The sequence below is a fragment of the Streptomyces argenteolus genome (genome assembly GCF_042902585.1).
Taxonomy (GTDB): domain Bacteria; phylum Actinomycetota; class Actinomycetes; order Streptomycetales; family Streptomycetaceae; genus Streptomyces; species Streptomyces argenteolus.
Map to the genome: position 1 here is coordinate 137,967 of NZ_JBIBEG010000009.1, position 209,235 is coordinate 347,201.

The 209,235-nt window shown below is 71.5% G+C and carries 175 protein-coding genes, 4 pseudogenes and 2 riboswitches; of the genes and pseudogenes, 99 read left to right on the forward strand and 80 right to left on the reverse strand.

The window, feature by feature from the left end:
- Nucleotides 1-353: pseudogene (locus tag ACFY8O_RS27735) on the reverse strand (hypothetical protein); the annotation flags it as partial.
- A gap of 597 nt (nt 354-950) precedes the next feature.
- On the opposite strand from ACFY8O_RS27735, the gene ACFY8O_RS27740 reads away from it, so the two are divergent.
- Nucleotides 951-3,131, forward strand: coding sequence for a discoidin domain-containing protein (locus tag ACFY8O_RS27740; RefSeq protein ID WP_145810244.1), 2,181 nt, complete (start codon nt 951-953; stop codon nt 3,129-3,131).
- A 93-nt stretch (nt 3,132-3,224) separates the two neighbouring features.
- Here the strand turns inward: ACFY8O_RS27740 and ACFY8O_RS27745 are convergent, their stop codons facing one another.
- Nucleotides 3,225-4,856 (reverse strand): FAD-dependent monooxygenase, encoded by a 1,632-nt coding sequence (locus tag ACFY8O_RS27745; protein ID WP_387906973.1) that lies wholly within the window; start codon nt 4,854-4,856, stop codon nt 3,225-3,227.
- 117 nt (nt 4,857-4,973) lie between these two features.
- On the reverse strand, nt 4,974-7,694 hold the full coding sequence (locus ACFY8O_RS27750; protein WP_387906975.1) for a cellulose binding domain-containing protein: 2,721 nt from the start codon (nt 7,692-7,694) through the stop codon (nt 4,974-4,976).
- A gap of 761 nt (nt 7,695-8,455) precedes the next feature.
- Between ACFY8O_RS27750 and ACFY8O_RS27755 the strand changes: the two genes are divergently transcribed.
- From ACFY8O_RS27755 to ACFY8O_RS27770, 4 genes are all read left to right on the forward strand, one after another.
- Nucleotides 8,456-8,683, forward strand: coding sequence for a type A2 lantipeptide (locus ACFY8O_RS27755; protein ID WP_145810247.1), 228 nt, complete (start codon nt 8,456-8,458; stop codon nt 8,681-8,683).
- An 83-nt stretch (nt 8,684-8,766) separates the two neighbouring features.
- Nucleotides 8,767-9,573 carry an HlyD family efflux transporter periplasmic adaptor subunit gene (locus ACFY8O_RS27760; RefSeq protein WP_387906977.1) on the forward strand — a complete coding sequence of 269 codons (807 nt, stop codon included), beginning with the start codon at nt 8,767-8,769 and terminating at the stop codon, nt 9,571-9,573.
- A complete protein-coding gene (locus ACFY8O_RS27765; protein WP_387906979.1) occupies nt 9,570-11,849 on the forward strand; it encodes an NHLP family bacteriocin export ABC transporter peptidase/permease/ATPase subunit in 2,280 nt (759 codons plus the stop codon). Before ACFY8O_RS27760 ends, ACFY8O_RS27765 begins: the two co-directional genes overlap by 4 nt.
- 1 nt (nt 11,850) lies before the next feature.
- Complete coding sequence (locus tag ACFY8O_RS27770) at nt 11,851-14,709, forward strand: NHLP bacteriocin export ABC transporter permease/ATPase subunit (RefSeq protein WP_387906982.1); 2,859 nt, start codon at nt 11,851-11,853, stop codon at nt 14,707-14,709.
- A 218-nt stretch (nt 14,710-14,927) separates the two neighbouring features.
- On the opposite strand, the gene tkt is transcribed toward ACFY8O_RS27770, so the two are convergent.
- A complete protein-coding gene (gene tkt / locus ACFY8O_RS27775) occupies nt 14,928-17,108 on the reverse strand; it encodes a transketolase (RefSeq protein ID WP_387906984.1) in 2,181 nt (726 codons plus the stop codon).
- Nucleotides 17,109-17,393: 285 nt separating this feature from the next.
- Here tkt and ACFY8O_RS27780 point away from each other — a divergent pair, with 285 nt between their 5' ends.
- Complete coding sequence (locus tag ACFY8O_RS27780; RefSeq protein ID WP_387906987.1) at nt 17,394-19,169, forward strand: serine/threonine-protein kinase; 1,776 nt, start codon at nt 17,394-17,396, stop codon at nt 19,167-19,169.
- A gap of 134 nt (nt 19,170-19,303) precedes the next feature.
- Here ACFY8O_RS27780 and ACFY8O_RS27785 read toward each other — a convergent pair whose 3' ends face one another.
- A complete protein-coding gene (locus ACFY8O_RS27785; RefSeq protein ID WP_387906990.1) occupies nt 19,304-20,968 on the reverse strand; it encodes an IclR family transcriptional regulator domain-containing protein in 1,665 nt (554 codons plus the stop codon).
- A 127-nt stretch (nt 20,969-21,095) separates the two neighbouring features.
- Between ACFY8O_RS27785 and ACFY8O_RS27790 the strand changes: the two genes are divergently transcribed.
- The 6 genes from ACFY8O_RS27790 (at nt 21,096) to ACFY8O_RS27815 (ending at nt 28,850) form a co-directional block, all read left to right on the forward strand.
- The gene (locus ACFY8O_RS27790; protein ID WP_145810260.1) at nt 21,096-21,866 is read left to right on the forward strand and encodes a CoA transferase subunit A; all 771 of its coding nucleotides are present in this window, start codon (nt 21,096-21,098) and stop codon (nt 21,864-21,866) included.
- Complete coding sequence (locus ACFY8O_RS27795; protein ID WP_387906993.1) at nt 21,866-22,513, forward strand: CoA transferase subunit B; 648 nt, start codon at nt 21,866-21,868, stop codon at nt 22,511-22,513. Before ACFY8O_RS27790 ends, ACFY8O_RS27795 begins: the two co-directional genes overlap by 1 nt.
- Nucleotides 22,510-23,724: a thiolase family protein gene (locus tag ACFY8O_RS27800; protein WP_387906995.1), complete on the forward strand. Its 1,215-nt coding sequence runs from the start codon at nt 22,510-22,512 to the stop codon at nt 23,722-23,724. The genes ACFY8O_RS27795 and ACFY8O_RS27800 overlap by 4 nt, the downstream gene beginning before the upstream one ends.
- Nucleotides 23,725-23,891: 167 nt before the next feature.
- Entirely contained in the window at nt 23,892-24,140 is a 249-nt protein-coding gene (locus tag ACFY8O_RS27805; protein WP_387906997.1) for a hypothetical protein, read from the forward strand.
- A 423-nt stretch (nt 24,141-24,563) separates the two neighbouring features.
- On the forward strand, nt 24,564-26,384 hold the full coding sequence (locus ACFY8O_RS27810) for a SpoIIE family protein phosphatase (protein ID WP_387906999.1): 1,821 nt from the start codon (nt 24,564-24,566) through the stop codon (nt 26,382-26,384).
- Between the two features lie 597 nt (nt 26,385-26,981).
- Nucleotides 26,982-28,850 carry a CocE/NonD family hydrolase gene (locus ACFY8O_RS27815; RefSeq protein WP_387907002.1) on the forward strand — a complete coding sequence of 623 codons (1,869 nt, stop codon included), beginning with the start codon at nt 26,982-26,984 and terminating at the stop codon, nt 28,848-28,850.
- A 262-nt stretch (nt 28,851-29,112) separates the two neighbouring features.
- On the opposite strand, the gene ACFY8O_RS27820 is transcribed toward ACFY8O_RS27815, so the two are convergent.
- Entirely contained in the window at nt 29,113-30,918 is a 1,806-nt protein-coding gene (locus ACFY8O_RS27820) for a hypothetical protein (protein WP_387907004.1), read from the reverse strand.
- 198 nt (nt 30,919-31,116) lie between these two features.
- Here ACFY8O_RS27820 and ACFY8O_RS27825 point away from each other — a divergent pair, with 198 nt between their 5' ends.
- Together ACFY8O_RS27825 and ACFY8O_RS27830 are read left to right on the forward strand one after the other, a co-directional pair.
- Nucleotides 31,117-31,494, forward strand: coding sequence for an effector-associated constant component EACC1 (locus ACFY8O_RS27825; RefSeq protein WP_387907006.1), 378 nt, complete (start codon nt 31,117-31,119; stop codon nt 31,492-31,494).
- Entirely contained in the window at nt 31,491-35,867 is a 4,377-nt protein-coding gene (locus tag ACFY8O_RS27830; RefSeq protein WP_387907008.1) for a caspase, EACC1-associated type, read from the forward strand. Before ACFY8O_RS27825 ends, ACFY8O_RS27830 begins: the two co-directional genes overlap by 4 nt.
- Nucleotides 35,868-35,903: 36 nt before the next feature.
- Here the strand turns inward: ACFY8O_RS27830 and ACFY8O_RS27835 are convergent, their stop codons facing one another.
- Nucleotides 35,904-37,463 (reverse strand): SMI1/KNR4 family protein, encoded by a 1,560-nt coding sequence (locus tag ACFY8O_RS27835; RefSeq protein WP_387907011.1) that lies wholly within the window; start codon nt 37,461-37,463, stop codon nt 35,904-35,906.
- Nucleotides 37,464-37,561: 98 nt separating this feature from the next.
- On the reverse strand, nt 37,562-37,915 hold the full coding sequence (locus tag ACFY8O_RS27840) for a VOC family protein (RefSeq protein ID WP_145810276.1): 354 nt from the start codon (nt 37,913-37,915) through the stop codon (nt 37,562-37,564).
- Between the two features lie 203 nt (nt 37,916-38,118).
- Between ACFY8O_RS27840 and ACFY8O_RS27845 the strand changes: the two genes are divergently transcribed.
- Nucleotides 38,119-38,826 carry a DUF2470 domain-containing protein gene (locus ACFY8O_RS27845; protein WP_387907015.1) on the forward strand — a complete coding sequence of 236 codons (708 nt, stop codon included), beginning with the start codon at nt 38,119-38,121 and terminating at the stop codon, nt 38,824-38,826.
- A gap of 290 nt (nt 38,827-39,116) precedes the next feature.
- On the opposite strand, the gene ACFY8O_RS27850 is transcribed toward ACFY8O_RS27845, so the two are convergent.
- The gene (locus ACFY8O_RS27850; RefSeq protein ID WP_387907018.1) at nt 39,117-40,109 is read right to left on the reverse strand and encodes a GlxA family transcriptional regulator; all 993 of its coding nucleotides are present in this window, start codon (nt 40,107-40,109) and stop codon (nt 39,117-39,119) included.
- A 52-nt stretch (nt 40,110-40,161) separates the two neighbouring features.
- Here ACFY8O_RS27850 and ACFY8O_RS27855 point away from each other — a divergent pair, with 52 nt between their 5' ends.
- Nucleotides 40,162-40,557, forward strand: coding sequence for a cupin domain-containing protein (locus tag ACFY8O_RS27855; protein WP_387907021.1), 396 nt, complete (start codon nt 40,162-40,164; stop codon nt 40,555-40,557).
- Nucleotides 40,558-40,955: 398 nt separating this feature from the next.
- On the opposite strand, the gene ACFY8O_RS27860 is transcribed toward ACFY8O_RS27855, so the two are convergent.
- Together ACFY8O_RS27860 and ACFY8O_RS27865 are read right to left on the reverse strand one after the other, a co-directional pair.
- Nucleotides 40,956-41,861 (reverse strand): S41 family peptidase, encoded by a 906-nt coding sequence (locus tag ACFY8O_RS27860; RefSeq protein WP_387907023.1) that lies wholly within the window; start codon nt 41,859-41,861, stop codon nt 40,956-40,958.
- A 148-nt stretch (nt 41,862-42,009) separates the two neighbouring features.
- A complete protein-coding gene (locus ACFY8O_RS27865) occupies nt 42,010-42,087 on the reverse strand; it encodes a 50S ribosomal protein bL37 (protein WP_374104540.1) in 78 nt (25 codons plus the stop codon).
- Nucleotides 42,088-42,406: 319 nt separating this feature from the next.
- Nucleotides 42,407-42,589: riboswitch (cobalamin riboswitch) on the forward strand.
- Nucleotides 42,590-42,619: 30 nt separating this feature from the next.
- Between ACFY8O_RS27865 and ACFY8O_RS27870 the strand changes: the two genes are divergently transcribed.
- The 9 genes from ACFY8O_RS27870 (at nt 42,620) to ACFY8O_RS27910 (ending at nt 52,445) form a co-directional block, all read left to right on the forward strand.
- Nucleotides 42,620-43,327 carry an energy-coupling factor ABC transporter permease gene (locus ACFY8O_RS27870; RefSeq protein ID WP_145810287.1) on the forward strand — a complete coding sequence of 236 codons (708 nt, stop codon included), beginning with the start codon at nt 42,620-42,622 and terminating at the stop codon, nt 43,325-43,327.
- Entirely contained in the window at nt 43,327-43,695 is a 369-nt protein-coding gene (locus ACFY8O_RS27875; protein WP_387907027.1) for an energy-coupling factor ABC transporter substrate-binding protein, read from the forward strand. Before ACFY8O_RS27870 ends, ACFY8O_RS27875 begins: the two co-directional genes overlap by 1 nt.
- Nucleotides 43,696-43,701: 6 nt before the next feature.
- A complete protein-coding gene (gene cbiQ / locus ACFY8O_RS27880; protein WP_387907030.1) occupies nt 43,702-44,451 on the forward strand; it encodes a cobalt ECF transporter T component CbiQ in 750 nt (249 codons plus the stop codon).
- Nucleotides 44,448-45,320: an energy-coupling factor ABC transporter ATP-binding protein gene (locus tag ACFY8O_RS27885; protein ID WP_387907033.1), complete on the forward strand. Its 873-nt coding sequence runs from the start codon at nt 44,448-44,450 to the stop codon at nt 45,318-45,320. The genes cbiQ and ACFY8O_RS27885 overlap by 4 nt, the downstream gene beginning before the upstream one ends.
- 215 nt (nt 45,321-45,535) lie before the next feature.
- Nucleotides 45,536-47,173 (forward strand): phytoene desaturase family protein, encoded by a 1,638-nt coding sequence (locus ACFY8O_RS27890; RefSeq protein ID WP_387907035.1) that lies wholly within the window; start codon nt 45,536-45,538, stop codon nt 47,171-47,173.
- 151 nt (nt 47,174-47,324) lie between these two features.
- Complete coding sequence (locus ACFY8O_RS27895) at nt 47,325-48,197, forward strand: SDR family oxidoreductase (RefSeq protein WP_387907038.1); 873 nt, start codon at nt 47,325-47,327, stop codon at nt 48,195-48,197.
- Nucleotides 48,198-48,701: 504 nt separating this feature from the next.
- Nucleotides 48,702-50,114, forward strand: coding sequence for a family 2B encapsulin nanocompartment shell protein (locus tag ACFY8O_RS27900; protein WP_387907042.1), 1,413 nt, complete (start codon nt 48,702-48,704; stop codon nt 50,112-50,114).
- 107 nt (nt 50,115-50,221) lie between these two features.
- Nucleotides 50,222-51,541, forward strand: a complete 1,320-nt coding sequence (locus ACFY8O_RS27905) for a family 2 encapsulin nanocompartment cargo protein terpene cyclase (RefSeq protein WP_387907045.1) — start codon at nt 50,222-50,224, stop codon at nt 51,539-51,541.
- A gap of 4 nt (nt 51,542-51,545) precedes the next feature.
- Nucleotides 51,546-52,445 (forward strand): geranyl diphosphate 2-C-methyltransferase, encoded by a 900-nt coding sequence (locus tag ACFY8O_RS27910; protein WP_145810303.1) that lies wholly within the window; start codon nt 51,546-51,548, stop codon nt 52,443-52,445.
- A 77-nt stretch (nt 52,446-52,522) separates the two neighbouring features.
- On the opposite strand, the gene ACFY8O_RS27915 is transcribed toward ACFY8O_RS27910, so the two are convergent.
- The 5 genes from ACFY8O_RS27915 to ACFY8O_RS27935 form a co-directional block, all read right to left on the reverse strand.
- Nucleotides 52,523-54,343, reverse strand: a complete 1,821-nt coding sequence (locus ACFY8O_RS27915; protein ID WP_387907048.1) for a vWA domain-containing protein — start codon at nt 54,341-54,343, stop codon at nt 52,523-52,525.
- Nucleotides 54,340-55,401 (reverse strand): ATP-binding protein, encoded by a 1,062-nt coding sequence (locus ACFY8O_RS27920; protein ID WP_145810307.1) that lies wholly within the window; start codon nt 55,399-55,401, stop codon nt 54,340-54,342. The genes ACFY8O_RS27915 and ACFY8O_RS27920 overlap by 4 nt, the downstream gene beginning before the upstream one ends.
- Before the next feature lie 856 nt (nt 55,402-56,257).
- Nucleotides 56,258-57,784, reverse strand: a complete 1,527-nt coding sequence (locus ACFY8O_RS27925) for a hypothetical protein (protein ID WP_387907052.1) — start codon at nt 57,782-57,784, stop codon at nt 56,258-56,260.
- 109 nt (nt 57,785-57,893) lie between these two features.
- A complete protein-coding gene (locus ACFY8O_RS27930; RefSeq protein ID WP_387907054.1) occupies nt 57,894-58,439 on the reverse strand; it encodes a GNAT family N-acetyltransferase in 546 nt (181 codons plus the stop codon).
- A gap of 169 nt (nt 58,440-58,608) precedes the next feature.
- Nucleotides 58,609-60,858: a protein kinase domain-containing protein gene (locus ACFY8O_RS27935; RefSeq protein WP_387907056.1), complete on the reverse strand. Its 2,250-nt coding sequence runs from the start codon at nt 60,856-60,858 to the stop codon at nt 58,609-58,611.
- 613 nt (nt 60,859-61,471) lie between these two features.
- On the opposite strand from ACFY8O_RS27935, the gene ACFY8O_RS27940 reads away from it, so the two are divergent.
- The 3 genes from ACFY8O_RS27940 (at nt 61,472) to ACFY8O_RS27950 (ending at nt 65,718) form a co-directional block, all read left to right on the forward strand.
- Nucleotides 61,472-64,063, forward strand: coding sequence for a glycoside hydrolase family 9 protein (locus ACFY8O_RS27940; RefSeq protein ID WP_387907059.1), 2,592 nt, complete (start codon nt 61,472-61,474; stop codon nt 64,061-64,063).
- A gap of 345 nt (nt 64,064-64,408) precedes the next feature.
- Complete coding sequence (locus ACFY8O_RS27945) at nt 64,409-64,963, forward strand: YceI family protein (RefSeq protein WP_145810315.1); 555 nt, start codon at nt 64,409-64,411, stop codon at nt 64,961-64,963.
- Between the two features lie 350 nt (nt 64,964-65,313).
- Nucleotides 65,314-65,718, forward strand: a complete 405-nt coding sequence (locus ACFY8O_RS27950) for an FKBP-type peptidyl-prolyl cis-trans isomerase (protein ID WP_387907062.1) — start codon at nt 65,314-65,316, stop codon at nt 65,716-65,718.
- A gap of 259 nt (nt 65,719-65,977) precedes the next feature.
- On the opposite strand, the gene ACFY8O_RS27955 is transcribed toward ACFY8O_RS27950, so the two are convergent.
- On the reverse strand, nt 65,978-66,418 hold the full coding sequence (locus ACFY8O_RS27955; protein ID WP_208766098.1) for an ATP-binding protein: 441 nt from the start codon (nt 66,416-66,418) through the stop codon (nt 65,978-65,980).
- 263 nt (nt 66,419-66,681) lie between these two features.
- Between ACFY8O_RS27955 and ACFY8O_RS27960 the strand changes: the two genes are divergently transcribed.
- Complete coding sequence (locus ACFY8O_RS27960; protein WP_145810319.1) at nt 66,682-67,122, forward strand: hypothetical protein; 441 nt, start codon at nt 66,682-66,684, stop codon at nt 67,120-67,122.
- A 350-nt stretch (nt 67,123-67,472) separates the two neighbouring features.
- Nucleotides 67,473-68,126 (forward strand): hypothetical protein, encoded by a 654-nt coding sequence (locus ACFY8O_RS27965; protein WP_387907067.1) that lies wholly within the window; start codon nt 67,473-67,475, stop codon nt 68,124-68,126.
- Between the two features lie 207 nt (nt 68,127-68,333).
- Here the strand turns inward: ACFY8O_RS27965 and ACFY8O_RS27970 are convergent.
- Nucleotides 68,334-68,435: pseudogene (locus ACFY8O_RS27970) on the reverse strand (IS5/IS1182 family transposase); the annotation flags it as partial.
- 83 nt (nt 68,436-68,518) lie between these two features.
- Nucleotides 68,519-68,941 (reverse strand): YjbQ family protein, encoded by a 423-nt coding sequence (locus ACFY8O_RS27975; protein WP_387907070.1) that lies wholly within the window; start codon nt 68,939-68,941, stop codon nt 68,519-68,521.
- 143 nt (nt 68,942-69,084) lie between these two features.
- Here ACFY8O_RS27975 and ACFY8O_RS27980 point away from each other — a divergent pair, with 143 nt between their 5' ends.
- Complete coding sequence (locus ACFY8O_RS27980; RefSeq protein WP_387907073.1) at nt 69,085-70,167, forward strand: NAD(P)-binding domain-containing protein; 1,083 nt, start codon at nt 69,085-69,087, stop codon at nt 70,165-70,167.
- Nucleotides 70,168-70,648: 481 nt separating this feature from the next.
- Here the strand turns inward: ACFY8O_RS27980 and ACFY8O_RS27985 are convergent, their stop codons facing one another.
- Nucleotides 70,649-71,275, reverse strand: a complete 627-nt coding sequence (locus tag ACFY8O_RS27985) for a hypothetical protein (protein WP_387907076.1) — start codon at nt 71,273-71,275, stop codon at nt 70,649-70,651.
- 72 nt (nt 71,276-71,347) lie between these two features.
- A complete protein-coding gene (locus ACFY8O_RS27990) occupies nt 71,348-73,153 on the reverse strand; it encodes an ABC transporter ATP-binding protein (protein ID WP_387907079.1) in 1,806 nt (601 codons plus the stop codon).
- Nucleotides 73,154-73,303: 150 nt separating this feature from the next.
- Here ACFY8O_RS27990 and ACFY8O_RS27995 point away from each other — a divergent pair, with 150 nt between their 5' ends.
- The 5 genes from ACFY8O_RS27995 (at nt 73,304) to ACFY8O_RS28015 (ending at nt 82,306) form a co-directional block, all read left to right on the forward strand.
- Nucleotides 73,304-73,750 (forward strand): MarR family winged helix-turn-helix transcriptional regulator, encoded by a 447-nt coding sequence (locus tag ACFY8O_RS27995; RefSeq protein ID WP_145811528.1) that lies wholly within the window; start codon nt 73,304-73,306, stop codon nt 73,748-73,750.
- A 46-nt stretch (nt 73,751-73,796) separates the two neighbouring features.
- On the forward strand, nt 73,797-76,739 hold the full coding sequence (locus ACFY8O_RS28000; protein WP_387907083.1) for an FAD-binding and (Fe-S)-binding domain-containing protein: 2,943 nt from the start codon (nt 73,797-73,799) through the stop codon (nt 76,737-76,739).
- 184 nt (nt 76,740-76,923) lie between these two features.
- On the forward strand, nt 76,924-78,753 hold the full coding sequence (locus ACFY8O_RS28005) for an ABC transporter transmembrane domain-containing protein (protein WP_145811532.1): 1,830 nt from the start codon (nt 76,924-76,926) through the stop codon (nt 78,751-78,753).
- The gene (locus tag ACFY8O_RS28010) at nt 78,750-80,531 is read left to right on the forward strand and encodes an ABC transporter ATP-binding protein (protein WP_387907087.1); all 1,782 of its coding nucleotides are present in this window, start codon (nt 78,750-78,752) and stop codon (nt 80,529-80,531) included. Before ACFY8O_RS28005 ends, ACFY8O_RS28010 begins: the two co-directional genes overlap by 4 nt.
- Before the next feature lie 413 nt (nt 80,532-80,944).
- Nucleotides 80,945-82,306 carry an NAD(P)/FAD-dependent oxidoreductase gene (locus ACFY8O_RS28015; protein ID WP_387907089.1) on the forward strand — a complete coding sequence of 454 codons (1,362 nt, stop codon included), beginning with the start codon at nt 80,945-80,947 and terminating at the stop codon, nt 82,304-82,306.
- A gap of 190 nt (nt 82,307-82,496) precedes the next feature.
- On the opposite strand, the gene ACFY8O_RS28020 is transcribed toward ACFY8O_RS28015, so the two are convergent.
- The gene (locus ACFY8O_RS28020) at nt 82,497-84,035 is read right to left on the reverse strand and encodes an ATP-dependent DNA ligase (protein WP_387907092.1); all 1,539 of its coding nucleotides are present in this window, start codon (nt 84,033-84,035) and stop codon (nt 82,497-82,499) included.
- 55 nt (nt 84,036-84,090) lie between these two features.
- Nucleotides 84,091-84,882, reverse strand: a complete 792-nt coding sequence (locus ACFY8O_RS28025) for a metal-dependent hydrolase (protein WP_145811539.1) — start codon at nt 84,880-84,882, stop codon at nt 84,091-84,093.
- Nucleotides 84,883-85,019: 137 nt separating this feature from the next.
- On the opposite strand from ACFY8O_RS28025, the gene ACFY8O_RS28030 reads away from it, so the two are divergent.
- Together ACFY8O_RS28030 and ACFY8O_RS28035 are read left to right on the forward strand one after the other, a co-directional pair.
- Nucleotides 85,020-87,533: a DEAD/DEAH box helicase gene (locus tag ACFY8O_RS28030; RefSeq protein ID WP_387907095.1), complete on the forward strand. Its 2,514-nt coding sequence runs from the start codon at nt 85,020-85,022 to the stop codon at nt 87,531-87,533.
- A 34-nt stretch (nt 87,534-87,567) separates the two neighbouring features.
- Complete coding sequence (locus tag ACFY8O_RS28035; protein ID WP_387907098.1) at nt 87,568-88,446, forward strand: acyl-CoA thioesterase; 879 nt, start codon at nt 87,568-87,570, stop codon at nt 88,444-88,446.
- A 6-nt stretch (nt 88,447-88,452) separates the two neighbouring features.
- On the opposite strand, the gene ACFY8O_RS28040 is transcribed toward ACFY8O_RS28035, so the two are convergent.
- Nucleotides 88,453-88,680, reverse strand: a complete 228-nt coding sequence (locus tag ACFY8O_RS28040) for a DUF6011 domain-containing protein (protein WP_387907101.1) — start codon at nt 88,678-88,680, stop codon at nt 88,453-88,455.
- A 69-nt stretch (nt 88,681-88,749) separates the two neighbouring features.
- Between ACFY8O_RS28040 and ACFY8O_RS28045 the strand changes: the two genes are divergently transcribed.
- The 4 genes from ACFY8O_RS28045 (at nt 88,750) to ACFY8O_RS28060 (ending at nt 93,549) form a co-directional block, all read left to right on the forward strand.
- The gene (locus ACFY8O_RS28045; RefSeq protein WP_387907104.1) at nt 88,750-89,442 is read left to right on the forward strand and encodes a hypothetical protein; all 693 of its coding nucleotides are present in this window, start codon (nt 88,750-88,752) and stop codon (nt 89,440-89,442) included.
- Nucleotides 89,443-89,591: 149 nt separating this feature from the next.
- Nucleotides 89,592-90,548, forward strand: coding sequence for a DUF389 domain-containing protein (locus tag ACFY8O_RS28050; RefSeq protein WP_145811547.1), 957 nt, complete (start codon nt 89,592-89,594; stop codon nt 90,546-90,548).
- Nucleotides 90,549-90,654: 106 nt separating this feature from the next.
- On the forward strand, nt 90,655-92,088 hold the full coding sequence (locus ACFY8O_RS28055; RefSeq protein WP_387907107.1) for a DUF2252 domain-containing protein: 1,434 nt from the start codon (nt 90,655-90,657) through the stop codon (nt 92,086-92,088).
- Between the two features lie 129 nt (nt 92,089-92,217).
- Nucleotides 92,218-93,549, forward strand: coding sequence for a chloride channel protein (locus ACFY8O_RS28060; protein ID WP_387907110.1), 1,332 nt, complete (start codon nt 92,218-92,220; stop codon nt 93,547-93,549).
- On the opposite strand, the gene ACFY8O_RS28065 is transcribed toward ACFY8O_RS28060, so the two are convergent.
- Complete coding sequence (locus ACFY8O_RS28065; RefSeq protein ID WP_387907113.1) at nt 93,506-93,934, reverse strand: DUF7144 family membrane protein; 429 nt, start codon at nt 93,932-93,934, stop codon at nt 93,506-93,508. The two genes, ACFY8O_RS28060 and ACFY8O_RS28065, sit on opposite strands and share 44 nt — an antisense overlap.
- Before the next feature lie 147 nt (nt 93,935-94,081).
- On the opposite strand from ACFY8O_RS28065, the gene ACFY8O_RS28070 reads away from it, so the two are divergent.
- From ACFY8O_RS28070 to ACFY8O_RS28080, 3 genes are read left to right on the forward strand one after another with little or no spacing between them, the layout of a single operon-like run.
- The gene (locus ACFY8O_RS28070; RefSeq protein ID WP_145811555.1) at nt 94,082-94,657 is read left to right on the forward strand and encodes a helix-turn-helix domain-containing protein; all 576 of its coding nucleotides are present in this window, start codon (nt 94,082-94,084) and stop codon (nt 94,655-94,657) included.
- Nucleotides 94,658-94,677: 20 nt separating this feature from the next.
- Nucleotides 94,678-95,229, forward strand: coding sequence for a GNAT family N-acetyltransferase (locus ACFY8O_RS28075; protein WP_387907116.1), 552 nt, complete (start codon nt 94,678-94,680; stop codon nt 95,227-95,229).
- A 31-nt stretch (nt 95,230-95,260) separates the two neighbouring features.
- Complete coding sequence (locus ACFY8O_RS28080) at nt 95,261-95,749, forward strand: glutathione peroxidase (RefSeq protein ID WP_145811559.1); 489 nt, start codon at nt 95,261-95,263, stop codon at nt 95,747-95,749.
- A 101-nt stretch (nt 95,750-95,850) separates the two neighbouring features.
- Here ACFY8O_RS28080 and ACFY8O_RS28085 read toward each other — a convergent pair whose 3' ends face one another.
- Entirely contained in the window at nt 95,851-97,077 is a 1,227-nt protein-coding gene (locus tag ACFY8O_RS28085; protein WP_145811560.1) for an acyl-CoA dehydrogenase family protein, read from the reverse strand.
- 173 nt (nt 97,078-97,250) lie between these two features.
- Between ACFY8O_RS28085 and ACFY8O_RS28090 the strand changes: the two genes are divergently transcribed.
- A complete protein-coding gene (locus ACFY8O_RS28090; RefSeq protein ID WP_145811562.1) occupies nt 97,251-97,901 on the forward strand; it encodes a TetR family transcriptional regulator in 651 nt (216 codons plus the stop codon).
- 38 nt (nt 97,902-97,939) lie between these two features.
- Here ACFY8O_RS28090 and def read toward each other — a convergent pair whose 3' ends face one another.
- Nucleotides 97,940-98,491 (reverse strand): peptide deformylase, encoded by a 552-nt coding sequence (gene def / locus ACFY8O_RS28095; protein WP_387907122.1) that lies wholly within the window; start codon nt 98,489-98,491, stop codon nt 97,940-97,942.
- Nucleotides 98,492-98,605: 114 nt separating this feature from the next.
- Between def and ACFY8O_RS28100 the strand changes: the two genes are divergently transcribed.
- The 5 genes from ACFY8O_RS28100 to ACFY8O_RS28120 all read left to right on the forward strand — a co-directional run bounded on the left by ACFY8O_RS28100 (nt 98,606) and on the right by ACFY8O_RS28120 (nt 103,108).
- The gene (locus ACFY8O_RS28100; RefSeq protein ID WP_145811566.1) at nt 98,606-99,844 is read left to right on the forward strand and encodes a Mur ligase family protein; all 1,239 of its coding nucleotides are present in this window, start codon (nt 98,606-98,608) and stop codon (nt 99,842-99,844) included.
- 34 nt (nt 99,845-99,878) lie between these two features.
- A complete protein-coding gene (locus ACFY8O_RS28105) occupies nt 99,879-100,607 on the forward strand; it encodes a type 1 glutamine amidotransferase (RefSeq protein WP_145811568.1) in 729 nt (242 codons plus the stop codon).
- A 187-nt stretch (nt 100,608-100,794) separates the two neighbouring features.
- Nucleotides 100,795-101,820 (forward strand): 6-phosphofructokinase, encoded by a 1,026-nt coding sequence (locus tag ACFY8O_RS28110; RefSeq protein ID WP_145811570.1) that lies wholly within the window; start codon nt 100,795-100,797, stop codon nt 101,818-101,820.
- A 111-nt stretch (nt 101,821-101,931) separates the two neighbouring features.
- Nucleotides 101,932-102,882 (forward strand): cytochrome c oxidase assembly protein, encoded by a 951-nt coding sequence (locus tag ACFY8O_RS28115; protein ID WP_387907126.1) that lies wholly within the window; start codon nt 101,932-101,934, stop codon nt 102,880-102,882.
- 67 nt (nt 102,883-102,949) lie between these two features.
- Nucleotides 102,950-103,108: a hypothetical protein gene (locus ACFY8O_RS28120; protein ID WP_033301001.1), complete on the forward strand. Its 159-nt coding sequence runs from the start codon at nt 102,950-102,952 to the stop codon at nt 103,106-103,108.
- Between the two features lie 230 nt (nt 103,109-103,338).
- Here ACFY8O_RS28120 and ACFY8O_RS28125 read toward each other — a convergent pair whose 3' ends face one another.
- Together ACFY8O_RS28125 and ACFY8O_RS28130 are read right to left on the reverse strand one after the other, a co-directional pair.
- On the reverse strand, nt 103,339-103,584 hold the full coding sequence (locus ACFY8O_RS28125) for a hypothetical protein (RefSeq protein ID WP_387907129.1): 246 nt from the start codon (nt 103,582-103,584) through the stop codon (nt 103,339-103,341).
- Nucleotides 103,585-103,842: 258 nt separating this feature from the next.
- Nucleotides 103,843-104,400, reverse strand: a complete 558-nt coding sequence (locus ACFY8O_RS28130) for a putative immunity protein (RefSeq protein ID WP_387907132.1) — start codon at nt 104,398-104,400, stop codon at nt 103,843-103,845.
- 281 nt (nt 104,401-104,681) lie between these two features.
- Between ACFY8O_RS28130 and ACFY8O_RS28135 the strand changes: the two genes are divergently transcribed.
- Nucleotides 104,682-105,392, forward strand: coding sequence for a lysophospholipid acyltransferase family protein (locus ACFY8O_RS28135; RefSeq protein WP_387907135.1), 711 nt, complete (start codon nt 104,682-104,684; stop codon nt 105,390-105,392).
- A gap of 86 nt (nt 105,393-105,478) precedes the next feature.
- Nucleotides 105,479-106,522 (forward strand): NAD-dependent epimerase/dehydratase family protein, encoded by a 1,044-nt coding sequence (locus tag ACFY8O_RS28140; RefSeq protein ID WP_387907342.1) that lies wholly within the window; start codon nt 105,479-105,481, stop codon nt 106,520-106,522.
- A 33-nt stretch (nt 106,523-106,555) separates the two neighbouring features.
- On the opposite strand, the gene ACFY8O_RS28145 is transcribed toward ACFY8O_RS28140, so the two are convergent.
- The 8 genes from ACFY8O_RS28145 to ACFY8O_RS28180 all read right to left on the reverse strand — a co-directional run bounded on the left by ACFY8O_RS28145 (nt 106,556) and on the right by ACFY8O_RS28180 (nt 113,581).
- Complete coding sequence (locus ACFY8O_RS28145; RefSeq protein WP_387907138.1) at nt 106,556-108,133, reverse strand: alpha/beta hydrolase; 1,578 nt, start codon at nt 108,131-108,133, stop codon at nt 106,556-106,558.
- A gap of 151 nt (nt 108,134-108,284) precedes the next feature.
- Nucleotides 108,285-109,070, reverse strand: a complete 786-nt coding sequence (locus tag ACFY8O_RS28150; RefSeq protein ID WP_145811577.1) for an urease accessory protein UreD — start codon at nt 109,068-109,070, stop codon at nt 108,285-108,287.
- The gene (ureG, locus tag ACFY8O_RS28155; protein WP_387907141.1) at nt 109,067-109,744 is read right to left on the reverse strand and encodes an urease accessory protein UreG; all 678 of its coding nucleotides are present in this window, start codon (nt 109,742-109,744) and stop codon (nt 109,067-109,069) included. Before ureG ends, ACFY8O_RS28150 begins: the two co-directional genes overlap by 4 nt.
- 53 nt (nt 109,745-109,797) lie before the next feature.
- Nucleotides 109,798-110,463 carry an urease accessory protein UreF gene (locus tag ACFY8O_RS28160; protein ID WP_387907144.1) on the reverse strand — a complete coding sequence of 222 codons (666 nt, stop codon included), beginning with the start codon at nt 110,461-110,463 and terminating at the stop codon, nt 109,798-109,800.
- A 17-nt stretch (nt 110,464-110,480) separates the two neighbouring features.
- A complete protein-coding gene (locus tag ACFY8O_RS28165) occupies nt 110,481-112,202 on the reverse strand; it encodes an urease subunit alpha (protein WP_145811580.1) in 1,722 nt (573 codons plus the stop codon).
- Nucleotides 112,195-112,506, reverse strand: coding sequence for an urease subunit beta (locus ACFY8O_RS28170; protein ID WP_145811581.1), 312 nt, complete (start codon nt 112,504-112,506; stop codon nt 112,195-112,197). The genes ACFY8O_RS28165 and ACFY8O_RS28170 overlap by 8 nt, the downstream gene beginning before the upstream one ends.
- 12 nt (nt 112,507-112,518) lie before the next feature.
- Complete coding sequence (locus ACFY8O_RS28175) at nt 112,519-112,821, reverse strand: urease subunit gamma (RefSeq protein ID WP_145811582.1); 303 nt, start codon at nt 112,819-112,821, stop codon at nt 112,519-112,521.
- Between the two features lie 139 nt (nt 112,822-112,960).
- Nucleotides 112,961-113,581, reverse strand: a complete 621-nt coding sequence (locus ACFY8O_RS28180) for a TetR/AcrR family transcriptional regulator (protein WP_145811583.1) — start codon at nt 113,579-113,581, stop codon at nt 112,961-112,963.
- Nucleotides 113,582-113,690: 109 nt separating this feature from the next.
- On the opposite strand from ACFY8O_RS28180, the gene ACFY8O_RS28185 reads away from it, so the two are divergent.
- Complete coding sequence (locus ACFY8O_RS28185; protein ID WP_387907149.1) at nt 113,691-114,683, forward strand: ABC transporter permease; 993 nt, start codon at nt 113,691-113,693, stop codon at nt 114,681-114,683.
- Between the two features lie 108 nt (nt 114,684-114,791).
- Here the strand turns inward: ACFY8O_RS28185 and ACFY8O_RS28190 are convergent, their stop codons facing one another.
- Nucleotides 114,792-115,073: a type II toxin-antitoxin system Phd/YefM family antitoxin gene (locus ACFY8O_RS28190; RefSeq protein ID WP_387907152.1), complete on the reverse strand. Its 282-nt coding sequence runs from the start codon at nt 115,071-115,073 to the stop codon at nt 114,792-114,794.
- Between the two features lie 96 nt (nt 115,074-115,169).
- Here ACFY8O_RS28190 and ACFY8O_RS28195 point away from each other — a divergent pair, with 96 nt between their 5' ends.
- From ACFY8O_RS28195 to ACFY8O_RS28205, 3 genes are all read left to right on the forward strand, one after another.
- Nucleotides 115,170-115,805: an ATP-dependent Clp protease proteolytic subunit gene (locus tag ACFY8O_RS28195; protein ID WP_387907155.1), complete on the forward strand. Its 636-nt coding sequence runs from the start codon at nt 115,170-115,172 to the stop codon at nt 115,803-115,805.
- Between the two features lie 7 nt (nt 115,806-115,812).
- Nucleotides 115,813-116,121, forward strand: a complete 309-nt coding sequence (locus ACFY8O_RS28200; RefSeq protein ID WP_387907158.1) for a hypothetical protein — start codon at nt 115,813-115,815, stop codon at nt 116,119-116,121.
- A 365-nt stretch (nt 116,122-116,486) separates the two neighbouring features.
- Nucleotides 116,487-116,659, forward strand: a riboswitch (cyclic di-AMP (ydaO/yuaA leader).
- Nucleotides 116,660-116,662: 3 nt separating this feature from the next.
- Nucleotides 116,663-117,133, forward strand: coding sequence for a C40 family peptidase (locus tag ACFY8O_RS28205; RefSeq protein WP_145811589.1), 471 nt, complete (start codon nt 116,663-116,665; stop codon nt 117,131-117,133).
- A 16-nt stretch (nt 117,134-117,149) separates the two neighbouring features.
- On the opposite strand, the gene ACFY8O_RS28210 is transcribed toward ACFY8O_RS28205, so the two are convergent.
- Nucleotides 117,150-117,791, reverse strand: a complete 642-nt coding sequence (locus tag ACFY8O_RS28210) for a LysE family translocator (protein WP_387907162.1) — start codon at nt 117,789-117,791, stop codon at nt 117,150-117,152.
- 72 nt (nt 117,792-117,863) lie between these two features.
- Between ACFY8O_RS28210 and ACFY8O_RS28215 the strand changes: the two genes are divergently transcribed.
- Nucleotides 117,864-118,778, forward strand: a complete 915-nt coding sequence (locus ACFY8O_RS28215; protein ID WP_387907165.1) for a LysR family transcriptional regulator — start codon at nt 117,864-117,866, stop codon at nt 118,776-118,778.
- 128 nt (nt 118,779-118,906) lie between these two features.
- Here the strand turns inward: ACFY8O_RS28215 and ACFY8O_RS28220 are convergent, their stop codons facing one another.
- On the reverse strand, nt 118,907-119,338 hold the full coding sequence (locus ACFY8O_RS28220; RefSeq protein ID WP_145811596.1) for an ATP-binding protein: 432 nt from the start codon (nt 119,336-119,338) through the stop codon (nt 118,907-118,909).
- Between the two features lie 224 nt (nt 119,339-119,562).
- Here ACFY8O_RS28220 and ACFY8O_RS28225 point away from each other — a divergent pair, with 224 nt between their 5' ends.
- Together ACFY8O_RS28225 and ACFY8O_RS28230 are read left to right on the forward strand one after the other, a co-directional pair.
- Entirely contained in the window at nt 119,563-120,513 is a 951-nt protein-coding gene (locus tag ACFY8O_RS28225) for a helix-turn-helix domain-containing protein (protein WP_387907169.1), read from the forward strand.
- The gene (locus ACFY8O_RS28230; protein WP_145811601.1) at nt 120,450-120,656 is read left to right on the forward strand and encodes a DUF397 domain-containing protein; all 207 of its coding nucleotides are present in this window, start codon (nt 120,450-120,452) and stop codon (nt 120,654-120,656) included. The genes ACFY8O_RS28225 and ACFY8O_RS28230 overlap by 64 nt, the downstream gene beginning before the upstream one ends.
- Here ACFY8O_RS28230 and ACFY8O_RS28235 read toward each other — a convergent pair.
- On the reverse strand, nt 120,649-121,797 hold the full coding sequence (locus ACFY8O_RS28235) for an 8-amino-7-oxononanoate synthase (protein WP_387907174.1): 1,149 nt from the start codon (nt 121,795-121,797) through the stop codon (nt 120,649-120,651). The two genes, ACFY8O_RS28230 and ACFY8O_RS28235, sit on opposite strands and share 8 nt — an antisense overlap.
- Nucleotides 121,798-121,940: 143 nt before the next feature.
- Between ACFY8O_RS28235 and bioB the strand changes: the two genes are divergently transcribed.
- The 4 genes from bioB to ACFY8O_RS28255 all read left to right on the forward strand — a co-directional run bounded on the left by bioB (nt 121,941) and on the right by ACFY8O_RS28255 (nt 125,900).
- Nucleotides 121,941-123,146, forward strand: coding sequence for a biotin synthase BioB (gene bioB, locus ACFY8O_RS28240; protein ID WP_387907177.1), 1,206 nt, complete (start codon nt 121,941-121,943; stop codon nt 123,144-123,146).
- On the forward strand, nt 123,139-124,443 hold the full coding sequence (locus ACFY8O_RS28245; RefSeq protein ID WP_387907180.1) for an adenosylmethionine--8-amino-7-oxononanoate transaminase: 1,305 nt from the start codon (nt 123,139-123,141) through the stop codon (nt 124,441-124,443). Before bioB ends, ACFY8O_RS28245 begins: the two co-directional genes overlap by 8 nt.
- 1 nt (nt 124,444) lies before the next feature.
- On the forward strand, nt 124,445-125,134 hold the full coding sequence (gene bioD, locus ACFY8O_RS28250) for a dethiobiotin synthase (protein ID WP_145811610.1): 690 nt from the start codon (nt 124,445-124,447) through the stop codon (nt 125,132-125,134).
- A gap of 70 nt (nt 125,135-125,204) precedes the next feature.
- The gene (locus ACFY8O_RS28255) at nt 125,205-125,900 is read left to right on the forward strand and encodes a class I SAM-dependent methyltransferase (protein WP_387907183.1); all 696 of its coding nucleotides are present in this window, start codon (nt 125,205-125,207) and stop codon (nt 125,898-125,900) included.
- A gap of 75 nt (nt 125,901-125,975) precedes the next feature.
- Here the strand turns inward: ACFY8O_RS28255 and ACFY8O_RS28260 are convergent, their stop codons facing one another.
- Together ACFY8O_RS28260 and ACFY8O_RS28265 are read right to left on the reverse strand one after the other, a co-directional pair.
- Nucleotides 125,976-126,347 carry a fic family toxin-antitoxin system, toxin component gene (locus ACFY8O_RS28260; RefSeq protein WP_145811613.1) on the reverse strand — a complete coding sequence of 124 codons (372 nt, stop codon included), beginning with the start codon at nt 126,345-126,347 and terminating at the stop codon, nt 125,976-125,978.
- Nucleotides 126,344-126,571 (reverse strand): antitoxin, encoded by a 228-nt coding sequence (locus tag ACFY8O_RS28265; protein WP_073750044.1) that lies wholly within the window; start codon nt 126,569-126,571, stop codon nt 126,344-126,346. Before ACFY8O_RS28265 ends, ACFY8O_RS28260 begins: the two co-directional genes overlap by 4 nt.
- 116 nt (nt 126,572-126,687) lie before the next feature.
- On the opposite strand from ACFY8O_RS28265, the gene ACFY8O_RS28270 reads away from it, so the two are divergent.
- From ACFY8O_RS28270 to ACFY8O_RS28280, 3 genes are all read left to right on the forward strand, one after another.
- Nucleotides 126,688-127,107 (forward strand): GNAT family N-acetyltransferase, encoded by a 420-nt coding sequence (locus tag ACFY8O_RS28270; RefSeq protein ID WP_387907187.1) that lies wholly within the window; start codon nt 126,688-126,690, stop codon nt 127,105-127,107.
- A 236-nt stretch (nt 127,108-127,343) separates the two neighbouring features.
- Nucleotides 127,344-128,681, forward strand: a complete 1,338-nt coding sequence (locus tag ACFY8O_RS28275) for a hemolysin family protein (RefSeq protein WP_145811617.1) — start codon at nt 127,344-127,346, stop codon at nt 128,679-128,681.
- Nucleotides 128,678-129,697 carry a hemolysin family protein gene (locus tag ACFY8O_RS28280; protein ID WP_145811619.1) on the forward strand — a complete coding sequence of 340 codons (1,020 nt, stop codon included), beginning with the start codon at nt 128,678-128,680 and terminating at the stop codon, nt 129,695-129,697. The genes ACFY8O_RS28275 and ACFY8O_RS28280 overlap by 4 nt, the downstream gene beginning before the upstream one ends.
- A gap of 139 nt (nt 129,698-129,836) precedes the next feature.
- Here ACFY8O_RS28280 and ACFY8O_RS28285 read toward each other — a convergent pair whose 3' ends face one another.
- Complete coding sequence (locus ACFY8O_RS28285; RefSeq protein ID WP_387907191.1) at nt 129,837-130,022, reverse strand: hypothetical protein; 186 nt, start codon at nt 130,020-130,022, stop codon at nt 129,837-129,839.
- A gap of 630 nt (nt 130,023-130,652) precedes the next feature.
- Here ACFY8O_RS28285 and ACFY8O_RS28290 point away from each other — a divergent pair.
- The 3 genes from ACFY8O_RS28290 to mug all read left to right on the forward strand — a co-directional run bounded on the left by ACFY8O_RS28290 (nt 130,653) and on the right by mug (nt 133,941).
- Complete coding sequence (locus tag ACFY8O_RS28290) at nt 130,653-131,489, forward strand: SGNH/GDSL hydrolase family protein (protein WP_387907194.1); 837 nt, start codon at nt 130,653-130,655, stop codon at nt 131,487-131,489.
- A 441-nt stretch (nt 131,490-131,930) separates the two neighbouring features.
- The gene (gene purB, locus ACFY8O_RS28295; protein WP_387907197.1) at nt 131,931-133,373 is read left to right on the forward strand and encodes an adenylosuccinate lyase; all 1,443 of its coding nucleotides are present in this window, start codon (nt 131,931-131,933) and stop codon (nt 133,371-133,373) included.
- A gap of 19 nt (nt 133,374-133,392) precedes the next feature.
- Complete coding sequence (gene mug / locus ACFY8O_RS28300) at nt 133,393-133,941, forward strand: G/U mismatch-specific DNA glycosylase (RefSeq protein WP_387907200.1); 549 nt, start codon at nt 133,393-133,395, stop codon at nt 133,939-133,941.
- 86 nt (nt 133,942-134,027) lie between these two features.
- Here mug and ACFY8O_RS28305 read toward each other — a convergent pair whose 3' ends face one another.
- The 3 genes from ACFY8O_RS28305 to ACFY8O_RS28315 form a co-directional block, all read right to left on the reverse strand.
- The gene (locus tag ACFY8O_RS28305; protein WP_387907203.1) at nt 134,028-134,465 is read right to left on the reverse strand and encodes a hypothetical protein; all 438 of its coding nucleotides are present in this window, start codon (nt 134,463-134,465) and stop codon (nt 134,028-134,030) included.
- 200 nt (nt 134,466-134,665) lie between these two features.
- Entirely contained in the window at nt 134,666-135,403 is a 738-nt protein-coding gene (locus ACFY8O_RS28310) for an ABC transporter permease (protein ID WP_387907343.1), read from the reverse strand.
- Between the two features lie 11 nt (nt 135,404-135,414).
- Nucleotides 135,415-136,350, reverse strand: a complete 936-nt coding sequence (locus tag ACFY8O_RS28315; protein WP_387907206.1) for an ATP-binding cassette domain-containing protein — start codon at nt 136,348-136,350, stop codon at nt 135,415-135,417.
- 108 nt (nt 136,351-136,458) lie between these two features.
- Here ACFY8O_RS28315 and ACFY8O_RS28320 point away from each other — a divergent pair, with 108 nt between their 5' ends.
- From ACFY8O_RS28320 to ACFY8O_RS28330, 3 genes are all read left to right on the forward strand, one after another.
- A complete protein-coding gene (locus tag ACFY8O_RS28320; protein ID WP_387907209.1) occupies nt 136,459-137,637 on the forward strand; it encodes a sensor histidine kinase in 1,179 nt (392 codons plus the stop codon).
- A gap of 4 nt (nt 137,638-137,641) precedes the next feature.
- Entirely contained in the window at nt 137,642-138,292 is a 651-nt protein-coding gene (locus tag ACFY8O_RS28325; RefSeq protein ID WP_387907211.1) for a response regulator, read from the forward strand.
- Between the two features lie 119 nt (nt 138,293-138,411).
- Nucleotides 138,412-139,569 (forward strand): ROK family transcriptional regulator, encoded by a 1,158-nt coding sequence (locus ACFY8O_RS28330; RefSeq protein ID WP_145811633.1) that lies wholly within the window; start codon nt 138,412-138,414, stop codon nt 139,567-139,569.
- Nucleotides 139,570-140,174: 605 nt separating this feature from the next.
- Here the strand turns inward: ACFY8O_RS28330 and ACFY8O_RS28335 are convergent.
- The gene (locus tag ACFY8O_RS28335) at nt 140,175-140,942 is read right to left on the reverse strand and encodes a GntR family transcriptional regulator (protein ID WP_145811637.1); all 768 of its coding nucleotides are present in this window, start codon (nt 140,940-140,942) and stop codon (nt 140,175-140,177) included.
- A gap of 1,091 nt (nt 140,943-142,033) precedes the next feature.
- Complete coding sequence (locus tag ACFY8O_RS28340; RefSeq protein WP_387907215.1) at nt 142,034-142,918, reverse strand: RNA polymerase sigma-70 factor; 885 nt, start codon at nt 142,916-142,918, stop codon at nt 142,034-142,036.
- Nucleotides 142,919-143,119: 201 nt separating this feature from the next.
- On the opposite strand from ACFY8O_RS28340, the gene ACFY8O_RS28345 reads away from it, so the two are divergent.
- Nucleotides 143,120-143,950: an alpha/beta fold hydrolase gene (locus ACFY8O_RS28345; RefSeq protein WP_387907218.1), complete on the forward strand. Its 831-nt coding sequence runs from the start codon at nt 143,120-143,122 to the stop codon at nt 143,948-143,950.
- A 48-nt stretch (nt 143,951-143,998) separates the two neighbouring features.
- Here ACFY8O_RS28345 and ACFY8O_RS28350 read toward each other — a convergent pair.
- Nucleotides 143,999-144,877 (reverse strand): annotated as a pseudogene (locus ACFY8O_RS28350) (DMT family transporter); the annotation flags it as partial.
- 47 nt (nt 144,878-144,924) lie between these two features.
- On the opposite strand from ACFY8O_RS28350, the gene pdxR reads away from it, so the two are divergent.
- The 3 genes from pdxR (at nt 144,925) to ACFY8O_RS28365 (ending at nt 149,818) form a co-directional block, all read left to right on the forward strand.
- A complete protein-coding gene (pdxR, locus tag ACFY8O_RS28355; RefSeq protein WP_387907222.1) occupies nt 144,925-146,487 on the forward strand; it encodes a MocR-like pyridoxine biosynthesis transcription factor PdxR in 1,563 nt (520 codons plus the stop codon).
- A gap of 71 nt (nt 146,488-146,558) precedes the next feature.
- The gene (locus ACFY8O_RS28360) at nt 146,559-148,139 is read left to right on the forward strand and encodes an alkaline phosphatase D family protein (RefSeq protein ID WP_387907225.1); all 1,581 of its coding nucleotides are present in this window, start codon (nt 146,559-146,561) and stop codon (nt 148,137-148,139) included.
- Between the two features lie 260 nt (nt 148,140-148,399).
- Nucleotides 148,400-149,818: a GNAT family N-acetyltransferase gene (locus tag ACFY8O_RS28365; protein WP_387907346.1), complete on the forward strand. Its 1,419-nt coding sequence runs from the start codon at nt 148,400-148,402 to the stop codon at nt 149,816-149,818.
- On the opposite strand, the gene ACFY8O_RS28370 is transcribed toward ACFY8O_RS28365, so the two are convergent.
- Nucleotides 149,718-150,968 carry a trans-sulfuration enzyme family protein gene (locus ACFY8O_RS28370; protein WP_145811647.1) on the reverse strand — a complete coding sequence of 417 codons (1,251 nt, stop codon included), beginning with the start codon at nt 150,966-150,968 and terminating at the stop codon, nt 149,718-149,720. The genes ACFY8O_RS28365 and ACFY8O_RS28370 overlap by 101 nt on opposite strands.
- Before the next feature lie 60 nt (nt 150,969-151,028).
- On the opposite strand from ACFY8O_RS28370, the gene ACFY8O_RS28375 reads away from it, so the two are divergent.
- The 4 genes and pseudogenes from ACFY8O_RS28375 to ACFY8O_RS28390 all read left to right on the forward strand — a co-directional run.
- Nucleotides 151,029-151,547, forward strand: a complete 519-nt coding sequence (locus ACFY8O_RS28375) for an Lrp/AsnC family transcriptional regulator (RefSeq protein ID WP_387907228.1) — start codon at nt 151,029-151,031, stop codon at nt 151,545-151,547.
- A gap of 68 nt (nt 151,548-151,615) precedes the next feature.
- Nucleotides 151,616-153,301 (forward strand): DUF885 domain-containing protein, encoded by a 1,686-nt coding sequence (locus tag ACFY8O_RS28380; RefSeq protein ID WP_145811650.1) that lies wholly within the window; start codon nt 151,616-151,618, stop codon nt 153,299-153,301.
- Nucleotides 153,302-153,436: 135 nt separating this feature from the next.
- Entirely contained in the window at nt 153,437-154,315 is an 879-nt protein-coding gene (locus ACFY8O_RS28385) for an ATP-grasp domain-containing protein (RefSeq protein ID WP_387907231.1), read from the forward strand.
- Nucleotides 154,316-154,383: 68 nt separating this feature from the next.
- Nucleotides 154,384-154,584, forward strand: a pseudogene (locus ACFY8O_RS28390) (Lrp/AsnC ligand binding domain-containing protein); the annotation flags it as partial.
- Here ACFY8O_RS28390 and ACFY8O_RS28395 read toward each other — a convergent pair.
- From ACFY8O_RS28395 to ACFY8O_RS28405, 3 genes are all read right to left on the reverse strand, one after another.
- On the reverse strand, nt 154,574-157,663 hold the full coding sequence (locus ACFY8O_RS28395; RefSeq protein WP_387907234.1) for an AAA family ATPase: 3,090 nt from the start codon (nt 157,661-157,663) through the stop codon (nt 154,574-154,576). The pseudogene ACFY8O_RS28390 and the gene ACFY8O_RS28395 sit on opposite strands and share 11 nt — an antisense overlap.
- Nucleotides 157,660-158,826 carry an exonuclease SbcCD subunit D gene (locus ACFY8O_RS28400; protein WP_145811656.1) on the reverse strand — a complete coding sequence of 389 codons (1,167 nt, stop codon included), beginning with the start codon at nt 158,824-158,826 and terminating at the stop codon, nt 157,660-157,662. Before ACFY8O_RS28400 ends, ACFY8O_RS28395 begins: the two co-directional genes overlap by 4 nt.
- A 141-nt stretch (nt 158,827-158,967) precedes the next feature.
- Nucleotides 158,968-159,594 (reverse strand): YigZ family protein, encoded by a 627-nt coding sequence (locus ACFY8O_RS28405; protein WP_387907237.1) that lies wholly within the window; start codon nt 159,592-159,594, stop codon nt 158,968-158,970.
- Between the two features lie 81 nt (nt 159,595-159,675).
- Here ACFY8O_RS28405 and ACFY8O_RS28410 point away from each other — a divergent pair, with 81 nt between their 5' ends.
- Nucleotides 159,676-160,092, forward strand: coding sequence for a CoA-binding protein (locus ACFY8O_RS28410; protein ID WP_387907239.1), 417 nt, complete (start codon nt 159,676-159,678; stop codon nt 160,090-160,092).
- A gap of 111 nt (nt 160,093-160,203) precedes the next feature.
- Nucleotides 160,204-161,040, forward strand: a complete 837-nt coding sequence (locus tag ACFY8O_RS28415; RefSeq protein ID WP_387907241.1) for an aminoglycoside N(3)-acetyltransferase — start codon at nt 160,204-160,206, stop codon at nt 161,038-161,040.
- 215 nt (nt 161,041-161,255) lie between these two features.
- On the opposite strand, the gene ACFY8O_RS28420 is transcribed toward ACFY8O_RS28415, so the two are convergent.
- Both ACFY8O_RS28420 and ACFY8O_RS28425 read right to left on the reverse strand, forming a co-directional pair.
- Entirely contained in the window at nt 161,256-161,810 is a 555-nt protein-coding gene (locus ACFY8O_RS28420) for a YbaK/EbsC family protein (RefSeq protein WP_387907244.1), read from the reverse strand.
- A 30-nt stretch (nt 161,811-161,840) separates the two neighbouring features.
- On the reverse strand, nt 161,841-162,425 hold the full coding sequence (locus ACFY8O_RS28425) for a helix-turn-helix domain-containing protein (protein WP_387907247.1): 585 nt from the start codon (nt 162,423-162,425) through the stop codon (nt 161,841-161,843).
- A gap of 91 nt (nt 162,426-162,516) precedes the next feature.
- On the opposite strand from ACFY8O_RS28425, the gene ACFY8O_RS28430 reads away from it, so the two are divergent.
- Complete coding sequence (locus ACFY8O_RS28430) at nt 162,517-163,383, forward strand: EamA family transporter (protein ID WP_387907349.1); 867 nt, start codon at nt 162,517-162,519, stop codon at nt 163,381-163,383.
- A 32-nt stretch (nt 163,384-163,415) separates the two neighbouring features.
- Here the strand turns inward: ACFY8O_RS28430 and ACFY8O_RS28435 are convergent, their stop codons facing one another.
- On the reverse strand, nt 163,416-164,168 hold the full coding sequence (locus ACFY8O_RS28435; protein WP_145811667.1) for an acyltransferase: 753 nt from the start codon (nt 164,166-164,168) through the stop codon (nt 163,416-163,418).
- 163 nt (nt 164,169-164,331) lie between these two features.
- Between ACFY8O_RS28435 and ACFY8O_RS28440 the strand changes: the two genes are divergently transcribed.
- Nucleotides 164,332-164,862 carry a gamma carbonic anhydrase family protein gene (locus ACFY8O_RS28440; RefSeq protein ID WP_145811669.1) on the forward strand — a complete coding sequence of 177 codons (531 nt, stop codon included), beginning with the start codon at nt 164,332-164,334 and terminating at the stop codon, nt 164,860-164,862.
- A gap of 254 nt (nt 164,863-165,116) precedes the next feature.
- Here the strand turns inward: ACFY8O_RS28440 and ACFY8O_RS28445 are convergent, their stop codons facing one another.
- Nucleotides 165,117-165,779: a DedA family protein gene (locus ACFY8O_RS28445; protein WP_387907252.1), complete on the reverse strand. Its 663-nt coding sequence runs from the start codon at nt 165,777-165,779 to the stop codon at nt 165,117-165,119.
- 194 nt (nt 165,780-165,973) lie between these two features.
- Complete coding sequence (locus ACFY8O_RS28450; protein ID WP_387907255.1) at nt 165,974-166,423, reverse strand: DUF4442 domain-containing protein; 450 nt, start codon at nt 166,421-166,423, stop codon at nt 165,974-165,976.
- Nucleotides 166,424-166,518: 95 nt separating this feature from the next.
- On the opposite strand from ACFY8O_RS28450, the gene ACFY8O_RS28455 reads away from it, so the two are divergent.
- Both ACFY8O_RS28455 and ACFY8O_RS28460 read left to right on the forward strand, forming a co-directional pair.
- Nucleotides 166,519-167,547 carry a hypothetical protein gene (locus ACFY8O_RS28455; protein ID WP_387907258.1) on the forward strand — a complete coding sequence of 343 codons (1,029 nt, stop codon included), beginning with the start codon at nt 166,519-166,521 and terminating at the stop codon, nt 167,545-167,547.
- Nucleotides 167,548-167,614: 67 nt separating this feature from the next.
- A complete protein-coding gene (locus tag ACFY8O_RS28460; protein ID WP_387907260.1) occupies nt 167,615-168,922 on the forward strand; it encodes an MFS transporter in 1,308 nt (435 codons plus the stop codon).
- Here the strand turns inward: ACFY8O_RS28460 and ACFY8O_RS28465 are convergent.
- The 4 genes from ACFY8O_RS28465 to thpR all read right to left on the reverse strand — a co-directional run bounded on the left by ACFY8O_RS28465 (nt 168,884) and on the right by thpR (nt 172,943).
- Entirely contained in the window at nt 168,884-169,729 is an 846-nt protein-coding gene (locus tag ACFY8O_RS28465) for a spermidine synthase (RefSeq protein ID WP_387907263.1), read from the reverse strand. The genes ACFY8O_RS28460 and ACFY8O_RS28465 overlap by 39 nt on opposite strands.
- A 195-nt stretch (nt 169,730-169,924) precedes the next feature.
- Nucleotides 169,925-170,776, reverse strand: a complete 852-nt coding sequence (locus tag ACFY8O_RS28470) for a patatin-like phospholipase family protein (RefSeq protein WP_387907266.1) — start codon at nt 170,774-170,776, stop codon at nt 169,925-169,927.
- A 69-nt stretch (nt 170,777-170,845) separates the two neighbouring features.
- Nucleotides 170,846-172,015 (reverse strand): elongation factor Tu, encoded by a 1,170-nt coding sequence (tuf, locus tag ACFY8O_RS28475; RefSeq protein ID WP_387907269.1) that lies wholly within the window; start codon nt 172,013-172,015, stop codon nt 170,846-170,848.
- A gap of 331 nt (nt 172,016-172,346) precedes the next feature.
- Nucleotides 172,347-172,943 carry an RNA 2',3'-cyclic phosphodiesterase gene (thpR, locus tag ACFY8O_RS28480; protein ID WP_387907272.1) on the reverse strand — a complete coding sequence of 199 codons (597 nt, stop codon included), beginning with the start codon at nt 172,941-172,943 and terminating at the stop codon, nt 172,347-172,349.
- 202 nt (nt 172,944-173,145) lie between these two features.
- Between thpR and ACFY8O_RS28485 the strand changes: the two genes are divergently transcribed.
- The 3 genes from ACFY8O_RS28485 (at nt 173,146) to ACFY8O_RS28495 (ending at nt 176,060) form a co-directional block, all read left to right on the forward strand.
- On the forward strand, nt 173,146-173,862 hold the full coding sequence (locus ACFY8O_RS28485) for a TVP38/TMEM64 family protein (protein ID WP_145811685.1): 717 nt from the start codon (nt 173,146-173,148) through the stop codon (nt 173,860-173,862).
- A 187-nt stretch (nt 173,863-174,049) separates the two neighbouring features.
- The gene (locus ACFY8O_RS28490) at nt 174,050-174,922 is read left to right on the forward strand and encodes an undecaprenyl-diphosphate phosphatase (protein WP_145811687.1); all 873 of its coding nucleotides are present in this window, start codon (nt 174,050-174,052) and stop codon (nt 174,920-174,922) included.
- A 355-nt stretch (nt 174,923-175,277) separates the two neighbouring features.
- Nucleotides 175,278-176,060, forward strand: a complete 783-nt coding sequence (locus tag ACFY8O_RS28495; protein WP_387907276.1) for an SGNH/GDSL hydrolase family protein — start codon at nt 175,278-175,280, stop codon at nt 176,058-176,060.
- Between the two features lie 42 nt (nt 176,061-176,102).
- Here the strand turns inward: ACFY8O_RS28495 and ACFY8O_RS28500 are convergent, their stop codons facing one another.
- On the reverse strand, nt 176,103-180,284 hold the full coding sequence (locus tag ACFY8O_RS28500) for a molybdopterin-dependent oxidoreductase (protein WP_387907277.1): 4,182 nt from the start codon (nt 180,282-180,284) through the stop codon (nt 176,103-176,105).
- Nucleotides 180,285-180,501: 217 nt separating this feature from the next.
- Between ACFY8O_RS28500 and ACFY8O_RS28505 the strand changes: the two genes are divergently transcribed.
- The 3 genes from ACFY8O_RS28505 to lnt all read left to right on the forward strand — a co-directional run bounded on the left by ACFY8O_RS28505 (nt 180,502) and on the right by lnt (nt 183,652).
- A complete protein-coding gene (locus ACFY8O_RS28505; protein WP_387907279.1) occupies nt 180,502-181,365 on the forward strand; it encodes a universal stress protein in 864 nt (287 codons plus the stop codon).
- Nucleotides 181,366-181,437: 72 nt separating this feature from the next.
- Nucleotides 181,438-181,911, forward strand: coding sequence for a nuclear transport factor 2 family protein (locus tag ACFY8O_RS28510; protein ID WP_387907281.1), 474 nt, complete (start codon nt 181,438-181,440; stop codon nt 181,909-181,911).
- A gap of 118 nt (nt 181,912-182,029) precedes the next feature.
- Nucleotides 182,030-183,652 carry an apolipoprotein N-acyltransferase gene (gene lnt, locus ACFY8O_RS28515; protein ID WP_387907351.1) on the forward strand — a complete coding sequence of 541 codons (1,623 nt, stop codon included), beginning with the start codon at nt 182,030-182,032 and terminating at the stop codon, nt 183,650-183,652.
- Here the strand turns inward: lnt and ACFY8O_RS28520 are convergent.
- Both ACFY8O_RS28520 and ACFY8O_RS28525 read right to left on the reverse strand, forming a co-directional pair.
- Nucleotides 183,576-184,481 (reverse strand): Gfo/Idh/MocA family protein, encoded by a 906-nt coding sequence (locus ACFY8O_RS28520; protein ID WP_387907283.1) that lies wholly within the window; start codon nt 184,479-184,481, stop codon nt 183,576-183,578. The genes lnt and ACFY8O_RS28520 overlap by 77 nt on opposite strands.
- A 33-nt stretch (nt 184,482-184,514) precedes the next feature.
- A complete protein-coding gene (locus tag ACFY8O_RS28525) occupies nt 184,515-185,726 on the reverse strand; it encodes an FAD-dependent monooxygenase (RefSeq protein ID WP_387907285.1) in 1,212 nt (403 codons plus the stop codon).
- An 82-nt stretch (nt 185,727-185,808) separates the two neighbouring features.
- On the opposite strand from ACFY8O_RS28525, the gene ACFY8O_RS28530 reads away from it, so the two are divergent.
- The gene (locus tag ACFY8O_RS28530; RefSeq protein ID WP_387907288.1) at nt 185,809-186,450 is read left to right on the forward strand and encodes a TetR/AcrR family transcriptional regulator; all 642 of its coding nucleotides are present in this window, start codon (nt 185,809-185,811) and stop codon (nt 186,448-186,450) included.
- Between the two features lie 126 nt (nt 186,451-186,576).
- Entirely contained in the window at nt 186,577-187,089 is a 513-nt protein-coding gene (locus ACFY8O_RS28535) for a DinB family protein (protein ID WP_145811701.1), read from the forward strand.
- 172 nt (nt 187,090-187,261) lie between these two features.
- Here ACFY8O_RS28535 and ACFY8O_RS28540 read toward each other — a convergent pair whose 3' ends face one another.
- From ACFY8O_RS28540 to ACFY8O_RS28580, 9 genes are all read right to left on the reverse strand, one after another.
- Nucleotides 187,262-187,756 carry a hypothetical protein gene (locus ACFY8O_RS28540; protein WP_387907291.1) on the reverse strand — a complete coding sequence of 165 codons (495 nt, stop codon included), beginning with the start codon at nt 187,754-187,756 and terminating at the stop codon, nt 187,262-187,264.
- Nucleotides 187,757-187,830: 74 nt separating this feature from the next.
- The gene (locus tag ACFY8O_RS28545; RefSeq protein ID WP_387907294.1) at nt 187,831-188,550 is read right to left on the reverse strand and encodes a uracil-DNA glycosylase; all 720 of its coding nucleotides are present in this window, start codon (nt 188,548-188,550) and stop codon (nt 187,831-187,833) included.
- Nucleotides 188,551-188,640: 90 nt separating this feature from the next.
- Nucleotides 188,641-190,221 carry an ABC transporter substrate-binding protein gene (locus ACFY8O_RS28550; RefSeq protein ID WP_387907297.1) on the reverse strand — a complete coding sequence of 527 codons (1,581 nt, stop codon included), beginning with the start codon at nt 190,219-190,221 and terminating at the stop codon, nt 188,641-188,643.
- A 119-nt stretch (nt 190,222-190,340) separates the two neighbouring features.
- Complete coding sequence (locus ACFY8O_RS28555) at nt 190,341-191,096, reverse strand: SDR family oxidoreductase (protein ID WP_387907299.1); 756 nt, start codon at nt 191,094-191,096, stop codon at nt 190,341-190,343.
- A 22-nt stretch (nt 191,097-191,118) separates the two neighbouring features.
- A complete protein-coding gene (gene fabG, locus ACFY8O_RS28560; protein ID WP_145811709.1) occupies nt 191,119-191,880 on the reverse strand; it encodes a 3-oxoacyl-ACP reductase FabG in 762 nt (253 codons plus the stop codon).
- A gap of 201 nt (nt 191,881-192,081) precedes the next feature.
- Nucleotides 192,082-192,465 (reverse strand): DUF3037 domain-containing protein, encoded by a 384-nt coding sequence (locus ACFY8O_RS28565; RefSeq protein ID WP_145811711.1) that lies wholly within the window; start codon nt 192,463-192,465, stop codon nt 192,082-192,084.
- Complete coding sequence (locus ACFY8O_RS28570) at nt 192,462-193,346, reverse strand: HipA family kinase (RefSeq protein WP_387907304.1); 885 nt, start codon at nt 193,344-193,346, stop codon at nt 192,462-192,464. The genes ACFY8O_RS28565 and ACFY8O_RS28570 overlap by 4 nt, the downstream gene beginning before the upstream one ends.
- A gap of 400 nt (nt 193,347-193,746) precedes the next feature.
- On the reverse strand, nt 193,747-194,343 hold the full coding sequence (locus tag ACFY8O_RS28575; RefSeq protein ID WP_387907306.1) for a hypothetical protein: 597 nt from the start codon (nt 194,341-194,343) through the stop codon (nt 193,747-193,749).
- 531 nt (nt 194,344-194,874) lie between these two features.
- A complete protein-coding gene (locus ACFY8O_RS28580; RefSeq protein ID WP_387907309.1) occupies nt 194,875-196,476 on the reverse strand; it encodes an MFS transporter in 1,602 nt (533 codons plus the stop codon).
- 975 nt (nt 196,477-197,451) lie between these two features.
- Here ACFY8O_RS28580 and ACFY8O_RS28585 point away from each other — a divergent pair.
- Complete coding sequence (locus ACFY8O_RS28585) at nt 197,452-200,274, forward strand: ATP-binding protein (protein WP_387907311.1); 2,823 nt, start codon at nt 197,452-197,454, stop codon at nt 200,272-200,274.
- A 334-nt stretch (nt 200,275-200,608) separates the two neighbouring features.
- Here the strand turns inward: ACFY8O_RS28585 and ACFY8O_RS28590 are convergent, their stop codons facing one another.
- Both ACFY8O_RS28590 and ACFY8O_RS28595 read right to left on the reverse strand, forming a co-directional pair.
- On the reverse strand, nt 200,609-200,863 hold the full coding sequence (locus ACFY8O_RS28590) for a hypothetical protein (RefSeq protein ID WP_387907314.1): 255 nt from the start codon (nt 200,861-200,863) through the stop codon (nt 200,609-200,611).
- Nucleotides 200,864-201,103: 240 nt separating this feature from the next.
- Complete coding sequence (locus ACFY8O_RS28595; RefSeq protein WP_387907316.1) at nt 201,104-201,901, reverse strand: thioesterase II family protein; 798 nt, start codon at nt 201,899-201,901, stop codon at nt 201,104-201,106.
- 369 nt (nt 201,902-202,270) lie between these two features.
- Between ACFY8O_RS28595 and ACFY8O_RS28600 the strand changes: the two genes are divergently transcribed.
- A complete protein-coding gene (locus ACFY8O_RS28600; RefSeq protein ID WP_387907319.1) occupies nt 202,271-203,509 on the forward strand; it encodes a beta-ketoacyl-[acyl-carrier-protein] synthase family protein in 1,239 nt (412 codons plus the stop codon).
- A 91-nt stretch (nt 203,510-203,600) separates the two neighbouring features.
- Entirely contained in the window at nt 203,601-204,548 is a 948-nt protein-coding gene (locus ACFY8O_RS28605) for an ACP S-malonyltransferase (RefSeq protein ID WP_208766129.1), read from the forward strand.
- A gap of 45 nt (nt 204,549-204,593) precedes the next feature.
- On the opposite strand, the gene ACFY8O_RS28610 is transcribed toward ACFY8O_RS28605, so the two are convergent.
- Nucleotides 204,594-204,851, reverse strand: coding sequence for a phosphopantetheine-binding protein (locus tag ACFY8O_RS28610; RefSeq protein ID WP_208766130.1), 258 nt, complete (start codon nt 204,849-204,851; stop codon nt 204,594-204,596).
- A 200-nt stretch (nt 204,852-205,051) separates the two neighbouring features.
- Between ACFY8O_RS28610 and ACFY8O_RS28615 the strand changes: the two genes are divergently transcribed.
- Entirely contained in the window at nt 205,052-206,650 is a 1,599-nt protein-coding gene (locus tag ACFY8O_RS28615; RefSeq protein ID WP_387907324.1) for an AMP-binding protein, read from the forward strand.
- A gap of 133 nt (nt 206,651-206,783) precedes the next feature.
- Here ACFY8O_RS28615 and ACFY8O_RS28620 read toward each other — a convergent pair whose 3' ends face one another.
- The gene (locus ACFY8O_RS28620; RefSeq protein ID WP_387907327.1) at nt 206,784-207,698 is read right to left on the reverse strand and encodes a proline iminopeptidase-family hydrolase; all 915 of its coding nucleotides are present in this window, start codon (nt 207,696-207,698) and stop codon (nt 206,784-206,786) included.
- A 154-nt stretch (nt 207,699-207,852) separates the two neighbouring features.
- A partial coding sequence (locus ACFY8O_RS28625; protein WP_387907329.1) for a thioesterase domain-containing protein occupies nt 207,853-209,235 on the reverse strand: 1,383 nt, incomplete at its 5' end.

A 209,235-nucleotide genomic window follows, 5' to 3' on the forward strand; every position in this document is an offset into this window, starting at 1 on the left:
GCCGACACACCGGCGAGCGCACCGCCACCGGTGTGGACGCCGCCCTCGGGCTTCTCGTGCTTCCACGAGTCCGGCTTCTCACGGTCGTCGTTGCTGCCGGAGCCGGACCCCTTGTCCTTCTGCCAGTCGTCGGCCGACACACCGGCGAGCGCACCGCCACCGGTGTGGACACCGCCCTCGGGCTTCTCGTGCTTCCACGAGTCCGGCTTCTCACGGTCGTCGTTGCTGCTGGCGGAGGAGCCGCTGTCCTTGTCCCAGCCGTCCGCGGAGGTCACGGCGTATGCGGCGGGGACGGAGACCGCGAGGACCGCCGTGACGGCGGCCGATGCGAACAGGGTGCGGGCAGAGCGCATGGGTACACAATCCTTTCGCCACGCCCGCGCTGACCGGCTGGTTGTCGGCTCATCGGATCACGGGTGCGACGTGATCCACCGTCAGCTGAAATCCGGGGGCGCACCACTCGGGAGACCCGCATTCGAGGGACGGCCTGGGCCCATCGTGTGACAGGGAGCCAGATGTCACCCGTTGGACGGCACGCCACGCCGAGGGGAGGTTTGGACGAAGATGATCTTCGGTGTAAGGGCTCTCGCGGCGCTCGCGGGGTCCCGGAACCCTCGGGGGCGCCTGCGGCCTCCACTCCAGGGCGGGAAACGCCCTGGAGCAGCGCCAGGACTTCACCTGCCCGGGGATGTACGCCGGCCCGTGGACCCATCCGCCACTTCCTGAAACCGGGCACCGCCGGAGCTCACGCTCCGTCACGGAGAAGGGCGGCACAGAGGGGGCGCCTTCGGTGCGCCGCCATCAGGTCTTGTCGGCAACAGACCCCAGGACACCCGTTGTTGCACATCTCTTGACGCGTTCGTAACAAGGGTGGAGTATCTCGCACAGCCGGAGAGAGCGCTCTCTGGCTGTGCGCGTCGTGTACCCGCCCCACGACTCAGGAGACCCCCATGTACGCACCTCCGAACCTCCCCGGACCCCCAGCCGCAGTGATCGGCAGACGCAGCGGTGTGCTGGCCGTCATCGCCGGGCTCGTCCTGTCGCTCCTTGCCCTGCTGCCGCAGACCACCGCGAGCGCCGCGGCCACCCTGCTCTCGCAGGGGAAGGCGGTCACCTCGTCCAGCCAGGAGAACGACGGAACCCCCGCCACCGCCGCGGTGGACGGCAACACCGGCACCCGCTGGTCGAGCGCCTTCTCCGATCCCCAGTGGATCAAGGTCGATCTCGGGACCGCCGCCTCGGTGAGCCAGATCGTGCTGCGCTGGGAGGCGGCCTACTCCACCGCCTACCGGATCGAGTTCTCCTCGGACAACAGCAGCTGGAGCACCGCGTACTCCACGACCACCGGCCCCGGTGGCACCGAGACGCTCAACGTCTCCGGCACCGCCCGCTATGTCCGGCTCACCGGCACCGCCCGCGCGACCGGATACGGGCACTCCCTCTGGGAGTTCCAGGTGTTCGGTACGACCGGCGGCGGGGACCCGCAGATCCCCGGGGGCGGTGACCTCGGTCCCAACGTCCTGGTCTTCGACCCGTCGACGCCGAACATCCAGGCCAAGGTCGACGAGATCTTCAAGAAGCAGGAATCCGCGCAGTTCGGCACCGACCGCTACGCGCTGATGTTCAAGCCCGGCACCTACAACAACATCAACGCCCAGATCGGCTTCTACACCTCCATCGCCGGGCTCGGCCTCAAGCCCGACGACACCACCTTCAACGGCGACGTCACCGTCGACGCCGGCTGGTTCAACGGCAACGCCACCCAGAACTTCTGGCGCTCCGCCGAGAACCTCGCCCTCAACCCCGTCAGCGGCACCAACCGCTGGGCCGTCTCCCAGGCGGCCCCCTTCCGGCGCATGCACGTCAAGGGCGGCCTCAACCTCGCCCCCAACGGCTACGGATGGGCCAGCGGCGGCTACATCGCCGACAGCAAGATCGACGGCCAGGTCGCCCCGTACTCCCAGCAGCAGTGGTACACCCGCGACAGCTCCATCGGCAGCTGGGGCAACGGCGTCTGGAACATGACCTTCTCCGGGGTCGAGGGCGCACCCGCCCAGAGCTTCCCCGAACCCCCCTACACCACCCTGAACACGACCCCCGTCTCCCGCGAGAAGCCCTTCCTCTACCTCGACGGCAACGCCTACAAGGTCTTCGTCCCCGCCAAGCGCACCAACGCACGCGGCGTCTCCTGGAACGGCACCCCTCAGGGCGAGTCCATCCCGCTGAGCCAGTTCTACGTCGTCAAGCCCGGCGCCACCGCACAGACCATCAACGCCGCGGTTCGGCAGGGCCTGCACCTGCTGTTCACCCCGGGCGTCTACCACGTGAACGAGCCCATCGAGATCAACCGGGCCAATACCGTGGCCCTCGGCCTCGGCCTCGCCACGATCATCCCGGACAACGGCGTCACCGCCGTCAAGGTCGGCGACGTCGACGGCGTCAAGCTCGCCGGACTCCTCGTGGACGCGGGACCGGTCAACTCCTCCGTACTCGTCCAGGTGGGCCCCGCGGGTTCTTCGGCCGACCACTCGGCCAACCCGACCAGCCTCCAGGACGTCTTCGTCCGCGTCGGCGGCGCGGGAGCCGGCAAGGCGACCACCGGCATGGTGGTCAACAGCGACGACACCCTCATCGACCACACCTGGCTCTGGCGCGCCGACCACGGCGACGGGGTCGGCTGGGAGACCAACCGGTCCGACTACGGACTCACCGTGAACGGTGACGACGTACTCGCCACCGGACTCTTCGTCGAGCACTTCAACAAGTACGACGTCCAGTGGAACGGCGAGAACGGCAAGACGATCTTCTTCCAGAACGAGAAGGCGTACGACGCCCCCAACCAGGCCGCCATCCAGAACGGCGACATCAAGGGCTACGCCGCCTACAAGGTCGCCGACTCGGTCACCACCCACGAGGGCTGGGGCATGGGCAGCTACTGCTACTTCAACGTCGACCCGACCATTCGCCAGCAACACGGTTTCCAGGCCCCGGTGAAGGCCGGCGTGAGATTCCACGACCTGCTCGTCGTGTCACTCGGCGGTCAGGGGCAGTACGAACACGTCATCAACAACACCGGATCTCCCACCTCGGGTACGTCGACCATCCCCTCCCAGGTGGTGTCCTTTCCCTGAGGGGGGATGAGGTGAGCCCTGTCCGCTCACCGCACGGCGTGGGGCCCGGCAGCCGTTGCCGGGCCCCACGTCGGTTCAGGCCCCGTGCCGGTGTCAGGCCCCGAAGAGTCTCCCCAGATGAGCGCAGATCTCCGGGCCGTCCGCTTCGGTGGTGCGCAGTCCCAGATACCCGTCCGGCCGCACGAGGATCGCCTCGCCGTCCCGGGCGCCGTACGACCGGCGGAACTCGCCGAGGCTGTCGCGCACCACGGGGGTGCGCAGCACCGGCGCCCGCGCATCGGGGGCGAGGACCACGCAGGTGTTCAGAAGGCCGTGTGCCGCCCGGACGGAGGCCGCCGCCACCTCGTCGAACACCGCTGCCCGCTCCTCGTGCTCCGCGTGGAGCAGCAGGGTGTGCTCCCGGCCCCGGAGCAGGGTGAACAGCCTTACGGGGAAGGCCGCGAGGGCGTACAGCAGGCCTCCGCAGTCCGGGGCGCGGTCCCCCGGGGCGGGACCGTCGTACGGCGCGCCGTCCGTGCTCACGAGAGGGCTGTCCCGGTAGCCGACGAGGAGCTGGGCCTCACGGAGCATGATCGTGGCAGGGTCGTCCGGGTCGGACGCGATACCGCTCCGCGCGTGCCGGAGCGTGCGCGCGACCACTTCCTCGCCGACCGGGTGGCGTTCGGCGCTGTAGCTCTCCAGCAGCCCCGCTCCCGCTCTGCCGCGCACGGCGGCTGCGAGCTTCCATGCCAGGTTGAAGGCGTCCTGGACGCCGGTGTTCATCCCCTGTGCGCCGGTGGGCGTATGGATGTGGGCGGCGTCGCCGGCCACGAAGACCCGTCCTCGGCCGTAGCGGCCCACGATGCGGTGGCTGATCCGGAACACCGACGACCAGCGCAACGAGGAAGCGGTGGTCGGGCGGGGTGAGAGCCGGTCGAGTACCGCCTGGATGTGCTCGATCCCGGGCAGGGGGCCCTGTTCACCGCTGAGCCCGTGGACCACCGGGTCGCTGCCCGTGGGCCCCTCGCGCCCGGCACGGGAGAGTTCGGGCGGCGTCGGCATCGACATGCGGTAGCGACGGTCGCCGGGCAGCGGGATGCACACGAGCATGTCGTCGGTACGGCCGTCGACGACGTGTGAGGACCTGATCCCGTAGCCGGCCGGCAGATCCCAGTCGACCTCGACGTCTCCCAGCATGTACTCCTCGGGCAGTGCGGCGCCGTCGAAGGTCAGGCCGAGGCCCTTGCGCACCGCGCTGTGCGCCCCGTCGCAGCCGACGAGATAACGGGCCGTCAGTTCTTTCGTGGCCCCCGACGGCAGCCGGAGCACCGCCCTGACCTCGCCGGTGTCCTGCTCGAAGGAGAGGAGTTCGGTGTCCCGTTCGACCCGGCCGCCCCAGCGGGTCAGCAGTTCTTCGAGGAGGCGCTCCGTCTCGTACTGCGGGAGGGCGGCGAAGCCGTACGGCACCTCGGGGGGCAGTTCCAGGTCGATGCGCGGGCCCTCCTCGCCGTTGACGTAGAGCAGCTGGCCCTTCAGCGGGACGGCTGTCTCCAGGGCCTCGCGGACCATGCCCATCCGGTCCCAGATCTCCAGCGTCCGGGGCTGGACGCCCACCGCCTTGGCATAGGGAAGCCTCGCCGGGAGCCGGTCGACGACTCTGCACGCCACACCACGCCGGCACAGTTCGGAAGCGGCCGTCAGACCCACGGGTCCCGCCCCTGCCACCAGCACATCGACGTCGACCACGGGTGCCTCCCAGGCGAGGTGCGTTCACTCCAATGCAGCACGCCCGGGGTGCTCTGTCCATTCGGCGGTCCACCGGGCCGGTGCGGGGCCGCTCTCCCCCGCACCGGCCCGCCGGGCTCAGCCGACGGTGCAGGCCTCCCCTCCGAGTGTGAAGGCGGCCGGCTCCGCGTTGCCGCCCGACCAGGTGCCGGTGAAGCCGAAGCCGACCGACGATCCCGGAGCCACCGTGCCGTTCCAGCCGACGTTCGTCGCGGTCACCTTCGCCCCGTCCTGCTGGTGGGAGGCGTTCCAGATCTGGGTGACCTTCTGGTTGCCCGGGAACGTCCAGCCCAGCTTCCAGCCGGCGTAGGCCGAGTGCCCGGTGTTGGTGACCGTCACATCGGCCTGGAAGCCGCCGGACCACTGATTGGTGACCGTGTAGGTGACGGCGCAGGCGGCGTCGCCCGGAGGGTCCGAGGGGTCGGGGGTCGGTGTGGGCGTGGGGGTGGGTGTCGGCTCCGGGCCTCCGCCGCCGGTGTCCGGGGACTCGCCCACCTGGATGCCGCGCCCGTTCGTGGAGACGTAGACCCTGCCGTACACCCGCGGGTCTCCGGTGATCGCCGCTCCGGTCCAGGCCCACTGGTGTGCGTCGTCGTTGATCCGGGTCCAGTTCGCGCCGGCGTCGGTCGACCGGAAGATGCCACGCACCCCGCCGATCTTCGCGCTGACGAAGACGGTCTGGTACGAGGCCCCGGAGGCGGCCTTGCCGAAGCCGACGCTGTCGGCCTGCTCCACGTTCGAGAACCTGGTGAAGCTCGCGCCCGAGTCGGTGGAACGCCACAGTCCGTACGCGCCGGTGGACGCGCCCGCGGCGAGCCAGATGTCACCCTCGGAGCCGGGCAACGCCTTGAAACGGACGTTGCCCTCGGCCGGGAGGCCGGTCGCCTTCGCGGTGAAGGTCGCGCCGCCGTCGGTCGAGACGTAGAAGGTGCCGGCCTTGAATCCGTAGAACTTCTTGGGGTTCTTCCGGTCGGACTCGACCGTCGCGCCTGCCGGGATCCCCGTGGAGGCGGTCCAGGAGTTCCCGTATCCGGTGGTGCGGTGGACCCCCGCGCCTTCCGGGCTCCAGACGAAGCCGCTGCCGTCCGCCGCGGCGGCGACCGTGCCCCCGCCCGTGACCCCGGAGGGCTCCGAACCCTGGAACCAGTTGGCGCCGTTGTCCGTGGAGAAACCGATGTGCGGCGCGGCGTCGGCGTTGCCGACCCGTACCACCGTCCCGGGTGACGACTCCGCGAAGTCCAGGCTGGTGGTCGAGTCCAGGTTCGGCGAGGTGAACATCATGGCGGGCACGGCGTCGAGGTCCGTGTGACGGAAGCCTCCGATGTCACCGAGCGCACTGAGCAGCGGCGCTCCCGAGGGCGGGCTCGCCAGGTCGTTGACGGCCGTCTCCTCCAGCCCCTTCACCATGGGCGTGATCTTGAACTGACCGCCGGAGTCCCATGCGGTGAGGTTCTCGGTGCCGAAGACCGTCGCACCCGTGCCGTACATCATCCGGTTCGAGTCGAAGGGATCGATCTCCAGCGACTCGGTCATCCAGCCCAGTTTGGGCGCGGTCTCGGGCGGCGAAGGGTTGGCACCCCAGCTGAGCCACGGGACGGAGGAGACGTCCTGGGTGTACCGGTTCAGGCGGCTGGGGTAACTGGTGTAGTCCCAGGCCTTGGTCCAGGTCGCACCGCTGTCCGTCGACCGGAAGATCTGGGTGTCCGGCCACCAGGAGCTGTAGGCGGTGGCCATCAGGGTGCCGGGCTTCTGCCGGTCGACGGAGAGCCCGCTGTAACCGAAGTAGGTGTCGGCCTCGGCGACGGGGCTGACGTCCTTCCAGGCTCCGGTCGCGGTGTCGTACCGCCAGACCTGGCCCTTGGCACCGTCGTACGGGCCGCCCGTGTCGCTCAGTGTCAGGTAGAGGTATCCCGTCGCGGAGTCGAGTACGCCCTTGTGCGCGAGATAGCCGGTCGGCTGTCCGGCGACGCGGGACCAGGTACTGCCGCCGTCCGTGGAGCGGTAGACGGAGTTCTCCTTGTCGGCCACACCGACGTAGATGTTCTTGGTCGCGCTGCCCGCGGTGCCGGAGCGCTCGTCGAAGGTCACCCACACGATGCCCTGGTTGTCGTTGCCGTATCCGCTGGTGTCGGACGGATCCTGGGCGTAGTCACCGGGGTTGGGGAAGGCGGTCACCTCCGACCAGGTCACTCCCGAGTCGGTGGAACGCCACAGGCCGTTTCCGCTGGGGGCGCCCAGGTAGAGCACGGAGTTCTTGTTCGGGTCGACGGCGAGCCGCTCGCCCATTCCCCGGCCCGGCATGTTGCCGCCGAGCTTGAAGGGCAGGGTGGCCGCCTTCCAGGAGGCGCCGCGGTCGGAGGAGCGCAGCACCGCACCGTTCGTCGGGTCCCAGCTGTTGGTGTACGTACCCACCGCCGCGTACACGTTGTCGGGATCCGCCGTGTCCGAGGCGAGGCTCACCACACCCGACCAGCCCCATCGGTCCCAGTCCACCCAGTCCAGGAGCGGCGTCCACTGCTTGCCCGACTGGTCCCAGCGGTAGGCACCGCCGATGTCGGTGCGGGCGTAGGCGAGGTTCTTCTCGGAGCGGCTGAAGACGATGCCGGGCACGAAACCGCCACCGTCGATCCGCGCGTTCTTCCAGCTGTAGGTGTCCGCCGCGATGGACACATCCGATGCCTCGGCCGCTGCGGGCCCTTCATCGGAGCGTGCCACGGCCGGGGTGCCGGTGATCGACAACCCGGCGGTCAGGGCGAGTGCCGCCAGTAAGGCGGCGATGGGTCTGGCGCTCAAGCGCACGGAAACGTCCTCTCCGAGCTGGTCCGCCGCACAGCGGCGGTACGGTACTGACAGAGATGGGAGCGCTCCCATAAGGCATCCCGATGGTAGCGCCGCGCGTCCCCCGAGAGAAGGGCGGTGCACGCGTTTCATCGGATGAATCGGGCGCCCCCCTCACTCACTGTTCGCATACCGTGCCGCGCAACCCTCCACGCAGTGCACGCCCGCACAGAACACGCCACACGTCCTCCATATCCCCGAGGAGACGAAGAAGCCGTCGGCACGAAAGGCCGGGAATTACTCCACAGGAATAGCGACACTTGGTCGGATCGGACCTCCGAAAAAAAGCGAGGCATAGTCATCTTCACGCCGCCGTGAATATCGATATCGCCCGGGCGGAGTGTGCGGGGCCAGGGACCACCCCAGGTGGCCGAGTGGCCGGACGGAGGGGAAACCTGCACACAGCGTGCGCACACCGATCACTCACTTCTGCACGAAATGCCTGGTCCGGGCGGGTCCGGACGGCGGTCCTGAGCACGGTTCGGCATGGCCGGGGCACCCACCTGCGAGGGCAGGGAATTCATCCGGTGAAGCTCGTGAAGGAACTGCCACCGCGAAATGGACGCTTCTGCACGTACGTCTGCCGAAGCGGCCCCGCAATCACCGATACGCATCGGTTCAATTGGCTGTGCGAGGCGCAGACATGCTTTGATCCTGGGCCATACGGAGACCGCGGCAACGGGTTTCCGTCATAGGCAATTTCCTTACGAAGGGCGCTCATCATGAACTACACCCCCCAGGTCGAGACCGCCGAGATCTCCGACGCCGACCTCGACAACGTCTCGGGCGGCCTCGTGGGCGGCCTCGTCGGCAACGTGGCGGGCACCGTCGAGGGCATCGTCCCGGTCGCGGGCGTCGTCGGCTCGGTCACCGGTCTCGTCGAGTCCGCCACCGGCGTGAACACGGGCGCGGTCACCGGTCTGGCCACCGGCCTGACCGCCGGTCTCTGAGAGACGGCAGTACCCCGCCGAGCCCCGGAACCAGCGGTTCCGGGGCTCGGTGCCGACCGCTGACCAGGTGAGGGAAGAGTTCCGTGCAGTTCCGCCAGCAGGCCCTTTCCAAGCTGCAGTCGCCCGAACAGCTCGATCTCCCGGTGCGCTTCGCCCGCCCTCAGGGTCTGCTCGTACTCGCCGTCACCCTGGCCGTGATGGCCGCCGCCAGTTTCTGGGCCGTCACGGGCTCCGTCGCCAGCACACTCGACGCGCCAGGCATCCTCACGCACCCGCGCGGCAGTTACGTCCTGCAGAGCCCCGTCGCCGGGCAGGTCACCCAGGTGCTGGCCGACGAGGGCGCGTCCCTCCCCGCGCACGCTCCCCTGCTCAAGGTCCGTACGGCACAGGGGGAACAGGTGGTGCGCACCATCGACGCGGGCCGGCTCACCTCGGTGACGGCCACCATCGGCGCGGTGGTCACCCCCGGCGCGGACGTGGCGAGCGTCGAGCGGATCGACGGCGCGGACGACCCGCTGGTCGTGCTGCTGTACGTGTCCGGCGCCGGCGCGGCCGCGGTCCCGGTGGGAGCGCGGGTCGACCTCACCGTCCAGTCCGTGCCCGCCCAGCGGTACGGGGTGCTGCGCGGCAAGGTGGCCGCGGTCGGCAGGGTGGCGCAGACCGAACAGCAGATCACCCGGTTCCTCGGTGACGCCCAGCTCGGCGCCCAGTTCTCCGAGCACGGCAGGCCGTTGGCCGTCCTGGTGAAGATCGAACGCTCGGACTCCACGAAGTCCGGCTACCGGTGGTCCTCCGCCGACGGTCCTCCCTACGCGATCGGCTCCATGACCCTGGCCACCGGCTCCGTCCGTCTCGCCGACCAGCGCCCGATCGATTGGCTGCTCCCGTGACCGCACCGCATCCCTCACCGGCCGCCCAGCAGCTGCCTCCCCCCGGCCGGGGCAGGCACCGCCCGGAGAGCGCGCCGGGCGGCCGGGGACGACGCTCACGCCCCGCGCCCCGCACGCCGGCGCGCGCGAGGACCGTCCGCACCCCCACCGTGCTCCAGATGGAGGCCCTGGAGTGCGGGGCCGCCTCGCTGGCGATGGTGCTCGCCCACCACGGCCGGCATGTGCCGCTGGAGGAGCTGCGCATAGCCTGCGGCGTCTCCCGTGACGGTTCGCGGGCCAGCAACGTGCTGAAGGCGGCGCGCGGTTACGGCCTCCAGGCCAAGGGCATGCAGATGGAACCCGCGGCGCTCGCGGAGGTCCCGGCGCCCGCGATCCTGTTCTGGGAGTTCAACCACTACGTCGTGTACGACGGCATGGGGCGCCGCCTGGGCCGGCGGGGCGTGCACATCAACGACCCCGACAAAGGGCGGCGGTTCGTGCCCACCGAGGACTTCGACACGAGCTTCACGGGTGTCGTCCTCGTCCTCGAACCCGGCGAGGGCTTCCGGCGCGGAGGCCGGAAGCCCGGTGTCCTGTCCGCGCTGCCGGCCCGGCTGCGCGGGACCACGGGCACGATGCTGGTCGCGCTGCTCGCCAGTCTGCTGCTGGTGGCGGTCGGGGCGACGCTGCCTGCGCTGAGCCGTACGTACATCGACATGTTCCTCATCGGCGAACAGACCTCGCTGCTGGGTGTGTTGTTCGCCGCCATGGGCACCATGGTCGCCCTCACCGTCGTCCTCACCTGGCTCCAGCAGGCGAATCTGCTGCGCGGACGCATCATCTCCTCCACGCTCGGCAGCGCGCGCTTCTTCCGGCATCTGCTCCGGCTGCCCGTCACCTTCTTCTCCCAGCGCAGCCCCGCCGACCTCGTGCAGCGGCTCCAGTCGAACGACGCGGTGGCCGAGACGCTCGCCCGGGATCTCACCGCCGCCGGGGTGGACGGCATCGTCGTCCTCCTCTACGCCTTCCTGCTCTGGACCTACGACCCGCAACTGACGGTCATCGGGGTGGGGATCGCGCTGCTCAACGTGGTGGCGATGCGCATCGTGGTCCGGCTGCGGGCCACCGGCACCCAGAAGCTGCGGGCGGACAGCGCGCGGCTGACCAACACCTCGTACACCGGCCTGCAGCTGATCGAGACCATGAAGGCCACCGGCGGCGAGGACGGGTACTTCCGCCGCTGGGCCGGTCAGCACGCGACCACTCTGGAGGAGCAGCAGCGCCTCGGGGTACCCAGTGCCTGGCTGGGCGTCGTCGCGCCCGCGCTGGCCACGCTCAACAGCGCGCTGATCCTGTGGATCGGTGGGCTCCGGGCCGTGGAGGGGCACCTCTCGATCGGCCTGCTCGTCGCCTTCCAGGCACTGGTGACCCGCTTCACCGCACCGGTGGCCCGGCTCAACGGTGTGGCGGGGCGGGTCCAGGACTTCGCGGCCGACGTGGCCCGGCTCAAGGACGTCGAGACCTTTCCGGTCGACCCGCTGTACTCCCGTCGTGAGCCGGCCGCCAGCACCCGCCGTCTCAAGGGTCATGTGTCCCTGGAGGACATCACCTTCGGATACAGCCCCCTCGACAAGCCCCTGCTGACCGGCTTCTCCCTCGCCGTGGGACCGGGGCAGCAGGTGGCCCTGGTCGGCGGGTCGGGCAGCGGCAAGTCGACGGTCTCCCGGCTCATCTCGGGTCTCTACAGCCCGTGGGAGGGCACGATCCGCATCGACGGTCAGCGCCTGGAGGACATTCCCAGGGGAGCCCTGGCCTCGTCCGTCTCCTTCGTCGACCAGGACGTCTTCCTCTTCGAGGGGACGGTGCGGGACAACGTGGCGCTGTGGGACCCGTCGGTCCCCGACGAGGCCGTCACCGAGGCCCTGCGGGACGCCGCCCTGTACGACGTCGTGGCCCGTCGCCCCCGCGGCATCCACAGCCGGGTGGAACAGGACGGGCGCAACTTCTCCGGCGGCCAGCGCCAGCGCCTGGAGATCGCGCGGGCGCTCGTGCGGCGGCCCAGCATCCTGGTCCTGGACGAGGTGACCAGCGCGCTGGACGCCGAGACGGAGCGGATCATCATCGACAACCTGCGGCGGCGCGGCTGCGCCTGCGTCGTGATCGCGCACCGGCTGAGCACCGTCCGCGACAGCGACGAGATCGTGGTCCTGGACCACGGGACCGTCGTGGAACGCGGCCGGCACGAGCACCTGGTGGCCGCCGGAGGCGCGTACGCCGAACTGGTCAGGGAGCACTGACGTGGCATCCGTACATCCCCTGGCGGGCACGGACGCCTCCGGGCAGGACCCGGTCGTCGACGCGCTGGGAACACTCGGGACTCCCGTCGACTGCACGGGTCTGCGGAGCCTGTCGCTGGAAGGGCCGCAGGTGCTGTGGCTGGTCGTGGCCGGCGCCCTCGACCTGTTCGCGGTGGACGCCGCCGAACAGGGGCACTGGCACTTCCTGGGGCGCCTCGAATCGGGGGCGCTCGTTCTGGGCCCGGTCGAAGGGCCGCAGCACACCCTGGTCGCGCGCCCCCTCCAGGGATGCGTGCTGCGCAGGATCCCGCTGCGGGAGCTGTACCGGCCGGAGTATGCCGGACAGGGGGTGTACGAGGGGCAGTACCTCAGCCACTACGACACCGGGGACGCGGCGCTGAGCCTGCTCGAGCACGCCTTCTCGCTCGGGGTGGGCCGCAGTCGGCGGGTGTTGTTCGAGGCCCCGCTCGACGGGCGCACCCCCTTCGACGAGGCGGGGGGCGACGAGGACGTCCTGTGGCTGCCGGTCGCGCCCGGCAGCGTGCAGTACGGCGCCGCCTTCAGCGCGGACGCCGCCGGTGACCTGCTGGTCGACGCCGTGCTGTGGCAGGGGATGGTCAACCAGCAGTTCCGCCTGCTCGCGGCGCTGGATCGCTGGATCGAACAGCTGGAGCGCGCCCACGAGGACCGGACCGCCGCCGGGATGAAGGCGGGCGAAGCCGTCCGCAAGGAGGCCGACCAGGCGCTGCTGACCTCGATCGGCCGGTCGGGGCGGGGTTCCGCGCCCGGGCCTGGGGCGTCGGACGACGCGGTGTACGCGGCGTGCCGCCTGGTGGCCCGCGACTCGGGGATCGTCCTGGCGGAGCCCGGCGCGGGCGGGGCGGTGAGCGGCCGGATCGACCCGGTGGAGCGGGTGGCGGTCGCCTCGCGCATCCGTACCCGCGCGGTGCGGCTCGACGGACGCTGGTGGAAGGAGAACTCCGGGCCGTTGGTCGGCAGCCGGGCCGCGTCGGGGGCACCCGTCGCGCTGCTGTGGCGCCGTGGCCGCTACGAGGCGGTGAACCCGCTGACGGGACGGCGCAGCCGGATCGACGCCGGCTCCGCGCAGGAGTTCGACGAGCGTGCCGTGATGTTCTACCGGCCGCTTCCGGAGCGGCCGTCCGGCAGGTGGCAACTGCTGCGGTTCGGCCTGTTCGGGACCCGGGCCGACCTGCGCAGGCTGGTCCTGGCGGGCCTGGTGACGGTCGCGCTGGGCTCGCTGGTGCCGATCGCCACCGGCAAGGTGCTCGGCGTGTACGTACCCACCGCGCAGACGGGTCCCCTCGTGCAGGTCTCGCTGGCCGTGATCATCACCGGTGTCGTGTCGGCGGCCTTCATGCTGATGCAGAACCTCACGATCCTGCGGATGGAAGGGCGCATCGAGAGCACGCTCCAGCCCGCGGTCTGGGACCGGCTGCTGCGGCTGCCGACGACGTTCTTCACCGAGCGCTCCACCGGGGAGCTGGCGAGCGCCGCCATGGGGGTCAGTGCCATCCGCCGGGTGCTGTCCGGCACCGGTCCCGTGGTGGTGCAGGCGGGCACGCTCGGGGCGGTGAACCTGGGCCTGCTGCTGTGGTTCAGCGTTCCGCTGGCGCTCACCGCCGTCGCCATGCTGGTGGTCATCGCCGGGGTCTTCCTGACCATGGGCATGTGGGAACTGCGCTGGCAGCGCCGGCTGGTCGAGCTCGGCAACAAGCTGAACAACCAGGCCTTCCAGACGCTGCGCGGGCTGCCCAAGCTGCGGGTCGCGGCGGCGGAGAGCTTCGCGTACGGGGCGTGGGCGGCGGAGTTCGCGCGCAGCCGGGAACTGCAGAAGCGGGCGGGCCGCATCAAGAACCTGACGACGGTGGTCAACGCGGTCCATCTGCCGCTGTGTTCCCTGGTCGTCTTCGTCCTGCTGGCGGGCCCGGCACGCGGTTCCCTGACGCCCGCCGAGTTCCTGACGTTCAACACGTCGGTGACGATGCTGCTGACAGCCGTCACCCAGCTCACGGGGGCGTTCGTGTCGGCCGCGGCCGTGCTGCCGATGTTCGAACAGATCAAGCCGGTGCTCGACGAGGCTCCCGAGGTGCGCGGCGCCAGTACGCAGCCGGGCGAGCTGTCCGGGGAGATCGAGGCCAGGGACGTCTCCTTCCGCTACTCCCAGGACGGCCCGCTCGTCCTCGACGGGGTGGCGCTGGCCGTACGGCCGGGTGAGTTCGTCGCGGTCGTGGGTCCCAGCGGCTGCGGCAAGTCGACACTGCTCAGGCTGCTCATCGGCTTCGACAGGCCGGTCTCGGGCAGTGTGCTGTACGACGGGCAGGACCTCTCCGCGCTCGACCCGGCGGCCGTGCGCCGTCAGTGCGGCGTCGTCCTGCAGAACGCGCAGCCGCTGGCCGGCTCGATCCTGGACTGCATCTGCGGGGCGGAGGTCTTCACCCAGGAGGAGGCCTGGGAGGCCGCCGCGATGGCAGGGCTGGCCGAGGACATCAAACGGATGCCGATGGGGCTGCACACGATGATCTCGGGCGGCGGCTCGATCTCCGGCGGGCAGCGCCAACGGCTGATGATCGCGCAGGCACTGGTACGGCGCCCTCGCATCCTGTTCTTCGACGAGGCCACCAGCGCGCTCGACAACGAGACCCAGCGCACGGTGATCGAGAGCACCAGGTCCCTGCGAGCCACCCGTGTCGTGATCGCGCACCGGCTGTCCACGGTTCTGGACGCCGATCGCGTGATCGTCATGGCGGAGGGCCGCGTGGTTCAGGAGGGGCCTCCGGCCGAGCTCCTTGCGGACACGTCCGGGCAGTTGCACGAACTGGTACGGCGTCAGATGAGCTAGACCTCCGCGCGGCTCGGACGACCGGGCGTACGCCGGACCAGAGGTGCGGACCCGAGCCGGGCGTGCGTCCGACCAGGGCGTGCGTCCGAGCAGGGCGTACGTCCGAACCGTGCGTACGGACCCGAGCCGCCGCGGTAAGGCCTGGGCCCGTCGCCTCGGCCGAGGCCCCGCGTGCGGATCGGCCGGGCCCGCACCGCCCGACGAGGGGCCGGGAGCGGCTAGGGCCGGCGCCCGCCCGGCCGGGGAGGCTCCACCGCGTCGCGGATGCTGCCGCGTGCCGCCGCGGCGACCGCTTCGGCAGTGATGCCGAACTCCTCGTACAGCCGCTGGTAGTCGGCGGAGGCTCCATAGTGCTCCAGGCTCACGATCCGGCCGGCGTCGCCGACCACCTCGCGCCAGCCCTGGCCGACCGCCGCCTCGACGCTGACACGGGCGCGCACCTCGGGCGGCAGCACCTCGTCCTGGTAGGCCACCGGCTGCTCGGCGAACCATTCGCGGCAGGGCATGGAGACCACGCGTACGGCCAGCCCCTCGTCGATCAGCAACTTACGCGCGCCGAGGGCGATGTGGACCTCGGAACCGGTCGCCACCAGGATGACGTCGGGGGCGGATCCGGCGGCTTCGGCCAGGATGTAGGCACCGCGCGCCGCGCCCTCGGCGGGGGCGTGCACTCCGTCGTCCCGGTCGAGCACCGGCAGGTTCTGCCGGGTCAGGACGAAGCCTGCGGGCCGGTCGGTGTGCTCCAGGATGGTCCGCCAGCAGACGGCGGTCTCGTTGGCGTCGGCGGGGCGCACGACGTCGAGGCCGGGGATCGCCCGCAGGGCCGCCAGGTGTTCGACGGGCTGATGGGTCGGGCCGTCCTCGCCGAGCCCGATCGAGTCGTGCGTCCACACGTAGGTGGCCGGAAGCTTCATCAGCGCGGCGAGGCGGACCGCGGGGCGCATGTAGTCGCTGAAGGTGAGGAAGGTGCCGCCGTAGGGGCGGGTCAGGCTCTGCAGGGCGATTCCGTTGAGTACGGCCCCCATGGCGTGCTCGCGGATGCCGAAGTGCAGGGTCCGGCCGTAGGGACCGCCCTTGAACTCCGAGGTCTGCCGGTCGACGGGGACGAAGGAGGGCTCACCTTCCATGGTCGTGTTGTTGCTCCCCGCGAGGTCCGCCGAACCGCCCCACAGTTCGGGCAGCACCGGGGCGAGAGCGGTGAGCACCTCGCCGGACGCTTTGCGGGTCGCCATGCCCTTGGCGTCGGCGGGGAACACCGGCAGGGCCTCGGTCCAGCCCTCGGGCAGTTCCTGCTCCCGCAGCCGGTCCAGCAGCGCGGCCCGGCCGGGATTCGCCGACCGCCACTCCTCGTAGACCTGCTGCCAGCGCTTCCGCTCCGCCCTGCCCCGCTCCCCCACCGCCCGGGTGTGGGCCAGCACCTCGCCCTCGACGGGGAAGTACGTCTCCGGGTCGAAGCCGAGGAGCCGCTTGGTTCCGGCGACCTCCTCGTCCCCCAGCGCCGCGCCGTGCGCCTTGCCGGTGTTCTGCTTCGTCGGGGCGGGCCATCCGATGATGGTGCGCAGCATGATCAGCGACGGCCGGGACCGTTCCTCCTTCGCGGCCTCGATCGCCGTGAAGAGGGCGTCGACGTCCTCGACGTAGTCCCCCGTGCGGGTCCAGTCCACCGTCTGCACGTGCCAGCCGTACGCGGCGAAGCGGGCCGGGACGTCCTCGCTGAACGAGATGTCGGTGTCGTCCTCGATGGAGATGTGGTTGGAGTCGTAGAAGGTGATGAGGTTGCCCAGCTGCTGGTGGCCGGCGAGGGACGCGGCCTCGGACGCGACGCCTTCCATCATGTCGCCGTCGGACGCCAGCACGTAGACGTGGTGGTCGAAGGGGCTGGTCCCCGGCGCGGCGTCCGGGTCGAGCAGGCCCCTCTCCCGGCGGGCGGCCATGGCCATCCCGACGGCGGCGCCCATGCCCTGGCCGAGCGGCCCCGTGGTGATCTCGACCCCCCGGGTGTGCCGGTACTCCGGGTGGCCCGGCGTCGCCGAGCCCCAGGTCCTCAGGGCCTTCAGGTCGTCCAGTTCGAGGCCGTAGCCCGCCAGGTAGAGCTGGATGTAGAGCGTGAGGCTGGTGTGGCCGCAGGAGAGGACGAAGCGGTCCCTGCCCAGCCACTGGTCGTCGGCCGGGTCGTGCCGCATGATCCGCTGGAACAGCAGATAGGCGAGCGGCGCCAGGCTCATCGCCGTACCGGGGTGGCCGTTTCCGGTCTTCTGCACGGCGTCGGCGGCGAGGACCCGCACGGTGTCCACCGCCCGCATGTCCAGGGGGGTCCAGCCGACTCGATCGGCCACGGGCAGGGCGAGGCCGGGGTCCCGCGTCGCCTTGCTGCCGGAAGAGGATCGCTCGGGCGCCATGATGTCGTCTCCCTCGGATGTCGCTTCTCGGTACGCCGGGGCCGGCAGGTGCGGCTCGCCATCCCTCGCATCCTCTGTTCCCTCGCCGCGGTCCGCACCCGGAGCGGGCCCGGCGGTGCGGCGGGGTCGTGGTGCTCGCCGGGCGCAGGGCGCCCGGCCCGGTGGTGTGGCGCACCTCCCGTCGACCGGTCGCCTACCCCCGGCGGTGCCCGGCAGACCACCCGGGGGCTACCCGCATTCACGGACTCCGGGCCGGGAGGAACGGGGATGTGGCACAGTCGTGCCGTGGACGAGCTGCGGCCCCAGGATCCCTCGCGCATCGGCGCGTACACGCTGATCGCCAGGCTCGGAGCCGGCGGGATGGGGCAGGTGTATCTGGGCAGGTCACCCGGTGGACGGCTGGTGGCCGTGAAGGTGATCCGGGACGAGATCAGTGATCACCCCGAGGCGCTGGCCAGGTTCCGGCGGGAGGCCGCCACCGTGGAGGCCGTCCGCAGCGCCTACACCGCCCAGCTGATCGAGGCGTCGCTCGACACGGCGCCCTACTGGCTCGCCACCGAGTACGTGGCCGGTCCCACGCTGCACGGCGCGGTGCGGGAGTTCGGGCCCTTCCCGCCGAAGAGCGCGCTGAAGCTCCTCGCCGCCCTCGCCGAAGGGCTCGCCGCGGTCCATGTCCACGGGGTCACCCACCGGGACCTGAAGCCTCAGAACGTGATCCTCTCGCCGCAGGGTCCGCAGCTGATCGACTTCGGGATCGCCCGGTCGCTCGGCCGGACGGTGCTCACGCGCGACGGCATGGGTCCGGGGACCCCAGGATTCGCGGCGCCCGAGGTCGTCATGCGCAACGAGGTCGGCCCGGCCGCGGACGTGTTCGCCCTGGGTGCGACGCTCGCGTACACGGCCACCGGCAGACCGCCGTTCGGTTCGGGGGACGCGGCGGCGGTGAGCTACCGGGCCGTGCACGAGGAGATCGACCTGTCCGGCGTGCACCCCCACCTGGCGGAACTGATCCGGGACTGCGTCGGTAAGGACCCGGCCGAGCGGCCTGATCCCGCGACGGTGATCGCGCGGTGCGCGGTCGACTCCGCCCTCGCCACGGACGCCCACTACCGGTCGCTGAACCGGGCGGACTCCGCGGCGACGCGCGAGGACGCCGGGGCCGGGGACGCCGAGGCCCCGGCGGTGCGGGAGGCCACCGCGGTACGGGAGAACACGGCCGTGCGGGAGAAAGCCGCGACCGGCCCTCTGCCGGCGGGCGCGGCGGAACCCGGCGCGGCTGCCGTGGCCTCCGCGCCCCAGGGACCCACCCCGTACGACGGCCCGGGACTTCGGACCGTGCCCTCCCGCACCGGCCGACGGGGGGCGGTGGGCTTCGCGGCGGTCGCGGCGGTGCTCGCCGCCTCCGTGACCGCCTGGCTCCTCTCCGGGCAGCCGGACGGCGGAGCGTCCGGCGCGGGACCGACTGCCGGGGCGACGCCGACCGCCGGGGAGAAGGGTGCACGGCGGCCCGCCACCTCCGCGCCGGCCTCCGGGCCGCCGGACCACATCGCCGGCGGCCGTGAGTCGCAGGACCACTGGACCTTGTCCGACGATCCCGCGCAGGCCGCCCAGGGCATCGGCTTCTGCGACCTCTCCGGCCTCGACATGGCCTCCTTGCCGGCCGGCCTGCGCTCCTCCGTCTCGCACACCACCGGGTCCGACACCGCATCGGTGCAACTGCGGCCGGACAAGGCAGGCCGGGGAAAGCGACCCGCGCCGTACTACGTGGCCGTCGGTGTCCGTCCTCCGCACGGGACCGACCCCGTGACGGGCCGGCCCACCGGATCCGTCAGCACGGGGATCGGCTTCACCAGCAAGCCCGTCGACGTCTTCTCCGCATGGTCGTCCGGCGGAACGATCACCTTCCGTTACCCCGAGGACTTCCAGGCCCACCTCGGCGGCCGGACCCTCGACGCCATTCCGGTGGGCGACGACAGGGGTGACTGGACGGTGGTGCTGTACCACGTCGAGGGTGGACCCTCCGATTTCACCTCCGTCGTCTGCAACGGCTTCCACGCCTGAGGGATCTCCTGGCCGCCGCGCCGTACCTCCGTGGTCGCGCCGGACCTTCCGTCGTGGCACAGGAGGGCCCCTTGTCCTGCGTCGCCCGGACAGGGCAGGCGGCCCGGCGGACGGGGCGGGCGGCCACACCCGGCTCACGCCACGGCCACGTGGGTGTAGCGGGAGGCGATGTGCAGTTCGGACTCGATACTCCCTGCGGTGAGGCGGAGTTGGGGCAGCACCTGTTCCAGGCACTCCTCGATGGTCCGGCTGCTGCTGTGCATCGCCACGTTGACGGCCGCGACGGTCGCACCGGCCCGGTCCCGGACGGGAACCGAGATCGAGCGCAGCCCGGCCTCGAGTTCCTCGTCGACCAGGGCGTACCCCTGGGCGCGCACCCGGTCCAGTACGGTCTCGAGCTCGGCGCGGCGGGTGAGCGTGTGCGGGGCCAGGGGGCGCAGCTCCGCGTGGGCGAGGACGGACCGGAGCCCGTCGCCCGACAGGCCGGCCAGCAGGACGCGGCCCAGCGAGGTGGCGTAGGCGGGGAAGCGGGTGCCGACGGTGATGTCGACGTTCATGATGCGGTGGGTGGCGGCGCGCGCCATGTACTGCACGGAGTCGTCCACGAGGACGGCGAGTGACGCGGAGTCGTGGATCCGCCCGGCCAGTGCGGCGAGGTGCGGTTCGGCGATCCGGGACAGGGTGATGCGGGAGAGCGCGGGATACCCGAGTGCCAGGACACGCGGCGTGAGCCGGTGCGCGCGCCCGTCGGCGGTGACGTAGCCGAGGTGTTCGAGCGTGATCAGCGCCCGGCGCGCCGAGGCACGTGACAGACCGGTGGCGCGGGCGACGTCGCTGAGGGTCAGGTCCGGGCCGGTGTCGCCGAACGCCGTGACGACGGTGAGGCCCCTGGCGAGCGATTCGATGAACTCCCGGCCCAGTTCCTGCTTCGAGGCCGCCGTCCACGACGCGAGGGGTGCCGGCGTGGGCGCGGAGGGGGGCGCGGTCCCCTCCCTGAGCCGGGACGCCATCTCGGCAGCAGCGTCGAGCAGCCGGGGCAGGAGACTTTCGCGGAGCCCGCGTGCGGTGTGCCGGCTGGTGTGGCTGACCACGCTGAGCGCGCACGCGATGCCCCCGGCGGGGTCGCGTACCGGTACGGAGAGGGCGATGAGGCCGGGCTCGATCAGCTGGTCGTCCAGCGCCCAGCCGTCGCTCCGCGCCGCCGCCACCCGCTCCTCGAAGAGATCGTCCGCCGGGCACGGGGGCGCCGGCAGGGACGGGAAGCCGGCTCCGTCCGGGTCCGAGGCCCTCTTCTCCCGCCAGGCCCGCCACTCCTGGGCGCCCCAGAGAGTGGCGAACAGCGCGCCCGGGCCCGTGCGTTCGGCGGGCAGCAGGTCGCCGATGCGGAAGCGCAGGGACATCGCCCGGCGCCGGACGGCCTGGTGCACGAAGCGGATGCCCCCGCCGTCGGGCACCGCGAGGGAAACGGATTCGTCGAGCTCGCCCGCGAGGGCGTCGGCCCCGTCGCCGAGAAGACCGGGGATGCCGACCGAGGACAGGTAGGCGTTGCCCAGTTCCATGAGGCGCGGAGCGAGGGTGACGGTCCGGCCCTCGAGGCGGACGTATCCCGTGCGGGCGAGCGTGAGCGTGACCCGGTCGACGGTGGAGCGGGCGAGTCCGGTGGCGCGCTCCAGCTCGCTGAGGCTGAGCGAGCCGTCGGCGTCCGTGAGCCGGCGGAGCACGGTGATGCCTCGTACGAGCGGGGTGACGGCCTCTGGGGGCGCCTCCGCGCCCGGCTGGGACGTGCCGGTCGGTGCCATCTGTTTCTCCGTCGGGTGGGGGCGGCGAGAGCCAGGACCGTTGACACGGCTCCGATCCGGGCGGCAAACTCAGCGCATCGTAGTGAAGGAAACTTCACTATGCGAATACTAAGGGATGGACGGTTCCATGGACAAGGTGGTCGCGTCAGCGGCACTGGCCGTCGCCGACGTGCCGGACGGCGCCTCGGTGGCGGTGGGAGGCTTCGGTCTCAGCGGGGTGCCGAACGTGTTGATCGATGCCCTGCACGCGAGCGGGGTCAGCGGGCTCGACGTGGTGTCCAACAACTGCGGAGCGATGGACACCGGGCTCGCGGTGCTGCTCTCCGCCGGCCGTATCCGCCGGGTCACCGGCTCGTACATCGGCGGGAACAAGGAGTTCGCACGGCAGTACCTCGGCGGCGAGCTGGAGCTCGAACTGATCCCCCAGGGCACCCTGGCCGAGCGGCTCCGGGCGGGTGGCGCCGGAATACCCGCCTTCTACACGCCCGCGGGTGTGGGCACACAGGTCGCCGAGGGCGGACTCCCCTGGCGTTACGACGGCGAGGGCGGCGTCGCCGTCGCCTCACCGGCCAAGGAGGTACGCGACTTCGACGGCACCGCATACGTCCTGGAGCACAGCATCCGCACCGACTTCGCCCTGGTCAGGGCGGCGAAGGGAGACCGGCACGGCAACCTCGTCTTCAACAAGTCCGCGCGCAACTTCAACCCGCTCGCCGCCATGGCCGGCCGCGTCACCGTCGCCGAGGTCGAGGAACTGGTGGAGCCGGGCGAGATCGACCCGGACCACGTCCACCTGCCCGGCATCTTCGTGCAGCGGGTCGTCGCCCTCACCGCCGCGCAGGCCGTGGACAAGAAGGTCGAGAAGCGGACCGTCACGGAGCGGGAGGCACGGGTCTGATGCCCTGGAACCGGAACGAGATGGCCGCCAGGGCGGCGGCCGAACTGCACGACGGCGAGTACGTCAACCTCGGCATCGGGCTGCCGACGCTGATCCCCAACCACCTGCCCGAGGGCGTGCACGTCGTCCTGGAGTCCGAGAACGGCATTCTGGGGACGGGCGCCTTCCCGTACGACGAGGACGTCGACCCCGACCTGATCAACGCGGGCAAGGAGACGGTGACCGTCAGGCCGGGAGCATCGTTCTTCGACTCCGCGCTCTCCTTCGGGATGATCCGCGGCGGTCACATCGACACCGCGGTGCTCGGCGCCATGGAGGTCTCAGCCCGGGGCGACCTCGCCAACTGGGCGGTTCCGGGCAAGATGGTGACCGGGATCGGCGGGGCCATGGACCTCGTGCACGGCGCCCGCAGGGTCATCGTGACCATGACGCACACTGCCAAGGACGGCAGCCCGAAGATCGTCGAGGAGTGCACGCTGCCGCTCACCGGCAAGGCGTGCGTCCACCGGATCATCACCGACCTCGCCGTGCTCGACGTCACCGCGGACGGACTGGTCCTGGTCGAGACCGCCCCCGGCGTGAGCGAGGCGGACGTGCTCACGAGGACGGCCGCTCCCGTCCGTACGGCCGAAAGGATCGTGTCATGAGTTTCCGCCCCCGCGACGTGTACGTCGTCGATGCCGTCCGGACCCCGATCGGCAGGTACAACGGGGCGCTCGCGCCGGTCAGGCCCGACGACCTCGCCGCCCACGCCATCCGCGCGCTGCTCGACCGCACCCCGGAGCTCGACCCCGCGCGCATCGGGGACGTGGTGCTCGGCAACGCCAACGGCGCCGGTGAGGACAACCGCAACGTCGGCAGGATGGCCGCGCTCCTCGCGGGGCTGCCGGTCTCGGTGCCCGGCGTCACCGTCAACCGGCTCTGCGCCTCCGGCCTGGAGGCCGTCGTGCACGCGGCACGCGCCGTGGCGCTGGGAGACCACTCCCTGGTCGTGGCGGGGGGCGTCGAGTCGATGACCCGCGCTCCGTACGTCCTGCCGAAGAGCGACCGCGCCTTCCCGGCCGGGCACACGGAGATGTTCTCGACCACCCTCGGCTGGCGCATGGTCAACCCGCGGATGGACCCGCAGTGGACGGTGCCGCTCGGCGAGAGCGCCGAACTGATCGCGGAGAAGCACCACATCAGCCGGGAGCAGCAGGACGAGTTCGCCCTCGCGTCCCACCGGAAGGCCTCGGCGGCACGGGCGGCCGGACTGTTCGACGACGAGATCGCGCCGCTGACGATCCCACGCCGCAAGGGCGATCCGCTCGTCGTGGACCGGGACGAGTGCATCAGGGACGACGCCTCGCTGGAGGCGATGGCCACGCTCCGGCCGTCGTTCCGTACGGAGAACGGAACCGTGACCGCCGGCAACTCCTCCCCGCTGAACGACGGCGCGGCGGCCCTGCTGCTGGCCGACGAGGAAGGACTGCGGGCCACCGGGCGCGAGCCGCTGGCCAGGATCACCGCGTCCGCGGTCTCCGCGAACGAGCCGCACTACTTCGGCCTCGCGCCCGTCGAGGCCGTGAACCGTGCCCTGGAGCGGGTCGGCAGGACCTTCGCCGATCTCGCGGCGCTCGAACTCAACGAGGCCTTCGCGGCGCAGGTGCTGGGGTGCGTCGCGGAGTGGCCCGACCTCGACCCGTCGGTGCTCAACCCGCGCGGCGGCGCGATCGCGATCGGCCACCCGCTCGGCGCCTCGGGAGCCCGTCTGGCGGGATCCGTCGCCCACCAGCTCAAGGCAGCCGGGTCCGGGGTCGGCGTGGCGACGCTGTGCATCGGGGTGGGTCAGGGCTCGGCCCTCGTACTGGAGAGGTGAGCCTCAGGGGGTGAGCCGGTGCCGGCCCGGCCGGCACCGGCTCCTCACGTCCTGCGTGCTCTCGCCTGGGCGAGGTGTCGTCGACCGACGGCTCCGGCGGTTCCCTGGGACGTCACCGGCGCTCTGCGACGTGACCCTGGGCGCAGGTCGCGGTACACCTCGCCCTCATGGCCCAGGGCGCATGGCAGCAGAAATGGCGGGGCGAGCTGACCACCGGCGCGATCCTCCTGGGACGTGCGGCGCTCCCGCGGGAGCGGCCGGAGCTGCTCCCGCGCCTCGCGCAGGCCCCCGGGCTGTCGAGGACAGTCGTCGCCGCCGTCACGACCCGCACCGGCCTCTGCCTCCGTACGACGGCGGCGCTCCTTCGCCGTGCAGCAGGCGGCTCGTCGCGTGTCGGCGCCCGATTCGGCCGATGACGCGGTCCTGGTGCCCGGGTGGGCGGTCGGGGCCGCGGGGGCCTGGCGCGAGAGGCACCGCCGGGCGGCTGAGAGCCGAGCGGGCCCGGCACACGACGGCCACAGCTCGCCGGCTGCCGACCGCACTCAGGGGCCCCCACCCCCTTCGGGTCCGTACAACCGCGACGGCGCTCCCGAGCGGCGGAACGGGCGTGCCGGATGAATGATGAACAGGTGTTGTGGTGCGGGCACCGTCCGGACCCCTCGCCGGGCGGCCCCGGCCCGGCTCCGGCCACGGAGTGGAAGGCATGAGCGCATGACCCCCCAGACCGCGTCCACGGTGGAGGTCCAGGTGCCGCAGGCGTGGCAGCTGCCGACGGAGCCTGCTGACCTGGTGAGGCCGGCAGGCGCCGCCGTCTGCCCGACGAGGACGGGGGTCACACGGTGAAATCCTCGGACGGGCTTCTGGAGACCGCCCTCATGCGGGCGGTCTTCGACAGCCTGGGCGCGGGGGTGTTCGTCACCGACACCACCGGCCGGCTCACCGCGTGCAATCCCCGTTCCCAACAGCTCCTCGACCGCCCCCAGGAACAGATGCTCGGTCAGGACATGCACGATCTGCTGCACCGGGACCGGGACGGCAGCCCGGTCCCGCGCGGCGAGTGCGGCCTGATGGCGGTCCTGGAGAGCGGCCGGCCGGCCGAGGGCAGCGAGGAACTCTTCCTGAAGGGGGACGGCAGCCTGGTCCCGATCATCTGGGCGGCCACTCCGCTCCGGCACGAAGGACGGACGGAAGGCGCGGTCGTCGTCTTCCACGACTTCAGCCTGCACCGGGACGCCGCGGAGCAGACTGCGGCCTACCTCGCCGCTCTGGAGGGACTCACCGCCCGGCTGACCATGGTTGCCGAGGTCTCGACGGTCCTCATCTCCACCCTGGACACGACGGAGATGCTGGGCAGGCTGACCGGTCTGCTGGTACCGGACATGGGCGACTGGGCCGCGATCGACGCGTTCGTGCAGGGAGAGGCGAAGGGCCTGCGGCGCGTCGCGGTGCGTACGGCCGGGGACCGGCCCGAGGCCGAGACACTGACGGGGCCCCTGCCCGCCCTGGACGAGTCGAAGGGTTCGGCGGTGATGCAGGCCCTGCGCAAGGCGCGGCACGTGGTGCTGGACGCGGAAGCCCTGGCGGAGGAACCGGACAGCCCTCTAGGCCGCGCCCACCGGGAGTTGTTCGACCGGCTGGGCGGCAGCTGCGCGGTCGTGATGCCCCTGCACACCCGCCGCCAGGTGTTCGGCGCACTCACCGTGGCGCGGGTCGCCCCGGACTCCTCGTACACCGACGCCGAACTGTTCATGCTCACCGACATCGCGCGACGCGCCGGCCTCGTCATGGAGGCCGCCCAGCTGTTCGAACAGCAGCGGCACGTCGCGGAGACCATGCAACGTCAGCTCCTCACTCCCCTGCCGCAGGTCGACCACCTGAATCTGGCGGCCCGTTACCGGCCGGCCGAGAGCGCCGCGGAGATCGGCGGGGACTGGTACGACTCCTTCCTCCTCGGCGACGGCGTACTGACGATGGTCATCGGGGACGTCGTCGGCCACGATCTGAAGGCCGCCGCCCACATGGCAGAGGTCCGCAACATGCTGCGCGCCCTGGCCTGGGACCGGACGGAACCCCCCAGCCTGATCATGCGCCGGCTGGACGAGGCCATGACCCACACCAGCGACGCCCCCATGGCCACCTGCGTCTTCGCCCGCATCGAGGGCCCGGAGGGCGGACCCTGGCAGTTCCACTGGGTCAACGCCGGGCACCCTCCGCCCCTCCTGATCACCGCGGAGGGACAGGCCCGCTTCCTCGAAGGGGGACACGGCCCGCTCCTCGGCCTCAGCTCTGCCCTGCACCTCGGGCTGGGATGGCCCGACGCCCGCGCGGACCTGCCGCCCGAATCGACCCTCCTGCTCTACACCGACGGGCTCGTCGAGAGCCGCAACCGTGACATCGAAGCGGGCCTCGCCTCGCTGCGCCGGCACGCGGCCGCCCTCGCGGGCCTCGGCATCGAGGACTTCCTCGACGCGCTCATGCGGCGCATGGACCCCATGGGCGACGACGTGGCCCTGCTGGTCCTGCGCCTGCCGCCGGCGGGCCTCCCGGCAGACGACGTGGCACCGCCGCAGCACGCGCACAGCCCGGCCGCCGGCAATCGTGGCGCACCCGGCTCCCGCATCGAGGACACCCCGGTGCGGGACACCTCCGAACCGGCCTGACCGCCCGGCCGGCACCCCCGCCTGCGAGGATGCCGGGCTGCGGGCTGCGGGCTGCGGGCTCAGACTTCCGGGCTCGGGCTCCGCGCTCCAAGCGGCCGGGCGAGGACTGCGCCCCAGCCGAACCGTCCGTGCGGCTCCCGCCGGCTCCGTGGCGGGGTAGGGCGCCTCTCGTGCGCCGGGTCGGTGGGATCCCCCATGCCGACCGCCGGGCAGCCCTCCTCCCTGGGCAACCCTCGTACGGCCCGCAGGAATGCCCCGGCCGCCCCTGACCGCCGGGTCGCCGATCTCCCGCTCCTGAACGGTCCTCACATGGCCGCCCGACCGACCATGTTCCCCAGCGCGCGACCCACCGGCCGCCAGCCACAGCCTTCCCTGCGTGTCCCTCACATCCGTAACACGCGGGATACACGTGCCTGTTGAAGCTTTCTCGCGGTGATCATAGAATCGCTCGCCGTCGGCCCCGGTCCGCGTCCGCGACCGCAACCCCGCTGTGCGGACGCGGCGCCACCACCGTCGCGCCCTCTCACCACGGGCCGGGGTCCGCTGCTCGGCCTGCACCACTGCGAAACCCCGTATCCACCCAGCCGGGAGAAGCATGTGAGAGCACGTCGCACGGCCAGATGGGCTGCCTCGGCCCTGGTCACCACCATCGCGCTGACCGGCGCACTCGCCGCCCCAGCAGCCGCCTCAGGGCCCGCTGCCCCACCCACCCGCGCGGCGACGGTAGCCACCGCGACCGACCCCGTCGGCCACGAGGAGAACGACCGCGTTCCCGAGGGCTCCCTCTGGACGCAGCACTACTTCCCCTCGTCGGACCGCTCCGGCACCGAGCTGCACGCCGACGTGCTGCTCCCCGAAGGCCTCCCGAAGAGGGCGAAGGTCCCCGTCATCCTTTCGGTCGGCCCCTACTTCAGCCACTCCGGGCAGTCCGGCGTGGAGGGCTGGACCCACACCGGCCCCTCCGCCCGCTTCCAGGACTTCATCGAGGGCACCGACCTGTTCGACCAGGGGTACGCCTTCGTCATGGTGGACCTGCGCGGCTTCGGCGGCTCCACCGGGTGTCTCGACTGGGGCGGCCCCGGAGAGCAGGCCGATGTGCGGGCCGCGATCGACTGGGCCGCGAAACAGCCGTGGTCCACAGGCGCGGTGGGCCTCTACGGGAAGTCGTACGACGCCGTGACGGGCCTCATCGGCAACAACCTGGACCAGCGCGCCCTCAAGGCGGTCGTCGCCCAGGAACCCCTCTGGGACATGTACCCGTACATCTACTCCAACGGAGTGCCCCGCCCGAACGTCACGGGCACGGCGAACGCCTACAACTCCATCGCCACGCAGCCCCAGATGGCGGACGACGACGCACGCTACCTGGCCAACGCGCGTTACGAGCAGAGCCATCCGGAGTGCCTGACGGACAACGCCGCCGGATACCGGATCGCCGACCAGGACGACCCCTTCTGGACCTCCCGCGACCTGGCGAAGTCGGCCGAAGGCACGGACACCCCCCTCTTCGTGACCCAGGGCTTCATCGAGAACAACACGAAGCCCGAGGAGATGCAGGAATACCTCGACAACCACCAGGGCCCGGAGCGCGGTTGGGTCGGCCAGTGGGACCACGTACGCGGAGGTGACCGTACGAGCGACGGCAGGCTGGCCATGGGGCGGGAGGGGTGGTATGACGAGACCCTGTCCTTCTACGACCAGTACCTCAAGGGCGTCCGGCCGGCGGTCCGCTACCCGGCCTACTCCGTCGAGGACTCCACCGGCGCCTGGCGGGCGCAGAAGACCTGGCCGGTCGTCGAGCGCTCCGTCACCCTCCCGCTCGGCGGCGGCAGTTACGTCGACGACGGCGGTCTCTCGGCACCGGCTGCCACCGGCGTCCCGGCACCCAGGGAGAGGGAGCGACCTTCGGGCGGGTGGGACCTGGAGAACGCGCCCGCCACCGACCCGGTGGCTCCGAAGGGGCTGACCGGAGGGCTCGCGCGGCTCCAGGAGGCGGGGGCGGTCACATCGAGCTTCTTCGTGTGGTCGAAACCGGTCGAGCGCGCCGTGCGCGTGACCGGAACCCCGCAGATCTCCCTGACCGCCGAGGGGCGGGGCAACGTCATGCTCAAGCTGTACGACGTGGCCCCGGACGGCACCGCCGTCATGTTCGACGAGCAGGTGTCACTCCTGACCTCCGGGCGGCTCCGTGTCGATCTCAAAGCGACCGACTGGACGCTGGCGGCCGGCCATGTCCTGGCGGTGGAGATCGGCTCCATCCGGACCGGGTCGTGGCGTGACACGCCGTCCGGCGAGACCGTCCGGGTGAAGAACGGACTGCTCCGGCTGGCCCTGGACGACCCGGCCGACGACGTCGCGACCGGAGGTGCCCGCTCTCCGTACCTGGACACGTATCTGCGCCAGTACACGGTGGATCTGCCGGCCGGGCCCCCCACCTTCACCGTGGTCCCGCGCGGTCGCCTCTGATCCCGGCGCCGGCCACGGCCGCCTCCGGAATCCGGCTCACGACGGCCTCCCGGTCGGCCCACCTCGACGGTGTGCCGGCCGGGGGGCAGTTCCCTCCTCCGAGGTGGGGGCGCACCTACTTCCGGGTGCGCCCTGATGCTGGGGTGCCGTGGATGACGAACTGCGAGCCGGGTCCGATCACGCCTCGACCTCGACCTCGGCCGAGCCGGTGTCGTTCAGCGGACGCGGCGGCCCGCAGTGGCGGCGACCCCCAGGGCCCCCGTCAGCGGCTGTCCGGGCTCCAGTCCCGAAGGGCGGCCCGGAGGGCGAGGCGGCTGTCCCAGTCGGCGAAGAAGCGGATGCGCCGGTCCAGCACCAGCCCCAGTTCCTGCTGGGCGCGGGCACTGCGCGCGGTGCCCGCGGCAAGGGCCCTCCGGCGTTCGGCGGGGACACGGGCGATGTCCAGCAACCCCCACACCACGGCGGCGGATCCGAGGACCATGCCGAGCCACACCAGCGCACCGTCCAGGAGGAAGAGTGCGAGGACGAGAGCTGCGGCCCCGCCCGTCACGCCGCCGATCCGGCGCGGCTGACGGGGCCGTACGGCACCGGCCTCGGTCTCGGCACGGGTACGCAGCTCGGCGGTCAGCTCGTCCGCGAGGCCCCGCGCGTCGACGGGGACGGCGAGGGCGGCCGGCAGCTCGGCGCTCCATCCCTCGATCGCGACCGTGACCGTCCGGGGCCTCAACCGACTTGACCGCTGCGCCAGTTCCTCGGCCGTGGTGCGGATGTCGTCCAGCACCGTGCCGAGCACGAGCCGCCGCGCGTCGTCCCCGAGAGCGATCAGGCTCGGCCGGAAGACAGCGTGGTCGAGGAGGGTGGCGACGTCCATGACGTCCGCGTCCGCGTCGAGAAGCCGGTCATGCTCCCGCCGGGCGGCTTCCTCGTCGGCATCGTGCGCGATGTAGTGGTTCCACCGCCCCATCGCCGCGTGCATCGCGGCCTCGTCCGGGTCCATGTGGTCGATGAGGCGGTCGACGGCTGCCTCCGCGTAGGGGGTCCTGTGCCCCGTGGCCTCCGGTTCGGCGGCGCGAGGCGGAAACTCCTTGCGCAGGTGCGCCAGGGTGGCCTGGGTGACGTCGGCGAGTTGCAGTCCTCGCCGGAGTTCGGACCACTGGGCGCACGCCCGGTCGAAGGGGGCGTACGCGTCGCCCGGAGGCGTCGGAAGGCCCTCCAGTCGCGCTCGCCACCGTCCTCCGCCTGCTCCCGACGCGGCGTGGAGGCCCGCCGCGTCGGCGGCCCAGCGTTCCAGGGCCGCGCGGACGTGGGTGCGAGCCCGCTCGCCCAGCTCCATGGCCGCCGTGGCGTCGAGCACGGCGAGGAAGTCCCCGCCGAGTCGGTCCGGGTCGGCCTCCCGGAGGTACTCGTCCATCCGGTCGCCGGCCCGTGCGTGATCACCCGACTTCGCTGCGACGAGGGCGAGGAAGAGAGGTGTCCTGCCGGGTGCCAGCTCCTGTGCCTGCCGTGCGGCCACGCGTTCGAACTCGTCGTTCCCCGCCAGACGCGCGGAGACCGCGATCATGGCGTGGGCGAGCCAGAAGCCGGGATCCTGGAGCAGGTGTTCGCGCACGGACCGGTCGATGTCAGCGGTGTCGATCGAGCCCTGCCGAACCGACTCAGGGGTGACGCGCCGGACCAGCCGACGGGCCAGGTCGCGTATCCGGCGGCGCCCGCCGAAGGTTTCACGCCACTCCTCGGTGACCCGGCTGAGCTCGAAGCGCGCCGTGAGGACCGCCTGGTCGCGCGCGTACTGCTCGAGGAGGCCGGCGACGTCGCCGGTCACCCGATCGAGGTCGGAGCGCACCTCGTCGAGGCGGCTCTCCAGCGAGTCCGTCCGCGCACCCACGGAACGGACCGTTCCCGAGAGGGAAGCCGTCCGCGCGTCGAGCTCCCCGTGCTTCCGCGACAACTCGGTGAACCGCTGGGTCAGGGCTTCCAATTGGGTAGCGCGGTCCCGCACGGTCTCGTGGATCTTGTCGATCTCCTCAACCGGATCCCGTTGAGATTCCTTACGCGGCTGCCCGTTCACGGTGCTCCCCCTTCACCCTGCCTGCACGTACCTTCGGCCCGAGCACCGGTTCCGCACAAGAGCGCGTGGGGTCGCCGGGGGCGCGCCCCGGCCCTCCGTCGCGCTCATCGCGTTTTGGCAGGATTCGGTCACCGCACAACTCCGCGATGGCTATGCTCACGGCGACTCACGCACTTACACACACGGGGACGGTGGGGTATGAGGTTTCGCATTCCGGCGGACGGCGACGAGGAGTCGCTCCTCGACCTCCAGGACTGGCTGGCGGCCGACCCCGGCACCGCTCGGGTGCGGGTCGCACCCGTCGGCGGTGGCGGCGGCCCCACCATGAACGTACTCGAAGCCGTGGATGTGATCCTCGGCAACGGGGTGGACCTCGCGAACTTCGCTCTCGCCTACGCGACCTGGCGCTCCGTGAAGCAGGATGAGTCCCCGGCGCGTGCCGACGGCGAGGGGCCGGGCGGCCGGCGCCTCGTCCACGGTGACGTCAGCGTCGACATCGGTCATCTCTCGTCCGAGGAACTGGCCGATCTGCTGCGCCGCCTGCACGACACTCCCGCCACGGGATCCGACGGATGACCTCCGCTCCCGGCCGGTCCAGAGCGGTCCTGTTCGGAGTCCACGCCTTCGGCCAGCTGACGCAGCTCAGCGGTGTCCAGCACAACATTCCCGCGCTGCGGTCGCTCCTCACCAGCGACGACGTCGGTGGCCTCGCGGAGCAGGACTGCACGGTCGTACCGCCCGACGGCACGCAGCAGCAGCTGCTCGACACCTTGCACGACGCGGCCGAGGAGGCCACGGATCTCCTACTGTTCTACTACGCGGGACACGGGCACTTCGGCGGCGGCGACCGCTCGTTCTTCCTCGCCACCCAGAACTCCAGTGGCCGGCGGCCGTACCACTCGGTCAAGTACAGCGACATCCGTGACCTCGTGGCGGGGTCGCGGGCACAGCGGAAAGTGGTCGTCATCGACTGCTGCTTCAGTGGCCGGGCCCTGCCGATGTCGGACGAACAGACCCCGACGCAACTGGACATGGAGATCACGGGCGCCTGCGTCCTGACCTCCGCCGCAGACACGGAGCGCTCCCTCTGCCTGCCCGAGGGAAGCGTCTTCACCCTCGAGCTGACCGCTCTGCTGAGCGACGGCCTCCGGGGCGAGCTGACGGGCGGGCGTCAGGGTGAGCACCTCCCCGACCTCACCATGACCGATGTCTTCAACGCCCTGAACACAAGGCTGCACGGGCGGTCGGTGGAGGGCATCCGGGTCCCCCAGCCCAGGATGAGCACCCGCGACCTCGGCCATCAGATCGTGCTCGCCCGCAACCGCGCGTACGCCGGCCCCCCGGAGGGCGGCTCCGGCTATGGCACCGAGGACCAGGCAGAGGACCACGAATGGGTGACCGCTGCACGCGACCACCCGCTGTGGAATTACGTGGCCGACAAGCGTGGGCTGTCCCTGCTGCGGGACACGGCCACCGCCCTCGCCGCACGGGCCGCCGCCGCGACGACGCGGGACGGTGCGGCCTGTTCCGGTGACCCCTGGAACTCCCTGTCGTACGCCGACCGGGTGGCCGAGTGGACCGACAGCCTGCTCCTCGACAGCAGCGCACGCCCGGAGGAGCTCGAACTCTCCGCCGCCGAGGTTTTCCTCCTTGTCACCCACCCCTATCTGCATGCCGCCTTCTGGATGTACAACGCGAGCCGTTACAGCGCTATCGCTCCGACCGACCTCACCGATGTGGAGAGCACGTCCCCGGGTCGGAGGAGTTACGAGGCCTTCCTGCGGGGGCAGCCCCGGTTGATGCGCCGCGCCCTGCGGAACAGCGACGGCGCCTCCTCCGACGCCATCGGCTGGTGGCTCTTCCACCGCTGGCTGGTACGGCAGGTCCGGCTCTATGAGCCCGCCTCGGTCGAGACCCTGCTGGACCACCTCGCGGTCCCGCTGGGAAAGCGGTCGCCGAGGGAGAAGCGGCTCGTCGAGGACGTACTGGAACCGCGGTTGCTGGCCCAGCTCCTGCGCGCACCCCAGCTCCCCGGCAGGCCCGAGGAGGCCGCCGTCGGCCCCCGCAGTGTGGGCGTGGCGGAGACCGCGCAGCGGGTCCGCGTCCACCAGCTCGCCGAACTGCTGCGTATCGCACATCTCTTCGCCATCGACCCGATCACCCTGTCCGACGTGGTCGTCGACCACATCGGCATCGGATACGCCGTAGATCTCCCAGGCCTGCACGACACGCTGGCCGATGTCCGCTGGGAGTCGAGCGGGCGGACCAGGGTCCTCACCGCCACCTGCGGCCACCTCGCGGTCGACCTCGGGCTGCGCCAGCACGCGGCGGCGCTCGACACTCTGCTGGCCAGCATCGACATCAGCACAGGGGACGAGCAGCGGCCGGCGCTGCTGCGCAATCTGCCGTTGCACGTCACCGCCGAGCGTGTGACGCCCGCTGTCGAGGAGAGCGGGCGACTGGCGTATGAGTCCACCGAACTGCGTTTCCGTCTCGCGGACGACCGCATCCAGGAACTGCTGATGGGCGAGGAGCTGTACGGAGACCCCGCCCTCGCGATACGTGAGTTGTACCAGAATGCCCTGGACGCCTGCCGGTACCGAGATGCGCGCACCCGCTACCTGCGTGCCACCGGCTCGCAGGTGGCCCTGTACAAAGGCCACATCACCTTCAGCCAGGGAGTCGACAAGGCGGGCCCCTACCTGGAATGCCGTGACAACGGCATCGGTATGGGGGAGGTCGAGCTCCGTGACGTGTTCTCGCACGCCGGTATGCGGTTCGCGGACCTGCCGGAGTACATCGAGGAGCGGGCACGATGGCAGGACCACGACATCGTCATGCATCCCAACAGCCAGTTCGGCGTGGGGGTCCTGAGCTACTTCATGCTGGCGGACGACATCACCGTCACGACCTGCCGTCTCACACCGGACGGGCTGCCGGGCGAACACCTCAGGGTCGAGATCGCCGGACCGGGCTCCCTCTTCAGGATCCAACGCCTGGAGCGCTGCACCGAGGCCTACACCAGTGTCCGGCTCAGGCTCCGGTCGCAGGAGGTCGGCTCCTGCGTCGACGTGTTGCGTCGCATCCTGTGGGTGTCCGAATTCGACGTGACGGCTGCGGACGCCCAGGGGCGGACGCTGACCTGGGAGGCGAACCGTCTCGGCGAGGAGGCCCCGCTCGGTTCGGACGATCCCCACTCCCCGCACAGCGTGCGGGAGGAAGAAGTGGTCACGCTCGCCGGTACGAACCTCGCCGTCTGGTGGTGCAACACCGGCGGCGCGGTGCTCGCCGACGGTCTGTGGGCCGGCGAGCACCGATTCGGAGCGGTGGTGAACCTGTCGGGCGCCCATACCCCGCGTCTGACGGTGGACCGGCGCAGGATCATCGACCCCGACACGGTCGAGATCGAACGGCTCATACGCCAGGAGATCCCCACCCTGCTCGCGGCGAAGGACGCCGTGTTCCAGCACGCGTGGCTCGCTCGGGTGCTCCAAGAGAGCGCTGCGATCGCTGACGAGATCTTCGCCGAAGCAGTGGGCATGGGTTTCGCGCCCTGGCGGCTCGCGGGTCGAGAGATCGACATCACCAAATCTGGGTACTTCGCGGAGGACGAACTCCTGGACCACTCTTCCGAAGCCGGGGACCCCTGGTCGCCCGCTCTGGACAACCCGAGCGTGGGCGATTTCAGGGAAGAAGCTCTTACGGACGCCGGCTACTTCCCAGGGTTCGCCGCGGCACCATCCTCGTCGAAGGTGCTTCCCATACCCTCCGACATTTACCTCCTCATGCCCGAATGGGCGGGCAGGGGGCAACTGTCCTGGGCGGGATCGGTCTTCTCCCACACCTCGACGATCAGCATCGGACTCATCGCCCAGGCTGCCCGCAGGACAGGGCGCTCTCCTGAGGACGTCGCCTTCCGGCTGAAGGATCTTGGCCTGCCCGCACCCGCCACCCCTCTCCCCGAGGTCGAGGACGGCGATCTTCGCATCATCAGCGAGGCCTTCGGGGGCGGTTCAGCCCCCTGGATCGACTCAGCTATGCCTGTCGACCCGGTGCGTATCATCCAAACGGCCCGGCGGACCGGTCACAGCCCTGCCGACGTCACAAGACGCTTGACCGAGCTCGGCTACCGCACGCTCGTCGATCCCATGCCGGTGGAGGATGACGAGGACCTGGTGCTCCTCAGCCGCGATCTGGATGCCGCGGCCCCCTGGCTCAGCCCGGAGAGCACGGTCAGCGTTGCTCACATCGCCCAGGCGGTCACCAAGACGAAGCGGTCCCCCGAGCAGGTAAGCGCTCGGCTGGCCGAACTCGGGTTTCGGGTTCCCGTCGCGGCAATGCCGTCACTGACACCTGAAGATTTCCGCCTTCTAAGTGAGAACCACAACGGGGAGGCTCCGTGGCTGAGTCCGGACAGGACCGTCAGCCCGGCCCACATCATCCAGACCGCTGCTCAGATGGGCTGGTCCACGGATCACCTCGCCGGTCACCTGTCCGAACTCGGTCTACGCACACCCAGCACTCCGGTACCCCAGGACGAAGCGAATGACCTACGCATTATCAGTGTCAACTGCAACGGACGATCACCCTGGCTGAACATCGACGCAGCGGTATCTCCCAGCCACATCGCCATGGCCTCATCAATCACCGGATGTACGCCCGAACAGATCGCCTCCCGGTTGACCAGGTTCGGCTACGTTCTTCCAAACACTCGCCTGCCACCCCTCGAACCGAGCGACCTGCACATCCTCAGCCGCGATCTCGACGCTGTGGCCCCCTGGCTCGACCACCGCGAGCCGGTTCCGCTGTTTCACATCTCACTGGCCGCCCATACCCTGAAGCTGACTCCTCACACAGTCGCCACACGGCTGCTCGAGCTCGGCTTCAGGCTGCGGGACTTCGTCACCCTGAGCCCCCAGTCCCCCGCCCTCCCACCGTCGATTACGTAGCGGCCGGACCGACAGGGCCAGGCCGCGCCACTCCCCTCAGAGCCTCCCCGCCACCCGGAGCGCACCGTCGGTGGCCAGGCCCAGACGGGCGGCCAGGGCCAAGGCGTCCTCGTAGGTGACGTCCGCGCCGGCCAGGCGGGCCGCGGCGAGTACGGGCGGAACCTTGCCGTGGTCGAGCAGGGCTGCCCACTGCTGCCGGTCGAGCGCGAGGTAGCGCAGGCCCGGGAGGTTCACGAGGACGGTCAGGTCGACGGCCTCACAGCCCGAGAGGTCGAGACCGCGCAGGTTGGGGACGGTGAGGAGCGGTGAGAGGTCGGTCGGGGCGGTGGTGTCGAGCGCGAGTGACGACAGGTGGGGGTGGGCCTCCAGGGGCGTGAGGTCGCCCCCGTCGAGGGCGATGCGCAGCGACTCGACGGGCAGCTCTCGCACGGGCGCAAGATCGGCTGCCACGGAGCGGTTGAGATGCAGACGGCGCAGGCGGGGTGCGGCGGTGAGCGGAGCCAGGTCGACGGGGCCGGTGGCGTTGTTGATGTGGATGGCCTGGAGGCTGGGCGGGACCTCGGCGGGTATCTGGCCGATGATCTGCACCTCGCCGGGATCCTCGTCTTCCCGGCTCAGGGAGATGTGGCCGTCGTACACCTCGTAGCTGCCCTGCTCCAGCAGTTCCACGTGCCGCTGGAGCAGGGAGGTGAGGGAGTCGGCGACGTACACGGGGCCCTCGTCGTAGTCACGGCCGGTGGCGATGACCTGCCCGGGGCGCCCGTCGCGGGCGGGAGCCATGTCGACGGCGAGGTAGTTGCCGTCCTCGGAGGTGGCGAAGCGGATCCAGCCGGGATGGCCTCCACAGCGGCGAACGGTGTCGGGCGGGGTGCCGTCGAAGACCACCGCGTCCCATTCGAGGTCCCATCCGTACCAGGGGCGGGTGCCCCACTCCTGCTCCTCGGTGTACTCGGCGACCAGGCTCTCCAAGGACAGCCAGGCGTTGTTCTCGATCAGCAGGCGGTGCCGGTAGCCGATGCCGTCCCCGTCCGCCGACAGGTACAGCGCGCGCAGGTCGGCGGGGAGCGGGTGGCCGATGCGGCGCTCGGCGTCGTCGAGTTGGGCGGCGGTGACGGGCGGGGGGAGCTCCTCCTGGTGCCCGAGGACGGCGGCGCGCCGCTCCAGGTACGTGCGGAACGTCGCCGTGGCCAGGTCCGGATCTCCGGCCGGGGCCGCCGTGCCCGCCTCCTGACGCATGCCGGCCTGGGGCAGCCGGTAGGAGGGGTCCAGTTCGATCTGGTAGCCGCCTGCTGGTTCGAGGATGCGGCCGATCTCCTCCGTGAAGGTGACGAGGGTGTAGGCGCCGGTGTTCCGGCAGTCCATCTCCCATCTGATCCGCTCCCAGCCCCGCTCGGCGTGTACGGCCTCGGCCAGTTGCTCCAGCAGCGGGTGCAGCTCGGGAAAGTCCGGGGAGCCGTGTCCGCCGGAGACCGTGTAACCGCCCGTCATCCCGCTGCCACCGTCGCCCGCGTGGCCCGAGAGCAGTGCCCTGGTCCAGCCGCCCGGCGCGAACCTCACGATCTCCTCGGCCATACGGCGGGCAGCCTGCTCAACCATGTCCTGGTACTCCCTCTGTGTGACGAGGGGGCCATCCTGGCAGCAGCCACTGACACCGGCACCAACACCCCTGCTCCTCCAAGGGCCTGGGGCCGGCGTCAGTAGAACTGGGTGATGCAGAACTCGTTCCCCTCAGGATCGGCCATCACCAGGACCACGCCCTCGTCGTACTCGTGGCGCTCACCGGTGAACCGGCCGCCGAGGGCGACGACCTGGGCCGTGCCCTGCTCGGCGTCGTCGACCACGACGTCCAGGTGCAGCCGCGCCTTGCCCCGCTTCGGTTCGGGGACGGGCTGGAAGACCAGGCGTGGCTGCGGGTCCCCGATCTCGCCGAGATAGACCCAGCCCGGCATGGACGGACCCTGCGGCCGGTCCAGAAGCGCACTCCAGAAACGCGAGACGCGCTCCACGTCGACGCAGTCGACCGTCACTCCGGCCCAGCGGTTCGCCACGATTCCGCACTCCTTGCCGTGTCTACGGCGGTCGGTCGAACGCCGTACCCCCTCCGTGCGCCCGGCCGTCCCGGACCGCACCGCCCCCGAAACTACTCACGGATCCGAGGACCGCGCTACCCCGGCAGCGAACAATGAGTTAGGTTAGGCAAACCTAAGTTACAACCATGAGGTCTGTTCACCCCCGCCCCTGGAGAACGTGGATGCGTCCTTTCAACTCCCGTGTCACGCAGCCGACCCCCGCCGAACGCGTGCTGTCCGTCCTGATGGCGGCCCACTCCATGACGGTCGTCAGCGACGGGCTCGATCCGATCGAGATCCACCGCCTCGACGGCACCGGCGCGATGGGCCACATCCACCTGCACGAACCCTCCGAGGCAGGCCCCGACCGGACCGGTCCGCGCATCCCCGTCCGGTTGGAGTTCACCGACATCGCCCCCACTCCCGTGCGGGACCGCATGCGCGCCCGTGTCACCGTGACCGGGCTGCTCTCGGCCCCGTACAGCACCGAGACCGCGGACAGCACCTGCATGGAGTTCGGCCAGGCCGTCCTGGAGGACCACCAGGGGCGGACCTTCGTCACGCTGGACGCTCTGCAGGAGACCGAGCCCGACCCGATCGCCACCGTGGAGGCGGGCATGCTGACCCACCTCGTGGACGAGCACGGAGAGCTCGTCCCCCTGCTCCTGCGCCTCGTGCAGCCGCAGCCGGAGAAGGGCGTCGTGCGCGTACTGCCGCTGGCCATGGACCGTTACGGCGTGACACTGCGCCTGGAGTACCCCGGCACCCACCGCGACGCGCGCCTGCCGTTCGCGAAGGCCGTGTCCCGGATCGACCAGGCCGGACCCCAGATCCATGCCCTGCTGGCCGCCGCCCGCCGCGCCTCCCGCCGCAACCACCTGCTGGCCTGACCCGGCGCCCCGGGAAGCGGCCGTGCCCGGGGCGCCGGGTCAAGGTCACCCCACGCGAGGACACCCACTGCCGACCGGGGCTGCGCGCGGGCGGTCGTCCGCTCTGCGCCCACGATTGACCCGATCTCCCGGCGGTCCACGCGACGCGGGGGCACCGCCTGCCCGGCTCGATTCGGCCGTAGCCGCCGCCCGTACGCCTTGCTGACTTCCCGGTCCCCGAGGCAGCAGGACGTCCGCGCTGGCTCAGCCCGGTGGACCGAGCTGTCCGGAAGGGGCCCGTCCACCCGCAGTCAGATCGTCGCCGACCCGAACCGGCGCCTGTACGCCGACGGCGTGATGCCGGTCGTGCGACGCATCAGCATGCGCAGATTCGCCGCGGTGCCCAGCCCGCTGCGTCGCGCGACCACCTCGAACCGGGACTCACCTCGCTCGATCAGCCGGCACGCCAGAGCAAGGCGCTGCCCTGTGAGCCACGCCAGCGGCGTCGTGCCCAGTTGCGCCCGGAAGCGGCGATGCAGAGTCGCCGGACTGACCGCCGCGCGTGCCGCGAGGCCCGAGACGGTGAGCGGTGCGTCCAACCGCTCCTGAGCCCAGGCCAGGACAGGCGCCAGGGACTCGTCCGGCAGGTCGGGCATGGGGCGCTCAACGAACTGCCGCTGCCCGCCGTCCCGGTGTGCCGCGAAGACCAGGCGCCGGCTCACGGAGTTGGCGACCTCCGCACCGTGGTCGCGGCGCACCACGTGCAACCCGAGGTCGAGCGCAGCCGCGCTCCCCGCCGCGGTCAGGATGTCACCGTCATCCACGAACAGGACGTCCGATTCGAGCTGGACGGAGGGGAAGCGGGCGCGGAAGGAGTCCGCCCACTGCCAGTGCGCGGTGGCCCGGCGCCCGTCGAGGACACCGGCCTCGGCCAGGGTGAAAGCACCACTGCAGAAGCCGACCAGGCGCGCACCGCGCGCGTGCGCCCGCCGGACGGCATCGAGCACGACGGGGCGGCGGGGCACTTCCACGTCCGGGCGGTTGGGGACGATCAAGGTGTCCGCCGCATCGGCCGCTTCCAGGCCGGCGACTCCCGTGAGCGTGAAGAAACCGTCTCTCATCAGGGTGCGGGGCTCGGGGGAACAGAGCCGGAAGTCGTAGAGATCACGGCCGATCTCCGGTCTGCGCAGGCCGAAGATCTCGGTCGCACAGCCGAGCTCGAAGGGATTCGAGTTCTCGTCCACGATCACGACGACCCGGTGTACGCCCGCCCCATGAGCCGCGTGCGAGGATTCTTCTGTCATGTGCAATTCCTAGCACTCACGGCGGCCACACGAAACGGCTCAGGATGGGCCCATGAGCAACGAACCCATCGCCCTCAGCACGGCTCTGGCCTCCTTCGACGCCCTCTGGAGCCCTCGCATCGTCACACGCGTCAACGACTACGACGTCCGCGTCGCCAAGGTCGAGGGCGAGCACATCTGGCACGTCCACGACGACACCGACGAGTTCTTCCTGGTGCTCGACGGCGAGCTGCACATCTCCCTGCGCGAGCCCGGCGGCGAGCGGACGGTCCTGCTCCCGCGGGGCGCTGTCTTCACCGTCCCCCGGGGCACGGAGCACAGGCCCTACGCCCCGTCCGGCGCCGCCATCCTCATGTTCGAGCCCACCGGGACACCGACTGTCGGTGATCGCCACGACGAGATCCCCGCGCACGTCGACGCGACGACCGGGCACGCCCTCACCACCTGACCTGACAGGCTTCCAGCCGGCCGCCGGGTCGGCGACGAGCGTCGGTGGCCCGGCGAGGGCGACGCGGGCTCGATCCTCGGGGTGGCCGGATCGCGCGGAAGCCCCCTTCCGCCAGGACAGGCCGGACGGTCGTCAGGAAGGCCTTCCGGGCATGTCGCTGGGCGGTGACGCACGAACGGCGAGACGTGGGCGAGATCCCCTCGCGGACCCCGACGCGACAGCCCGACACGCCCCGGCTCCACCGCGGGCCGAACAGGCCCCAGTGCGTCGTGTCGTGGAGCGGGAGCATGCTGAGGCTGTCGTCTTGCGGCGTCGGCCGACGGAGCCCGGGCCTCTTGCGGGCCGAGTCGGCCGACGGCGAGTGAGCAGGGAGCGCTGCGCGCAGGTGCTCCGGAGCGTCAGTCCTCCAGCTGGGCGCGGGCGAGAGAATGCGCGCGATCCAGTGCGCCGGAGGCATCGCAGGCGATGTCCGGCTGTACACCCGTGCCCTCCCAGTTCGTGCCGGAGACGGGGTTGACGGCGCGGCCGATCGGGATCGAGGCTTCCAGATGTGGGTGCACCGTCCAGCCCTCCCGGGGGTGCGCTCCGCCACGGGTGCGCTCGCCGACGACCACCGCGCGGCCGAGCTGCTGGAGGTCGTATGCCAGCTCCTCGGCAGCGGAGAAGGTGTGGTTGCTGGTCAGCACATACACCGGCTTGCTGCCACCGAAGCGGGCGCCGGGGACGTGCGGCTGGCTCCAGGACTGCTCCGTGCGGTCGCCGTCCCGCCAGTACATGGAGTTGAGATGGGTGCGCTCGTCCAGCAGGTAGCTGCAGATGAAGGCCACCGCGTCCGGGTCGCCACCCCGGTTGGCCCGGAGGTCCACGATCAGCGCTTGGGCACGGGAGGCCAAGGCGAGCGCGGCGGCCAGGGGTTCGGCGGACCAATCCAGCGGAAACAACATCGGTGCCAGTTCCAGGAGGGCGACCCCGCCGTCGAGCAGTTCCACGCGCGGCACTCCGCCCAGCGAGGTGTCGAAGTCTCCGCGGATGGACTCCAGGACCGCCGCTCCCTGCTTCTCGGGCACCTGGCCGGCGTGATATTGCAGGCTCAGGTGCTGGTCGCCGTTGACGGACCGCAGGTCCGCGGTGACCAGACGGGCGAGCTCCTCGGCGTCGTCCACAGCGTAGGCACCCTCGGCGTGGCGTCGTTTCAGCAGCTCGGCGAGCTGCCCTGCCGTGTCGGGGAAGACGTAGTGCTCGGTCAGGAGCCGGACCGTCTCGTCGATGACACGGCCGGGCTGAACCTTCGTCACAGTCGTCATGGCACGCAGTAGATCACCGCGCTCGCGAAGGCGTCCATACGTGTAAAGCGTCCCCGCTCTCCCCGTCCTGCCGGGACTACCGCCCCCAGACCTGGAAACGCGTCCGGGGGGCGGCGCATGCCACCCCCCGGTACGTCGGCGACCGCTCTCAGCTCTGCGGACGGCTGCCGTGGTTCGCGCCGTTCTTGCGGCGGGCCCTCTTCTTGCGACGTCGTTTCGAGGACATCGATCCCTCCTCATCTGTAGCTTTTGCGTTCTATCCGCCGGATTGTCGGCTCCGGCGACCACAGTGCCCCTTACCCACCGACAGGACGGCAAACACACCGGGCCGACCCGAACGAGTGGTGATCATCACAGCGCGTGACGACGCACTCGCGCGCCTGATGCCCGGGACCCGCACCGCCGTACGGCGCCGGGGCCCGCTCCGCACACGGGTTCCAGCGGTGCCGGGGCGCGGGAGCCGGGCGCAGGCGCCCCTCACTTCGCACCTGCCACTCGTTCGCAGGTACGGGCGGGGCCCGCTTGTCACCGTCCCCGGCCTGGCACTAGTGTCGCCACGCCTTGGTGAACGGGAAATCGGTGTGATGCCGGTGCGGCCCTCGCCACTGTGATCGGGAAGTCCGGCTCCGGCCCTCACGGGCAGCCACTGGGTCCTCGGGACCCGGGAAGGCGGAGCACGGGCGGTGTCACCCGTAAGCCAGGAGACCGGCCAAGGCGCTTCAACCATCCACGAGGTGCTGGAGAGGGTCTGCTGAGCCATGCACATAGCCGAGGGTTTCCTCCCCCCGGCGCACGCGATCGCCTGGGGTGTCGCGTCCGCGCCGTTCGTCGTCCACGGAGTCCGTTCACTCACCCGTGAAGTCAGGGAACATCCCGAGAGCACCTTGCTCCTCGGAGCCGCCGGAGCCTTCACGTTCGTCCTCTCCGCCCTGAAGCTGCCCTCGGTGACGGGCAGTTGTTCGCACCCGACCGGCACCGGACTGGGTGCCGTTCTGTTCCGCCCACCGATCATGGCGGTCCTGGGCACCATCACCCTGCTGTTCCAGGCCCTGTTGCTGGCACACGGTGGCCTGACCACGCTCGGCGCCAACGTCTTCTCGATGGCGATCGTCGGCCCCTGGGCCGGATACGCGCTCTACCGGCTGCTGCGCCGGTTCGGCGTCCGGCTGATGGTCGCGGTGTTCTGCGCCGCGTTCGTCGCGGACCTGTCCACCTACTGCGTCACCAGCGTGCAGCTGGCACTGGCCTTCCCGGACCCGGGCAGCGGATTCCTGGGCGCTCTCGGCAAGTTCGGCTCCATCTTCGCGGTCACCCAGCTGCCGCTCGCCGTCAGCGAAGGGCTGCTCACCGTGCTGGTGATGCGTCTTCTGGTGCAGTCCAGCAAGGGCGAGCTCACCAGGCTCGGCGTCTTCCTCTCCGGCAAGGCGGACAGGACCCGCAGGCCCGAGACCGAGGCGGTGGCCTGATGACCGGCAACACGAAGATCAACGGCCTGCTGCTGCTCGTCGTGGCCGCCCTGGCCGTCCTGCCCCTGGCCCTCGGCCTCGGGGACGACGAGGAGGAACCCTTCACGGGCGCCGACGCCCAGGCCGAGACGGCGATCACCGAGATCGACCCCGACTACGAGCCCTGGTTCTCCCCGCTCTACGAACCGCCGTCCGGTGAGATCGAGTCCGCGCTGTTCGCCCTCCAGGCCGCTCTGGGGGCGGGGGTGCTCGCCTACTACTTCGGTCTGCGGCGCGGGCGCCGGCAGGGCGAACTGCACGCCGGAGCACAGCTCGACACCGACCGCGACGCGAGCGGCGCCGGGGAGTCCACGGCCCAGGGGACCTGAGCACACATGCTGCCGATCGACGCGGCGGCGCACAGCAGTCGCTGGCGCCGCCGCCATCCCCTGGACAAGGCCGTGCTCGGTCTCGGACTCACCGCACTGGCGGTCTCGCTGCCGCCCTGGCCCGGCGCCGCCCTCGTCCTGGTCACCGCGCTCACCGCACTCCTGGGCCCGGCGGGCGTGCCCGCGCTGCGGCTGTGGCGCGCCTACCGGGTACCCCTGGGCTTCTGCGTCACCGGGGCAGCGACACTCCTCGTGCAGGTCGGAGGCCCGGAGGGCTTCGTCGCCCCGGCGACCGGGGGGCCTGCCCGCGCGGCGGAACTGCTGCTGCGGACCTCGGCCGCCTCGCTCGGCGTCCTGCTGTTCGCCTTCACCACCCCGATGTCCGACCTGCTGCCCCGCCTGGTCCGGGCGGGGGTCCCCGCGCCCGTGGTGGACGTCGCCCTGGTGACGTACCGCATGAGTTTCCTGCTCCTCGACTCGATGCGCCGGATACGGGAGGCCCAGGCCGCCCGGCTCGGGCACACCACGCGGGCCGCCGCCTGGCGGTCCCTGGCCGGGCTCGGAGCGACCGCCTTCGTCAGGGCCTTCGACCGGGCGGCGAAGCTCCAGGCGGGGCTGGCCGGGCGTGGATACGACGGCACCTTGCGTGTCCTCGTGCCCGAGGCGCGCGTCTCCCCCCGCTTCGTGGCCGTGAGCGGCGCCCTGCTCGCGGCGCTCACCGTCCTGACCTTCGCACTGGAAAGGCCGCTCCCATGAGCGATTCACCACTGCTCTCCCTGCGGGGCGCGTCCTTCGCCTACGAGGACGGCCCGCCTGTGCTCAGCGGCCTCGACTTCGAGGCGCGGGAAGGCCGTGCGCTCGCGCTGCTCGGCCGCAACGGCAGCGGAAAGACCACCCTGATGCGGCTCCTCAGCGGCGGACTACGCCCGCGCGAGGGCCGGCTGACGGTCGCCGGCACCCCGGTGACGTACGACCGCAAGGGGCTGACACGGCTGCGCACGACCGTGCAACTGGTGGTGCAGGACCCGGACGACCAGTTGTTCGCCGCCTCGGTGGCGCAGGACGTCTCGTTCGGGCCCCTGAACCTGGGCCTGCCCGACGGTCAGGTGCGGCACAGGGTGGCCGAGGCGCTCGCCGCGCTCGACATCACCGCGCTGGCCGACCGGCCCACCCATCAGCTCTCCTACGGACAGCGCAAACGGACCGCCATCGCGGGGGCGGTGGCGATGCGCCCTCGCGTGCTGATCCTCGACGAACCGACCGCCGGGCTCGATCCCGACGGCCAGGAACGGCTGCTCGTCACGCTCGGCGCGCTCCGCGCGAGCGGCACCACCGTGGTGATGGCGACCCACGATGTCGATCTGGCGCTGCGCTGGGCCGACGACTGCGCGATCCTGACTCCCGCCGGTGTCCGTTCCGGGCCGGCGGACGCGGTGCTGGCCCGCACGGACGTCCTGCGGGAGGCGGGCCTGCGGCTGCCGTGGGGCATCGCCGGTGCCCGGCTGCTGCGCTCCCACGGGCTGCTGGACGCCACGGTGCCCGGCCCTCGCACCGCCGAGGAGCTCGCCGCGTTCGTCGCCTCCCCCGTCTCCACCGCCTCCGAGCGGGCGGCCACCGACGGCTGACGGGCGACGGCTGCCCCCGGCGGAACGTGTGCGCGGCGGTGCCGGGCGGCGCGACCGGCCGATACGGGTTGTAATTGCGGGTGGAGAGGCCGGCGCAGCCGGCAGCGCAGCACACGGAAGAACCTCCGGCAGACGACGTGAGGAGAACCCATGGCCGCCCGTCAGCCCCTCGTCCCTCCGTGCGGGCGCCGCCGCACCGGCCGGAGGGAGGCGCCGTGGCCGACGCCGTGGTGATCGGAAGCGGGCCCAACGGCCTGGTCGCGGCCAATGTGCTCGCCGACGCCGGCTGGACCGTGGAGGTCCTGGAGGCGCAGGACGAGCCGGGCGGCGCGGTACGCAGCGACCGCGGGGTGCACCCCGAGTACGTCAGCGACATGTTCAGCTCGTTCTACCCGCTGGCCGCCGCCTCTCCGGTGCTGTCCGGGCTGCACCTGGAGCGGGAGGGGCTCCGCTGGAGCCACGCCCCTCAGGTGCTCGCGCACCCCTTGCCCGACGGCCGCTGTGCCGTGCTGGACCGTGACCGGGCGGTGACCGCCACGGGGCTCGACGGCTTCGCGTCCGGTGACGGGCAGAACTGGCTGGAGCTCTGCCGCATCTGGGACCGGCTGGGTGACGACATCGTCCGCGCCCTGTTCTCGCCCTTCCCGCCGGTCCTCGCGGGAGGCATGCTGGCGGCGCGGCTGAGGGCGGCGGGCGGGCTGAGACTGGCCCGCAGCCTCCTCCTCCCGGTGCGCAGGCTCGGGGAGGAGGAGTTCACGGGCGAGGGAGGGCGGCTGCTGCTGGCCGGCAACGCCCTGCACGCCGACCTGGCGCCCGAGGCCGCCGGCAGCGGCGGGTACGGCTGGCTGATGTCCATGCTCGGCCAGGCTCACGGTTTTCCCGTACCGGTGGGTGGGGCCGGCGCCCTCACCGCCGCGCTGGTGCGGCGGTTGCGGGGGCGCGGGGGCACCCTGCGGTGCGGACAGCGGGTGACCGAGGTCGTCGTACGGCGCGGTCGTGCCGTGGGGGTCCGCACGGAGCCAGGGGACGCGGTGCCCGCCCGCAGAGCGGTGCTGGCCGATGTGTCGGCCCCTGCTCTGTACGGGTCACTGGTCGCCCCGGAGCATCTGCCGCCCGGGCTCATCGACGACATGCGGCGTTTCCAGTGGGACTTCGCCACCTTCAAGATCGACTGGGCGCTGAGCGGACCCGTCCCGTGGAACGCCCGGCCTGCGGCCTCCGCCGGCACCGTCCATCTCGCGGACGGGGTGGACGGCCTCACCCGCTTCGCCGCCCAGATCGCCCAGGGCCTGGTCCCCGACCGTCCGTTCCTCCTCGTGGGGCAGATGACCACCGCGGACACCACCCGCTCACCGCTGGGCACGGAGTCGGCGTGGGCCTACACCCATGTGCCGCACACGGTGAAGGGGGACGCCGGCCCGGACGGTCTGTCCGGCAGGTGGGACCAGGCGGAGTGCGAGAGGATGGCGGACCGGGTGGAAGAGCAGGTGGAACGCCACGCCCCGGGCTTCCGCAGCCGTGTCCGCGCCCGCCGGATCCTGTCACCCCCCGCGCTGGAGGCCGCCGACGGCAATCTGCACAACGGTGCGATCAACGGGGGCACGGCTTCGCTGCACCAGCAGCTGGTCTTCCGGCCGGTTCCCGGCACCGGCCGTCCGGAGACGCCGGTGAGGGGGCTGTATCTGGCTTCCGCCTCCGCGCATCCGGGGGGCGGCGTACACGGCGCCCCGGGTGCCAACGCGGCCCGTGCGGCGATCCGGTCCACGCGGGGCACCACCGCGGTGCTGACCGGCGCCCAGCGGCTGCTGAACCGTCGGGGCCGGGGCGGTTCGGACGCCTCCGTTCCCGGGTGATGTCCTTCCGGGACGCGGGCCACGGGTCACCCGAGCGCCCCGTCCCGCAGGCGTCGGCCCTGCCGGGGCGGAAGCATGTGCGCCGACGGGAGTCCGGCACCGTTTCCGGCCGTCCCGGTCTCCGACCGATCCGATGTGCCAGGGAGTTCCTGTGGGCGCTGACAAGCACGTTCTGCGAGACCGCACAGCCGTGGTGACGGGCGCCGCCCGCGGGGTGGGGGCGGCCGTCGCCGCACGGCTGGCCGCACGCGGTGCCCGCGTGGCCCTGCTAGGGCTGGAGGAGGAGGCGCTGGCCGAGGTGGCCGCCGGGCTCCCCACCGAGGCCCGTCACTGGCACGTGGACGTGACGGACGACGCCGCGATGGCGCGGGTGGCGTCGGAGGTACGCCGCCGGCTGGGCCCCGCGTCGGTCGTGGTGGCCAACGCCGGGGTGGCGGACGGCGGTCCCTTCGCCGACTCGGACCCAGCCACCTGGCGCCGCGTGATCGAGGTCAACCTGATCGGCAGTGCCGTGACGGCGCGGACGTTCCTCCCCCAACTGCTCGACACCCACGGTTACTACCTGCAGATCGCCTCGCTGGCGTCGATCGGCGCGGCCCCGCTGATGAGCGCGTACTGCGCGTCCAAGGCGGGTGTGGAGTTCTTCGCGCACTCCCTGCGCGCCGAGCTGGCCCCCAGTGGGGTGGGCGTGGGAACGGCGTACCTGAACTGGACCGACACGGACATGATCCGCGACGCCGACCGGTACGCCGTGCTGCGGGAGCTGCGGGCCCACATGCCGCCTCCGGCGCGGAAGGTGTACCCGGTCGGACAGGTGGCCGACGTGCTGGTCGGCGCCGTCGAGCGGCGCGCCCCCACGGTGTACGTACCGGGGTGGCTGCGCGGGGTGCAGGCCGTGCGCGCGCTCCTGCCGGGTGTGGTCGCCCGGGTCGCCCGGCAGGAGCTGATGCGCTCGGAGTTCACCTCGACCGGCCTCCTGGGGGCGGGCGGCAGGGCGGCAGCGGTTTCGGGCCGGGACACCTGAGCAGGGCCGGACGAACCGCGCGGCACGTAACGGGGTGCCTGAGCACGGCCGCCGGGCGAACGGCGGCCGTGCTCAGGGACATCGGAGCGACGTCATGACGTGCTTGATCCGGGTGCGGTCCTCGAAGCCGTACGCGGAGAGGTCCTTGCGTCCTTGGACGCGCTCTGTGCGACCTCGATGCCGGCGCGCACGGACCCGGTGACGGACGCCGTCGCCGGGGTGGGGTCAGCCCCTCCATGTACTCCCCCGCGGCACCGGACGGCCGGATACCGCCGACAGGCCTGCTGCCGCGGCTGAATCCATCCGGTACCCGGACAAACATCAGGCGGACGCGATCATCGTATCGAGTTAATGTCGGCAACTTTCCTTGGTGCGGGGGCCGAATGGGCCATTAGTGTTCACCTCGATCTGGACGGGTTCCCGTCCGTCTGCCCCTTATCCATCCCTTTGCCCGATGGTGCCCATGTTCGCTTGTCACCGCCCTGACCAAGGAGAGCGTGCCCGATGACTGTTGGCTCGAGCCAGGACGTACGACCGGAGCCACCCCGGCAATCCAGCCTGAGCACGGCGGCCGCCCGCAATCTCGCCACCACGGCCAAGTCCGCCCCGCAGATGCAGGAGATCACCTCCCGCTGGCTGCTGCGCATGCTGCCCTGGGTGGAGACCCAGGGCGGGGCCTACCGGGTGAACCGTCGGCTGACGTACACCGTCGGCGACGGGACCGTGGAGTTCGTCCAGGACGGCGCCCAGGTCCGGGTGATCCCCCGCGAGCTCGGTGAACTGGCCCTGCTGCGCGGCTTCGACGACGTGGACGTGCTGACCGCCCTCGCCGACCGGTGCGTCCAGCACGACTTCCGCGCCGGCGAGACGCTGGTCGAGCGTGGGGCGCCCGCGGACAAACTCCACCTGATCGCCCACGGCCGCGTCAACCGCACCTCCGTGGGCAGTTACGGTGACGCGGTGGCCCTGGACGTGATCGCCGACGGCGACCACTTCGGTGAGAACACCCTGCTGGACGAGGACTCCCGGTGGGACCACACCGCCACCGCCGAGACCTCGGGCACGCTGCTCACGCTGTCCCGGTCCGACTTCGCGGCGGTGCTCTCCACGGCCCCGACCCTCCGGACCCACGTCGACGCGTTCTCCACGCTGTCCCAGCAGCGGCAGAACCATCGCGGCGAGGCGGAGATCGCGATGTCCGCCGGCCACAGGGGCGAGCACGAACTGCCCGGCGCGTTCGTCGACTACGAGCTGAAGCCGCGCGAGTACGAACTCTCGGTCGCCCAGACCATTCTGCGGGTGCACACGCGGGTCGCGGACCTCTACAACGGGCCGATGGATCAGACCAAGGAACAGCTCAGGCTCACGATCGAGGCGCTGCGCGAGCGCCAGGAGCACGAGCTGATCAACAACCGGGAGTTCGGTCTGCTCCACAACGCCGACTTCAAGCAGCGCATCCAGCCGCACTCCGGACCGCCGACCCCGGACGACATGGACGAACTGCTCTGCCGGCGCCGCGGCACCAAGTTCTTCCTCGCCCACCCCCGGACCATCGCGGCGATCGGGCGCGGCTTCAACGCCCGTGGTGTCTACCCGGACCACGTCGACCTGGGCGGGCAGCAGGTCCCGGCCTGGCGCGGGGTCCCGATCCTGCCGTGCAGCAAGATCCCCGTCACGAAGGAGAAGACCAGCTCGATCCTCGCCATGCGTACGGGTGAGGAGAACCAGGGCGTCATCGGTCTGCGCCAGACCGGGCTGCCGGACGAGTACGAACCGGGGCTGTCCGTCCGCTTCATGGGCCTGGACGAGAAGGCCATCACGTCCTACCTCGTCAGCACGTACTACTCCGCCGCCATCCTCGTGCCGGACGCGGTCGGCGTGCTGGAGAACGTGCAGATCGCCCACTGGCCCAGGTAACGGGCCCGGCCCGGGGCACGAACCTCCGCGACGACCCCGCGACCGCCCCGGGGCGGTCGCCCGTGCCCGGAGCGTCGGGACAGCCCCCCACCATCAAGGAGTCACGCATGCCCGTGCCCGAGCTGCCACCGCCACAGTCGAGTGTGCCCGGGGCCGCCTCCCACTTCGGGATGCACGTACTCGCCGCGGCGGCCCGCACCTTCGGTGCCGAGGCCGTCCCTGGCAGCCCGCACCGCACACCGGCGGTACCCACACCGCCCTCGGCCTCCGCACCCGCACCGCCTCCCCCCGGCGCCACGGCCGCCGGGGCGCCCGCACCGGCACCCGACCTCGATCGGATCCTGCGCGGCCCGAGCGGTCTGGGCACGGCCGGCCTGCGCCTGATCCTGCGCGAGGACCCCGCTGCGTACTCGTCCCCGGCGTCCTCCCCCTCGGCGGACACGTCGGGAGGCAGGCCAGTGCCGGGCCTATACCACCACCCCGTGCCCGAGCCCGACCCGGTGCGGGTCGAGGAGGTCAGCCGACGGATCAAGTCCTGGGCCCTGGACGAGGTCTCCCTGTACCCCGACGACTGGGAGGAGCAGTTCGACGGCTTCTCCGTGGGCCGGTACATGGTCGCCTGTCATCCCGACGCGCCCACCGTCGACCATCTGATGCTGGCCACCCGGCTGATGGTCGCCGAGAACGCGGTGGACGACTGCTACTGCGAGGACCACGGGGGCTCGCCCGTCGGTCTGGGCGAACGGCTCCTGCTGGCGCACACGGCCCTCGACCCGCTGCACACGACGAAGGAGTACCAGCCCTCCTGGGCGAAGTCCTTGCACGCGGACGCGCCCCGGCGCGCCTATCGCTCCGCGATGACGTACTTCGTCCAGGCCGCCAGTCCTTCCCAGGCGGACCGGCTCCGGCACGACATGGCCCGGCTGCACCTGGGGTACCTCGCCGAGGCGGCCTGGGCGCAGCTGGACCACGTCCCCGAGGTCTGGGAGTACCTGGCCATGCGCCAGTTCAACAACTTCCGCCCCTGCCCGACGATCACCGACACGGTCGGCGGATACGAACTGCCGGCGGATCTGCACGCCCGCCAGGCCATGCAGAGGGTCATCGCTCTCGCGGGGAACGCGACGACCATCGTGAACGACCTGTACTCGTACACCAAGGAACTCGACTCGCCCGGGCAGCACCTGAACCTGCCCGTGGTGATCGCCGAACGGGAGGGCCTCTCCGACCGGGAGGCGTACCTGAAGTCGGTGGAGGTCCACAACGACCTCATGCGCGACTTCGAGAGGGAAGCCTCCGCCCTGGCCGAGTCCTGCCCCGTCCCGAGCGTGCAGCGCTTCCTGCGGGGCGTGGCCGCCTGGGTCGACGGCAACCACCACTGGCACCAGTCCAACACCTATCGCTACAGCCTGCCGGATTTCTGGTAAGAGAATGGACTCATCTGTGACCCACACCGAACTCGCCGCCACCGCCGCCCCCTCCGCCCTGCGCATCCCCAGGCCCGCGACGCCCTATCAGGGGGACATCGCCCGCTACTGGGACGGGGAGGCCCGGCCGGTGAACCTGCGTCTCGGCGATGTCGACGGCCTCTACCACCATCACTACGGCATCGGTGAGGTGGACCGCGCCGCCCTGGGAGACCCCGAGGACAGCACCAGCGAGAAGAAGCTGATCGCCGAGCTGCACCGGCTGGAGTCGGCGCAGGCGGAGTACCTCCTCGGGCACCTCGGTGACATCGGGCGCGACGACACCCTGGTGGACGCCGGCTGCGGCCGGGGCGGCTCGATGGTGATGGCGCACCAGCGCTTCGGATGCAAGGTCGAGGGAGTCACCCTGTCGGCCAAGCAGGCCGACTTCGCGAACGGCCGGGCCCGTGAACTGCGTTTCCAGGACCACGTCCGGGCCCGTGTCTGCAACATGCTGGCGACGCCCTTCGAGACCGGGTCGGTCGCAGGCTCGTGGAACAACGAGTCGAGCATGTACGTCGACCTGCAGGACCTGTTCGCCGAGCACTCCCGCATTCTCTCGGTCGGCGGCCGGTACGTGACCATCACCGGCTGCTGGAACCCGCGGTACGGCCAGCCCTCGAAGTGGGTCTCGCAGATCAACGCGCACTTCGAGTGCAACATCCACTCGCGCCGGGAGTACCTGCGCGCCATGGCCGACAACCGTCTCGTGCCGCAGACGGTCATCGACCTCACCCCCGACACCCTGCCCTACTGGGAGTTGCGGGCCACGTCCTCGCTGGTCACGGGGATCGAGGACGCGTTCATCAACTCCTATCGGGACGGGTCCTTCCAGTACCTCCTCATCGCGGCGGACCGGGTCTGACCCGCTGACGGGCCCGGCCCGCCCCGAGGCGCATGCCCCGGGACGGGCCGGGCCCGCGAACGCCGGTACGGCGGAGGTCAGTTCAGCCGGAACACCGGGCCTCGCGGTGTGAACGGCAGAGAGGCACCGTGCGGGATCAGGAAGGCGTGCTCACGCCGGATCCGCAGGGTGTCACACCCCCCGTCGGTGATCACGAGCACCGGGGCGGCGGGCGGGAAGTCGTGCGCGCGGTGCAACAGGTCGATGCCCGGCTGCAGTTCGGTACCGCCACGGCCGCGCACCCGGACCCGGCCGGCGATCTCGGCCGGGTGCAGGTACCCCACGTCGTACGGCGCCGCGTCGCAGAACACCACACGCACCGCCGGGACGTCGCGTGCCTGCGCGTACGAGGCGATCGCTCCCAGGGCCTTGCCCAGCAGGGTGCTGTTCATCGAGCCGGAGGTGTCGAGTACGACTCCGAACGTGCAGCGGGCCGTCTCCTCGGGAGGGAAGTACTGCCCGGCGCGCGGGATGTCAGGGGTCGACGCCTGCCGTCGGGCGGGACGGGCGTAGGAGCGTACGGGCTCCGGCCGGGGCACGTACGCGTCGAACCAGCGGGCCAGTCGCGCGTCCCACGGGACGGGCGGGTGGGCCAGCGCCCGGATCTCCTGCACCAGCCCGGCGGGCAGCAGCCCTCGCTCGCCGTACTGATGGAGGTCGAACCCCTGGACCAGGCCACGCCGGTAGAAGTCCTCCAGGTCCGTGTACGGGCGGGCGCCTGCGTGCGGCACCGGCTCGCCGAGGATGTCACCCCGCCCCTTGCCCCGCAGGGTCGCGAGTCTCCGCCGGCGGCGCAGGTCACCGGCGATCCGGTCGTACACCTCCTCCGCCGACAGGTCCCGCAGCTGCGGGTCGTACAGCACACCTTCGGGCATGTCGCCGACACGCATCTGGACGAGCCAGTCGTTGACGACGTAGTCGGCGGCGACGTTGAAGAGGAACGGGTCGCGGCCACCGCGGCGTTCGCCGTGGCGCAGGGCGGCGTGGAGCATCTCGTGGGCGAGCACGAAGCGCCACTCCCCGTCGGTGAGTGAGCGCAGCGGGTTGACGTAGATCTCGCCGGCCACGGAACTCACCGCGGCGATCGCGATGCCCTGGGCCCGTGCCAGCTCCTCGTCCGCCACGACGGAGAGCCCCGCCGCGAGACCGCCCAGCAGCGGGTACGAGGACACGAACCAGTTCAGGGCACGGTCCCAGGGCTGCTGCGGAGCCATGTCTCCGGTCTCCCTGTCGCGGCGGCCTCCCGCCGTGTCCATGGCGGCGGAGACGCTGCGGGTGAGGGCGCGGGCGAAGGCGGTCTCCCAGTCGGGGACGGCTGAGTTCCACGCGTTCCAGGTCGTGAGGACCTGGTCCGGATGCCCGCCCGCCGTGCCGCACTGCTCGTATGCGGCGGGGATGCCGTCGCGCCGCCAGCGGGCCGCGAGCTGCTCCTCGTCGCCGGCCGGGTAGGCCGCGGGCAGGTGGTCGGGGGGACGGCCCACAGGCAAGGTGAGCAGGAAGCGGTTGACGACCGTGCAACGGGCCGCGAGCGCGTACCGGTCGGGCTGTACCCGCGGATCCTCCTTGGACGCGGGCACATGGCCGAAGCCCAGGTGCAGCGCGCTGTGGGCGAGGACCCAGGCCCACACGGCCGGTTCCGCGCGCTTCGTGGGGTGCACGTGGACGATGCCCCCCGACGTGACCGCGGCCAGTCCCCCGGCCGGTGTCAGGGCACACCCGGTCTTCCTGCAGACGGAGAGCCTGACCGCTCCGAATGCCGGGTACCGGTTGAGGAGCAGGAGGCCCGCGGCGAATGCCTCGGTCGCGGGATCGGGCTTGTCACCCTTCTTCTTCCGTCCCCCGCCCGCCGTGCCCCTCACTGCCGTGCCTCGACCAGCCGGGGCATGTCGCGTGCCGCCTCGACGAGGAACCAGGAGGGCAGCACGGGCCGGCCGTCGGCGTCGTCCGCGATGACGGTCTGGGCGACCTCGACCGAGATCTCGGCGAGCCGCACGAGCAGCGCCTTGGCCCGGTAGGAGGTCTGCCGCATCGACTCGGACACGTGCTCCCGCTGCCGGGGAAGCTCCTTCACCAGCCGTCCTCGGAACGCCTCGGCCAGGTAGTACAGCAGGTCGCGGTCCTCTAGCCGGGTCGGCCAGGAGGCCTCACCCTTGAGGATCGCCTCGATGCCGAAGGTGTGACGCACGATCTTCGCGTAACCGCAGAAGGAGACCGCGTGCGCGGGCGTCAGCGTGCCGTGCACGATCACCTTGAGCGTGTCCTCGTCGATGTCCGGGCCGAAGGAGTGCAGGGCGTCGGAGAGCATGTGCCAGGAGCGGGGTGTGGAGAACGGCTCCTCGGTCTTCGGCGGCTGCGACCACAGGTGGTCGGGCCGGTCGGTGACGTAGTCCGTGACCCAGGAGTGGATCCCGTTCTCCCCGGCCCAGACCAGCCAGTCGGCGGCCGAGGCCCGCAGGTGGACATGGGTGAGCCGGTTCACCAGGGCGGAGGCCACCGGCCTGGCCAGCGCGTTGTCCGTGGCACGGTTGCCGGCCCCGATGACGATCGAGCCGGCGGGCAGCTCGTACGATCCGATCCGCCGGTCCAGGATCAGCGAGTAGAAGGCCTTCTGGACATCGGGGGTGGCGGCGTTGAGCTCGTCGAGGAAGAGGCAGTACGGCTCGTCGCGCGCGATGCTCTCCGGCGGGCAGAACACCGAGCGCCCGTCACGGATCTGAGGTACGCCGATCAGGTCCTCCGGGGCCAGCTGCGTCCCGAGGAGACTGACGCACTCCAGGCCCAGCGACTCGGCGAAGCCGCGTACGAGCGACGACTTGCCGATCCCTGGCGCTCCCCAGAGGAACACGGGCCGCACGGTGGCGAGGCCGAGCAGCAGGTCGGGTATCTGGGCGGGGGTGACGGTGACGGCAGCCTGCACGCGGAGCTGTTTCCTTCGGGAGGCGGGACGCGGGAGATCGAACGCGCTCAGTATGGGAGGCCTCAACCGGCCGTCGCAGCCGAATAAACGGCGGTGACGGTCCGCCAGAGGGCGGTCGCTGCCCGGCGTCCCGCCCCGGACGGCCCGTTGTCCCGCCGGCCGGGGACGGGAGCCAGGCTCACCGGCCGGCGCCGATGGTGTGGAGCCCGGCCTGCGTCAAGCTCAGCCTGCTGTCGGGTCCACCGCGCACGAGGTGTCCGTCCGCGTCCTCCTGGCCGCCGTCCTCCCACGCCTGCCGGGCAGGGGAGCGGTACGGGCACGCGTACCGAGTCGTGGACCCAGGCGTCCGGCGCTCACCGAGCGTCGCGCCTCCGTGATCGCGCGCCGTCGTACCGTCCCCTTCCTGGGCAGTTCCCACACCTGCCCCGCGAACTCCGAGTCACTGCGGTCGGCACCGCCCCCGACAGCGTGCTCCTCGTCGACGCGTTCGAGCACTGCCAAGGCCTGGAGGGCTGGCTGCGCGACCACTTCCTGCCCCGGCTCCCCGATCGGGCTTTGGTGGTGATCGCCGGACGGAAAGGCCCCAGCCCGGCCTGGACCGCCGACCTCGCCTGGAGCGAGGCACTGGCCGTCGTCCCCTTGGACGACCTCGAACCGGCGGACGCCGAGCGTCTGCCTCGGCCGGCGCTCCTGTGGCCGGGCCCTCCGGTGGGCGGCCACAGACGCCGCACCGGGCATCCTGTCCCCTGCGGTTCGGCTACAACTCCCGTCAGCGGGAGGCACGTACGACCAGGACGTCACAGGTCCTCGGCGCTCAGTCGCCTCGTCCCGTCCAGGCGGCCCCTATGGTGAGCGATCACCCTGTGGGGCTCGCCTCGGCGTACCGCTTCATCTCCTCCACCGGCAGCGACGGGTTGGACGCCGCGGCCTCCACCACCTCGGGGTCGTCGTCGGCGAGGAGCCCGACGATCGTCCGCACGCGCAGACGGGGGTGCCGCGCGGCCACGAAGCGGGCCCGCTGGTCGGCCAGACAGGCTTCCAGGGCCCCGGCCGGCGCCTCGGGATGCTGCGCGATGACGCGCAGGGCCCTCCGGCCGCGAGGGAGCCGTCCGGCCAGGTCCTCCAGCAACCCGGGCGGAACACCGGGGTTGGCCGCCACCTGGGCCGCGACCCGCTCCCCGTGCCGTTCCACCAGCCCTCGAAGCTGGGTCCCGTCCAGGCCGGGGTGCGGGGCTATGTTCTTGAGCACTTTGGCGTCGCGGTCGGCAGCCAGCATGTCCCGCACGCCGGACGGGAGATCACGGCGCGCTGCCACGAGCATCCTGACCGCCGGGTCGGGGGACGCGGCGAGCCGTGCCGCATCGGACAGGGATGCCCGGGCCACACACGGCAGCACGGTGCTGCCCGCCTTGATGCGGCCCGCAAGCCGGCCGAGCAGGTCCAGGGGCAGACGGGGATGGTGCGCGAGTTCCCCGCGTACCGAAGGATCCGTGTCGGTCGCCAGCGCACCCATGACGTCCTCACCGATCGCGGGATTCCTGGAGAGGGCTGAGCGGACCCCTGAGGACGAGTCCTCGGCAAGGCGCCGGCAGACCTCCGGGGGAAGCCCCGGCCGCTCGGCGACCAGCGCGCGGATCCACCACACCGGATCGTCGGCGAACCGCACGGCCGCGTCCACCGGTACAGCCGGATTCCGCAGTGCCCTCTCCCGCATCCGGGACACCGTAGACCGGTGGGTCCCGTCACAGGCCGCGTCCGGGGGCAGTTCGCAGTTGGTACGCGGGCAGTCGGCCGCGTGGACGAAAGGGATCGGCTCGCGGTCACAGACGGAGCAGTGCCGCGCCGGGGGCAGGCCCTGCCCGGTGAGCAGGGCCCGCAGGACCTCCGGAGACGCCGCCTCGTTCTCCGCCACCGCGGAGCGGACGTCGGCATGCGGGTGCCGGGCGAGCCGGGCCGCGATGTCGGCCGGTGCCCACAGGGCGAGTTCCACGACGACTTCGGTGTCGGAGTCGTCGAGAAGCGCCTCCAGCACGTCGGGCGGCAGTCCTGGGCACGCAGCCAGCTTCACCCGGCACCGTGGGTCCGCGTGCGCGGCGAACCGCCGCGCCCACCGCGTCGGCCCCACCCCTGTGTCGAGGAGAGCCAGCACCGCATCCGGAAGCACGGCGGGACCGACCTGGTCCTCGCTCAGCAGTCCCTCGTACGCCAAGGGGACGGCCGTTCCGGGACACCGTGTGACCAGGGCGGTCACCTGAGCGGGGGTGAGGCCGGGGCGGTGCGCGAGCCGCCAGGCGATCTCGTCGTCCGCCGTTTCGATCAGCCGGTCGAGGAGTTCTGCGGGAAGGGAGGGGTTGGCGGCGAGGCCGGCCGACACTGCGTTCACCCGCTCACCTTGCCCCAGCCTCGGCCGGCGGTACCAGCGCATATGACCGGCCCGCGCACCGAGACCCGGGTCCGGCTCCCGGCGAGCGCGGGCGCGGGCCTGGACGGGCTCAGTCCGACGGCGTGACGGGAGTCAGCACGCCGAACCACTGCTCGGCGCCGTACTCCTCGAACCTCTCCGCCTCGGTGAAGCCCAGCTCTCGCGCCAGACGCGTCGAGCGGTGGTTGTCGGTGCGGGTGCAGAGCACCACCGGCTCGCCGGGCAGCGCGCGGGCGAACCACCGGAGTGCCGCCGCGCACGCCTCGGCGGCGTAGCCCTGGCCCCACGCTTCCGGCAGGAGCATGTAACCGATCTCGGCCTCCCCGGCATCCGGTCGGACGTGTCCCGGGCGCTGTGCATCACGCCGTTCGAGCGTGACCGTGCCGACCATCGCTCCGTCGGCGTCGATGACGAAGACACCGGGGCGGCGCCCTGGCACCTCGGGTACCGCACGCTCCAGTTCGTCGCGCGGGCGAGGGCCGCCCAGGTAGGTGTGCACCTCCGGCGACGCGAACAGCTCGATGAACGCCGGCCGGTCCCGGGCTTCCGACGGGCGGAGCACGAGCCGCTCGGTACGTATAGGAGCGGGGGGCCAGACGGATGCGAGGTCGGTCATGGGGGCAACCTAACCCACACCCTGGCGGCCGACGCCCGGGCCGCCGGAACCCGCCGCTGCCGGCGGTCTTCGCCTGCGCGTGCGGCACTGGCGCCCGGACGTTCGCGACAGGGGCGCTCCGAGAAGTCCCCGGCCGGCACGTGCGGTGCCGGCGGCATCGGTCGCGGGGTCAGCCAGACTCGGGCGGTTTCCGGGCGTCGAAGGCGAAGAGGGTGTTCTCTGCAGCGGCCACGATCACCGCACGCCCCGCAACGGTCACGCGCGGACTCGCTCCCTGCTCACCCGTGAGCCCGTCGGCCTGCGGGTCCGTGGCCCACAGGAGTCGGCCGTCGTCCGGCGCCAACGCGACCACCCGCCCGGTGGCGGAGCTGAAGTACACCGCGTCGTTTCCAGCGACGGGGCCCGACGCGCCCTCCACGCTCGTCTGACGCGACCACTTCTTCCTGCCGGTCGCAGGGTCGAGGGCGGTGACGAGGCCGGTCTGCCCGCTCAGGTAGACGGTGCCGTCCTCCATGCCTGGGGTCCCCGCGTAGGCCTCGGCCAGCCGGGAGTACGTGACCTTCCGCGACGCGGGGTCCACCCGCACCACTCCGTCGTAGCCCGCCAGCGCCGTTCCTTCCCTGTACTCCTGGAGGAGGACGAGCCTGCCGTCGGCGAAGCCCATGGGCACGGCGGGGCCGTCGACCGCGACGGGCCTGCCGAGGGTCCCCGACGCGCGGTCGACCGTGTACAGGACGGGGCTGGTCACGTCCAGGGCGTCCAACTCCGCGTCCGTCGCACACATCGCGGCGATTCCGGTGCCCACCGGGACGGGCGCGCACCGCGTGCCCGAGGGGAACGGCCTCGTCCAGATCTCCTCCCCGCTGTGTGCGTCCCGGGCCTCGAAGCGGGAGTTGGACGCGTCGACGGTCACGACGGCGGAGCCGGCCACCACGGCGTCCTGGGTCCGGCCCGTGACGGCCGTCGACTGGGCACCGGACGGCACGGACCACAGCTCGCGGCCGGTCTCCGCGTCGAGCGCCACCACCTCGGTGGGAGGGTCCTGCGGGGCGTCCTCGGCGGCGAAGCGGTAACCGAGAACCGTGTCGTCGGTGGCGCCCACGAGGTGCAGGCCCTGGACGGGGACGCCAGGGCTCTTCGCCGTCCACACCCGCGATCCGTCCTCGGCTCTGATACGGGTCGCCACGACGCTCCCTCCCCCGCAGAACAGCGCCTCCCCGCGCGTGACGCAACGCAGTTCGTCGGGAATGTCCTCGCGCCCGCCTCGGACCGTGGTGCGCCATGGCCGGAAGCCGTCCGGGAGTGCCACGTCCGGTGCCGCGACCCTGTCACCCTTGCCGCCCGGGCCGTGATCGTCGTCCCCGAGGCCGCCCGCCTGCAGGGCGGCCACTCCTCCGCCGATCGCGGCCACCGCGACCGCTGCCGCGAGCACAGGACGCCAACGCCGGCGCAGCCGACGGCCGAGGGGAGTGCGCCCGCTCCCCGTGCCGGAACCGCCGGGACCGGTGGCCGGGGCGGTCGGCGCCGGGGTGGCCCGCGTCGCGATGTGGTGCTGGGTGTCCATGTCACGGGTGCGTCCGGCGACGGTGCCGCCGGCGTCCGTCCCACCGAGGTCCGCCGGAAGGTCCCGCAGCAGGACGAGGAGTTCGTCCGCCGAGGGGCGTCCCTCCGGCTCCTTGTCCAGGCACGCCTCGACGACCTCGCGCAACGCCGTCGGGACGGCGCCGAGGGACGGTTCCTCGTGGACGACCTGATAGGCCGTCATGTAAGGGCTGTCCGCGTCGAAGGGTCCGTGGCCCGTCGCCGAGTACACCAGCAGGGTCCCCAGCGAGAAGACGTCGGAACGCGGTCCCACCCCCCGCGGAGCCTGCAACTGCTCCGGCGACATGAACGGCGGCGTACCGATGACCCGTCCGGTCATCGTCAGCGTCTGCTGGTCAACGGCACGCGAGATGCCGAAGTCGATGACGCGGGGGCCCTCGGGCGAGAGCACGACGTTCGACGGTTTCAGGTCACGGTGGACGACACCGACGCGGTGGATGTCACGCAGCGCCTCCGCGAGCCCGATGGCGAGCTTCCGCAGCTCCGCGCCACCCAGCGGGCCCTCGGTGGCGATGCGCTGGGTGAGCGTGGGCCCCTCGATGTAGGCCGTCGCCATCCAGGGCTGGTCGGCCTCGGGGGCGGCGTCGACCACGGCGGCGGTGAACGCCCCGCTCACCCGCCGCGCCGCCGCCACCTCCTGCCGGAAACGGATGCGGAACTCGTCGTCCCCGGCGAAGTGCTGGTGGATCAGCTTGACCGCGACGGGCCGCCCCGAACTCGTACGGGCCAGGAAGACCGTGCCCATGCCGCCCGAGCCCAGCCGCGCTTCGAGCGGATAGCCGCCGATCTCGGCTGGATCCCCTGGGCGCAGCGACACTCTTTCCCGACCTTCCCGTTCCCCGTGCACCTCTGCAAGCACGGGACCGCGTATCTGTCCTGCACACAAACTAGTCGCAGGGTGGTGCGCCGGAGCAAAGCGGGTGCGCGGGAGCCTGTCCGCGCGGGACCAGCACGGGACTCGCCCCGGACCCGTGCTGCACCGCGCCGGAGCGTCACCGGACTCGCCCCGGTGCGAGGCCGCCCGCGGCCGTGCAACGGCCGGGAATCGCGCATCGGTGATCGGCGGTCAGGAGTGGAGAGGCGGCCACCGTTCGGTGGGCCGTCCCCCATCGGTTCCGGAGCCGGCGCTCGGCGGTCGAGGCCGGCGGTCGCGTCCGCCTCCGGTGCGGTGGAGTCCGACAGGCGAGCGCCACGCTCAGCCATGTCCCTCCTTGATGTCCCCCACTTGATGACGACTCTCCGCTGTCATGACCCTGGCGGGACCACCCGATCACCCCCCACAATGCGGCTGGGAGCGCTCCCACTCACACGGGAGGCCGCTCTCCCATGCCCATCGCCCCCGTCGACGAAAGGCTTCCCCGGTGAATGCCTCACCACTTTCCGCACGGCCTGTGCGCACCCGCCCCCGGCACGGGCGACGTGTGCTCGGGATGTCAGCCGCCGCCTTACTGTTCTCGGCGGCGCTGGCGGTGCCCGGAACGGCCGGTGCGCTCGAAGCCGAACCCGGCCCCGAGCAGATCTCCAACGGCGATTTCGCCGCCGGTACCGCCCCCTGGTGGTGGACGGCGAACGCGCCGGCGGCGGTCACGGACGGCCGGCTCTGCGCGCAGGTGCCCGCCGGTACGACCAACGCCTGGGACGTCATCATCGGCCAGAACGACGTACCGATCGTCGCGGGTGAGAGCTACGAGCTGTCCTACACGGCCACTTCCACCGTGCCTCTGACCGTCCAGACCCGGGTCCAGGAGGCGACCGAGCCGTACACGACCGCGCTCGCCACGGCGGACCCCGTGGGCACGGAGGTGACCGAGGTGACGCGTACGTTCACGGCCTCGGTCGACTTGCCGGCCGCGTCGGTGCAGTTGCAGATAGGCGGCGGCGAGCGGGCGACGACCTTCTGTCTGGACGACGTCTCACTGCGGGGCGGGGCCGAACCGCCCGTGTACGTGCCCGACACGGGCTCGCCCGTACGCGTCAACCAGGTCGGCTACCTGCCCGACGGCCCCAAGAGCGGTACCGTGGTCACCGATGCCGACGCACCGCTGACCTGGACGGTGAAGGCCGAGGACGGTTCGACGGCAGCCACCGGGACGACCGTTCCCCAGGGCGAGGACCCCACGTCGCACCAGCGGGTCCACACCTTCGACTTCGACGGCCTCACCGAGGCGGGGGACGGCTACACCGTGGAGGTGGACGGCGAGGTCAGCGAGCCGTTCTCGATCCGCGGCGACCTGTACGACAAGCTGCGCTCCGACGCGCTGGCGTACTTCTACCACAACCGCAGCGGGACGCCCATCGAGGCGGACCTCGTGGGTGCGGAGTACGCACGCCCGGCCGGCCACATCGGTGTCGCGCCCAACAAGGGCGACACGGACGTTCCCTGTCAGCCCGGAGTCTGTGACTACCGGCTGGATGTGTCGGGCGGTTGGTACGACGCGGGCGACCACGGCAAGTACGTGGTCAACGGCGGCATCTCGGTGGCCCAGCTGATGTCCACCTACGAGCGCACCCTGACCGCCCCGAACGCCGAGTCGGCGGAACTGGGCGACGGTGAGCTGCGGGTACCCGAACGCGACAACGGGGTGCCGGACATCCTGGACGAGGCGCGCTGGGAGATGGACTTCCTGATCAAGATGCAGGTACCGGCCGGCGAACCGCTGGCGGGGATGGCGCACCACAAGATGCACGACGCCGAGTGGACCGGGCTGCCGATGAAGCCGCATCTCGACCCCCAGCAGCGTGAGTTGCACCCCCCGTCGACGGCCGCCACGCTCAATCTCGCCGCCTCGGCCGCACAGTGCGCACGGCTCTACGCCCCCTTCGACGAGGACTTCGCCGACCGTTGCCTGCGGGCCGCCGAAACCGCGTGGGCCGCGGCGAAGCAGCACCCGGACGTGCTCGCCGACCCCGCTGACGGAACCGGCGGCGGCGCGTACGGCGACAACGACGTCTCGGACGAGTTCTACTGGGCAGCCGCCGAGCTGTTCACCACCACGGGCAAGGACACCTACCGCCAGGCGGTGCTCTCCTCCGACCTGCACGGGGACACGGACGCGGTCTTCCCGGCGAGCGGCGGGATCTCGTGGGGATCCACCGGTGGACTCGGTGTGCTCACCCTGGCCACCGTGCCGAACGGTCTGACGTCGGCGCAGCTCGACGAGGTCCGCTCCGTCGTCACCACGGCCGCCGACCGCTATGCCGCGCAGTCCGGCGCCCAGGCGTACGGGCTGCCGTACGCCCCTCAGGGCGGGGACTACGTCTGGGGGTCCAACAGCCAGGTCCTGAACAACATGATCGTGCTGGCCACGGCCCACGACCTGACCGGCAAGGCCGCCTACCAGGGCGCCGTGTTGCGGGGCGCCGACTACCTGTTCGGCCGCAACCCCCTGAACCAGTCGTACGTCACCGGCTACGGCGAGCGGGACTCCCATAACCAGCACCATCGCTTCTGGGCGCACCAGAACGATCCCGCCCTGCCCCACCCGGCCCCCGGATCGGTGGCCGGTGGGCCCAACCTCACCGCGGCCGGCTCCGGAGACCCGGTCGCGAAGGACAAGCTGAGCGGCTGCGCCCCGGCCATGTGCTACATCGACGACATCGGCTCCTGGGCGACCAACGAGATCACCATCAACTGGAACGCGCCGCTGGCCTTCATCGCTTCCTACCTGGACGACGCGGGCGAGGGCGACCCGGCCGCCCAGGCCCGTACCTGCGAGGTCACCTACTCCTCGCACCCGTGGAGCAGTGGCTCGACGGTGACGGTCCACGTCGAGAACACCGGCTCCGAGCCGGTCTCGCCGTGGGAGCTGACCTGGCTGCTCTCCGGCGAGCAGAAACTGAGTCACACCTGGAGCGCGGAGTTCACCCAGTCCGGCCGCACGATCAGCGCGAAGCCGCTGACGTGGAACCGGACACTGGCCCCTGGGGCGGCGGTCGACTTCGGCTTCAACACCTCGGCAACGGGCCCGGCGCCGGATCCAGCGGCGTTCAAGCTGAACGGCCGGGCCTGCTCGTCGGGCTGACCTCACCGTAGGTGCCGCCCGAGCCCGCGGGCGGCACGCTGACACCACCTCAGGCCCATGAGCCCTGCCCGCACCGCGGGGAGGGCTCATGGGCTGGGCTCGGGCTGGGCGTGACGAGCGCGAGGGTACGGCGGCAGCAGTTCCAGCCACGGGCGAAGCCGGGGTCCACGAGAAGCCTCCGAGATCCTCCCCACGGGCGGGCGGCACGTGGCCGGCGTGGAGGTGAATCCTCCGTAGCCCAATGGAATGACCCTGCACGGCGGGCGAAGCGCGGCCTCGGCGAGGAGGCGCCCGGTCCGGTCTAGCGTGAGGAAGCCCCTTCCCAGCGAGTCGACGGAGCACCCCATGACGACGCATGCCCTCGCCGATCTGACCGGCACGTACGTGCTGGATCCCGCGCACACCCGCATCGGCTTCGTGGCTCGGCACGCGATGATCACCAAGGTGCGTGGGGCGTTCCACGCATTCGAGGGCACCCTGCACCTGGACGGCTCCGACCCGTCCAGGTCGAGCGCGTCGGTCACCATCGAGGCGGACAGCATCGACACCGGCAACGCGGATCGCGACGGCCACCTGCGGACGAACGACTTCCTGGACGCCCCCACATACCCCAAGATCACCTTCACCTCCACCGCGTCCGAACAGCTGGATGACAGCCACTTCCGGCTGACGGGGGATCTGACGATCAAGGACACCACCAAGCCGATCAGCATCGACTTCGAGTTCACCGGCGCCGCCCGGGACCCGTTCGACAACCAGCGGGTGGGCTTCGAGGGCGCCATCACGGTGAGCCGCAAGGACTACGGCCTGACGTGGAACGCCGCGCTCGAAGGGGGCGGTGTCCTGGTCGGGGACAAGGTGGTTCTGGAGTTTGACATCTCCGCGATCAAGCAGGTCTGACAGCGGGGCCACGACCGGAACCCAGGTAGGGCATCTGCCTGCTGAGCGCCGGCCATAGGCCCCGGCCGGCACCACAGGACCGGCACGCTGGAGACCCTCCCGCCGGCACGCCGGCTGCGTGATCGTCGCGACAGCGCGGCCATGGGTCTTCAACCGCCTGCTGCCCCTCGGGCCCCGCCCACAGGCCCGAATCCCGCTACGTCCGGCGGACTTGGGAGCCGTGTTCCGTGGCACCTCGCGCGCGCCTCGGAGCATGGGCATCGCCCGGTAGCGTGATCGCCTGCCGCATGGATCGCCCATGCGGCAGGCCGGCCCCTGCGGGGATGCCGGTGGCGAGCGACAGGACTGTGATGAGCGAACTGACGAAGCCCACGATGACGGTTCCGGAGGGTGACGCGCCCACCGAGCTGACGATCCGGGACCTCGTGGTCGGGGACGGAGCCGAGGCGCAGCCGGGCAGGGTCGTCCAGCTGCACTATGTCGGGGTCACGTTCGCGTCCGGGCGGGAGTTCGACTCCTCGTGGGAGCGGGGCCGCCCGTTCAAATTCGCCGTGGGCGGTGGCAGGGTCATCAAGGGGTGGGACCGGGGGGTGAGGGGCATGAAGGTCGGCGGCCGACGCGAGATCATCGTTCCTCCGCACCTCGGTTACGGCAAGCAGTCACCCTCGTCGCTGATTCCGCCGGGCTCGACGCTGATCTTCGTCGTGGACCTGCTCACCGTCGTGGGCGGGCCCGCCGGAGCGAAGCCCGCCTGACCGGCTTCGGCTTCGACTCGGCGCTCCTCGGGCAGGGTCACGCCGACACTGCGCCTCTTCCAGCCCGGCTTCTGTGCGAGGAGAAGTGGGCCGTCTTCACAGGGTCGTTGCCATGACACGCACCAGGAGGCGGCCTCGCCGACGGCATCCCAGCGACCGGTTTGCCACGGTGCGCGCCCAGCGCGGTGCACCTCGCGGAGACGACCCGCGGGCAGCCGTGGACAGTGCGCCACTGATCTCCTCGCGTTCCGCCCAGAACTCAGCTGATGTCCGCGCCATGCGCGGGCTTGGGAGCACCCGGCGGTACGAAGCAGGCGGTGACGGTCTTGCCGGACGCCTGCGGATGCGTGGCCCAGCCGTCGGACAGCGCGTCGACGATGGCCATCCCGCGCCCTCCGGTCGTCGTGACGTCCTCGGGCTGCTTGGCGGGGGGCAGGGGGTCGGAGTCGTGAACACTCACATGCAGGCAGTGGCTGTCCCAGGTCAGAACCAGTTGGGCGTCACTGTGCGCGTGCACGTGTGCGTTGGTGACCAGTTCGGAGACGCTGAGCAGGATCGCGTCCACGATGTCGGGGGCGTCCCGGGTCCATTCCAGGGAGGCCAGGTGCTCACGCGTCCACCGGCGGCCGGCCCGCACACCTTGCGAGACCGGAAACGACTGAGCCCATCCCACCGCGCGCAGCGATGTGTCCTTCGTCATCGTCCCTCCCTCACTCGGCAGTCCTCACTCCTGTACCCCCGTCTTCGAGGACCACCCGCGCGCCCCGGCTCCGACCCGGAGCCTCGGCGGAATCGAGGACTCGGTCCTTCTGGCGGGCGCCGGGCCACGCACCTGGCTCCCGAGGGGTGCTCGGTGCACGATCTGCGTCACCTGCCCGGCCGCCGCACGCGTCCTGCGCCGCATGGAGACCTTGCCAGGGCCCTGGTGCGTGGAACAGCGGCCGGGCAGGCTAGTTTGCTCGAATGAGTCTCCTTGATGACGTGGCCGAACGCGACGGCTGGCGATGCTGGGTGTGTGACGAGGCGGTCGACCCCCACGAGTCGGTGAACGACCCGCGAGGGCCCAGCGTCGACAGCCGGACCGCCGACCGGAAGGCCAAGGTCGTCGAGCGGCTCGCGCACCGCGGGTGCAACACCCGCAAGGGCGCGGTCAAGGTGGCCATCGCCTGGCCGGACAACCTGTACGTGGTCGAACCCGCGCCCCTGATCACCGTGGCCGGGAGGCTGGAGCGCAAGGGGGGCCGCGAGATGGTGGGCCGCTGCCCGACCGAGCGGGACGCCCAGGAGGCGGCGGACTGGCTGGTCGACCGGTTCTCCCGTCTGGTACCAGGGCTACCGGTGACGGCCGACATCGAACCGGGCGGCGGCCAGTTCCTCGTCATCCTGTCCACCGGCCGCCGCTGAACCGTCGCCCGCCCGCACGCGCGTCGCGCTGGGAGCCCTCTGGAACGTTCCGGGAGTCCGGCGTCACATGTCGCCTCGAGCCCGCGGCCTTCACGGAGGCACCGCTGCGCGGCGGCGAACGGCGCGCGCGGTGCACCGGCCGCCCGTACGGCAGTGCTCGGGAATCACGGGACGGGCAGGACCGTCGGCGGCCTCGCCGCCGTGCCCGGGACGCAGCCGAAGGAGGGCGTGAGCGCGCGGACCTGGCTACCGACGCGCTCTTCCGGCCATTCGGCAGCGATGAACAGCGGGTCCGTCTGCGCTGACGGGCCTACATTGCTGGACGCCTGACATCTGAACGAAGGACACCTATGGCTCGCCCCTACATTCCCGGACCGAAGCAGTTCGTCTTCGCTGCCGGTGACGGCAAAGACCGGCAGGTATCCGTGGGTGACCCTCAGGAAGCGTACGTACAATTCTCCGCATTCTTCCGGGAGCGACAGTCCGCCACTTACACCATCGAAGATGTGTCGGCGAGCCAAAGACTGGCGCTCATGCCAGGGCAAGGGGTGATCGCCCGGTTCGACGTGGCGGACCCGCACCGGTCCGAATACCTCAAGGTCCACAGGGCCAATCGCTACATGCCGAGCGCGATGCTGTTCTTCGAGAACGGATATGCCGGCCTCGACCACTTCGGCCAGTGGTTCACGGACCTCGCTGACCTGGACGCGACACCGGAGGCTCGCGGCGCTGCCCGCGCCGCCACGATCACCACCGAAGCCGCGGCAATCGAAGCAGTGGCCCGGATCTGGGCGAATGCAGGGATCGTGGACCCGAGCGACCAGTTCTACGTCTTCTTCGACTCGCATGATGCCGACGATGACCGAGCCGAACGAGCCGAACTGCTCACGTTGATCGAATTCCTCGGTCTCGAACGAGTCGACACTCCGGCTGAGGCCGCCGATGGCGAAGTCTGGGTGCGCACGGAGACACGCCTCGACGTCGCATATGAACGGTGGTCGTGAAGAGGGGGAGGTCTTCCAGCCTCAGCCCCGAGGCGTCCGCCCCCCTCGCTCTGTTGGCCGCGCAAGGTGACCGCTGGTCAGGACCTGGTCCCGCACCACCGCCCATCCCGCTCTCCCAGGGCCCGGAGCCGCGCGGGAGCGGTGTTCACGGCTTGCTGACCTGCAGGACAGTCACTCTCCTCGGTCAGGGAAGCGCACACGGACGGCGCCGTTCCTCTTGTGCTTCCCGGAGCGGAACGGGCGGTGTGCGGCGGGACGTTCGATCGTCAGCAGCGTTCCGTCCAGGATCACGAACGCCTTACGGGGTGCGGACGGGATCGCGCTCGTCAACCGCACCCCCTCACGTGGAGCAAGACCGGACGTCCCCTCCACAGCCGCGTCCAGGCACGGCGCTATCCGAGGAAGCTCAGCCTCACCTGCCGGTCCGCATTGTCGACGTTCGTGTCCACCAGGCAGACCGATTGCCACGTCCCGAGCTCCAGACGCCCTCCGATCACCGGCAGGGTCGCGTGCGGCGGGACGAGGGCGGGAAGTACGTGGTCGCGGCCGTGGCCCGGGCTGCCGTGGCGGTGGCGCCAGCGGTTGTCGGCGGGGAGCAGCGTCTGCAGGGCGGCCAGGAGGTCGTCGTCGCTGCCGGCCCCGGTCTCCAGGACGGCGACCCCGGCCGTCGCGTGGGGAACGAAGATGTTGAGCAGGCCGTCCCTGCCGTGGGAGACGCGGGTGAGGAACTGCGTGCATTCCTCGGTCAGGTCCAGGACCGTTTCGGTCCGCCCCGTGGTGAGGCGCAATACGTGGGTGGCGAAGGTGTCGGGCATGACCCCATTGTGTCGTCGAGCTGGGGGACCGCGCCCGGGAAGCCCCGAGGGCCCGACCCGGAGACCTGCCCGGGAGGATCTGGAGACCCGCCCGGTGGATCGCGTCCGGGAAGATCCGGAGACCTCGGCCGGTTAGTAGAATCGTGAACAATTTTGGGACGCGCGAGCTGGACGTGGTCGTCATCGGTGCCGGCCAGGCGGGGCTGTCCGCCGCCTACCATCTGCGGCGCACCGGGCTCCTGCCCGGGGAGGACTTCGTCGTCCTGGATCACGCGCCCCGGCCGGGCGGAGCCTGGCAGTTCCGGTGGCCCTCGCTCACGTACGGCAAGGTGCACGGCATGCACTCCCTGCCCGGCATGGAGCTGACGGGTGCGGACGACGCCAGGCCCTCCTCCGAGGTGATCGGCGAGTACTTCGAGGAGTACGAGCGCCGCTTCTGCCTCATGGTGCACCGCCCCGTCGAGGTGAGTGCCGTGCGGGAGGGGGAGGCCGGCCGGCTGCGTGTCGAGACGTCCGAGGGCGTCTACGCCTCTCGCGCGCTGATCAGCGCTACCGGCACCTGGGACCGGCCGTTCTGGCCTCGCTATCCGGGCCAGGAGACCTTCAGGGGCCGGCAGCTGCACACCGCGAACTACCCGGGGCCCGCCGAGTTCGCCGGCCTGAGGGTGGTGGTGGTCGGCGGCGGTGCGTCGGGCACCCAGCATCTGATGGAGATCGCCGAGGTGGCGGCGCAGACGTACTGGGTGACGCGGCGGCCCCCGGTTTTCCGTGAGGGGCCGTTCGGCGAGGACCAGGGGCGGGCCGCCGTTGCCATGGTGGAGGAGCGGGTACGCCGAGGACTCCCGCCGCAGAGCGTGGTGAGCGTGACCGGACTGCCGCTCAACGACGCCGTCCGGCGCGCCCGCGAGCAGGGTTTCCTCGACCGGCTCCCGATGTTCGAGCGGATCACACCGGACGGGGTGGTCTGGGCCGACGGCCGGTCCGTCGAGGCCGACGTGATCCTGTGGGCGACGGGTTTCCGGGCCGCCGTCGATCATCTGGCGCCGCTGAGACTCCGTGAGCCCGGCGGGGGCATCCGCGTCGAGGACACCCGAGCCGTACGCGACGGGCGTGTCCACCTCGTCGGGTACGGGCCGTCCGCCAGCACGATCGGTGCCAACCGGGCCGGCCGGGCGGCGGCACGTTCGGTCACCCGTCTGCTGGACCTGGACGGCGTGCCGGCCTGACGGACGCCGCCTCGCATCCCGTATCGCCGCAACTCCCCGGCAGGGCTGTTCCGCACGCCCCGGGGCTGCCGCACGGCAGGACGGCCACCGCTCAGCTCGAAGGCCCACAGTGAGCCCTGGGGCCACATCAGCACCAGAGGTCCCTAGGTGTACAGAACACGCGAACACGGGAGCGGGTGTTCGCTCGAACGCGTGGTCGTGGCGGATTCAGTTGCCCGTCACCCCACCGGCGGCAGATGCTTACCGAGCGCACACAGTGGGCTGCAGACCGCTACGGCGCGTGTCCCGAAGATGCACCACGCACGAGGAGAAATACCGATGAACTTCCTGACCAACCTGCTTGCCGGCGTCGTCCACTTCGTGGGTTGGCTCGTCTGATCCATCGCTGCACCACGGCGCCGCCGCTCCCCGTCCCACGGGAGCGGCGGCGCTGCCGTGTACCCGGCGGCGGCCCGGCGCCCCGGTCCTGCGGCCCGGCGCGTCAGGCTCGGGCGACAGGTCCGGCGAACGGAGGCAGGGCCGCGAAACCCGGGTCCACGGTGACCGCCTCCGCGAGCGCGTCCAGCGTCCGACGCACCCGGCTCAGCGGATGGTCGGGGAACTCCGCGTCCCACTGGGCGTGGTCCGCCGCGTGGAACGGAAGGCCGCCCTGCACCTCAGGGGCGTAGGGGTGCGGCCGGAAGTACGCGTCGGGGCCGACCTTCGCCATGACGACGGCTTCCCGCATCCCCGTCATGCCGCGCTCGGGAGCCTGGATCTTGACCACGGTGCTGCACCCCTGGCGCGGCACCGTGAAGCTGCCGATGAAGACCTGCCCGCTGGGCTGCTGGGGCAGGGGCACCTTGAGTATCTGACGGAGGGCCGGCAGCTCACCCAGCCGTTTCACTGTCGCCTCGATCAGCCCGCCCCCCGCCTGCGCCGTCCAGTGGGTCAGGGCGTGACGCAGGGCCGGCCCGTCGTCCAGGGCCGCCGGGAGATCCGGCTGCAAGCCGAAGTAGTGCAGGGACAGCACATCGCCTTCGTCGTTCATCCAGGCGTCGCCGTGCTCGCCGCCGCTGTTGTCCAGGGGCCGGTATCCGGGGAGTTCGACCCCGAGCAGTGCTCTCATGGGCCGTGATCATGCCGCACCACCGGACGGCCGTGCAGCCCCGTCCGCCCTTCAGGTGCTCGCTCCTGGCCTTCAGGTGGTCGCGGGGGTCAGACTGCTGTCGCGGCGGATCAGGGCGGCATAGCGCCCGTCCAGGGCGAGCAACTCCTCGTGCGTCCCGCGCTCGGCCACTCGACCGTCGTCAAGGACGACGATCTGGTCCGCGTCCCGGACGGTGGAGAGCCGGTGCGCGATGGTCAGCGTCGTGCGGCCCTTCGACAGGGCGTCGATGGCCTGCTGGACCGCGTGTTCGGTGCGGGTGTCGAGGGCGCTGGTCGCTTCGTCGAGGATCAGTACGGGCGGGTCGCGCAGAATCGTGCGGGCGATCGCGAGCCGTTGCTTCTCGCCCCCGGAGAAACGGTACCCGCGCTCGCCGACGAGGGTGTCGTAGCCGTCGGGCAGGGCGGCGATGTGGTCGTGGATCTGGGCGGCGCGGGCTGCGCTCTCGATCTCCTCCTCGGTGGCATCGGGCTTGGCGAAGCGGAGGTTCTCGGCTACGGAAGCGTGGAAGAGGTAGGTCTCCTGGGAGACCACACCCACGGCCCGCGCGAGCGTGTCGAAGTCCAGATCCCGTACGTCGACCCCGTCGAGGGTGACCCGGCCGCCGGTGACGTCGTAGAGCCGTGGCACCAGATAGCTGAGCGTGGACTTGCCGGATCCTGTGGAGCCGACGACGGCCAGGCTGTGCCCGGCGGGCACGGTCACGTCGATGCCGCTCAGCGTGGGGCCGCTCTTCTCGTCGTAGCTGAAGGTGACGTCCTCGAAGGCGATCTCACCCCGGACGCTCTCCAGCCGCACGGGCTTCTCGGGCTCGGTGATGTCCACCTCGAGGTCGAGGTACTCGAAGATCCGCGCGAAGAGCGCCAGGGACGTCTGCATCTGCACTCCGGTGGAGAGCAGGCTCACCGCCGGACGGAACAGTCCCTGCTGGAGGGAGACGAAGGCCACCAGGGTGCCGACGGAGACGCTGCTGACACCCGACTGGAGGGTGAGCCCGGCGGCCCAGTAGATGACGGCCGGCATCGCGGCCATCACGATCCCTATGGTCGACATCCTCCAGCGGCCGGCCATGTTGGAGCGCACCTCGAGGTCGACCAGTCGCTCGGACTCCTCCGTGAACGACTTGGTGAGGGAGTCCGAACGCCCCATCGTCCGGCCGAGCAGGATTCCGCTGACGGAGAGCGATTCGGTGACCGTGGCAGCCATCGCCGCCAGCTGGCGCTGCCGCTGCGTGGTGATCTTCTTGCGCTCCCGGCCCACACGGCGGCTGATCCACACGAAGACGGGCAGCAGGAGCAGCGAGACCACCGTGAGCCGCCAGTCCAGCGCGAGCATGGCGACCACCGTGGCGACGACCGAGGTGAGGTTGGAGACCAGGGAGGTCGCGGTGGAGGTCACCGTCGCCTGCATCCCGCCGATGTCGTTGGCTATGCGGGACTGGACCTCGCCCGTGCGGGTCCGGGTGAAGAAGGCGAGCGGCATGCGCTGCAGCTGGGTGTAGACGGCGGTGCGCAGATCGTGCATGACGCGCTGGCCGACCGTCGTGGAGATCAGGGTCTGCAGGACGCCGAAGACGCTGGTCATCACGGCGGTGAGGATCATGCCGAGCGCGAGCAGCGTGAGCAGCCCCGTGCGCCCCTGCGGAATCGCGGTGTCCAGGATCTCGCGGAGCAGGAACGGGGAGGCGACCGTGACCAGCGAGGCGGCGCCGACCAGCAGCCCGACGACGGCGAGCCTGCCGCGGTACGGACGGAAGAGCCGGAAGATGCGGCGCAGCTCGGCAGGCGGCTGACCGGCCTCCGCGGGGGGAGGTGTCCAGGTGGGTCCGTCGGGTTTCATGGGCTCCTTCGACAGCGTGCGGGGAGGAAGAGCGCTCGGGCTCGCGACAGCAGCCGCGACCTCCGGGAGCTGACATGTGAGCCGACTTCGGAGAGCCTAGCTCATTGTTACCTCTATTCACAATGAACCAGGTCCTGATAATGTTCCCTCATGGACACCCCCGACTCCGACGGCATGCTCGCCGAACAGCTGCTGCGGCTCACGCGCCGTCTCCAGCGCATCCAGAGCCGTCAGCTGGAGCCGATCGGCATCACTCCGGCGCAGTTCCGCCTCCTGCGCACGACGGCGCACTACGACGGCCCGCCCCGGATGGCCGATCTCGCCGAGCGGCTGGACGTCGTCCCCCGTGCGGTGACCACCCTCGTGGACGGCCTGGAGGCCGCCGGCCGGGTGCGGCGCGCCCCGGACCCGACCAACCGCCGGGTGATCCGGATCGAGATCACCGAGGAGGGCCGCGCCGTACTCCGTTCGATGCGCGACGCGCGCAAGGCCGCCGCGGAGGAGATCCTGGCTCCACTGACCGCCGATCAGCGCGAGGTGCTCGGCGGGCTGCTGACCGCTCTGGTCGACGGGATGCCGGAGCGCCGCCGCTGCTGAGGCATGCGGTGCGGCCACCGCACCGCGTCGTCGAGGGGACCCTGACATGCCGCTGCTGGAGCCGAAGCCCGAAGCCCTGCGCCCCCGCACGGCGCGGGCCCCGTCCCCCGATCGGGTGCCCGACCGGAAAGCGTCCGGGACCCCTGCCGAGCTGCGCGCCGCCCTGACCGCCCTGCTCGGTCCGGAGAAGGTGCTGTGGAAGGTCTCCGACCTCGTGCGGTACGCCTCCGATGCCAGCCCGTACCGCTTCCTCCCCCAGGTCGTGCTGGTCCCCGAGGACCTGGACGACATCTCGGCCATTCTTTCGTACGCGCACGGCAACGGGCGTGATGTCGTCTTCCGGGCCGCCGGCACCAGCCTCAACGGTCAGGCACAGGGCGAGGACATCCTCGTCGACGTACGCCACCACTGGAGGGGGATCGAGGTGCTGGACGGCGGCGCCAGGGCGCGGATCCGCCCCGGGACCACCGTGATGCGGGCCAATGCCGCGCTCGCCCGGCACGGCAGGATCCTGGGCCCCGATCCCGCCAGCGCCATCGCCTGCACCGTGGGCGGCGTCGTCGCGAACAACGCCTCCGGGATGACCGCGGGCACCACCCGCAATTCGTACCGCACGGTCTCCTCCCTGACGTTCGTCCTGCCCAGCGGCACCGTGGTGGACACGGGCGAGGCCGAGGCCGACGAACTGCTGCGCCACGCGGAGCCCCGCCTGTGCGACGAGCTGCTGGCCATCAAGGCGGACATCGAGGCCGACGAGCCGCTCACCGCCAGGATCCGCGCCAAGTACGAGATCAAGAACACCAACGGCTACCGCCTCGACGCGTTCCTCGACGGATCGACGCCCGTCGAGATCCTGCGGGGGCTCATGGTCGGCTCCGAGGGCACCTTCGGCTTCATCTCCGAGGTCGTCTTCGACACCCTGCCCCTGGAGCGTCTCATCTCCTCCGCGCTCCTGTTCTTCCCCTCACTCCCGGCAGCGGCGGCGGCGGTTCCCCTGTTCAACGAGGCGGGCGCCGTCGCCGTCGAGCTGATGGACGGCAACACCCTGCGCGCCTCGGTGCGCGTCCAAGGGGTCCCGGCGGACTGGGCGGGGCTGCCGGAGGGGACGACGGCGCTCCTCGTGGAGTTCCGCGCGCCCGACGAGAGCACCCTGACGGACCGCGAGCGGGCCGCGGCATCCGTCGTGGCGGAACTCGACCTGGTGACACCGGCCGTCTCGGTGACCAACGAGTTCACCCGGGACGCGGCCACCGTCTCGGGGTACTGGAAGGCGCGCAAGGCGTTCGTCACGGCCGTCGGCGGCTCCCGGCCCTCGGGGACCACACTCATCACGGAGGACTTCGCCGTCCCGCCGTCCCGTCTCTCCGAAGCCTGCGAAGCACTGCTCGCCCTCCAGGCCGTCCATGGCTTCGACGCCGCCGTCGCGGGTCATGCCGCCCACGGCAACCTGCACTTCCTGCTCGCCTTCGACGCCGCGAAGCCCTCCGACGTGGAGCGCTACGCGGCCTTCATGGACGAGTTCTGCACGCTGGTCGTCGACCGCTTCGACGGGTCCCTCAAGGCGGAGCACGCCACCGGCCGCAACATCGCGCCGTTCCTGGAACGGGAGTGGGGCGCCCGGGCGACGGCTCTCATGTGGCGCACGAAGCAGGCGATCGACCCCGACGGCGTGCTGGCACCCCGCATCGTCCTCGACCGCGATCCGCTGGCGCATCTGCGCGGGCTCAAGACGATCCCCAAGGTCGAGCCGGTCGCGGACCCGTGCATCGAGTGCGGCTTCTGCGAGCCGACGTGCCCCAGCGAGGACCTGACCACCACTCCTCGGCAACGCATCGTGCTGCGGCGGGAGATGATGCGGCAGCCCGGCGGCTCCCCGGTGGAGACCGACCTCCTCGACTCGTACGGCTACGACGCGGTGGACACCTGCGCCGGGGATTCCACCTGCAAGCTCGCCTGTCCGGTCGGCATCGACACCGGGGCACTGATGAAGAGCTTCCGCCATCTGCGCCACTCCCCCCGGGAGGAGCGGGTGGCGGCGCTGGCGGCCCGGCACTTCAAGGCCGTCGAGGCCACGGCACGGATCGCGCTCGGCGTGGCCGACGCCGTCTCCCGGCGGACCGGGGACCGTCTGCCGGCGTCCCTGACCCGGCTCGCCCGCAAGGCGGTGCGTCCGGACCTGGTGCCGGAATGGCTTCCCGAGATGCCCGGGGCCGCCTCCCGCGCCCTGCCGCCCACCTCGCGGGCGGGGGCCGACGCCGTCTACTACCCGGCCTGTGTGAACCGCATCTTCGCCGGGCCCCCCGACGCGGGAGCGCTGTCGCTCGCCGACGCGGTCGTCTCCCTGTCCGCGCGAGCGGCCAGGCCTGTCTGGATTCCCGAGGATGTCGCGGGGACCTGCTGTGCGACGATCTGGCACTCCAAGGGGTACGACATCGGCAACGCGGTCATGGCGAACCGCATCGTGGAGGCCGCCTGGGGCTGGACCGCGGGCGGCGTGCTCCCGCTGGTCGTCGACGCCTCCTCCTGCACGCTGGGCCTCGCCCGCGAGGTGGTGCCGTACCTCACCGAGGACAACCGCGCGCTGCACAGCGAGCTGAGAATCGTCGACTCGCTCGTCTGGGCAGCCGAGGAACTCCTCCCCCACCTCACGGTGTTCCGCAGGACCGGATCCGCCGTACTGCACCCCACCTGCTCGATGGAGCATCTGGGTGACGTCGCCCAGTTGCGTACGGTCGCCGAGGCCTGCGCCGACGAGGTCGTCGTCCCGGACGACGCCGGCTGCTGCGGATTCGCGGGCGACCGTGGACTGCTGCACAAGGAACTCCCGGACAGCGCCACGGCCAGGGAGGCAGCGGAGGTCAACGCCCGTGCGTACGACACGTATCTCTCGGCGAACCGGACGTGCGAGATCGGGATGGACCGGGCGACGGGCCACCGCTACCGCTCGGCACTCATCGAACTGGAGCGGGCGACCCGGCCTGTCCTCTGAGCCGGTCGGCGGCTAATAAATCGGTTGCCTCCGAGGGGGGCGGGACGCGAACCTTGCACGGTTTGGTCCCCCCACGGCTCCGCGAGGTCCGTCGTGGAGGGATCTCCCGCTCCACGAGGTCCGTCGGGATCTCCTGTTCCACGAGATCCGCACGCGATCTCCGCCGTCCGATCCTTGGGTTGTCATGCAGATTCGCGATCTTCCGTACTCGGATCCCGGCGATCCCGACGTCCGTTCGGGTCCCCGTTTCCTGGTCTGGCTCGGCCGCAGCCAGCTCACCGGTCAGCTCAAGTCCCTCGCGTGGGGACTGCTCCACCACTGTGCGATCGCCGGTCTTCCGCTCGCCGTCGGACTGGCCGTGCAGGCCGTCATCGACCGTTCCGGGCAGGACCTGGCGCGGGCCGGTGTCCTCCTCGTCCTCCTCGGTGTCCTCATCGCCGTGGGCGACACGATGCTCCACCGCACGGCCGTCACCAACTGGATCACCGCGGCGGCACGCGTCCAGCAGTTGCTGGCCCGCAGGACCGCCGAACTGGGCTCGGCGCTGACCCGCCGGGTGGCGGCGGGTGAAGTGGTATCCGTCTCCACAGGTGATGTCGAGAAGATCGGCTGGTTCGTCGAGGCCCTGTCCCGCTTCGCCGCCGCCGCGACCGCGCTCGTGCTGATCTGCGTCGGGCTGGTGATCTACCTGCCCTCGCTCGGTGTGCTGGTCGCCGTCGCGACCCCGGTGCTGGCGCTGGCCGTTCTGCCTCTCCTCCCCCGGGCCACCCGCCGGGCGGACCTCCAGCGGGAGAAGGCGGGCCGCGCCACCGAACTGGCCTCCGACACCGTCGCGGGACTGCGGGTCCTGCGCGGGATCGGCGGGGAGGAGCTCTTCCTCGCCCGCTACCGCCGCGCCTCGCAGGAGGTGCGCAGGGCCGCCGTCCGCAGCGCGCGGATGTGGGCCCTCATCTCGGCGATCCAGGTGCTGCTGCCGGGACTCCTGCTGATCTCGCTGGTCTGGTACGGGGCGACGCTCGCCCGCGACGGCCGTATCGAGATCGGTCAGCTGGTCACGGTCTACAGCGCGGCGACGCTGATGCTCTTCCCGCTGCGCAACGTGGAGGAGATCGCCATGGCGTACTCCTTCTCCCGCCCCTCGGCGCAGCGCGCCGTGCGGGTGCTGTCGCTGCGGCGCACCGCCGGCCCGTCGACGCTCGACGCCGTCAGGCCTCAGGGCGACCTCTACGACCCGGTGACCGGGCTCATGGCGCCGCAGGGCCGGTTCACCGCCGTGGTCTGCGGAGATCCCGACGAGGCGGGCCGGCTCGCGGAACGGCTGGGCGGCCACGCCGAGCCCGGGGACGCGTCGGCGCCCCTCCCGTCGGTGCTGCTGGGCGGTGTGGCTCTGGACGAACTGCCGCTCGGCACCGCGCGCACGGCGGTGCTGGTGCAGGACAAGGATCCCGTACTGCTCTCGGGGACACTGCGGGAGCTGCTGGAGGTGCCGTCGTCGGGCGGTGTCACGGCCGAGGAGGCACTGGACGCCGCCCAGTGCGGTGACGTGCTGGACGCGTTGGCCCAGGCGTCCGTCGAGGTGGACGGCGATCCGATGAACACCCGGATCACCGAACGCGGCAGGTCCCTGTCCGGCGGCCAGCGGCAACGGCTCGCGCTGGCCCGTTCGCTGGTCACCGACCCGGAGGCGCTGGTGCTCGACGAGCCGACCTCGGCCGTCGACTCGCACACGGAGGCCAGGGTCGCCGCCGGTGTCCAGCGGCTCCGTCGCGGCCGTACGACGGTGGCGTTCGCCTCGTCCCCGTTGCTGCTGGACCTCGCCGACCGCGTGGTGCTCGTCCATGGCGGCACGGTCGTGGCGGCGGGCTCCCATCGCGAACTGCTGCGGGACGAACCGCGTTACCGGGCGGTCGTGACCCGTGACAGCGACGACGGGAGCTCGGCGGCGGACGGCCTTGCCGCGGCCGACAGGCTGCCGCCGGCCCGGACGATCGAGGAAATCGAGGAGAGAGCATGATCGGCCTGGCACACCCGGCGTACGACCCGGCGGCCCCGGAGTCGGCGACGACCCTGCCCGTCGGTACGCCGACGACCGTACGGACCTATGTGCGCGGTCTGCTGCGTCGCCACCGCAGGCCGTTCGCGGTGCTCGTCGCGGTCAACGCGGTCGCCGTGATCGCGTCGATCACCGGCCCCTATCTGCTGGGCGGACTGGTCGAGGACCTCTCCGCCGGGGTCACCGACCTCCATCTGGAGCGTACCGCCGCCGTGTTCGCCGTGGCGCTGGTCGTCCAGACCGTGTTCACGCGGACCATGCGGCTGCGCGGAGCCATGCTCGGCGAGGAGATGCTCGCCGATCTGCGCGAGGACTTCCTCGTACGGTCGGTCGGGCTGCCGCCCGGCGTCCTGGAACGGGCCGGTACCGGGGACCTGCTGTCCAGGATCACCACGGACATCGACCGGCTCGCCAACGCCATGCGTGAGGCCGTGCCACAGCTGGCGATCGGCGTGGTCTGGGCCGGGCTGCTCCTCGGGGCGCTCACCGTCACCGCCCCTCCCCTGGCGCTCGCCGCGCTGATCGCGCTGCCGGTGCTGATCGTGGGCTGCCGCTGGTACTTCCGGCGTGCGCCCTCGGCCTACCGCTCGGAGGCGGCGGGCTACGCGGCGGTCGCCGCGGTCCTCGCCGAGACGGTGGACGCCGGGCGGACCGTCGAGGCCCACCGTCTGGGTGACCGCCGGGTCGCTCTGTCGGACCGCCGGGTCGAGCAGTGGACCGCGTGGGAGCGGTACACCCTCTTCCTGCGCTCGGTGCTCTTCCCCGTCATCAACACCACCTACGTGACGATCCTCGGCGCGGTTCTGCTGCTCGGCGGCTGGTTCGTGCTGGAGGACTGGATCACCGTCGGGCAGCTGACGACGGGGGCGCTCCTGGCGCAGATGATGGTGGACCCGATCGGCCTGATCCTCCGCTGGTACGACGAACTCCAGGTCGCGCAGGTCTCGTTGGCGAGGCTCGTCGGCGTACGGGAGATCGAGCCCGAGCCGGGCGACGGCCTGATCGGGCCGGACGGCCGCGAGGTACGCGCCGACGACGTGCGCTTCGGCTACCGGGCCGGGGTGGACGTCCTGCACGAGGTGTCGCTGGACGTGGCCCCGGGGACGCGGCTGGCCCTGGTCGGCCCGTCCGGTGCGGGCAAGTCCACCCTGGGGAGACTGCTGGCGGGCATCTACGCTCCGCGGTCGGGTTCGGTCACCCTGGGTGGTGCCGAGCTGTCGCGGATGCCGGCGGAGCGGGTGCGCACCCATGTGGCCCTCGTCAACCAGGAGCATCACGTGTTCGTGGGCTCGCTCCGGGACAACCTCCTGCTGGCCCGTACGGATGCCGGGGACGCGGAGCTCTGGGCGTCCCTCGCCGCGGTGGACGCGGACGGCTGGGCGAAGGCCCTCGACGCAGGGCTGGAGACCGAGGTCGGCTCGGGTGGCCTGGCCCTCACCCCGGCACAGGCGCAGCAGATCGCCCTGGCCCGTCTGGTCCTGGCGGATCCGCACACGCTGGTGCTGGACGAGGCGACCTCGTTGCTCGACCCACGGGCGGCCCGCCACCTGGAGCGTTCGCTGGCGCGGGTGCTGGACGGCCGTACGGTCGTGGCCATCGCCCACCGCCTGCACACCGCTCACGACGCCGATGTGATCGCTGTCGTCGAGGACGGGCGGATCAGCGAACTGGGCAGCCACGACGAGCTGGTGGCCGCGGACGGCGCGTACGCGGCGCTGTGGCGCTCCTGGCACGGCTGAGCACCGGGCGCCGGGCACACCAGGGGCCCACCGGGGCACGGTGGGCACCGGCCCCGGTGGCGGCGAGGGGCCGGCGTGAACGGGGCGGATTCCCCTACGAACAGGTCCAGCATCCGGCCACGGGGAACCCGCGCCGCGGATCCTTGCCCGGACAGGCGACCGAGCGACTGTACGCCGGATGCCACGTCCCACCGGGCGACGCCGGCCGTGGCCGGTCCCGGACGTGCGGCGGGGCGGACGTGCGGCCGGGCCGGGTGCTGCTGTGGCGGGCCGGTGCCGGGGGCCCGGTCAGGTGGCGGCGACCGCCGCACAAGAGGCGAAGTCCGTCGCGTCCGGTGAGGATGAGGGGTGACTGGCCCCGGATACGGGGCAGGCGAGCGATGACCGCGTAAACCCGAGAAGGGACGCACACCGTGGCACGACCCAGGATTCTCGTTGTCGGCGCCGGCTTTGCCGGGGTCGAGTGCGTGCGCCGGCTGGAACGCAGCCTCACCCCCGGTGAGGCGGACATCGCGCTCGTCACCCCGTTCTCCTACCAGCTCTACCTGCCGCTGCTGCCTCAGGTCGCCTCGGGGGTGCTCACACCCCAGTCGGTCGCCGTCTCCCTGCGCCGAAGCCGCCGTCACCGCACCCGGATCGTGCCGGGCGGGGCCATCGGGGTGGACACGAAGGCGAAGGTCTGTGTGGTCCGCAAGATCACGGACGAGATCGTGAACGAGCCGTACGACTACATCGTGCTGGCCGCCGGAAGTGTCACGCGGACCTTCGACATCCCGGGCCTGGTCGAGAACGCCCGGGGTATGAAGACCCTGGCCGAGGCGGCCTACATCCGGGACCACGTCATCTCGCAGCTGGATCTCGCCGACGCGAGTCATGACGACGAGGAGCGGGCGTCCCGGCTGCAGTTCGTGGTGGTGGGCGGTGGGTACGCCGGTACGGAGACGGCCGCCTGCCTGCAGTTGCTGACGACCAACGCCGTCAAGCACTACCCCAGGCTGGACCCCAAGCTGATCAAGTGGCACCTGATCGACATCGCGCCCAAGCTCATGCCGGAACTGGGTGACAAGCTCGGCAGGAGCGCCCTCGAGATCCTGCGCAAGCGCGGCATCGAGGTCTCCCTGGGTGTCTCGGTGGCCGAGGCGGGCCCGGACAAGGTGACGTTCACGGACGGCCGTGTGCTGCCCTGCCGGACGCTGATCTGGACCGCCGGAGTCGCCGCGAGTCCGCTCGTCGCCACGCTGGGGGCAGAAACCGTACGCGGGCGGCTCGCGGTGACCCCCGAGATGACGCTGCCCGGCGTCGACAGCGTGTTCGCACTCGGCGACGCGGCAGCCGTGCCCGATCTGGCCAAGGGCGACGGGGCGATCTGCCCGCCCACCGCGCAGCACGCCATGCGCCAGGGCCGGGCACTGGCGGACAACATCATCGCGCGGCTGCGGGGCCGCCCGCTGCGTCCGTACGTCCACAAGGACCTCGGTCTCGTCGTGGACCTCGGCGGACGGGACGCCGTGTCCAAGCCGCTGGGCATCGAGCTGAAGGGGCTGCCGGCCCAGGCCGCGGCGCGCGGCTACCACTGGGCGGCGCTGCGTACCAACGTCGCCAAGACCAGGGTCATGACCAACTGGCTGCTGAACGCGATCGCCGGGGACGACTTCGTCCGCACGGGCTTCCAGGCCCGCAAGCAGGCGACCCTGCGCGACTTCGAGTACACGGACGCCTATCTGTCGCCGGACGAACTCCACGCGCACACCGCGGGGATCGAGTCCCGCGGCTGAGACCGGGCCGTGCCCGCTCCTCCGGCCCTCTCCCCCGGCCTCCGGCCGCGACGGGAGGGGGCCGGAGGCGTGCCTGGCGTGACGGAGCCTCACCGGCGAGGATCAGGGCCGTGCCCGGCGGGGAACCGGTCGGCCCGGCGACGACCGCACGCGCACCCGGGGGCCGCGTCATGCACGACGCGGACCGGCCTCATACCCGTCGGGAGAGCACCGTCTCGACCGTGTCCGCCTCCTCGGCGCTCTTGTCCTCGCGATAGCGCAGGACACGGGCGAACCGCAGGGTGACGCCCTCGGGGTAGCGGGTCGAGCTCTGGAGGCCGTCATAGGCGATCTCCACGACCAGCTCCGGGCGCACCGTCACCACGTGTCCGTCGTCCGCGGTGGCCAGCTCCCTGAGGCGTTCGGTCTGCCAGGCGAGCAGGGTGTCCGTGAGCCCTTTGAAGGTCTTGCCCAGCATGGCGAACGTGCCGTCGTCCCTGCGCGCCCCCAGATGCAGGTTGGAGAGCCGCCCGGTGCGTCTGCCGTGGCCCCACTCTGCGGCCAGGACCACGAGGTCCAGGGTGTGCACGGGTTTCACCTTCAGCCAGGAGGCCCCGCGCCGGCCTGCGCTGTAGGGCGCCTCGGTGCCCTTGATCACGACACCCTCGTGGCCACGGGCCAGGGTCTCCTCGGAGAACGCCACCGCGGCCGCCCGCCCGCTCTCGTCCCCGGGGTCGTCCACGACGAGGCGGCGCACGCGCATCGGCTCCGGGACCAGCTGGGCCAGCTCCCGGTGGCGTTCGGCGAAGGGGAGGTCCAGGAGGTCGCGTCCGTCCGCGTACAGCGCGTCGAAGAAGACCGGGACCACGGGGACGGCGTCCGCCGCCGTGGCGACGTCGCGCCGGGACCCCACCCGTCCGGCGGTCTCCTGGAACGGCCTGGGCCTCCCGTCGGGCCCCAGGGCGATGACCTCGCCGTCGAGGATGAACCGTTCGTCGGGAAAGCCCGTCACCGCCGCGGCCAGTTCGGGGAGCCGGTCGGTGATGTCGTCGAGCGTGCGGGTGTAGACGCGCACCCGCGGTCCGTCCCGGTGCACCTGGACGCGGATGCCGTCCAGCTTCTCCTCGACGGCGCAGGGCCCGCCGAGCCGGTCGATCGCTTCGGCGACCGAGCGGGCTGTGTGGGCGAGCATGGGCTGGACCGGACGGCCGACGGTGAGCCGGAAGGAGGCGAGAGCCCCGGGCCCCTCCGCGAGCAGGGCACGGGCGACGGGCCCCAGCGAGCCGGCGAGCATGACAGCGCGCCGCACTTCGGGCCGTGGCGCCCCGGCGGCGTCCGCCAGGGCGTCGACGGCGAGGGCGTCCAGCGCTCCCTGGCGCACTTCTCCGGTGAGCAGCCCCCGCAGGAAGTACTGCTCGTCCGCGGTGGCGGCGCCGAGCAGCCGCACCAGCCGCTCCTTGCGCGCGGCCTGCGAACCGGGGCCGGTGAGAGCGCCGATCGCCGTCAGTTCCGCGTTCGTCTCCGCCACGGTCAGGGTGGGCTCGTCGGCGGGAGTGACCGGGACGCGCAGGCTGCTCCATCCGATCCCGAGCCGCCCCTGTGGCAGGCGGCCGGCGAGATACGGGATGACGACCGGGACGTCGTCGGGCCCTGCGTCCCGGAAGAGCCCGGCCAGCAGGGCGGTCTTCCGGGTCCGCGCCGAGGTGGCGGCGACCTCCAGGGACACGTGGGCGAGCCTGGCGAGCAGCATGCGGCCATGGTGCTACGTCGGGCGGCTCGCCGCCCCCCGGACGGTGCGAGGGATGTCAGATCACGTTGAGGGCGGCTGCGGCGCCCACTCCCCCGAGGATCATGAAGGCGGGCATCAACACCTTGATCTCGACCCAGCTGCCGGCCCGGAAGCGCATGAACTTCGGCGGCCCGAGGGGGTACCAGCGCTTGCGGCCCATCGGTATGGGCCACAGGATCGGGCAGCCTGAGACCGTGAGCGCGTCACCGATGTCGTGGACGAGGGCGCCGAGGACGATGGGCAGTCCGAGCCACATGTACTCCTGGCCGGGCGCGTCGAACAGCCAGCCGGAACCGTTGCCGGGCTGGTCCAGTACGCCGGCCAGGATCCACGCGCTGGTCGCGCCGAGCAGCCAGACCAGGACGTCGCTGGAGACGCGGGCCGCCCGCCACAGCAGTCCTTCGACGGCGAGCACGAGGTGGACGAACAGGATGGCCAGGACCGCCCACCGCCCGCCGGTGATCGCCGCCACCGAGCAGCCCGCGCCCACCAGCACCGCCCACAGCCAGGTGTGGGTGAGGGTGCGGTGGCCGCCGGTCCTGCGCGGGTCGCCGGCTCCCTTGGTCGCCTTGTAGACGGCGTAGGAGAGCTTGTCGACGATCTCGCAGAGCGCCTTGGAGACCGGTCCGAACGCGCGCGAGATGGTGGCCGACTTGTGGTCCAGGTCGGGGGCCAGCGCGGCACCGGCGGTGATCAGGGCCCCGACGACCAGGACCGGCCAGGGCATGGTGTGGCCTGCGGCGGCAGCCGCGGCGCCCACCCCCAGCCAGGCCGCCGCCCCTGACAGAGAGTGTGCCGGTCCCATCATGACTGTTCCCGCCCCCATCGTGATCCGGCCACATCGCCTGTGCGCGACGGCCGAGTTGAGTGGGCAGCGTATCGTCCGTGATCTTCCTCCGGTCCTCCGGTTCCCTCATCCGGGCGGGAGGCAGGCAAGATGGGGGCGTGACCCTTATCGATCAGCTGCCCCCGACCGCCGACCCGGACGCCCTCTTCGAGGCCTTCTCGTCATGGACCGAATCGCAGGGCATCACCCTCTATCCGGCTCAGGAGGAGGCGCTGATCGAGGTGGTCTCCGGGGCGAACGTGATCCTCTCCACCCCCACGGGCTCCGGGAAGAGCCTGGTGGCAGCGGGTGCGCACTTCACGGCACTGGCGCAGGACAAGGTCACGTTCTACACCGCTCCGATCAAGGCGCTGGTGTCGGAGAAGTTCTTCGACCTCTGCAAACTCTTCGGTACGGAGAACGTCGGCATGCTGACCGGCGACGCCTCGGTCAACGCCGACGCCCCGGTCATCGCCTGTACGGCCGAGGTGCTCGCGTCGATCGCCCTGCGGGACGGCAAGTACGCCGACATCGGCCAGGTCGTGATGGACGAGTTCCACTTCTACGCGGAGCCGGACCGCGGCTGGGCCTGGCAGATCCCGATCCTGGAGCTTCCGCAGGCCCAGTTCGTCCTGATGTCGGCGACCCTCGGCGACGTCAAGATGTTCGAGGAGGACCTGACCCGCCGCACCGGCCGCCCGACCTCCGTGGTGCGCTCCGCGACCCGGCCGGTGCCGCTGAGCTACGAGTACCGGCTGACCCCCATCACGGAGACGCTCACCGAGCTCCTGGACACCCGGCAGTCGCCCGTCTACATCGTGCACTTCACGCAGGCGGCGGCCGTGGAGCGGGCGCAGTCGCTGATGAGCATCAACATGTGCACGAAGGAGGAGAAGGAGAAGATCGCCGATCTGATCGGCAGCTTCCGCTTCACCACCAAGTTCGGCCAGAACCTTTCCCGCTACGTACGCCACGGCATCGGGGTGCACCACGCGGGCATGCTCCCCAAGTACCGCCGTCTCGTGGAGAAGCTCGCCCAGGCGGGCCTGCTGAAGGTGATCTGCGGGACGGACACGCTGGGTGTCGGCGTCAACGTCCCCATCCGCACGGTGCTGTTCACCGCGCTCACCAAGTACGACGGCACCCGGGTCCGCACGCTGCGTGCCCGCGAGTTCCACCAGATCGCCGGCCGGGCCGGCCGGGCCGGGTTCGACACGGCGGGCTTCGTCGTCGCCCAGGCTCCCGAGCACGTCATCGAGAACGAGAAGGCCGTCAAGAAGGCGGGCGACGATCCCAAGAAGAAGCGCAAGGTGGTCCGCAAGAAGGCTCCGGAGGGCTTCGTCGCCTGGTCGGAGACCACCTTCGACAAGCTGATCCAGTCCGAGCCCGAGCCGCTGACCTCGCGCTTCCGCGTCACCCACACGATGCTGCTCTCGGTGATCGCGCGCCCGGGCAACGCCTTCGAGGCGATGCGGCGTCTGCTGGAGGACAACCACGAGCCGCGCAAGGCGCAGCTTCGGCACATCCGGCGGGCCATCGCGATCTACCGTTCGCTCCTGGACGGCGGCGTCGTGGAGCAGCTCGACACGCCCGACGCGGAGGGCCGGATCGTACGGCTGACGGTCGACCTCCAGCAGGACTTCGCTCTCAACCAGCCGCTGTCGACGTTCGCGCTGGCCGCCTTCGAGCTGCTGGACGCCGAGTCGCCCTCGTACGCCCTGGACATGGTCTCCGTCGTCGAGTCGACGCTGGACGACCCGCGGCAGATCCTGGCGGCCCAGCAGAACAAGGCACGGGGCGAGGCGGTCGGGCAGATGAAGGCCGACGGCGTGGAGTACGAGGAGCGGATGGAGCGCCTCCAGGAGGTCACGTATCCGAAGCCCCTGAGCGAGCTGCTGTGGCACGCCTACGACGTGTACCGCACCAGCCACCCGTGGGTCGGCGACCACCCGGTGTCGCCGAAGTCGGTGATCCGGGACATGTACGAACGGGCCATGACCTTCACGGAGTTCACCTCCCACTACGAGCTGGCCCGCACCGAGGGCATCGTCCTGCGGTATCTGGCGAGCGCGTACAAGGCCCTCGAGCACACCATCCCCGACGACCTGAAGTCCGAGGACCTGGAGGACCTGATCTCCTGGCTGGGCGAGATGGTGCGTCAGGTGGACTCCAGCCTGCTGGACGAGTGGGAGCAGCTGGCCAATCCGGATGTGGAGACCGCCGAGCAGGCCCAGGAGCGGGCCGACGAGGTCAAGCCGGTCACGGCCAATGCCCGCGCCTTCCGGGTCCTCGTGCGGAACGCGATGTTCCGCCGGGTGGAGCTCGCCGCCCTGGACCGGGTCCGCGACCTGGGCGAGCTGGACGCCGACGCGGGCTGGGACGAGGACGCCTGGGGCGAGGCCATGGACGACTACTGGGACGCGCACGACGACCTGGGCACCGGCCCGGACGCGCGCGGACCGAAGCTGCTGAAGATCGACGAGGACCCCGCGCACGGTCTGTGGAGGGTGTGGCAGGCCTTCGCCGACCCGGCCGGGGACCACGACTGGGGAATTCGTGCGGAGGTCGATCTCGCGGCCTCCGACGAGGAGGGCCGGGCAGTCGTCCGGGTCACGGCCGTGGGCCGGCTGTGACGGCGCACCGGCCAGGAGAGTGGAGAAGAACCGCATGACGAACCCCGCCGACAGCCTGGTCGACCTGCTCGACCTGGAGCGGATCGAGGTCAACATCTTCCGGGGCCGCAGCCCGGAGGAATCCCTGCAGAGAGTCTTCGGCGGGCAGGTCGCCGGCCAGGCACTGGTCGCCGCCGGCCGCACGACGGACGGGGACCGGCCGGTCCATTCGCTGCACGCCTACTTCCTGCGGCCCGGGCGGCCGGGTGTGCCGATCGTGTACGACGTGGAGCGGATCCGGGACGGCCGGTCCTTCACCACGCGCCGGGTCACGGCCGTGCAGCAGGGGCGCACGATCTTCAACCTGACGGCGTCCTTCCACCGGCCGGAGGAGGCAGGCTTCGAGCACCAGCTCCCGCCGGCCCGTGTCGTGCCTGATCCCGACGAGCTGCCGACCGTCGCCGACGAGGTGCGTGAGCACCTGGGCGGGCTGCCGGAGGCGCTGGAGCGGATGGCCCGGCGTCAGCCCTTCGACATCCGCTACGTCGACCGGCTGCGCTGGACGAAGGAAGAGATCAAGGACGCGGACCCGCGCAGCGCGGTGTGGATGCGCGCGGTCGGCCCGCTGGGCGACGATCCGCTGGTGCACACCTGCGCGCTGACGTACGCGAGCGACATGACGCTCCTGGACGCGGTCCGGATCCCCGTGGAGCCGCTGTGGGGGCCGCGTGGCTTCGACATGGCCTCCCTGGACCACGCGATGTGGTTCCACAGGCCGTTCCGGGCGGACGAGTGGTTCCTGTACGACCAGGAGTCCCCGATCGCCACTGGGGGCCGGGGTCTCGCCAGGGGCAGGATCTACGACCGGCAGGGGCAGCTGCTGGTGTCCGTGGTGCAGGAGGGGCTGTTCCGCCGGCTCGACGCCCAGGCATAGGGGTGGTCAGGTGCCCGGGAGCGGGTCTTGTTCCACCTCGTGACGGCGGGTGCGGATGTCCGGCCCCGGCGGGTGCAGTTTGGCGTCGCAGGCGGGGCCGAGTCCGGCACGGCGTGAGTCGGCCCCGGTGAGGGGCCGCCCGCACAGGGCGCAACGGACCGGGCGCCGGCCCGCCGGCGGCTCCGGCCGGGCCGGCGGCTCGGGGAAATCGGGAAAGGGCTCGGGGGACTCCACGGGAGGATCCTCTCAAGCCAGTGCGGTGTACGGCGAAGGCTCGTGCGGTACGGCGAAGGAGAGCGACGGTTGAGCAGCGTACTGAGGATGGAGCCCGCTCCCCGGGGCCGCGGGACGCAGGCCGGGGGCGGTACGCACGCTCCGGTGGGCGATCTGGTGCGGCTCTCGGACGGGGCGGGCGGCGACCGCGTGGTGGCGTACGTGGAGCGGGAACTCCCGCCGGGCGGGATACCCGCCTACCGGGCGGCGCGGGGCTCCGGTACCCGCTCGTTCGTGTTGTGGGCGGACGAGCACCGCGAGGAGCGGCTGGCCACCCTGGTGACCGTGTCGGCCGGAGGCGGTGTCGCGCGCTACCAGGTGATCGGGGCGCACGGCGAGCTCATCGGCACGCTCGTCCGCGAGAAGGCGCTGCGCGGCAGGGGTCTGCGCACCCGCTGGACGGTGACTCCGGCGGGCGGCCCGGAGGCGGTCGGGTTCAAGGGCCGGATCTTCTGGTGGTACGTGTGGTGGCTGCTGGCCCCTCTGCAGACGTTGATCATCGTGCTGAGCCTGTTCAGCGGTGACGGGGACGCGGCACGCGGGCCGCGCCGCATCCTGTGGCGTGCGGGCGGCCAGGTCCCGCTGGAGTTCAGGTCGAAGGGCGACACGGTGCACCTGCACGCGCGGGGGTACGACTGGCGGCTCGGTGCGGCGCTCGTGGCGGTGCTGCGGACGTTCGACAGCTGGCTGCTCGGCAAGGAGTGGGACGACAGGAAGGATTGAGGGCCGCTCAGGAGGCGTCCTCCCCACCGGACCGTGCACGGCGTGGGAAGGTATCGGTCCATGACCGTCCGATCACTGCCATGTCACCGCAGAGGCTACTTTCCGGCACCCGCAGGCGGGCGGTCCTCCCGGCCGGGCCGGGACGCCTGATGGACATGATCCACATCCGCGTCGTCAGCCCGGCGGACCTCACCGACCAGGTCGAGGGGATCCTCACCGGCAGCCCCTACGTCCTGAATCTGATCGTCCAGCGTGGCGCGGCGCGCAACCCCGAGGGGGACGCCGTGGCCTGTGACGTGGTGGGCGGAGCCGCGAACGAGGTGCTGCGCGGTCTGCGGGACCTCGGGATCGACACCCGGGGGACGATGGTCGTCGAGTCGGTCGACATGGCCTTCACCGGACAGGCCTCGGACCGTGCGGCACGGCGGCTCGGCACGCTGGCGAACGCCCCCGTCTGGGACCAGGTCGAGGCACGCATCAGGTCCGAGGGGAGGTACGCGCCGAGCTTCTACCTGTACCTCGTCATCGCCGGTCTCATCGGGTCCGTGGGCATCGTGACCAACTCCCAGATCCTCATCGTCGGGGCCATGGTCGTCGGCCCCGAGTACGGCGCGATCGTCGCGGTGGCGCTGGGCATCGACAGGGGTGAGCGGACCATGGTCCGCAAGGGGCTGTCCGCACTGGGCGCGGGACTCCTGCTGACGATCGCGGTCACCTTCCTCTTCAGCCTGCTCATCCGGGGGTTCGGGCTGGAGTCCCAGGCCTTCCAGAAGGGGCTGCGACCGGTGTCCGACCTGATCAACACCCCCAACTTCTTCTCCGTCGCCGTCGCCGCCCTGGCCGGCGTCGTGGGCATCGTGTCACTCACCGAGGCGCGCACGAGCGCCCTGCTCGGGGTGTTCATCTCGGTCACGACCATCCCGGCGGCGGCTGCCATCAGCGTCTCCACGGCCTTCGCCAGCTGGTCCGAGGCGCGGGGCTCGCTCATCCAGCTCCTGGTCAACATCGCGGTGCTCATCGTGGTGGGAGCGGCGGCGCTCAGGTGCCAGCGGGCGATCTGGCGGAGGGTGGCCCTGCGCCGGGCGGGACAGACCGGGGCGCCCTGACGGCCCCGGCCGGTCCCACCCGCCGGCAACGGGCCGGAAGGCCGCGGAGCCGTAATGATGGGAAGGCGGGCTCACACAGCGCAGCCCGGCAGTCAGGAGGGTCACCATGCCCCAGGACGCCCCTTCCCCTCTTCGCGCCGTACCCGGCTCGACGCCCGAGGAACGGGCCGCGCTCGGCAAGGCGGCCCGCCGGCGGGCTCCCCGCTCCGGCCACTGCGTGTACGACCCACCCGGCGACCGGCCCGATCCGCTGGCCGTCCTGGAGGTCCAGTCGGCGGCCAGGGTCCCCGAGCTGGTGCCGATCCGCTACGGGCGGATGACGGAGTCGCCGTTCCGCTTCTACCGGGGCGCGGCGGCGATCATGGCTTCCGACCTGGCCGGAACCCCGGACTCGGGCATCCGTGCGCAGCTGTGCGGTGACGCCCATCTGCTGAACTTCAGGTTGCTCGCCTCCCCCGAACGCCATCTGCTCTTCGACATCAACGACTTCGACGAGACGCTGCCCGGCCCCTGGGAGTGGGACGTGAAGCGGCTCGCGGCCAGTCTCGTCATCGCCGGGCGCGCGAACGGTTTCTCCGCCAAGGAGCGGCGGCGCATCGTCCGCGCCACGGTGCGCTCGTACCGGGAGTCGATGATCCGGTTCGCGGACATGCGCAATCTCGACGTCTGGTACGCCCGTACCGAGGCGGACCAGCTGCGGGCGGTCGCCGCGGAGCGACTCGCCTCCCGGGGCCGCAGACGTCTGGCCAGGGCGGCCGAGAAGGCCCGCGCCCGGGACAGCCTCCAGGCCTTCGGCAAGCTCACCGAGGTCGTGGACGGGCGGATCCGGATCGCCGCCGATCCGCCCCTGCTCGTCCCGCTGAGGGATCTGCTGCCCGCCCCGGAGCGCGGCCTGATGGAGGCCCAGCTGGGGAAGCTGCTCCGGCGCTACGGCCGCACCCTGCCGTCGGACCGCAGCTCTCTGCTGGCCGACTACCGGCCGGTCGACATGGCCCGCAAGGTCGTGGGGGTCGGCAGTGTCGGCACCCGCTGCTGGATCATCCTGCTGCTGGGCAGGGACGGCGGTGATCCGCTGTTCCTCCAGGCCAAGGAGGCCGACACCTCCGTGCTCGCGCCGCACGTGGGGGCGAGCGCGTACGGGAACCAGGGCGAGCGGGTGGTGGCCGGCCAGCGTCTGATGCAGGCGGCTGGCGACATCTTCCTCGGCTGGCAGCGGGTGGACGGGATCGACGGGAAGCGCCGCGACTTCTACGTGCGCCAGCTGCGCGACTGGAAGGGCATCGCCGAGCCGGAGCAGATGGTGCCGCGCGGCATGGGCGCGTTCGGCGAGATGTGCGGGGCGACCCTGGCCCGTGCCCACGCGCGGTCCGGGGACCGGATCGCCATCGCCGCCTACCTGGGCGGCGGCGACGTGTTCGACCGGGCCCTCGCGGTCTTCGCCGAGCTGTACGCCGACCAGAACGAGCGGGACCACCGGGCGCTGACCGAGGCGGTGGCGGCGGGCAGCCTTCCCGCGGCGGCCGAGGCGGACGCGCGGTAGCGAAGGCCGAAACGTCACACCGGGACAGCGGGTACATCGCAGACATAACGCCACATCGTGGTATCACCGTGGGGATCCCGGCGGGACAGCGCGTTCCGGCCGGGACCCGACGCTGAGGAGACCATGACGATGTCGGCCGAACCCGGCGCAGGACCCGGGACCGAGCACCCGGATCCACTCACCGTGGCACGCACCCGGGGCTACGCGGTCCTTCTGCTCATGGTGGCGATCCTCGGCGTCCCCATCTCCGCGCTCGCGTTCGGGTTCCTGGCCCTCGTGCACGAACTCCAGGCGCTGACCAACGACGACCTGCCCCGGGCCCTCGGGTTCCACGGGACTCCCTCGTGGTGGCCGGTGCCCCTGCTCGCCGTGGCGGGCCTGCTGACCGGGCTGACCATCCGCCACCTCCCGGGCACGGGCGGGCACAATCCGGCGGAGGGCATGGCGCACGGAGAACCGCCGGCGTCGGTGGAACTGCCCGGCATCGCCCTCGCCGCGCTCACCTCGCTGGGACTCGGGGCCGTGCTCGGGCCGGAGGCGCCGCTCATCGCCCTGGGCGGCGGACTGGCCCTCTTCGCGGTGCGCCTGGTGAAGCCCGGCCTCCCGCCGAGCGCGGGCGCCATGGTCGCGGCCGCCGGGAGCTTCGCCGCCGTCAGCACCCTGCTCGGCTCACCGCTCCTCGGCGCGTTCCTGTTGATGGAGGCGTCCGGTCTCGCCGGGATGACGCTCGGACTGGTGCTGGTCCCGGGCCTGCTCGCCTCCGGCATCGGCTCGCTGATCTTCATCGGGCTGGGCTCGTGGACAGGGCTGGGAACGTACTCCCTGACCCTGCCGGGCGTGCCGCACGCCGACGACCCCACTGTGGGGGCGTTCGGCTGGGCACTCGTCCTGGGGGCCGCTGCCGCCTTCGCCGGAGCGGGGATCAAGCGGCTGTCCCTGTCGCTCCAGAAGCACACCGGACGGCGGACGGTTCCGTCCGCCGTCGCGATGGGGCTCGTCGTCGGCGTGCTCGCGCTCCTGTACGCACAGAGCACGGGTGACGAGGCGTCCCAGGTGCTCTACTCGGGCCAGGACGCCCTCGGCCCGCTGCTCGCCTCGGACGCCGGACTGTCGGTCGCCACCCTCGTGCTGCTGGTCGCGTGCAAGGGCCTCGCCTACTGCGCGTCGCTGAGCAGCTTCAGGGGCGGCCCCATCTTCCCGGCCATGTTCATCGGGGCGGCAGGCGGGCTGGCCCTGTCCCACCTGCCCGGCCTCGACACCACGTCGGGCTTCGCGATGGGCATCGGTGCCATGTGCGTGGCGATGCTGAGACTGCCGATGACATCGGTGCTGCTCGCCACGCTGCTGCTGGGTTCCGAAGGGATCACCGTGATGCCGCTCGTCATCGTGGCGGTGGTGGTCTCCTACGTCCTGACACTCAGGTTCGACTCCGGTGCGGCCCCGCACACAGCGCCCAGATGACGAAGACGTTGATCGCGATCAGCACCAGCGACCAGAACGGGTAGTAGGGAAGCCAGAGGAAGTTCGCGATCGCCAGGAGGCCTGCGAGCAGGACACCGACGGCGCGCGCCCAGAGGGCTCCGCTGAAGAGCGCGCAGCCGGCGACGACGACCACGATCCCCAGAATGAGGTGCACCCAGCCCCAGCCGGTCAGGCTGAACTGGAAGACGTAGTTGCGTGTCGAGACGAACAGGTCGTCCTTGGCGATGGCCGCGATGCCCTCGAAGATGGCCATGGCCCCGCCGAAGATCATCATCACCGCCGCGAAGACGGTCCAGCCCGACTGGGCCGCACTGCCGCCCGTCGTGCCGTGCCCCTCCCGGGTTCCACTCACACTTCCAGCCATGTCGGCCTCCTCGTGTTCCAGCCGATCAGCAACTCGGACGAGCCGCTTTGCGGCTTATATGCCTTTTGTAAGACTGACACGGCATCACCTGTTCGGCACACCGAACCCCCCTGCCCGCTTTCTCGTATCCGAGATAGAATCCCGAATGTGAGAGACCATGAGGTGCCGGACACCGTCGATGCCAGGCTCGCAGCCCGGCTGGGTCTGCTCCGCACCGAGCACGGCTGGTCGCTGGACGAGCTGTCGCACCGCGCCGGCGTGAGCCGCTCGACGCTCTCCCGGCTGGAGCGCGGGGAGCTGAGCCCCACCACCACCGTGCTGGGGCGCCTCTGCACCGTCTACGGGCGGACGATGTCGCGCCTGCTCATGGAGGTGGAGACGGAGCCGCCGCAGCTGGTTCCGGCCGCCGTGCAGCCGGTGTGGCGGGACGAGCGCTCCGGGTTCCTCCGCCGCTCCGTCTCGCCACCGCATGCCGGCCTGCGTGCGGAGATCGTCGAGGGCACACTCGACGCGGGCGCCGACATCGCCTACGAGAACGCGCCCGTGCCCGGCGTGGAGCAGCACATCTGGGTACTCGAAGGCACGGTCGAGATCACCGTCGACAGCACGGTGCACACCGTGCGCCAGGGCGACTGCCTGCGCTTCAGGCTGCGCGGCCCGTCCCACTTCCACTGCCCGGGCCCCGGCCCGGTCCGCTACGCACTGATGATCGTCCTGCCGTGAATGTGAAAGGACCCCGCTCCATGACCGAGATCGTCTCCGTCTCCGGCCCCGAACTGATCACCTACGCCGATGAGCTCGCAGCCCTGTTGATCGAGGCAGTGGAGGGCGGGGCGTCCGTGGGGTTCCTCGCCCCGCTCGACCGCGCGGACGCGGCCGTCTGGTGGCGGGAGCGGGCCGCAGCGGTCGATGCGGGGAGCCACAAGGTCTGGATCGCCCGCGACGACGAGCGGGTGGTGGGCACGGTCGGCCTGGTCAAGGCCCCCCTGCCCAACGCCCGCCACCGCGCGGAGGTCGGCAAGCTGATGGTCAGGCCCTCCGCGCGGGGCAGGGGGATCGGCCGCGCACTGCTCACGGCCGTCGAGGAGTGGGCCGCCGGGGAAGGCCTGACGCTCCTCGTCCTGGACACCGAGACCGACAGCCTCGCCGAGCGGCTGTACGCCTCGGCGGGATGGACGCCGTGCGGCTCCATCCCCCGGTACGCGGCGGACCCGTCCGGCGTCCTCAGGGGAACGACCCTCTACTACAGGGAGCTCGCCCGCCCCGCCGCCGCCGAAGCGGGGACGTCACAATGACGGTGACGCCCCACGACCGAGGAGATCTCGCATGACACTGCACGACATCCCGCTCCGCACCCTCACCGGCGAGCCGACGACGCTGGGGGCCTACGAGGGCTCGGCGGTCCTGCTGGTGAACGTCGCGTCCAAGTGCGGGCTCACGCCGCAGTACGCGGGCCTGGAGCGGCTGCAGAAGGAGTACGGCGACCGGGGCTTCACCGTCCTCGGCGTGCCCTGCAACCAGTTCGCGGGCCAGGAGCCGGGCAGCGCGGAGGAGATCCAGACGTTCTGCTCGACGACGTACGGCGTGAGCTTCCCGCTGCTGGAGAAGATCGACGTCAACGGTGACGACCGCCACCCGCTCTACGCCGAGCTGACGAAGGTCAGCGACTCCGAGGGCGCGGCCGGTGACGTCCAGTGGAACTTCGAGAAGTTCCTGATCTCCCCGGCCGGTGAGCCGGTCGCCCGGATCCGCCCCCGGACCGAGCCGGAGGCCCCGGAGGTCGTGGCGGCCATCGAGGCACAGCTTCCCCGGTAGCGGGCAGCAGCACGCGGGGCCGGACCGGTGGACGGTCCGGCCCCGCGGCAGCACGGCCCTTCGTCCGGAACAGGCGCTGAGCGCTCCCCGGACGAGCGGCCTCAGCGGATGGGCATCCCCGAGAGGGTGCGGGCGATCACCAGACGCTGGATCTCGCTCGTCCCCTCGAAGATGGTGTAGATCGCGGCGTCGCGGTGCATGCGCTCCACGGGGTACTCACGCGTGAAACCGTTGCCGCCGAGGATCTGGACGGCCTGGGCGGTGACCGACTTCGCCGTCTCGCTCGCGTAGAGCTTGGACATCGAGCCCTCGGCCGCCGTGAACGGCTTGCCGGCGCTGGCCATCCAGGAGGCGCGCCAGACCAGGAGCCGCGCGGCGTCGATCTGCGTGCGCATGTCCGCCAGCTGGAAGGCGACGCCCTGGTTGTCGATGATCGGGCGGCCGAACTGGCTGCGGGTCTTCGCGTAGTCGAGGGCGACCTCGTACGCCGCACGGGCCGTGCCGACGGCCATGGCACCGACGGCGGGGCGCGACGCCTCGAAGGTGGCCATCGCCGCGTTCTTGACGCGCTCCCCGCCGGTCCTGGCGCGCTCGCGGGCCCGGGCGAGGCGCTCGTCGAGCTTTTCCTTGCCGCCGAGCAGGCAGTGACCGGGGACGCGGACGTCCTCCAGGACGACCTCGGCCGTGTGCGAGGCGCGGATGCCGTGCTTCTTGAACTTCTGCCCCTGCGAGAGGCCGGGGGTGGCCGGCGGGACGATGAAGGAGGCGTGCCCCTTCGAGCCCAGCTCGGGGTCGACCACGGCGACGACGACGTGGACGTTGGCGATGCCGCCGTTGGTCGCCCAGGTCTTGGTGCCGTTGAGGACCCACTCGTCCTTGGCCTCGTCGTACACGGCACGCGTGCGCATCGACGCGACGTCCGAGCCGGCGTCCGGCTCGGAGGAGCAGAAGGCGGCGACCTTCACATCGGAGGCGTCGCCGTACATCTGGGGGATCCAGGTGCCGATCTGCTCCTCGGTGCCGTTGGCGAGCACGCCGACGGCCGCCAGGCCCGTACCGACGATCGACAGGGCGATGCCGGCGTCACCCCAGAAGAGCTCTTCCATGGCCATGGGGATCCCCAGCCCCGTAGGGTCGAAGAACTGCTGGGCGTAGAAGTCGAGGGAGTAGATGCCTACCTTGGCGGCCTCCTGGATGACCGGCCAGGGCGTTTCCTCACGCTCGTCCCACTCCGAAGCGGCCGGCCTGATCACCTCGGCGGCGAATCCGTGCAGCCAGTCACGGACCTGCTTCTGGTCGTCGTTGAGCTCGAGCGTGAACTCGGCCATGTTCCCTCCATGCACTTCCGGATCAACCCGTTACTAGCGGTAACAACAGTCTGTTACCAGCAAGTAGCTTCTGTCAACCGGTCAGCTGGGGATCCGCGCGTGGCGGAGCAGGGTGTTACGTTGCCCGGGCGTGACGAGATCGCAGGACAGCTGGGTGGGGCGGGAGAAACGACATGGAGACCGCACGAGGGGCCGAACGGCAGCGGACGGCGGCCGAGAGACGCCGCAGGGAGCTGCTGGAAGCCGCGGACCGAGTGGTGCTCAGGGACGGCCCGCAGGCCTCGATGAACGCGATCGCCGCAGAGGCGGGAATCACCAAGCCCATCCTCTACCGGCACTTCGGCGACAAGGGCGGCCTCTACCGCGCACTCGCCAAGCGCCACACGGACGCCCTGCTCAGCGCCTTGAGGGCCGCGCTCGACGCGCCCTCCGAGCGGCGCGCACGGGTGGAGTCGACGCTGGACACCTACCTCGCGGCGATCGAGGCACGCCCGCAGGTCTACCGCTTCCTGATGCATCCGTCCGACGACGCGGCCCCCTCGCCCGAGCAGGGCTTCGACGTGGGCCGGCACTCGGCCCCGCTCCTGCGCCGCCTGGGCGAGGAACTCGGCAAGGTGATCGTCGAGCGGGTCGACCTCGGCCCGGACGGCGAGCAGATGGCACGCATCTGGGGCCACGGCATCGTGGGCATGATGCACGCCGCCGGGGACTGGTGGCTCGGTGACCGGCCGTGTTCGCGCGAACAGCTGGTACGCAGTCTCGCCGACCTGCTGTGGGGCAGGCTCGCCGAGGCCGGCGACCTGCCGGGCGGCCCGGGGTTCTGAGCACCGCCGCCACAGGCGCCGCGCGCCCGCTGCCGGTCTTAGGCAGGGGCCGTACGGCCCCAGGGCGCCCTCCGGACGGCCCGCAGCGCCCTGGCCCGCCGCAGGCCCGTCAGCCGGTCCGTGTAGACGCGGCCTTCGATGTGGTCGCACTCGTGCTGCAGACACCGGGCGAACCAGCCGGTACCCGTGATCCGCACCGGCTCCCCGGTCATGGACCGGCCCTCGACGACGGCGTGGTCGAAGCGCGGGGTGCCGGCTTCCAGGCCCGGAAGTGAAAGGCAGCCCTCCGGTCCGCGTACGGTGATCCCGTCGGCCTCGACGAGGACCGGGTTGACGACGTGACCCAGGTGACGGATCTCGTCGTCGTCCGGGCAGTCGTACACGAACACCTTGAGCGGCACGCCGATCTGGTTCGCGGCAAGTCCTACGCCGTTCGCGGCGTACATGGTCGCGAACATGTCCTCGACCAGGCGGGCGAGGGAAGGACCGAAGTCCGTGACGTCGTCGCAGGGGCCGTGCAGCACCGGGTCACCGAACAGGCTCATGGCACGAACGCGTCCGGAACTGCCGGGGATCGGGCGGTTTCGCATGGGGAGAAGCGTACGTTCCACGTGACCTCCACCTTCCCCGTGGTGCCGAGGTGCGGTCGCCGCGCCGGACATCGATAGGCTGGGCGCGGACTTACGCAAGGAGGATCTAGGACGATGGCAGGCAACACGGAGCCGTTGTCGCCGCGGGCCAAGCTCGCCGTGACGGCGGGCAAGGCCGCGGCGGCGGTGTCGCGCGCTGCGGGGCGCGGCAGCGGATCGGTGATCGGCGGCCGGGTGGCGCTCAAGCTCGACCCCGACCTGCTGGGGCGGCTGGCGCAGCACCTGGACGTGATCCTCGTGTCCGCGACGAACGGCAAGACGACGACCACCCGGCTGATCGCCGAGGCACTCCGGGCCGCTGGGCCCGTCGTGTCCAACGCGCTCGGGGCCAACATGCCCGCGGGGATCACCTCCGCGCTGGCGGGCGGCTCGGACGCGCGCTACGGCGTGATCGAGGTGGACGAGAAGTACCTCGCCGGTGTGGCACGCGACACGACGCCGAAGGTGATCGCGCTGCTCAACCTCTCCCGCGACCAGCTGGACCGCGCCGCGGAGACCCGGATGCTGGCGGAGAAGTGGCGTGAGGGGCTGTCCGGCTCCAAGGCCGTGATCGTGGCCAACGCCGACGACCCGCTGATCGTCTGGGCGGCTTCCTCGTCCCCCAACGTGGTGTGGGTCGCGGCCGGACAGGCGTGGAAGGACGACGCCTGGTCCTGCCCGTCCTGCGGCGGTGTCATGCAGCGCCCGGGCGACGACTGGTTCTGCGGTGAGTGCGGCTTCCGCCGCCCGGCGCCGAGCTGGGCGCTGAACGGCGACTACGTCCTGGACCCGCACGGCTCCGCGTGGCCGATCCACCTCCAGCTGCCGGGCCGGGCCAACAAGGCCAACGCCACCAGCTCGGCCGCCGTGGCCGCCGTCTTCGGTGTGCCGCCGCAGGTCGCGCTGGAACGCATGTACCAGGTGCAGGCGGTGGCCGGACGCTACGACGTCGTCACCTTCCTCGGCCGTGAACTGCGGCTCCTGCTGGCGAAGAACCCGGCGGGCTGGCTGGAGACGTTCTCGCTGATCGACCCGCCGCCGACCCCCGTGATCCTCTCGGTGAACGCACGGGGCGCCGACGGCACGGACACCTCCTGGCTGTGGGACGTCGACTACACACAGCTCTACGGGCACCCGATCTTCGTGCTCGGCGACCGCAAGCTGGACCTGGCGGTCCGGCTCGAGGTGGCCGGTCTGGACTTCCGTGTCTGCGAGAACCTCGACGAGGCGGTCCAGATGGCTCCGCCCGGCCGCATCGAGGTCATCGCCAACTACACCGCCTTCCAGGATCTGCGCCGTCGTGTCGGCAACTGACCCCCGCGCGGGCAACCCCCGGAGAGGACGAAGCATGAGCAACAACAGCCTGCGGCTGGTGTGGGTCTACCCCGACCTCCTCAGCACCTACGGCGACCAGGGCAACGCCCTGGTGGTGGAGCGCCGGGCACGCCAGCGCGGCCTGGACGTGTCGCGTGTCGACGTGCGCAGCGACCAGCCCATCCCGACGTCGGGCGACATCTACCTGATCGGCGGCGGGGAGGACCGGCCCCAGCGGCTCGCGGCCGAGCGGCTGCGCCGTGACGGCGGGCTGAGCAGGGCCGCGGCCAACGGTGCGATCATCTTCTCGGTCTGCGCCGGTTACCAGATCCTCGGTCACGAGTTCATCAACGACCTCGGCGAGCGGGAGCCCGGCCTCGGTCTGCTCGACGTCGTCTCCACCCGGGGCGAGGGAGCCCGGTGCGTCGGCGACGTGCTCGGCGACATCGACCCGAACCTGGGTCTGCCGCCGCTGACGGGCTTCGAGAACCACCAGGGCGTCACCCATCTCGGACCGTCCGCGCGCCCGTTCGCCCGGGTGCGACTCGGCCGGGGCAACGGCACGGGGGACGGCACGGAGGGCGCGTACAACGACACCGTCTTCGGTACGTACATGCACGGGCCCGTGCTCGCACGGAACCCGCTCATCGCGGACCACCTGCTCAAGCTGGCCCTGGACGTGAACGCCCTGCCGCCGAGCGACGACCGGTGGTACGAGGCGCTGCGTGCCGAACGGATCGCCGCGGCGACCCAGCCCGCCTGACGCGTTTCCCGCGGACCGGCCCGTCCGACGGGCCGGTCCGCGGGTGTGAGCGGCCGGTGGACGTCCGGTGGACGTCCAGCAGTCGGACAGTGGGTTCGGTCCCGTCACCCTGCGCCGGTAGGGTGGCAGGGATCCAACCGGACGACGTGGTCCGGCGTCGGCCCACGTTGCAAAGGTTTCCCGGGCAATGCGAATTGGTGTGCTCACCTCCGGCGGCGACTGCCCCGGCCTCAACGCCGTCATCCGTTCCGTCGTGCACCGCGCGGTGGTCGACCACGGCGACGAGGTCATCGGCTTCCACGACGGCTGGAAGGGCCTCCTCGAGTGCGACTACCGCAAGCTCGACCTCGACGCGGTGGGCGGCATCCTCGCTCGTGGTGGCACCATCCTCGGTTCCTCCCGCGTCCAGCCCGCGCATCTGCGTGACGGCGTCGAGCGGGCCAGGGGCCATGTCGCGGACCTCGGCCTGGACGCGATCATCCCGATCGGCGGCGAGGGCACGCTGAAGGCCGCCAACCTGCTCTCCGAGGCCGGCCTGCCCATCGTCGGGGTGCCGAAGACCATCGACAACGACATCGCCTCCACCGATGTGACGTTCGGTTTCGACACGGCCGTCGGCGTCGCGACCGAGGCGCTGGACCGGCTGAAGACCACGGCCGAGTCGCACCAGCGGGTGCTGATCGTCGAGGTCATGGGCCGTCACACCGGCTGGATCGCGCTCCACTCGGGCATGGCGGCCGGTGCGCACGCCATCGTCGTACCGGAGCGCCCCTTCGACATCGACGAGCTGACCGAGCTGGTCGGCCGGCGCTTCTCGGACGGCAAGAAGTTCGCGATCGTCGTCGTCGCGGAGGGCGCCAAGCCCCGCGAGGGCTCCATGGCGTTCAACCAGGGCACCAAGGACATCTACGGCCACGAGCGTTTCGCCGGTGTGGCGACGCAGCTCTCCGGTGAGTTGGAGCAGCGCCTCGGCAAGGAGGCCCGGCCGGTGATCCTCGGCCATGTGCAGCGCGGCGGCACCCCGACCGCGTACGACCGCGTCCTCGCCACCCGCTTCGGCTGGCACGCGGTGGAGGCGGCGCACCGCGGCGAGTTCGGCATGATGACGGCCCTGCGCGGCACGGACATCACGATGGTGCCGCTGGCGGCGGCGGTGGAGACCCTGAAGACGGTCCCCGCCGAGCGCTACGCAGAGGCGCAGGTCGTCCTCTGACCGCCACGACATCCGCAGAACCGCCCCCGGCCGCACCCGCGGCCGGGGGCGGTTCTAGTCTGGTCCGGACAACAGGCACGAATCGGGGACGTCCCCGGCGGGAGTGAACAGATGGATCACAGCGGGCACGGCATGAACATGGATCTGCCGCCGTTCACGCTGGGACGCGGGCTCGCGTTCTCCGCGGACCCGTTCTTCCTGATCGGATGCGTCGCGGCACTCGCGCTGTACGGCTACGCGGTCCTGCGGCTTCGCGGGCGTGGCGACAGCTGGCCGGTGAACCGGGTCGTCTTCTTCGTCCTGGGCGTGCTGACCATCGCCCTGGTGATGTGCACCGGTCTCAACGACTACGGCATGGTCATGTTCAGCGTGCACATGGTGCAGCACATGGTGATCAGCATGGTCTCGCCGATCCTGCTGCTGCTGGGCGCACCCGTCACGCTCGCCCTGCGGGCGCTGCCGGTGGCGGGACGGGACCGTACGGGGCCGCGCGAACTGCTGCTCAAGCTGCTCCACAGCCGCTACCTGCGGATCATCACGCACCCCGCGTTCACGATCCCGCTCTTCATCGCGAGCCTGTACGCGCTCTACTTCACTCCGCTGTTCGACTTCCTGATGGAGTCGAAGCCCGGCCACATCGCGATGATGGTGCACTTCCTGGCGGTCGGCCTGGTGTTCTTCTGGCCGATCATGGGCGTCGACCCGGGGCCCCACCGGCCCGGCTACGTGATGCGGATGCTGGAGCTCTTCGCGGGCATGCCGTTCCACGCCTTCTTCGGGATCGCGCTGATGATGGCGAGCCAGCCGATGGTGAAGGCGTACGAGAACCCTCCGGCCTCCCTGGGTGTCGACGCGCTGAGCGACCAGTCGGTGGCGGGGGGTATCGCATGGGCGTTCAGCGAGATCCCGTCCGTCCTGGTGCTGATCGCCCTGGTCTTCCAGTGGTACCGCTCCGAGCAGCGGTCGGCGAAGCGCTCCGACCGCGCCGCGGACCGCGACGGCGACCAGGAGCTGAAGGCGTACAACGCCTACCTCGCCTCGTTGCAGACACGCGGGCAGTAGCGGTGGGCACGCTTGAGGGGTGACCATGGCTCCAACGGCCGTGCGGCCGGGTGAGGAGCGTGCGCTCATGCCTGGATCCACGAAGACCATGGGGGTGCTCACCGTCGGCACCCTGGTGGCGGTGACGGCGTACACGGTGGCGCTGGGGAGCAACGGCTGGCTGTGGTTCGGCTGGGTGGTGCTGGGCCTGGCCACGCTGGGGATGGTCGCCACCCGCGACACCTGAGCCGTCGGCGGGGCGGCGCCTCGGGCGGCAGTCGGACCCGCCTCCGGCTCGGCAGGAGGACCGGACGGCCGGGCGCCGTTTTCGGGGCGCACCTGGGCCCGCGTGCGGCCAATCCTGGCGGCGTCGTCCCACACGCCGCCCGCCGACGTGGTCAAGCACGCCCTTCCCCCCTCGCCGAAGGCAGCACGGACAGACCAGGTCACCGAGCCCCAGCGGGCGCGCCGGCCGGGTCACCTCGATCGTGGAGACGTGACCTTCGCGCAGCACGACCGGGGGCGGGTGCCGCAGTCGATCATGTGCACCCGGCCGGGCTGGTCGGGGATGTGCAGAGCGGCGGCGGTGAGGAAGGTCTCTCCGGACTGATCCCCCTCACCCGGTTCGGTCGTGCCCCAGCACCCACGTCCGTCGAGACAGGTGACCGGCTCGGTCAGCGTCGCCTCGCGGTGGGCGGCGGCCCGGAACGCACCGAGCGGCACGGCCGCGTCGCCGACGGTGGTCAGGCCCTTGCCACGGACGTCGCCGATGATCAGCCGGGGCCCGGAGCCGGCGCCCGCCCAAGATCTTCGCGGACGCCGCCGGAGCCGTCGGCCTCCCCGTCGTCTTCGGCCTCCTCGCCTCGGCCCCGGTGGCATCCTGCCCGCCGCCGACGAGGGCGTGGTCCTCCTGCCCGACCGCACCCGACCGCACAGCACAGCACTCAACGGTTCACCGCGCGGCTTCCGTCCGGCTCGACGTCATCCGGGGAAGGTGAGCGCCCGAAGGCCGTCGTCCAGCAGGCGGATCAGCTCACCGACCCGGCCGCCGCCACGCGGCGCGGCCGGGTAGCGGCGGAGCACATCGACGACGGCCGGTGTCGCGCGGTGCACCGCCCACCGCACATGGGCGGCGCCGACCTCCCGGTCGTCACCGGCGGCGAGCTCGGCCGCCCGGGCGGCGTAGGCGCCTGCTCCGAGGATGTGTCTGACCTGGGTGGCCTTGGCCAGCGGATGCAGATAGGCGGAACCCGCCGCGGACATGGCGGCCCACGCAGCCTCGCGCCCGGCCTCGCTCTCCGCGCTCCGGGCGGCCTTGAGGGCCGCCGACGCCGTCTCCCGCAGCGCCCTCCCCCGTTCCCCGCCCCGAGCGAACTCCCTCGCGGCGCCGACGGCCGCCCGAGGCCGCGCGTCGTCGGGCTGATCCGCCTCGAAGACGGCGAGCACCGTCTCCGCGCACGCTACGGCGAACGCGGAGACCTCCCGTAGATCCTGCTTGCTCAGGACGATTCCGCCCGCGTCTTCCGCGTCTCCTGTCATGGCTCCATCCTCCATGGCCGCACCGGACCGCAGCGGCGCGACGGGACATGGTGTGCCGCTGCCGTGCCGGGGGCCCGCGCGCAGGCCGAACCGAGCCGCACTTCCCCGGACCCTCGGTGGGCGACGGAATCGGAGCTACGATCGATCGTTCAGGAGTAGCACCGAGTTCGAACGGTCTGCCGACTGATGGCGCGTCAGGTGAGTCGGTCAAGAGCGACACCGTCATGTGTGATCCGGCAGAACGCGGCAACCAGCCCGGTCAGAAGGCTAGGAGAGAAGCTGTGTTCTATTACATCCTGAAGTACGTCGTCCTGGGCCCCGTGCTCCGGCTGGTGTTCCGTCCCCGCATCGAGGGGCTGGAACACGTTCCCGACGAGGGTCCGGCCATCGTCGCGGGCAACCATCTGTCCTTCTCCGACCACTTCCTGATGCCCGCGATCATCAAGCGCCGCATCACCTTTCTCGCGAAGGCGGAGTACTTCACCGGCCCCGGGATCAAGGGCAGGCTGACCGCCGCCTTCTTCCGCGCCATCGGGCAGATCCCCGTGGACCGTTCGGGCAAGGGAGCGGGCCAGTCCGCGCTCCGCGAGGGCCTGGCGGTGCTGGAGAGGGGGGAACTGATGGGTATCTACCCGGAGGGCACCCGCTCGCGCGACGGGCGGCTGTACAAGGGCAAGGTGGGGGTCGCCGTGATGGCGATCAAGGCCGGGGTCCCCGTCATCCCCTGCGCGATGCTCGGGACGTTCGAGATCCAGCCCCCCGGTCAGAAGGTGCCTCGGATCAAGCGGGTCACGATCCGCTTCGGGGAGCCGCTGGACTTCTCCCGTTACGCGGGCATGGAGAACGAGAAGGCCGCGATCCGCGCGGTCACGGACGAGATCATGTACGCCATCCTCGGTCTCTCCGGGCAGGAGTACGTCGACGAGTACGCCGTCAAGGCGAAGACGGCACCGCCCGAGAAGCCCGGGAAGTTCCCGCGGCGCTCACGCTGAGCGAGGATTCTGCCACCGGCAGATGTGCCTGGTCCCGGGGGTGAGACGGCCGTAGCGTTCGGTTCATGACCGGAGGACGAGCGTTCGTGCTGGGCGCCACAGGACAGGTCGGCAGGGCCGCGGTGCGGGCCCTGGCCGAGGACGGCTGGGAGGTCACGGCGGCTTCGCGCGGCGGTGGCGGTGACTCCGCGTGGGGCGACGGGATCCGCACCCTCGCCCTCGACCGGGAGGAGGAGGGAGCGCTGGCGGGCGCGCTGGGAGAGGGATACGACGTCCTGGTGGACATGGTCGCCTTCGGCCGGGATCACGCCACCCAGCTGACGGAGCTCGCGGACCGGACAGATTCCGCGGTGGTCATCTCCAGCGGCGCGGTCTACGAGGACGACCGGGGCCGGAGTTTCGACACCCAGGGCGAGCCGGACGGCTTCCCGGAGTATCCGGTGCCGATCCCGGAGTCCCAGCGCACGGTCGCCCCGGGGGACGCGACGTACGGCACCCGGAAGGTCGCGCTCGAAGAGGCACTGCTCGCTGCCGGGCGAAGGCTGCCGGTGACACTGCTGCGGGCGGGCGCGATACACGGGGAGCACTGCCGTACACCGCGCGAGCTGTACTTCGTCAAGCGCGCCCTGGACGGCCGTGATCGACGGGTGCTCGCCTACGGCGGTCGGAGCCGATTCCACCCGGTCCATGTCGCCAACCTCGCCGAGCTGATACGCCTCGCTGCCCGCCGGCCCGGCTCCAGGGTGCTCAACGCGGGTGATCCGCAGGCACCGACGGTCGCGGAGATCGCCGCCGCCGTCGACGACGTGCTCGGTGTGAGGCCGGGGACGGTGCTGGTGGAGGGCGCGCCGCCCGAGGGGGGTGTCGGGGAGACACCGTGGTCGGGCGCCCACCCCGTGGTCTACGACATGGCACTCGCCGAAAGGGAGCTGGGCTACCGCCCGGTCACGGGCTACGTGGAGTCGCTTCCGGGGACCGTCGAATGGCTCACCGCCCAACTGCGCGCCCGGGACTGGAGGCAGGCCTTCCCGAAGATGGTGCGGAGCTACGGCGAAGGGCTCTTCGACTACGCGGCCGAGGACGCCTGGCTGGAGCGGTACGACCGCGGATACCGGAACGGGCGGCCGTGAGTATCACGACCGCCCGCTCGTCTCGCCTGGTCCCTACGGCTTCGGTGTGGCGTGCGGAGCGCACGTCACATCGCGCCGGTCGGTCTCCCCGGTGAGCAGGTAGGTGTCCACCCGCTCGTTGATGCAGGGGTTGACCAGGCCGGTGACTCCGTGCGAGCCGGCGCCCTCCTCGGTGATGAGGCGGGAGCCCTTGAAGCGCTGGTGCAGCTCGACGGCGCCCTCGTACGGGGTGGCGGCGTCACGCGTGGACTGCACGATCAGCACGGGAGGCAGTCCCTTGCCGGTACGCACGTCCAGCGGGGTCTGCTGCTTGGACGGCCAGGTCGCGCAGGGCAGGTTCATCCAGGCGTTGGCCCAGGTCATGAACGGGTACTCCTGGTGCAGCCTGGTGTTGTCGCGGTCCCACTTGCGCCAGCTGGTGGGCCACTTGGCGTCCGCGCACTCGACGGCCGTGTAGACCGCGTTGCCGTTCTCCGAGCTGATGTTGCCCGCGGTGTCCGACAGGTCGGGTGCCGCGGCGTCGATCAGCGCCTGGGTGTCACCGCCCAGGTAGTCGCTCCAGACACGGGCGGTGGGCGCCCAGGCGGAGTCGTAGTACGGAGCCCCCTGGAAGAAACCGATGAGCTCGGCGGGTCCGACGACGCCGCCGATCGGGTTCTTCTTGGCCGCGGCACGCAGCGTCAGCCACGCCTGCTCGACCTTCTCGGGCGTGTCACCGATGTGGTAGGCGGAGTCGTTCGCGGCGACCCACGCCTTCCAGTCGTCCCAGCGTGTCTGGAAGGCGATGTCCTGGTTGAGGTTGGCCTCGTACCAGATGTTGTCCTTCGCGGGGTTGACCACGCTGTCGACGACCATGCGGCGTACGTGCGACGGGAAGAGCGTGCCGTAGACCGCGCCCAGGTAGGTGCCGTAGGAGACGCCCAGGAAGTTGAGCTTCTTCTCACCGAGCGCGGCCCGGATGACGTCCAGGTCGCGTGCGGTGTTGGGCGTGGTCATGTGCGGCAGCATCTCGCCGCTGCGCTCGGCGCAGCCGTCGGCGTACTCGGCGGCGAGCTTGCGCTGTGCGCGCTTGTCGGCCTCGCTGTCGGGCACCGGGTCGGCCTTCGGGGCCTTCACGAACTCCTGCGGGTCGATGCAGGAGATCGGCGCCGAGTGGCCGACACCGCGGGGGTCGAAGCCGACGAAGTCGTATGCCTTCGCGGCCTTGGTCCACAGCGGGTTCTTGTTGACGATGCGCTTCGGGAACGCCATGCCGGAGCCGCCCGGGCCTCCGGGGTTGTAGACGAGTGCGCCTTGGCGCTCGTCCTTCGTGCCCGTGCTGACGTGCCGGTCGACGGCCAGCTTGATCTGCTTGCCGTCGGGCTTGCTGTAGTCGAGCGGCACCGTCACCCAACCGCACTGGATGGGCGCGGCGATCGCCCAGTCGGCCGGACAGTTCGTCCAGTCGATTCCGGCCTTCGCCGCCCGGGCCGCGGCGGTCTGGACACCGCGTGCCTCCCGGTCGCCCTGGTGACGGCTGTCGGCGCCTGCGGCCGGTGCGGCTATCGCCCCTGCTATGAGCGTGCCCGCGATCAGAGTGCCGGCCGAACCGAGCACCGCTGTGCGTCTCAAGTGGAACCTCCCCCTGCGTGATGCGCCGCCGCCGGCGGCGCGTGGTTCGTTCGTCCCGTGGATCCTTTCGCCTGTGAGCCTGCTGAGAACAGGGCGTACACGTGTTTCTTTACCGAACCAATAACCGGTGTCGCTGTTCCGCTGAGCGAACTCAGCCCCTTCCGGGCGTCCTTGTCTCCTTCAGGAGGCCGTCCAGAGCCTCGTCCAGCACCGCGCGCAGCAGCCGCGCGTCCGGGGCGAGCGCCGTCACGAGGACGGCAGGGCCGGCGAGTGGCGTCAGCGCGGCGGTGGGACCGAGGACGCGTGCCGCGGGGGGCCCCTCGGCGAACGCGGGATCGACGACGAGCAGTTGCCCCACGGCCCGGTGGCCGCCCAGGACGGCCGGCCCGTCCCAGCCGCCCGGCGCCCCCGGACCGTACGCCACCTGCTGGTCGAGGAGCGGGCGGCCGGCCCGGCGGACGATCAGGCGGGTGGAGAGCCTGCCGGTGGGTTCGCCGTGGCGGCCCAGGACCTGTTCCTCGCGGAGCACCAGTCGTGCGCCGGCCGCGAGTTCGGCGTGTGTGGTCATGTCGAGGTCGCTGCCGTGCGCGGAGACGAGCTGTTCGGGGAGCCAGCGCAGCTCCGCCCCCTCCCCCACGCTCAGCCGCACCTCGTACGTGGCCGGCCCCGCGTCCGGGTCCGCTCCCGGAAGCGCCACGGTCGCGGCGGCGGAGTCCACGTCCAGCCGCGCGCCGTCCTCGGCCCGTACCTCGATGGCCAGCCGGTCACCGCCGAGGGGGGCGCTCATCGCGCCGACCACGGTGACGCGTGCGTACGCGGTGTCGGGGGATCTGGTGCGGCGCACGGCGAGGGGTCCGGCGCTCTCGAGGACGGGGAGCACCGTGGCACCCCGGTCGTCGGTGACGGCGGTGATCCGGGCGGTGGCTCCGACGCTCATGCGGCCCAGGCGGCAAGCTGCGCCCGCACCCAGTCGGCGACGGGGGTGACTCCGTCCGTACCCGTCAGGGAGGTGAACACCACGGGGAGTTCGCCCCGCTGCGCCGCGGCGTCCTTGGCCATCCGCTCCAGATCGGAACCGACGTAGGGGGCGAGGTCGGTCTTGTTGATGACGAGCAGGTCGGCGGTGGTGACACCGGGCCCGCCCTTGCGCGGGATGTCGTCGCCACCCGCCACGTCGATGACGAAGATCTGGGCGTCGACGAGTCCCTTGGAGAAGGTGGCGGTGAGGTTGTCGCCGCCGGATTCGACGAGGATCAGGTCCAGAGGCCCCACGGAGTCCTCCAGGTCCTCCACCGCTTCGAGGTTGGCGGAGATGTCGTCCCGGATGGCGGTGTGCGGGCAGGCGCCGGTCTCGACCGCCTGGATGCGTTCGGGGGGAAGCACCGCGTTGCGCAGCAGGAAGGCGGCGTCCTCGCGGGTGTAGATGTCGTTGGTGACGACGGCGATGGAGACGCGGTCGCGCAGGGCACGGCAGAGGGCGGCGACGGTGGCGGTCTTGCCGGAGCCGACCGGTCCGCCGAGGCCGATGCGCAGGGCGCGCCGGGTGCCGTCGGGACGTGCGGCGTCGGCGCTGACGGCTGCGGGCCCGGGATGGGCGTGGTCGAGGTGCATGGAATGCGGCTCCTGGTGAGGACGGTTCGGTCGGGAATCGGAGGGCAGGACGGTCAGGACGCGAACAGGCGGACCGGCCAGGCCGCGTGGGCCTCGGCCGAGATGTCGAGCAGCGGGGCGGAAGCGGCGGGCAGCGCCTCGATGCCCTGGCGCGCGGCTTCGGCGGCCTGCTCGGCGACCTGGTCGAGTGCCGGGACGAGCCGGGCGAGGACGGCGGTGGCCTCGAAGGGGTCGAGGGAGAGCAGCCGCACCACCGCGGTCGCCGGGCCGCTGACCGTCTCGTAGGCGACGCAGTGTGCGGCGTCCTCGGGCCCGAGGCCGGCCGCCCGCGCCGTGAGGCCGAGGACGACGGGCTGGTGGGCACCGCGCGGCCTGGCTTCGGCGAGCGCGGTCAGTTCGGGGCTGGGCCACGTGGCCCGGGCGGCCCTCATGAGCTGCCGGCCGAGCCTGCGCGCGACGTTCCTGAGCGCGGGTGAGGGTGTCCGGGCGTCAGCGGCCTCGTCGAGCGCGAGCGGGTCGAGGCCGTGGGCCGCGGCGGCGGCGAGCGCGGCGGAGGTGAGTCCGGTGGTGTGGAGCCGTCCCAGGCAGAAGGCCGCCAGATCCTGGGGGTCGCGGATGCGTCCTGCCTTGACGGCCGGTTCGGCGCCACCGGAGTGGGCGTGGCCACCGGCGGGGAACCGGCCGTCGGCGAGGACGAGCAGGGCTGCGCGTGTCGTCATGAAGTGCTGTCCTGCCCTCAGAAGAGGAAGTACCGCTGGGCCATCGGGAGTTCGGCGGCGGGCGCGGGTTCGACGGGGTCACCGTCGATGGTCACGGCGAAGCTGTCGGGGTCGACCTGGACGCGGGGCAGGGCGTCGTTCTCCCGCATGTCGGCCTTGGTCACGCCTCGGGTGCTGCTGATCGACACGAACTCCTTGCCGAGCCCCAGACGCTCCGGGAGCCCGTTCTCGAGGGCGGGGGCGGACACGAAGTTGAGGGAGTTCGCCGCCGGCGCCCTGCCCACCGCTCCGAACATCGGGCGGGGCATGACCGGCTGCGGGGTGGGGATCGAGGCGTTGGCGTCACCCATCTGCGCGTACGCGATCTGGCCGCCCTTGATCACCGTCTGCGGCTTGACCCCGAAGAAGGCCGGGTCCCACAGCACCAGGTCGGCGAGCTTGCCGGTCTCGACCGACCCGATCTCCCGGTCGAGGCCCTGGGCGACCGCGGGGTTGATCGTGTATTTGGCGACATAGCGACGTGCGCGGTGATTGTCGGCCCGTCCGTCGCCCGGCAGGGAACCGCGTCGGCGCTTCATCACGTGCGCGGTCTGCCAGGTCCGCAGGATCACTTCGCCGATGCGCCCCATCGCCTGGGAGTCGGAGGAGATGATCGAGATCGCTCCGAGGTCGTGGAGGATGTCCTCGGCCGCGATGGTCGAGGGCCGGATGCGGGATTCGGCGAAGGCCAGGTCCTCCGGCACCGTGGGGTTCAGGTGGTGGCAGACCATCAGCATGTCGAGGTGTTCCTCGATGGTGTTGACGGTGTGCGGCCGGGTCGGGTTGGTGGAGCTGGGCAGGACGTAGGGCTCCGAGACCACACTGATGATGTCGGGCGCGTGCCCACCGCCCGCGCCCTCCGTGTGGTACGCGTGGATGGAGCGCCCCGCGATGGCCGCCAGCGTGTCGGCGACGAAGCCCGCCTCGTTGAGGGTGTCCGTGTGGATGGCGAGCTGGGCGCCGGTCTCCTCGCAGACGCCCAGGCAGGCGTCGATGACTGCGGGGGTGGCACCCCAGTCCTCATGGATCTTGAATCCCAGCGCTCCGGCACGCAGTTGCGAGTGCATGGCCTCCCGCGACATCGTGTTGCCCTTGCCGAGCAGCCCGATGTTGACGGGGTAGCCGTCGAGCGCCTCGAACATCCGGGCGAGATGCCAGGGGCCCGGTGTGATCGTCGTGGCCTTGGTGCCTTCGGCCGGCCCGGTGCCACCCCCGACGAGCGTGGTGATGCCGGACGAGAGTGCCTGGTCGACGAGGGTCGGCGAGATGAAGTGGACGTGCGCGTCGATGGCTCCGGCGGTGACGATCTTGCCGTTGCCCGCGATGATCTCGGTCTCGGGTCCGATGACCAGCTCGGGGTGGACACCGTCCATCGTGTCGGGGTTTCCGGCCTTTCCGATGCCGGTGATCCTTCCGTCACGGATACCGATGTCGGCCTTGACGATGCCCCAGTGGTCGATGATGACCGCGCCGGTGACGACGGTGTCGGGCGCGCCCTCCGCACGGGTGGTGCGCGCCTGGCCCATCGACTCGCGGATCACCTTTCCCCCGCCGAACACGGCCTCGTCACCCGCCCGCCCGGGGCCGCCGGACCGGTCCTCCTCGATCTCGACGAGGAGGTCGGTGTCGGCGAGCCGGATGCGGTCTCCGGTGGTGGGCCCGAACAGATCGGCGTACACGGGGCGGCTGAGTTCAGGCATCGAGAGGACCTCCGGTGTCGCCGCGCAGTCCGGGGACGATGCGCAGCCCTGCGAGCGGGACGAGTTCGACGTCGACGGGGATACCGGGCTCGAAGCGCACGGCGGTTCCCGCGGCGATGTTCAGCCGCAGTCCGCGGGCGGCGTCGCGGTCGAAGTCCAGGCCCGGGTTGGCCTCGGCGAAGTGGTAGTGCGAGCCGACCTGGACGGGCCGGTCCGCGGCGTTGAGGACGGTGAGGCGGGTGACGGGGCGCCCTTCGTTGAGGGGCACCGGGCTGTCCGCGTACAGGATCTCTCCGGGAATCATCGGCCGGCCCCGTCAGACGATCGGGTCGTGGACGGTGACGAGCTTGGTGCCGTCCGGGAAGGTGGCCTCGACCTGGACGTCGTGGATCATCTCCGGGATGCCGTCCATGACGTCCTGACGGGTGAGCACCTTCCGGCCGGAGGCCATCAGTTCGGCCACGGTCCTGCCGTCGCGTGCGCCTTCCAGGAGGTGCGAGGTGATCAGGGCGATCGCCTCGGGGTGATTCAGCCGCAGCCCGCGCGCCCGGCGCTTCTCTGCGACATCGGCCGCCACATGGATGAGCAGGCGTTCCTGTTCGTGCGGAGTCAGTTGCACGCTTCCACCCTCTTCGTCTTCCGCCCGGTACCTGCCCCGGGCGCAGCGGGACCCTATCCCGCCTTCAACACTCTGTTGAACGATGAAGAGGATTCCGCGGCCAGGTATTGCACGTTAGGGCGGAAGTTTTTCCGGCGCGTTAACTGATCTTTTGCGGATCCATGGACATCAGCCCCCGCAACCCGTTCTCCAGGACCTCGGGCTCCACCCCGCCGAACAGCGCCTCCTGCGCCATGAAGCCCTGGGCGGCGGCGATCATGGTGCGGGCCACATCGTCGGCGGGCACACCGGGAGGCATCAGACCGGCCGCACGATAGGCCTCCACCAGCTTCGTCCAGGCCTCGCGCATACCCGCGTACCCCTCGCCGAGCGTCCGCGCGAGCTGCTCGTCACGCAGGGTCTCGGCCCACACCTGGACGATGAGCGCGGCGCACTCGCGGCGCCCCATGCCGAAGATCCGCCCCTCGAAGACCCCCCGCAGCACCCGGCCCAGCAGGATGTCGGGGGTGGGCGGAGGCACGAGGTCCGCGGCTTCCTCGAACGACTGCCGGATGATCCTGAACGCGTCGTCGGCGATCGCCGCGATCAGGTCCCCCTTGCCCGCGAAGTAGCGGTAGACGGCGCCCGCCGACAGTCCGACCTCCTTCAGCACGTCCTGCATCGATGTGCCATGGAAGCCGCTGCGGGCGAAGCAGCGCGCGGCGCCCGCGAGGATCTGCCGGCGGCGGGCGTCGAGGTGCTCCTGGGATACGCGTGCCATGGACGCAACCTAAAACGAACATTCATTCTTGACAAGCCCGGATCGCGGCCCCGACAGTGGAGGCGTTCCTAAAACGAACGATCCTTCTCTTTGAATCGAGGCGCACGTCATGCCCGCATCACCGAACCACCGCGCGGTGGCGGTCGCCCTGCTCGTCCCGCTGATCGTGTCGCTGACACTTTGGGCCTTCTCCTGGCCTGCCGCGCGGATCGCCCCTCGGGACCTGCCCGTGGGCGTCGCCGGCGCGGCACCGGCCGCCGATGCGCTTGCGCAGCGGTTCGAGAGCCGTGCGGGCGCCTTCGAGGTCCACCGGTACGCCGACGCGGACGCCGCCCGCACCGCGATCGAGGAGCGGGCCGTATACGGCGCGGTGATCCTCTCGGCCGAAGGCCCCCGGCTCCTCACCGCCTCGGCCGCGAGCTCCGTCGTCGCCCAGCTGCTCACGGAGGCGGTCACCCAGGCGGCGCCCGACGGGGCCGCGATACCGGTGACGGACGTCGTCGCGGCCCCCGACGCCGACCCGCGCGGCAGCGCGCTCGGTGCGAGCGTGCTGCCGCTGACTCTCGCGGGGGTCGCCGCGGGTGCCCTCGTGACCCTGATGCGTCTGCGCGGCGCCCGGGCGGGGGCGGCCCTGGCCGGCGCGTCGGTACTGGTCGGCGTCGCCGCCACCACCCTGGCCCACACCTGGCTGGGGGTGATCACGGGCGACTGGTGGACCGAGGCGGCCGCCATCGCGTCGACCACACTGGCGGCGGGCGCGACGGTCGCGGGCCTCGGCGCCCTGCTCGGTACGCGGGGCATCGGCGTCGGGGCACTCCTGGTCGTCCTCCTGGGCAACCCGTTCTCCGGCGTCACCAGCGCGCCCGAGCTGCTGCCCGCTCCGGTCGGCACGATCGGCCAGTGGCTGCCGCCGGGCGCAGGCGGCTCCCTCCTGCGCTCCGTCGCCTTCTTCGACGGAAACGCGTCTGGCCGGCCCGCCCTGATCCTGGCTCTCTGGGCACTCCTCGGCCTGACCGCCGTACTGCTCGCCGGCCGTAGGCGCCCGGAATCCGCCGCCCCCGCTCCCGCCGGGCGCACCCCGGAGCCGGCGCTCACCCCCTGACCGTCCCGCACCCGAAGCGGCCGTGCACCCCCCGGCACCGACCGGGGAGTGCACGGCCGTCCGGCGTCCGGCCGCCCTGGGGTGCGCGTCGCGCCGGGCCCCCTCCGGTCAGCCGTCCCGGTCGTGCCCGGGGTGCTGTGCGGCGATACCGAAGCTGCGCCGTTCGCTTCGAGCAGACGCCGCCGAGTGGATCGACGAGACCGAGCGGATCACCTGCTCCTCGGCCTCCTGCTCCTCGTTCTCGAGTCGTTGCAGGTCAGCGGCGGAAACCAGCGCCACGAGGGGCTTGCCGTGCCGCGTCACGACCACCCTCTCCCCGCCGTACACCACGCGGTTGATCAGCTCGGCGAGCTCTGCACGGGCTTGCGTCACCGGAATCTCGTAGGCCATAGTCCCCATCATAACCGTCTGTACGTCCTGTACATTTTTTACGTGCAGGTCCACGGATCGGTTCCGCCCGTGGGGAATCGAAGGAGAGGGCCCGCCATGTTCCGTCCCGCCGCCCGTCACGTCCTGCCCGAGTTCACCGAACGCACCGCCTACGGGTCCCGGAGCATGGATCCCTACTCGAAGCTGCTGTCCGAACGCATCGTCTTCCTCGGCACACCCGTCGACGACGCGGCGGCGAGCGACCTCATCGCCCAGTTCATGTACCTGGAGCACGCGGACCCGGACCGCCCGCTGTCCCTCTACATCAACTCGCCCGGTGGCTCCTTCAACGCCATGACGGCGATCTACGACACCATGCACTTCCTGGCCTGCGACGTGGAGACCTTCTGCCTCGGGCAGGCGGGCTCGAACGCCGCGGTACTCCTCGCCGCGGGTTCGCCCGGACATCGACATGCCCTGCCCGGCGCCCGGGTAGTCATCCAGCAACCCGCCCTGGACGAGCCGGTGCGAGGCCGGCCCTCCGATCTCGCGATCTCGGCCGCGGAGTTGCTGCGCGAGCGCGAGCTGCTCACGGCCATGCTGGCCCGTCACACGGGGCGTTCCGCACAGGAGATCGGCGCCGCCATCGAACGGGACACCATTCTCGACGCCTCCGCCGCCCTGGCGTTCGGACTGGTGGACCACGTCATGGAGAACCGCATGCCGACCCTGCCACCGCATTCCGCGAGGTGAACACCCGATGCTGTCGCCCCAGTTCCCGCCGCTCCCCGCACTGACCCGCGCCGAGGCCGAGTTCATCGACTGCTACCTGGAGGCACTCGACCAGCTCGGGCGCATCAATCCCGCACGGGGCAGCGACACCTACGGGGCGCTCCGTGCGGCTCAGGCGCTCGCGTCCCGCGCGACCGCCCTCCGTGACGCACTGACGCTGATGCACGAGAGGGGCGAATCGCAGATCCACGCGGCGACGCTGGCAAGGGCCCTGCGGGTGCTGGACGGGGAGCGCCGCGCCGGACGGGTCGCCCTGCCTCCCACGGCGCCGAGTTGATCATCCGAGGTGCCCGACTCCGCTGTCCCGCCCGGCTTTCGGCGCGCGTTCGCGACACGCCCGGCCGAGTGATGAGTTTTCCTCGCCCGTTCGGCGCAGGGGCTCCCCCGCCCGGGGGACGGCCCAACTTGCGCGACAGATGCGGACGCTGAGCGGAATACCCCGTTCCGTCGCTGGTGCGCGGCTGGTCGGACGGGGGCGCCGAGCCGCCGGGCGAGCCTCGTCCACCCGAACGGATCAGTGGTGACGACTCTCACATATCGGAAGTTCAACAAGGAAAAGCGGCAGTGCGTGAGTAAAGATCCCTGGGACGACAAGCCCCCGCCACCGCGGCGGGGCGGTCCGGGCGGACGCCGAGTCCTGCCGCCGTCCGGATGCCTGGTCGACAGGAGTGGATCGGCAGGAGTGGAGGACCCGAGCACAACGGGCCGACCGGTCATCCGGACGTCCCTCGGGGTGAAGCCGCTGCGTGCGGCCGGGCAACTTCGCCAGCCCGAACCCGACAGGTCATCCTTCACAGGCGGCTGACGAAGGGTTGCGCATGCCTGCGCAGGTTCATGTCCCGTCTCTCATCGCCCGGGTCGGTACGGCCTCGGTTCTCACATTCGCCGTCGGCACCACGATGCTGACCCCCGGTCTCGTGAACGAGGCCGAGGCAGCGGGCCATTCGACGAGGGCGCTCGACATCGCGGCCTCCAAGAAGGGGGCGCCGTACAGATGGGGGGCCACCGGCCCCCACCGGTTCGACTGCTCCGGTCTCACGCTCTACTCGTTCAAGAAAGCGGGCAAGAAACTCCCCCGCACGGCCCAGCAGCAGTACAACAAGACCCGCCATATCTCCAGGTCGCAGCGGAAACGCGGCGACCTGGTCTTTTTCCACGCGGGCCGCAGTGTTTACCACGTCGGCATCTACGCCGGCAACGGAAAGATGTGGCACTCACCGAAGACCGGCGCCGTGGTCCGGCTGGAGCGGATCTGGTCGAACAACGTCTGGTACGGGAGGGTCCGCTGACGGATCTCCCTCCGGTTCAGCGCAGCAGGGGCCCGGTGACCAGCACGAGTCCCAGCGCGGTGAGCGCCGTGCCGCTGCCGCCCTCGATCGCACGGGCGGTACGCGGCCGGCGCAGCCACCGGCCCAGCCGGTCCACCAGCAGCGCCACGGCCGGGAACCAGACGAGCGCGAGCAGCACGACCACCGAGGCCAGCAGCAGGGTCCTGGGGAGCGGAGGCGAGCCGTCGGGGACGAACTGGGGCAACAGGCTGAGGAAGAGCACCGGCGCCTTGGGGTTGAGGGCGTTCGTCAGAAAGCCCTGGCGCAGGGAACGGCGCCAGGGCGTCGGCGCCCTGCCTCCCGGCTCCTCCCGCGCGTCCCCTGCCCCGGCCGCGTCCCGTCGCAGCGCGTGGAGGCCGCTGAGCCCGAGCCAGAGCACATAGGCGCCGCCGAGCAGCTGAACGGTGCGGAACAGGACCGGCATGGCCACGAGCACGGCGGCGAGCCCGGCGACGGCCAGGGCGGTGTGCACCAGCAGCCCTCCCGCGACCCCCACCGCCGTGGCCAGCCCTGACCGGCGCGAGGCCAGTGCGTTGCGGACGACGACGGTGAAGTCCGCGCCGGGCAGCGCGACCATTCCCGCGGCCACGGCGACGAAGGCGAGGAGTTGTGTGTCCATGGGTACAGCCTGACCGCCCGAAGCCTTTAGCGTGTACTTGCAATCTCCTGGGTCTGCCTGAAGGAACGCTTAATGTACGACCCCACACGGCTGGCCGCCCTGGTGGCGGTGGCCGAGGCCGGCTCGATCACACGGGCAGCGGCACGGCTGGGATACACCGCGCCCGCGCTCTCGCAGCAGCTGGCCAAGCTGGAGCGGGAGGCCGGGGCGGCCCTGCTGGTGAGGCACCATCGCGGGGCACGGCTCACGGCGGCCGGCGAGCTCCTGGCCGGACGGGCCAGACGGGTGCTGGACGAGATGGACCAGGCGCGGCACGAGCTGGCCCGCCTGGCCGGCCTGTCGGGCGGCCGGCTGCGGGTCGGGACGTTCGTGACCGCCGGGATCCATCTGCTGCCGCCGGTGCTCACCGCGTTCCGCCGCGCCCACCCTGACGTCGAGCTGGCCGTCACGGACTACGAACCGCCCGCCGGGGTCGCCGCGGTCGCGGCGGGCGACGTGGATCTGGCGCTGACCCACGCGTACGAGCCGGCGGCCCCCGAGGCCCTGCCCGCGGGGGTGCTCTCGGAACCGCTGCTCGTCGAGGAGCTGGTGCTCGTCACCGCGCTCGGCCAGATGCTGTCCGAGGGCAGCGGCCCCCTGCCCGTCTCCGAACTGGCCGGCCGGCCGCTGATCAGCAGCGCGCCCGAGCATCCGCCGAGGCGCGGGGTGGAACGTGCGCTCGCCGAGGCAGGGGCGACCCCCGCCGTGGTGTGCGAGTCACCTGGCTACGCCCTGGTGTGCGCGCTGGTCAGCGCGGGCCTCGGCGTGGCAGTGGTGCCGGAGATGGTCGCGGCGATGTCGCCGGCGCCGCTGGCCGTACGGCGCCTGGAGCCGGCCGCGTTCCGGCGGACGATCTCCGTGGTCCATCGGGGCACCCAGAACACACCGGCCGCGTCGACGCTGATGGCGCTGCTGCGCAGCGGGTTCGGCCGGGCCGCCGCCTCGTAGTCGCGGGCCGTCGCACCCGCCGGGTGCGAGGGCGCGGTGTGGGTGCACGGGCAGGCGGGCCGGCGGACCGGCGGGCCCTGACCGGCAGGCGCGTCGGCGTCCCGGCACGGGAGCCCGCCCATGAGGTGTCAGGGCTGCAGGGCAACAGCCCAGGGCAGCTCGACCGACACGGTCTTGCCGCCGTCCGGGGTGGGACAGACGCTGAGCCGCCCACCACGTTCCTTGACGAGCGCCCGGACGATCACCATCCCGCGGCCGTTGTCCTGCCGGACCGCCGCGGGCAGGCGCTGAGGCCAGCGCGGGTGACTGTCCGTCACTCCCAGGTAGAACTCGACGTCGCGGTCGAGGCGCAGGTCCACGGTGAAGGTGGGTGACTGCCCGAAGGTGTGCTGGACCGCGTTCGTGGCCAGCTCCGAGACGATCAGCTGGATGGCGTCGGCGGTCTCGCCGCCGTCGGCAAGGCCCCACTCGGCGAGTACGCGCGCCACGTGTCTCCGGGCCTGGGACACCGCGACCGGCTCGCTCGGCAGAGTGACAGTTGCTTCTTGGTGGTCTGCCATGGCGACGCCGTCCCTTTCCCGCCTGACCGACCCGCGATCGGCCTGGACTGTGCTTCGCGCCAGAGTGCCACCGATGCAGCCCTCCGTGACGGCGATCCACCAAGATATGCATATATCTGTCGCCCATTCCGGTGAACTCTCACCCGTAGCCGTACACAAGCGTCACACTGGCCACTTTCCGAGCCGCCGCGGAAGGCGGCTCTCCGCGGGAGGAAGGAGCCGACATGCGCCACGGCCCGGCGGTACGCCGACGCAAACTCGGGGAGGAACTGCGCGGCCTGCGCAATGCCTCGGGACTCACCAGCCGGGAGGCTGCGGACCTGCTGGGCTGGCACCAGTCGAAGGTGAGCAGGATCGAGACGGGCGCGAGCGGGGTGACGCCGGGCGACGTGACCCGGCTGCTGGACGTCTACGGCGTGGACGACGGGCAACTGCGCTCGCTGCTCCAGCATCTGGCCGGCTCGGCGGGCGGCGGTGGGAACGGCTGGTGGCACGCCTACCGAGGGCTGATCCCGCCGCAGTACCGGGACTTCATCAGCTTGGAGTCGCAGGCCGGTACCGCCCGGACGCTGGAGACCTCCGTGGTGCCGGGACTCCTCCAGACCGCCGACTACGCGCGAGCGGTGACCCGGTCCACCCTGGACGGCCTTCCCCCGGCCCAGCTCGACTCCCTGGTGGAGATCAGACTGGCCCGCCAGAGTGTTCTGTACGCGCCCACTCCCCTGCGGCTCAGCGCCGTGATCGACGAGGCCGTCCTGCGACGGCGGGTCGGTGGCCCCGAGGTGATGCGGGAACAACTGCGCCACCTGGCTCGTTCGGCGCAACTGCCGCACGTGACACTCCAGTTACTGCCGTTCGAGGCGGGAAGCTACATCGGGCTCACCGGACCTTTCGTAATCTTCTCTTTTCCGAACACTTCCGATCTGGATGTGGTCGTTCTTGACCATTTGACGAGTAGTCTCTATCTGGAGCGGAAAGAAGACCTTGCGGCGTACAGCTCGGCCTTCCGCTCCATGCAGGCCCACGCGCTGTCGCCGGAGCGTTCGCTGGACCTCATCGTCGCCCTGGGCGGCGATCAGGCGGAACCTTCAGACTGCCCGAGGGGGGCACGATGTCCGACCGTCCCGCACAGCCCGGCCCCAGGTGGCGGCGCAGCAGCCGCAGCACCGGGATGAACAACTGCGTGGAAGCCGCACCGCTCGGCGAGGGCCGGCTGGCCGTGCGGGACTCCAAGGACGTCGCCCTGCCGCCGCTGCGCTTCTCGGCGAGGGCCTGGGCGTCCTTCGTGGCCGGACTGCACGGCCCCGGGGTCAGCTGACCGAGACGGGAGCCGTCGCCACGACCGTCCGTACGGCGAAGGCGATCTGCTCGTCCGTGAGGTCGGCACGCGCTGTCAGCCTGAGCCTCGAGATGCCGTCCGGTACCGAGGGCGGGCGGAAACAGCCCACCGCGAGGCCGGCGCCGCGGCAGTCGGCCGCCCAGCGCACCGCCGACTCCGCCGAGGGGGCGCGGACCGACACGACGGCGGCTTCGGGGCGTACGGCGGTCAGGCCGGCAGCGGTGAGCCGCTCGTACAGTGCGGCGGCGACCCTTCCGGCGCCGGCCGCGCGTTCGGGCTCCCGGCGCAGCAGCCGCAGAGCACCCAGCGCACCGCCCACCGCCGCCGGAGCGAGCCCGGTGTCGAAGATGAACGTACGGGCGGTGTTGACGAGGTGCCCGATGACGTGGGCCGGGCCGAGGATCGCGCCGCCCTGGCTGCCCAGCGACTTGGACAGGGTGAGCGTGGCGACGATCCCTTCGCCGCCCGCGAGCCCGGCGGCGGCGAGGGCGCCGCGGCCGCCCTCCCCCAGCACGCCCAGCCCGTGCGCGTCGTCCACCAGGAGGGCCGCGCCGTTCTCGCGGCAGGCGTCCGCGAGGGCGGACAGAGGGGCCGCGTCGCCGTCGACGGAGAAGACCGAGTCGGTCACGGCCAGCGCCCGTCCGCAGTGCGCACGGAGCGCCTTGCGCACGGCCTCGGGGTCCGCGTGCGGTACGACGGCGACGGCTGCCCGGGAGAGGCGGCAGCCGTCGACGATGGAGGCGTGGTTCCCCGCGTCGGACACGATCAGCGAATCGTGTCCGGTGAGCGCGGTGAGGGCCGCCAGGTTGGCCGCGTAGCCGGAGGAGAACACGAGGGCGGCTTCGAATCCGCAGAAGTCGGCGAGTTCCCGCTCCAGTTCGGCGTGGAGTGCGGTGGACCCGGTGACCAGCCGCGAACCGGTGGACCCCGCGCCCCACTCCCGGGCCGCCGCTGCCGCGGCCGAGGTGACCTCGGGGTGCCGGGTGAGCCCCAGGTAGTCGTTGCCGGCGAGGTCCAGCACGTCCGCCGCTGAGGGCCGGGGGCGTAGCGTCCGGACGAGGCCGGCGTCGGCGCGGCGGCGTGCCGCGTCGTCGATCCAGTCGAATGGGGCGTAGGACATGAGCGGGTCCCTTTTGTAGGCAGCTCACAGACCCTAACCGGGGGCGCAACAGGCCAGGGTGTGGCAATACCCACAGCATCGGCCGGCTCTCCTGTCCGGTTCCTCCTTGGCCGATGGTGGTGCCGTACGTCAGGATCAAGCCCATGGACCTGCTGAACACGCTGGTGGACAAGGGGCTGCGGCGCGAACTGCCGACCCGTGACGAGGCTCTCGCCGTGCTGGCGACCTCCGACGACGAACTGCTCGACGTGGTGGCCGCGGCCGGAAAGGTGCGTCGCCAGTGGTTCGGGCGCCGCGTCAAGCTGAACTATCTGGTGAACCTGAAGTCCGGGCTCTGCCCCGAGGACTGCTCCTACTGCTCGCAGAGGCTCGGCTCCAAGGCCGAGATCCTCAAGTACACCTGGCTGAAACCGGACCAGGCGACGAAGGCCGCCGCCGCGGGTGTGGCCGGGGGCGCCAAGCGGGTCTGTCTGGTGGCGAGCGGGCGCGGGCCGACCGACCGGGACGTCGACCGGGTGTCGCAGACGATCGAGGCCATCAAGGAGCAGCACGAGGGCGTCGAGGTGTGCGCCTGCCTCGGTCTGCTGTCCGAGGGCCAGGCCGACCGGCTCCGGTCCGCGGGCGCCGACGCGTACAACCACAACCTCAACACCTCGGAGGAGACGTACGGGGACATCACCACCACCCACACGTACGCCGACCGGGTGGACACCGTGCAGCAGGCCCAGGCGGCCGGCCTCTCGGCCTGTTCCGGCCTGATCGCCGGGATGGGTGAGAGCGACGCCGATCTCGTGGACGTCGTCTTCTCGCTGCGTGCGCTCGACCCGGATTCGGTGCCGGTGAACTTCCTGATCCCCATGGAGGGGACCCCCCTCGCGAAGAAGTGGCATCTCACCCCGCAGCGGTGCCTGCGCATCCTGGCGATGGTGAGGTTCGTCTGCCCCGACGTCGAGGTGCGGCTCGCGGGCGGACGCGAGGTCCATCTGCGTTCCATGCAGCCGCTCGCCCTGCACCTGGTCAACTCCATCTTCCTCGGGGACTACCTGACCAGTGAGGGCCAGTCCGGCCAGACCGACCTCGACATGATCGCGGACGCCGGTTTCGAGGTGGAGGGAGCGGGGACGACCACGCTGCCCGAGCACCGCGCGCCGTCGGCGGGCGACTGCGGATCGCACGAGGGCGGCTGCGCTCCGTGCGGTGAGCCGGCCGGGAGCGACCGGGCCACGTCGGAGGCTTCGGGACCGGCCGCCGCTCAGCCTGTCGGCGCGCCGGAGGCCGTCGCGGCGCGTACGGACCTCGTGGCGGTCCGCCGTCGTGGCGCCGGGACGGACCTCGCACCCAATGCGTGATCCGCTCCGGCCCGCCGATCTCCTCGCCCTGGACCGGGCTCACGTCTGGCACCCGTACGGCCCGATGCCGGGCCGGCAGGAGCCGCTGGTCGTGGACTCCGCGTCCGGCGTACGCCTCCGGCTCGCCGAACCCGCGCACGGGCGGTCGGAGTTGGTGGACGGCATGTCCTCCTGGTGGTCGGCGATCCACGGTTACAACCATCCGGTGCTCAACGAGGCGGTCCGCGGGCAGCTGGACCGGATGAGCCACGTGATGTTCGGCGGGCTCACCCACGAGCCCGCCGTCCGGCTCGCGGCCCGGCTGGTGGAGATCACTCCGGAGCCGCTGCGGCACGTCTTCCTCGCCGACTCGGGATCGGTCTCGGTCGAGGTCGCGGTGAAGATGTGCCTGCAGTACTGGCGCTCGGCCGGCCGCCCGGGCAAGCACAGACTGCTCACCTGGCGCGGTGGGTACCACGGGGACACCTGGCAGCCGATGTCCGTGTGCGACCCGGAGGGCGGGATGCACGAGCTGTGGTCGGGCGCCCTGCCCCGGCAGGTCTTCGCGGACGCGCCCCCGGACGGCTTCGACGCCGAACCGGACGAGGCCTACGTGACGCACCTGCGGGAGCTGGTCGCCGCCCACGCCGACGAACTGGCCGCGGTGATCGTCGAACCGGTGGTCCAGGGCGCGGGCGGGATGCGGTTCCACTCCCCCGCCTATCTGCGGGTGCTCCGCGAGGCCTGCGACGCCCACGACGTCCTGCTGGTGTTCGACGAGATCGCGACGGGCTTCGGCCGTACGGGCTCGTTGTTCGCCGCCGGGCACTGCGGTGTCTCACCGGACGTGATGTGTGTCGGCAAGGCGCTCACCGGTGGTTATCTGACGCTGGCGGCGACGCTGTGCACGTCGCGGGTGGCGGAGGGCATTTCGAGCGGAGAGGTGCCGGTGCTGGCGCACGGGCCCACGTTCATGGGAAACCCGCTGGCCTCGGCGGTCGCCTGCGCCTCCGTCGACCTTCTCCTGGGCCAGGACTGGGGGCAGGAGGTCAAGCGGATCAGCACGGGGCTGCGGCACGGTCTGGCCGAGGCCACGGAGCTGCCGGGCGTACGGGACGTCCGGGTGCTGGGCGCGATCGGTGTCGTACAGCTCGATCACGAGGTGGACATGACGGCCGCGACCCGGGCGGCGGTGCGCGAGGGCGTGTGGCTGCGTCCCTTCCGTGACCTCGTGTACACGATGCCGCCCTATGTGACCGGCGACGACGATGTGGCACGTATCTGCCGGGCCGTGTGCGCGGCGGCGAAGGAGGGATGAGATGACGATCCTGGTGGTGACCGGGACGGGCACGGAGATCGGCAAGACGATCGTGACGGCAGCGGTGGCAGCGTCCGCCCGGGGTCGCGGGGTCGCGGTGCTCAAGCCCGCCCAGACCGGTCTCGCTCCGGGGGAGGCGGGTGACGCCGCAGAGGTGGCCCGGCTGGCCGGCACCCATGTGACCGCGGTCGAACTGGCCCGTTACCCCGAGCCGTTGGCGCCCGAAACGGCAGCACGCCGAGCCGGCCTCGCCCCCGTACGCCCGTACGAGATCGCGGATGCCGCCCAGAAGCTGGCGACGGAGCACGATCTGGTGCTGGTCGAGGGCGCGGGCGGACTGCTGGTGCGCTTCGACGAGCAGGGGGCCACACTCGCGGACGCCGCACGGCTGATGTCCGCGCCGGTGCTGGTCGTGGCCCCCGCGGGGCTGGGCACGCTCAACTCCACCGCTCTGACCACCGAAGCCCTGCGGGCGCGTGGGCTGGTCTGCCCCGGCGTGGTGGTGGGCAGCATGCCGGCCGAGCCGGACCTCGCTTCACGGTGCAACGTCGAGGATCTCCCCGTGGCGGCGGGAGTGCCGCTTCTGGGCGTTGTTCCGGCCGGCGCGGGCGCGCTCGCACCGGCCGACTTCCGTGCGCGCGCGGCGAGTTGGCTCGCGCCCGAACTCGGCGGAAACCGGGTCCCCCGATGAGCGGCTGAGCGCGCCCGTACGGGGGAGAATCGAGGAAGAGCGGTATCCCCGTGCGCGAAGGAGGCCCGTCATGAGTCGGCGCAGCACGAAAAACCCTCGGGACGCGGTGCACCATCCCGTCTTCGCCCGCTTCTACGCCAGGTTCAGCGTGACCGCCGACCTCAAGGGCGGCATCGCGGCTCATCGCGAGGAGTTGCTCTCCGGTCTCTCGGGACGGGTCATCGAGATCGGCGCGGGCAACGGCCTCAACTTCGCGCACTATCCGGGTGCCGTCTCGGAGGTGGTGGCGATCGAGCCCGAGCGGAACCTGCGGCGGCTGGCGGCGGGCGCCGCGCTGCGGGCGGAGGTGCCGGTCGATGTGGTGCCGGGCACGGCGGAGGCGCTGCCGGTGAAGAGCGAGGCGTTCGACGCGGCGGTGGCATCGCTGGTCCTGTGCACCGTACGGGACCTCCCCCGGGCGCTGGCGGAGATCAAGCGGGTACTCAGGCCGGGCGGCGAGCTGCGCTTCTTCGAACACACCCTGGCGACCGGCCGAGGGCTGGCGACGGCACAGCGCGCGGTGGACCGCACCGTCTGGCCCCTGCTCTTCGGGGGCTGTCATACGGCGCGCGACACGGTCGGCGCTCTGGAGGACGCAGGGTTCGAACTGGGGTCGTACCGCAGATTCCGTATCCCCGAGCACGGCGTGCAGCTCCCGACCTCCCCGTGCGTGCTCGGGGTGGCCCGGCGGTCGGCGGTGGTGGACCGGTCGAACCCGCCCCACTAGAGCGGGGGCCGGGCTCCCTCGGCGGATGCACGGAAGCCGCCCTCGCCCATGCCCGCCGGAACGGTGAGGGCGCGGTCAGAGGCTCCAGGTGCGCAGTTCGTCCGCGATGGCCCTGACGTCCGCCTTTCCCTCCTTCACCAGCCGCGCGAGGTCGCGCACCTGCTCGGGCGAGGTGATGATCTTCAGTCCGGAGGCGACGAGATAGCCGTAGGCGACGGCGGAGGCGAACATCGCGTTCGAGTGTTCGAGCGCGGGCACATGCAGCAGGAGCTGCAACAGCGCGGCAGCCCGGGAGTGCGGGTCACTGTAGACGGGGCTGCCGAAGATCTCCGCCTCGTGCCGGCTGACCGCGGCGACCAGCGCGCCCCAGTCGACGACCTGTGGATCACCGGGCGTCTTGTGCTCGGCGACCATGAGCAACCAGGAAAGATCGATCTGCAGGTTCAACGGGTGCCTTTGCGCTCCGTGCCGAACTCCTCGGCGAACACCGACTCGTACTGCTTCATGAAGTCGGCGGCGGCTTCGACGAAGGTGTGTCCCACCTCGCCGGCATCCTGTTTGACGAGTTCCTCTATGTATCGGTTCACGCTCATCCCCCGCTGGAGGGCACGCTGTCGCGCGGCCTCGGCGGTGGCCTCGTCCACTCGAACGTTCAGCTGAGTCTTGGGCACGCCCTCACGCTAGCGCGTGCGCGCTAGCACTCGCAAGAGGAGCGCGGAGGCACGCACCCCTGCACACGGAGGGGAGGCGCGCGCTCCGCCCGCTCGCGGTCTGATTGGCTTCCTCCATGACCGATCTCGAGATACGCCACGCCACCCTCTCCGACATCGACGCGATTCTGCGGTTCTGGCGCGAGGCCGCGGAGGGGACCAGCATCACGGACGACCACGACGGCGTCGCCGGGCTGATCGACCGGGACCCCGAAGCCCTGCTTCTCGCGGTGCGCGACGGCAAGCTCGCCGGGACCGTCATCGCGGGGTACGACGGATGGAGATGCTCCGCCTACCGGCTCGCCGTGCATCCGGACGCCCGCCGGCAGGGCATCGCCCGGGCGCTGCTGGATGCCGCGGAACAACGTTTCCTCGCCCTCGGCGGCCGACGGGTGGACGCCATGGTCCTGGAGGTGAACACTCAGGCCCATCACACCTGGGCAGCCGGTGGCTACCATCGCGAGGACCACTGGAGGCGGTGGGTCAAGTCCCTCTGAGCGGGTAACCGGGTCACGTCGCTCCGAGCGGGTGACGGGCTGCCGGATACCGTTGACCAGCCGCTCCCGCCTCTGCGGCAAGCATGATTTTGCCGATCCTTTACTATGGATTCCCGATTGTCCGCCCCCTTCGAAAGGTGTGAGCGTCCGCCCATGGGCGAGCCCCCCAGTAGTAGACACCGCCGATATCGCGCGAGCCCTCTGTCCCTGGCCGATCATGGGACGGAGGTGAACCGATGACCGAAGTGCTTCTGCTCCTCGTGGCGGTACTGCTCTCCCTCGCCTGCGGCGCCTTCGTGGCGGCCGAATTCTCCCTGACGACGCTGGAGCGCGGTGAACTCGAACGGGCCGTCGAACGAGGGGAACGGGGTGCGGCGGGAGCGCTCAAGGCCGTACGCAGCCTGACCTACCAGCTCTCCGGCGCGCAGCTCGGCATCACCGTCACCAACCTGGTCGTCGGCATGCTCTCCGAGCCGTCCATCGCCAAGCTGATCCGGGGCCCGGTCGAGGCGATCGGACTGTCGCCGAGCATGTCCTCCTCGCTGGCGCTCGTGATCGGCACCGCCCTGTCCACCGTGGTTCTGATGGTGGTCGGCGAGCTGGTGCCGAAGAACTGGGCGATCTCGTCCCCGCTGGCGGTCGCGAAGGTGGTCGCCACCCCGCAGCGGATGTTCACGGCCGTCTTCCGGCCCTTCATCAGCCACCTGAACAACACCGCCAACCGGATCGTGCGCCGTTTCGGCCTCGAACCGGCCGAGGAGCTCGCCTCGGCCCGCAGCCCTCAGGAACTGGTGGCTCTGGCACGCCATTCCGCGAAGGAGGGCGCGCTCGAGGCGGACACGGCCGAGCTCTTCGTCCGTACCCTCAACCTGTCCGAACTGACCGCGGAGAACGTGATGACCCCCCGCGTCCAGGTCACGGCCCTGGAGGTGCAGGCGACCGCCGAGGACGTCGCGAACGCGACCCGGGCGACGGGCCTCTCGCGCTTCCCCGTCTACCGGGGAAGCCTGGACACGGTCGTCGGCGTCGCGCACATCAAGGACGTGCTGGCCGTGCCGGCGGAGCAGCGACCTCGTAAGCGCGTGTCGGAGATGCTGCGGGAACCGCTGCTCGTGCCCGAGACGCTGACCGTGGACCGGCTGCTGGACCGCCTGTCCGGCAAGCTCGCCATGGCGGTCGTCATCGACGAGTACGGCGGCACGGCGGGAGTCGTGACGCTGGAGGACATCGTGGAAGAAGTCGTCGGCGAGGTGCGCGACGAGCACGACCCGCACGAGACTCCCGACCTGGCGCCCGCCGGCGAGGACGCCGACGGCCGGACCCTGTGGTCCGCCGACGGAGCGGCCCGCACGGATCAGCTCCGCACCATCGGACTGCGTGTCCCGGACGGGCCGTACGAGACCCTGGCCGGTCTGATCGCCACGGAGGTCGGACGCATCCCGGTGGTCGGAGACACCATCGAACTCACGGACTGGCGGATCGACGTGGTGGACGCCTCGGGCCACCGTGCGGCGCGTGCGTTGCTGCACGCGCCGATCGCGGTGGACGACGAGTCGGCGGAGGCTGAGCGATGACCGCGATCCAGCTCTTCATCGGCCTTCTGACCCTGGTCGTCAACGCGTTCTTCGTCGGAGCGGAGTTCGCCCTGATCTCCGTCCGGCGCAGTCAGATCGAACCCGAGGCGGAGGCCGGAAACCGGCGGGCACGCAGCGTCATCTGGGGCCTCGAGCACGTCTCGGCGCTCCTCGCCGCCGCACAGCTGGGGATCACGCTCTGCACGCTGGTGCTGGGTATCGTCGCCGAGCCCGCGATCGCCCATCTGCTGGAGCCCTTGTTCGACTCGGTGGGCGTGCCGCACGGACTGGTCCACCCCATCTCGTTCGTCATCGCGCTGACGGTGGCGACGTATCTGCACATGCTTCTGGGCGAGATGGTTCCGAAGAACATCGCGCTCGCCGAACCCGTCCGCACGGCGCTGCTGCTGGGTCCGCCCCTGGTGACCCTGGCCAGGGCACTGCGCCCGGTGATCTTCACGATCAACGCCTTCGCGAACACCCTGCTCAAGCTCCTGCGGGTGGAGACGAAGGACGAGGTCTCCGCGACGTTCTCCGACGACGAACTGGCACGGCTCGTCAAGGACGCCGAGGATTCGGGGCTCGTCGACGACCGTTCGGCCGACCGGCTGCGCCACGCGCTGGAACTGGGCCGCCGCCCGGTCAGGGACGTACTCCTGCCAGTCGACCGGGTGCTGTACACCAGGGTCGGCACGACGCCCGAGGAGCTGGAGCGGCTCTCGCACGAGTCGGGCTTCTCCCGCTTCCCTGTGATGGACAGTGAACAGCGGATCATCGGCTATCTGCACGTGAAGGACGCCCTGGACGCGACGCCCCGCGATGTCCCGTTCCCGGTGACGGCTCTGCGGCCGATCGCCCGGGTACGCGCGGCGACGCCGCTGGACGACGTCCTGACCGCTCTGCGGCGCAGCCGTACACATCTGGCGGCGGTGCTGGACGAGGACGGCCGCCTGGCCGGCATGATCACGATGGAGGACGTCCTGCGCGAGCTGGTGGGCAGGCCGCAGACCCGCTGAGTGACGGCGTGACGGCGGGAGGGGGCGCGACAGCGGTCGCGCCCCCTCCTCCGCATTCCGAGGCCCCGGTTGCCCTTTCTCCCTCCCACGCGGAGCGGGAGGGAGGCGGCCCCGGCGTCACCTCGACCGGGGGGCTGGTTCATCGACCGCTCGCGTCGTCCCGGACAGTGCCACCGTCGGCCCAGGTCCACAGCCACCGACGCATCGACGCGGTCGCGGGGCGCAGCCCGTCGTGGGACGCCCGCCCCCATGGGGGATCCCGGCCCTCGGGGTCGTGGGGCAGCAGCGGGTTGTCGACGGCGAGCAACGAGACACACCACACCATCGAGCAGCCGCCTGAGGTCAGGTGGAGCCATGACGCCGACATCCATCGCGCACGGCCGCGTTCGTCGCTTCGGACCGCGGAGTGCGGACTACGGGGTGCGGGGTGCGGGGTGCGGACTGCGGAGTGCGGACGGTCAGTCGACCGGGGACCGGGCGGTCGGTGGGCGATTGCCGTCGGTCAGCGGCGTGAGCCCGCCACCAGGTCCGAAGCCGCTGATTCCCTACCTCCGTGTACGCGCACCGGAGCAAGCTGGGCAGCGGTCGCCCGATGCGCATCCCCGTCTGCTCGAGCTCAGCCGGGCTGATCAGCGGGAACGTGGGCCCGTGAGGCGTGCGCCCGTACAGGTCGGTCAGGTGCCCCATGGGAAACGCAGGCCGGGGTCGTCGGCGCGCACGCAGCTCCTCGATCAGCGCGCCGTCGCCCCCCGCCTCCCCCACCGGCCCCACCGGGGCGTGTCGGGTGGGGTAACCCCGGGCCGTCGGACGGGGCTGAGATCGTGGATCGGGAGCCCCTGCGAGGCCGAACGCGGCCGCTGGTCAAGGAGGCCGCCAGAAAGGCGCCGGGGCGGGTCGCCGCGTGAATGTCGTCGGCGCCGGTCCTGCGGCCCGTCACGGTACGATCGGCAGCGCCATGGAATTGAATGCCTCCTACACCAGTCTCGTCGCGGTCGGCGACTCGTTCACCGAGGGCATGTCGGACCTGCTGCCCGACGGTTCGTACCGCGGGTGGGCCGATGTGCTCGCCTCCCGGCTCGCGGCCCGCACACCGGGGTTCCGGTACGCCAATCTCGCCGTGCGGGGCAAGCTCATCAGCCAGATCGTGGACGAGCAGGTGCCGGTGGCAGCCGCCCTGCAACCGGATGTGATCACGCTCGTCGGTGGGCTGAACGACACCCTTCGGCCGAAGTGCGACATGGGCATGGTGCGTGGCCGGCTGGAGGAGGCCGTGGAGCGGCTCGCGCCGTCCTGCAAGACCTTGGTGCTGATGCGAAGCCCCGGCAGGAACGGTCCTGTGATGGAGCGCTTCCGTCCTCGCATGGAGGAGCTTTTCTCGCTGGTGGGGGACCTGGCCGAGCGCCATGGCGCACTGGTGGCCGACCTGTACGGCGCTCCTTCGCTGGGCGATCCTCGGATGTGGGACGTCGACCGCCTGCACCTGACTGCCGAGGGGCACCGCAGGGTCGCTGAGGCGGTCTGGCAGACGCTCGGGCTGCCCGCGGAGGACGACTGGCGGCTTCCCATGCCCATGACCCCGCCGGCACGGTGGGTTCAGCGACGGGTCGAGGACATCCGCTTTGCCCGGCAGCATCTGATGCCCTGGATCGGGCGGCGGCTCACGGGGCGCTCGTCGGGCGACGGCCGTGCGGGAGCACAGTTCGACGCGGGGCTCGGGAGGGCCTTCTGGGTCACTCCAGAGGACGCGACCACTCCAGGCCCGGTCACGGGCTGGCGCCGTCTGGACAGCTGACCACCGGCGGCCCACCCGCCGACAGCTGACTGCTGGCCTGTCCCCCCTGCCCCGTCGACCGCCCGCTGGGCACGACTGCCGTCCGACCGAACCCTCGACGCCCTCCGTCTGCCTCTGCCGTCCGACCGAACCGACGCCCTCCGTCTGCCTCTGCCGCCTGCCTCCGCCGTCTGCCGTCTGCCGTCTGCCGTCTGCCGTCTGCCGTCTGCCGGGATACGACCGACGGCGGCCGGGCCGACCGGCCACGACTGTGCTGGTGACCCGCCCTCCGCAGGCTCTCGTAGGCCTGCCGCGGCGCCGGAAGGCGCGAGCAGGTCGATCCGCGGGCGGTGATTCGTGGCGACAGCGGTCTCCTGGGCCCAGGTCGGACCTGGGCTTGTACGAACACACAGACCGGCCCGCGGCACGGACCTGCAGAAACCGCCAGTAGAATCCGGACACGTGACTGCTGTGTCTGCGAAGCCTCGCATCCCCAATGTCCTGGCCGGCCGCTATGCCTCCACGGAGCTGGCCGTCCTCTGGTCCCCCGAGCAGAAGGTGAAGCTGGAACGTCAGCTGTGGCTGGCGGTGCTGCGCGCTCAGAAGGACCTCGGCATCGAGGTGCCCGACGCCGCGCTGGCCGACTACGAGCGTGTGATCGACCAGGTCGACCTCGCCTCCATCGCGGAGCGCGAGAAGGTCACGCGGCACGACGTGAAGGCCCGGATCGAGGAGTTCAACGCCCTCGCCGGCCATGAGCAGGTCCACAAGGGCATGACCTCCCGGGACCTCACCGAGAACGTCGAGCAGCTGCAGATCCGGCTTTCGCTGGAGCTGATGCGCGACCGTACCGTGGCGGTTCTGGCTCGGCTCGGAAAGCTGGCTGCGGAGTACCGCGAGCTGGTCATCGCCGGCCGTTCGCACAATGTCGCCGCACAGGCGACGACGCTCGGGAAGCGCTTCGCGACCGCGGCGGACGAGCTGCTGGTGGCGTACGGGCGGCTGGAGGACCTGCTCGGCCGATACCCGCTGCGTGGCATCAAGGGGCCCGTCGGCACGGCGCAGGACATGCTCGACCTGCTCGGTGGCGACGCGAGCAAGCTCGCCGACCTGGAGCAGCGCATCGCCGGGCACCTCGGCTTCGCCAAGGCCTTCACCTCCGTCGGTCAGGTCTACCCCCGCTCCCTCGACTACGACGTGGTGACAGCGCTGGTCCAGCTGGCCGCGGCACCCTCGTCGGTCGCCAAGACCATCCGGCTGATGGCCGGCCACGAGCTGGTCACCGAGGGCTTCAAACCCGGCCAGGTCGGCTCGTCGGCCATGCCGCACAAGATGAACACGCGCTCCTGCGAGCGGGTCAACGGCCTCATGGTGATCCTGCGCGGTTACGCGTCGATGACCGGCGAACTGGCCGGCGACCAGTGGAACGAGGGCGACGTGTCCTGTTCCGTCGTCCGCCGTGTCGCACTGCCGGACGCCTTCTTCGCGTTCGACGGTCTGCTGGAGACCTTCCTCACCGTCCTCGACGAGTTCGGCGCGTTCCCCGCAGTCGTGGCACGCGAACTGGACCGCTACCTGCCCTTCCTCGCCACCACGAAGGTGCTCATGGGCGCGGTCCGGGCCGGTGTCGGCCGGGAAGTCGCCCACGAGGCCATCAAGGAGAACGCGGTTGCCTCGGCACTCGCCATGCGGGAGCAGGGAGCGGAGCGCAACGAACTGCTGGACAAGCTGGCCGCCGACGAGCGCATCCCCCTCGATCGCGCCGAGCTCGACGCTCTGATGGCCGACAAGCTGTCCTTCACCGGTGCGGCGGGCGATCAGGTCACCTCCCTGGTGTCCCGTATCGAAGAGATTGCCAAGCAGCACCCGGAGGCTGCCGGATACACCCCCGGCTCCATCCTCTGACGGCACTCCACCCGTGCGGATGACGCCCGACAAACTCCAGGCTGCCCGCGATCGCGTCGTACCCGACGTGGCCGCGGGCGGTCTGCGTGTGCTGTTCTGCGGTATCAATCCCAGCCTCATGACCGCGGCTACGGGACACCATTTCGCGCACCCCGGAAACAGATTCTGGCCGGTGCTGCACCGGTCGGGTTTCACACCCAGGCAGCTGAAGCCCTCGGAACAGGACGAGCTGCTGGGATACGGTCTGGGCATCACCAACGTGGTGGCCAGGGCGACGGCACGGGCGGACGAGTTGGACCCGGACGAGTTCCGTGAGGGTGGCCAGCTGCTGTCGGCGAAGGTGGAGACTCTCGGCCCGCAGTGGCTCGCGGTCGTCGGTGTGACCGCCTATCGCACCGCCTTCGGTGAACGCCGTGCGCGCATAGGCCCGCAGGAGCGCCTGATCGGCGGGGCAAGGGTCTGGGCCCTCCCCAACCCAAGTGGTTTGAACGCCCACTGGTCGGTGAGCACCATGGCGGCCGAGTACGCCCGACTGCTTGCGGCCGTCGGCCAGGGCCCCTCCGCCTAGCCAGAGCCTCACCCCTTCTCCGATTGCACGAGCAGGCGTTCAGGGATGGCCGGCATCTGTCGCCCTCCGCGCATCCGACAGGAAGCTCAGGGCGGGTCGACCACGGTCACCAGGACTCCCAACTCGCATCCCGGGCCCTCGTCCTCCGTGTAGAGCAGCACAGCTATCCACCGGTCCTCCGCGCGCCACAGTTGGACGTACTCGCAGCCGGCGACCGGCTCGCTCCAGGGTTCCGCTATCGTCTCCCCGGCCAGCAGCCGTTCCTGTGCGCTCCACAGGCTGATGACCTGTGGTTCGCCCCAGCGCAGCGTGAGCAACGTGAGCAGGGCGTCGTGTTCGGCCAGGCACTGCGCCCGTCGTTCCGCGCGGTCTGCCTCGTCTCCCTCCTGCTGGCCGTCCTCGCTGTGGAGGAGTGCGGTGTGGTAGCCGGGTCCGCTGACTCCTGAGCCTGACGGCACGCGCTCCGGAGGAAAGTCCTTGGCGCGCATCCCGTCGATGAGGCGGAGGTGGTGTGCGGTGGTCATACCGTCAGTAAACCTTCCACCACTGACACATGACCTCCGCCGGGCAACATCACGCGCTCCCAGAGACTCCGGCTGCCGATGCTCAGCTTCTCGGTAGCTCGGCACCTTGGTGCTTTGGCGAGCCGGTGCCTCGATGCTGATGACTCGTCAGCTCGGCAACTCGGCAACTCGGCAACTCGGCGACTCGGCGAGACCAGCCGTCATGCGTCGCGTCTCCGCAAGGTCCACCATCCGGCTACCAGGGCCAGGCACGTCCATCCACCGGTGACCACCAGCCCTGTCCACGGTCCGAGACTGCCCGGGTGATGGCCGTGCAGAATCAACTGGCCCGCGCGGTCCGGTAGATACTCAGCGGCGCCCCCCGCTATGTCCCCGATCACGAAAGAGACGATCAGAATGAAGGGAATGAGCAGGCTCAGCACCATGACCGCACTGCGCAGCAGCGCGGTAAGTCCTGCGGCCAACAGCGCCATCAGTGCGAGATAGACACCGCCACCGAACGCGGCGCGCAGCACTCCGGAGTCGCCGAGACCAATCGCGTACTCCCCCATGAACATCTGGCCCACCAGTAGAGAGGCAAAGCTGGAGACCAGACCCACGGCGAGGGCGAGGCCGCCGATCACCGCCATTTTGGCGGTGTAGAGCAGGTTTCGGTTCGGTACGGCCGCGAGCGATGTCCGCAGCGCCCCGTTCAGGAATTCCGTCGACACCGCGGTCGCTCCGAAGCCTATGGCCGCGATCTGACCGAAGCTGAGTCCGTAGAAAGCGGAGAAGAGCGGGTCATTGCCCTCCTCACCCGCCTCCGCCTGCCCCACCGTCGCGACCACGAGCACGGTGACGGCGAGCGTGGTGGCGAAAACCGCCGCAAGTGCGCCTGAAACCGGCCTCAACGATCTGATCTTGATCCATTCGGACCGCACCACTGCTGTCTTCGAGATGGTCACAGCGCTCAGGCCTCCGTGCGAGTGGTCGGTGAATGTGGAGCGGTGAACTGTGCCGCGCTCGTGGTGAGATCGAGGTAGGCCTCTTCCAGGCTCGGACGTACGTCGCTGAGTTCCATGAGCGGAACACACTCGGTCGCCGCTATGGCCCCGATCTCCTCCGCCGTGGCCCCGCCGATGGTCCAACGCCCGTCCGCGCCCGGTACAGGCTCGTACCCCCGGCGGATCAGGATGTCCCGGAGCCGCGTGGCATCGGTGGTGCGGAGTCGAACCGCCGGCCTGCTACGGGAGTCGAGGAACTCCTGCATCGGGAGGTCGGCGAGGAGCCGGCCCCTGCCGAGAACGACCAGGTGGTCGGCAAAGGAAGCGGTCTCGTGCATCAGGTGACTGGAGACCAGGACGGTACGACCGTCGCGAGCCATGCCGCGCATCAGCTCGCGGATCCAGATGATGCCTTCCGGGTCCAGGCCGTTCGAGGGCTCGTCCAGCATCACCACGTCCGGCTCGCCGAGCAGTGCTGCCGCGATGCCCAGTCGTTGCCGCATCCCGAGCGAGAAGGTCTTGATCCGACGTCCTCCCACGCCTGCGAGACCTGTTTCCTCGAGCACCGCGTCGACCCTTCGGTCGGCTATGCCATTGCTCGTGGCGAGCGCGAGCAGGTGGTCGGGAGCGGTACGCGAGCCGTGCGCCGCCCGTGCGTCGAGCAGGGCACCGACGCGGCACAGTGGGTCAGCCAGCGATGCGTAGGAGCGGCCTCCGATCGTGGCCGTGCCGGCCGTCGGCCTGTCGAGCCCGAGCACGAGCCGCATGGTGGTGGACTTACCCGCGCCGTTGGGGCCCAGAAAGCCCGTGACCCGGCCAGGTCTCACACTGAAGGTGAGCCTGTCCACGGCACGTGTGGAACCGTAGTCCTTGGTGAGGGCGTGTACGTCGATGCTGGTCATGTATCGAGCGTGGCGCCCGGCTCCCTACGGTGGCCTCCCCCGTCCGAGGGGTTCGTCTCCCTCGCTGGAGGGAGCCGCTCATCGCCTGGCGCTGACACGATGGCGGACATGCGCCACTTCCTGAGGGCCATGGCAGCGCCCGTCACCTACAGCCGCTGGCTGCACCTGCTCATTCCGAGTGCGGTCGCCAGCGTGTGGTTGTTCATTTCCATCGACACACCGTGGGTGCCCTTCGCCCTCGCGCTTCCTGCCGGATTGCTGCCGGTGGTTCGTCTGGCCGAGGGCATACAGGCACAGCTGCTCCTGACTCCCGCCGAGCGTGGCCGCCCGGACGCCTCGATCTCCGCTGTGCCCGCCGCCACGTGGGCGGAGCGCTGGCGCACCGTGGCTTGGCTCGAGGTACGGCTGCTGCTCGCCACCGCAGCCATGTTCGCGACCGTCTGGCTCCCGGCGACGACGTTCGACCTGGTCCGCGCCTCGACCGGTGCGGGCCCCGACATGGACTGGCTGGCCGCTCTGCTCCCGTCCCGCTGGCTGTACGCGTTGGTCGCCCCGCTGCCGATCCTGATGCTGCTCGGGCTGATCGTCCTGTGCGGTGAGGTGGCCACGGCCGCGGCCCGAGGACTGCTCGGGCCGTCACCGGCCGAGCGGCTCACCGCCCTGGAAGAGCGCACGGAGCAGCTGCTGGAACGCAATCGGATAGCGCGCGAGCTCCACGATTCGATCGGGCATGCACTGACCGTCGCGGTGGTGCAGGCGGGGGCAGCCCGGACCACGGGCGATCCGGAGTTCACCGCTCGGGCACTGGCCGCTATCGAGGAGACGGGGCGCAACGCGCTCGATGATCTCGAACGTGTGCTGAGCGTGTTGCGGGAATCGGGTCCCGGCCACGCCATAAGCCGACGCCCGACGCTGGTCGAGGCCGACCGCCTGCTGGAATCGGCCCGCGGTTCCGGAGTGAAGATCGATGCGGCCATGACCGGCCCGCTGGATCTCGTCCCCGGACCGGTGTCCCGGGAGGGGTACCGAATCCTGCAGGAGTCGCTGACCAATGTGCTGCGTCATGCCGGCGCCGTTCCCGTACGGGTGAGGCTTGGGGTCGTGGAGGAACGACTGGAGCTGGAGGTGTCCAATCCGCTCACCGGAGCCTCGCAACGGCGGAGCGGCGGCAGCGGGCTGAGAGGCATACGGGAGCGGGCCGCGCTGCTGGGCGGCGAGGCCAGGACCGGGCCGCACGAAGGGGAATGGAGGGTGCACGTGAGCCTGCCGATGGACCACATACTCTGACCGGATGCCGGTTACCGTTCTTCTGGTCGACGACGAACCCCTCGTGCGTACGGGACTGCGCGCGGTCCTGGCGGCGCAGTCCGACATCGAGGTGGTGGGGGAGGCCGCCGATGGTGCGGCCGTGATCCCTCTGGTGCGCCAACTGCGGCCGGACGTCGTGGCGATGGATGTGCGCATGCCACTGATGGACGGTATCGAAGCGACACGTGCGGTTCTGCGCACTGTCGTCGATCCACCGAAGATCCTGGTGGTGACCACGTTCGAGAACGACGAATACGTCTACGAGGCCCTGCGCGCCGGCGCGGACGGGTTCTTGCTCAAGCGGGCCAGGCCGACCGAGATCGTGCACGCCGTGCGTCTGGTGGCGGAGGGTGAGTCGCTGTTGTTCCCCGCTGCGGTCCGGCAGCTCGCAGCAGATTACGGCACGACCAAGGCGCGGGCCGCGCTGGACAGGGCGGCGCTCACAGAGCGTGAAGCGGGGGTGCTGCGCCTGATGGCTCAAGGGCTGTCCAACGCGGAGATCGCGGCGCAGCTCGTCGTCGGCGTGGAGACGGTGAAGAGCCATGTCAGAGCGGTACTGGCGAAGTTGGGGGCACGGGACCGCACCCAGGCGGTGATCGCCGCCTACGAGTCCGGCTTCGTGGCTCCCCGCTGAACCGAGGCCCCTCTCGGCCCCGCAGCCCGCTCCGCTTGTCATCTCAGGGGGCCGGTCGCCGCAGTCGGGACCAGCGAGTACGATCCGGCAGACACGCGCACGACCTGGGAGGACACACCGTGAGTCGGCTGACCGGTGGGGACCCGTCTCTGCTGCGGCGGATCAATTCCGCTGTGGTGCTGCACGCTCTGCGAGGGGCGGACTCGCCCACGCTCACGGATCTGACCCGGATCACAGGTCTGTCCCGCCCCACGGTCGAAGGCGTCGTGGAAGGACTCTTCGCCGCCGGCTTGGTGGTCGAGGCCGTGCCCGACGAGAGCGGAGCGCGACGGCAGGGCCGCCCGGCCAGGCGATTCAGGTTTCGTGCGGAGGCAGGCTATCTACTGGGCATCGAGATCGGTCCGCACCGGGTCTCAGCCCTTCTGTCCGGACTGGACGGCCGGATCATCGGTGCGGGGTCACGTGACGTGTCCGAGACGGCGAGCGCGGACGACCGGCTCGACTCCGTCCGCGCGATGATCGCCGATGTGCTGCGTCGCGCAGGAGTGCAGCGGAGCAGTTTGCGTGCGGTCGGGGTGGGCAGCCCGGGCATCGTCGAGGCCGACGGCACCGTACGGCTGGGCACCGCGCTGCCGGGCTGGACCGGCCTGGCGCTCGGCGACCGACTGCGGCGGTCCTTCCGGTGCCCGGTCCTGGTGGAGAACGACGCCAACGCGGCTGCGGTGGCCGAGCACTGGAAGGGAGCGGCGACCGAGTCCGACGACATCGTCTTCGTGCTGGCGGGCCTCAGTCCGGGCGCCGGTTCGCTCATCGGCGGGCGGTTGCACCGTGGGTTCGGCGGGGCGGCCGGAGAGATCGGGGCCTTGCATCTGCTCGGCCGCGAGGTGACACCGGAGCACCTGCTCTCGACGACGGACACCCCGCTCGACCCCCTGGACGAGCACGCGGTCGCCGCGGTGTTCGCCAAGGCCAGACACGGAGACGCCGGGGCCCAGGCGGCCGTCGCTCGGTTCATCCAGCGGCTGGTGCACGACGTGGCGGCTCTGGCGCTGGCACTCGATCCGGAGCTGGTCGTGGTCGGAGGGTGGGCCGCAGGCCTGGACGGTGTACTGGACCCGCTCCGTGACGAGCTCGCACGCTATTGCCTGCGCCCCCCTCGGGTGGCCCTGTCGCTCCTCGGCGAGGCAGCCGTCGCCACGGGGGCGCTCCGGCTGGCACTGGATCACGTCGAGGAACAGCTGTTCGCCGTAGAGGGAACAGTGACTGCCCGTCACTGACGGCGGCTAACCAGAAAAGTCCCCCTGACAGCGATACGGAACGCGGCCTGCGCGCCGTGGGCGACAGGGGGCGGCGACAAACGGCAGGCGGCAGGCGGCAGGCGGCCGAGGAACGGTGGGGCGGCCGACGAACACATGCGGGGACGCGGTGGAAAACTCGCACCGCTACGGGAGCCGGAGCGCCACCGGCGTCAGCAGGGTCTTCGGCCTTCCCGAGGGGCACGGCACGCAGGGACAGCGCAGGATGGAGGCACTGGGATGCTCAGCGGTGCCTTGAAGCCCGTCGCGTCGGGGGGCATGACGCTTCGTCGAGGGGCATGCGGCCTTCCGTCCAGCGGTGCAATGCACCGGCGCGTAAGGCAGCCACGCGAGCGCGCCAGCTGTCGGCGCGCGTTACCGCTCAGCCCACCCGCACCTGGACGCGCAAGGTGCTGAAGTGCGCCGCGACGCAGCTCCAGCCCAGCTAATTACGCAAAGCGCCACGCCACCCTGCCACACGGACATCGCCGGAGAGCGGCAGGCAGGCAGTCAGGCAGGCACCGGAACACGGCGCCACGCGGAACAGGTGCGGAAAGCGCCCGCGCATGGGGCCGCGTTTGTCGGCCTCAGGAAGCCTGACGCTCCTGCTCGTCGTGGCTGATCTCCAGTGCCCCGGAGTCACCGAACGTCAGGCGGCAGGTGTCGGCCCGGTAGGTGGCGACGGAGACAGCCGCCGTTCCGGCCGAAGCGAAGTACCGGGTGGTGACCACGAGAACCGGCGCGCCCGGAAGCCTGTCGAGCTCCTTCGCGTCGTCCGCCCGCGCCGACCCGAGCTCCACGGAGCGGTCCTGACCTTCGAGGCCACGGCGGTGAAGCTCACGCATGACGCTACGAGCACGGGCGGCCCCGGACGGCGCGTCGATCGCGGACAGTTCGGGCACGGAGGATGCCGGAACGTACAGCAGCTCAGCCGCCACCGCCTGCCCGTGGGTGACCCGGATACGGCGTACGACGTGCACCTCTTCGTCGGCGCTCACGTCGAGCACGGCGGCGATCGCGGCAGGAGCCGTTGCGGTGGTGCACTCGACGGGCTGCCACGCCTCGTCGGGGCCCCCGCCCGCCCAGCCGTTCTGGGCCGTGGCGACAGCCACTCCGACGCGCGGCGGGGCGACGGTCGTCCCCACGCCCCGGCGTCGTTGCAGCCTGCCTTCGAGCTCGAGCTGTTCCAGAGCCTGCCGGAGCGTCGCTCGGGCGACCCCGAAGCGTGCCGCGAGCTCTCGCTCGTTGGGCAGTACCTCTCCCACCGCGAAGTCCGAGTCGAGTGCCTCACTGAGCACGGTCTTGAGGTGCCAGTACTTCGGCTCCTGCACCGATTCCAGCTGCGTGGTCCCCACCCTGTCCTCGCAATCGCTCGGCGGCTTTTCCGCGACGTTATTTATTAAAGGTTCCTGCCTTAACGTTCAGACCTTAGGACGGTGCAGGACCTTGGTCAAGACCAATCCTCTCCCCGTAACAGAGCGGAACCAGGCGCTGCCGCAGAGCGTTCACGGGACGTTCGCGCAGCCGTGGGGCCAGGCAACACTGAGCCGTCGTGATTCCCGGAGCCGTCGGGCATTACCCTGCCGCCTCGGTGAGTTCCGCCGTCCGGCCGAGCCCCGACTGATCCGCACCGAGCCGCGTCAAGCCCGGGCCCAGGCCGACCGAACCAAGTCCGAACGAAGCGGGCTGGACCGTGGCCTGGCCGAACCGACCCACGCTTCCCATCTCGCCTTCCCCAGCGGGCGCGCCCGCTGGGGAAGGCCCCGCTCCGGCCCCGCGACGACCAGGGGAGGCAGCGCTGGCCGCCGTCGACGGGGCGTCCCGAAAGTCCCCTGAGTGGTGGGACCCTCCGCAGCTTCGATCCTTGGCCCGGCCGGCCGCCGACACCACGACCGGAGCAGGTGGCCGAAGTCGCTCTGATCGGCGGCTTTTCCGCCTCCGACCGGCACGCCTACGCCGATCACTTCGCGATCGAGGGCGGCCTATGCCCTCGCCGGGCTGGTCCCCCTCCGAGGGCGCGGGCGCCCACGCCCCGGACGAGCGGACCGTGCCCGCGTCGGGTCCGCCACCGTCCCCGTCCCCGTCCCCGTCCCCGTCCCTGTCCCTGTCCCTGTCCCTGTCACCGACCGCGATCGCGATCGCGACCCCACCCCCGCCCCCGACCCCGCCACCGCCACCGAGGCCGTCGCCAGAGGAGTCGTGCGCCTGACCGACGAGCGCCGCTTCGGCGGCCCCGCGGTCGTCGGTCTGCCCCGAGGTCGGCTCCGCCCAGGCCGAGGAGTGGATCTCCGGCGGCGAAAGTCCTGAGCTCGCCCGTGCCGGGAACGTGGAGCTCGACTCGGGCCACTGGCCGGTGGCCACCCGCCCCCGAGAGCTCGCCCGTCTCCTGGCGAAGGCGGCCACCTCGCCATCACGCCCGGGCCGGCGGACGGACGCCGCCCTGTCGTCAGTCGATCGCCAGCGAGGCCAACTTGTCGGGGTTGCGGAGGATGTAGACACACTGGATGACCCCGCCGTCGACTTCTGCCTGCACGACCGTGTCCGCCTTCCCGTCCGAGCTGAACACCAGGGCCGGGGCCCCGTTGATCTCCAGGGGCCGCACGTCCAGCGTCCCGCGCCAGCCCTGCCCCACGGCCACGAGGAAGCGGCCGACCTTGCGCGCGGTCTCGATGATCCGCCGGGGCGCCTTCGCGTTGCCTCCGCTGTCACTGACCAGCCGCACATCGGGGGCCAGCAGCGTCAGCATTTGCTCCAGATCTCCCCCGGCAGCCGCGGAGAGGAAGCGTTCGGTGAGGTCACGCCGTACGGCCGGATCCACGGCGTACCGTGGCTTGCGCTCCTCCACATGACGCTTCGCCCGTCCTGCCAGTTGCCGGACCGCCGGCTCGGACCGGTCCAGGGCGGCGGCGATCTCCGCGTAAGGAAAGCCGAAGGCCTCGCGCAGGACGAAGACCGCACGCTCCAGCGGCGAGAGCGACTCGAGTACCACGAGGACGGCCAGGGACACGGATTCGGCGAGAACCGCCCGTTCCGCCGAGTCGGGCACGGTCCGGCCGAATTCGGTGACCACGGGTTCCGGCAGCCAGGGCCCCACGTACGCCTCGCGCCGGGACTGCAGGTGGCGCAGCCGGTCGATGGCCAGGCGCGTGGTGGTCGTCACGAGGAAGGCCCGCGGCTCCCGCACGTCCCCCCGGTCAGCGGACGACCAGCGGAGCCACGCCTCCTGGACGACGTCCTCGGCGTCGGCGACACGTCCGAGCATCCGGTAGGCGACCCCGGTGAGGACGGAGCGGTGTTCTTCGAAAAGATCCGTAACGGTGTCGGCAGTCACTTTCCCATCCCAGCGGACGCGCCGAAGGGTGTCCAGCGGGAATCGCGCCCACCGCCGCCCGACGTGGTGGCGACGGGTGCCCGCTCCGACGGGAACTCCCCTCGCGGCGCTACCCCTTGAACTGCAAGCTACTCGACGGTAATCATGGGTGACGGACCGCCTCGTTCCTGTCCGGCCCGCAGTACCGTCCCGAGGAGCAACATGACCACCACGGTCTCGTTCGCAGTCGACTCCCCCGCCGGCCGTCGCGTCGTCAGCGTGGCGTACGAACGCCGTGGCTCGGGCGCGCCGCTGGTGCTGCTGCACGGGATCGGTCACCACCATCAGGCCTGGGAGCCCGTGCTGCGCATCCTGGCGGCGGAGCGGGACGTCATCGCCGTCGATCTCCCCGGCTTCGGCGCCTCGCCGGCACTTCCCGACGGCCTCGGGTACGACCTGCGGACCTTGGTTCCACTGCTCGGCTCGTTCTTCGAGACGCTCGGTCTCGAACGCCCGCATGTCGCCGGGAACTCCCTGGGCGGGCTGATCGCCCTGGAGCTGGGCCGGCGCGACCTCGTGCGTTCGGTGACGGCGTTCTCCCCTGCCGGCTTCTGGACCCAGGGCGAACGCCGCTACGCCTTCGGGGTGCTGCGGGCGATGCGCGGAGCAGCGCTTACGATGCCGATGCCCCTGATCGAGCAGCTCTCGAAGAGCGCTTCGGGGCGTACGGCGCTGACGAGCACCATTTACGCGCGGCCCGGCCGCCGTTCACCCGGCGCGGTCGTGTCGGAGACCGTCGCCCTCCGCGAAGCCACCGGATTCCACGAGACACTGGAGGCCGGTCTCTCCGTCGCGTTCACCGACGACGTGCCCGACGTGCCCGTCACGGTCGCCTGGGGCACCAAGGACCGTCTGCTCCTTCGCCGTCAGGGCATCCGGGCCAAGCGCACCATTCCGGGAGCCCGCCTCGTGCGCCTGCCCGGCTGCGGCCACGTTCCGATGAACGACGACCCCGCCGCCGTCGCCCGGGTCGTCCTCGACACGAGCCGTTGACGAGGCCGGGCGTCCCCACCCGAGGACGCCGGAGCCGAGGGCGACTCCCAGGCCCACGAGGAGACTCCCGGCACCTTGACCGACGCCGTACGTCCCTGTGCCCACCAGAGGTGCGGTCAGCGCGGCGGACACGGGGATGAGCCCCGAGAAGAGGGCGGCCCGCTCGGCGCCGATACGTCGCATCCCGCTGTACCAGCACACGAAGCCGATCACCGTGACCACGGCTGCCTGCCAGAGCAACGCGGCTGCCTCCGTCGGCGTGGGAACCCGCAGGAAGTCTCCTCCGTCGAGCAGCACGCCGAGAAGCGCGGACTGCACGGCCGCGACGGCGCACACAGCCGCGGACAGCGCCTTGGGTCCGAGCCGGCGCAGCAGCGGGACGGCCAGGACCGCGAAGCCGACCTCTCCCGCCAGCGCGCCCACCGAGTAGAGGATGCCCGCCGGGTCAGTCCGTCCCCACCCCTGGACGGTGAACGCTCCCGCGGCGACGAGGCCGGCGGCTCGGAGAACCGCCCCAGACGGCCTGCGCCCTTCCAGGGCGGGCACGAGGACTCCCACGACGATGGGCGCGCAGCCGACGAAGACCCCGGGGACCGCCGGCTCCGCGGTGCGTTCGGCAGCCAGGACGGCCAGGTTGAAGCCCACCATCCCGATGGCGGCGAGTGCTCCCAGGCGGCCCCACTCCCGGTGGATGAGCTTTCGAGGAGCGGCCGTCGTCCCTCCGCGGCCTCTCCGGTCGAGGAACGGCAGGAGCAGTACGGCCGCCAGGCCGTAGCGCAGCGCCTGGCCACCGGCGTACGGATAGTCGCCGAGCACGCTGTTGGCGGTGAAGGACGCGCCGACCAGGGTGCAGGCGAGAGCGGCGAGCAGCGCTCCGCTCACGGAGGGCGAGCGAAGCCGGGCTCCGCGCGGGGATGTTGGGTTCATGCGGATGACGCTAGGTTTCCGGGCGGTCCCGCTTAAGGTCCACTTCCATGACGTCTACGGGGACCAATCCACCGCCCGCCTCTCCCCCGCGCGCGGGCGGCCCGCCCGCGTCGGCCGCCTGGGAGCTGCTGCTCCCCGCCGTGTCCGCACCCCCACGCCGCCGCGGTCGCGCCCTGCGGTCGGCCTTGCGCGAGGCCGTGCGTTCGGGTCGGCTGCCGGCCGGGACGCGACTGCCCGCCAGCCGTGAGCTGGCCGCCGATCTCGGCGTGTCCCGCGGGCTGGTGACCGAGGCGTACGAGCAGCTCACGGCGGAGAGTTATCTGCGCGCCGGCCGGGGCTCCGGGACCTGGGTGAGCGACGCGGTGCGCCCCTCCGCCGGGCGTGCGCGGGACCTGTCACCGCGTGCGCCGGGCGCGCGGGTGGACTTCCGTCCGGGCACACCTGATCTGGCGCTCTTCCCGCGGAGCGCCTGGGCCTCGGGCCATCGGGCGGCCCTGGACCGGCTGCCGCACGGCTCCCTCGGCTACCCGGACCCCCGCGGGCTTCCCGAACTGCGCACGGCACTCGCCTCCCTGCTGACCCGGCGCCGCGGGGTGGTGGCCGATCCGGAACGGGTGGTGGTGTGTTCGGGAGTGGCCCAGGCGACGACACTGCTCGGATTCGTCCTGCGCGGCCGCGGTGCGACGGCGGTCGGGGTCGAGGATCCCGGAAGCCCGGAGCACGCCTCCCTGTTCCGCTCCACCGGCCTGACAGCGGTCCCCCTTACGCTCGACGGCGAAGGGCTCGCCATGGGGCCGCTGCTGAGTTCCGGAGTCCGCGCCGTGGTCACGACTCCGGCGCACCAGTTCCCGACCGGCATCGCCTACTCCGCCGGTCGGCGCGGCGCGCTGCTCGACTGGGCCCGCGCGACGTCGGGGGTGGTCATGGAGGACGACTACGACGGTGACTTCCGCTACGACCGGGCGCCGGTCGGGGCGCTGCAGGGCCTGGACCCGGAACACGTCGTGTACACGGGCTCGGTCAGCAAGTCCCTCGCGCCCGGGCTGCGGCTCGGCTGGCTCGTGGCGCCGGAGTCGATGACCGACGAGATCGTCGCCCGCAAGCGCACCATGGACCTGGGAAACCCCTCCCTCGACCAGGCGGTGCTGGCCGACTTCATCACCGGCGGCGGGTACGACCGCCAACTGCGGCGCTGCCAGCGTGCGTACAAGGAACGCCGGGACGCCCTGACCGGAGCGCTCGCCGCCCACTTCCCCGGGGCGGAGGTCAGCGGGATCTCCGCGGGCCTGCACATCATCGCCCGGCTGCCTCGGCGGTACGGCCCTCAGGGCGTCTTCCTGCGGCTGGCGGAGGAAGCGGGAATCGCGCTGCGATCGCTGGACTCCTGCACGGCACAACGTCCCGGCAGGACCGGGGACGCCGGGGGCTGCGGCACCGACCAGGACGGCGGCGGTGGGGACGGCACCGTCCGGCTCGTGCTCGGTTACGCACATCTGGCCCCCTCCGCCATCGAGAACGGGGTCCGCCTCCTGGCGGACACGGTCCTGGCGCAGGGACGGCGCGACGGTTGTTCACCTGCGGTTGGCGTGGCCGCTGCCGCCGGGGACTAGGTATGGGTGCGCACACAGCCTGTACGGAAACGCCGTTCCGGCAGCCCCGCTCGCTTCTTGGAGGCGCATCGATGTCGCACCGTCCCCGCATCCCGGCCCCGGGCCGCCGTACCGTGCTGCGCGGCTCGCTCCTCGCCTCGGCCGCGGCTGTCGTGCCTCCGGCACTCACCACCGCGCCCGCCTTCGCTCTGTCCGGCCGCCCCAGCGCGTCGTGGGGCGTGCAGGTCGGTGACGTGACGTCCTCGTCGGCCCTGGTGTGGGTACGTTCCGACCGACCCGCCCGGATGGTGGTGGAGACGTCCGCGACCGAGTCCTTCCGCCGCGCCCGCAGGTGGCACGGCCCGCTGATCGGCGCTCTCACGGACTTCACCGGGACGACACCCCTGTACGGGCTGCCGGCCGGTGAGCAGGTGCACTACCGCGTCGTCCTGGAGGACCCGCACGACCCCCGGCGTACCGGCAGGCCGGTCCACGGAACCTTCCGCACCGCTCCGGCCACCCGCCGGGACGGGGTGCGGTTCCTCTGGTCCGGCGACATCGCCGGCCAGGGGTGGGGCATCAACCCGGACATCGGCGGCTACCGGGTCTACGACGAGATGCGCCGCCTGGACCCGGACTTCTTCCTGTGCAGTGGTGACAACATCTACGCGGACGGGGTGCTCGAACCCAGTGTGACCCTGCCTGACGGGCGGATCTGGCGCAACCTCACGACGCCGGAGAAGTCGAAGGTCGCGGAGACGCTGGACGAGTACCGGGGGAACTTCCGGTACAACCTGCTCGACGACAACGTCCGGGCCTTCAACGCGCAGGTCCCCTCCATCGTCCAGTGGGACGACCACGAGGTACGGAACAACTGGTACCCCGGACAGATCCTCGACGACGCCCGCTACACGGAGAAGAACGTCGACCTGCTCGCCGCGCGTTCGATGCGGGCGTTCCGCGAGTACTTCCCGGTTCCCACGCTGCAGGGTTCTCCCGAGGACAGGCGGCTGCACCGCGTCGTACGCCACGGTCCGCTGCTGGACGTGTTCGTACTCGACATGCGGTCGTTCCGGGACGCCAACTCCCCCAACCGGCGGCCCGAGGACACCACGGGCATCCTCGGTGCCGAGCAGCTGCGCTGGCTCAAGCGTGAACTCTCGCAGTCGCGTGCCGTGTGGAAGGTGATAGCCGCCGACATGCCGCTGGGGCTCGTGGTACCCGACGGTGCCACCGACTTCGAGGCGATCGCGCAGGGCGACCCCGGCGCGCCGCTCGGACGGGAGCTGCAGATCGCCGAACTGCTGCGTCACATCAAGCACCAGAGGATCACCGGCACGCTCTGGCTGACCGCCGATGTGCACTACACCTCGGCCCAGCACTACGCGCCCGAGCGGGCCGCCTTCAAGGACTTCGCCCCGTTCTGGGAGTTCGTGTCCGGGCCGCTCGCCGCGGGAGGCTTCCCGGCCAACGCGCTGGACGGGACGTTCGGGCCCGAGCGTGTCTTCGTCCGGGCACCGGACCGGGCGAACGTGTCCCCGATGGAGCAGCCGCAGTTCTTCGGTGAGGTCGACATCGACGGCGGGAGCGGGGAACTGACGGTGCGGCTGCGTGCCCAAGGGGGCACGGTCCTGTTCACCAAGGTGCTGCGGCCGGGGCGTACGGGGCAGTGACGGCAGGGCCCCCGAGGGCGCGGGCCGACGCCACCCCCGCGAAGGGCTCACCCTTGCGGCGGCCCATGGCCGGAGTGGATCACACCCCGTGACCGCAACGGTCCCCACGCCCGGGTTCCGGGCGGCGCCGGACCGGGCGGCAGCGCTCGGGGGCACCGGGAAAAGGTGCTGAAGACCGACCAGATCCACACGTAACCCATCGGTCACAATCCGTTCGTGATCAGGCAACACCCTTCGGTCACAGTAGGGACATGACTGATGTGACATCCGCGAAGAGTGCCCGCCGCCCGCACCACTGGCGGCGGGACCTGATCGAGCTGGCAGCACTGTTCACGGCCGTGGCCGTGGCCGACGCGATCGCCAATCTGATCGGACACCAGCCCGACGGCCCTTATCTCCTCGGTGCCTCGGCCGTGGCCCTGGTGGCCACGGCCGCGTTCCACACATGGTGGTCACGCAGGCACAGCCACGCACCGCCCCCGGATACCGGCGCCGGCGCGGAGCCCGGGTTCCTGTCCACCGACGCCGGCACCGATGAGGCCGGGGAGGCCGGAACGGTGCTGTGGCGGATGCGGACGACCGTGCGGGACGCCCCCGGCACGCTGGCCGCCCTCTGCATCGCCCTGGCCCGCCACCGGATCGACATCCTGACCCTGCAGACCCACCCGCTGGCGGAAGGCACCGTCGACGAGTTCCTGCTGCGCGCCCCCGCGGCGCTTCCCGCCCAGCAGCTGATCCGGGAGATCGCGGCTGCGGGCGGCTCCTCGACCTGGATCGAGCGCGCGGACGCGCACGACCTGGTGGACACCCCCACCCGGGTCCTCGGCCTCGCCACCCGCACCGCCCTGGACGCCGCCGAACTCCCCCTCGCCCTGCGTCAGCTCCTCGGCCGGTGCACCATCCACTCGTTGCCGGCCCTGTCCGTCACCGGACGTCCCACCGGGGAGAGCGCGCCGGTGGAAGGCGTCCTGGAGGACACCGTGATGCGGCTGCGCGATCCCTCCGGCGGCGTGATCACCGTGGAACGGCCGTACCTCCCGTTCACCCCGACCGAATTCGCCCGCGCCCGCGCCCTGGTCGAGCTCGACAACCGGCTCGGCCCGCGCGTCCCGCGCAGCGAGGACGTCCTCACCCTCCCCGAGGGCAACGAGATCACCGTCCGCCGCGCGGACCGCTCGGACCTTCATGCCGCCCGCGCCATGCACGACCGCTGCTCCGACCGGACCCTCGGCCTGCGCTACCACGGCCCGGTCCGGGACGCCGACCGCTATCTGGACCACCTGCTGAGCCCGCGTTTCGGCCGCACCCTCGCCGTGCAGACGGCTTCGGGCAGGCTGGTGGCGCTCGGCCACCTGCTCTGGGACGGGGACGAGACCGAGGTCGCCCTGCTGGTGGAGGACGACTGGCAGCGCCGCGGTATCGGTTCCGAGCTCCTCGGCCGGCTGGTCGCTCTGGCCGTCGAGGCCGGCTGCGACAGCGTGTACGCGGTGACGCAGGCCCACAACACCGGCATGGTCGCGGCGATGCGGGCGCTCGCGCTGCCGCTCGACTACCAGATCGAGGAGGGCACCCTCGTGATCACCGCCCGGCTGACCCCGTCCGCTCCGCAGCCGACGGCCGGGTCCGTGGAACCTGCGCAGCAGCCGACGACCGAGCAGGTGCGGCAGCTTCGGCGCTGAGCGCCTGACAGAGGTCGGCCCAGAGGTCCTCGACGTCCTCGAGGCCGACCGACATACGCAGGAGACGTTCGCCGACTCCCGCGGCCCGCCGGTCTCCCTCGGCCACGATGCGGTGGCTGATGGAGGCCGGATGCTGGATGAGCGTGTCCACGCTGCCGAGGCTCACGGCGGGGGTGATCAGCCGGACGTCGGAAATGATCCGGTGCGGATCCCCGAAGACCTCGAAGGACACCATCGCCCCACCCACCTCCGGGTAGTGGACCCGGGCGACGCGAGGGTCGGCCGAAAGCCTGCGGGCCAGCTCCGCGGCGGAGGCCGAAGCGGCCCGGATCCTCACCGGCAGCGTGGACAGACCGCGCAGCAGCAGGTAGCCGGCCATCGGGTGCAGAACACCTCCGGTGGCGAACCGCACCTGCCGCAGGGTGGCGGCGAACTCCTCGTCGCAGGCGACGACTCCGCCCATGACGTCTCCGTGGCCGCCGAGGTACTTCGTGGCGCTGTGGAGGACGATCCGGGCGCCGTGTTCCACGGGCCGCTGGAGCACGGGCGTCGCGAAGGTGTTGTCCACCAGCAGCGGCACGGACCCGCAGGAGTGCGCGACGGCCCTGATGTCGATCTCGGCCAGCGTCGGGTTGGCGGGGGTCTCGACCATCACCAGGCCGGTGTCGGGCCGGATCGCGTCGGCAATGCCCGCCGGGTCCGTCCAGGTCACCTCGGTGCCCAGCAACCCGGCGCCCAGGAGGTGGTCGCTGCATCCGTAGAGCGGGCGCACCGCGACGACATGGCGCAGGCCCAGGCTCGCACGGGCCAGCAGCACTGCGGTGAGCGCCGCCATCCCGCTGGCGAAGGCGACCGCGCTCGCGGTGCCCTCCAGACGGGCGAGGGCCGTCTCGAAGCGAGCCGTCGTCGGGTTGTCCAGCCGTGCGTAGACCGGCGGGCCGTCCGGCCTGGCCCCCGTGGTGGCGAAGGCGTCGATACGCGCGGCCTCGCCCCGGGAGTCGTACGAGGGGTAGGTGGTGGACAGGTCGATCGGCGCCGCGTGCAGCCCGAGAGAGGCGAGATCGTCGCGTCCCGCGTGCACGGCTTCGGTGGCGAGCGCCCTGGACCGGAAGGGTGCGGGGGGCGTCGGTGACATGGCTTCGGTGTCCATGGAAGCCAGCTTGAACATCGACCGGCGTCCTGGGCTCCCATGCCGTGCTACGTTCGCCGAATGCCTGACTCCGTCGCTCTCGATCCGGTCGATCTGCATATTCTGCGATTGCTGCAGAACGATGCCCGGACGACGTACCGGGAGCTCGCGGCCGAGGTCGGGGTGGCCCCCTCGACGTGTCTGGACCGGGTGGCGCGGCTGCGTCGCTCGGGGGTGATCCTGGGGCACCGGCTGCGGCTCGACCCGGCCAGGATCGGGCGCGGTCTGGAGGCGCTGCTGCTGGTGCAGGTCCGTCCGCACCGCAGGGAGCTGATCGGTCCGTTCGTCGAGCGGATCCGGGCCCTTCCGGAGTCCCGGGCGTTCTTCCACCTGACGGGGCCCGACGACTATCTGGTGCATGTGGCGGTGGCCGGCCCGGCGGATCTGCAGCGCCTCGTGCTGGACGAGTTCACCTCCCGTCGCGAGGTGGCGCGTGTGGAGACGCGGCTGATCTTCCAGCAGTGGGAGTGCGGCCCCCTGTTGCCGCCGTCGGAAGGAGCGCGGGCCCCGGAGTCGCAGCCCGGCTCCCCCGCGCCGTAGAGGCTCCTGCCCAGGCGGGAAGTCGATACCCCGTGACGAACGGGCCTTCGCCGTACGAGGATGTCCATATGTCAGACACTTCGAGCAGCGCACTGCCGCGCCAGGTCGCCGACGCGTACGTCGACGCATACATCGAACTCGACCCGATCACCGGTACCTACCTCGGTGTCGCGGAAAGCGCCCGCCGGCTGCCCGATTTCTCGCCCTCCGGTCAGGCCGCCCAGGCCGAACTCATCCGCCGCACCCTCGTGGAGCTCGACGCCGCCGAGCAGGTGCCGGGGGCGGAGGCCGAGGAGGAGAGGCGGTGCGCACGGCTGTTGCGGGAACGCCTGACGGCCGAACTCGCCATCCACGAGGCCGATGAGGGCCTGCGGGCCGTTTCCAACATCCACTCCCCCGCCCACAGCATCCGCGAGGTGTTCACCGCGACACCGACGGCGACGGACGAGGACTGGGCGGCGGTCGTGGACCGCCTGCGGGCCGTTCCCGCCGCGCTGGAGGGGTATCGCGCCTCGCTCGCACTCGGCCTGGAGCGCAAGCTGTACGCCGGCCCGCGCCCCACGGCGACGTTCACCGGGCAGCTGGGCACCTGGGCCGGTGAGGACGGCCCGGGGTTCTTCCAGGACTTCGTGGCCGCAGGCCCGGACCCGCTGCGCACGGAGCTGGACGAAGCAGCGCGGCAGGCCGCCGCCGGGCTCCTCGCGTTGCGGGACTGGATGAGGGACGTGTACGCCCCGGCCGTCGAGGGTGCTCCCGACACCGTGGGCCGTGAGCGCTACGCCCGCTGGTCGCGCCAGTTCAACGGCACGGATCTGGATCTGGACGAGGCGTACGCGTACGGCTGGTCCGAATACCACCGGCTGCTGGCCGAGATGAGGACCGAGGCGGAGAAGATCCTGCCGGGCGCGGGGCCATGGGAGGCGCTTGCCCACCTCGATGTGCACGGCAAGCACATCGAGGGCGTCGACGAGGTCCGGGTGTGGCTGCAGAGCCTGATGGACGAGGCGATCGAGGCGCTGGACGGCACGCACTTCGAACTCGCCGAGCGGGTACGGAAGGTGGAGTCCCGGATCGCCCCGGCAGGTGGCGCCGCCGCACCGTACTACACCGGGCCGTCGGAGGACTTCTCACGCCCCGGCCGTACCTGGCTGCCCACGATGGGCGAGACCCGCTTCCCCGTGTACGACCTGGTGTCGACCTGGTACCACGAGGGCGTGCCGGGCCACCATCTGCAGATCGCCCAGTGGACGCATGTCGCCGAGAGCCTCTCGCGCTACCAGGCGTCGATCGGCCACGTCAGCGCCAACGCCGAGGGCTGGGCCCTGTACGCCGAGCGGCTGATGGACGAACTCGGTTTCCTGCCCGACGCGGAGCGCCGGCTCGGCTATCTGGACGCGCAGATGATGCGCGCCTGCCGGGTCATCGTCGACATCGGCATGCACCTGGAGCTGGAGATCCCGGCGGACTCGCCCTTCCACCCCGGTGAGCGGTGGACGACGGACCTGGCCGAGGAGTTCTTCGGCAACCACAGCGGCCGTCCTGCCGACTTCGTGGAGAGCGAGCTGACCCGCTACATGTCGATGCCGGGGCAGGCGATCGGTTACAAGCTGGGCGAGCGGGCCTGGCTGCTGGGCCGGGAGAACGCCCGTAAGGCGCACGGCGACGCGTTCGATCTGAAGGCCTGGCACATGGCCGCCCTCTCCCAGGGCTCGCTCGGCCTGGACGATCTGGTGGACGAGCTGTCCAGGCTCTGAGCCGGGGTGCCCGGGGTCCGGTGGGCTGCCACCGGCCCCGGGCACACGCTCCTCCCGCCCGGCACCTCCCGGCACCAGGTCCGCCGCATGCTCCGCGTGCACGGCCCACCCCACGTCACGAAGGACGAGTCCCGCATGACCGCGCCCGGTTTCCTGTTCTGCCGCGACCCGCTGCGGCCCGGGCGCCCGGACCCGCAGTTCGCCCCGGAGGCGGAGGTGCTGCGGCAGACCGGTGCACGGGTGGTGCTGGTCGACCACGACGCGTTGCTCGCCGGGGACGCGGAGACCGCCGTGGAGCGGGTACCGCGGGCTTCGGGGGCCTACCGCTACCGTGGCTGGATGGTGCCCGCCGCCCGTTACGAGGCGCTGGAGCGGGCCCTCGCCGCTCGGGACTGCGCCCTGCTCACCGGCGCCACCGCGTACCGCACGGCCCACGAACTGCCCGGCTGGTACGACACGTTCACCGGCCTCACCCCGCGCAGCGTCTGGCGCGCGCTGCTCCCGGGAGAACCCTTGCCGGGCCCGTCCGTCTGGGCGGCCCTGGCGTCGGGACTCGGCCCGGGCCCAGGCATCGTCAAGGACTTCGTGAAGTCCCGGAAGCACGAATGGCACGAGGCGTGCTTCGTCCCGGACCTGACGGACACGGACCGGCTCGCCTCCGCCGTCGGCAGGTTCGTGGAACTCCAGGGCGGATTCCTGGCGGGCGGCGTGGTGGTGCGCGCCTACGAACCCTTCGTCCCGGGCGGTGAGGCGCGGGTGTGGTGGGTGGACGGTGAGCCGGTGCTGGTGACCGCGCACCCGGACACCCCGGGCCAGGTACTGGCGCCCTGCCTCGACGACGTCGGCGAGGCCGTGCGCCGGCTCCGCTGCTCCTGGGTGACCACCGACATGGCGCTGCGCGAGGACGGCGTGTGGCGCGTGGTGGAGGTGGGCGACGGCCAGGTCAGCGGTCTGCCCGCGGCGGACGACGGCCGGGATCTGTTCGGCGCGCTGCTCGGCCACGGCAGCGCATGAAGCGCGCCCTGGGTCAGCAGCCGCAGTCCTCTTGCCTCGACGGGCCCGGTGAGCGGGTCGGCGTCGCGCCGCTCCACGACCTGACGGAGACCACGCCGGAGATCGTGGAGGCCCACCACGTGACCGGGGACGACTGCTTCGTGCTGAAGGTGACCGCCAGGTCCATGCGTCACCTGGAGGAGGTGACGGGGAGGATCGGCATCCTCGGGTCGGTGACCACCAGCATCGTGTACTCCTCGCCTCTCCCCCGCCGCCCGGTCAGCCGCTGAGCGTGCCGGACACCCGGTGGCGGACCGCCGAGCCGTGACGCTCCTTCACGACCTCCAGCTGGGCGGGGATACGGCGGCGCAGGTCGCCCACGTGGCTGACGATGCCGACGCTCCGGTCACGTTCGCGCAGTGAGTCCAGTACGTCGAGCACCTCGTCCAGGGTCTGGTCGTCGAGACTGCCGAAACCCTCGTCGATGAACAGGGTGTCCAGGCGTACGCCCCCCGCCTCGTCCGTCACCACGTCGGCGAGACCGAGTGCCAGGGCCAGGGAGGCGAAGAAGGTCTCGCCGCCGGAGAGCGTCGCCGTGTCGCGTTCGCGGCCCGTCCAGGAGTCGACGACGTGCAGTCCGAGCCCCGCCCTGCGTCCTCCGCTGCGCTCGTCGGAGTGGACCAGCGTGTAGCGGCCCGAGGACATCCGCCGGAGGCGGGCCGTCGCGGCGGCGGCCACCTGTTCGAGCCTGGCCGCCAGTACGTACGCCTCCAGCCTCATCCTGCGCTCGTTGTCGGCCGAGGTCCCCGCGGTCAGCCCTGCGAGACGGGCCACTCTCTCGTACTCGCGGCGCAGTGGCCCGAGCGCGCGTACCCCGTCCTCCACGCGGCGGGACAGCCGGTCGAGCTCCGCGCCACGCTCGTGCGCTGCGGCGTGCCCCGCCGCGCTCTCGCGCAGCAGCTTCACGGACCGCTCGTACGCCTCCTGCGCGGCGTCCGGCGCGGCGGGCGGGCGGGCGGCCGCTTCCCTGGCGTCCCGCTCTGCCAGCCGGTCGGCGACCGTTGCGGCCTCCGTCTGCCACGCGTCGATCCGGTGCTGGAGCTCCCGCTGCGCGGTCTCGCCCAGCAGCTTCGCCTCGGCGGCCTGCGGAGTCTCGAAGCCGGCCCGGAAAGCGGCGTCCGCCAGCCTGCCGTCGGCCTCCTTGAGCCGCTCGGCGGCACTCTGCTCGTCGCGCAGCGCCTCCGCAGCACCGGCGAGAAGCCCGGCCCGGTGCTCCAGCAGACGCGCGTGCGCGGCGACGGAGCCACCGGCGCCACGCGCCTTCACCAGCTCGGCTTCCAGCGCGGCCTGCTCGCGGTCGAGTGCCTCCCGCTGCGAGGTACGGGCCGCCGCTCGGCGCTCCGCCTGCTGCCTGTCCTCGATCCGGCCGAGGTGCTCCCGTTCGGCGACGGCGAGGGCTTCCCTGGCGGCGTGCGTACCGGCGGCGAGGCGGTGGGCGTCCGCGTGTTCCCGGGTCAGCCGGTCAGTGAGCTCCTGGAGCGCGGCCACGGAGGCGGGAAGGCGGTCCTGCGGACCGGGCGCCCCGGCCTCGCTCTCGGCCCCACCCGGCACGGCCGCGTCGGCCTGCTCCTGCGGACCCTCGGCTTCCGCACGCGCCGCCGCCAGACGCTCCCGCAGGACGCCGAGTTCGGCCTCGGCCTCCGCACGCGCCTGGGCCGCGCGCTGGTGGGCGGCGAGGGCCGCCTCCTCGGTCGCCCGGTCCACGTGCCCGTCCCCGGCCCGCGCGGGGTCCGGGTGCTCGGCCGATCCGCACACCGTGCAGGCCACACCGTCGACCAGCCCGGCGGCCAGTTCCGCCGCGATGCCCCGCAGCCGCTGCTCCCGCAGCCCCAGCCACGTCTCGTGCGCGGCCGCCGCGCGCTCACGCGCCGCCGTCAGGGCCGCCGCGGCTGCTTCCTCCTGCACGCAGAGGGCGTCGCGCCGCCGCGCCGCGTCCAGCCGCCTGCGCGCGGGACCGAGCCGGCCGGCCAGCTGCTCAGCCAGGGTCGCCGCGTCCTGTGCCGCCTCGATGCGCGCCCTGAGGGTGTGGCGCGTCGCCTCCCAGCCCGACAGCCAGGCCTCCGCCTCCTGGATGAGCTCGTCGTCGGCGCGCGACTGCCTGTCGAGGCCGGCCCGTTCGGTGTCGATGTCCCTGCTGCGCTGTTCGGCACGGCGCGCGGCGTCGAGGGCGCCCAGCTCCGCTCGGATCGCTCGTTCCCTCTCGGCGAGCTGCTCGATCCCCGCGTCCGCCAGCTCGGGCGGCAGCTCGGCGCGGGAGCGGTCGCGGGCGAGGACGGCCGTGCGGTGGGCCCGCTCCGCCTCGTTCCGCAGGTCGAGAGCCGGGGCGACCAGGTCCGCCTTGCGCGCACGGGCCAGCTGCTCGTGGCACCGGTCGCGTTCCGCGCGGCGCTCCTCCAGCCCCGCGGCACGGCGCCGGGTCTCCTCGTACCGCTGCTGGAGCCGGGCGAGTTCGCGCTCGGCTTCCACCGCGTGGCGTGCGTCGGCGTTCCGGCCCTCGGCCTCCGCCAGGACGCAGCGGGCGATGTCGAGCCGCTCGCGGGCTCCGCTGCGTGCGACGGCCGCCCACCGCAGGACGCCGTCGGCCAGCCCGGGCTCACCCGGGCGCTCCCCGGGCTGCGGCATCTCGTCCGCGGCCGGCCCGGCCGCCTGCGCGATGCGCTGGGCGAGGGCGAGGATCTGCTCGTCCGCCGCCTTGACGCGGGCCTCGGCGGTCCGGCGCAGCTCGGCCAGGCGTTCCTCGACGGCGGCGAACCTCCTGGTGTCGAAGAGCCTGCCGAGCAACTTGCCGCGTGCCTCCGCGTCCGCGCGCAGGAACCGGGCGAAGTCGCCCTGGGGCAGCAGCACCACTTGGCAGAACTGGTCCCGGCTCATGCCGATGAGGCCGCCGATCTCCTCACCGATCTCCTGGTGGGAGCGGCTGAGCGCCTTCCAGCCGTGCTCGGGGTCGTACTCGCGCAGCCAGCTCTGAGCCTTCTCCGTGGTGAAGCCGCCGCCCCTCTTCTTGGGCCGGGGCTGGGCGGGCCGCCGGGTGACCTCCAGCCTTCGCCCTCCGACGGTCAGCTCCAGGCACACCTCGGTCGGCCGGTCCACCGCGGCGTGGTCACTGCGCAGAGAGGCGCCGGGACTCTGCCGCGCCCCGGGCACCGCCCCGTACAGCCCGTAGCAGACGGCGTCGAGCACCGAGGTCTTGCCGGCGCCCGTCGGTCCGTGCAGCAGGAAGATCCCGGCCGAGGAGAGCGCGTCGAAGTCGACCTCCTGGGTGCCGCCGAAGGGTCCGAAGGCGGTCAGGGTGAGCTTGTGCAGCCTCAACGGGACACCTCGTCGACTGCGTCGTCCACGCGTACGTCGTCGAAGGCCGCGCGCAGCACCGTCCGCTCCTGTGCGCTGGGGCCGCTTCCGCCGCGTACATGGGCCACGAAGTCCTCCGCGATCTGGTGGTCGTCCCGGCCCTTGAGCCGCTGGGCGTACGAGGCGGAGGGGTCCTCGGGGGCGCGCTCGGGCTCGAGGACCAGGCTGAGGGTGTGGGGAAAGCGTTCGAGCAGCCGGGCCATCGGCTCGTCCGGCCGGACGGGGTCCGTGAGGGTGGCCTCGACCCAGGACTCCCGGTGCCGTTCGGCGGCGGGGTCCTCCAGCAGCGTGCCGAGGCGCCCGCGCAGACGCGCGAGCGGGCGCGGCACCGGGCAGTCGAGGCGTTCTGCCGCGAGGTCGCCGCCCGCGCCGAGGTCGATCAGCCACATGGTCTTGCGGTGGGCGTGCTCGGAGAAGGAGTAGGCGAGCGGGGAGCCCGAGTAGCGGACGCGCTCCGTGACGGTCTGGCAGCCGTGCAGGTGGCCGAGCGCCACGTAGTCGACGCCGTCGAACACTCCGGCGGGTACGGCCGCGACGCCGCCGACGGTGATGTCGCGTTCGCTGTCGCTGGGTTCACCGCCCGCCACGAACGCGTGGGCGAGGACCACCGAGCGGGTTCCGGCGGGGCGGGACGCGAGATCGGCACGCACTCGCTCCATGGCCGCCGTGAGGACCGCTTCGTGCCCTGCCTTCGACGCGCCCAGCGTGTCCTTGACGAGAGCGGGTTCCAGGTAGGGCAGGCCGTAGAAGGCCACGTCGCCATGGGCGTCGTGCAGCACGACCGGGGTGGCGCAGTCCCCGGGGTCCGTACGCAGATGGATGCCGGCCCGTGCGATCAGCCCGGCCCCGACGCCCAGCCTGCGGGCCGAGTCGTGGTTCCCGGAGATCATGACGGTCGGGACCCCGGCCGCCGCGAGCCGGTGCAGTGCGTCGTCGAACAGCTGGACCGCCGACAGCGGCGGCACCGCCCGGTCGTAGACGTCGCCGGAGACGACGACCACGTCGACGGCCTGCTCCCGCACCGTCTGCACGAGGTGGTCGAGGTAGGCGGCCTGGGCGTCGAGCATCGGGACGCGGTGGAAGGACCGGCCCAGATGCCAGTCCGAGGTGTGCAGAATCCTCACGACATCACTCCGACGGCTTCGACCCGCATGTTCCACTTCCTCCGCCCCCAGGACCCCACCGGTCCGGTACTCCGCCCGCCAGGAAATCCGCCGCGGACCGGACCACGCTAATGCCGCGCGGCCCCGGATCCCTCATCGGCCTCAGAGGTTCCCGTATGCCTCGCCACCCAGTTCGAGTGTCGCGGCGCCCTGGGTGGCGTCGGCCAGCCAGCCTCTGAACCCGTCCACGTCGGCGTCCGGCAACCCGATCCCGAAGGTCACGGCCTCGGCGTACGCCACCTCTCGCACGGCCACGCCGGTGGCGCGCAGATCGTTCTCCAGCTTGCCCGCCCGCTGGTGGTCGACGGTGACGGTGGCGAGCCGGAAGCGCCTGCGGGTGATCGTGCCCAGCGCGTCCAGTGCCTCGCCGACGGCCCCGCCGTACGCCCTGATCAGACCGCCGGCGCCGAGCTTGACGCCGCCGAAGTAGCGGGTGACGACCGCGACGACGTATCGCGTCTCACGGCGCAGGAGCATCTGGAGCATGGGGACACCCGCCGTCCCCCCGGGTTCACCGTCGTCGCCGGCCTTCTGCACGGAGGCGTCGGCGCCGATCACGTAGGCGAAGCAGTTGTGGTTGGCGGTGGGGTGCTCCTTGCGCACACGGGCGATGAAGTCCTGCGCCTCCTGCTCCGTGGCGGCGGGGGCCAGCGCGCAGAGGAAGCGGGATCGGCTGACCTCGGTCTCGTGCACGCCCGCGCGGGCGACTGTCCGGTACTGCTCCTGCATCGCCCCAGCCTATGCGCCGGTTCGACCACACGTTCACCCTCCCGTGGGGAATGTGCCGGGCGGGCCGTCCGTTGTCCCGGCATGTACGCAGACGACGAGACGATCCGCAGGATTCTTCTGGACTCGGGCGACACCTGGGCGGTGGTCGGCCTGTCGGGCAATCGCTCCCGCGCGGCCTACGGGGTGGCCGGGGTGCTCAAGGCCTTCGGCAAGAAGGTGGTGCCGGTCCATCCCAAGGCGGAGACGGTCCACGGTGAGCAGGGTTACGCCTCACTGGCGGACATACCCTTCCCCGTCGACGTGGTGGATGTCTTCGTCAACAGCGACCTGGCGGGAGGTGTCGCGGACGAGGCGGTCGCGGCCGGCGTCAAGGCGGTCTGGTTCCAGCTCGGGGTGATCGACGAGGAGGCGTATGCGCGCACGCGCGCTGCGGGGCTCGACATGGTCATGGACCGTTGCCCCGCGATCGAGATACCCAGGCTGAACAGCCGCGCCTGACAGGGGGATCCGGCCGGCCCGGCAGTACCGCCGTCCCGTCCGGGCGCACCGTCGCACCCTGTCCGGAAGGTGTGGTGCCACGGCTCCTTCCCGGCGGGGAGAATGTGCGCTGTGACACAGCCTCTCCTTCGGCGCGACGATCGCACCGCCACCCGGCCGGACAGGTTCGGCGAACGCACCGCCGCCCAGCTGGACAGGCTGGGCGTGCGGCGGGGCGGCATCCTGCTGGTGCATGCCTCGATGCGTAGCGCGGGCGGGAGCGCCGACGCCGTGGCCGCCGCCCTTCGCCGGGCTCTGGGGCCGGAGGGGACCCTGGTCGTGCCCGCCTTCACCCCGGAGAATTCGGACACGTCCCGTTCCTACCTCGACCGGGTCCGGGGACTGAACGCGCCGGAGCGCGCCGCCGTGCGGGCGGCCATGCCGCCGTTCGACCCGGCGACGTCGTCGGCCCGCTCGATGGGCGCGCTCGCCGAGACGGTGCGGCTGACACCGGGTGCGCTCCGCAGCGGCCACCCACAGACCTCGTTCGCGGCGATCGGTCCGGCGGCCGGGATGCTGCTCGGCGAGCATCGCCAGGACTGTCATCTGGGCGAGGCCTCACCCCTCGCCCGCCTGTACGAGGCCGACGCGCAGGTCCTGCTGCTGGGCACCGGCTTCGAGAGCTGCACCGCCTTCCACCTCGCGGAGTACCGCGTCCCGCACCCGGTCCGGCGCCCGTACCGCTGTGTGGTGGCGTCGGAGGGCGGGCGCCGTTGGTGGGAGTACGAGGACATCGAGCTGGACGACAGCGACTTCGCCGCCCTGGGAGCCGACTTCGTCCGCCGTTCGCCCGTCGGTACGGTGCGCACGGGCCCGGTGGTCTCGGCGCCGAGCCGGCTGTTCGGCTTCCGCGCGGCGGTGGATTTCGCCGCGGGATGGTTCGGGAACCATCGACCCCGAGGCGCCTGAGAAGCCCCTCCGTCACCGGCACCGGCAGCGCGACCGGCCCGCGGCCCCTCCGGCTCGGCGGAGACGGTCCGTGTGCGCCTCCGCCCGGCGGAGACGGTCCGGTCCCTCCCTGCGCTCGGCGGGCGGACCGGTCGCTCCGATCGCTGTCCGCCCGGCTCGACGGACGGTCCGCCATCCCCCGGAGCTGTGGGCCGGCACGCGGCGGACGGCCTGAGTCAGACCCCGAGGCCCTCCACCAGGACCGCTCCCGGGAGCGCCGCGAGGGCCTTGCCCGGGACGATCAGTTTGCCCCGGCGGCGTCCGCTGCCGATGAGGACCCATTCCTCGTCGGCCACGACGGGGTCGAGCAGCAGCGGCCAGGCTCGAGGAAGGCCGACCGGAGTGATCCCGCCGTACTCCATACCGGTCTCGCCGATGGCCACGTCCATCGAGGCGAAGGATGCCTTGCGTGCGCCGAGGTGCCGGCGTACCGCCCCGTTCACGTCCACGCGGGCGCGCGAGAGCACCACGCACGCGGCGAGGGTGACGTCGGATCCCCTCTTTCCCGCGACCACCACGCAGTTGGCCGACCGGTTCAGCAGTTCCGGGCCGTAGTGCTCAGCGAAGACGGCTGTGTCGGCCCACTCCGGGTCGGTGTCGACGTGGACGACCGACTCGGCGGGCACGCCGCCCCAGCCCGCCGCAACGGCGTTCGCGACGGGCGCGGGAAGCAGATCCAGCCGCTCCGCGGCAGGTGAGGCGTCGGTGAAGGTGCCCAGAGGTGCGTGCATGCCGTCACGCTAACAGCCTCCGACCACGGCTCACTTGCCCTCTCCGCGTACCGGCGGGACCGATACCGCCATGGTCATCTCGGCCGGTTCGGTGCCGTCGTTGCGGTAGACGTGCGGCACGTGTGCCTCGAACGTGGCGGAGGTGCCGGCCGGCACCTGGTGCGCCTCGCCGTCGACGACCAGGGTCAGTTCACCCGCCGCGACATGGAGGAGTTCCACCGTCCCCACGGGGTGGGGGTCGGAGGCGCTGCTGTCGCCGGGCATCAGGTGCCAGGACCACAGCTCGAGCGGCCCCCGGGCGTCCGTGCCGACCAGGAGCGTGGTCGAGCTGCCCGCCTCCGTGGACCACAGGCGCACCGCCTGACTCTCGGGAACCAGCCGCACCTGGGGGCCCTGCTCGAAGTCGAGCAGGGTGGTGATGCTGATGCCCAGCGCGTCGGCGAGCTTGACGGTGGTGCCGACGCTCGGGTTCGTACGCGCCTGCTCGATCTGGATGATCATGCCCCGGCTCACGCCCGCCCGGGCCGCCAGTGTGTCCAGGGTGAAACCACGCTCACCCCGCCACCGCTTGAGGTTGCGCGCGAGCGACTGCGTGAGCTGATCGAGGTCAGACACATTCCGTCCAATATCATGGATGACAGAGTTCAAAATATTGCACTACGGTGTGGTGTACCCACCGACCACCCGACTGTACTGCGAGGCACTTATGACGGCGCTGTTCGCCCTGGCCACCAGCCTCCTGTGGGGCCTGGCCGATTTCGGCGGCGGAGTGCTCACCCGACGGGTGCCCGCGCTCACCGTGGTGGTCGTCTCGCAGTGCATCGCCGCGGTGGTGCTGGGTGCCGTCGTGATCGCGACAGGCGGCTGGAGCGAGGCCGGCGGGCGGCTCTGGTTCGCGGTCGCGGCCGGTGCGGTGGGCCCGGTGGCGATGCTCAGCTTCTACAAGGCCCTTGCCCTCGGGCCGATGGGGGTCATCTCCCCGCTCGGCTCGCTCGGGGTCGCGGTCCCGGTGAGCGTGGGCCTGATCGTCGGCGAGCGGCCAGGGCTGTTGCAGGCGGCGGGGGTGGCGGTCGCGGTCCTCGGTGTCGTACTGGCCGGCGGGCCGCAGTTGCGCGGAGCGCCCGTGCAGCGCCAGGCGGTCGTGCTGACCCTGCTGGCCGCCTTCGGCTTCGGGGCCGTGATGGCGCTGATCGCGGAGGCGTCGACGACGGTCACCGGCCTCTTCCTCGCCCTCTTCGTCCAGCGCGTCACGAACATCGTGGTCGGCGGAACGGCGCTGTACGTCTCGGTGCGCCGGGGCGGTCGCGCGCTCCCCGAGGAGGGTGGAGTCGGCGTGGTGCGGGCCGCGCTGCCCGCGCTGGCGTTCGTGGGCCTCGCCGACGTGGCGGCCAACGGCATGTACGCGGTCGCCGCTCAGCACGGCCCGGTCACCGTCGCCGCCGTCCTGGCCTCGCTGTACCCGGTGGTGACGGCGCTGGCCGCGCGGGGCGTACTGGGCGAGCGGATGCGCGGGGTCCAGGCCGCGGGCGCGGGCCTGGCCCTGCTCGGCACGGTCCTGCTGGCCACGGGCTGACGCCTCCCGCCGGTCGCGGAACGGCCCCGGGCTCAGGCCCGCTCGACCGGGTCCTCCGGGAGCAGCGCCACGGCGGCCAGCTGTTCGGGGGTGACCCCTTCGGGAATCGGTACGGGCGCGGGGGTGCGCAGCGGTGGCTGCCAGCCCTCCTCCGGGTCCCAGCTGCGCACGACGCGGGCCGGCGCCCCGGCCACCACGGCGTGGTCGGGAACGGTGCCGCGCACCACGGCCCCTGCCGCGACCACGACGTTGCGGCCGAGTGTGGCCCCGGGGAGGATCACCGCGCCGGTGCCGATCCAGCACCCGGGCCCGACCACCACGGGTTCCATGCGGGGCCACTGTTTGCCGACCGGCTCATGGGGGTCGTCGTAACTGTGGTTGGTCGACGTGATGTAGACGTACGGACCGCAGTACGTGTCCGAGCCGATGGTCACCGTCGTGTCGGCGATGACATGGCTGCCCCTGCCCAGCACCACGCCGTCGCCCAGGGTCAGGATGGGCTCGGAACCGAGGTCCAGATCGGGCATCAGACCGGCGGTGAGTGTGACCTGCTCCCCGATGATGCAGTGATCGCCCAGCTCGATCCACGGTTCCCCGAACACCGTGCCCTGCGGGAAGGCGAGCCGGGTCCCGGTGCCGATACGGCCGAAGCGCAGGCGCCCCGGATGCTGCGCGGTGACGGCCCCGGTCTCCTGCACCCAGGCCCAGACCCGGTGGACGGCGCGGGACATGACACCACGCCGCCGGAGGCTCAGGGAGGAGAACAGGTCTCGGTTCTTCGGCACCCGCTCACGGTAGTCGGAGGCATCCTGACGGGTCCGCGCGGCCGGCTGTGATGTTCACCCCACCTGCCGGGGCCGACAGGACCGTCGATTAGGTTCGTCCGGAGCACGGGACGCCGCGCGCACCCCCGATGGCGCGCACCCCACCCGACCGGAGGAGCAGGCGATGGCAGAGCAGGCATTGGTCACCGGAGTCGGTGGCAAGGAGCCGGACGTGGATCCGGACGCCTTTCTCGCTCCGACGTCCGTCGTCATCGGCGAGGTGTCGCTGGCGGCGGGATCGAGCGTCTGGTACCACGCCGTGCTGCGCGCCGACTGCGGTCCGATCTCGCTGGGTCCCGACAGCAACATCCAGGACAATTGCAGCGTCCACACGGACCCCGGCTTCCCGCTGACGGTGGGCGCCAGGGTCTCGGTCGGGCACAACGCCGTCCTGCACGGCTGTGTCATCGAGGACGACGTGCTGGTCGGCATGGGCGCGACCGTGCTCAACGGCGCGCACATCGGAGCGGGTTCCCTGATCGCGGCGCAGGCGCTCGTGCCGCAGGGCATGCGGGTGCCGCCGGGTTCCCTGGTGGCCGGCGTGCCCGCCAAGGTCAAGCGGCAGCTGACCGCGGAGGAGCGCGAGGGCATCGCCTTCAACGCGGCCGGTTACGTGGAGCTGGCGAAGGCCCACCGCGCGGCGCACGAGGGCTGACGGCCCGCCGCCCGAGGGCCGCGCACCGGGGCGGGACTCCGGCACCGCGGGACTCCCGGAAGGACCCGCGTGCCGGCCGGGGCCCGTCCGGCGTCCGGGCCGGTCGCGTGGTTCACGTGCCCGTTCGCCATGAACAGCCAGGCCGCCCCCGATCCGTCCGCCGCCGGGCACGTCCGCCGAGGGATCAGTCGGCCGGTTCACGGGCCCGTTCGCCGTGGGCAGCCACGCCGCCCCCCGACCCGTCCGCCGCGGGTTCAGTCGGCCGCGGGAACCGCGTCCGGCTCGGCGACCGGCGCCGGGCTGTCCGCCTGCTCCGCCGCCTTCTTGGCCCGGTTCTTCAGGACGAGCATCGAGACGACCCCGATGAGCACGGCGGCCAGCAGCCCCAGCCACGAGAAGCGCTTGAGCCACGCCTCGGCCACGACGCCCACCGAGTAGATGACGGCGGTGGTGCCGCCGGCCCAGACGATCCCGCCCAGCACGTTGGCGATCAGGAACTTCCAGTACGGCATGCGCAGGACACCGGCCAGCGGGCCCGCGAAGATGCGGAGCAGTGCGACGAAGCGGCCGAAGAAGACCGCCCACACGCCCCACTTCTCGAAGGACCGCTCCGCCAGAGCGATCTGGGGCGCCCCGAAGTGCTTGGGGAATCTGCCGCCGAGCCAGGCGAGCATCGGGCGCCCGCCCTTGCGGCCGATCGCGTAACCGATGGAGTCGCCGATGATCGCCCCGGCCGACGCGCAGGCGCCGAGCACCACGGGGTCGACCTCACCGTGCTGGGAGGCGAGGAGCGCCGAACTCACCAGGATGATCTCGCCGGGCAGCGGGATCCCCAGACTCTCGAGTCCGATGACGACCCCCACCAGGAGGTAAATGCTGACCGCCGGTACGGTCTCGAGCCACTCCTGGACGTGCAACGCCGGTCCCTCCGGTTGGAATCTGCCGCCGGGCACCGAGGTGGTGCCCGGCGGCAGCCTACCGGTCCGCCCGGAACGGGTGGCCGCGGCGGCTCCCCGAGGGGCCGGCGCCGGGCCGCCCGTACGCCGGGCCCTGCGGTCCAGGGCGGCGAGGGCGAGCGATCGGGCGCCGGCCCTCGGGGCCGGACAGCGGCTCAGCTGTTGGGACGCAGGGTCCAGACCACGCTCATCTCACTGGTGACGGCGCCGTCGGCACGCCGGATCTCGACCTGCACGGGGAATTCCGGGCGCTTGCCCTCGTCGAGTTCGGCGACGACCTCGGCGATCGGGCGGGCCAGTACCGCGGTGGCGGTGAGGTCGCCCTTGGCCACCTTCTTGAAGGCCATCTGCGTGGTGACAGGCAGCGGAACGGCTCGGTGCAGCTGGTCACCGAAGGCCGCGACCACGATCGCGCCGCTCGCCGACTCGGCGAGCGTGAACATCGCTCCGGCGTGCGGTCCGCCGATGTGGTTGTGGTATTCGGCCTGGTCGGGGAGCGACAGGACGGCGCGCTCCGCGGTCGTCTCCAGGTAGGTGATGCCAAGGGTCCTGACCATCGGGACGCTCGCGGACAGCATGTCGCCGACCGTCGTTTCAGTACTCATGGGCCAGATGTTACTAGCGGGTAGCAGGCCTTGACCATCCCCTCACAGGGGCGGCCGTAGCAGCGGGTACCCACCCCCCTCTATGGTTACTGGCCATGTGGCCAGGACAGCAGCCGCCCGGGGGCGAGCAGAACCCGCAGGACCAGAACCCGTACCAGCAGCCGGGGTACCAACAGCCGAATCCCTATCAGCAGCCGGGATATCAGCAGCAGGGCCAGCCCGGGCAGCCGGGGTGGCAGCACAACCCGTACCAGCAGCCGACCGTGCCGCAGTACGCCGTGCCGGGTGGGCCGGGCGGTCCGCCGCCGGACGACAAGAAGAAGACGACGATCGTCGCCGTCGTCGCGGCCACCGCGGTCGTCGTGGCCGCCGTCGTCACCGGTGTCGTCGTCATGAACAAGGACGACAAGGGGGGCTCGACCGTGGCCGAGGGCAAGCCGTCCTCGTCACCGTCCGCCGAGCCCTCCGACACCGCCTCGTCCCCCGCGGCGAACCCGCGGGGCGGTGAGGAGGCCGCGCCGTCGATTCCCGGCTGGAAGGTCGTGACCAACCCCAAGTGGGGCACGCAGTTCGACGTGCCCGGGGACTGGGAGGTCGCCGGCACGGGTGTGTTCTCGGGCTTCGAGAACGTGAAGGACCCGACCGGCCCGCCGGCCGCCGGCTTCTCCGCACCGGCGTACTACAAGAGCAAGTGGTGCGTGGACGACGCCGACAAGGACGGTTCCAAGGAGGACACCGGCCTCGCGGGCGTCGGCACCAAGGGGGCCCAGGGCGCCAAGAGCACGGACGAGGCCGCCACCAACGAGGCCGCCAACTGGGTCTGGGCCGCCTACGCCCAGAAGGACCCCAAGGAGAAGGTCAAGATCGGCAAGGCCGCGCCCTACACGACCAAGTCGGGTCTCTCCGGCAGCGTCGTGACGGCCACCGCCACCGGGCTGGCCAACAAGGACAAGTGCGACACCGACGGCAAGTCGACCGCGTTCAGCTTCAAGAACGGCAAGGGCGAGTACTCGACCTGGGTCCTCTACGCCAACGCCGGCGTGGACGACGAACTGCCGGACGCGACGATCCAGAAGATCCTCAGCACGGTACGGCTCGCGGAGGGCACGGAGAGCACCTCCTGAGCCCGGTGCGGAGGGAGCCGGGTCCGCCCATTTGGCGGCAGGGGGCCCGGGCGGGGATAGTCCCCTGGTGACTTCCGCCGTTTCTCCCTCCCCCGCCCCCGGCCCCGCGCGGGCCGGCCGCAATTTCGGTCTGCTGACCGCCGCCGCGATCATCACGAGCCTGGGTACCCACGGCGCACTGATCGCGGCGGCGTTCGCCGTTCTGGAGTCGGGCGGCGACGGAGGCGACGTCGGTCTGGTCGCTGCCGCACGCACGGCGCCGCTGGTGCTGTTCCTCCTGATCGGCGGCGCGGTGGCGGACCGGCTGCCGCGTCACCGGGTCATGGTGGCCGCGAACGCCCTCAACTGCGTCTCGCAGGCGGTGTTCGCGTGGCTGGTCCTGACCGGCGGCGCCGAACTCTGGCAGATGATGCTGCTGACGGCGCTCTGCGGCACGGGCCAGGCCTTCTTCAGTCCGGCGGCCGAGGGCATGCTGATGTCCAGCGTGACCGGGGAGCAGGCGGCCCGCGCCTTCGCGTTCTTCCGGATGTCGATGCACGGTGCGGCCATCGGTGGGGCGGCGCTCGGGGGCGCCATGATCGCTGCGATGGATCCGGGATGGGTGCTCGCCGTCGACGCCGCGGCGTTCGCCGTCGCCGGCGTCCTGCGGGCCTTCCTCGACGTGAGCCACATCCCCGCCCGGGCACCCGGCGGCGGGCTCCTCGCCGATCTCCGCGACGGCTGGAAGGAGGTCGCGGGACGGCCTTGGCTCTGGGCGATCGTGCTGCAGTTCTCCGTGGTGGTGGCCGTGGTCGGAGCCGCGGAGGCGGTGTACGGGCCTCTCGTGGCCAGGGACGAGCTCGGAGGAGCCCGGCCCTGGGGGTTCGCGCTGGCCGCGTTCGGGGTCGGCACGCTGGGCGGCGCGCTGCTGATGATGCGCTGGAAACCACGGCGCCTGCTGCTGGCCGGCACGCTCTGCGTCTTCCCTCTGGCACTGCCGTCGGCAGGGCTCGCCGTGCCGCTGCCGGTGGCCGGCCTGTGCGCGGTCATGTTCGTCACGGGGGTGGCGATCGAGGTGTTCGGCGTCTCCTGGATGACGGCGCTCCACCAGGAGATCCCGGCGGAGAAGCTGTCCCGGGTCTCCGCGTACGACTGGTTCGGATCCGTCGCGATGGTGCCGCTGGCCACCGCGGCGGCCGGTCCGGTGGAGTCCCTGGTGGGCCGCAGTGAGGCCCTGTGGGGGTGCGCCGGGCTGATCGTGCTGGTGACCGCGGGCGTGCTGCTCGTCCCGGACGTACGGAATCTGACGCGCCGCAGCACGGTGAAGGGAGTCGCCGTGCCCGTCCCCGCCCAGGGGTCAGCCGATGCTGAAGGCGCCGTCGGGAGGCTCGGGTGAGGCGATGGCCTCACTGTCCCGCACGGGTCTCGCGCCCCTGGCGAGCCGGGTGAGCGTCGCACCGTACTCGACCCGGGCGGGGAAGGCGTCCGCCGCGCACAGCCTGGTCAGCGCGGCGATGTCGAGGGGCGTGTGTGAGGCGACGAGCACGGCGTTGCCGAAACGCCGCCCCCGCAGCACGGCGGGTTCGGCGATGAGCGCGAGCTCCTCGAACACCTCGGCGAAGTTCGCGAGTTGTGAGCCCAGGAAGGCGAACGGCGCACTGTCGGCGAGGTTGGCCGCGTAGATCCCGTCCCTCCTCAGCACCCGGCCCGCCGTGCGGGCGTACTCGACGGACGTGAGGTGGGCCGGGACCCGTGCACCGCCGAAGACGTCGGCGATCAGAAGGTCGGCGGAGTCCTGCGGTGCCTGTTCGAGCCAGTCCCGGGCATCGGCGCCGTGGACCGTGACCCCGGCGCCCTCGGGCAGGGGCAGATGCTCATCGACCAGCCGGGCCAGGCCCCGGTCCGCCTCCACGACGTCCTGCCGGGAGCCGGGCCGGGTCGCGGCGACGTAGCGCGGCAGGGTGAGCGCCCCGCCGCCGAGATGCACGGCGTCGAGCGCAGCACCCGGCGCCCCCGCCCGGTCCACGACGTGGCCCAGGCGACGCGCGTACTCGAATTCGAGGTGCTCCGGCTCGTCGAGGTCGACGTACGACTGCGGGGCCCCGTCGACCGTGAGCAGCCAGGCCCGGTCACGGTCCACGTCGGGCATCAGCCGGGCGGTGCCGTGGTCGGTGTCGCGGATGACGGGTATCGGCTCGTTCACCCCCTCATTGTGACGGGCTCCGGCCCCTGTCCGGACGACGCACCTGCCCCGGCGGCGCGCACCCGTCCCGGCGGCCCCGGCCCCCGGTCGGGCCCCTCTCCCCACGCGGCCGGCCGTTCGGGCGGGCCATCTGTCCCCACGCGGCCGGCGGTGGCGGCGGGCCACCCGTTCACGGAGTCGGCCGCTCCGGGGCGGTCAGCCGTTCCACACCGCGGCGACCGCCTCCGTGTGCGCCACGGACTGGGCGAGGCCGGCCCGGGCGGCGGGGGCCCGCCGGGCCGGGTCGAGGGAGTTGCGGCCGATGGCCTTCCGCGCCCCGGCGTCCGGGGTGATGACCTCGACACGGGCGCCGGCCGCCTCCAGTTCGGCGGCCTGTGCGCGGGGCGAGGCGATCACCCTGCTGCCGCCGGCGGTGGGGGCGATCACGACGACGCGTTCGTACCCGGCGGCGAGATGGGCGTTGGCCGGGGAGTGCACGCCGCCGTCGATCCAGCTCCCGCCCCCGGCGACGACGACCGGCCAGACCGCGGGGACCGCGCAGCTGGCGGTGACCGCGTCGGCGAGCGGAACCGTTGCCGTCCTGTCGAAGGTGTGCAGAGCTCCCGTGGAGGCGTCCACCGCGGTGACCAGGAGGTGCCGATCGGGCCAGACGGACGTGGGGAGGCGGCTCACGATCATCTCCCGGCGACCGGCCGCTGTCGCGCCGGTACGGCTCTCCCGGGCCAGGGTGCCCAGTCTGCGACCGTACTCCTCGGGCGTGCGGGAGGACATCACGGCGCGCGCGTACCGCAGGACGGTGACGGGGCCGAGCCGTGCCACCGGCTCCTGCTCGCTCCCCGGGCCGGCGAGCTGGCGCTCGTAGAGCTCGCCCACCGCGACGAGGCCCGAGGCCAGCTGGGCCCCCACGATCGCCCCGGCCGAGCTCCCGACGATCAGATCGGCGGTGGAGAGGTCGACGCCCGCCTTGGCGAGTCCGTGCAGGATCCCGGTTTCCCATGCGGTACCGGTGACGCCTCCGGCACCCAGTACGAGAGCTGTGTCTGCCATGCTCCCCAGTGTGCTGCACAGCGCACGGCGCGCCTCCCCGGGGTGGAAAGGCGCGCCGCACCGCAGCCGTCAGAGGACGGCGGTCACCGTCCCGGCGCCGACCGTGCGCCCGCCCTCGCGGATCGCGAAGCCGAGGCCGGACTCCAGCGGGACGTCACGGCCGAGTTCGACGGTCATCGTGACCGTGTCCCCGGGCCGGGCCACCGCCGCCTCGCCGAGGTCGACGTCTCCGACGACGTCCGCCGTACGGATGTAGAACTGCGGCCGGTACCCCGTGGTGACCGGGGTGGTCCGACCGCCCTCGCGGGCCGACAGGACGTACACCTGCGCGGTGAAGCGGCGGCTCGGCGTGACGCTTCCCGGCGCGGCCACCACATGGCCCCGGCGGACCCTGTCCCGCTCGACACCGCGCAGCAGCAGTGCCACGTTGTCGCCGGCCTCCGCGGACTCCATCGGCTTGCCGAAGGTCTCCAGACCGGTGACGACCGTCTCGACGTCCGCTCCGAGCACCGTCACGCGGTCACCGACCCGCACCGTGCCGCGCTCGACCGCACCGGTGACGACGGTGCCGCGCCCGGTGATCGTGAGCACGTTCTCCACGGACAGGAGGAACGGCGCGTCGGTGTAGCGCACCGGCATCGGGACGTACGTGTCCACCGCGTCGAGCAGACCCTCGACGGACGCCGTCCAGCGTGGGTCCCCTTGCAGCGCGCCGAGCCCGGAGACCCGTACGACGGGCACGGTGTCCCCGCCGTATCCGTGCGCGGAGAGCAGTTCACGGACCTCCAGCTCGACGAGGTCGGTGAGCTCGGGGTCCCCGGCGTCGGCCTTGTTGAGGGCCACGACGATGTGGTCGACGCCGACCTGACGGGCCAGCAGCACGTGCTCCGCGGTCTGCGGCATGATGCCGTCCAGGGCGGAGACGACGAGGATCGCCCCGTCGAGCTGCGCCGCTCCCGTGACCATGTTCTTGATGTAGTCCGCGTGACCGGGCATGTCGACGTGCGCGTAGTGCCGGGTGTCGGTCTCGTACTCGACGTGCGCGATGTTGATCGTGATCCCCCGCTGCGCCTCCTCCGGCGCCCGGTCGATCCGGTCGAACGGCACGAAGGTGCCGGTGCCGCGGTCGCTGAGCACCTTGGTGATGGCGGCGGTGAGGGTGGTCTTGCCGTGGTCGACGTGGCCCATGGTGCCGATGTTGAGGTGCGGCTTGGTGCGCACGTAAGCCGTCTTGGGCATGGCTGACTTCCTTGGTGTTCGAAGCTGAGAGAGAAGACCCCAGGGCCCCGCCGACCCTCCCCTTGCGGGGTCCGCCGGACTGTCGGGGGAGGGTCAGCTTCGGGCGCCGCCGAAGGGCGCCGCCGCAGCGGTGAACGCTGCGTCAACTGCTGCTGCTGCGGTCGCGACCGCAGGGCTCACGGCAGCCTTCGGCGTGTCCGCGACTGCGGACTGCGCTGCGAGGAAGGCGTACCGGAACATGCCCCTGATCATGTCGGAGCGGTGCGGCGCCGTCGAACGGTTTTCGTGACGCCCGCGCCGAGCGCGGGGACGAGGGACCGGCCCGCGTCGCTCAGGATCCGGTGCCGCTCCCCCCGCCGAAGGCCCACGCCTCGATGTCGCGGTAGTGGATCGGTCCACGGCTGCGGCCTGCGTTGCTGCCGACCAGGTGCAGGCGCTCGGCGTGCCAGGCGCGGCCGGTGAACCCGGCGAGGCCTTCGGCGATCTCCGCGGCCGACGACCGGTCTCCGCGGCGGGCGCGAGCCAGCGTCAGATGCGGGCGCAGAGGCCTGCCCTCGAAGACGACGCCACAGTTCTCGACCACGGTACGCACCTGCGCGGCCAGCGTGTTCAGCGCGTCGAGCTCTCCGTCGATCCCGCTCCACAGCACTCGGTCGTCGAAGACCCCGCTGCCTCGCAACGCCAGGCGCACGGGCCGGTGGCCCGCCGCGAGACCGGCGAGCGGCGCACGCAGCAGCGGCACCGTGTCCGTCGGCAGTTCACCGAGGAAAGCCAGGGTGATGTGCCAGTCCTCGATGCGGTTCCACCGCATCCGCGGGTGCGTTCCGTAGGCGCGGTGCAGCTCCCGGGCCAGTTCTTCCTTCGCGGGGTCGGGCGGGGCGAGGGCGATGAACACACGGACGGTCGCGGGCTGAGTCTGATTCTCCACACCGGACTTCGTACCGCATCACGGTGGCCGAGGCCCCGGCCGGGCCGTGCCGGAGAGCCGCCGGCCGGGGGAACGGGACCTCCGGGAGCGTCCTACCGCCGTGGGTCCTCCCCCGGCCGTCACGCGGCTGTCGTCAGGCTGTTGCATGCCTGCCGCACGCACATTACGGCGATCACACACCCATGTCGGTTACGCTCCCCAGATGTTCGACCCCGTCCCCGCAACACGGCCCTCCGGCGGCCTCGCAGTGCGCTGTACGAGGGCGCTGCTGTCCCCCTGGTCCCGGTTCTCCCTGCTCGTAGCGGTCCTGCTGGCCGCGGCGGCCACCATGCTGCTGTTCGAACCACAGAGACTGCTCGCCTCCGGCTGGCCGTCCGAACTGACGGGTTCGGGCGCCGCGATGCTGTTCGGCCTGGCGTACGGCGTGTGCACCGTGGCCTTCGTCCCCCGTCCGTTGCTGAATCTCGCCGCAGGTGCGCTCTTCGGCGCGCAGGCGGGGCTGGCGGCGGCGCTGGCGGGCACGGTGCTGGGTGCGGGTGTCTCCTTCATGCTGGGCCGCGTACTGGGCCAGGACGCGCTGCGCACCCTGCTGCGGGGAAAGTGGCTGAAGGCCGCGGACGGGCTGCTGAGCCGGCACGGATTCCGCTCCATGCTCGCGATACGGCTGTTCCCGGGTGTTCCGTTCGCGGCGGCCAACTACTGTGCGGCGACCTCACGGATGGGGTACCCGCCGTTCCTGCTGGCGACCGGCCTCGGGTCCATCCCCAACACGGCGGCGTACGTCGTCGCGGGCAGCCAGGCCACCTCACCGACGTCACCCGCCTTCCTGGCGGCCATGGGCTTCATCGTGCTGTCCGGCGCGGGCGGGGCGCTGGTCGCGTGGCGCAGGCGGCACCGGCTGGGCGGCGGCGCTTCCTGAGAGATCGGCCCGTGGAGCCGGGGGCAGCGGGTGTCCGTTCACCTACAGGCGATACGCTGCGCGCGACCGACAGAGGATGTTGGGGCCGTGACGTCCCGTCCCCCTTTTCTGACCACATCCGCACACAGACGACGGTTTTCTCGACCGTCGGCCGTGGCATGAGCACCTCCGGGATGGCCAAAGCCCCATGAGCTGGTTCGAATCATTCGTCCTGGGCCTCGTTCAGGGACTGACCGAGTTCCTTCCGATCTCCTCCAGCGCGCATCTGCGGCTGACCGCGGCGTTCGCGGGCTGGCACGACCCGGGGGCCGCGTTCACCGCGATCACCCAGATCGGCACGGAGGCCGCGGTCCTCATCTACTTCCGCAAGGACATCGCCCGGATCGTCTCGGCCTGGTTCCGCTCGCTGACCGATTCCTCGATGCGATCCGACCACGACGCCCAGATGGGGTGGCTGGTCATCATCGGCTCGATCCCCATCGGTGTGCTCGGCGTGACGTTCAAGGACCAGATCGAGGGCCCGTTCCGTGACCTGCGCCTGATCGCGACGACGCTGATCGTGCTCGGCATCGTGCTCGGCATCGCGGACCGTCTCGCCGCGCGCGACGAGACGGGCGGCAAGCACCGGGTGGTGCGGGAGCGGAAGTCGCTGAAGGAACTGGGGGTCAGGGACGGTCTGATCTTCGGCTTCTGTCAGGCGATGGCCCTGGTCCCGGGCGTCTCGCGCTCGGGCGCCACCATCAGCGGTGGTCTGCTCATGGGCTACACCCGCGAGGCCGCCGCCCGCTACTCCTTCCTGCTGGCCATTCCCGCGGTGCTCGCGTCCGGCGTCTTCGAGCTGAAGGACGCGGGTGAGGGGCACGTCTCCTGGGGGCCGACGATCTTCGCGACCGTGATCGCCTTCGCCGTCGGATACGCCGTCATCGCCTGGTTCATGAAGTTCATCACGACGAAGAGCTTCATGCCCTTCGTCATCTACCGCGTCCTGCTCGGCATCCTGCTGTTCGTGCTGATCGGGGCCGGTGTACTGAGCCCGCACGCGGGCGAGTCCGCCGGCTGAGCGAGGTCACGAGCGGCGGGGTCCGCAGGGCCGGGCGGCACGAGCCGCACCACGGTGACCGCCGCGGCCGTGGTGCGGGTCCCTGAGCCGAAGCCCGGGGAGCGGATCGCGGAGCGGTTCGAGAGGGACAGCCTGGCGTTGATGCCCGGCCGGACGGTGCGGGCGGGTCCTGAGTCCGGTCCCGTGCGCGGAGCCGTCCGAGCCAGGCCGTCGCCGGCTCCCCGGCCCGTCCGGTCCGGGAGTCAGTCATTTCGCCGATGACGGGGGAACCCGGGGGCGCGAGGTTGGACACGGTCACCGCCGTCGCGCGGCGGCCGTGCACCCGCCCCTTCCGTCTCCAGTCCTGGGAGAACCCATGAACCTGACCCGCCCGGCCGGCGCCGTGCTCCTCGCCCTCGCTCTCGCCTCGGTCCCCGTGACCGCCGCGCGGGCCACGACGGCGGCCGACGAGGTGAACTACGTGGCCCTCGGCGACTCGTACGCGTCCGGCACCGGCGCCGGGAACTACTCCGACGCCCTCTGTACGCGCAGCCGTAACGCCTACCCGGCGTTGTGGGCCGCGGCCAACGACCCGGCCTCCTTCTCCTTCGTCGCCTGTGGTGGTGCGAAGATCCCCGATGTGCTCGACGACCAGGTGAGTGCGCTGGACGAGGACACCACCCTGGTCAGCCTGAGCATCGGCGGCAACGACTCCGGGTTCGCGTCGACCATGCTCAGCTGCCAGTACTCCACCCTGTCGGCCTGCGAACGGGCGCTGGCGACGGCCGGCGAGTACGTGGTGAACGAGCTGCCCGGCGAACTGGACGGCCTCTACGCGACGGTCCGCGCGGAGGCGCCGGACGCCGACGTCGTCGTCATCGGATACCCGCACCTCTACAAGGAGGGCGGCCTCTGCCTCGGCGGGCTCAGCTCGGCCAAGCGCACGGCCGTCAACAAGGGTTCCGACCTGCTCAACGAGACCATCGCGGAGCGCGCGGCGGCGGCCGGCTTCGCCTTCGCCGACGGCCGTCCGGCCTTCGCGGGGCACGAGATCTGCACCGGCGACGCGTGGATCAGCAGCTCCAACGTCCACCCGACGGCCGAGGGCCACGCCTCCGCGTACCTTCCGGCCTTCACGGCGGCCGTGGCGGGCAGCTGATCCCCACGCGGTCGTGGCCCCTCGCCGCCGGGGCGTCCGTGGTCAGTACACGTCACGCACGTACCGTTTGTCGGCGGCGAGCTGCTTGACGTACACGGCGGCGGCGTCCTCCTCCAGCCCCCCGTGGGCCACCACGATGTCCCGCAGCGCCCGGTCCACGTCCTTCGCCATCCGGGAGGCGTCGCCGCAGACGTAGAAGTGGGCGCCGTCCTGGAGCCAGGACCAGAGCTGGGCGCCGTGCTCGCGCATCCGGTCCTGGACGTAGATCTTGGCCCGCTGGTCCCGGGAGAAGGCGGTGTCGAGGCGGGTCAGGGTGCCGTCGCGGCGCAGGGAGTCGAGCTCGTCCCGGTAGTAGAAGTCGGTGTCCTTGCGTTGCTCGCCGAAGAAGAGCCAGTTCGCGGCCGGGTGCCCGAGCGCGCGCCGTTCGTCGAGGAACCCGACGAACGGCGCGACGCCGGTGCCGGGGCCGACCATCACCATGGGGGTGGCGGAGTCGGCGGGTGGCCGGAAGTGCGGGGCGCGCTGAACGAAGAGCGGGACGGTGCTGCCGTCCGGTGCGTCGGCGAGGAAGGTGGATGCCACGCCCTTGCGCAGGTGCCCGTGGCGGTTCTCGTAGCGGACCACGGAGACGGTCAGGCGGACGAGGCCGGGGTCGGTGCGCGGACTGGAGGATATGGAGTAGAGCCTCGGCTTGAGCCGCTTGAGCACGCCGGCCCACTCGGCCGCGGTGGCGCGGACGGAGTGCTCGGCGACGACGTCGACGGCCTGCCGGCCCCAGGTCCACTGGGCCAGTTCGCCCTTGTTGTCGGGGCGCAGGAGCTTCTTGAGGGTGCGGTCCTGCGTACGGTCGGAGACCAGGCGCAGCAGGCCGGGCGTGATCCGGGCGATGTCCAGGTGGCGGTGGAGTGCCTCCCCGAGGAGCACGGCGCCGATGCCGGTCACCTCGACCGGCTCGGCCGGGTCCAGACCGGTGACGGCGAGCCATTCCGCGACGAGCTCGGGGCAGTTGAGCGGCTCGACCCCGAGTGCGTCCCCCGCCTCGTACGTGAGGGGCACGGGGCTCTCACGGGTGTCGAAGGTGAACTGGCGCACCTCCTTGGTGGCCCCCGGGAGGCTGAGCAGCGTGTTGCCGACGAGCCTCCCGACGGCCGTCCTGGTGGGGCGGGCGGGCGCCGAGGGGGCGGCGGGTGCGGCGGAGGGTGCCGGCGCCGCCGGGGTTCCCAGAGCGGCGGACACGTCGTCGAGCCACCGGCCGGCCGGCTCCTCGTAGTCCGGTTCGCAGTCCGTGCGCGGTACGAGGCGTACGGCGCCCAGTTCCCCGAAGCGCTCGTCGAGTCGCCGGCCGTGGCCGCAGAAGTCGTCGTACGAGGAGTCCCCCAGCGCGAGGACGGCGTAGCGCACCCCGTCCAGGCGGGGGGTGTCGGGCGCGCTGAGGGATTCCCAGAAGCCCGAGCCGTTGTCGGGTGCGTCCCCGTCGCCGAAGGTGCTGGTGACGACGAGCAGGTCGGCGGTGCGCGGGAGCTCGTCCAGGGGACTGTCGTCCATCCCGACGAGTGTCGCCGCCCGCCCCTGGGCCGTCAGTCTCCGGGCCGCCGCCGCGGCGACCTCCTCGGCGTTGCCGGTCTGCGAGGCCCACAGGACCACGATCTGCCGGCCCGCCGCGGCCTCGGGGGCCGGCTCCGTGCCGCTGTGCCCGGCGGTCGCGTCTGCCGGGAGCCGGGAGAACATGCCGGCCAGTACCCCGTTGACCCACAGGGCGTGGTCGGGGGTGAACGGCGCGTGCGCGGGCAGTACGGGGGTTCCCGCGCTCCGGGTGTCGAGCCCGGCGAGGAATCCGGACAGATAGCGGCGCTCGTGTTCGGCCAGGACGGGCGGGGCGGATTCGGCGATCCCGAAGACTCCGGCGAGGGCGCTGGGCGGGGGGAAGGACGCGCCGGTCACCCCCGCGAGGGCGCCGGCCGGGTGGGGGACGTCCCCGGACACCCCCGCGGGGCGGTCCGCCGGGTCCTCGACGGGCGCGGGTGTGACGGCGGCGACCTTGGCCAGGGTCACCGCGCAGACCTTGAACTCGGGCTGGAAGGACACCGGGTCGACGGCGTCGTTGGTGACGGCGTTGACACTCAGGTACTCGCCGAAGAGGTCGTTCCAGTGGAAGGGCGCGAAGCAGTCACCGGGCCGTACGCGGTCGGTCACGACGGCCGGCAGGACGGCCCGGCCCCGTCGCGAGGCGACCTCGACCTGGTCGCCCTCCCCGATCGAGAGGGCTTCGGCGTCCTGGGGGCTGATCTCCACGAAGGGGCCCGGGTTCAGCCGGTTGAGCTTGGCGACCTTGCCGGTCTTGGTGAGGGTGTGCCACTGGTGCTGCAGACGGCCGGTGTTGAGTACGTAGGGGAAGTCGTCGTCGGGCATCTCTGCGGGCGGCAGGTGCGGGCGGGCGTGGAACACCGCGCGCCCGCTGGGCGTGGGGAAGGCGAGCCGGGGCACGGTCCCGTCGGGGCGCACCGTCAGGGTCTGGCTGACTCCGTCGTTGAGGTAGCGGACGGGGTTGCGGGCGGGGCCGTCCTCGGCTGCGCTGGGCCACTGGACGGGTGTCCTGCGCAGTCTCTCGTAGCTGACGCCGCGCAGGTCGTAGCCGGTTCGCGGGTTGTGGGCGCGCCTGATCTCCTCGAAGATCTCTTCGGCGCCGGTGTAGCCGAACGCCTCCTCGTACCCCATCGCGCACGCGATCCGCGCGATGATCCGCCAGTCCGGCCAGGCTTCTCCCGGCGGGTCGACGGCCTGCCTGGCGAGGGTGAGGCTGCGTTCCGAGTTGACCATGACCCCCTCGGCCTCGCCCCAGAGCGCCGCGGGCAGGGCGACATCGGCGTAGGCGTTGGTCTCGGTGTCGGAGAACACGTCCTGGGTGACCACGAACTCGGCCGCTTCGAGGCCCTCGATGACGGTACGCCGGTTGGCCACGGAGGCCACGGGGTTGGTGCAGATGATCCAGCAGGCCTTGATCTCCCCGTCGGCCATCCGCCGGAACATGTCGACGGTTCCGGTTCCCACGGTGTCCGTGCGCAGCGTTCCGGGGGCGAGCCCCCACAGCTCCTCGACGTCGGCCCGTTCGCCGTCGGACTGCAGGGCGCGCTGCCCGGGGAGTCCGGGGCCCATGTAACCCATCTCGCGGCCGCCCATGGCGTTGGGCTGGCCGGTGAGCGAGAAGGGGCCGCTGCCGGGGCGGCAGAGGGCGCCGGTGGCCAAGTGGAGGTTGATCAGGGCGTTGGTGTTCCAGGTGCCGTGGGTGCTCTGGTTGAGCCCCATGGTCCAGCAGCTCATCCACTCGCCGGCCTCGCCGATCCAGCGGGCGGCGAGGCGGATGTCGTCCTCGGGGATGCCCGTGATCTCCGCGACGGCGGCGGGTGCGTAGTCCCGCAGGAAGGCGGGCATCGCCTCCCAGCCCTCGGTGTGTTCGGCGATGAACTCCGGGTCGGTGTGCCCGTTCTCGACGAGGAGGTGCATGAGGCCGTTGAGCAGCGCCAGATCGGTGCCCGGGCGTATCCGAAGGAACAGGTCGGCCTTGTCGGCGGTGGCGTTGCGCCGGGGATCGACGACGATGAGCTTCGCGCCCGCCTTCACCCGCTCCATGAGGCGGAGGAAGAGGATGGGGTGGCAGTCCGCCATGTTCGAGCCGATGACGAGGAAGGTGTCGGCGTGCTCGAAGTCCTCGTAGGAGCCGGGCGGGCCGTCGGCGCCCAGGGAGAGTTTGTAGCCGGCGCCGGCGCCGGCCATGCAGAGCCGGGAGTTCGACTCGATCCAGCTGGTGCGGACGAAGCCCTTGGCCAGCTTGTTCGCCAGGTACTGCGCCTCCAGCGTCATCTGCCCGGAGACGTAGAGGGCCAGCGCGTCCGGTCCGTGCTCGTCGACGATCGCGCGCAGCCGTCGCGCGGTCTGCGCGACGGCGGTCTCCATGGACAGCGGCTCCGGTTCCTCGCTGCGGTCCGCGCGGACCAGCGCCGTCGTCAGCCGGCCGGGAGCGGCCAGCATGTCCGCGCTCGTCGCTCCTTTGGTGCACAACCGCCCGCCGTTCGCGGGGTGGGCCTTGTCGCCCGCCGCCTTCAGGACGGTGCGCCGTCCGTCCGGCCCCCTGCCGATGTCGAGGACGATCCCGCAGCCGACACCGCAGTAGGAGCAGACCGTCCGCACCGGGGCGGGGATGTCCGGCTGCGGGTTCGGCACGCTCATGGACGGCCTTTCATGGGGGACGCTGACACCGCGACGGTACGAAACGTCCGTTTCCCGGGTGTCACGCCGGACGATCGAGCGGGGTTACGTCCGCTGCACAGCGGTCCGGGACCGCCGGTGAGGCCCACCGGGCCGGGTCCACGCCAGCGGGACATAATCGCGAGGGCGGGGCCGACCCGCCTCGGCCCGGGAGATCTCCGACCTTCGTGGAGGATGCATGACCGCCGACGCCCGTCCCGTGATCGCAGCGGTGGACGGTTCCGCACACAGCTGGGAAGCGCTCGACTGGGCCGCCTCCGAGGCGGTGCTCCGCGGTCTGCCGCTCCTGATCGTGCACGTCCGGCCACCCACCCGGCGCACGGACGAGGAGGGTGTGATGCGGGAGGCCGAGGAACTGCTCGCCCAGGGGGTGCTGCGGACCTCGCGGCTGGCGCCCGAACTGCGCACCTCGACGCTGACCCCGCAGGACTTCCCTTCGGCCGCACTGGTCTCGCTGAGCCATGAGGCGTCGATGGTGGTCGTCGGCTCGCGCGGGCTCGGCGGCTTCCGTTCACTGATGATCGGGTCCAACAGTCTGGCCACCGCCTCGATGGCCCGGTGCCCGGTCGTGGTCGTCCACACCGGCCGGACCGACGAGAGCGAGGGCGAGGCGGTGGAGAACTTCCCCGACGTCGTCGCGGGGGTCGCCGCCGACGAGAGCAGCGGGGCGGTCCTCGACTTCGCGTTCGAGACCGCCGCGCTGAGGTCGGACGCGCGGCTGCGCCTGGTCCACGGCTGGACGATGTTCTCGTCGATGCTGTCCGGGGGGCCGGTGTTCGACAGCGACGCGGCGGCGGCCTCGGCGGAGCGCTCCCTGGCCGAGCTCACGGCCGGCCGGCGCGAGAGGTATCCGCAGCTCGACGTCGTACGCGAACCGGTGCGCGGCTCGGCCTCACGCACCCTGGTCACGGCCTCCGCCACGGCGGCACTGACGGTGGTCGGGCGGCGCAGGGGCGGTGAGGCCCTCGGTCTAGGCCTCTCCCCCGTCGCGCAGACGACCGTGACACACGCCCTGGGACCGGTGGCCGTCGTCCCCACCTGACCCGCCGCGGGGAGCGTGGGCCGGGGGTGCGCGGCCCTTGGCCTGCCGCTCCCGGGGGACGAGACTTGGGCGATGACACAGCGCGTGGCTCTCGCGACGGTGATGGACCGGCTCTCCATCGATGCAGTGATCACCGACTACGCCGCGGCGGTGGCCGACGGCGCCTGGGACGACCTGGCCGCCCTGTTCACACCGGACGGCCGCGCCGACTTCCGGGGCGCGGGCGGCCCCGAGGCGGCGGCGCCCGCGGCCGTGCGGTGGCTGGCGGAAAGCCTCCGGCCCTTCCCGGCCCGCCAGCACCTGATCGTCAACCGGCGCCTGGAGCTCCAGGACCTGGGCGGCTATCCCGGTGACCTGGCCCAGGTCCGGGCCGACTACCTGAGCCCTGCGGGAGGGGAGACGGAGGACGGCGGGGGTGTCCCCGCCCTCGTCACCGGCGGTCGCCACGTCTTCGAGCTGCGGCGTACGGAACCGGGCTGGCGCCTCCTGGGCGTCACCGCGCTCCGCACGTGGCGGTACGTGCCCGGGGCGGCCGGCGCGGGCTGATCTCCGGGCCGAGGAGCGATGCCCGCCCCCGTCGGCCCGGCACGCCCTCTGGGCGCCGCTGATCTTCTGCACCACACTGGGGATCAGCGCGGAACCGGCGAGAAGGAGATGCGTGCCGATGCGGGTCGGGCGGCTTCCGGACGAACGGCGGGACGAGGGCGGTGCACGGCCCGGTGAGCGGCTGCTGCACTCGCGTATCGCCCGGGGTGTCGCGGGGTTGTGCGCGGGCGCCCTGCCGGCCCTGGCGTTTCCCGCGCCCGCGCTCTGGTGGTTCGCGTACGTCGCGCTGGTGCCCTGGCTGCTGCTGATCCGGTCGGCGGGCACCTGGCGCCGGGCGGCGGCAGACGGCTGGCTCGGCGGGACGGGCTTCATGCTCGCGGTGCACCAGTGGCTGATGCCGAGCCTCCATGTGTTCATCCTGGTGCTCGCGGCACTGCTGGGGCTTCTGTGGGCGCCTTGGGGCGTCCTGGTGGCCCGGCTCATCGGCGGATCGCCGTCCGTCCTGCGGTCGCTGGCCGCGGTGGCGGTGGTGCCCTCCGGCTGGCTGATGATCGAGCTCGTCCGCTCCTGGGAGGGGCTCGGCGGCCCCTGGGGGCTGCTGGGGGCCAGCCAGTGGGAGGTTCCTCCGGCACTGCGCGTCGCCTCGGTGGGAGGCGTGTGGCTGGTCAGTCTGGGAGTGGTGGCCGCGAACACCGCGCTGGCGCTGCTGGTCGCCGTCGCTTCGGCTCGCAGGACGGCCGGCGCGTGTCTGGTCGCGGGGGCGGTGGCCGTGGGGGCGACGGTGGTGTGGGCACCGCGGCCCGAGGAGAGCGGATCGGTCCGGATCGCGGTGGTGCAGCCGGGCGTCGTGGAGGGCCCCGGCAGCATCGACCGCCGGTTCGCGCGCGGCGAGGAACTCACCCGTGGTCTGGCGGGCCGTGACGTGGACCTGGTGGTCTGGGGCGAGAGCAGCGTGGGGGTGGACCTGTCCCGCAATCCGGACGAGGCGGACCGCGTCGCGGCGCTCTCGCGGGAGGTCGGGGCCGATGTGCTGGTCAACATGGACGCCCGGCGCGCGGACGGCCCCGCCCGGGCCGGAATCTACAAGTCCGCAGTGCTCGTGGGCCCGGACGGCCCGACCGGGGACCGCTACGACAAGATGCGCCTGGTGCCCTTCGGGGAGTACATCCCGGCGCGTGCGCTGCTGGGCTGGGCCACCTCGGTGGGCAAGGCGGCCGGGGAGGACCGGCTGCGCGGCAGCGAAACCGTGGTGATGGAGCTGCCGGACGGGCTGCGGCTGGGGCCGCTGGTCTGCTTCGAGACGGCCTTCCCCGACATGAGCCGGCAGCTGACGAAGGACGGGGCCCACCTGCTGGTGGCCCAGTCGTCCACCTCGACCTTCCAGCACAGCTGGGCCCCCGCGCAGCACGCCTCGCTGGGCGCGCTGCGCGCGGCCGAGACGGGCCGCCCGATGGTGCACGCGACACTCACCGGCGTGAGCGCGGTCTACGGCGCCGACGGCGCGCGCCTGGGAGCCCCGCTCGGTACCGGCGCGAGCGAGGCCGCCGTCTACGACGTCCCACTCGCCCGGGGCACCACCCTCTTCGTGCGCCTGGGTGCCTGGCCGGTGTACGGCGCGCTCGCGGTGCTGGCCGTCTTCTTCGGTGCGGTGGGGCTGCGGTCGCTCAGGACGCCTGCTCCAGAGCGTCCAGAACCACCCGCTCGCACAGCCGGTGGGTCTCCAGAGCGTCCCGGGCACTGAGCAGCCGGCCGTCCCGGACGGCGTCCAGGAAGGACACCACGCTCTGCTCGATGCCGCGCTGGCGGGCGACCGGCACCCAGTCGCCGCGTCGCCGCAGGGTGGGCTGGCCCTTGTGGTCGATGACGTCGGAGAGGTTGAGCACCTGCCGCTTGGTGTCCTGGCCCGAGACCTCGAGGATCTCCTCGGTGGATCCGTTGAGCCGGTTCATCATGCCGATGGCGGTGAATCCTTCTCCGGAGAGCTGGAGCACCACGTGGTGCATGAGCCCCTCCTCGATCCGTGCCCGCACGGTGACGTGCGAGACGGGGCCGGGCACCAGGAAGCGCAGGGTGTCGACGACATGGATGAAGTCGTCCAGCACCAGGGTGCGCGGGTCCTCGGGCAGTCCCACCCGGTTCTTCTGCAGGAGGATCAGTTCGCGAGGGTGCTCGGCGCACTGTGCGTACGAAGGGGCGAGCCGGCGGTTGAACCCGACGGCGAGCGTGACCCCGCGCTCCTCGGCGAGGGCCACCAGCCTTTCGGAGTCCGCCAGTTCGTAGGCGAGGGGCTTGTCCACGTAGGTGGGGACACCCGCTTCGAGCAGACGGCCGACGATCTCCGCGTGCGCCGAGGTCGAGGCGTGCACGAAGGCGGCGTCGAGCCCCTGGGACAGGAGCGAGTCCAGGTCCCCGTGGCACTGACGCTCGGGGATGCGGTGGGTGCCGGCGACGGCCGCCAGCGTGGCCGGGGTCCGGGTCTGTAGATGCAGTTCGACGCCGGGCAGAGTCGTCAGTACCGGCAGATACGCCTTCTGCGCGATGTCGCCGAGCCCGATGCAGCCGACCTTCACGAGGTTCTCCCTGTCGCTTCGACCAGGGCTCCGTCACGGTCGCGTCGTCTGTCCTTCCCTGGTCCCGGCAGCATACGGGCGCTGTGGCGGCCGCCAGTCGGCGATGCCGTCGAACGTGCGGAGCACGAGGCCGGGACCGAGGCGGGACACCGTGGCCATGAGCCCGTCGCGCAGGGCGACGGCCGGGGTGCCGGACAGCTGCATCATCCGGGAGAGCCGGGCCGCCTTGCGGACGAGGGCGGTGGTGCGCGGCTGCCTCTCGGCGCTGTACGCGGCGAGTCCGGCACCGAGGTCCGCGCCCGGCGTCACGTGGTGGGCGAGCACGATCGCGTCCTCGATGGCCTGGTTGCCGCCCTGGCCCAGGGTGGGCGCCATCGCGTGGGCGGCGTCGCCGAGGAGTGCGGCACGGCCCCGGTGGTGGGCGGGCAGGGGTTCGGTCATGTGGTGCACGTCGTGACGCAGGACCTGAGCGGGCTCCACGGCTCCGATGACGGCGGGCACCGGGTCGTGCCATTCGCCGAACCTGCGTAGCAGCTCGGCCTTCTCGTCGTCCGCCGCGTGCGCTCCGGCCGGGGCGGTGGCCGCCGCGTAGGCGTAGGTCCAGCCGTCCTTCAGCGGGTGGCTGCCCCACAGCGAGCCCCGGCCCCAGGTCTCGTGCGAGGTGAAAGACCGGCCGAGCGGGGGCGCGAGGACACGCCAGGTGGTGAATCCGCTGTAGGAGGGCCCGCGATGGTCCGGGAAGAGCGCGGTGCGGACGGACGAGCCGATTCCGTCCGCGCCGACGACCAGATCGGCCTCGATGTCACCGGTGGGCGTCCTGACCACGGCCGGTCTCCCGCCCGCACACCCCCGATCGAGGAGCTGCGAGGGCGCGCCGGTGCGCACGGTGGACTCCGGCAGCCGGGAGCGGAGCAGATCGATGAGCGCGGAGCGGCGCAGCAGGACGAGAGGCCCTCCGAACCGCTCGGCCGCGGCGGAGCTGTCGGTGCGGGCGAGCCAGCGCCCGGACGGTGTGCGCAGGCCTCCGTCCCCCTGCCAGGCCGCCAGAGACCTCACCGCGTCGCCCAGCCCGATGACGTCCAGCGCGCGCTGGGAGTTGGGGGCGAGGCTGATGCCGGCGCCGATGGGCTCCAGCGAGGGGGCGCGTTCGAGCACGGTGACCTGCCACCCGCTCCGGTGCAGCGCCGCGGCGGCGGTGAGCCCGCCGATTCCGCTGCCGATGACCACTGCTCGGGACGTCGTCATGACGGGGCCCTCCTCGGGACTACAGCTGTAGTGACTTCCTTCACGGTACTACAGCTGTAGTGAGGCGCGGTAGATTGATCCCATGCCCCCACGCCCCACGCCGAAGGCTCCCGCCTCTCCAGGTTCCTCGCGGCCCCCCTCGCCCTCCCGTGCCGAGCTGGTCGCCGATGCCGCGCTCGCCCTCCTCGCCGAGCGCGGCATGCGCGGCCTCACCCACCGGGCGGTGGACGAGAGGGCCGGTCTCCCCCAGGGGTCGACGTCCAATCACGCCCGCACCCGCGAGGCCCTGCTGGAGGCCGCGGTACGGCGCCTCGCCGAGCTGGAGGCACGGGTGCTCGCCCCCGGCGCGCTCCGGACGGACGGGAGTGAGGGTCAGGACGAGGCCGCCGCAGGGCTGGCGAGCGCGCTCCACCGGTATCTGACCGGCAGCCCCGAACTCCTCGTCTGCCGCTACGAGCTCGCACTGGAGGCCACCCGGCGCCCCGCTCTGCGGGTGTTCTACGACGAGGCCGGCAGGAGGTTCCGCGAACCGCTGGTGGCCCTGATGGCCGCGGCCGGATCGGCCGAACTGGAGCGGCACGCGCTCTCGGTCGTGGCCTGGGCCGAGGGAATGATGTTCGCGTGCGCCGTGGGTTCCTACCACCGCACCGTGCCGACGGAGGCGGAGCTGCGCACGGGCTGCGCCGAACTGCTGCGCGGGTTGCTCGGCACGGCGGAGGGCTGACCGGTGACGGCGCCGGGCCGGCTGACAACCGGATCCGCGAGGGCGGGACACCAGCCGCGCCGGCCGTCACCCCCACCCGCCGAACTCGGTGGCCTCGCCGCTCGTCACCGCGAGAGGATGCTCCGCATGACGACTGAAGAACGGTCCGAGCCCGCGCTCGACGCGACCGAACGACAGATGCTCGAAGGGTGGCTGGACTACCACCGCGCGACTCTGGCCATGAAGTGCGAAGGGCTCACCGACGCCCAGCTGCGGGAGGCGTCCGTGCCCCCGTCCGAGTTCACCCTGCTCGGCCTCGTGCGGCACCTGGCCGAGAACGAGCGCGGCTGGTTCCGCGAGGTGCTGGCAGGTGAGGAGCTGCGGCCGATCTACGGCACCGACGAGGATCCCGACGGGGAGTTCCACCTCACCGAGGCGGACACCTGGGAGGAGGCCAGGGCGACCTGGCTGGCGGAGATCGATGCGGCCAGGGCCAACGCCGCGAAGGTCGAACTCGACCACCTGTCCGTCGGCGTCGACAGCCAGGGCAAGTCGTTCAGCCTGCGGTGGATCTACACCCACATGATCGAGGAGTACGCCCGGCACAACGGCCACGCGGACCTCGTACGGGAACGGATCGACGGCGCCACCGGCGCGTAGGGATCCCGGGGGCGCTGCGGGGCGCCGCGGAGGCCCTGGCGAGCTTCGGACCGGGGACAGGACCTCGCCCCGGCCCGCGCCGCCACTCGCCCCGCCGGATCCCCGCAGCCGCCGCCCGCCCCGGGACCGCCCGGGCCGGCGGGGAGCCGCCCGCCCGGCCGGGCACCGCCGGTCACAGCCCCCCGGGGCCACCCCGCAGCCGCTGCTCCATACGCCCGATGGCGGCGCGGACCGATCCGCCGTAGTCGTCCCGCTCCAGCGTCCCGGCCGCGTCCCACGCCCGGTCCAGATGGAGACGGGCCGCCTCGAAGCGCTGGAGCTTGAGGTAGTCGGCCGCGAGGTTCAGATGCAGCGACGGGATGAAGGCCCGTACCGCGGATGCGTCCGGATGCTCTCCGGACGGCTCGCGGGCCGCCCCCTCGCTCAGACCCTCCGCGGCCGTCAGTGCCCGGAGGTCCCAGGCGAGCTCGTCCCCGGGGTCGTCCTGCGTGTCGGCCATGTAGTGCGCCAGGGTGCAGCGGTGCAGGGCGTCGCCGTGTTCCCCGATCTCCGACCAGAGGTCTCCGAAGCGATTGCGGGCCTCTTCCCTGTCCCCCGCGTGGAGCAGCATGATCGCCTGGCCGATCCTGGTCATGACGACGTCCCCCGACGCTTCCCGCTGCTCCACTACAGAGGTCTCCCTGATCACCGCCGGCCTGTTCCGGTGGCTCAGACGCTAACCGCAGGCACCGGCAAACTCGCTCAGGCGCGGGCCCGAGCCGCAGGCCGGGTCGCCTGGACCCCCAGGTCCGGGATGCGCCAGTCGATCGGCTCGTGGCCCTGGGCGGCGACGGCCTCGTTGATCTGGGTGAAGGGGCGGGAGCCGAACCACTTCTTGGCGGAGAGCGGCGAGGGGTGCGCGCCCTTGACCACCACATGGCGGTCCTGGTCGATCAGCGGGATCTTCTTCTGGGCGTAGTTGCCCCAGAGGACGAAGACGGCCGGGTCGGGCCGCTCGGCCACGGCGCGGATCACCGCGTCGGTGACCTTCTCCCAGCCCTTGGCCTTGTGCGAGTTCGCCTCGCCGCCGCGCACCGTCAGCACGGCGTTGAGCAGCAGCACGCCCTGCTCGGCCCACGGCATCAGATATCCGTTGTCCGGGACCGGCAGGCCGAGCTCGTCGTTCATCTCCTTGTAGATGTTGCGCAGCGAGGGGGGCGTCCTGACGCCGGGCCTGACCGAGAAGCACAGCCCGTGCCCCTGCCCCTCGCCGTGGTACGGGTCCTGGCCGAGGATGAGCACCTTCACCCGGTCGTAGGGTGTGGCCTCCAACGCGGCGAAGACCTGCTCGCGCGGCGGATACACCGGCCCCCTGGCCCGCTCCTCCTCGACGAAATCGGTGAGCTCCTTGAAGTAGGGCTTCTGCAGCTCTTCGCCGAGGACGCCGCGCCAGGACTCGGGCAGCAGGTCGGTGTCGGTCACGTCCACAACCTCCGGTAAGCAATCGGTTCTTGACCACAGAACCTACCGGGGACCACTGACAAGGGACCCGCCGAGCCTGCCGCGGCCCTTCTACCAGCTGGTCTTGCGGTACAGCTCCCACATCTGCATGACGGTCTGCGGGTCGAGCGCGCGCTCGCCCCCGCCGATGTCCTCACCCGCCGCCACGTACAGCTTGCCCTGCCACAGCGGGAGCAGCCGCACGTCCTTGACCAGGATCTCCTGGGCCCGCCTGAACTGCTGGGAGACGGCTCCCCGGTCGCTCTCCTTTCGCGAGGAGGGCAGCAGCTCGTCGGTGATCTCGTCGGTCAGGTAGGGAGTGCCGGTGACACTGTCCTTGCCGACGAAGGGTGCGATGAAGTTGTCGGGGTCCGGGAAGTCGGGGAACCAGCCTCGGCCGAAGACCGGGTAGTCACCCTCGTTGAAGCCCTGCTGGAACGACTTCCACGGAGCGCTCTTCAGCGTGATCCGGAACAGGCCTGACGCCTCGAGCTGACGCTTGAGCTCGGCGAACTCCGGAGCGGTGGAGGAACCGTAGCGGTCCGTGGTGTACCAGAAGGTCAGCTCGACGGGCTCGGTGATCCCCGCCTTGGCGAGTATCTGCTCGGCCTTGGCCGTGTCGGGGTCGCCGAAGGAGTCGAAGAAGCTGGTGGTGTGCCCGGCGATGCCCTTGGGGACCATCGAGTACAGCGGTTCCGCGGTCCCCTGGTAGACCTTGGCCACGAGTGCGTCGCGGTCCACCACCTGGGCGATGGCCCGGCGGACGGCGAGCTTCCCGGAGGCCGGGTCCTGGGGGTTGAAGACGAGGAAGCGGATGTCGGCGCCGACCGTCTCGACGATCTGGAGGCCGTTGTTGTCGTCCTTGTTGTCCTCGAGGCCGATGACCTCCTCCGCGGTCAGACCGCGGTAGGTGGCGTCGATCTTCTTGTCCTTCAGCGCCGCCACCATGGGGGCGGAGTCGTCGAAGTACCGAATCGTGACCGCGTCGTTCTTACGGTCGGCGAACCCCTTGTAGCCGGGGTTCTTGGTGAGCTCGGCCTTGCTCCCCGGTTCGTAGGAGTCGAGGACGTACGGCCCCGAGCCGGTGACCTTGCCGTCGTCGCGGATGCTTTCCGCCGGGTACTCGCTCGGGGGGACGATCGACATCGCGGGGGTGGCCAGTATGAACGGGAAGGTCGCGTCCGCCTTGGCGAGGTGGAAGACGACCGTCTTGTCACCCTTGGTCTCGACGCGGTCGAGGGATCCGAGCAGCCCGGCCGGGCCTCCCTTGACCTTGATCTTCATGATCCTGTCGATGGAGTACTTGACCGCCTCGGCGTCGATGCCCTCCCCGTTGGAGAACTTCAGCCCCGAACGCAGGGTGCACCGGTAGGCCATGCTCGTGGCGTCCGTGAACCGGCATTCCTCGGCCGCGTCGGGCTCAGGGCTGGTGCTGCCGGTCGGGAAGCTCACCAGGGTCTGGAAGACGTTCCTCATCAGCTCCCAGGAGCCGTCCCACGCCGCCGCCGGATCGAGGGTCGAGGGCGAACTCGTCGTTCCGACCGATATGTGCTGGTCCGTCTCGGAACTGCTGTCGGACAGCAGTCCGCAGCCGGCCAGCACAGAAAGGGAAGCAAGGGCTGCAGCAGCCTGCAGACTGGCCCGGTAGAACACGTGCACGCTCCTCGATCAGCCTTGGGGTCGGCAGACCATACCGCAGTGCCCCACCGGACCAATCCGCTGGCCCGGCGGGGCACTTGAGTCAATCAGGGCCAAACTGGCGCAGGCCTACCTCAGGCCACGCCCGCATTCAGGAAAATACCGCCGTCGACCACGAGCGTCTGCCCCGTGACCCAGTCGGACTGCGCGGACGTGAGGAAGGCGGCGGCACCGCCGATGTCCTGCGGAACACCGAGTCGGCCGAGCGGATAGGCCGCGGCGGCCTCGGCCTCACGGCCCTCGTACAGCGCCTCCGCGAACTTGGTCTTCACCACGGCCGGAGCGATCGCGTTGACCCGGACCACCGGCGCGAACTCGTGCGCCAGCTGGAGGGTCAGGTTGACCATGGCGGCCTTGCTCATCCCGTAGGCACCGATGAACGGCGACGCGGAGACCCCCGCGACCGACGCGATGTTGACGATCGCCCCGCCGTTCTCCTTCTGCCACGCCTTCCAGGTCTGCTGGGCGAAGCCCAGCGCCGAGATCACGTTGGTCTCGTAGACCTTGCGGGCGACGTTGAGGTCGAGCTCGGCCATGGGGCCGAAGACGGGGTTCGTCCCGGCGTTGTTGATCAGGTAGTCGACCCGGCCGAAGGCCTCCATCGCACGCTCGACGGCTGCCGCCTGGTGCACCTCGTCGTGCGCCTTGCCCGCGACGGCGACCGCCCGGTCGGCGCCGAGCTTCTCGACGGCCTCCTTCAGCGCGTCCTCACCACGTCCCGTGATGACGACCTTGTCGCCCCGGGCGACGAGCGCCTCGGCGATGCCGTAGCCGATTCCCCGGCTCGCGCCCGTGATGAGCGCGACCTTGCCACTGTCCTGCACAGTCATGTTCTCCGTTGCCCTTCCGGGGTCAGTTGAGCGGTCCGCCGGCGACGTACATGACCTGGCCGGACACGAAGCCCGCGTCCTCCCCCGTGAAGAAGGCGATCGCGTTGGCGATGTCCTCGGGACGCCCCACGCGCTGCACCGGGATCTGCGTCGCGGCGGCGGCCTGGAACTCCTCGAAGCCCATGCCGACGCGGGCCGCAGTCTGGGCGGTCATCTCGGTGACGATGAAGCCGGGGGCCACGGCGTTGGCGGTGACGCCGAACTTGCCGAGCTCCTTGGCGAGCGTCTTGGTGAAGCCCTGGAGGCCGGCCTTCACCGCGGAGTAGTTGGCCTGGCCACGGTTGCCCAGCGCCGAGGAGGAGGAGAGGGAGACGATGCGGCCGAACTTGGCCTCCACCATGTGCGACTGGACGGCCTTCGCCATCAGGAACGCGCCCTTGAGGTGCACGTTCATCACGAGGTCCCAGTCGGACTCGCTCATCTTGAAGAGCAGGTTGTCACGGAGCACACCCGCGTTGTTGACCAGGATCGTCGGGGCGCCGAGCTCGGCGGCGACGCGCGCGACGGCGGCTTCCACCTGGGCGCCGTCCGACACGTCACAGCCGACGGCGAGGGCCTTCCCGCCGGCATCGGTGATCTTCTCGACCGTGTCCTTGCACGCTGCCTCGTCGAGGTCGAGTACGGCGACGGCGCGGCCCTCGGCCGCCAGGCGTACGGCGGTGGCGGCGCCGATGCCCCGTGCCGCTCCCGTCACGATGGCGACGCGCTGCTCGGTGGTGGACATGCTTGGTTCTCCTCGCCCTTGGATAGCGGCTCAGCGGACGTCAGGAAGTTCCCGATAACTGAGCAACCGCTTAGTACCTTCAGCAGACGAGACGCTAGAAGCCCTGGCACCCGGTGTCAACGGCACACGGGGGCACGGGCGCATGTCACACCGGACGGCGCCGCGGCCCGCGTGTCGCGGGCGACGGCGCCGTCGGTCGGATCAGCGCACCAGCAGGTCGAGCAGCCGCTCGACCTCGGCAGCCGGATCGGCGGTCAGACCGCTGTGCACGGCACCTGGCTGCACGACCGTGGAGCGGGGTGCGATCAGCCATCGGAAACGCCGGCCGGGGTCGTCACCGGCGGCCTGGCCCGCTGCTTCACCGCCCGTGCAGACCCCTTCCACCGCCTGTAGCGCGGCGCGCACCCCGAGCACGTCCGCCTGCGGGTCGAGCGCCTTGAGCTTGCGCTCGTCCAGGTGCGTCCGCGCGGCCACGAAGGACTGCGCGCGGCAGTAGACCAGCACGCCCGCGTTGAAGCACTCGCCGCGCTCGACGCGGGGCACGACGCGCAGAAGCGCGTACTCGAAGACGTCCCGCCCGGTCATCGGCCCCCCTCCTCGGCGGCCTGCCCGGCGTCCGTCCGTGCGGTGCGGTCCTTCTTCGTCGGATGGGGCCAGGGCGTGAGGTGCTCGGTGAGCCAGCCCGGTGCCTGGGAGGGCCGCGTCCTGGTGGGTGCCTCCATGACGATCCGCTCGTGAACAGTCTCGGCGCGGGCCAGGAGCGGCTCCACGTACGCCCGGCGCAACTGGTCCGTGGTCTCGAAACCGGGTTCGCCCGCCAGCCACTCGTCGGGGACGGCGGCGGCCACCTCGGTGAGCAGCTCCTCCGTGACGAGCGGCGCCAGCTCTGCGGCAGCAGCCGCGATGTCCGGGCCGAACGGCGCGAGGACGTGGTCGGAGGCGTTGTACGGCTTGGCTGCGGAGGCCTGCGCACCCGGCCAGTTGTGGTGCCAGATCATGGTCGCCCCGTGGTCGATCAGCCAGAGATCACCGTGCCAGACGAGCATGTTGGGATTGCGCCAGGATCGGTCCACGTTGTTGATCAGCGCGTCGAACCAGACGATCTTCCCGGCCTCCGCCGCCCCGACCTCGTAGGCCAGCGGATCGAACCCGAGCGAGCCGGGCAGGTAGTCCATTCCCAGATTGAGCCCGGCGCTGCCCTTCAGCAGCTCCTGCACCTCCTGGTCCGGCTCGGCTAGACCGATCACGGGGTCGAGCTGGATGGTCACCAGCTCCGGCACCCGCAGACCCAGCCTCCGGCCGAGCTCGCCGCAGACGACCTCGGCGACCAGGGTCTTGCGGCCCTGCCCCGCTCCGGTGAACTTCATGACGTACGTGCCCAGGTCGTCGGCCTCGACGATCCCGGGCAGCGAGCCACCCTCACGCAAAGGCGTGACGTAGCGGGTCGCTACGACCTCTTCCAACACTTTGGCAGCTCACCTATCTCTTCAGCCTGACAGACCACGGGCGGCCCTGTCGGTGCGCAGGGGCGGGAATCACCCGTCGACGGCGCCGGGAACAAGCGGGACGTTGCGGCCGTCAGTCGGGTTCCCGGCCCCGAACAGGCCGTCGACGGTGCCGCGCCCCTTGTGCTGCCGGCCTCCGGCACGAAGTGAGCATAGTAACCGAGGGTGATCGCGGGCGGGGAGAGACCGAGCCGTCGAGCCACGGCCCCGAGGGCTCGGCCGCGTCCGGCGTGATCGAGGCGGCTGAGTCGCAGCCGCCCTGTCGGGCCGGCGGCCCCTGTCCTGCGCCCGCACCCGAGGAGGGGACACCAGGGCCGGCGACGCCTTTCAGGTGCGCAGACGGCAGGTGCGCCGGCCGGCGTCACCCCGGGGGCATGGCGGGGACGGGGCGATGAACCTCCAGGACGACTGCGGTGCCCGCCACGGATCGGTCCTCGTGCATCGTGATCCGTCGGCCGGGCTCGACGTGCGCCCAGCGGGCGGGGGTGAGGGGCACGAGGCGAACCGTGGCTCTCCCCCCGGCCTCCAGACAGGGCATCTCCTCGACCCAGAGGGCGGCGATGTCGACCGCGCGTCCGCCGGTGGGTGAGCGGTGTCCGGTGTCCCACATGGGCCGCAGAACACCGCGGCCGGAGATGGGCGTCGTGCGGCGCGCCTCGGCAACCGGACGGAGCGCCAGGTCCGCCCGGATCACACCGTTGCGGATCTCGGAGCACCGCCAGTGGCACCACGCCGCGCTCCGCTCCAGCCGGAACTGCTCCGCCGCGTCGGCGAGCTCCTCCCAGAACGCCAGAGGAAGTGGAGGACCCTCCCGGAGCTCCTCCAGCAGACCGAGGGCGATCTCCCACTCGTCGTGGACGAGGTGGTCCCAGATGTCCCGCACCGTGATGTCGTTCTCGGTGGCGGCCTCTTCCGGGACCAGAAGGGAAGCCGATACGAGCAGCTCAGGGACATCCATGCGCTCATTGTCGCCCCCCTGGGTATCGGGGCGCGTCCTCCCGGCTCGATCGACGGCGGTGAGCCGCAGACCCCACCTTCGTCACCTGCGCCTGCCCGGGCGGTCGTGCCGTCCGACGTGGTCCCCGTACTGCGCGAGGGAGCAGCCGATGTGACGTTCCTTCAGGTTGGGCCGTTCCTGCGTCGTACCGGCAGCCCAGGAGACGGCGACCATCGGTGACGATGCGCAGCCTCCCGAAGAAAGCCAAGGAACTCGGAGCCGCCCTCATCACCGATTACCGAACTCGGCACTCCTCTCCTGGTGCATGTGCGGCCGGCATTTCATACGCGCCCGTCGCGAGGAATAGGGAAAGGCGAGACAGCCCACGCATCGCGGCAGGCAAAAGGGTGACTGACGGCCGGTCGCATTCCGACAGCGGAGCCCTGGATTCCAACCGACGGGTTCAATTGAGCGTTCGCGAGCGCGCACCACCGAAAAGACAGCCGCCGCCCCACACTCGGTGGGACGGCGGCTGGGGGACGACTGCGGGCTTCAGCTCTTGGTTCCCACCGGGTTCGCGACGCCGGGAGCAGCGGAGGGCCCGTCCGGCTCGTCCGCGACCTCGGGCGCTTCCGCCACGGCGGGTCCCGCGGCACCGCGCATCAGCAGCACGACCAGCACGGATGCGAGCAGCAGGACGCCCGCGCCGGCCAGCGCCGCCGCGTTCAGGCCGTCGGTGAAGGACTCGCGCGCCGCGGTGAGCAGCGCCCCGCCGACGTCGCCGGGGAGTTCGCCCGCGACCAGAACAGCCGCCGCGAGGGTCTCGCGCGCCGCGTCCAGCGCCGCGTCAGGCAGCCCGTCGGGCGCCGAGCCGTCCAGGTTGGTGCGGTAGACGGCGCTGCCGAGCGTGCCGAGGGTCGCCAGACCCACAGCGCCGCCCAGTTCCTGTCCGGTCTGGAGCGTGGCGGAGGCGAGGCCCGCCTTCTCCGGCGGAGCGGAACCCACCACCATGCCGGTGAGCAGAGGCATCGTGGCGGCGACACCGGCGGACAGCCCGCCCGCGCCGACCAGCACCATCCACAGCGGGGAGTCCGCACGGACCTGGGTGAGGAAGAGCAGACCGCCCGCGGTGAGCACGAACGCACCGCCCACGATGAACGCGTGGTCCACGCGCTGCGCCAGGCCCGTGGACAGCCCGGTGGCGATGAAGATTCCGACCGACGGGGTGAGGCTCCACAGAGAGGCCTCCAGCGCCGACATCCCCTGGACCGACTGCAGATACTGGGTGGTGAAGATCGCGAAGCCGATCATCACCCAGGAGGCGACCATCGCGAAGAGCACGCCGCCGCGGAAGGCTCGGGTCCGCAGCAGCGACAGGTCCAGCAGGGGCGCGGCGGCCGTGCGCTGGCGCAGGACGAACAGGAAGGCGACGACCAGGCCGACGACGATCGCCACCACCGGGACGACCTCGAAGCCGTCCGTACCGAGCTCCTTGATCCCGTAGATGACCGGGAGGATCGCACCCAGCGAGAGCAGGCAGCTGAGCGCGTCGAACGGACCCGGGTGCGGGTCCTTGAACTCGGGCAGCAGACGCGGGGCCAGGATCAGGAGCAGCACCATCACCGGGGCGTTGATGAGGAACACGGATCCCCACCAGAAGAACTCCAGCATCACCCCGGAGAGCACCGGACCGAGGGAGACACCCGAGATCAGCACGGCCGACCAGACGCCGAGGGCCTTGGCCCGCTGCGTCGCGTCGGTGAAGATGCTGCGGATCAGCGAGAGCGTGGAAGGGAGGAGGCAGGCGCCACCGACGCCGAGGAGCGCACGGGCACCGATCAGCATGCCCGCGCTGGAGGCGTAGGCGGCGATCAGCGAGGCGCCACCGAAGAAGACCGTGCCGGCCATGAGCAGCTTGCGCCGCCCCATCCGGTCGCCGACCGACCCCATGGTGATGAGGAGTCCGGCCAGGACGAAGGCGTAGATGTCGAAGACCCACAGCAGCTGTGTCCCGCTGGGCGACAGGTCGGCACTGATCGCCGGCACGGCGAAGAAGAGGATGGAGATGTCCATCGAGACCAGCAGCAGTGGCAGCGCCAGGACGGCGAGCGCCAGCCATTCTTTGCGTCCTGCGAGGGCAGGCTCGGTCGTCATCGCTGTACCTTCCTGATGAAAACGGTACGGCAATCGTCTCGTCCGTACTCACGGCCTGACACCCCTAGGGCCCCCTAGGCGCGCGGGGGGACAGGGCCCCTGGAATGCTCGCTCGACGTACATGACTTCCCCGTACCGCCGCGCCGTAGAGCTCCCGAAGCACCCGTACGCCGCAGACCCGATTGCACGACATGCCCGACGGCTTGAAACAAGCGGAATATGGCTGGCAGTCGGCGTCCGATTCGTGAAATTCCACCGGGAATCCAATTGCTTACACCGGAACACTTTCGGCCACTGCCTACGATTCGGCCATTTCCGCCCGCCGAGCCCTGATCGGGCCGGGTCTCAGGTGCCACCGCCCGTGACCACGAGATGTCCGAAAGGGAGCTGGCCCCGTCCGGGAACGAGCCGCTCCACGCGAGCGGAGCGAGAGCCCTGCGGGCGCGCCCGGCCGGCGATCAGCACTCCGACCTGGGGCGCCCCGCGACGACGGTTACCGGCCACCGCGCACAGGCCGATCACGCCGGTCCCGTACACAGGCGACTTCGCGGCAGGCCCGGGGACGCGCGCCGTATACGCACCGGAGCCGCCCCCGCCCGTCCTGTCGAGGGGCCGGGACACCCGAGGGGCGACCCCACGGGCGCCGGAACTCAGGGGATCCACCCAGGATCGCCGTGCTGACCACGTGAGAGCCGGATATTCCGCGAGCGCAAGAGCGCCTCGGCGCGGGTGAACCGATTGGGTCCGGCGGCCATCACGTGTAATACGGCCTTCACTTTGTCGTCGTACAGCAGCATCGAATGGGGTGCTATCGTCGGCCGCTGAGTGCCGGGGGGCCGTTACCACATCTGACGGGCAGTCCTTGCGCACGCAACACAGAACCTTGCATGCGAACCATTTCAGACAATGGTGTAGGCGATAGGCAGCAGCCCGGGGCGACTTATCAGGGCTCGGGTGTGGAACGGGGGTACCACGATGCTTCTTGAGTACGTCGACGCACTGCGCCATCTAGGCGATCAGCTCACGGACACCGCGGAGGGAAGAGGCCGTCTGCTCATCGTCAACGGTGGGCTGACGAGCGGTAAGGCCGAGCTCCTGCAGGAGTTCGCGACCCGCGCGGACCGCGCAGGCGCTCTCTGCCTGACCGCGACCGCCGCACGCGGACTGCAGTCGCTCCAGGCAGATGTCGTCGACCAGTTGTTCCACTCCCGGGGGCTGCCCCCCGAGACCACCGAACATGTCTCGGCGTTGCTCAGCCCGGCCGTGGTGGCCGCTCAGCCGGGAAGCCCGGACCTCGAGTCCTTATCCGGAACCGGCGCGCGAGCCGTGCGTGACACCTGCGCCGAGCTGCTGCACCTGTCCCGGGCACGCCCGTTGGTCATCGGTGTCGACGACGTGCAGTTCGCCGACGCTTTCTCCCTCCAGCTGCTGCTCTACCTGAGCCGGCGCATGGAGTCGGCGCGGATCATGATCGTGCTGAGCAAGTGGGACTGGTCCCAGCCGACCCTGCCGCGCTTCTACGCGGAGGTCACCCGGCTCCCGCACGGTCTCATCCGGCTCGTGCCGCTCTCCGAGCACGGCATCGCCGAACTGATCACCCAGCGCACCGGGGAGCAGCCCGACCCCGGGCTGGTCGCGGCCTACTACGAGCTGACCGGCGGCAACCCCAAGCTGGTGGACGCCCTGCTGGAGGACCAGAGGACGGCGGATGTCGAGTCCCCGGGCCGCGTACCGGCCGGACCGGCCGCCGTGGGGAGTCACTACCAGCAGGCGGTACTCGCCTGTCTGTACCGCTGGAATCCCCAACTCCTCGAAGTGGCCGAGGCGTTGGCCGTCCTCGGCGACGAAGGAGCCGCAGGTCCGCTGAGCCGGCTGAGCGGTCTCAGCATGGACACCACCGAACAGGTGCTGCACACCCTGGTCGCGGAGGCGCTCCTCACCTCCGGTCCGACGCCGGGGAACTACCGGTTCCGTCATCCCGCGATCGCCAAGACGCTGCTCAACAGCCTCTCCACGACCGAGCGCACCCGTCTGCACCTGCAGGCGGCCAAGCTCCTGCACCAGCAGGGAGTCGGCCCGCGCTCGGTCGCCCGGCACCTCGCCGAGGCCGGCATCGTGATGGAGAGCTGGGCGACCGGAGTCCTGCGCTCGGCGGCGGAACAGGCGCTCGCCCACGACGACTCCAGCACAGCCGTGCGCTACCTGGAACTGGTGATGAACGCCTGCACCCCGGGTACCGAGCACGACAGCGCGCGGCTCGCCCTCGTCCACGCCTCGTGGCGGACCAGTCCGGCGGTCTCCGCCCTGCATCTGGCCCTGCTCCCGGAGGACCTGGAGATCGAGACACTCGGCCGCCGGGACACCGCCACCCTGGTCCGGCACGCTCTGTGGCAGGGCGATACGGAAACCGCCGCGCTGGGACTGAAGATGCTCGAGGCATCCGGTGGAGCCGTCGACGACAGCACGATCGCCTGCCTGCGGCTGGCCGAACGGTGGGTCTACGGCCCGGCGGTGGAGGAATGGCGCCGCCCCGCCACCAGACCCGAGCACAGCGCGGAGCCGACCGGCGGTGGGTCCTCCAGCTGTGCGCACGCCGTATGGGATCTCGCCGCACTGTCCACCCGCACCGGCGCGGACCACGCCGCCGTCAAGGCCCGTCGCGTGCTGGAGAACTGCGCGCTCGACGACGTCTCACTGGAGACGGTCGTCGCGGCCGTCCTGGCCCTGCTGCACGACGGGGAGACCGAGTCGGCCGTGGGCTGGTGCGACATCCTCCGTGAGGAGGCCGCTCGCCGGCTCGCCCCCACCTGGCTCGCGGTGCTGGACTGCCTGCGCGCCGCGATCGCCCTGCGACAGGGCGATCTGGCTGCCGCGGCGAAGCTGGCCGCCACCGGATACGAACGTCTTCCCGCCTCTGCTTGGGGCGTGTTCATCGGCTATCCGCTGAGCATCCTGATGATGGTCGACACGGCTCTCGAGAACCACGAGGCGGCGGCGGAGCGCCTCCGCCAGGTCGTGCCGGAGGCGATGTTCAGCACCGTGTGGGGCGCACACTACCTGCGGGCCCGCGGCCACCACTTCCTGGCCACCGACCGGGCGTTGTCCGCTGTCAGCGACTTCCGCGCCGCAGGGGGCCTCTCCGAACGGCTGGGCCTGGACTTCCCCGCGCTCTTCCCGTGGCGGGGCGACCTCGCCCTGGCCAACATGCGGCTCGGCCGCACGGTCCTCGCCCATCGCCTGCTCACCGAGGAACTGGAACACCCCCGGCTGGACGTCCGCGCGAAGGGTGTCACCCTGCGGCTGCTGGCCTCGTGCAGCGACCCGAGCCGCCGCCAGGTCCTGCTGGAACGCGCCATCGACCATCTGGAGCGGTCCGAGGACCGGCTCGAACTGTCCCGCGCGCTCAGGGCGATGAGCCGTGTGCTGCAGCAGTCCGGCCAGAACGAACAGGCCCGCTCCACCGCCCGCCGGGCGGCGCAGGAGGCGCGGATCTGCCGCACCGGAGGCGAGGAGCCGACGGAGCGGGAGTCCCCGGAGCCCGACCCGGCCGTGCCGGGGCCGAGGGCGGCCACCGCCTCGGAACACGAGCAGCTGAGCGAGGCGGAGCGCAGGGTGGCCACCTTGGCCGCGCGCGGTCTCACCAACCGGGAGATCAGCGGGCAGCTGTTCATCACGGTGAGCACCGTCGAGCAGCACCTGACGCGCATCTACCGCAAGCTCGGGGTCACACGGCGCAGCAATCTTCCCACCCACCTGGCGGACCGGCGCGGCGCGATGGAGGGCCGGGCCCAGGGCTGAAGCCGGTGGCGTGTCCACACTTCAGGTCCCGTTCGCTGCGAGGCGGACGGGACCGCTGTCGTCGTGCATCGCGGACTGCTGTGTTCGTGTGCGGCGGAGAGGGCCGCTGTCGTCGTGTGCGGTGCGGGTGACGGTCAGGTGGATGTCGCCCGGCCCTCACGGGGGATGCCCGTGTACGCATCGAGCGGAGCGGGCGCCGGGCGCTTCCACGCTCCGCCGTTCCCGTCCCGGAATCCGGCCACAGCGCATGCCGGAGAATCGCTCACCACAGACGCGTGGTGAGCGATCTCGGAACGGAACGAGGGCCCGATCGGTTGACCCGCCGGGACGGGCGTCAGGTGGAGGACCGGGCACCCGGCAGTGGGCGGCCCTCGCCCTGGCGGGTGGGCGACGAGACACGACGGTCCACAGCGGACCCGCTTCCGTCCCCGCCGGAGGCCGGCCGCTCGGCTCCGGGCACCCAGAAGCCGATGCCGAGCAGCATCGGCAGGGTCGGCAACTCGGGGAGATCGGCGAACTCGGGCGCCGGCGCGCGGGGTACGCGCGCCGCCTCGTCGTGCGGCGCCCGGGGCGCTCTCCCGGCGGCCACGGCCGATCCGTTCACCGCCCTGCCGCGGCCGGCCGCCCGGCGGGAGCGGCGCGCCGCGGCGGCGGTCGACAGGGATACGGTTCCGGGCGGAGCGGACTGAGTGTTCGGAACGGTTTTCTCGGCGCCCATGAGGGCCTCCAGAACGTCGGTGTCACGCTTCGGACCGTTGAGCTCACCCTCCTGGCCGGGCTCCGGCCACGCGGAGGGCGGTGCCGTACGTCGTGCGCCGCGTCCGACCGCTCATCGCAGCGGGGTCGCAGCGCCTCCGCCCTCGCCCGCGGGGTGCACCGAGTCGGTGAACTCCCGTATCTCCCGCAGGACTCCGGGGGCCTGCGCGACAAGGTAGAAGTGGCCGCCCGGGTAGGTGCGAAGCCGGAACGGCGCGTCGGTGTGCCGCTCCCAGGCCTGGGCCTCCTCCGGCGTCACCTGCGGATCGTCCCCTCCGACGAGCACGGTGACCGGGCATCGCAGCGGCGGTCCCGGCCGGTGCTGGTAGGTCTCCACCGCCCGGTAGTCGCTGCGCACCGCGGGAAGGATCATCCGCAGGACCTCCTCGTCCGCGAAGACCTGGTCGTCCGTTCCCTGCATGCGCTTCATCTCCGCGACGATGCCCTCGTCGTCGGCGGCGTGGACGTTCTCGTCGCGATAGGTGGACGGCGCACGACGACCGGAGGCGATCAGACCCGCCGCGGGCGCTCCGCGCTCCTGGAGCCGGGTGGCCACCTCGTAGGCGACCATGGCCCCCATGCTGTGGCCGAACAGGACGAGTGGCCGGTCAGCCCAGCCTGCCAGCAGTTCGTCCGTCACCACGTCCGCGAGCGCGTGGACGGAGTCCACCGGCGCCTCCGTGTGACGGTCCTGACGGCCCGGGTACTGCACCGCCAGGACGTCGAGGTCGGGGCTCAGGGCACGGGCCACCGGGAAGTAGAAGGTGGCGGACCCACCGGCGTGCGGAAAGCAGACCAGTCGGACGGCGGCGTCCGGGGCGGGGTGGTACCGCCGGGCCCAGACATTGGATTGCGCCGGTGCTGCGGTCATGGCAGGTCGGATTCCTCTCGGGCGTTGGACCGTTGCGACGGAAGCCGCGCGCTGACGCCACAAGTATGCCCTCGGGCCTTTACGAGTGGCCAGAATCGACCACCCCTGAACTCCCGTGACAACCCCCTATTCTTGGCCCGCCATAGGTGAGCAGGTAATGCCCTGGTAACACTGTTCTGCAGGACGGTTGCAGGGCCGTCGCGCTTCCGGAACTACGGACGCGCACCATGTTCGTAGGCCTGGAGCACCAGGCTCGTGGCCACGCCTCGGCAATCGAAGGGTATGTGTGATGGGCCAGAGATGGCGCCCCCGATGTCATAGAGAATTTCCGCCCCGCGCCAATTTCGTCGCACAATTCCCGGAGGACGAGTGAAAACCGACGACCGCCATCCGCCGCCGTTCCGGCACCGTGTCATGGTCACCGGAACCGGTGCGGTCACCCCGTTGGGCGAGGGAGTGGCGGCCCTCCACAACCGGGTGGTGAACGGGGAGTCGGGGCTGACGGACGGCGAGGGTCACTGTCAGACGTTCGACCCGCACGCGGTGCTGAGCCGCAAGGGGATCCACGCCACCGACCGCTTCAGCCAGCTCGCGCTGGTCGCCGCCGAGGAAGCGATCCGGCAGGCCGGCTGGTCCGACGGCCTGCCCTACGCACCGGAACGCGTCATGTGTGTCATCGGCTCCGTCGCCGGCGGTGTGCTGACCTTCGAGGAGCAGCTGACCACCATGCGGCGCAACGGGACCGATGCCGTCTCACGGCATGCCGTGCCGATGATGGCCTCCCATTCGGCCGCCGTCCAGATCGCCGTCCGGCACCGGCTGCGCGGTGAGACGTACTGCGTGACGTCGGGCTGCGCCTCCGGAACGCAGGCCATCGGGCTGGGTGTTCGGGCCATCCGCAGCGGCGCCGCCGATGCCGCCGTGGTGGGCGGCGCGGACGCTCCGCTGACCAATTTCATGCGCTCCGCCTACCTGAACGCCGGGATCATGTCTCCCACCGGCATCTCCGTCCCGTTCGACGAGGGCCGGGACGGATTCCTGATGGGTGAGGGCGCGGGCGTGCTGGTCCTGGAGTCCGCGGAGAGCGCCGAACGGCGGGGCCGGACCGCCCTGGGCGAGATTCTGGGCTACGGCTCCAGCTGCGACGCGTTCCACGTGCTCTCCCCCGCCGAGGACGGCGTAGCCGCCATGGACGCCGTCCGGCACGCACTCGGCGACGCGGGCATCGCTCCCGGCGAGCTGAGCTACCTCAACGCGCACGCCACCGGCAGCGCGCGTGACGACCGGCTGGAGATCGCCGCCGTGCGCGGTGTGCTGGCCGACGCGCTGGAGACCCTGCCGATGTCCTCCACCAAGTCGGCCACCGGCCATCTGATGGGTGCGGCCGGCGCGGTCGAGGCGATCGCCACGCTGATGGCGCTCAACGCGAGGGTCGCGCCGCCCACCGTGGGTCTGCGGCGGCCGGACGCCTCGCTCGGGGCGCTCCGGCACGTCCTGCACGCCGTGCCCCTGACCACCGCTCCGGGCCGGCGCCCCGTCGGGATGTCCACGACGTTCGGGTTCGGCGGGCACAACGCGGTCCTGGTGCTCGAAGGGGCGACCGCCTGAACGGCGGGGCACACGGAGGAGGCCTCCCGTCGTGCGGCTTAGGGGCGGCTAGGGGTGCTGTGCCCTCGCCCGGAACGCCAACACTGTCGCCATGGACAAGGAGACTCGCACGGGCCATGCCGTGGTCTTCCCGGGGATGGGACCCACCCGGTTCGAGGACGTGGCCCGATTCATGGTGATCAACCCGCAGGCCCGGAAACTGGTGGCCGCCGCCGACGAACGGCTCGGCTACTCCCTCATCGACCGCTATCGCGACACGGAGGGCGACTACTCGGAATACGCCCAGGTCGCCTTCCTCGTCAACAGTCTGGCGCTCGCCCGGTGGGCCGAGTCCGCCCTCGGCTGCGAGACCACCGTATGCGTGGGGCCGAGCTTCGGCAACAAGGCACTCGCCGTCCACTCCGGGGCCCTCGACTTCGCCGACGGTGTGACGATGACCGCGCGCTTCGCCCGGGTGCTGGACGACTACTTCGCGACGGAGCACCGCGAGGCGGTCACGCTCTCGTTCGCCCGGACCCCGCCCGAGACGCTGCGCACGGTGCGCGACGAGCTGGACGCCATGGGCGAGTGGCACGACATCACCTGCCAGGTCGACGACGACTTCGCCATGCTGACGCTGTCGCGGTCCCGCCTGGAGTGGCTCCAGACGCGGCTGCGCGCCCTGGGCGGGCTGCCGCTGTACGTGATGCACCCTCCCATGCACTCTCCGGCCTTCGACGGGCTGCGCCGGCGCATCGAGGACGAGGCGCTGGCGGGGCTGCGGTTCAGCGATCCTCAGGTGCCGGTGATCTCCGACCACGACGGGAAGCTGCTGACCACCGGGGCCGAGGTGCGCGAGCTGATACTCGACGGCTGCGTCCGTGCGGTGCACTGGCCGGACGCCCTGACGGCGCTCCGGGACCGCGGTGTCGGCCGCCTCTTCGTCGCCGGCCAGGACGCGCTGTTCGGGCGGGTCTCCGTCGCCACCCGCAACTTCGAGGTCACGGCGGTCGATCCGCGGCTGGCACTGCGCCCGCAACGCCGCGGCGGGGCCCGCTGAGCCGAAGCCCCGCGAACCCCGCCGCACACGCACGGCCGACTCCGGTCAGCCGTGCGTGACGTGCACCAGCTCCGACGTCTTGGCCCAGAGCACGCCGGGCGTGGCGAAGGTCTGCATGCTCAGTGCCTCGTCGACGAAGCGGACCCCGTAGGAATTCTCGAGCGCATTGAGCAGCTCCACGGTTCCCATCGAGTCCAGGCCGAGATCCCGCAGTCCGGCATCCTCGTCGAGCGGCTCGTCCGCCGAAAGGAACGGCAGATAGCTGCGGATGATTTCTTCGAATTCCTTGTCCCACGTACTCATGTGTTCGGGCCCCATTCCGGTTCCGGCTTCGTCCACGGACCTGCTAAGGGTGGTGACGCTAATCGCCCTGCGAGAACCCGAACAACCGCTACCAACCCCTGTCCCGCTTAACGCGTCCAGGGAAACCCCTGTCCGTGGGCCGGCAGCCGGGATGACGGTAATGCGCGGCCTGCGGGAAACGACCACCCACAGGAGGAAGTATGTCCGGCACCGTCGAGTACGCGCTCCATCACCGCTTTCTGCGCGGACTGGAGATATCCCCTGACGGCACGGCGCTTCGGCTCGGCACCCTGGCCGCACTCAGCTACCGCGAGGTCCATGGCCTCGCTCTCGCCTGGGCCGGCGCCCTGTGCGCCGACGGGACCCCGCCCCGCGTGGTCGGAGTCCTGGCGGGCAAGACCGTTCCCGCGTACGTCGGCCTGCTCGCCGGGCTCTACACCGGCGCCACCGTGGTGCCGCTCAACCCCGACTTCCCCTCGGAGCGCACCCGCCGGATGCTGGAACTGTCCGGGGTCGAGGCGATCGTCGTGGACGAGGAGGGCGCGGAGGCGCTGTCCAGGCTCCAGCTCCGAGCCACCGGACCGGCCTCCGTCCTGTCCTCCCGCACCGTGGTGCTCTCTGCCTCGGCGGACGGCACCGTGCTCACCGGCGCCGACGCGGCGGCTCCCTGGCGGCAGATCACCGTGGACCCCGCGGCGGCGCTGAGCGTCCCTCGGACGGTCGCTGCCGACGACACGGCCTACATGCTCTTCACCTCCGGTTCCACCGGCAATCCGAAGGGGGTGCCGATCAGCCACGGCAGCACGTACCACTACTTCCAGCTGCTGGACGAGCGGTACGACTTCACGGCGCAGGACGTCTTCTCGCAGACGTTCGACCTCAACTTCGACTGCGCGATGTTCGATCTCTTCTGCGCCTGGGGCGCCGGCGCGACCCTCGTCACCATCCCCCCGCACAGCTACCGCCGGCTCCCCGACCACCTGCGCGAGGAGGGCATCACGGTGTGGTTCTCCACTCCCAGCGCCATCTCCCTCATCCGCCGCACGGGCACGCTGACCCCCGACTCGCTCCCCACCCTGCGGTGGAGCTTCTTCGCGGGTGAGGCCCTGCACTGCCAGGACGCGGCCGACTGGCACGAGGCCGCCTCGGGCTCGTACCTGGAGAACATCTACGGACCCACCGAGCTGACGATCACCATCACCGGCCATCGCTGGGACCCGGTGGCGTCGGCAGAGCACGGCGTCAACGGCCTGGTCCCCATCGGCGCGGTCCACCCGGGCCATGACCACCTGCTGCTCGCGGACGACGGCTCCCTCGCCGAGGAGGAGGGCGAATTCTGCGTCACCGGCCCGCAGATGACCGTCGGCTATCTCGACCCCGCCGACGACGAGGGGCGCTTCCTGGAACGCGACGGCCGCCGTTGGTACCGCACCGGAGACCGGGTGCGCCGGCTGCCCGGCAGCGACGAGCTGCTCTACCTCGGGCGGCTCGACTCACAGATACAGCTTCAGGGCTGGCGTGTGGAGCTGGCCGAGGTCGACCACGCCGTACGCTCCTGCCCCGGGGTGGAGGACGCGCTCACGGTGGTCCAGGAGGTGGAGGGCGGTAGCGAGCTGGTGGTCTTCTACACCGGCACACGTACGTCTCCGGTGGTGCTGGCACGTGCCCTGCGGGAGATCCTGCCCGCCGGGATGCTCCCGCGCCGCTACGAGCACCTCGGGGAGTTCCCCCTCAACTCCAACCGCAAGATCGACCGCAAGGCACTCACCACGCGCGCCACGGCACTGTTCGGCGCCTGACGGCACGGAGGGCCGGGTGCGGGAAGGGGGGGCCGCCGGCCGGCGGTCCCCCCTTCCCGCACCCGGCCCTCACGCCGGTTTCCGGCCACGACCGCGCCCGGGCCGCGGCCAGACCTTTCGTGCCGGCCCGTGGTCAGCTTCGCTCGCGCAGATAGCCGAGCATCACCTCGACGAACCGCTCGGGCTCCTCGAGGTGGGGCAGGTGGCTGGAGTCCTCGAAGATCTCCCACCGCGCTTGCGGGATCAGCTCCTCGTAGGGACGCACCGTGACGGGCGTCGCCTCGTCGTGGCGGCCGGAGAGCACGAGGGTCGGCACCTCGATGTCGGCGAGGCGGTCCTCCACGCCCCAGTCGCGCAAGGTGCCGACGACGTGGAACTCGCTCGGCCCGTTCATCGTGAAGTAGACCGTGGGGTCGTTGTACACCTCGTAGAACGAGGCCTGGTAGTCCCGCGGCCACGGCTTGATGCGGCAGACGTGGCGGTCGTAGAAGGGGCCCATGGCCTCGTAGTACTCGTTGGACCCGGTGGTCCCCGCCGCCTCGTGCCGCAGGAGCGTCTCGTTGACACCGGGCGGCAGCTGCGCGCGCAGCACCTCCATCTCCTGGAGCCAGAGCGGGTAGGAGGCCGGCGCGTTGGCGATGACCAGCCCGCGCAGTCCGGCGGGCTTCCGGGCAGCGTGCTCGGCCACGAGCAGTCCGCCCCAGGACTGGCCGAAGAGGACGTAGTTGTCGGCGACACCCAGCTCGCCGAGCAGATTGTCCAGCTCCGCGAGGAACAGGTCGACGGTCCAGAAGTCCGCGCCGCGGTCGGGCAGATGGGTGGAGCCGCCGTTGCCCAGCTGGTCGTAGTGGACGACGGGCCAGCCGTGGTCGGCGAACACCGCCATGTTCTGCAGGTAGTCGTGCGTACTGCCCGGGCCGCCGTGCACCACGACGAGCGCGGGCTTGTCCGAGGTCACGTCCCCGGTGATGCGGTACCAGGTCCGGTACTCGCCGAACGGCACAGTGCCCTTGGTCACGGCCCTCTGGGACCCGGCGGCCACACTCATGTTCGATCACCCTTCGTCGGTCGCTCGGTCGGAATCTCATCGATCGGTCGGCCGGGGAGCGGGCGGTGCCATGATCGGCTGACGCGTACTCCCTTCGGCCGGTTCGGCTCCGGGCGCCGTGACCACGGGTCACGGCGCCCAGGGCCGTCGTGCGTCAGTCCAGCGTGCCGAGCCAGTCCTCGATCGCCCGCGCACAGTCCGACGCACCCTCTTCCAGCATGGTGAAGTGGTTGGCGCCCACTGCTCGTACCGTCTGGGTCGCGTTCCACGGCGCGGCCTGCCAGGCGTCGCCGGGCCCGTCCGTGTCCGCGCCGGGGAAGGGGCGGGCACATTGCAGGAAGAGCACCGGGGCACGCAGCCCTTCCAGGGGGAACGAGCCGAGCATGTTGCTGTAGCGCCCCATGGAGGACAGCCGGGCGCTGTCGAACCCGTCGAAGGTCTGCTCCATGTCCAGCATGGTCTCCAGCAGGCCGTCGAGCAGGGCGTTGGAGACATCGGGCAGATAGGAGTCCATGAGGACGACGCCGGCGGGACGCATGCCGCGCTCCTCGAGGTGCATCGCGGCGGCGTGGGCGAGGATGCCGCCCGCCGAGTATCCGGCCAGCACGAACCGTTCGCCCCCCGCGGCCTCGAGGGCCGCCTCCGCCAGCACTTCGGCGGCGGCGTCGTTCGTGGCCGGCAGGCTGTCGCCGCGTACGAAGCCCGGCAACGGAATGCCCGCCACGCCGCGGATGCCCTTGAAGTGGTTGGCGATGTGCGCGTGCTGATAGACGCCGCTGGTGGCCATGGGCGTACTCAGGCAGATCAGCCGCGTACGTCCTGCGGGTCCCTCCATGAGCCGGACCGGCACCGGGAGGGCGGGAATGTCCGAGGCAGAGGTGAAGGCGGGCCGCGTCTCCGCGACCGCGTTCAGCATGGTCATCGCCTTCTGGAGAGGGCCGTTCCGGAGAGCCTCGCGGAACAGCTGGCTGAGGGTGTCGGCCGCCGCACCGGACGGGCGTCCCGCCCCCTGGCCCGTCTGCTGCGCGTCGCCGTCGGACGGTACGCCGGAGAGCGGACCGGCAGCGGAGAGCTCGTCCAGGAGGAAGCGGGCCAGCGCCGCCGCGCTCTTGTGGTCGAAGACCACCATCGACGGCAGCCGCAGCCCGATCGCCTCGCTGAGAGCGGACCGCAGCTCCATCGCCATCAGCGAGTCGAAGCCCAGCTCCAGGAAATCACGTTCGGGGTCGATGCCCCCGGCGTCCTGGTATCCGAGCAGGCCGGCGGCGAGTCCGGTGACCAGTTCCTGGAGCACCTCGTGCTGCCCCTGCGCGTCCAGCGCTTCGAGCGTACGGCGCAGCGTGCCAGGGTCGGCCTTGCCCGCGGCGGAGCGCCGCCGGTTGGGCGGGGCCAAGGCGTGCAGGAGCTCGGGGAGGTTGTCGGCGGCTCGGCGGAGGGTGGGAAGGTCGAGCTGGATCGGGACCAGAGCCGGATCGTCAAGACCCATCGCGGTGTCGAACAGCTCAAGGCCACGCTCGGCCGACAGCCCCTCGATACC

What these genes read in the sequence shown, in the direction of transcription:
- ACFY8O_RS27740 (WP_145810244.1), top strand. Translation starts at nt 951, where the DNA reads ATGTACGCACCTCCGAACCTCCCCGGACCCCCAGCCGCAGTGATCGGC.
- ACFY8O_RS27755 (WP_145810247.1), top strand. Translation starts at nt 8,456, where the DNA reads ATGAACTACACCCCCCAGGTCGAGACCGCCGAGATCTCCGACGCCGAC.
- tkt (WP_387906984.1), bottom strand. Translation starts at nt 17,108, where the DNA reads ATGGCGCCCGAGCGATCCTCTTCCGGCAGCAAGGCGACGCGGGACCCC.
- ACFY8O_RS27785 (WP_387906990.1), bottom strand. Translation starts at nt 20,968, where the DNA reads ATGGCACCGACCGGCACGTCCCAGCCGGGCGCGGAGGCGCCCCCAGAG.
- ACFY8O_RS27790 (WP_145810260.1), top strand. Translation starts at nt 21,096, where the DNA reads ATGGACAAGGTGGTCGCGTCAGCGGCACTGGCCGTCGCCGACGTGCCG.
- ACFY8O_RS27795 (WP_387906993.1), top strand. Translation starts at nt 21,866, where the DNA reads ATGCCCTGGAACCGGAACGAGATGGCCGCCAGGGCGGCGGCCGAACTG.
- ACFY8O_RS27800 (WP_387906995.1), top strand. Translation starts at nt 22,510, where the DNA reads ATGAGTTTCCGCCCCCGCGACGTGTACGTCGTCGATGCCGTCCGGACC.
- ACFY8O_RS27805 (WP_387906997.1), top strand. Translation starts at nt 23,892, where the DNA reads ATGGCCCAGGGCGCATGGCAGCAGAAATGGCGGGGCGAGCTGACCACC.
- ACFY8O_RS27825 (WP_387907006.1), top strand. Translation starts at nt 31,117, where the DNA reads ATGAGGTTTCGCATTCCGGCGGACGGCGACGAGGAGTCGCTCCTCGAC.
- ACFY8O_RS27830 (WP_387907008.1), top strand. Translation starts at nt 31,491, where the DNA reads ATGACCTCCGCTCCCGGCCGGTCCAGAGCGGTCCTGTTCGGAGTCCAC.
- ACFY8O_RS27835 (WP_387907011.1), bottom strand. Translation starts at nt 37,463, where the DNA reads ATGGTTGAGCAGGCTGCCCGCCGTATGGCCGAGGAGATCGTGAGGTTC.
- ACFY8O_RS27845 (WP_387907015.1), top strand. Translation starts at nt 38,119, where the DNA reads ATGCGTCCTTTCAACTCCCGTGTCACGCAGCCGACCCCCGCCGAACGC.
- ACFY8O_RS27850 (WP_387907018.1), bottom strand. Translation starts at nt 40,109, where the DNA reads ATGACAGAAGAATCCTCGCACGCGGCTCATGGGGCGGGCGTACACCGG.
- ACFY8O_RS27855 (WP_387907021.1), top strand. Translation starts at nt 40,162, where the DNA reads ATGAGCAACGAACCCATCGCCCTCAGCACGGCTCTGGCCTCCTTCGAC.
- ACFY8O_RS27860 (WP_387907023.1), bottom strand. Translation starts at nt 41,861, where the DNA reads ATGACGACTGTGACGAAGGTTCAGCCCGGCCGTGTCATCGACGAGACG.
- ACFY8O_RS27865 (WP_374104540.1), bottom strand. Translation starts at nt 42,087, where the DNA reads ATGTCCTCGAAACGACGTCGCAAGAAGAGGGCCCGCCGCAAGAACGGC.
- ACFY8O_RS27870 (WP_145810287.1), top strand. Translation starts at nt 42,620, where the DNA reads ATGCACATAGCCGAGGGTTTCCTCCCCCCGGCGCACGCGATCGCCTGG.
- ACFY8O_RS27875 (WP_387907027.1), top strand. Translation starts at nt 43,327, where the DNA reads ATGACCGGCAACACGAAGATCAACGGCCTGCTGCTGCTCGTCGTGGCC.
- cbiQ (WP_387907030.1), top strand. Translation starts at nt 43,702, where the DNA reads ATGCTGCCGATCGACGCGGCGGCGCACAGCAGTCGCTGGCGCCGCCGC.
- ACFY8O_RS27885 (WP_387907033.1), top strand. Translation starts at nt 44,448, where the DNA reads ATGAGCGATTCACCACTGCTCTCCCTGCGGGGCGCGTCCTTCGCCTAC.
- ACFY8O_RS27900 (WP_387907042.1), top strand. Translation starts at nt 48,702, where the DNA reads ATGACTGTTGGCTCGAGCCAGGACGTACGACCGGAGCCACCCCGGCAA.
- ACFY8O_RS27905 (WP_387907045.1), top strand. Translation starts at nt 50,222, where the DNA reads ATGCCCGTGCCCGAGCTGCCACCGCCACAGTCGAGTGTGCCCGGGGCC.
- ACFY8O_RS27910 (WP_145810303.1), top strand. Translation starts at nt 51,546, where the DNA reads ATGGACTCATCTGTGACCCACACCGAACTCGCCGCCACCGCCGCCCCC.
- ACFY8O_RS27930 (WP_387907054.1), bottom strand. Translation starts at nt 58,439, where the DNA reads ATGACCGACCTCGCATCCGTCTGGCCCCCCGCTCCTATACGTACCGAG.
- ACFY8O_RS27940 (WP_387907059.1), top strand. Translation starts at nt 61,472, where the DNA reads ATGTCAGCCGCCGCCTTACTGTTCTCGGCGGCGCTGGCGGTGCCCGGA.
- ACFY8O_RS27945 (WP_145810315.1), top strand. Translation starts at nt 64,409, where the DNA reads ATGACGACGCATGCCCTCGCCGATCTGACCGGCACGTACGTGCTGGAT.
- ACFY8O_RS27950 (WP_387907062.1), top strand. Translation starts at nt 65,314, where the DNA reads ATGAGCGAACTGACGAAGCCCACGATGACGGTTCCGGAGGGTGACGCG.
- ACFY8O_RS27955 (WP_208766098.1), bottom strand. Translation starts at nt 66,418, where the DNA reads ATGACGAAGGACACATCGCTGCGCGCGGTGGGATGGGCTCAGTCGTTT.
- ACFY8O_RS27960 (WP_145810319.1), top strand. Translation starts at nt 66,682, where the DNA reads ATGAGTCTCCTTGATGACGTGGCCGAACGCGACGGCTGGCGATGCTGG.
- ACFY8O_RS27965 (WP_387907067.1), top strand. Translation starts at nt 67,473, where the DNA reads ATGGCTCGCCCCTACATTCCCGGACCGAAGCAGTTCGTCTTCGCTGCC.
- ACFY8O_RS27975 (WP_387907070.1), bottom strand. Translation starts at nt 68,941, where the DNA reads ATGCCCGACACCTTCGCCACCCACGTATTGCGCCTCACCACGGGGCGG.
- ACFY8O_RS27985 (WP_387907076.1), bottom strand. Translation starts at nt 71,275, where the DNA reads ATGAGAGCACTGCTCGGGGTCGAACTCCCCGGATACCGGCCCCTGGAC.
- ACFY8O_RS27990 (WP_387907079.1), bottom strand. Translation starts at nt 73,153, where the DNA reads ATGAAACCCGACGGACCCACCTGGACACCTCCCCCCGCGGAGGCCGGT.
- ACFY8O_RS27995 (WP_145811528.1), top strand. Translation starts at nt 73,304, where the DNA reads ATGGACACCCCCGACTCCGACGGCATGCTCGCCGAACAGCTGCTGCGG.
- ACFY8O_RS28000 (WP_387907083.1), top strand. Translation starts at nt 73,797, where the DNA reads ATGCCGCTGCTGGAGCCGAAGCCCGAAGCCCTGCGCCCCCGCACGGCG.
- ACFY8O_RS28005 (WP_145811532.1), top strand. Translation starts at nt 76,924, where the DNA reads ATGCAGATTCGCGATCTTCCGTACTCGGATCCCGGCGATCCCGACGTC.
- ACFY8O_RS28010 (WP_387907087.1), top strand. Translation starts at nt 78,750, where the DNA reads ATGATCGGCCTGGCACACCCGGCGTACGACCCGGCGGCCCCGGAGTCG.
- ACFY8O_RS28020 (WP_387907092.1), bottom strand. Translation starts at nt 84,035, where the DNA reads ATGCTGCTCGCCAGGCTCGCCCACGTGTCCCTGGAGGTCGCCGCCACC.
- ACFY8O_RS28025 (WP_145811539.1), bottom strand. Translation starts at nt 84,882, where the DNA reads ATGATGGGACCGGCACACTCTCTGTCAGGGGCGGCGGCCTGGCTGGGG.
- ACFY8O_RS28035 (WP_387907098.1), top strand. Translation starts at nt 87,568, where the DNA reads ATGACGAACCCCGCCGACAGCCTGGTCGACCTGCTCGACCTGGAGCGG.
- ACFY8O_RS28050 (WP_145811547.1), top strand. Translation starts at nt 89,592, where the DNA reads ATGGACATGATCCACATCCGCGTCGTCAGCCCGGCGGACCTCACCGAC.
- ACFY8O_RS28055 (WP_387907107.1), top strand. Translation starts at nt 90,655, where the DNA reads ATGCCCCAGGACGCCCCTTCCCCTCTTCGCGCCGTACCCGGCTCGACG.
- ACFY8O_RS28060 (WP_387907110.1), top strand. Translation starts at nt 92,218, where the DNA reads ATGTCGGCCGAACCCGGCGCAGGACCCGGGACCGAGCACCCGGATCCA.
- ACFY8O_RS28065 (WP_387907113.1), bottom strand. Translation starts at nt 93,934, where the DNA reads ATGGCTGGAAGTGTGAGTGGAACCCGGGAGGGGCACGGCACGACGGGC.
- ACFY8O_RS28075 (WP_387907116.1), top strand. Translation starts at nt 94,678, where the DNA reads ATGACCGAGATCGTCTCCGTCTCCGGCCCCGAACTGATCACCTACGCC.
- ACFY8O_RS28080 (WP_145811559.1), top strand. Translation starts at nt 95,261, where the DNA reads ATGACACTGCACGACATCCCGCTCCGCACCCTCACCGGCGAGCCGACG.
- ACFY8O_RS28085 (WP_145811560.1), bottom strand. Translation starts at nt 97,077, where the DNA reads ATGGCCGAGTTCACGCTCGAGCTCAACGACGACCAGAAGCAGGTCCGT.
- ACFY8O_RS28090 (WP_145811562.1), top strand. Translation starts at nt 97,251, where the DNA reads ATGGAGACCGCACGAGGGGCCGAACGGCAGCGGACGGCGGCCGAGAGA.
- def (WP_387907122.1), bottom strand. Translation starts at nt 98,491, where the DNA reads ATGCGAAACCGCCCGATCCCCGGCAGTTCCGGACGCGTTCGTGCCATG.
- ACFY8O_RS28100 (WP_145811566.1), top strand. Translation starts at nt 98,606, where the DNA reads ATGGCAGGCAACACGGAGCCGTTGTCGCCGCGGGCCAAGCTCGCCGTG.
- ACFY8O_RS28105 (WP_145811568.1), top strand. Translation starts at nt 99,879, where the DNA reads ATGAGCAACAACAGCCTGCGGCTGGTGTGGGTCTACCCCGACCTCCTC.
- ACFY8O_RS28110 (WP_145811570.1), top strand. Translation starts at nt 100,795, where the DNA reads ATGCGAATTGGTGTGCTCACCTCCGGCGGCGACTGCCCCGGCCTCAAC.
- ACFY8O_RS28115 (WP_387907126.1), top strand. Translation starts at nt 101,932, where the DNA reads ATGGATCACAGCGGGCACGGCATGAACATGGATCTGCCGCCGTTCACG.
- ACFY8O_RS28120 (WP_033301001.1), top strand. Translation starts at nt 102,950, where the DNA reads ATGCCTGGATCCACGAAGACCATGGGGGTGCTCACCGTCGGCACCCTG.
- ACFY8O_RS28130 (WP_387907132.1), bottom strand. Translation starts at nt 104,400, where the DNA reads ATGACAGGAGACGCGGAAGACGCGGGCGGAATCGTCCTGAGCAAGCAG.
- ACFY8O_RS28150 (WP_145811577.1), bottom strand. Translation starts at nt 109,070, where the DNA reads ATGAGCGTCGGAGCCACCGCCCGGATCACCGCCGTCACCGACGACCGG.
- ureG (WP_387907141.1), bottom strand. Translation starts at nt 109,744, where the DNA reads ATGCACCTCGACCACGCCCATCCCGGGCCCGCAGCCGTCAGCGCCGAC.
- ACFY8O_RS28160 (WP_387907144.1), bottom strand. Translation starts at nt 110,463, where the DNA reads ATGACGACACGCGCAGCCCTGCTCGTCCTCGCCGACGGCCGGTTCCCC.
- ACFY8O_RS28165 (WP_145811580.1), bottom strand. Translation starts at nt 112,202, where the DNA reads ATGCCTGAACTCAGCCGCCCCGTGTACGCCGATCTGTTCGGGCCCACC.
- ACFY8O_RS28170 (WP_145811581.1), bottom strand. Translation starts at nt 112,506, where the DNA reads ATGATTCCCGGAGAGATCCTGTACGCGGACAGCCCGGTGCCCCTCAAC.
- ACFY8O_RS28180 (WP_145811583.1), bottom strand. Translation starts at nt 113,581, where the DNA reads ATGGCACGCGTATCCCAGGAGCACCTCGACGCCCGCCGCCGGCAGATC.
- ACFY8O_RS28185 (WP_387907149.1), top strand. Translation starts at nt 113,691, where the DNA reads ATGCCCGCATCACCGAACCACCGCGCGGTGGCGGTCGCCCTGCTCGTC.
- ACFY8O_RS28190 (WP_387907152.1), bottom strand. Translation starts at nt 115,073, where the DNA reads ATGGCCTACGAGATTCCGGTGACGCAAGCCCGTGCAGAGCTCGCCGAG.
- ACFY8O_RS28195 (WP_387907155.1), top strand. Translation starts at nt 115,170, where the DNA reads ATGTTCCGTCCCGCCGCCCGTCACGTCCTGCCCGAGTTCACCGAACGC.
- ACFY8O_RS28200 (WP_387907158.1), top strand. Translation starts at nt 115,813, where the DNA reads ATGCTGTCGCCCCAGTTCCCGCCGCTCCCCGCACTGACCCGCGCCGAG.
- ACFY8O_RS28205 (WP_145811589.1), top strand. Translation starts at nt 116,663, where the DNA reads ATGCCTGCGCAGGTTCATGTCCCGTCTCTCATCGCCCGGGTCGGTACG.
- ACFY8O_RS28210 (WP_387907162.1), bottom strand. Translation starts at nt 117,791, where the DNA reads ATGGACACACAACTCCTCGCCTTCGTCGCCGTGGCCGCGGGAATGGTC.
- ACFY8O_RS28215 (WP_387907165.1), top strand. Translation starts at nt 117,864, where the DNA reads ATGTACGACCCCACACGGCTGGCCGCCCTGGTGGCGGTGGCCGAGGCC.
- ACFY8O_RS28220 (WP_145811596.1), bottom strand. Translation starts at nt 119,338, where the DNA reads ATGGCAGACCACCAAGAAGCAACTGTCACTCTGCCGAGCGAGCCGGTC.
- ACFY8O_RS28225 (WP_387907169.1), top strand. Translation starts at nt 119,563, where the DNA reads ATGCGCCACGGCCCGGCGGTACGCCGACGCAAACTCGGGGAGGAACTG.
- ACFY8O_RS28230 (WP_145811601.1), top strand. Translation starts at nt 120,450, where the DNA reads ATGTCCGACCGTCCCGCACAGCCCGGCCCCAGGTGGCGGCGCAGCAGC.
- ACFY8O_RS28235 (WP_387907174.1), bottom strand. Translation starts at nt 121,797, where the DNA reads ATGTCCTACGCCCCATTCGACTGGATCGACGACGCGGCACGCCGCCGC.
- bioB (WP_387907177.1), top strand. Translation starts at nt 121,941, where the DNA reads ATGGACCTGCTGAACACGCTGGTGGACAAGGGGCTGCGGCGCGAACTG.
- ACFY8O_RS28245 (WP_387907180.1), top strand. Translation starts at nt 123,139, where the DNA reads ATGCGTGATCCGCTCCGGCCCGCCGATCTCCTCGCCCTGGACCGGGCT.
- bioD (WP_145811610.1), top strand. Translation starts at nt 124,445, where the DNA reads ATGACGATCCTGGTGGTGACCGGGACGGGCACGGAGATCGGCAAGACG.
- ACFY8O_RS28255 (WP_387907183.1), top strand. Translation starts at nt 125,205, where the DNA reads ATGAGTCGGCGCAGCACGAAAAACCCTCGGGACGCGGTGCACCATCCC.
- ACFY8O_RS28270 (WP_387907187.1), top strand. Translation starts at nt 126,688, where the DNA reads ATGACCGATCTCGAGATACGCCACGCCACCCTCTCCGACATCGACGCG.
- ACFY8O_RS28275 (WP_145811617.1), top strand. Translation starts at nt 127,344, where the DNA reads ATGACCGAAGTGCTTCTGCTCCTCGTGGCGGTACTGCTCTCCCTCGCC.
- ACFY8O_RS28280 (WP_145811619.1), top strand. Translation starts at nt 128,678, where the DNA reads ATGACCGCGATCCAGCTCTTCATCGGCCTTCTGACCCTGGTCGTCAAC.
- ACFY8O_RS28285 (WP_387907191.1), bottom strand. Translation starts at nt 130,022, where the DNA reads ATGGTGTGGTGTGTCTCGTTGCTCGCCGTCGACAACCCGCTGCTGCCC.
- ACFY8O_RS28290 (WP_387907194.1), top strand. Translation starts at nt 130,653, where the DNA reads ATGGAATTGAATGCCTCCTACACCAGTCTCGTCGCGGTCGGCGACTCG.
- mug (WP_387907200.1), top strand. Translation starts at nt 133,393, where the DNA reads ATGACGCCCGACAAACTCCAGGCTGCCCGCGATCGCGTCGTACCCGAC.
- ACFY8O_RS28305 (WP_387907203.1), bottom strand. Translation starts at nt 134,465, where the DNA reads ATGACCACCGCACACCACCTCCGCCTCATCGACGGGATGCGCGCCAAG.
- ACFY8O_RS28315 (WP_387907206.1), bottom strand. Translation starts at nt 136,350, where the DNA reads ATGACCAGCATCGACGTACACGCCCTCACCAAGGACTACGGTTCCACA.
- ACFY8O_RS28320 (WP_387907209.1), top strand. Translation starts at nt 136,459, where the DNA reads ATGCGCCACTTCCTGAGGGCCATGGCAGCGCCCGTCACCTACAGCCGC.
- ACFY8O_RS28325 (WP_387907211.1), top strand. Translation starts at nt 137,642, where the DNA reads ATGCCGGTTACCGTTCTTCTGGTCGACGACGAACCCCTCGTGCGTACG.
- ACFY8O_RS28345 (WP_387907218.1), top strand. Translation starts at nt 143,120, where the DNA reads ATGACCACCACGGTCTCGTTCGCAGTCGACTCCCCCGCCGGCCGTCGC.
- pdxR (WP_387907222.1), top strand. Translation starts at nt 144,925, where the DNA reads ATGACGTCTACGGGGACCAATCCACCGCCCGCCTCTCCCCCGCGCGCG.
- ACFY8O_RS28360 (WP_387907225.1), top strand. Translation starts at nt 146,559, where the DNA reads ATGTCGCACCGTCCCCGCATCCCGGCCCCGGGCCGCCGTACCGTGCTG.
- ACFY8O_RS28370 (WP_145811647.1), bottom strand. Translation starts at nt 150,968, where the DNA reads ATGGACACCGAAGCCATGTCACCGACGCCCCCCGCACCCTTCCGGTCC.
- ACFY8O_RS28375 (WP_387907228.1), top strand. Translation starts at nt 151,029, where the DNA reads ATGCCTGACTCCGTCGCTCTCGATCCGGTCGATCTGCATATTCTGCGA.
- ACFY8O_RS28380 (WP_145811650.1), top strand. Translation starts at nt 151,616, where the DNA reads ATGTCAGACACTTCGAGCAGCGCACTGCCGCGCCAGGTCGCCGACGCG.
- ACFY8O_RS28385 (WP_387907231.1), top strand. Translation starts at nt 153,437, where the DNA reads ATGACCGCGCCCGGTTTCCTGTTCTGCCGCGACCCGCTGCGGCCCGGG.
- ACFY8O_RS28405 (WP_387907237.1), bottom strand. Translation starts at nt 159,594, where the DNA reads ATGCAGGAGCAGTACCGGACAGTCGCCCGCGCGGGCGTGCACGAGACC.
- ACFY8O_RS28410 (WP_387907239.1), top strand. Translation starts at nt 159,676, where the DNA reads ATGTACGCAGACGACGAGACGATCCGCAGGATTCTTCTGGACTCGGGC.
- ACFY8O_RS28420 (WP_387907244.1), bottom strand. Translation starts at nt 161,810, where the DNA reads ATGCACGCACCTCTGGGCACCTTCACCGACGCCTCACCTGCCGCGGAG.
- ACFY8O_RS28430 (WP_387907349.1), top strand. Translation starts at nt 162,517, where the DNA reads ATGACGGCGCTGTTCGCCCTGGCCACCAGCCTCCTGTGGGGCCTGGCC.
- ACFY8O_RS28440 (WP_145811669.1), top strand. Translation starts at nt 164,332, where the DNA reads ATGGCAGAGCAGGCATTGGTCACCGGAGTCGGTGGCAAGGAGCCGGAC.
- ACFY8O_RS28450 (WP_387907255.1), bottom strand. Translation starts at nt 166,423, where the DNA reads ATGAGTACTGAAACGACGGTCGGCGACATGCTGTCCGCGAGCGTCCCG.
- ACFY8O_RS28455 (WP_387907258.1), top strand. Translation starts at nt 166,519, where the DNA reads ATGTGGCCAGGACAGCAGCCGCCCGGGGGCGAGCAGAACCCGCAGGAC.
- ACFY8O_RS28470 (WP_387907266.1), bottom strand. Translation starts at nt 170,776, where the DNA reads ATGGCAGACACAGCTCTCGTACTGGGTGCCGGAGGCGTCACCGGTACC.
- tuf (WP_387907269.1), bottom strand. Translation starts at nt 172,015, where the DNA reads ATGCCCAAGACGGCTTACGTGCGCACCAAGCCGCACCTCAACATCGGC.
- ACFY8O_RS28485 (WP_145811685.1), top strand. Translation starts at nt 173,146, where the DNA reads ATGTTCGACCCCGTCCCCGCAACACGGCCCTCCGGCGGCCTCGCAGTG.
- ACFY8O_RS28490 (WP_145811687.1), top strand. Translation starts at nt 174,050, where the DNA reads ATGAGCTGGTTCGAATCATTCGTCCTGGGCCTCGTTCAGGGACTGACC.
- ACFY8O_RS28495 (WP_387907276.1), top strand. Translation starts at nt 175,278, where the DNA reads ATGAACCTGACCCGCCCGGCCGGCGCCGTGCTCCTCGCCCTCGCTCTC.
- ACFY8O_RS28500 (WP_387907277.1), bottom strand. Translation starts at nt 180,284, where the DNA reads ATGAGCGTGCCGAACCCGCAGCCGGACATCCCCGCCCCGGTGCGGACG.
- ACFY8O_RS28505 (WP_387907279.1), top strand. Translation starts at nt 180,502, where the DNA reads ATGACCGCCGACGCCCGTCCCGTGATCGCAGCGGTGGACGGTTCCGCA.
- ACFY8O_RS28510 (WP_387907281.1), top strand. Translation starts at nt 181,438, where the DNA reads ATGACACAGCGCGTGGCTCTCGCGACGGTGATGGACCGGCTCTCCATC.
- lnt (WP_387907351.1), top strand. Translation starts at nt 182,030, where the DNA reads ATGCGGGTCGGGCGGCTTCCGGACGAACGGCGGGACGAGGGCGGTGCA.
- ACFY8O_RS28525 (WP_387907285.1), bottom strand. Translation starts at nt 185,726, where the DNA reads ATGACGACGTCCCGAGCAGTGGTCATCGGCAGCGGAATCGGCGGGCTC.
- ACFY8O_RS28530 (WP_387907288.1), top strand. Translation starts at nt 185,809, where the DNA reads ATGCCCCCACGCCCCACGCCGAAGGCTCCCGCCTCTCCAGGTTCCTCG.
- ACFY8O_RS28535 (WP_145811701.1), top strand. Translation starts at nt 186,577, where the DNA reads ATGACGACTGAAGAACGGTCCGAGCCCGCGCTCGACGCGACCGAACGA.
- ACFY8O_RS28555 (WP_387907299.1), bottom strand. Translation starts at nt 191,096, where the DNA reads ATGACTGTGCAGGACAGTGGCAAGGTCGCGCTCATCACGGGCGCGAGC.
- fabG (WP_145811709.1), bottom strand. Translation starts at nt 191,880, where the DNA reads ATGTCCACCACCGAGCAGCGCGTCGCCATCGTGACGGGAGCGGCACGG.
- ACFY8O_RS28565 (WP_145811711.1), bottom strand. Translation starts at nt 192,465, where the DNA reads ATGACCGGGCGGGACGTCTTCGAGTACGCGCTTCTGCGCGTCGTGCCC.
- ACFY8O_RS28575 (WP_387907306.1), bottom strand. Translation starts at nt 194,343, where the DNA reads ATGGATGTCCCTGAGCTGCTCGTATCGGCTTCCCTTCTGGTCCCGGAA.
- ACFY8O_RS28580 (WP_387907309.1), bottom strand. Translation starts at nt 196,476, where the DNA reads ATGACGACCGAGCCTGCCCTCGCAGGACGCAAAGAATGGCTGGCGCTC.
- ACFY8O_RS28585 (WP_387907311.1), top strand. Translation starts at nt 197,452, where the DNA reads ATGCTTCTTGAGTACGTCGACGCACTGCGCCATCTAGGCGATCAGCTC.
- ACFY8O_RS28595 (WP_387907316.1), bottom strand. Translation starts at nt 201,901, where the DNA reads ATGACCGCAGCACCGGCGCAATCCAATGTCTGGGCCCGGCGGTACCAC.
- ACFY8O_RS28605 (WP_208766129.1), top strand. Translation starts at nt 203,601, where the DNA reads ATGGACAAGGAGACTCGCACGGGCCATGCCGTGGTCTTCCCGGGGATG.
- ACFY8O_RS28610 (WP_208766130.1), bottom strand. Translation starts at nt 204,851, where the DNA reads ATGAGTACGTGGGACAAGGAATTCGAAGAAATCATCCGCAGCTATCTG.
- ACFY8O_RS28615 (WP_387907324.1), top strand. Translation starts at nt 205,052, where the DNA reads ATGTCCGGCACCGTCGAGTACGCGCTCCATCACCGCTTTCTGCGCGGA.
- ACFY8O_RS28620 (WP_387907327.1), bottom strand. Translation starts at nt 207,698, where the DNA reads ATGAGTGTGGCCGCCGGGTCCCAGAGGGCCGTGACCAAGGGCACTGTG.